This window comes from Streptomyces europaeiscabiei (assembly GCF_036346855.1).
In the GTDB taxonomy this organism is placed as follows: domain Bacteria; phylum Actinomycetota; class Actinomycetes; order Streptomycetales; family Streptomycetaceae; genus Streptomyces; species Streptomyces europaeiscabiei.
Map to the genome: position 1 here is coordinate 1,600,219 of NZ_CP107841.1, position 228,001 is coordinate 1,828,219.

At 70.6% G+C, this 228,001-nt stretch carries 205 protein-coding genes, 3 rRNA genes, 8 pseudogenes and 2 riboswitches (1 of these 218 cut by a window edge); of the genes and pseudogenes, 111 read left to right on the forward strand and 105 right to left on the reverse strand.

Features of this window, described 5'->3' with window-relative positions; genetic code table 11:
• The 3 genes from ddaH to OG858_RS06670 form a co-directional block, all read left to right on the forward strand.
• Positions 1-694: the 3' portion of a dimethylargininase gene (ddaH, locus tag OG858_RS06660; protein WP_086751957.1), read on the forward strand. 137 nt of this gene lie to the left of the window's left edge; the window shows 694 of its 831 coding nt (coding positions 138-831); its start codon lies off the left edge, out of view; its stop codon occupies positions 692-694.
• A 67-nt stretch (positions 695-761) separates the two neighbouring features.
• Positions 762-1,988 carry an ornithine--oxo-acid transaminase gene (rocD, locus tag OG858_RS06665; protein ID WP_086751959.1) on the forward strand — a complete coding sequence of 409 codons (1,227 nt, stop codon included), beginning with the start codon at positions 762-764 and terminating at the stop codon, positions 1,986-1,988.
• 119 nt (positions 1,989-2,107) lie between these two features.
• Positions 2,108-2,386, forward strand: coding sequence for a hypothetical protein (locus tag OG858_RS06670; protein ID WP_319068530.1), 279 nt, complete (start codon positions 2,108-2,110; stop codon positions 2,384-2,386).
• Between the two features lie 27 nt (positions 2,387-2,413).
• Here the strand turns inward: OG858_RS06670 and OG858_RS06675 are convergent, their stop codons facing one another.
• Positions 2,414-3,790 (reverse strand): PP2C family protein-serine/threonine phosphatase, encoded by a 1,377-nt coding sequence (locus OG858_RS06675; RefSeq protein ID WP_319320465.1) that lies wholly within the window; start codon positions 3,788-3,790, stop codon positions 2,414-2,416.
• 162 nt (positions 3,791-3,952) lie between these two features.
• Here OG858_RS06675 and OG858_RS06680 point away from each other — a divergent pair, with 162 nt between their 5' ends.
• The gene (locus tag OG858_RS06680; protein ID WP_086753847.1) at positions 3,953-4,672 is read left to right on the forward strand and encodes a lysophospholipid acyltransferase family protein; all 720 of its coding nucleotides are present in this window, start codon (positions 3,953-3,955) and stop codon (positions 4,670-4,672) included.
• 272 nt (positions 4,673-4,944) lie between these two features.
• Here the strand turns inward: OG858_RS06680 and OG858_RS06685 are convergent, their stop codons facing one another.
• The 8 genes from OG858_RS06685 to OG858_RS06720 form a co-directional block, all read right to left on the reverse strand.
• Positions 4,945-6,534: an alpha/beta hydrolase gene (locus tag OG858_RS06685; protein ID WP_328545051.1), complete on the reverse strand. Its 1,590-nt coding sequence runs from the start codon at positions 6,532-6,534 to the stop codon at positions 4,945-4,947.
• A gap of 164 nt (positions 6,535-6,698) precedes the next feature.
• Positions 6,699-7,460, reverse strand: a complete 762-nt coding sequence (locus OG858_RS06690) for an urease accessory protein UreD (RefSeq protein ID WP_086753849.1) — start codon at positions 7,458-7,460, stop codon at positions 6,699-6,701.
• A 104-nt stretch (positions 7,461-7,564) separates the two neighbouring features.
• Positions 7,565-8,254, reverse strand: a complete 690-nt coding sequence (ureG, locus tag OG858_RS06695) for an urease accessory protein UreG (RefSeq protein ID WP_328545050.1) — start codon at positions 8,252-8,254, stop codon at positions 7,565-7,567.
• A gap of 267 nt (positions 8,255-8,521) precedes the next feature.
• Positions 8,522-9,196, reverse strand: coding sequence for an urease accessory protein UreF (locus OG858_RS06700; RefSeq protein WP_319268708.1), 675 nt, complete (start codon positions 9,194-9,196; stop codon positions 8,522-8,524).
• A gap of 78 nt (positions 9,197-9,274) precedes the next feature.
• Positions 9,275-10,996 carry an urease subunit alpha gene (locus tag OG858_RS06705; protein ID WP_086752800.1) on the reverse strand — a complete coding sequence of 574 codons (1,722 nt, stop codon included), beginning with the start codon at positions 10,994-10,996 and terminating at the stop codon, positions 9,275-9,277.
• The gene (locus tag OG858_RS06710) at positions 10,989-11,300 is read right to left on the reverse strand and encodes an urease subunit beta (protein ID WP_037704926.1); all 312 of its coding nucleotides are present in this window, start codon (positions 11,298-11,300) and stop codon (positions 10,989-10,991) included. The genes OG858_RS06705 and OG858_RS06710 overlap by 8 nt, the downstream gene beginning before the upstream one ends.
• 11 nt (positions 11,301-11,311) lie before the next feature.
• Positions 11,312-11,614 carry an urease subunit gamma gene (locus OG858_RS06715; RefSeq protein WP_086752804.1) on the reverse strand — a complete coding sequence of 101 codons (303 nt, stop codon included), beginning with the start codon at positions 11,612-11,614 and terminating at the stop codon, positions 11,312-11,314.
• Between the two features lie 198 nt (positions 11,615-11,812).
• Positions 11,813-12,442, reverse strand: a complete 630-nt coding sequence (locus OG858_RS06720) for a TetR/AcrR family transcriptional regulator (protein WP_086752798.1) — start codon at positions 12,440-12,442, stop codon at positions 11,813-11,815.
• Positions 12,443-12,607: 165 nt separating this feature from the next.
• Between OG858_RS06720 and OG858_RS06725 the strand changes: the two genes are divergently transcribed.
• The gene (locus tag OG858_RS06725) at positions 12,608-13,693 is read left to right on the forward strand and encodes an ABC transporter permease (protein WP_328545049.1); all 1,086 of its coding nucleotides are present in this window, start codon (positions 12,608-12,610) and stop codon (positions 13,691-13,693) included.
• 233 nt (positions 13,694-13,926) lie between these two features.
• Here the strand turns inward: OG858_RS06725 and OG858_RS06730 are convergent, their stop codons facing one another.
• Positions 13,927-14,205, reverse strand: coding sequence for a type II toxin-antitoxin system Phd/YefM family antitoxin (locus OG858_RS06730; protein ID WP_037705200.1), 279 nt, complete (start codon positions 14,203-14,205; stop codon positions 13,927-13,929).
• A gap of 136 nt (positions 14,206-14,341) precedes the next feature.
• On the opposite strand from OG858_RS06730, the gene OG858_RS06735 reads away from it, so the two are divergent.
• Entirely contained in the window at positions 14,342-14,518 is a 177-nt protein-coding gene (locus tag OG858_RS06735; protein WP_327749209.1) for a hypothetical protein, read from the forward strand.
• Between the two features lie 301 nt (positions 14,519-14,819).
• On the opposite strand, the gene OG858_RS06740 is transcribed toward OG858_RS06735, so the two are convergent.
• The gene (locus OG858_RS06740; RefSeq protein ID WP_327725990.1) at positions 14,820-15,950 is read right to left on the reverse strand and encodes an RNA-guided endonuclease InsQ/TnpB family protein; all 1,131 of its coding nucleotides are present in this window, start codon (positions 15,948-15,950) and stop codon (positions 14,820-14,822) included.
• 50 nt (positions 15,951-16,000) lie between these two features.
• On the opposite strand from OG858_RS06740, the gene tnpA reads away from it, so the two are divergent.
• The 6 genes and pseudogenes from tnpA to OG858_RS06770 all read left to right on the forward strand — a co-directional run.
• Positions 16,001-16,429: an IS200/IS605 family transposase gene (gene tnpA, locus OG858_RS06745; protein WP_086747703.1), complete on the forward strand. Its 429-nt coding sequence runs from the start codon at positions 16,001-16,003 to the stop codon at positions 16,427-16,429.
• A 233-nt stretch (positions 16,430-16,662) separates the two neighbouring features.
• Complete coding sequence (locus OG858_RS06750; RefSeq protein WP_328545048.1) at positions 16,663-17,349, forward strand: ATP-dependent Clp protease proteolytic subunit; 687 nt, start codon at positions 16,663-16,665, stop codon at positions 17,347-17,349.
• A gap of 7 nt (positions 17,350-17,356) precedes the next feature.
• On the forward strand, positions 17,357-17,674 hold the full coding sequence (locus OG858_RS06755) for a hypothetical protein (protein ID WP_086753838.1): 318 nt from the start codon (positions 17,357-17,359) through the stop codon (positions 17,672-17,674).
• A gap of 372 nt (positions 17,675-18,046) precedes the next feature.
• Positions 18,047-18,217, forward strand: a riboswitch (cyclic di-AMP (ydaO/yuaA leader).
• 3 nt (positions 18,218-18,220) lie between these two features.
• Complete coding sequence (locus tag OG858_RS06760; RefSeq protein WP_086753836.1) at positions 18,221-18,694, forward strand: C40 family peptidase; 474 nt, start codon at positions 18,221-18,223, stop codon at positions 18,692-18,694.
• A 205-nt stretch (positions 18,695-18,899) separates the two neighbouring features.
• Positions 18,900-19,121, forward strand: a complete 222-nt coding sequence (locus tag OG858_RS06765) for a DUF6328 family protein (protein ID WP_328545047.1) — start codon at positions 18,900-18,902, stop codon at positions 19,119-19,121.
• A gap of 8 nt (positions 19,122-19,129) precedes the next feature.
• Positions 19,130-19,189, forward strand: a pseudogene (locus tag OG858_RS06770) (DUF6328 family protein); the annotation flags it as partial.
• Positions 19,190-19,336: 147 nt separating this feature from the next.
• Here OG858_RS06770 and OG858_RS06775 read toward each other — a convergent pair.
• Entirely contained in the window at positions 19,337-19,795 is a 459-nt protein-coding gene (locus OG858_RS06775) for an ATP-binding protein (protein WP_319067513.1), read from the reverse strand.
• Between the two features lie 247 nt (positions 19,796-20,042).
• Here OG858_RS06775 and OG858_RS06780 point away from each other — a divergent pair, with 247 nt between their 5' ends.
• Positions 20,043-20,903, forward strand: a complete 861-nt coding sequence (locus OG858_RS06780) for a helix-turn-helix domain-containing protein (protein ID WP_319067512.1) — start codon at positions 20,043-20,045, stop codon at positions 20,901-20,903.
• Between the two features lie 9 nt (positions 20,904-20,912).
• A complete protein-coding gene (locus tag OG858_RS06785; protein ID WP_319067511.1) occupies positions 20,913-21,137 on the forward strand; it encodes a DUF397 domain-containing protein in 225 nt (74 codons plus the stop codon).
• A gap of 57 nt (positions 21,138-21,194) precedes the next feature.
• Here OG858_RS06785 and OG858_RS06790 read toward each other — a convergent pair whose 3' ends face one another.
• Complete coding sequence (locus OG858_RS06790) at positions 21,195-22,325, reverse strand: 8-amino-7-oxononanoate synthase (RefSeq protein WP_319067510.1); 1,131 nt, start codon at positions 22,323-22,325, stop codon at positions 21,195-21,197.
• A 194-nt stretch (positions 22,326-22,519) separates the two neighbouring features.
• Here OG858_RS06790 and bioB point away from each other — a divergent pair, with 194 nt between their 5' ends.
• Genes bioB through bioD form a run of 3 tightly spaced genes read left to right on the forward strand, consistent with a single transcriptional unit; the run spans position 22,520 to position 25,804 of the window.
• On the forward strand, positions 22,520-23,770 hold the full coding sequence (bioB, locus tag OG858_RS06795; RefSeq protein ID WP_328545046.1) for a biotin synthase BioB: 1,251 nt from the start codon (positions 22,520-22,522) through the stop codon (positions 23,768-23,770).
• A complete protein-coding gene (locus tag OG858_RS06800; RefSeq protein WP_319320188.1) occupies positions 23,763-25,070 on the forward strand; it encodes an adenosylmethionine--8-amino-7-oxononanoate transaminase in 1,308 nt (435 codons plus the stop codon). Before bioB ends, OG858_RS06800 begins: the two co-directional genes overlap by 8 nt.
• A 14-nt stretch (positions 25,071-25,084) precedes the next feature.
• Entirely contained in the window at positions 25,085-25,804 is a 720-nt protein-coding gene (gene bioD / locus OG858_RS06805) for a dethiobiotin synthase (protein WP_328545045.1), read from the forward strand.
• Between the two features lie 82 nt (positions 25,805-25,886).
• Here bioD and OG858_RS06810 read toward each other — a convergent pair whose 3' ends face one another.
• Positions 25,887-28,040 carry a helix-turn-helix transcriptional regulator gene (locus tag OG858_RS06810; protein WP_328545044.1) on the reverse strand — a complete coding sequence of 718 codons (2,154 nt, stop codon included), beginning with the start codon at positions 28,038-28,040 and terminating at the stop codon, positions 25,887-25,889.
• Between the two features lie 169 nt (positions 28,041-28,209).
• Here OG858_RS06810 and OG858_RS06815 point away from each other — a divergent pair, with 169 nt between their 5' ends.
• Together OG858_RS06815 and OG858_RS06820 are read left to right on the forward strand one after the other, a co-directional pair.
• Positions 28,210-28,896 carry an esterase/lipase family protein gene (locus OG858_RS06815; protein WP_037704911.1) on the forward strand — a complete coding sequence of 229 codons (687 nt, stop codon included), beginning with the start codon at positions 28,210-28,212 and terminating at the stop codon, positions 28,894-28,896.
• A gap of 203 nt (positions 28,897-29,099) precedes the next feature.
• Complete coding sequence (locus OG858_RS06820; protein WP_328545043.1) at positions 29,100-29,786, forward strand: class I SAM-dependent methyltransferase; 687 nt, start codon at positions 29,100-29,102, stop codon at positions 29,784-29,786.
• Here OG858_RS06820 and OG858_RS06825 read toward each other — a convergent pair.
• Both OG858_RS06825 and OG858_RS06830 read right to left on the reverse strand, forming a co-directional pair.
• Positions 29,755-30,129, reverse strand: a complete 375-nt coding sequence (locus OG858_RS06825) for a fic family toxin-antitoxin system, toxin component (RefSeq protein ID WP_327749206.1) — start codon at positions 30,127-30,129, stop codon at positions 29,755-29,757. The two genes, OG858_RS06820 and OG858_RS06825, sit on opposite strands and share 32 nt — an antisense overlap.
• Before the next feature lie 4 nt (positions 30,130-30,133).
• Positions 30,134-30,373 carry a toxin-antitoxin system HicB family antitoxin gene (locus tag OG858_RS06830; protein ID WP_319067508.1) on the reverse strand — a complete coding sequence of 80 codons (240 nt, stop codon included), beginning with the start codon at positions 30,371-30,373 and terminating at the stop codon, positions 30,134-30,136.
• Between the two features lie 250 nt (positions 30,374-30,623).
• On the opposite strand from OG858_RS06830, the gene OG858_RS06835 reads away from it, so the two are divergent.
• The 14 genes from OG858_RS06835 (at position 30,624) to mug (ending at position 45,989) form a co-directional block, all read left to right on the forward strand.
• The gene (locus OG858_RS06835; RefSeq protein ID WP_086750586.1) at positions 30,624-31,511 is read left to right on the forward strand and encodes an ABC transporter ATP-binding protein; all 888 of its coding nucleotides are present in this window, start codon (positions 30,624-30,626) and stop codon (positions 31,509-31,511) included.
• Between the two features lie 3 nt (positions 31,512-31,514).
• On the forward strand, positions 31,515-34,085 hold the full coding sequence (locus OG858_RS06840) for an FtsX-like permease family protein (protein ID WP_328545042.1): 2,571 nt from the start codon (positions 31,515-31,517) through the stop codon (positions 34,083-34,085).
• Positions 34,086-34,497: 412 nt separating this feature from the next.
• Positions 34,498-35,379: an LLM class F420-dependent oxidoreductase gene (locus tag OG858_RS06845; RefSeq protein WP_086750584.1), complete on the forward strand. Its 882-nt coding sequence runs from the start codon at positions 34,498-34,500 to the stop codon at positions 35,377-35,379.
• A gap of 109 nt (positions 35,380-35,488) precedes the next feature.
• Positions 35,489-35,914 carry a GNAT family N-acetyltransferase gene (locus tag OG858_RS06850; protein WP_086750583.1) on the forward strand — a complete coding sequence of 142 codons (426 nt, stop codon included), beginning with the start codon at positions 35,489-35,491 and terminating at the stop codon, positions 35,912-35,914.
• 204 nt (positions 35,915-36,118) lie between these two features.
• Positions 36,119-37,501, forward strand: a complete 1,383-nt coding sequence (locus OG858_RS06855; RefSeq protein ID WP_086750582.1) for a hemolysin family protein — start codon at positions 36,119-36,121, stop codon at positions 37,499-37,501.
• Positions 37,498-38,514 carry a hemolysin family protein gene (locus tag OG858_RS06860; RefSeq protein ID WP_046707588.1) on the forward strand — a complete coding sequence of 339 codons (1,017 nt, stop codon included), beginning with the start codon at positions 37,498-37,500 and terminating at the stop codon, positions 38,512-38,514. Before OG858_RS06855 ends, OG858_RS06860 begins: the two co-directional genes overlap by 4 nt.
• Before the next feature lie 110 nt (positions 38,515-38,624).
• Complete coding sequence (locus OG858_RS06865; protein WP_086750580.1) at positions 38,625-39,464, forward strand: SGNH/GDSL hydrolase family protein; 840 nt, start codon at positions 38,625-38,627, stop codon at positions 39,462-39,464.
• Between the two features lie 205 nt (positions 39,465-39,669).
• Positions 39,670-40,065 carry a DUF5958 family protein gene (locus OG858_RS06870; protein ID WP_319261621.1) on the forward strand — a complete coding sequence of 132 codons (396 nt, stop codon included), beginning with the start codon at positions 39,670-39,672 and terminating at the stop codon, positions 40,063-40,065.
• A 132-nt stretch (positions 40,066-40,197) separates the two neighbouring features.
• On the forward strand, positions 40,198-41,538 hold the full coding sequence (locus OG858_RS06875) for a radical SAM protein (protein ID WP_328545041.1): 1,341 nt from the start codon (positions 40,198-40,200) through the stop codon (positions 41,536-41,538).
• Positions 41,535-42,551 (forward strand): aminotransferase class I/II-fold pyridoxal phosphate-dependent enzyme, encoded by a 1,017-nt coding sequence (locus OG858_RS06880; RefSeq protein WP_328545040.1) that lies wholly within the window; start codon positions 41,535-41,537, stop codon positions 42,549-42,551. Before OG858_RS06875 ends, OG858_RS06880 begins: the two co-directional genes overlap by 4 nt.
• On the forward strand, positions 42,548-43,357 hold the full coding sequence (locus OG858_RS06885) for a class I SAM-dependent methyltransferase (RefSeq protein ID WP_086748332.1): 810 nt from the start codon (positions 42,548-42,550) through the stop codon (positions 43,355-43,357). Before OG858_RS06880 ends, OG858_RS06885 begins: the two co-directional genes overlap by 4 nt.
• A gap of 183 nt (positions 43,358-43,540) precedes the next feature.
• Positions 43,541-43,891 carry a DUF4326 domain-containing protein gene (locus OG858_RS06890; protein ID WP_086748331.1) on the forward strand — a complete coding sequence of 117 codons (351 nt, stop codon included), beginning with the start codon at positions 43,541-43,543 and terminating at the stop codon, positions 43,889-43,891.
• Positions 43,892-44,004: 113 nt separating this feature from the next.
• Complete coding sequence (gene purB, locus OG858_RS06895; protein WP_037704896.1) at positions 44,005-45,447, forward strand: adenylosuccinate lyase; 1,443 nt, start codon at positions 44,005-44,007, stop codon at positions 45,445-45,447.
• Positions 45,448-45,491: 44 nt separating this feature from the next.
• Positions 45,492-45,989 carry a G/U mismatch-specific DNA glycosylase gene (gene mug / locus OG858_RS06900; protein WP_328545039.1) on the forward strand — a complete coding sequence of 166 codons (498 nt, stop codon included), beginning with the start codon at positions 45,492-45,494 and terminating at the stop codon, positions 45,987-45,989.
• Between the two features lie 34 nt (positions 45,990-46,023).
• Here the strand turns inward: mug and OG858_RS06905 are convergent.
• The 3 genes and pseudogenes from OG858_RS06905 to OG858_RS06915 all read right to left on the reverse strand — a co-directional run.
• Positions 46,024-46,469, reverse strand: a pseudogene (locus OG858_RS06905) (hypothetical protein); the annotation flags it as partial.
• A gap of 41 nt (positions 46,470-46,510) precedes the next feature.
• Positions 46,511-47,233 carry an ABC transporter permease gene (locus tag OG858_RS06910; RefSeq protein WP_319067469.1) on the reverse strand — a complete coding sequence of 241 codons (723 nt, stop codon included), beginning with the start codon at positions 47,231-47,233 and terminating at the stop codon, positions 46,511-46,513.
• A gap of 2 nt (positions 47,234-47,235) precedes the next feature.
• Positions 47,236-48,183, reverse strand: coding sequence for an ABC transporter ATP-binding protein (locus OG858_RS06915; protein WP_086748328.1), 948 nt, complete (start codon positions 48,181-48,183; stop codon positions 47,236-47,238).
• A gap of 107 nt (positions 48,184-48,290) precedes the next feature.
• Between OG858_RS06915 and OG858_RS06920 the strand changes: the two genes are divergently transcribed.
• The 3 genes from OG858_RS06920 (at position 48,291) to OG858_RS06930 (ending at position 51,451) form a co-directional block, all read left to right on the forward strand.
• Positions 48,291-49,448 (forward strand): sensor histidine kinase, encoded by a 1,158-nt coding sequence (locus OG858_RS06920; RefSeq protein ID WP_086748327.1) that lies wholly within the window; start codon positions 48,291-48,293, stop codon positions 49,446-49,448.
• Between the two features lie 40 nt (positions 49,449-49,488).
• Entirely contained in the window at positions 49,489-50,154 is a 666-nt protein-coding gene (locus OG858_RS06925; RefSeq protein WP_086748333.1) for a response regulator transcription factor, read from the forward strand.
• A 121-nt stretch (positions 50,155-50,275) separates the two neighbouring features.
• Positions 50,276-51,451: an ROK family transcriptional regulator gene (locus tag OG858_RS06930; protein ID WP_319067468.1), complete on the forward strand. Its 1,176-nt coding sequence runs from the start codon at positions 50,276-50,278 to the stop codon at positions 51,449-51,451.
• 88 nt (positions 51,452-51,539) lie between these two features.
• Here OG858_RS06930 and OG858_RS06935 read toward each other — a convergent pair whose 3' ends face one another.
• The gene (locus OG858_RS06935) at positions 51,540-52,301 is read right to left on the reverse strand and encodes a GntR family transcriptional regulator (RefSeq protein WP_086746958.1); all 762 of its coding nucleotides are present in this window, start codon (positions 52,299-52,301) and stop codon (positions 51,540-51,542) included.
• Between the two features lie 238 nt (positions 52,302-52,539).
• Positions 52,540-53,427, reverse strand: coding sequence for an RNA polymerase sigma-70 factor (locus OG858_RS06940; RefSeq protein WP_319261698.1), 888 nt, complete (start codon positions 53,425-53,427; stop codon positions 52,540-52,542).
• Positions 53,428-53,585: 158 nt separating this feature from the next.
• Here OG858_RS06940 and OG858_RS06945 point away from each other — a divergent pair, with 158 nt between their 5' ends.
• From OG858_RS06945 to OG858_RS06970, 6 genes and pseudogenes are all read left to right on the forward strand, one after another.
• Entirely contained in the window at positions 53,586-54,419 is an 834-nt protein-coding gene (locus OG858_RS06945) for an alpha/beta fold hydrolase (RefSeq protein ID WP_086746960.1), read from the forward strand.
• A gap of 244 nt (positions 54,420-54,663) precedes the next feature.
• Positions 54,664-55,026 (forward strand): annotated as a pseudogene (locus OG858_RS06950) (PLP-dependent aminotransferase family protein); the annotation flags it as partial.
• Positions 55,027-55,348: 322 nt separating this feature from the next.
• Positions 55,349-56,944 (forward strand): alkaline phosphatase D family protein, encoded by a 1,596-nt coding sequence (locus OG858_RS06955; RefSeq protein WP_319318754.1) that lies wholly within the window; start codon positions 55,349-55,351, stop codon positions 56,942-56,944.
• Between the two features lie 145 nt (positions 56,945-57,089).
• On the forward strand, positions 57,090-58,625 hold the full coding sequence (locus OG858_RS06960) for an SWIM zinc finger family protein (protein WP_319318751.1): 1,536 nt from the start codon (positions 57,090-57,092) through the stop codon (positions 58,623-58,625).
• Positions 58,622-61,348 carry a DUF7824 domain-containing protein gene (locus OG858_RS06965; RefSeq protein ID WP_328545038.1) on the forward strand — a complete coding sequence of 909 codons (2,727 nt, stop codon included), beginning with the start codon at positions 58,622-58,624 and terminating at the stop codon, positions 61,346-61,348. The genes OG858_RS06960 and OG858_RS06965 overlap by 4 nt, the downstream gene beginning before the upstream one ends.
• A 148-nt stretch (positions 61,349-61,496) precedes the next feature.
• A complete protein-coding gene (locus tag OG858_RS06970; protein ID WP_328545037.1) occupies positions 61,497-62,813 on the forward strand; it encodes a GNAT family N-acetyltransferase in 1,317 nt (438 codons plus the stop codon).
• A gap of 170 nt (positions 62,814-62,983) precedes the next feature.
• Here OG858_RS06970 and OG858_RS06975 read toward each other — a convergent pair whose 3' ends face one another.
• Positions 62,984-64,210 carry a trans-sulfuration enzyme family protein gene (locus OG858_RS06975; RefSeq protein WP_319067463.1) on the reverse strand — a complete coding sequence of 409 codons (1,227 nt, stop codon included), beginning with the start codon at positions 64,208-64,210 and terminating at the stop codon, positions 62,984-62,986.
• 60 nt (positions 64,211-64,270) lie between these two features.
• Between OG858_RS06975 and OG858_RS06980 the strand changes: the two genes are divergently transcribed.
• Together OG858_RS06980 and OG858_RS06985 are read left to right on the forward strand one after the other, a co-directional pair.
• Entirely contained in the window at positions 64,271-64,762 is a 492-nt protein-coding gene (locus OG858_RS06980) for an Lrp/AsnC family transcriptional regulator (RefSeq protein ID WP_086749794.1), read from the forward strand.
• Positions 64,763-64,887: 125 nt separating this feature from the next.
• A complete protein-coding gene (locus OG858_RS06985; protein WP_086749795.1) occupies positions 64,888-66,579 on the forward strand; it encodes a DUF885 domain-containing protein in 1,692 nt (563 codons plus the stop codon).
• A 289-nt stretch (positions 66,580-66,868) separates the two neighbouring features.
• Here OG858_RS06985 and OG858_RS06990 read toward each other — a convergent pair whose 3' ends face one another.
• Positions 66,869-67,396: an immunity 21 family protein gene (locus OG858_RS06990; RefSeq protein WP_086749796.1), complete on the reverse strand. Its 528-nt coding sequence runs from the start codon at positions 67,394-67,396 to the stop codon at positions 66,869-66,871.
• Between the two features lie 87 nt (positions 67,397-67,483).
• The gene (locus OG858_RS06995) at positions 67,484-67,966 is read right to left on the reverse strand and encodes a rhodanese-like domain-containing protein (RefSeq protein ID WP_319067460.1); all 483 of its coding nucleotides are present in this window, start codon (positions 67,964-67,966) and stop codon (positions 67,484-67,486) included.
• 131 nt (positions 67,967-68,097) lie between these two features.
• Between OG858_RS06995 and OG858_RS07000 the strand changes: the two genes are divergently transcribed.
• Positions 68,098-68,553: an Lrp/AsnC family transcriptional regulator gene (locus tag OG858_RS07000; RefSeq protein WP_327723485.1), complete on the forward strand. Its 456-nt coding sequence runs from the start codon at positions 68,098-68,100 to the stop codon at positions 68,551-68,553.
• 51 nt (positions 68,554-68,604) lie between these two features.
• Here the strand turns inward: OG858_RS07000 and OG858_RS07005 are convergent, their stop codons facing one another.
• Positions 68,605-71,595 (reverse strand): SMC family ATPase, encoded by a 2,991-nt coding sequence (locus tag OG858_RS07005; protein WP_328545036.1) that lies wholly within the window; start codon positions 71,593-71,595, stop codon positions 68,605-68,607.
• 43 nt (positions 71,596-71,638) lie between these two features.
• Entirely contained in the window at positions 71,639-72,802 is a 1,164-nt protein-coding gene (locus OG858_RS07010) for an exonuclease SbcCD subunit D (RefSeq protein ID WP_327723487.1), read from the reverse strand.
• A 346-nt stretch (positions 72,803-73,148) separates the two neighbouring features.
• On the opposite strand from OG858_RS07010, the gene OG858_RS07015 reads away from it, so the two are divergent.
• Together OG858_RS07015 and OG858_RS07020 are read left to right on the forward strand one after the other, a co-directional pair.
• Complete coding sequence (locus tag OG858_RS07015; protein WP_330346586.1) at positions 73,149-74,183, forward strand: ISL3 family transposase; 1,035 nt, start codon at positions 73,149-73,151, stop codon at positions 74,181-74,183.
• Between the two features lie 21 nt (positions 74,184-74,204).
• Entirely contained in the window at positions 74,205-74,723 is a 519-nt protein-coding gene (locus tag OG858_RS07020) for a transposase (protein WP_327723489.1), read from the forward strand.
• A gap of 7 nt (positions 74,724-74,730) precedes the next feature.
• On the opposite strand, the gene OG858_RS07025 is transcribed toward OG858_RS07020, so the two are convergent.
• Positions 74,731-75,483, reverse strand: coding sequence for a TniQ family protein (locus tag OG858_RS07025; protein ID WP_327723490.1), 753 nt, complete (start codon positions 75,481-75,483; stop codon positions 74,731-74,733).
• Between the two features lie 49 nt (positions 75,484-75,532).
• Between OG858_RS07025 and OG858_RS07030 the strand changes: the two genes are divergently transcribed.
• The 3 genes from OG858_RS07030 (at position 75,533) to OG858_RS07040 (ending at position 79,689) form a co-directional block, all read left to right on the forward strand.
• Positions 75,533-75,787, forward strand: a complete 255-nt coding sequence (locus OG858_RS07030) for a helix-turn-helix domain-containing protein (RefSeq protein ID WP_327723491.1) — start codon at positions 75,533-75,535, stop codon at positions 75,785-75,787.
• A 116-nt stretch (positions 75,788-75,903) separates the two neighbouring features.
• Positions 75,904-76,041 carry a hypothetical protein gene (locus OG858_RS07035; RefSeq protein WP_327723492.1) on the forward strand — a complete coding sequence of 46 codons (138 nt, stop codon included), beginning with the start codon at positions 75,904-75,906 and terminating at the stop codon, positions 76,039-76,041.
• A 591-nt stretch (positions 76,042-76,632) separates the two neighbouring features.
• Positions 76,633-79,689: a tetratricopeptide repeat protein gene (locus OG858_RS07040; protein WP_327723494.1), complete on the forward strand. Its 3,057-nt coding sequence runs from the start codon at positions 76,633-76,635 to the stop codon at positions 79,687-79,689.
• Positions 79,690-80,487: 798 nt separating this feature from the next.
• On the opposite strand, the gene OG858_RS07045 is transcribed toward OG858_RS07040, so the two are convergent.
• Positions 80,488-81,726, reverse strand: a complete 1,239-nt coding sequence (locus tag OG858_RS07045) for an IS701 family transposase (RefSeq protein ID WP_456243134.1) — start codon at positions 81,724-81,726, stop codon at positions 80,488-80,490.
• 300 nt (positions 81,727-82,026) lie between these two features.
• Between OG858_RS07045 and OG858_RS07050 the strand changes: the two genes are divergently transcribed.
• From OG858_RS07050 to OG858_RS07070, 5 genes and pseudogenes are all read left to right on the forward strand, one after another.
• Positions 82,027-82,551 carry a hypothetical protein gene (locus OG858_RS07050; RefSeq protein ID WP_327723495.1) on the forward strand — a complete coding sequence of 175 codons (525 nt, stop codon included), beginning with the start codon at positions 82,027-82,029 and terminating at the stop codon, positions 82,549-82,551.
• Between the two features lie 209 nt (positions 82,552-82,760).
• Positions 82,761-82,992, forward strand: a pseudogene (locus tag OG858_RS48500) (IS1634 family transposase); the annotation flags it as partial.
• Between the two features lie 386 nt (positions 82,993-83,378).
• Positions 83,379-84,056, forward strand: coding sequence for an SDR family NAD(P)-dependent oxidoreductase (locus tag OG858_RS07060; protein WP_327723497.1), 678 nt, complete (start codon positions 83,379-83,381; stop codon positions 84,054-84,056).
• 240 nt (positions 84,057-84,296) lie between these two features.
• Positions 84,297-85,184: a dioxygenase family protein gene (locus OG858_RS07065; RefSeq protein WP_327723498.1), complete on the forward strand. Its 888-nt coding sequence runs from the start codon at positions 84,297-84,299 to the stop codon at positions 85,182-85,184.
• Entirely contained in the window at positions 85,181-85,618 is a 438-nt protein-coding gene (locus OG858_RS07070) for a nuclear transport factor 2 family protein (RefSeq protein WP_327723499.1), read from the forward strand. Before OG858_RS07065 ends, OG858_RS07070 begins: the two co-directional genes overlap by 4 nt.
• 592 nt (positions 85,619-86,210) lie before the next feature.
• Here the strand turns inward: OG858_RS07070 and OG858_RS07075 are convergent.
• From OG858_RS07075 to OG858_RS07090, 4 genes are all read right to left on the reverse strand, one after another.
• On the reverse strand, positions 86,211-86,906 hold the full coding sequence (locus tag OG858_RS07075; RefSeq protein WP_327723500.1) for a TetR/AcrR family transcriptional regulator: 696 nt from the start codon (positions 86,904-86,906) through the stop codon (positions 86,211-86,213).
• 376 nt (positions 86,907-87,282) lie between these two features.
• Complete coding sequence (locus OG858_RS07080) at positions 87,283-88,305, reverse strand: zinc-dependent alcohol dehydrogenase family protein (protein ID WP_328545035.1); 1,023 nt, start codon at positions 88,303-88,305, stop codon at positions 87,283-87,285.
• Between the two features lie 139 nt (positions 88,306-88,444).
• Positions 88,445-88,828 (reverse strand): hypothetical protein, encoded by a 384-nt coding sequence (locus tag OG858_RS07085; RefSeq protein WP_327723502.1) that lies wholly within the window; start codon positions 88,826-88,828, stop codon positions 88,445-88,447.
• Entirely contained in the window at positions 88,825-88,977 is a 153-nt protein-coding gene (locus tag OG858_RS07090) for a hypothetical protein (RefSeq protein WP_327723503.1), read from the reverse strand. The genes OG858_RS07085 and OG858_RS07090 overlap by 4 nt, the downstream gene beginning before the upstream one ends.
• Positions 88,978-89,231: 254 nt before the next feature.
• Here OG858_RS07090 and OG858_RS07095 point away from each other — a divergent pair, with 254 nt between their 5' ends.
• Positions 89,232-90,179, forward strand: a complete 948-nt coding sequence (locus OG858_RS07095) for a helix-turn-helix domain-containing protein (RefSeq protein ID WP_327723504.1) — start codon at positions 89,232-89,234, stop codon at positions 90,177-90,179.
• Positions 90,180-90,474: 295 nt separating this feature from the next.
• Here OG858_RS07095 and OG858_RS07100 read toward each other — a convergent pair whose 3' ends face one another.
• Together OG858_RS07100 and OG858_RS07105 are read right to left on the reverse strand one after the other, a co-directional pair.
• Positions 90,475-90,918 carry an SRPBCC domain-containing protein gene (locus OG858_RS07100; protein ID WP_327723505.1) on the reverse strand — a complete coding sequence of 148 codons (444 nt, stop codon included), beginning with the start codon at positions 90,916-90,918 and terminating at the stop codon, positions 90,475-90,477.
• 5 nt (positions 90,919-90,923) lie between these two features.
• Positions 90,924-91,859, reverse strand: a complete 936-nt coding sequence (locus OG858_RS07105; RefSeq protein ID WP_327723506.1) for an NADP-dependent oxidoreductase — start codon at positions 91,857-91,859, stop codon at positions 90,924-90,926.
• A 150-nt stretch (positions 91,860-92,009) separates the two neighbouring features.
• Here OG858_RS07105 and OG858_RS07110 point away from each other — a divergent pair, with 150 nt between their 5' ends.
• From OG858_RS07110 to OG858_RS07125, 4 genes are all read left to right on the forward strand, one after another.
• Positions 92,010-93,017 carry a LysR family transcriptional regulator gene (locus OG858_RS07110; RefSeq protein ID WP_327723507.1) on the forward strand — a complete coding sequence of 336 codons (1,008 nt, stop codon included), beginning with the start codon at positions 92,010-92,012 and terminating at the stop codon, positions 93,015-93,017.
• A gap of 195 nt (positions 93,018-93,212) precedes the next feature.
• Positions 93,213-93,923: an SDR family oxidoreductase gene (locus tag OG858_RS07115; RefSeq protein WP_327723508.1), complete on the forward strand. Its 711-nt coding sequence runs from the start codon at positions 93,213-93,215 to the stop codon at positions 93,921-93,923.
• A 93-nt stretch (positions 93,924-94,016) separates the two neighbouring features.
• The gene (locus OG858_RS07120) at positions 94,017-95,030 is read left to right on the forward strand and encodes a DJ-1/PfpI family protein (protein ID WP_327723509.1); all 1,014 of its coding nucleotides are present in this window, start codon (positions 94,017-94,019) and stop codon (positions 95,028-95,030) included.
• A 178-nt stretch (positions 95,031-95,208) separates the two neighbouring features.
• Entirely contained in the window at positions 95,209-95,607 is a 399-nt protein-coding gene (locus OG858_RS07125) for a MerR family transcriptional regulator (RefSeq protein ID WP_327723510.1), read from the forward strand.
• A gap of 292 nt (positions 95,608-95,899) precedes the next feature.
• Here OG858_RS07125 and OG858_RS07135 read toward each other — a convergent pair.
• Both OG858_RS07135 and OG858_RS07140 read right to left on the reverse strand, forming a co-directional pair.
• Positions 95,900-96,500: pseudogene (locus tag OG858_RS07135) on the reverse strand (HutD family protein).
• Positions 96,501-96,703: 203 nt separating this feature from the next.
• On the reverse strand, positions 96,704-97,333 hold the full coding sequence (locus OG858_RS07140; RefSeq protein WP_327723513.1) for a TetR/AcrR family transcriptional regulator: 630 nt from the start codon (positions 97,331-97,333) through the stop codon (positions 96,704-96,706).
• 186 nt (positions 97,334-97,519) lie between these two features.
• Here OG858_RS07140 and OG858_RS07145 point away from each other — a divergent pair, with 186 nt between their 5' ends.
• The 5 genes from OG858_RS07145 (at position 97,520) to OG858_RS48095 (ending at position 103,770) form a co-directional block, all read left to right on the forward strand.
• Positions 97,520-98,293 (forward strand): SDR family NAD(P)-dependent oxidoreductase, encoded by a 774-nt coding sequence (locus tag OG858_RS07145; protein ID WP_327723514.1) that lies wholly within the window; start codon positions 97,520-97,522, stop codon positions 98,291-98,293.
• Positions 98,294-99,050: 757 nt separating this feature from the next.
• The gene (locus OG858_RS07150; RefSeq protein WP_327723515.1) at positions 99,051-99,506 is read left to right on the forward strand and encodes a VOC family protein; all 456 of its coding nucleotides are present in this window, start codon (positions 99,051-99,053) and stop codon (positions 99,504-99,506) included.
• A 699-nt stretch (positions 99,507-100,205) separates the two neighbouring features.
• On the forward strand, positions 100,206-102,932 hold the full coding sequence (locus OG858_RS07155) for a S8 family serine peptidase (protein ID WP_327723516.1): 2,727 nt from the start codon (positions 100,206-100,208) through the stop codon (positions 102,930-102,932).
• A gap of 74 nt (positions 102,933-103,006) precedes the next feature.
• A complete protein-coding gene (locus tag OG858_RS07160) occupies positions 103,007-103,342 on the forward strand; it encodes a hypothetical protein (protein ID WP_327723517.1) in 336 nt (111 codons plus the stop codon).
• Between the two features lie 272 nt (positions 103,343-103,614).
• A complete protein-coding gene (locus OG858_RS48095; protein ID WP_408059380.1) occupies positions 103,615-103,770 on the forward strand; it encodes a hypothetical protein in 156 nt (51 codons plus the stop codon).
• A 316-nt stretch (positions 103,771-104,086) separates the two neighbouring features.
• Here OG858_RS48095 and OG858_RS07170 read toward each other — a convergent pair whose 3' ends face one another.
• The 5 genes from OG858_RS07170 to OG858_RS07190 form a co-directional block, all read right to left on the reverse strand.
• Entirely contained in the window at positions 104,087-104,284 is a 198-nt protein-coding gene (locus tag OG858_RS07170; RefSeq protein WP_327723518.1) for a hypothetical protein, read from the reverse strand.
• Entirely contained in the window at positions 104,285-105,220 is a 936-nt protein-coding gene (locus tag OG858_RS07175) for an NADP-dependent oxidoreductase (protein ID WP_327723519.1), read from the reverse strand. It lies immediately after the preceding gene.
• Between the two features lie 1,270 nt (positions 105,221-106,490).
• Positions 106,491-107,117, reverse strand: coding sequence for a YigZ family protein (locus OG858_RS07180; RefSeq protein ID WP_086747939.1), 627 nt, complete (start codon positions 107,115-107,117; stop codon positions 106,491-106,493).
• A gap of 104 nt (positions 107,118-107,221) precedes the next feature.
• A complete protein-coding gene (locus OG858_RS07185) occupies positions 107,222-107,758 on the reverse strand; it encodes a SixA phosphatase family protein (RefSeq protein ID WP_086747938.1) in 537 nt (178 codons plus the stop codon).
• On the reverse strand, positions 107,755-108,489 hold the full coding sequence (locus tag OG858_RS07190; protein ID WP_319067457.1) for a hypothetical protein: 735 nt from the start codon (positions 108,487-108,489) through the stop codon (positions 107,755-107,757). Before OG858_RS07190 ends, OG858_RS07185 begins: the two co-directional genes overlap by 4 nt.
• A gap of 191 nt (positions 108,490-108,680) precedes the next feature.
• Between OG858_RS07190 and OG858_RS07195 the strand changes: the two genes are divergently transcribed.
• Complete coding sequence (locus OG858_RS07195; protein WP_037704867.1) at positions 108,681-109,097, forward strand: CoA-binding protein; 417 nt, start codon at positions 108,681-108,683, stop codon at positions 109,095-109,097.
• Between the two features lie 247 nt (positions 109,098-109,344).
• Here the strand turns inward: OG858_RS07195 and OG858_RS07200 are convergent, their stop codons facing one another.
• The gene (locus OG858_RS07200; RefSeq protein ID WP_319067456.1) at positions 109,345-110,298 is read right to left on the reverse strand and encodes a universal stress protein; all 954 of its coding nucleotides are present in this window, start codon (positions 110,296-110,298) and stop codon (positions 109,345-109,347) included.
• A gap of 99 nt (positions 110,299-110,397) precedes the next feature.
• Here OG858_RS07200 and OG858_RS07205 point away from each other — a divergent pair.
• Positions 110,398-110,736 (forward strand): annotated as a pseudogene (locus OG858_RS07205) (VOC family protein); the annotation flags it as partial.
• Positions 110,737-111,201: 465 nt separating this feature from the next.
• Here the strand turns inward: OG858_RS07205 and OG858_RS07210 are convergent.
• The 3 genes from OG858_RS07210 to OG858_RS07220 form a co-directional block, all read right to left on the reverse strand.
• Positions 111,202-112,737: a VWA domain-containing protein gene (locus OG858_RS07210; protein ID WP_328545033.1), complete on the reverse strand. Its 1,536-nt coding sequence runs from the start codon at positions 112,735-112,737 to the stop codon at positions 111,202-111,204.
• The gene (locus tag OG858_RS07215) at positions 112,734-113,675 is read right to left on the reverse strand and encodes an AAA family ATPase (RefSeq protein ID WP_319320540.1); all 942 of its coding nucleotides are present in this window, start codon (positions 113,673-113,675) and stop codon (positions 112,734-112,736) included. The genes OG858_RS07210 and OG858_RS07215 overlap by 4 nt, the downstream gene beginning before the upstream one ends.
• A 180-nt stretch (positions 113,676-113,855) precedes the next feature.
• Entirely contained in the window at positions 113,856-114,512 is a 657-nt protein-coding gene (locus tag OG858_RS07220) for a TetR/AcrR family transcriptional regulator (protein WP_327723522.1), read from the reverse strand.
• Between the two features lie 122 nt (positions 114,513-114,634).
• Here OG858_RS07220 and OG858_RS07225 point away from each other — a divergent pair, with 122 nt between their 5' ends.
• Positions 114,635-115,195 carry an NAD(P)H-dependent oxidoreductase gene (locus OG858_RS07225; protein WP_086752532.1) on the forward strand — a complete coding sequence of 187 codons (561 nt, stop codon included), beginning with the start codon at positions 114,635-114,637 and terminating at the stop codon, positions 115,193-115,195.
• Positions 115,196-115,289: 94 nt separating this feature from the next.
• Here the strand turns inward: OG858_RS07225 and OG858_RS07230 are convergent, their stop codons facing one another.
• The 3 genes from OG858_RS07230 to OG858_RS07240 all read right to left on the reverse strand — a co-directional run bounded on the left by OG858_RS07230 (position 115,290) and on the right by OG858_RS07240 (position 117,343).
• Positions 115,290-115,847 carry a YbaK/EbsC family protein gene (locus OG858_RS07230; protein WP_327723524.1) on the reverse strand — a complete coding sequence of 186 codons (558 nt, stop codon included), beginning with the start codon at positions 115,845-115,847 and terminating at the stop codon, positions 115,290-115,292.
• A 43-nt stretch (positions 115,848-115,890) separates the two neighbouring features.
• A complete protein-coding gene (locus OG858_RS07235) occupies positions 115,891-116,463 on the reverse strand; it encodes a helix-turn-helix domain-containing protein (protein ID WP_086752528.1) in 573 nt (190 codons plus the stop codon).
• 100 nt (positions 116,464-116,563) lie between these two features.
• Positions 116,564-117,343, reverse strand: a complete 780-nt coding sequence (locus tag OG858_RS07240; protein ID WP_086752526.1) for an acyltransferase — start codon at positions 117,341-117,343, stop codon at positions 116,564-116,566.
• Positions 117,344-117,440: 97 nt separating this feature from the next.
• Here OG858_RS07240 and OG858_RS07245 point away from each other — a divergent pair, with 97 nt between their 5' ends.
• A complete protein-coding gene (locus tag OG858_RS07245) occupies positions 117,441-117,983 on the forward strand; it encodes a gamma carbonic anhydrase family protein (protein ID WP_086752524.1) in 543 nt (180 codons plus the stop codon).
• A 223-nt stretch (positions 117,984-118,206) separates the two neighbouring features.
• Here the strand turns inward: OG858_RS07245 and OG858_RS07250 are convergent, their stop codons facing one another.
• The 3 genes from OG858_RS07250 to OG858_RS07260 all read right to left on the reverse strand — a co-directional run bounded on the left by OG858_RS07250 (position 118,207) and on the right by OG858_RS07260 (position 119,747).
• Positions 118,207-118,857 (reverse strand): DedA family protein, encoded by a 651-nt coding sequence (locus tag OG858_RS07250; protein ID WP_086748780.1) that lies wholly within the window; start codon positions 118,855-118,857, stop codon positions 118,207-118,209.
• 179 nt (positions 118,858-119,036) lie between these two features.
• The gene (locus tag OG858_RS07255) at positions 119,037-119,237 is read right to left on the reverse strand and encodes a hypothetical protein (protein WP_319067452.1); all 201 of its coding nucleotides are present in this window, start codon (positions 119,235-119,237) and stop codon (positions 119,037-119,039) included.
• 72 nt (positions 119,238-119,309) lie between these two features.
• Positions 119,310-119,747, reverse strand: a complete 438-nt coding sequence (locus OG858_RS07260) for a DUF4442 domain-containing protein (protein WP_319261873.1) — start codon at positions 119,745-119,747, stop codon at positions 119,310-119,312.
• A 527-nt stretch (positions 119,748-120,274) separates the two neighbouring features.
• On the opposite strand from OG858_RS07260, the gene OG858_RS07265 reads away from it, so the two are divergent.
• Positions 120,275-121,321: a hypothetical protein gene (locus OG858_RS07265; RefSeq protein WP_086749756.1), complete on the forward strand. Its 1,047-nt coding sequence runs from the start codon at positions 120,275-120,277 to the stop codon at positions 121,319-121,321.
• A gap of 151 nt (positions 121,322-121,472) precedes the next feature.
• Complete coding sequence (locus OG858_RS07270; RefSeq protein WP_086749757.1) at positions 121,473-122,777, forward strand: MFS transporter; 1,305 nt, start codon at positions 121,473-121,475, stop codon at positions 122,775-122,777.
• Here OG858_RS07270 and OG858_RS07275 read toward each other — a convergent pair.
• Positions 122,739-123,584: a spermidine synthase gene (locus OG858_RS07275; RefSeq protein WP_086749764.1), complete on the reverse strand. Its 846-nt coding sequence runs from the start codon at positions 123,582-123,584 to the stop codon at positions 122,739-122,741. The genes OG858_RS07270 and OG858_RS07275 overlap by 39 nt on opposite strands.
• 122 nt (positions 123,585-123,706) lie before the next feature.
• Entirely contained in the window at positions 123,707-124,876 is a 1,170-nt protein-coding gene (tuf, locus tag OG858_RS07280; RefSeq protein WP_086749758.1) for an elongation factor Tu, read from the reverse strand.
• Positions 124,877-125,388: 512 nt separating this feature from the next.
• On the opposite strand from tuf, the gene OG858_RS07285 reads away from it, so the two are divergent.
• The gene (locus OG858_RS07285; RefSeq protein ID WP_086749759.1) at positions 125,389-126,171 is read left to right on the forward strand and encodes a TVP38/TMEM64 family protein; all 783 of its coding nucleotides are present in this window, start codon (positions 125,389-125,391) and stop codon (positions 126,169-126,171) included.
• A gap of 170 nt (positions 126,172-126,341) precedes the next feature.
• On the forward strand, positions 126,342-126,812 hold the full coding sequence (locus OG858_RS07290; protein WP_086749760.1) for a winged helix-turn-helix transcriptional regulator: 471 nt from the start codon (positions 126,342-126,344) through the stop codon (positions 126,810-126,812).
• 112 nt (positions 126,813-126,924) lie between these two features.
• On the opposite strand, the gene OG858_RS07295 is transcribed toward OG858_RS07290, so the two are convergent.
• From OG858_RS07295 to OG858_RS07305, 3 genes are read right to left on the reverse strand one after another with little or no spacing between them, the layout of a single operon-like run.
• On the reverse strand, positions 126,925-127,638 hold the full coding sequence (locus OG858_RS07295; RefSeq protein ID WP_319320332.1) for a cupin domain-containing protein: 714 nt from the start codon (positions 127,636-127,638) through the stop codon (positions 126,925-126,927).
• On the reverse strand, positions 127,632-128,567 hold the full coding sequence (locus OG858_RS07300) for a DUF6807 domain-containing protein (RefSeq protein ID WP_086749762.1): 936 nt from the start codon (positions 128,565-128,567) through the stop codon (positions 127,632-127,634). The genes OG858_RS07295 and OG858_RS07300 overlap by 7 nt, the downstream gene beginning before the upstream one ends.
• Complete coding sequence (locus tag OG858_RS07305; protein ID WP_256960608.1) at positions 128,564-129,796, reverse strand: Gfo/Idh/MocA family protein; 1,233 nt, start codon at positions 129,794-129,796, stop codon at positions 128,564-128,566. Before OG858_RS07305 ends, OG858_RS07300 begins: the two co-directional genes overlap by 4 nt.
• A 357-nt stretch (positions 129,797-130,153) precedes the next feature.
• Here OG858_RS07305 and OG858_RS07310 point away from each other — a divergent pair, with 357 nt between their 5' ends.
• Entirely contained in the window at positions 130,154-131,029 is an 876-nt protein-coding gene (locus OG858_RS07310; protein ID WP_319121424.1) for an undecaprenyl-diphosphate phosphatase, read from the forward strand.
• A 678-nt stretch (positions 131,030-131,707) separates the two neighbouring features.
• Here OG858_RS07310 and OG858_RS07315 read toward each other — a convergent pair.
• Entirely contained in the window at positions 131,708-132,178 is a 471-nt protein-coding gene (locus tag OG858_RS07315) for a hypothetical protein (protein ID WP_086748312.1), read from the reverse strand.
• Positions 132,175-132,446: pseudogene (locus tag OG858_RS07320) on the reverse strand (IS256 family transposase); the annotation flags it as partial. The pseudogene OG858_RS07320 and the gene OG858_RS07315, both read right to left, overlap by 4 nt.
• Before the next feature lie 99 nt (positions 132,447-132,545).
• Between OG858_RS07320 and OG858_RS07325 the strand changes: the two are divergent.
• Complete coding sequence (locus OG858_RS07325; RefSeq protein WP_086748313.1) at positions 132,546-132,725, forward strand: hypothetical protein; 180 nt, start codon at positions 132,546-132,548, stop codon at positions 132,723-132,725.
• 47 nt (positions 132,726-132,772) lie between these two features.
• A pseudogene (locus tag OG858_RS07330) lies at positions 132,773-133,329 on the forward strand (chloramphenicol phosphotransferase CPT family protein).
• Positions 133,330-133,414: 85 nt separating this feature from the next.
• Here the strand turns inward: OG858_RS07330 and OG858_RS07335 are convergent.
• A complete protein-coding gene (locus OG858_RS07335; RefSeq protein ID WP_086748311.1) occupies positions 133,415-134,155 on the reverse strand; it encodes an SDR family NAD(P)-dependent oxidoreductase in 741 nt (246 codons plus the stop codon).
• Between the two features lie 316 nt (positions 134,156-134,471).
• Here OG858_RS07335 and OG858_RS07340 point away from each other — a divergent pair, with 316 nt between their 5' ends.
• The 3 genes from OG858_RS07340 to OG858_RS07355 all read left to right on the forward strand — a co-directional run bounded on the left by OG858_RS07340 (position 134,472) and on the right by OG858_RS07355 (position 138,058).
• Positions 134,472-135,440 (forward strand): expansin EXLX1 family cellulose-binding protein, encoded by a 969-nt coding sequence (locus OG858_RS07340; protein WP_086748310.1) that lies wholly within the window; start codon positions 134,472-134,474, stop codon positions 135,438-135,440.
• Between the two features lie 146 nt (positions 135,441-135,586).
• Positions 135,587-136,864 (forward strand): serine hydrolase domain-containing protein, encoded by a 1,278-nt coding sequence (locus OG858_RS07345; RefSeq protein ID WP_327743542.1) that lies wholly within the window; start codon positions 135,587-135,589, stop codon positions 136,862-136,864.
• Positions 136,865-137,008: 144 nt separating this feature from the next.
• Positions 137,009-138,058: a DUF6585 family protein gene (locus tag OG858_RS07355; RefSeq protein ID WP_373420805.1), complete on the forward strand. Its 1,050-nt coding sequence runs from the start codon at positions 137,009-137,011 to the stop codon at positions 138,056-138,058.
• Between the two features lie 79 nt (positions 138,059-138,137).
• On the opposite strand, the gene OG858_RS07360 is transcribed toward OG858_RS07355, so the two are convergent.
• Positions 138,138-138,752, reverse strand: coding sequence for a DUF4291 domain-containing protein (locus OG858_RS07360; protein ID WP_086748307.1), 615 nt, complete (start codon positions 138,750-138,752; stop codon positions 138,138-138,140).
• 170 nt (positions 138,753-138,922) lie between these two features.
• Between OG858_RS07360 and OG858_RS07365 the strand changes: the two genes are divergently transcribed.
• Both OG858_RS07365 and lnt read left to right on the forward strand, forming a co-directional pair.
• On the forward strand, positions 138,923-139,417 hold the full coding sequence (locus OG858_RS07365; RefSeq protein ID WP_319067448.1) for a nuclear transport factor 2 family protein: 495 nt from the start codon (positions 138,923-138,925) through the stop codon (positions 139,415-139,417).
• A 392-nt stretch (positions 139,418-139,809) separates the two neighbouring features.
• Entirely contained in the window at positions 139,810-141,381 is a 1,572-nt protein-coding gene (gene lnt / locus OG858_RS07370; RefSeq protein WP_319067447.1) for an apolipoprotein N-acyltransferase, read from the forward strand.
• Here lnt and OG858_RS07375 read toward each other — a convergent pair.
• Entirely contained in the window at positions 141,327-142,235 is a 909-nt protein-coding gene (locus OG858_RS07375; RefSeq protein ID WP_086754076.1) for a Gfo/Idh/MocA family protein, read from the reverse strand. The two genes, lnt and OG858_RS07375, sit on opposite strands and share 55 nt — an antisense overlap.
• A 73-nt stretch (positions 142,236-142,308) precedes the next feature.
• Here OG858_RS07375 and OG858_RS07380 point away from each other — a divergent pair, with 73 nt between their 5' ends.
• Both OG858_RS07380 and OG858_RS07385 read left to right on the forward strand, forming a co-directional pair.
• Positions 142,309-142,821 carry a DinB family protein gene (locus tag OG858_RS07380; RefSeq protein ID WP_319315345.1) on the forward strand — a complete coding sequence of 171 codons (513 nt, stop codon included), beginning with the start codon at positions 142,309-142,311 and terminating at the stop codon, positions 142,819-142,821.
• Positions 142,822-143,095: 274 nt separating this feature from the next.
• Positions 143,096-143,596, forward strand: a complete 501-nt coding sequence (locus OG858_RS07385) for a hypothetical protein (RefSeq protein ID WP_327749190.1) — start codon at positions 143,096-143,098, stop codon at positions 143,594-143,596.
• Between the two features lie 57 nt (positions 143,597-143,653).
• On the opposite strand, the gene OG858_RS07390 is transcribed toward OG858_RS07385, so the two are convergent.
• From OG858_RS07390 to OG858_RS07420, 7 genes are all read right to left on the reverse strand, one after another.
• Complete coding sequence (locus OG858_RS07390; protein WP_319067445.1) at positions 143,654-144,187, reverse strand: hypothetical protein; 534 nt, start codon at positions 144,185-144,187, stop codon at positions 143,654-143,656.
• Between the two features lie 172 nt (positions 144,188-144,359).
• Positions 144,360-145,043 carry a uracil-DNA glycosylase gene (locus tag OG858_RS07395; protein ID WP_086749135.1) on the reverse strand — a complete coding sequence of 228 codons (684 nt, stop codon included), beginning with the start codon at positions 145,041-145,043 and terminating at the stop codon, positions 144,360-144,362.
• A 132-nt stretch (positions 145,044-145,175) separates the two neighbouring features.
• The gene (locus OG858_RS07400; RefSeq protein WP_086749136.1) at positions 145,176-146,756 is read right to left on the reverse strand and encodes an ABC transporter substrate-binding protein; all 1,581 of its coding nucleotides are present in this window, start codon (positions 146,754-146,756) and stop codon (positions 145,176-145,178) included.
• Positions 146,757-146,944: 188 nt separating this feature from the next.
• Complete coding sequence (locus OG858_RS07405) at positions 146,945-147,712, reverse strand: SDR family oxidoreductase (protein ID WP_037704819.1); 768 nt, start codon at positions 147,710-147,712, stop codon at positions 146,945-146,947.
• Positions 147,713-147,724: 12 nt separating this feature from the next.
• Positions 147,725-148,486: a 3-oxoacyl-ACP reductase FabG gene (gene fabG, locus OG858_RS07410; protein ID WP_037704818.1), complete on the reverse strand. Its 762-nt coding sequence runs from the start codon at positions 148,484-148,486 to the stop codon at positions 147,725-147,727.
• A gap of 175 nt (positions 148,487-148,661) precedes the next feature.
• Positions 148,662-149,072: a DUF3037 domain-containing protein gene (locus tag OG858_RS07415; RefSeq protein ID WP_086749137.1), complete on the reverse strand. Its 411-nt coding sequence runs from the start codon at positions 149,070-149,072 to the stop codon at positions 148,662-148,664.
• Positions 149,069-149,824, reverse strand: coding sequence for a HipA family kinase (locus OG858_RS07420; RefSeq protein WP_319261834.1), 756 nt, complete (start codon positions 149,822-149,824; stop codon positions 149,069-149,071). The genes OG858_RS07415 and OG858_RS07420 overlap by 4 nt, the downstream gene beginning before the upstream one ends.
• A gap of 201 nt (positions 149,825-150,025) precedes the next feature.
• Between OG858_RS07420 and OG858_RS07425 the strand changes: the two genes are divergently transcribed.
• On the forward strand, positions 150,026-150,538 hold the full coding sequence (locus OG858_RS07425; RefSeq protein ID WP_319067444.1) for a Rieske (2Fe-2S) protein: 513 nt from the start codon (positions 150,026-150,028) through the stop codon (positions 150,536-150,538).
• On the opposite strand, the gene OG858_RS07430 is transcribed toward OG858_RS07425, so the two are convergent.
• Entirely contained in the window at positions 150,525-151,187 is a 663-nt protein-coding gene (locus OG858_RS07430; RefSeq protein WP_319261841.1) for a cysteine hydrolase, read from the reverse strand. The genes OG858_RS07425 and OG858_RS07430 overlap by 14 nt on opposite strands.
• Before the next feature lie 108 nt (positions 151,188-151,295).
• Between OG858_RS07430 and OG858_RS07435 the strand changes: the two genes are divergently transcribed.
• Positions 151,296-151,763 (forward strand): pyridoxamine 5'-phosphate oxidase family protein, encoded by a 468-nt coding sequence (locus OG858_RS07435; RefSeq protein ID WP_046704479.1) that lies wholly within the window; start codon positions 151,296-151,298, stop codon positions 151,761-151,763.
• 72 nt (positions 151,764-151,835) lie between these two features.
• Here the strand turns inward: OG858_RS07435 and OG858_RS07440 are convergent, their stop codons facing one another.
• Positions 151,836-152,744 carry a LysR family transcriptional regulator gene (locus tag OG858_RS07440; RefSeq protein WP_319261845.1) on the reverse strand — a complete coding sequence of 303 codons (909 nt, stop codon included), beginning with the start codon at positions 152,742-152,744 and terminating at the stop codon, positions 151,836-151,838.
• Between the two features lie 75 nt (positions 152,745-152,819).
• Between OG858_RS07440 and OG858_RS07445 the strand changes: the two genes are divergently transcribed.
• Complete coding sequence (locus OG858_RS07445) at positions 152,820-153,749, forward strand: DMT family transporter (protein WP_328545032.1); 930 nt, start codon at positions 152,820-152,822, stop codon at positions 153,747-153,749.
• Between the two features lie 16 nt (positions 153,750-153,765).
• Here the strand turns inward: OG858_RS07445 and OG858_RS07450 are convergent, their stop codons facing one another.
• Complete coding sequence (locus OG858_RS07450; protein WP_319319864.1) at positions 153,766-155,097, reverse strand: aminotransferase class I/II-fold pyridoxal phosphate-dependent enzyme; 1,332 nt, start codon at positions 155,095-155,097, stop codon at positions 153,766-153,768.
• Positions 155,098-155,132: 35 nt separating this feature from the next.
• On the opposite strand from OG858_RS07450, the gene OG858_RS07455 reads away from it, so the two are divergent.
• Entirely contained in the window at positions 155,133-155,834 is a 702-nt protein-coding gene (locus OG858_RS07455) for a pyridoxamine 5'-phosphate oxidase family protein (RefSeq protein ID WP_086753503.1), read from the forward strand.
• A 93-nt stretch (positions 155,835-155,927) separates the two neighbouring features.
• Here the strand turns inward: OG858_RS07455 and OG858_RS07460 are convergent, their stop codons facing one another.
• A complete protein-coding gene (locus OG858_RS07460; protein ID WP_328545031.1) occupies positions 155,928-156,935 on the reverse strand; it encodes an EamA family transporter in 1,008 nt (335 codons plus the stop codon).
• 75 nt (positions 156,936-157,010) lie between these two features.
• On the reverse strand, positions 157,011-157,571 hold the full coding sequence (locus OG858_RS07465) for a Clp protease N-terminal domain-containing protein (RefSeq protein ID WP_319067440.1): 561 nt from the start codon (positions 157,569-157,571) through the stop codon (positions 157,011-157,013).
• Between the two features lie 420 nt (positions 157,572-157,991).
• Between OG858_RS07465 and OG858_RS07470 the strand changes: the two genes are divergently transcribed.
• The gene (locus tag OG858_RS07470; protein WP_086754070.1) at positions 157,992-158,420 is read left to right on the forward strand and encodes a type II toxin-antitoxin system Rv0910 family toxin; all 429 of its coding nucleotides are present in this window, start codon (positions 157,992-157,994) and stop codon (positions 158,418-158,420) included.
• 102 nt (positions 158,421-158,522) lie between these two features.
• Here the strand turns inward: OG858_RS07470 and OG858_RS07475 are convergent, their stop codons facing one another.
• Complete coding sequence (locus tag OG858_RS07475) at positions 158,523-159,161, reverse strand: PadR family transcriptional regulator (protein ID WP_078935697.1); 639 nt, start codon at positions 159,159-159,161, stop codon at positions 158,523-158,525.
• A 110-nt stretch (positions 159,162-159,271) separates the two neighbouring features.
• Here OG858_RS07475 and OG858_RS07480 point away from each other — a divergent pair, with 110 nt between their 5' ends.
• The 3 genes from OG858_RS07480 (at position 159,272) to OG858_RS07490 (ending at position 161,713) form a co-directional block, all read left to right on the forward strand.
• Positions 159,272-159,940 (forward strand): HAD family hydrolase, encoded by a 669-nt coding sequence (locus tag OG858_RS07480; RefSeq protein ID WP_319321026.1) that lies wholly within the window; start codon positions 159,272-159,274, stop codon positions 159,938-159,940.
• Between the two features lie 70 nt (positions 159,941-160,010).
• Positions 160,011-160,790, forward strand: coding sequence for an SDR family NAD(P)-dependent oxidoreductase (locus OG858_RS07485; protein ID WP_086748974.1), 780 nt, complete (start codon positions 160,011-160,013; stop codon positions 160,788-160,790).
• A 113-nt stretch (positions 160,791-160,903) separates the two neighbouring features.
• Positions 160,904-161,713, forward strand: coding sequence for a PhzF family phenazine biosynthesis protein (locus OG858_RS07490; protein WP_319261855.1), 810 nt, complete (start codon positions 160,904-160,906; stop codon positions 161,711-161,713).
• A gap of 121 nt (positions 161,714-161,834) precedes the next feature.
• On the opposite strand, the gene OG858_RS07495 is transcribed toward OG858_RS07490, so the two are convergent.
• Together OG858_RS07495 and OG858_RS07500 are read right to left on the reverse strand one after the other, a co-directional pair.
• Positions 161,835-162,635 (reverse strand): CPBP family intramembrane glutamic endopeptidase, encoded by an 801-nt coding sequence (locus OG858_RS07495; protein WP_086750166.1) that lies wholly within the window; start codon positions 162,633-162,635, stop codon positions 161,835-161,837.
• An 88-nt stretch (positions 162,636-162,723) separates the two neighbouring features.
• On the reverse strand, positions 162,724-164,238 hold the full coding sequence (locus OG858_RS07500; RefSeq protein WP_319261858.1) for a glutamate--cysteine ligase: 1,515 nt from the start codon (positions 164,236-164,238) through the stop codon (positions 162,724-162,726).
• A gap of 582 nt (positions 164,239-164,820) precedes the next feature.
• On the opposite strand from OG858_RS07500, the gene OG858_RS07505 reads away from it, so the two are divergent.
• Together OG858_RS07505 and OG858_RS07510 are read left to right on the forward strand one after the other, a co-directional pair.
• Complete coding sequence (locus OG858_RS07505) at positions 164,821-165,405, forward strand: hypothetical protein (RefSeq protein WP_086752710.1); 585 nt, start codon at positions 164,821-164,823, stop codon at positions 165,403-165,405.
• Positions 165,406-165,808: 403 nt separating this feature from the next.
• Entirely contained in the window at positions 165,809-166,009 is a 201-nt protein-coding gene (locus tag OG858_RS07510) for a DUF5999 family protein (RefSeq protein WP_028796697.1), read from the forward strand.
• A gap of 116 nt (positions 166,010-166,125) precedes the next feature.
• Here the strand turns inward: OG858_RS07510 and gcvP are convergent, their stop codons facing one another.
• On the reverse strand, positions 166,126-169,011 hold the full coding sequence (gene gcvP / locus OG858_RS07515; protein ID WP_086752711.1) for an aminomethyl-transferring glycine dehydrogenase: 2,886 nt from the start codon (positions 169,009-169,011) through the stop codon (positions 166,126-166,128).
• A 172-nt stretch (positions 169,012-169,183) separates the two neighbouring features.
• A riboswitch (glycine riboswitch) is annotated at positions 169,184-169,280 on the reverse strand.
• Between the two features lie 125 nt (positions 169,281-169,405).
• On the opposite strand from gcvP, the gene OG858_RS07520 reads away from it, so the two are divergent.
• The gene (locus OG858_RS07520) at positions 169,406-169,774 is read left to right on the forward strand and encodes a PRC-barrel domain-containing protein (RefSeq protein WP_319261862.1); all 369 of its coding nucleotides are present in this window, start codon (positions 169,406-169,408) and stop codon (positions 169,772-169,774) included.
• Positions 169,775-169,943: 169 nt separating this feature from the next.
• On the opposite strand, the gene OG858_RS07525 is transcribed toward OG858_RS07520, so the two are convergent.
• The 13 genes from OG858_RS07525 to OG858_RS07585 all read right to left on the reverse strand — a co-directional run bounded on the left by OG858_RS07525 (position 169,944) and on the right by OG858_RS07585 (position 185,486).
• Positions 169,944-171,296, reverse strand: coding sequence for a DNA polymerase IV (locus OG858_RS07525; protein WP_319261865.1), 1,353 nt, complete (start codon positions 171,294-171,296; stop codon positions 169,944-169,946).
• Positions 171,297-171,404: 108 nt separating this feature from the next.
• Complete coding sequence (locus tag OG858_RS07530; protein WP_086747862.1) at positions 171,405-171,932, reverse strand: MerR family transcriptional regulator; 528 nt, start codon at positions 171,930-171,932, stop codon at positions 171,405-171,407.
• Between the two features lie 483 nt (positions 171,933-172,415).
• A complete protein-coding gene (locus OG858_RS07535) occupies positions 172,416-172,889 on the reverse strand; it encodes a bifunctional nuclease family protein (protein ID WP_005475662.1) in 474 nt (157 codons plus the stop codon).
• An 85-nt stretch (positions 172,890-172,974) separates the two neighbouring features.
• Positions 172,975-173,730 (reverse strand): transcriptional regulator FtsR, encoded by a 756-nt coding sequence (ftsR, locus tag OG858_RS07540; RefSeq protein ID WP_319261868.1) that lies wholly within the window; start codon positions 173,728-173,730, stop codon positions 172,975-172,977.
• 41 nt (positions 173,731-173,771) lie between these two features.
• The gene (locus tag OG858_RS07545; RefSeq protein WP_078935624.1) at positions 173,772-174,710 is read right to left on the reverse strand and encodes an FHA domain-containing protein; all 939 of its coding nucleotides are present in this window, start codon (positions 174,708-174,710) and stop codon (positions 173,772-173,774) included.
• 61 nt (positions 174,711-174,771) lie between these two features.
• On the reverse strand, positions 174,772-175,647 hold the full coding sequence (locus OG858_RS07550; protein ID WP_086747859.1) for a DUF881 domain-containing protein: 876 nt from the start codon (positions 175,645-175,647) through the stop codon (positions 174,772-174,774).
• Between the two features lie 5 nt (positions 175,648-175,652).
• Complete coding sequence (locus OG858_RS07555; protein ID WP_037704786.1) at positions 175,653-175,985, reverse strand: small basic family protein; 333 nt, start codon at positions 175,983-175,985, stop codon at positions 175,653-175,655.
• The gene (locus OG858_RS07560) at positions 175,982-176,887 is read right to left on the reverse strand and encodes a DUF881 domain-containing protein (protein ID WP_086747858.1); all 906 of its coding nucleotides are present in this window, start codon (positions 176,885-176,887) and stop codon (positions 175,982-175,984) included. The genes OG858_RS07555 and OG858_RS07560 overlap by 4 nt, the downstream gene beginning before the upstream one ends.
• A gap of 98 nt (positions 176,888-176,985) precedes the next feature.
• Positions 176,986-179,481: a mannose-1-phosphate guanyltransferase gene (locus OG858_RS07565; RefSeq protein WP_086747857.1), complete on the reverse strand. Its 2,496-nt coding sequence runs from the start codon at positions 179,479-179,481 to the stop codon at positions 176,986-176,988.
• A 112-nt stretch (positions 179,482-179,593) separates the two neighbouring features.
• Positions 179,594-180,202 carry a CDP-alcohol phosphatidyltransferase family protein gene (locus OG858_RS07570; protein WP_037704781.1) on the reverse strand — a complete coding sequence of 203 codons (609 nt, stop codon included), beginning with the start codon at positions 180,200-180,202 and terminating at the stop codon, positions 179,594-179,596.
• Between the two features lie 109 nt (positions 180,203-180,311).
• A 5S ribosomal RNA gene (gene rrf, locus OG858_RS07575) occupies positions 180,312-180,428 on the reverse strand.
• Between the two features lie 96 nt (positions 180,429-180,524).
• Positions 180,525-183,646, reverse strand: a 23S ribosomal RNA gene (locus tag OG858_RS07580).
• A gap of 314 nt (positions 183,647-183,960) precedes the next feature.
• A 16S ribosomal RNA gene (locus tag OG858_RS07585) occupies positions 183,961-185,486 on the reverse strand.
• The 16S, 23S and 5S rRNA genes sit together here, the layout of an rRNA operon.
• A gap of 564 nt (positions 185,487-186,050) precedes the next feature.
• Between OG858_RS07585 and OG858_RS07590 the strand changes: the two genes are divergently transcribed.
• On the forward strand, positions 186,051-186,500 hold the full coding sequence (locus tag OG858_RS07590) for a PTS sugar transporter subunit IIA (protein ID WP_086746082.1): 450 nt from the start codon (positions 186,051-186,053) through the stop codon (positions 186,498-186,500).
• Positions 186,501-186,581: 81 nt separating this feature from the next.
• Positions 186,582-188,252: a phosphoenolpyruvate--protein phosphotransferase gene (gene ptsP, locus OG858_RS07595; protein ID WP_319067428.1), complete on the forward strand. Its 1,671-nt coding sequence runs from the start codon at positions 186,582-186,584 to the stop codon at positions 188,250-188,252.
• A gap of 63 nt (positions 188,253-188,315) precedes the next feature.
• Here ptsP and OG858_RS07600 read toward each other — a convergent pair whose 3' ends face one another.
• Complete coding sequence (locus OG858_RS07600; protein ID WP_319067427.1) at positions 188,316-189,224, reverse strand: hypothetical protein; 909 nt, start codon at positions 189,222-189,224, stop codon at positions 188,316-188,318.
• An 80-nt stretch (positions 189,225-189,304) separates the two neighbouring features.
• The gene (locus tag OG858_RS07605; RefSeq protein ID WP_086746079.1) at positions 189,305-191,272 is read right to left on the reverse strand and encodes an acetoacetate--CoA ligase; all 1,968 of its coding nucleotides are present in this window, start codon (positions 191,270-191,272) and stop codon (positions 189,305-189,307) included.
• A gap of 214 nt (positions 191,273-191,486) precedes the next feature.
• Between OG858_RS07605 and OG858_RS07610 the strand changes: the two genes are divergently transcribed.
• Entirely contained in the window at positions 191,487-193,853 is a 2,367-nt protein-coding gene (locus OG858_RS07610) for a glycoside hydrolase family 31 protein (protein WP_319319431.1), read from the forward strand.
• A 56-nt stretch (positions 193,854-193,909) separates the two neighbouring features.
• Here the strand turns inward: OG858_RS07610 and OG858_RS07615 are convergent, their stop codons facing one another.
• Positions 193,910-194,446 (reverse strand): NUDIX domain-containing protein, encoded by a 537-nt coding sequence (locus tag OG858_RS07615; RefSeq protein WP_086746077.1) that lies wholly within the window; start codon positions 194,444-194,446, stop codon positions 193,910-193,912.
• Between the two features lie 260 nt (positions 194,447-194,706).
• Between OG858_RS07615 and OG858_RS07620 the strand changes: the two genes are divergently transcribed.
• From OG858_RS07620 to glpK, 5 genes are all read left to right on the forward strand, one after another.
• Positions 194,707-195,132: a Zn-ribbon domain-containing OB-fold protein gene (locus tag OG858_RS07620; RefSeq protein ID WP_086746076.1), complete on the forward strand. Its 426-nt coding sequence runs from the start codon at positions 194,707-194,709 to the stop codon at positions 195,130-195,132.
• Complete coding sequence (locus tag OG858_RS07625) at positions 195,129-196,319, forward strand: lipid-transfer protein (RefSeq protein WP_086746078.1); 1,191 nt, start codon at positions 195,129-195,131, stop codon at positions 196,317-196,319. Before OG858_RS07620 ends, OG858_RS07625 begins: the two co-directional genes overlap by 4 nt.
• 235 nt (positions 196,320-196,554) lie before the next feature.
• A complete protein-coding gene (locus tag OG858_RS07630) occupies positions 196,555-196,884 on the forward strand; it encodes a hypothetical protein (protein WP_086746075.1) in 330 nt (109 codons plus the stop codon).
• 288 nt (positions 196,885-197,172) lie between these two features.
• Positions 197,173-197,958 (forward strand): MIP/aquaporin family protein, encoded by a 786-nt coding sequence (locus OG858_RS07635; RefSeq protein WP_086746074.1) that lies wholly within the window; start codon positions 197,173-197,175, stop codon positions 197,956-197,958.
• Positions 197,959-198,005: 47 nt separating this feature from the next.
• On the forward strand, positions 198,006-199,526 hold the full coding sequence (glpK, locus tag OG858_RS07640) for a glycerol kinase GlpK (RefSeq protein ID WP_319067424.1): 1,521 nt from the start codon (positions 198,006-198,008) through the stop codon (positions 199,524-199,526).
• 128 nt (positions 199,527-199,654) lie between these two features.
• Here the strand turns inward: glpK and OG858_RS07645 are convergent, their stop codons facing one another.
• From OG858_RS07645 to OG858_RS07660, 4 genes are read right to left on the reverse strand one after another with little or no spacing between them, the layout of a single operon-like run.
• On the reverse strand, positions 199,655-200,260 hold the full coding sequence (locus OG858_RS07645; RefSeq protein WP_086752554.1) for a GTP-binding protein: 606 nt from the start codon (positions 200,258-200,260) through the stop codon (positions 199,655-199,657).
• Between the two features lie 57 nt (positions 200,261-200,317).
• The gene (locus OG858_RS07650) at positions 200,318-200,713 is read right to left on the reverse strand and encodes a DUF742 domain-containing protein (protein ID WP_005485618.1); all 396 of its coding nucleotides are present in this window, start codon (positions 200,711-200,713) and stop codon (positions 200,318-200,320) included.
• 9 nt (positions 200,714-200,722) lie between these two features.
• Complete coding sequence (locus tag OG858_RS07655; protein WP_037701234.1) at positions 200,723-201,160, reverse strand: roadblock/LC7 domain-containing protein; 438 nt, start codon at positions 201,158-201,160, stop codon at positions 200,723-200,725.
• Entirely contained in the window at positions 201,157-204,033 is a 2,877-nt protein-coding gene (locus tag OG858_RS07660; RefSeq protein WP_327743550.1) for a nitrate- and nitrite sensing domain-containing protein, read from the reverse strand. The genes OG858_RS07655 and OG858_RS07660 overlap by 4 nt, the downstream gene beginning before the upstream one ends.
• A gap of 418 nt (positions 204,034-204,451) precedes the next feature.
• Between OG858_RS07660 and OG858_RS07665 the strand changes: the two genes are divergently transcribed.
• From OG858_RS07665 to OG858_RS07680, 4 genes are all read left to right on the forward strand, one after another.
• Complete coding sequence (locus tag OG858_RS07665; protein ID WP_086753377.1) at positions 204,452-205,003, forward strand: hypothetical protein; 552 nt, start codon at positions 204,452-204,454, stop codon at positions 205,001-205,003.
• Positions 205,004-205,470: 467 nt separating this feature from the next.
• Positions 205,471-206,937, forward strand: coding sequence for an aldehyde dehydrogenase family protein (locus OG858_RS07670; protein ID WP_319067422.1), 1,467 nt, complete (start codon positions 205,471-205,473; stop codon positions 206,935-206,937).
• Positions 206,938-207,059: 122 nt separating this feature from the next.
• Positions 207,060-208,652 carry an APC family permease gene (locus OG858_RS07675; protein ID WP_319067421.1) on the forward strand — a complete coding sequence of 531 codons (1,593 nt, stop codon included), beginning with the start codon at positions 207,060-207,062 and terminating at the stop codon, positions 208,650-208,652.
• Between the two features lie 74 nt (positions 208,653-208,726).
• The gene (locus tag OG858_RS07680; protein ID WP_319067419.1) at positions 208,727-210,277 is read left to right on the forward strand and encodes a GMC family oxidoreductase; all 1,551 of its coding nucleotides are present in this window, start codon (positions 208,727-208,729) and stop codon (positions 210,275-210,277) included.
• 69 nt (positions 210,278-210,346) lie between these two features.
• Here OG858_RS07680 and OG858_RS07685 read toward each other — a convergent pair whose 3' ends face one another.
• The 4 genes from OG858_RS07685 to OG858_RS07700 all read right to left on the reverse strand — a co-directional run bounded on the left by OG858_RS07685 (position 210,347) and on the right by OG858_RS07700 (position 218,461).
• On the reverse strand, positions 210,347-215,059 hold the full coding sequence (locus tag OG858_RS07685) for a hypothetical protein (protein ID WP_086749717.1): 4,713 nt from the start codon (positions 215,057-215,059) through the stop codon (positions 210,347-210,349).
• Between the two features lie 99 nt (positions 215,060-215,158).
• Positions 215,159-216,037: a hypothetical protein gene (locus OG858_RS07690; RefSeq protein ID WP_046702519.1), complete on the reverse strand. Its 879-nt coding sequence runs from the start codon at positions 216,035-216,037 to the stop codon at positions 215,159-215,161.
• Between the two features lie 133 nt (positions 216,038-216,170).
• Positions 216,171-217,694, reverse strand: coding sequence for a hypothetical protein (locus tag OG858_RS07695; protein ID WP_086753635.1), 1,524 nt, complete (start codon positions 217,692-217,694; stop codon positions 216,171-216,173).
• A gap of 71 nt (positions 217,695-217,765) precedes the next feature.
• Positions 217,766-218,461, reverse strand: coding sequence for a GntR family transcriptional regulator (locus tag OG858_RS07700; protein ID WP_319067416.1), 696 nt, complete (start codon positions 218,459-218,461; stop codon positions 217,766-217,768).
• Between the two features lie 178 nt (positions 218,462-218,639).
• On the opposite strand from OG858_RS07700, the gene OG858_RS07705 reads away from it, so the two are divergent.
• From OG858_RS07705 to OG858_RS07725, 5 genes are read left to right on the forward strand one after another with little or no spacing between them, the layout of a single operon-like run.
• Positions 218,640-219,959 (forward strand): MFS transporter, encoded by a 1,320-nt coding sequence (locus tag OG858_RS07705; RefSeq protein WP_327743551.1) that lies wholly within the window; start codon positions 218,640-218,642, stop codon positions 219,957-219,959.
• Between the two features lie 5 nt (positions 219,960-219,964).
• The gene (locus tag OG858_RS07710) at positions 219,965-220,822 is read left to right on the forward strand and encodes a putative hydro-lyase (protein ID WP_319318621.1); all 858 of its coding nucleotides are present in this window, start codon (positions 219,965-219,967) and stop codon (positions 220,820-220,822) included.
• A gap of 42 nt (positions 220,823-220,864) precedes the next feature.
• Positions 220,865-221,623 carry a LamB/YcsF family protein gene (locus OG858_RS07715; RefSeq protein ID WP_327743552.1) on the forward strand — a complete coding sequence of 253 codons (759 nt, stop codon included), beginning with the start codon at positions 220,865-220,867 and terminating at the stop codon, positions 221,621-221,623.
• Positions 221,620-222,231: a 5-oxoprolinase subunit B family protein gene (locus OG858_RS07720; protein WP_086750411.1), complete on the forward strand. Its 612-nt coding sequence runs from the start codon at positions 221,620-221,622 to the stop codon at positions 222,229-222,231. The genes OG858_RS07715 and OG858_RS07720 overlap by 4 nt, the downstream gene beginning before the upstream one ends.
• Positions 222,228-223,100, forward strand: coding sequence for a 5-oxoprolinase subunit C family protein (locus OG858_RS07725; protein WP_319067412.1), 873 nt, complete (start codon positions 222,228-222,230; stop codon positions 223,098-223,100). Before OG858_RS07720 ends, OG858_RS07725 begins: the two co-directional genes overlap by 4 nt.
• A 26-nt stretch (positions 223,101-223,126) precedes the next feature.
• On the opposite strand, the gene OG858_RS07730 is transcribed toward OG858_RS07725, so the two are convergent.
• From OG858_RS07730 to OG858_RS07745, 4 genes are all read right to left on the reverse strand, one after another.
• Entirely contained in the window at positions 223,127-223,975 is an 849-nt protein-coding gene (locus tag OG858_RS07730) for an SGNH/GDSL hydrolase family protein (protein ID WP_086750413.1), read from the reverse strand.
• Positions 223,972-225,138, reverse strand: coding sequence for a glycosyltransferase (locus OG858_RS07735; RefSeq protein WP_086750414.1), 1,167 nt, complete (start codon positions 225,136-225,138; stop codon positions 223,972-223,974). Before OG858_RS07735 ends, OG858_RS07730 begins: the two co-directional genes overlap by 4 nt.
• Positions 225,135-226,259: a glycosyltransferase family 4 protein gene (locus OG858_RS07740; RefSeq protein ID WP_319067411.1), complete on the reverse strand. Its 1,125-nt coding sequence runs from the start codon at positions 226,257-226,259 to the stop codon at positions 225,135-225,137. The genes OG858_RS07735 and OG858_RS07740 overlap by 4 nt, the downstream gene beginning before the upstream one ends.
• 139 nt (positions 226,260-226,398) lie before the next feature.
• Positions 226,399-227,817: a HEAT repeat domain-containing protein gene (locus tag OG858_RS07745; protein WP_086747159.1), complete on the reverse strand. Its 1,419-nt coding sequence runs from the start codon at positions 227,815-227,817 to the stop codon at positions 226,399-226,401.
• Between the last annotated feature and the right edge of the window lie 184 nt (positions 227,818-228,001).

Sequence of the window (228,001 nt, forward strand, 5' to 3'; positions counted from 1 at the left end):
GGAACTGATCCACGCCTACCGGACCCTCGGCCACACCGTGGACACCGTGGAGCCGGTGGCCGCGCTGCCCGACATGGTGTTCGCGGCCAACTGCGCGCTCGTCCTCGGCGGCCGTGTCCTCGGCTCGCTGTTCCACGCGCCCGAGCGGCGCCCCGAGTCCACCGCGTACGACGCCTGGTTCAAGAGCGCCGGGTACGACGTTCTGCGGTCCGAGTCGGTGTGCGAGGGAGAGGGCGACCTGGTGCCGACCGGCCGCTATCTCCTCGCCGGGACCGGCTTCCGCACCACCCGTGAGGCCCATCGCCAGGCGCAGGAGTTCTTCGGCGTCCCGGTGATCAGCCTCCAGCTGGTGGACCCGCGCTTCTACCATCTGGACACCGCCCTGTTCGTTCTCGACGACGGCAGCGACGGCTCCGCGGGCAACATCGCGTACTACCCGGAGGCGTTCTCGCCCGGCAGCCGCGCGGTCCTCGCCCGGCTCTACCCGGACGCGGTGATCGCGACGCGCGAGGACGCCATGGCCTTCGGCCTGAACTCGGTGTCCGACGGCCGCCATGTGTTCATCTCGCCGCGCGCCAAGGAACTCGCCGACCAGCTCACCCGGCAGGGCTACGTTCCCGTCCCCGTCGACCTGTCGGAGTTCCAGAAGGCCGGCGGCGGCATCAAGTGCGTCACTCAGGAGATCCGCCCGTGACCCACGTGACCCAGGAGACCCGCCGCCCGGTGCAGGCGATCCGCCCCGTGACCCTGGAGGTCCGCTCATGACCGCTCCCGCCCCCACGCGTTCGTCGGCCGACCTCATCCGCGCCGAGGAGCCCGTCCTCGCGCACAACTACCACCCGCTGCCCGTGGTCGTCGCCCGTGCCGAGGGCACCTGGGTCGAGGACGTCGAGGGCCGCCGCTATCTGGACATGCTGGCCGGCTACTCCGCCCTCAACTTCGGCCACCGCCACCCGGCGCTGATCGAGGCCGCGCACCGCCAGCTCGACACGCTCACCCTCACCTCGCGGGCCTTCCACAACGACCGGCTCGCCGAGTTCGCCGAGTCCCTGGCCGAGCTGACCGGCCTGGACATGGTGCTGCCGATGAACACGGGCGCCGAGGCCGTGGAGAGCGCGATCAAGGTGGCCCGCAAATGGGCGTACGACGTGAAGGGCGTCCCCGCCGACCGGGCCACCATCGTCGTCGCCGCCGACAACTTCCACGGCCGTACGACGACGATCGTCAGCTTCTCCACGGACCCGGTGGCCCGCGACGGCTTCGGCCCCTTCACGCCCGGCTTCCGTGTGGTCCCGTACAACGACCTCGCCGCGCTGGAGGCGGCGATCGACGAGACGACGGCCGCGGTGCTGATCGAGCCCATCCAGGGCGAGGCGGGCGTGCTCATCCCGGACGACGGCTATCTGCGCGGGATCCGTGAGCTGACCCGCCGCACGGGTTGCCTGTTCATCGCGGACGAGATCCAGTCGGGCCTCGGCCGCACCGGCCGCACGCTCGCCGTCGAGCACGAGGACGTCCTGCCCGACGCCGTACTGCTCGGCAAGGCGCTCGGCGGTGGCATCGTGCCGGTGTCGGCGGTGGTGGCCCGACGCGAGGTGCTGTCGGTCCTGCGTCCCGGCGAGCACGGCTCGACCTTCGGCGGCAACCCCCTCGCGGCGGCGGTCGGCTCGGCGGTGGTCGAGCTGCTGCGCACCGGGGAGTTCCAGCTCAGGGCCACCGAACTGGGCGGGCTCCTGCGGGACGGGCTCACGGAACTGGTCGGCCGGGGCGTGGTCGGCTTCCGGGCGCGCGGGCTGTGGGCGGGCGTCGACATCGACCCCGCGATCGGCACGGGCCGTGAGATCAGCCACCGCCTCATGGCGGCGGGAATCCTGGTCAAGGACACCCACGGCTCGACCATCCGCCTGGCACCGCCCCTGACGATCACGGGAACGGAACTCCGTTCGGCGCTGGAAACGTTGGGGGAGGTCCTGAAGGAGGGGTCCTGAAAGCCGGCGCCGCGTGGTCCTTGGGCCGCGCGGCCCAAGGAGTTCTCGGGCGACTTGCCGACGAGGCCCGGGCGTACAAGCTGAGAGGAGGCCATTCACTTCCCGGGAGGACACCCATCATGGCGACGGTCCGCAAGAGCGACGGTGAGCCGCAGACCCTCGAAGTCTTCGAGATCGAACTTGAGGAAGGGGACTGGGAGGCGATGAGCCCCGACCCCGAGCGGTTCTTCAGAGAGTTGCTGGAGCCCGAGTACAAGGTCAACGGCATCTGCGTCGACACCAGGAACGCCGGCCGTCTCTCCCGGGGTGAACTGTCGGCGTCGAGCTTCGTCAGGCTCGTTCACATCAGCGGTGGCCCGTTCGACTCGTACTACGTCTGGCCCGAGCTCCAGATGTGAGGTGCCGGGGCGCTGGACCCGGTCGGCTCATGGCTCAGCGGTGCGGTGGGGTCGCAGCAGGAGCAGGGCTATGTCGTCGGTGTGCCGGCCGGTGCTGCGGGTGTGGCGCACGAGGCTGTCCACGAGTTGGTGCAGAGGGAGGTCACCGGCCTCGCCGAGGTGGTGGGCGAGGCCGGTGATGGTCTGCGCGATGTCGGTGCCGGGGTTCTCCACGAGGCCGTCGGTGTAGAGGGCCAGGAGCGTTTCCGGGGCCAGGGACAGGGTGGTGAGCGGGTACGAGGGGGTTCCGACACCGATGCCGAGTGGGGGGCCGGGACGGATGTCGACGGGGTGGGTCCGGTTGTCGGGGTGTCGCACCAGCGGGGGTGGATGTCCGGCGCTGGCGAGCGTGACCTGGTGGCGGGCGAGGTCGAGGTGGGCGTAGAGGCAGGAGACGAAACGGCTGGCGTTCAGGTCGGCGAGGTCACGGTCGGTACGGGCGAGGACCTGGTCGGGAGCGGCTCCGGCCGTGGCGTGGGAGTGGACCGCCATGCGGACCTGGCCCATGAGGGCGGCCGCCGTCATGTCGTGGCCCTGTACGTCTCCGATGACCGCCGCGGCGGTCGTGTCGGTGAGGCGGATGAGGTCGTAGAAGTCGCCGCCGATGTCCATGCCGTGGCTGGCGGGAAGGTAGCGGGCGGCAACGTCGAGTCCGGTCACGGTGGGCAGGGCGTGGGGCAGCAGGGTCTGCTGGAGGGCGTGGGCGAGGTTGTGCTGGGCGTCGTAGAGGCGTGCGCGGTCCAGGGCCTGGGCGATGAGCCCGGCCAGGGGCGTGAGGATCGAGCGCTCGGCGGCGGTGAAGGGATGAGGGGCGTTGTAGGCGAGGAGGAGACAGCCGATGGGGTGTCCGGAGCTGAGCAGCGGCAGGAACGCCCACGCGTGCCGGGTGGTGCGGCCGTTCCCACGTGATCGAGCACGTGCTTCGCCCGTATCCGACCGGCTGCCGGACCTCGTACGGGCAGGAGGTCGTCGACGTCGGTCGATGACCGCGGACCTGCCGTGGGCGGCCCGGCCGCACACGGACGCCGGTCCGGGCGCGAGGCGGTGGCCCTGACCGTCCCGGCGTCCGGGAGGTGCGGCGGCGGCTGGGGGACCGAACTCGCCTACCCCAGCAGCACGGTGAAGGCTCGGTGAGGCACCCGCGCCGAGGACGTGCCGACCGGGGCCGCCGGGAGTACGGGCATCTCGTTCGCCGTCGGGCTTCTGCTGTTCGGCGCCACCCGGCGCAGCCGACGCCTGCTGCCCACGCGGTTCGGCCGGAAGACCGCGCAAGGTGATTGCGGCGGGTCGGGGTGCTCCCGGTGACGTGGCGCGGAGGGCTACGATCAATCGTCGACACGCAGGACGAGGCTCACCAGCGCTCATGCGCCTTACGCAGCGTCGGCAAAGTCAGCAAGGAGTCAGCGTGAGTCCGATCAGACCCGGCCGCACACGGCCACACCCGCAAGACGATCGCGTGTGCGCGTGTCTGCTGTGACCTGGCGGAACACGTCCATAGAGCCGAACCGGTAGCGCGAGGGAGACGCCGTGTTCTACTACCTGCTCAAATACGTGTTTCTGGGTCCGCTGCTGAGACTGGTCTTCCGGCCTCGCATCGAAGGCCTCGAACACGTACCGTCGTCGGGCGCTGCCATCGTCGCGGGCAATCACCTGTCCTTCTCGGACCACTTTCTGATGCCCGCGATCCTCAAGCGCCGCATCACGTTCCTGGCGAAGGCCGAATACTTCACCGGTCCTGGCCTCAAGGGCCGGCTGACGGCGTTCTTCTTCCACAGCGCCGGACAGATCCCCGTCGACCGCTCCGGCAAGGAGGCGGGCCAGGCCGCCATCCGCGAGGGGCTCGGCGTGCTGAGCAAGGACGAACTCCTCGGCATCTACCCGGAGGGCACCCGGTCGCACGACGGCCGCCTGTACAAGGGCAAGGTCGGTGTGGCGGTCATGGCGCTCAGGGCCCGCGTGCCCGTCGTCCCCTGCGCCATGATCGGCACGTTCGAGGCGCAGCCCCCGGGCAAGGTCATCCCCAACATCCACCCCGTCGTCATCCGCTTCGGCAAGCCCCTCGACTTCTCCCGCTACGAGGGCATGGAGAGCGAGAAGGCCGTCCTGCGCGCGATCACCGACGAGATCATGTACGCGATCCTCTCGCTCTCCGAGCAGGAGTACGTCGACCAGTACGCGGCCGTGGTGAAGGCGGAGGAGGCTGCGGCGACGAAGGAGCGCAAGTTCCCGCGCATGCCGTTGAGTTGAGCGAGTCCCGGCAGGTCCTCACATACGGCGGCGGGAGCCGCCTCCACCCGGCGGGCGTGCACGACGTCGCCGACCGAGGAGCCGACCCGGGCGGACGGTACCCGCGGGAGGCGTGTTGCAGGATGGCCGAGTTCCACGGGGACCTCTTCGACCACGTGGCGGAGGACGCGTGGTCGGCGGGGCGCCCGGCGTGACCGCGTGAGCACATACGGAAGGGGGCGACCGGGCCTTCCGGTCGCCCCCTTCCCTTTCTCATGGACCTACGGCCGGACCTACGGTGCCGGGGTGGCGTGCGGGTCGCACGTCACATCGGCCTCGCCCACCGCGCCGGTGAGCAGGTAGGTGTCCACACGCTCGTTGACACAGGAGTTGACCAGGCCGGTGACCCCGTGGGAGCCGGCGTTCTTCTCCGTGATCAGACGGGAGCCCTTGAACCGCTTGTGCAGTTCGACGGCACCCGTGTACGGCGTGGCCGCGTCACGCTCGGCCTGGACGATCAGGACGGGCGGCAGGCCCTCCTTCGTCTTCACGGTCACCGGGGTGTACTGCTTGGACTGCCAGGTGGCGCACGGCAGGTTCATCCAGGCATTGGCCCAGGTCATGAACGGGTGGTTCTTGTGCAGCTTCGTGTTGTCGCGGTCCCACTTCTTCCAGCTGCGGGGCCACTTGGCGTCGGTGCATTCGACCGCCGTGTAGACGGCGTTGCCGTTCTCCGAGGCGGCGTTGCCCGCGGTGTCGGTGAGGTCCGGGGCGGCCGCGTCGACCAGCGCCTGGGTGTCACCGGCGGCGTACTTGCTCCACACCCGGGCGGTGGGCGCCCACGCGGAGTCGTAGTACGGGGCGCTCTGGAAGAAGGAGATCAGCTCGGCCGGGCCGACGAGCCCGCCGAGGGGCTTCTTCTTCGCGGTGGCGCGCAGCTCCAGCCACTTCGCCTGCACCTCGGCCTGGGTGTCACCGAGGTGGTACGTCGCGTCGTTCTGCGCGACCCACTTCGTCCAGTCCTTCCAGCGGACCTCGAAAGCGACGTCCTGGTCCAGGTTGGCCTGGTACCAGATCTTCTCCCGGGAGGGGTCCACCACGCTGTCGACGACCATGCGGCGCACGTGGTTCGGGAAGAGGGTGCCGTAGACGGCGCCGATGTACGTGCCGTACGAGACGCCGAGGAAGTTGAGCTTCTTCTCCCCCAGGGCGGCCCGGATGACGTCCAGGTCACGCGCGGTGTTCGGCGTCGTCATGTGCGGCAGCATCTCGCCGCTGCGCTTCTTGCAGCCCGCCGCGTACTCGGCCGCCAGCTTGCGCTGCTTGAGCTTGTCGGCCTCGGAGTCCGGGACCGGGTCCATCTTGGGCGCCTTCACGAACTCCTGCGGGTCGACGCAGGAGATGGGCGCCGACTTGCCGACACCACGCGGGTCGAAACCCACGAAGTCGTATGCCTTGGACGTGTTGACCCACAGCGGGGCCTTGGTCGTGACCCGGCGCGGGAAGCGCAGGCCCGAGCCGCCCGGACCGCCCGGGTTGTAGACGAGCGCGCCCTGGCGCTCCTCCTTCGTACCGGTGCTGCCGATACGGTCCACGGCGAGCTCGATCTGCTTGCCGTCCGGCTTGGCGTAGTCCAGCGGCACGGTGACCCAGCCGCACTTGATCGGCTTCTCCAGGCCCCAGCTCTCGGGACAGTCCTGCCAGTTGACGCCCTTCTTCGCCGCCTTCGCTACGGCGACGGCGACGCCCTTGGCCTCACGGTTCTGCGCGATCGCGCTGTCCGCGGCGTTTGCCACGGGGGCGGCGACGGCACCCGCTATCAGGGTCGCCGTGACGAGCAGTCCGGCGGAGCCGAACGCTGCCGCCCTTCTGGTCGGCCTCATACCTCTCAAGAGGGAACTCCCCGTACATAGTTTCGAAGATTCGAATGATCACGGGGATCCTCGTGCCTGTGAGGTGCCTGAGAACAGAGGGGCGAGCAGTTCTTTACTAATCCGATAACCGGTGCGGAAAGTCCCGTTCAGCGGAACTCCGACTCAAGTGCTCATCAACCATCCAGCTCGGCAAGGGCTTCGTCGAGCACGCGCCGCAGCCGCAGCGCGTCGGGCGCGAGGGCGCTGACGAGTACGGCGGGGCCGGCGAGCGGAGTGAGCGCGGCGCTCTCCCCCAACACCCTCGGCTCGGGCACCCGCTCGGCGAACTCCGGCCGCACGACGACGAGTTGCCCCAGGGCCCGGAACCCGCCCAGCACGGCGGGCCCGTCCCAGCCGCCGGGAGCCCCCGGCCCGCACCCCACCTGCTGATCGAGCAACGGCCGCCCACCCGACCACACACTGAGCCGGCTGGTGAGCCGCCCGGACTCCTCCCCGGCCCGCCCGAGCACCTGCTCCTCCCGGAACACCAGCCGCGCCCCGACGGCGAGTTCCACTCGCGTCGACACCCGCAGATCGCTGCCCCTCGCGGAGATCAACTGCTCTGGCAGCCAGCGCAGTTCGCCTCCGGCTGCGACATCGATCCGCACGCCGTAATGTGCCTCCCCCTTGGCCTGCCCCGGCAACGCGATCGTCGCGGCGACCGACCCGACATGCAGCCGGGCCCCCTCGCCGACCTCCGCCTCGACAGCGAACCGATCCCCGCCGAGCGGCCCGCTCATGGCCCCGACCAGCATGACCCTGGCCTCGTCGCCGCTCCCCCGCGTGCGACGCAACGCCAGCGGTCCGCGGCTCTCCAGCACGGGCAGCGCCGTACCGCCGCGCCCATCGACGCGGGCCGCGATCCGTGCGGTGGCCTTGACACCGGCGGTCCCCATGTCCCCGTTCGCCGTCACGTCCCCGACCGTCATCACATCTCCGACCGCCGTCACCTCCCCGGCCCTCATCACCTCCCCGACCGCCGTCACCTCCCCGGCCGCCGTCATGCCGTCCACGCCGCGAACTTCTCCCGCACCCACGCGGCGACGTCGCCGACCCCGGCCTCGCTGCGCAACGACTGGAACACCACCGGCAGCTCCGCCCGCTGCGCCTTCGCGTCCACGGCCATCCGGCCCAGGTCGGACCCGACGTACGGCGCGAGGTCGGTCTTGTTGACGACGAGCAGGTCCGCGGTGGTGACGCCGGGCCCGCCCTTCCGCGGGATGTCGTCCCCACCGGCCACGTCGATCACGAAGATCTGCGCGTCGACGAGGCCCCTGGAGAAGGTGGCGGTGAGGTTGTCGCCCCCGGACTCGACGAGGATGAGATCGAGCGGGCCGACCTCGTCCTCCAGATCCTCCACCGCTTCGAGGTTCGCGGAGATGTCGTCCCTGATAGCGGTGTGCGGGCACGCCCCCGTCTCCACCGCCGTGATCCGCTCGGGCGGCAACACGGCTTCGCGGAGCAGGAACTCGGCGTCCTCGCGCGTGTAGATGTCGTTCGTCACGACCGCGAGCGACAACTCGTCCCGCAGGGCCTGACAGAGCGCGGCGACCGTGGCCGTCTTACCGGACCCGACGGGCCCGCCGAGTCCGATACGCAGGGCCCGACGAGTGCCGTCGGGGCGATGCGCGTCCGCACCGACGGCTGAGGGGCCGTCGTGGGAGTGGGAGTGGGAGTGGTCGAGATGCATGGCTGCGCTCCTTCTTCTGCTGTGGATCGCGCGAGGGCTCGGGGTGGGACGTTTGAGCGGCGGCTGCGGGTGGGTGGGGGCTTCTCGCGCGGTCCCCCGCACCCTTGGTGGCCTACGGCCCCTTCGGGCCGAAAAGCACGGGGCGCAGCCCCTGCTTTTCAGGGGCGCGGGGAACTGCGCGACCAGCCCCCACCGGACCGCACCTGGGGGTCGAAGGGGCAACGCCCCTGGGGATGGGACGGGTAGGGGCGGCGGGGGCGTGAGAACTCAGGACGCGAACAACCGCACAGGCCAAGCCGCATGCACCTCCGCACTGATCTCCAACAGGGGCGCGGAAGCGGCAGGCAGGCTCCCCACCCCGGCAACGCCCACCCCCCGAGCCGCGTCGACCGCCGCCCCCACCACCACATCCATCTCGGGAGCCAACCGCGCGAGCACCCCGGTCGCATCGAACGGATCAAGACTCAACAACCGCACCGTCGCGCTGGCCGCCCCACTCACGCTCTCGTACGCGGAGCAGTACGCCGCATCGTCCGGCCCCAGCCCGGCCGCCCTCGCCGCCAGCCCCAACACGACCGGCTGATGCGCCCCCTTGGGGAACTCCCGCGCCAGTGCCTCCAGTTCCTCCGACGGCCAGGTCGCACGCGCCGCCCGCATCAACTGCCGCCCCAGCTTCCGCGAGGCGATCCGCAGCGCGACGGACGGCGTCCGGGCATCGGCGGCTGTGTCCAGGGCCGGCGGATCCACCCCGAGCGCGGCCGCGGCGGCCAGCGCCGCCGACACCAGCCCCGCCGTGTGCAACCGCCCCCGGCAGAACGCCTCCAGCTCCCGCGCCCCGGTGATCAGCCCGGCCTTGACGGCCGCCTCTGCCCCGCCGGAGTGCGCGTGCCCTCCGGCGGGGAACCGGCCGTCGGCCAGGACGAGGAGCGCGGCCCTAGACAAGCCGGCCCCCGAACATCAGGCATCGCGCCCCGGGCACCGGGCACCGCTCCTCGGCCATCACGCATCCCATCTCGGCCATCAGAAGAGGAAGTACCGCTGAGCCATGGGAAGTTCGGCGGCCGGCGCAGCCTCCACCAACTCCCCGTCGATGTGCACGGCGAAGCTGTCGGGGTCGACGCGCACCTCGGGCCGCGCGTCGTTCTCACGCATGTCGGCCTTGGTGACCCCACGGGTCGACTCGATGGCGACGAACCGCTTCCCCAGCGAGAGCCGCTCCGGCAGCCCGTCCTCGATGGCGAGCGGCGCCACGAAGTTGAACGAGTTCGAGGCGGGCGCCCGCCCGATGGCCCCGAACATGGGACGCGGAAGGATCGGCTGCGGGGTGGGGATGGAGGCGTTCGCGTCGCCCATCTGCGCGTAGGCGATCTGCCCGCCCTTGATCACGAGCTGCGGCTTGACGCCGAAGAACGCGGGATCCCAGACGACGAGGTCGGCGAGCTTGCCCGTCTCGACGGAGCCGATCTCGCGGGCGAGCCCCTGCGCGAGGGCGGGGTTGATCGTGTACTTGGCGACATAGCGACGTACTCGACGGTTGTCCGCACGGCCGTCGCCCGGCAACGCACCCCGCCGCCGCTTCATCACATGAGCGGTCTGCCAGGTCCGCAGGATGACCTCGCCGACCCGGCCCATGGCCTGCGCGTCGGAGGAGATGATCGAGATGGCGCCCAGGTCGTGCAGGATGTCCTCGGCGCCGATGGTGGACGGCCGGATGCGGGACTCCGCGAACGCGAGGTCCTCCGGCACGGCCGCGTTCAGGTGGTGGCAGACCATCAGCATGTCGAGGTGTTCCTCGGCGGTGTTGACGGTGTAGGGCCGGGTCGGGTTGGTGGAGCTGGGCAGTACGTGCGGCTCGGACACCACGGTCATGATGTCGGGCGCGTGCCCGCCGCCGGCGCCCTCGGTGTGGTACGCGTGGATACCGCGTCCGGCGATCGCGGCGAGCGTGTCACCGACGAACCCGGCCTCGTTGAGCGTGTCCGTGTGGATGGCGACCTGGATGCCTGTCCGGTCGGCGACGGTCAGGGACGCGTCGATGACGGCCGGGGTCGACCCCCAGTCCTCGTGCAGCTTCAGGCCGAGCGCGCCGCCCCGGATCTGGGACAGCATCGCCTCGTGCGAGACCGTGTTGCCCTTGCCGAGGAAGCCGATGTTGAGCGGGTACTGCTCCATCGCCTCCAGCATCCGGGCGAGGTGCCAGGGTCCGGGGGTGACGGTCGTGGCCTTCGAGCCCTCCGCCGGTCCCGTACCACCGCCGACCAGTGTCGTGACACCGGACGACAGCGCCTCGTCGGCGATCTGCGGGCAGATGAAGTGGACGTGGGCGTCGACGGCACCGGCGGTGACGATCCGCCCGTTGCCCGCGATGATCTCCGTCTCGGGGCCGATGACCAGGTCGGGGTGGATCCCGTCCATGGTGTCGGGGTTGCCGGCCTTGCCGATGCCGGTGATCCGGCCGTCACGGATGCCGATGTCGGCCTTGACGATGCCCCAGTGATCGATGATCACCGCACCGGTGATGACCGTGTCCGGGGTGCCTTCTGCGCGCGTAGCACGCGCCTGGCCCATGGATTCTCGGATGACCTTGCCGCCGCCGAACACGGCCTCGTCACCGGCGAGTCCGGGCCCGCCGGAACGGTCCTCCTCGATCTCGACGAGCAGATCGGTGTCGGCGAGCCGGATGCGGTCACCGGTGGTGGGGCCGAACAGGTCGGCGTACGCGGCACGTGAGATCTCAGGCATCGAGGGCACCTCCGGTCTCCCCGCGCAGACCGGGCACGATTCGGGCGCCGACGAGCGGGACGAGTTCCACGTCGACGGGGATCCCGGGCTCGAAGCGCACGGCGGTGCCGGCGGCGACGTTCAGCCGCCTGCCGTGCGCGGCGGCACGGTCGAACTCCAGGCCGGGGTTGGCCTCGGCGAAGTGGTAGTGGGAGCCGACCTGGACGGGCCGGTCGGCGGCGTTGAGGACGGTGAGCCGGGTGACTTCACGGCCCTCGTTGTAGACGATCGGGTCCTCGGCGAAGAGGATCTCTCCGGGAATCATCGAGGCCCCCTTCAGACGATCGGGTCGTGGACGGTGACGAGCTTGGTGCCGTCCGGGAAAGTGGCCTCGACCTGGACGTCGTGGATCATCTCGGGGATGCCTTCCATGACGTCGTCACGGGTGAGCAACCGCCTCCCCGACGCCATGAGTTCGGCCACCGTACGGCCGTCCCGCGCGCCTTCGAGGATGTGCGCGGTGATGAGCGCGACGGCCTCGGGGTGGTTCAGCTTCAGCCCGCGGGCCCGGCGCTTCTCCGCCACGTCGGCCGCCACATGGATCAGCAGCCTCTCCTGCTCGTGCGGGGTCAGTTGCACGGCGTCCACCTCACATCCTCGCTCCGGACCGTGCGGGGTCCGGTTGCCTCACCACCGGACACATTCCCTGGTGGCGTGGCCGCAGGCTAATTGGGTGGCGTTTCGGCGACGTTAACCGGACCGTGATCCGCGTGCGTCGCCCCGCCCCGGACCGGGTCGGTCCGCCGACGCCCCGAGCACGTCCCGAGCACGTCCCGCTCAGCTCCGGGCGTCCTTGTCCTCCATGCTCATCAGCGCCTTCACGCCCAGCTCCACCACCTGGATCGGTACGGCGCCGAAAAGCGCGTACTGGGCCGCGAAGCCCTGGGCGAGCGCGACCATCGTGCGCGCCACGCTGAGGGCGGGGATGTCTGCGCGCATCATCCCCGCGTCCTGATACCCCTCGACGATCTTGATCCATGGCCTGCGGACCTGGGCGAACCCGTTGTCGAGGATCGCGTGCAGCTCGGGATTGCGCAGCGTCTCGGCCCACACCTGGACCATCAGCCTCGGATACAGGGACTCCTCCGCCCCCCCGAGCGACGGCTGCCGGTGCAGGATCCGGCGCAGGACCGCCCCGATCAGCAGGTCCGGCGGTGGCGGCGGGCTCTGCAGCGCGGCCTCCTCGAACGAGTCGCGCACCTCGTCGAGGACCTCCCCGACGATCGCCGCGATCAGCTCCTCCTTGCCGCTGAAGTACCGGTAGACAGCCCCGGCGGAGAGGTCGGCCTCCTTCAGCACGTCCTGCATGGACGTGGCGTGGAACCCGTTACGGGCGAAGCAGCGGGCGGCGGCTTCGAGGATCTGGCGGCGGCGGGCGTCGAGACGTTCCTGGGATACGCGGGGCATGGTCCCAAAAGTAAAACGAACGTTCCTTCTTGACAAGCCGCAGCGCCGGGAGCATGGTGATTTAAGAAAAACGAACGCTCCTTCTTTTTAGCGGCCCGCCGCCGCTCACCGTTGCCGAGCGACCGCTGCGGCGACTCCCACACCAACTCCCCATCAAGGAGAGCCATGTCCGCCCCGTCCGCTGCACCCACCGCGGCCCAGGCCACCGACACAGGCGCCGGCACCACCCCCGCCACCGCCGTCGGCACATCGGCCCCGGCCCGTCCGGTACCCCCGAATCGCCGTATGGTCGCGGTCGTCATCCTGATCCCGATCATCGCGGCGCTCGCGCTCTGGGCCTTCGCGTGGCCCAACGCCCGGACCGCCCCCCGCGACCTTCCCCTCGGTGTGGCCGGACCGGCCACCGCCGTCGCCCAGGTCGAGCAGCAGCTGAAGCAGCGGGAGGGCGCCTTCGAGATCCACCGCTATGCCGACGAGGCGGCCGCCCGGGACGCGATCGAGGACCGGACCGTATACGGCGCGGTGGTCGTCACGCAGGCCGGACCCAAGCTGCTCACCGCCTCGGCGGCGAGCCCGATGGTCGCCCAGCTGCTGCAGCAGGCCGTGACCCAGCAGGCCGCCGAGGAGGGTGTCCAGGTCGCGACCTCCGATGTGGTGACCACCTCGCCGAACGACCCGCGGGGCTCGGCCTTCGGTGCGAGCGTGCTGCCGCTGGCCCTCGCAGGCACCGCCTCCGGCGCCCTGGTCACCCTGCTCGGGCTGCGCCGGGGGCGGGCGGCCGGCGCGCTGGTCGGGGCCGCCGTGCTGGTCGGGGCGGCCGCCACCGCGATCGCGGACAGCTGGCTGGGCGTGCTCGGCGGGCACTGGTGGGTCGAGGCCGGCGTGCTGAGCCTGGCGACCCTGGCCGTCGGCGCCACCGTGGCCGGACTCGCCGCACTGCTCGGCAAGGCGGGCATCGGCCTGGGCGCCCTGCTCATCGTGTTCTTCGGCAACCCCTTCGCGGGCGCCTCCACCGCACCTCAGATGCTCCCCGAGCCGGCGGGCGCACTCGGCCAGCTCCTCCCGCCGGGTGCGGGTGCGTCGCTGCTGCGCTCGGTGTCCTTCTTCGACGGCGCCGCCGCCCTCGCCCCGTCCCTCGTCCTGACCGCGTGGGCGACCTTCGGCCTGGCGGCCGTCCTGCTGGGCGACCTGCTCAAGCGCCGCCCGAAGCCCACCGAGCCGACCTCCGCCGAACCGGCCCCGGCGCACTGATCCGCCGCGGGCCGAGCCCGACCACCACCACCCAGAACGGCCGTGCGGCCCGCTGTAGCGGACGGGGCGCACGGCCTTTGGACTGCTGCCGGGGCACAACCGCCGCCGCACAAGGGGCCCCGCGCACGGGCCGAATGCGGGCCGAACACGGGCCGAACGCGGATCCGCGAAGGAGCGTGGGACGCCGAACGCGTGTTCCGGACCCTGCTCCGCGGACCACGGACCGGCGGCCCCTACGAAGCCCCCGACCCCCGATGCTCCGCCGCGATGCCGAACCGCTGCTGTTCCCTCGGCGAGGGTGCGACCTCACGGACTCGGGAGACGGCACTGATCACCGGCTCGTCCGCGGGTTCCTGGAGGGCTTCGAGCTGCTCCAGGTCGGCGGCGGAGACCAGGGCGACGAGGGGCTTTCCGTGTCGCGTCACAACGACGCGCTCGCCGCCGTAGACCACGCGGTTGATCAGATCGGCGAGCTCAGCCCTGGCTTGCGTCACCGGAATCTCGTAGGCCATGGAGTCCAGCTTAGACCTGGCACCGCGTACCGCCCCGAGCGGAAGATTCCCTTCTGGCCCACGGCGATCACTCCGTTCGTACGATCACGGTCGACCTCTCGCAGGAGGTGCCCATGACAATCGAACAGGGGAAACGATGTCCGGCCTTTCCAGGCGTTCACTGCTCGGGTACCCGGGGTCCGCGGCGGCGGGGGCGGCACTCGCGTCGAGCGGCATGGCACACGCGGCCACGGTGGCCAGCGCGGGCGCCGAGAGCAACGCGGCGGCGGTGGACTTCCCACCCGGCACCGAGTTTCCGGGAGCTCCGGCCTGAGCGTGGAGGAAGAGGACGCCTACCACTCCTTGCAGATCGGCTTCACGGTGGAGATCTCCGGCGTGAACGGCGACACGCCGCCGGAGGAGAACGTCGTCACGCCCGCCGAGACCGCGAGGCCCTCTCCGAGACCGCGAGACCCTCTTCCGAGATCGCGGCCTCGAAGGGCCGGCCACCGATCGCCTTCTCGGGGAGACCGGGCCCCCGTGGCCATCAAGTCAACTTGACCCGGCCCTGAAGGACCGGGCTTGGAGGTAGTGCCCAGCTGGCTGCTGGGGTGGACTCCTCCGTCCAGACACCCCTATGGGGTGGCAGGGACGCGTGACTCACGCCCCGCATTCCACACGCTCTCGCCACGGGTGGCGATGTTGTGGGATGCGTTCCGGTCGGCGTGGGCAACGACCCCGCACCTCCGGCAGATGAAGAGCCCCTGGTCGACACGGTTTCGCTTGTCGACGTGGCCGCACTCGGCGCACGTCTGCGACGTGTACGCGGGATCGACGAAGACCAGGGGTACCCCGGCCCGCTTGGCCTTGTAGACGATGAAGTCTGCGAGCTGGGCGAAGGCCCAGGAGTGGAGTGCGACCCGTTGGGGCTTGCGGAGCCGTACCCGGTTGCGGATGCCCTTGAGTTCTTCGAGGGACAGGCCGCGTCCGGTGCGTTCAGCCTCGGTCACGATCGTCTTGGAGATGATGTGGTTCTGGTTGGCGGCGTGCCGCGCTTCTTTGCGGGCACGGGCCTTGAGCCGCCGCTTGGCGGACTTGGTGCGCTTCTTCTGGAGCTTGGCGCGCAGGGCAAGCTGTCGCTTGCGGTACCGGTTGAGTCCCCGCCCCGTGGCGAGGTAGCCGGTGGAGGCGGTGGCGATGTTCTCGATGCCGAGGTCCACGCCGATGAAGCCGTCCGGCTCGTAACTCTCGGCCTCGGGCACGTCACAGGTGGCGACGAGGTAGAACACGCCGTCGCGCTGGATCAGGTCGGATTCGCCCTGCCGGTGCGCCTGGAGCGTCTTGAGCGCGTCGGCGGAGCAGGCGAAGCGGATGTTCCTGACTCGGCCGTCCACGGTCCAGACGGACACGGTCCGCTGGTCGTGCTGCCAGCTCAGACACCGGTCGTCATACGGCTGTGCGGCTTCGGGGCGAAAGGTGACCGGCTTGGACTCAGCCCTGCGGCGGCGCTTCGAGCCCTCCTTGCCGAGGTTCCCGGCACGGATGTTGGCCTTGAGCGTGGTGTACGAGTCGCGCACCTTCTTGATGACGTGTTGCGCGGCCTGCGCTCCCAGCCCACGGGTCTTGAGTTCGGCGTAGGTGTGCTTGCGCAGCTCGTACTCACGCGGCACACCGCGCTCGAACGCCACCTGTGACACCCAGTTCGCGGCATCGTTGACCGTGCGCAGGGTGCGCTCAAGCGCGGATGCCTGCACGGCGTCCGGCATGAGTTTGACCTGCGTCACGATCTTCACGAGAGTGATCGTAGCATTGATCTATGTCACCACGCTGGGAGCCAAACCCCGATATCCGCAGGGGCCGTAGCGTCGTCTGCACCCTGCATGCGCACTTGGTCTTCACCCCCAAGTACCGGCGCGGACCGTTCACCGACGAGATCCTTCGGCGCTGCGAAGAGGTCATGCGCGACGTGTGCACCGACTTCGGCGCGGAGCTGCGGGAGTTCAACGGCGAACGCGATCACGTCCACCTGCTCGTGCATTACCCGCCCAAGGTCGCCATCTCCCGGCTCGTCGGCTCCCTCAAGGGCGTCTCCGCCCGGCGCCTGCGGCAGGAGTTCCCCGGCCACATCCGCAAGTACCTGTGGGGTGAGCACTTCTGGTCGCCGTCCTACTTCGCCGCCTCATGCGGGGGCGCCCCGCTCGCCGTCATCAAGGAGTACATCGAGAACCAGAAACGTCCCGACTGAGGCCAACAGTGCAGACCCTGCACCCGTGCACGTCAGAGCAGTGTTAAGAAGCGCTTCCTCCCGGGCGTGAACGCCCGGGGTTCCGCGCTAGATCATGCTGAACTCGCCCCACCCGCACTCCACGGCACCCCGGACCACCCCGGTCCGGGGTGCCGTCATCCCTCCCCTCCCCTCCCCATCGCCTCGTACGCCCTGTACATTCTGTACAGAAGTCACTCAGAGGAGGCGCGCCCGTGCCCGCGAACCGACCGTCGGCCCGTCAACCGTCGACCCTTCAACCATCAGCCCTTCAACCGTCGGCCCGTCATGTGCTGCCCGAGTTCACCGAGCGCACCAGCGCGGGTCACCGAACGATGGATCCGTACTCGAAGCTGCTGGAGGAACGGATCGTGTTCCTCGGGACGCAGATCGACGACACGTCGGCGAACGATGTGATGGCGCAGTTCATGTACCTCGAGTACCAGTCGCCGGACCGCGACATCGCGCTGTACATCAACTCGCCCGGCGGCTCGTTCAGCGCGATGACGGCGCTCTACGACACCATCCGGTACGTCACCTGTGACGTGGAGACCATCTGCCTGGGGCAGGCGGGGTCGGCCGCCGCGGTGCTGCTGGCGGCGGGCACACCGGGCAAGCGGTTCATGCTGCCGGGGGCACGCGTGCTGATCCACCAGCCGACGGTGGCCGACCGGATCGAGGGGCAGGCGAGCGATCTGGTGATCCACGCCGAGGAGTTGACGCGCAACCGCCGGAAGGTGGAAGAGATGCTGGTCCGGCACACGGGGCAGAGCCCGGAGCGGGTCGGCGCCGACATCGGGCGGGACAAGTTCCTCGACGCCTGGGCGGCGGTGGAGTACGGCCTGGCCGACCGGGTGATCCAGAGCCGCAAGACCTCGCGCACGCTCCCCGGCGCGAGGTGAGGCGCGGATGCTCCCACCCGAACTGCCGCCGCTGCCCGCGCTCACACGCGCCGAGGCGGAGCTGGTCGACTGTTATCTGGACGTGGTCGATCTGCTCGGGCGGATCAATCCGGCTCGGCCGGGCGACACATACCGCGGACTGCGGGCGGCGCAGGCGCTCGTCGCCAAGGCGACCGCTCTGCGCGAGGCGCTCGAACTGATGCACAGGCGCGGGGAGAGTGAGGTGCACGCCCCGACACTCGCGCGTGCCCTGCGGGTCCTCGACGGCGAGCGCCGGGCCGGCCGCGTGGCACTGCCGCCGGAACCGGAGGACTCGCCCGCCTGAACCGATCCCGGGTCGCTCGCCGTACTACTGACGGAGTGTCCGGTCCGGCCTTCGAGCCCTCCGGACGGGCTACCGCGATCGACCCATCGGCCCATACGTCGTGAGGACCTGTGAAGTTGCGCAACACGCCTGGTACATGGCCGGAACGTCACATTCCCTTGCTGGTGCGGACCTCCTCGACCACTGGGACACACTTACCGAAAACACCCTGTCCACCCGAACGGGTGAGTGGTGAGTAAGACCACAAATCCCCGGTTCCGTTGGGATTTTCGGACTTCAGTGCGCCAAGATCCCTTCCTGACGACAAGCCCCCGCCGCAGCGGCGGGGCGATCCGGGTGGACGCCGAGTCCTGCCGCCGCCCGGATGACCGGTCGACAGAAGTGCATCGGCAGGAGTGGAGGACCCAAGCACGACGGGTCGCCGGAACGGTCAAGCCATGACCGCGCCGAGCAGCCCTTGGGGTGAAGCCGCGTCAGCGGCCGGGCAACTTCGCCAGCCCGAATCCGACAGGTCATCCTTCACAGGCGGCTGACGAAGGGTTGCGCATGTCTGCGCTGAATCGTGTCCCGTCGCTGTTGACCCGGGCCGGTACGGCCTCGGCTCTCACCATCGCCGCAGTGAGCGGCAGCATCGTGGTACCGGGCGTCGCATCCGACGCCGAGGCCGCCACCGTGGCGTCGAAGGCACTCAAGGTCGCGGCTTCCAAGAAGGGCTCCCCTTACAAGTACGGCGCCACGGGCCCGGGCAGGTTCGACTGCTCAGGGCTGACGCTCTACTCGTTCAAGAAGGCGGGCAAGAAGCTGCCCCGTACTGCTCAGCAGCAGTACAACAAGACGAAGCACATCTCCGCGGGCAACCGCAAACTCGGAGACCTCGTCTTCTTCCACTCGGGATCGAGCGTGTACCACGTCGGGATCTACGCAGGGAAGGGAAAGATCTGGCACTCGCCTAAGACGGGTGACGTCGTCCGGCTGCAGAAGCTCTGGACGAAGAGCGTCTGGTACGGCCGGGTCCGCTGACTCACCGTCGGGGGCGGCGGGGCTCTCCGCCGCCCCCGACGGGCGTGTCACGGCCGGAGGTGGCTACGTTCGCCTGTGGCCGAAGAACGCTCCCACCCCGCACATAACGAGACACCCCCCGCGACGCACATGACGAGCCCCCCGTCGAACGCGCCGGCCGCAGTTTCTCCGAGCCGCTCCAGGAGTTGCGGTCACCCGGAGCGGGGTGCAGATCCTCTTCGCGTTCCTGCTCACGCCGGCCTTCACACCGCGCTTCCCGGCTCCGGACTCCGTACCTTGCGCCACCTACGTGGTGACCCTGCCGCCGACGGTCTTCACGGCGACGCCCTTCACCGCCCCGGCCGCCCCTGCGCCGCTCGCTCTTCCGGCAGAACGCCGAGCCCCGTCATCGCGCAGGCCTCCTGCCGGCCGACCACCGTCGGCCTGATCGTACTGATGCCTGCCGTCACCGGATCCGTCCTGCTCGTCGTGGACGTGACCCTCGGCCGGAAGGCCGGGATCACCGCCGGGGCCGGCAGGCTCCTCGCGCGCCTGATCCTGTGGGCCGTGCTCCCGAAGCCGGTGCGACGCCCCTCCGACCTCGACACCACGCCGACCGCGACACCACACCGACGTCGGCACCCGCCCCGGAGGAACGCGCCGTCAGGTCTCCTGTGGACCGCCTGCGGTGACCGGCTGTACGGGGGCCGTCCACGGAAGTTCGATCGCCACCGTCTTGCCGCCCTCCCGGGTGGGTCTGACGCTCAGTCTGCCGCCGAACTCGGCCGTCAGCCAGCGAATGATGACCATGCCCCGGCCGTTGTCCTGCTGGACGGCGGCCGGCAGACGTTTCGGAAAGCGTGGATGGCTGTCGGTGACACCGATGCGCAGGTGCTCGTCCCGGTCGAGCGCGAGGTCCACGGTGAAGGTGGGCGACTGCCCCAGCGTGTGCTGGACGGCGTTGGTGGCGAGTTCGGACACGATCAGGCGCACGGTGTCCGCGATGTCCGTGTCGCCCGGCAGGCCCCATTCGGCGAGCACACTGGCGACGTAGTTCCGGGCTGCGGACACCGAGGCGGGATCGCTCGGCAGAGTGACGGATGCTTCCAGGTGATCTGCCATGGCGAGGCGTCCCTTTCCCACGGGACCGGTGTCCGACAGGGAGCGGATGGTTCGACTACGGTCCCGGACTGGTGCTTCGCGCCAGACTGCCACTACCTGGGCCGTGTCGAGGGGCGATCCACCAAGATGTGCATATATCTGTCGCTCGAAGCGGTGAACCATCCGACGGCCGACCGTATTTGGGTGGGGTTTTCGTCCATCCTCTGTCGTCACCCCGACTTCGCGCGCCGGGCGGAAGGAGAAACCCATGCAGTACGGTCCGGCGGTGCGCCGCCGCAAGCTCGGTGCGGAGTTGCGCGTCCTGCGCACCCGTTCCGCGCTCACCAGTATCGAGGCGGCCCTTCGCGTGGGCTGGCACCAGTCCAAGGTGAGCCGGATCGAGACGGGCGCCAGCGGGGTGAAGCCCGCGGACGTACGCAAGCTGCTCGACGCGTACGGGGTGGACGACACCGAGTTACGGGAGCTGCTCCTGGCGTTGGCGGGCTCCGAGGACGGCGGCGGGCGGCACAACTGGTGGCACGCGTACCGGGGCGTACTGCCGCCGACGTACCGGGACTTCATCAGCCTGGAGTCGCAGGCCGGGGGGATGCGGACGCTGGAGACCTCGGTGGTGCCGGGTCTGCTGCAGATCCCCGAGTACGCGCGGGCGGTGACACGGGCCGCGGTGGAGGGGCTGGAAGACGACAAACTGGACGCGCTCGTGGAGGTGCGGCTCGCACGGCAGGAAGTTCTGCGCGGGAAGCCGCCGATGGAGCTGAGCGCCGTGCTCGACGAGAGCGTTCTCCGACGTGAGGTGGGCGGTCCCGAGATCATGGCCCGGCAGCTGGTCCGTCTGGTCGAGGCGGCGCGGCTGCCTCAGGTGCGACTGCAGGTACTCCCGTTCACTGCCGGGGCGCACATCGGCGTCACCGGACCTTTCGTAATTTTCTCATTTCCGAGCACATCCGATCTGGACGTGGTTGTTCTCGACCACTTGACGAGTAGCCTCTATCTCGAACGGAAAGAAGACCTCAAGGCGTATGTCGAGGCCTTCAACACCCTTCAGATCCACGCCCTTTCGCCCGAGGACTCGTTGGATTACATCGCCGGGCTAGCCGCCGGCGCGTAAGGAGGCACCATGTCCGCTCTGCCTCGGAACGTACCCACCAGTACCGAACTGCTCGGAGTGCGATGGCTGCGCAGCAGCCGCAGTACAGGGATGAACAACTGTGTGGAGACGGCCCGTCCCTGGTCCGGCCGCTGGGCCGGCCTGGTCGCCGTACGCGACTCGAAGAACACGGCGGGGCCCGCCCTGCTGTTCGACCCCGATGCCTGGGAGGGATTCATCACCACGCTGCGGTGACCACCACCGACAGCGTTCGTACTTCCGCTTACGGCGACGCTCGGCCGGGACGCCGACTCACGGTCGCGTATCGCCGACGATCCGCACGGCTCGGTCGATCTGCCCCTCCGTGAGATCCGCGCGGGCCGTCAACCGCAGCCGCGAGACGCCGTCGGGTACCGACGGTGGGCGGAAACAGCCGACGGCGAGACCCGCCGCCCGGCAGTCCGCCGCCCACCGGACCGCCTGATCCGGCGACGGCGCGCGTACGGACACCACGGCGGCGTCGGGCCGCACCGCTTCATGGCCCGACGCCGTCAGCCGTGTGTGCAGCTCCCTCGCCACCGCGCGAGCCCGCGCGGCCCGCTCCGGCTCGCGGCGCAGCAGCCGGAGCGCGGCGAGCGCCGCGCCGGTCGAGGACGGGGCGAGGCCCGTGTCGAAGATGAACGTGCGGGCCGCGTTGACCAGGTGGTCGATGACGTGCGCCGGGCCGAGGACGGCACCGCCCTGGCTGCCCAGCGACTTCGACAGCGTGACCGTCACGACGACGTCCGGGGCGCCCGCGAGCCCCGCCGCGTGCGGCGCGCCCCGGCCCCCGTCGCCCAGGACACCGAGCCCGTGGGCATCGTCCACGACGAGCCCGGCGCCGTACTCCCGGCAGGCGGCGGCGAGTCCGGCCAGCGGGGCGGCGTCGCCGTCCACGGAGAAGACCGTGTCGGAGACGGCGATGGCAGGTCCACGGCCGCCCGTGCCGAGCGTCTTGCGGACCGCCTCCGGGTCGGCGTGGGCCACCACCTGGGTGGTGCCCCGGGCCAGCCGGCAGCCGTCGATGAGGGAGGCGTGGTTGCCCGCGTCCGAGACGATCAGGGAGCCGTGCGGCGCGAGCGCGGTCACGGCGGCGAGATTGGCGGCATAGCCGGACGAGAAGACGAGGGCCGCCTCGAAGCCGCAGAAGTCGGCCAGTTCCCGCTCCAGCTCGCCGTGCAGCTCGGTGGTGCCGGTGACGAGCCGGGATCCGGTGGCCCCGCCGCCCCAGCGGCGCGCGGCCTCGGCGGCGCCCTCGGTGATCTCGGGGTGCCGGGCGAGACCGAGGTAGTCGTTGCTCGCCAGGTCGAGGAGCGGCGAGTCGGCGGGACGGGGGCGCAGGGTGCGTACGAGCCCGGCCCGGCGACGCGCCGACGCCTGCTCGTCGATCCAGCCGAACGCCATGGGTCCTCCGGGGTGATGTGGGCAGCCCGCGGCGCCGGGCCGTCGTGGACGGCGCGAGGGCTTTTGTAGGCAGTGCACAGACACTAACGGCACGACCGGCCGCCCACGATGTGGTGATACCCACACGTCGATCCCACTCTGTTGTCCGAACTCTCCTTGGCCGGGAGCGGCCTGGTAGGACAGGATCGGCTCTCATGGACCTGCTGAACACGCTGGTGGACAAGGGGCTCCGGCGCGAGCCGCTGAGCCGTGCCGAGGCGCTCGCCGTTCTCGGCACCTCCGACGACGAGCTGTTGGACGTGGTGGCCGCGGCCGGGAAGGTGCGCCGACACTGGTACGGGCGCCGGGTGAAACTGAACTATCTGGTCAACCTCAAGTCCGGCCTCTGCCCCGAGGACTGCTCCTACTGCTCCCAGCGGCTCGGCTCCACGGCCGGCATCCTCAAGTACAGCTGGCTCAAGCCCGACGAGGCCTCCAAGGCCGCCGCCGCCGGGCTCGCCGGTGGCGCCAAGCGGGTCTGTCTGGTGGCGTCCGGGCGCGGTCCGACCGACCGGGACGTGGACCGGGTCTCCGACACCATCAAGACCATCAAGGACCAGAACGAGGGCGTCGAGGTGTGTGCCTGCCTCGGCCTGCTCTCCGACGGCCAGGCCGAACGCCTGCGCGAGGCCGGCGCGGACGCCTACAACCACAACCTGAACACGTCCGAGGCGACGTACGGCGAGATCACGACGACGCACACGTACGCCGATCGGGTGGACACCGTCCAGAAGGCGCACGCGGCGGGCCTGTCGGCCTGTTCGGGCCTGATCGCGGGCATGGGCGAGAGCGACGAGGACCTGGTCGACGTGGTCTTCTCGCTGCGCGAACTGGACCCCGACTCGGTGCCGGTCAACTTCCTGATCCCGTTCGAGGGCACGCCGCTCGCCAAGGAGTGGAACCTCACCCCGCAGCGCTGTCTGCGGATCCTGGCGATGGTGCGGTTCGTCTGCCCGGACAGCGAGGTGCGGATCGCGGGCGGCCGCGAGGTCCATCTCCGCACGATGCAGCCGCTCGCCCTGCACCTGGCCAACTCGATCTTCCTCGGCGACTACCTCACCAGCGAGGGCCAGGCCGGCAAGGCCGACCTGGAGATGATCGCGGACGCCGGCTTCGAGGTGGAGGGCGCCGATCAGGTGACGCTGCCGGAGCACCGGGCGAACGTCACCGCAGGCGGGGGCTGCGGGTCCCGGGAGAGCGCCGGGTGCGGGTCGCACGAGGGGGGCGGCTGCGGGTCGCACGAGAGCGCGGGCGCGGGCGCGGGCTGCGGGTCGCACGCGGAGGGTGGTGCCTGCGGTTCCACGGCCGGGGCCCCGGCCGTGGAGACCTCGGCGGGCGAGGTTCGTTCGGATCTTGTGGCCGTACGCCGTCGGGGCGCCGGAACCGACCTCGCGCCCAATGCCTGAGCTGCCCGACCTGCCCGGCCCGCCCCACCTGGGCGTGCCCGAGCTGCTGGAGCTGGACCGGCGGCATGTGTGGCATCCGTACGGGCCCATGCCGGGCCGGCAGGAACCGCTCGTCGTGAAGTCGGCGAGCGGGGTCCGGCTGCAGCTCGCGGACGGCTCGGGTGAGCTGGTGGACGGCATGTCGTCCTGGTGGTCGGCCATCCACGGCTACAACCACCCGGTGCTCAACGAGGCGGCGCGCGAGCAGCTCGGCCGGATGAGTCATGTCATGTTCGGCGGGCTCACCCATGAGCCCGCTGTGCGGCTGGCGAAGCACCTTGTCGACATGTCTCCCGAGGGGCTGGAGCATGTGTTCCTGGCCGACTCGGGGTCGGTCTCCGTCGAGGTCGCGGTCAAGATGTGCCTGCAGTACTGGCGCTCGCTCGGCCGCCCCGGCAAGCGGCGTCTGCTGACCTGGCGCGGCGGCTATCACGGCGACACCTGGCAGCCGATGTCCGTGTGCGACCCCGAGGGCGGGATGCACGAGCTGTGGCAGGGCGTCCTGCCCCACCAGGTGTTCGTGGACACGCCGCCGACCGAGTACGAGGAGTCGTACGCGGAGCTGCTGCGCTCGGCGGTCGAGCGGCACGCCGGCGAACTGGCCGCCGTGATCGTGGAGCCCGTGGTGCAGGGCGCGGGCGGGATGCGGTTCCACTCCCCCGCGTATCTGCGGGTGCTGCGCGAGGCGTGCGACGCCCATGACGTGCTGCTGGTGTTCGACGAGATCGCGACCGGGTTCGGCCGCACGGGAGCGCTGTTCGCCGCCGACCACGCGGCGGTGACACCGGACGTGATGTGCGTCGGCAAGGCGCTGACCGGTGGTTATCTGACCATGGCGGCGGCCCTGTGCACCGCCCGGGTGGCCGACGGGATCTCACGGGGCGAGGTGCCGGTGCTGGCCCACGGCCCCACCTTCATGGGCAATCCGCTGGCGGCTGCCGTCGCCTGTGCCTCGATCGAACTGCTGCTCGGTCAGGACTGGCTCGCGGAGGTCAAGCGGATCGAGACGGGGTTGCGGGAAGGTCTGGCGCCGGTGCGCGAGCTGCCGGGGGTGCGGGACGTACGTGTCCTCGGCGCGATCGGGGTCGTGCAGCTCGACCACACGGTGGACATGCGGGCCGCCACGGCGGCCGCGGTGGGCGAGGGCGTATGGCTGCGGCCGTTCCGTGATCTCGTCTACACGATGCCGCCGTACGTCACGGGCGACGAGGACGTGGCGCGGATCGCGCGCGCGGTGTGCGCGGCGGCGACGGCGGGATGACGGAAAGGGATGACATGACGGTCCTGGTGATCACGGGGACGGGCACGGAGGTCGGCAAGACGGTCACCACGGCGGCCGTCGCGTCGGTGGCCCTGGCGTCCGGCCGGTCCGTGGCCGTCCTCAAACCCGCACAGACCGGTGTACGGCCGGACGAGCGCGGCGACGCGGACGAGGTGGCCCGGCTCTCGGGCGCCGTGACCGTCCGCGAACTCGCCCGCTATCCCGAGCCGTTGGCTCCCGCGACCGCCGCCCGGCGCTCCGGCCTCGCTCCGGTGCACCCCGAGGACGTCGCCGAGGCCGCTGCCAAACTGGCCGTCGACCACGCCCTGGTGCTGGTCGAGGGCGCGGGCGGTCTCCTCGTCCGCTTCGACGAGGCGGGCGGCACGCTGGCGGACACGGCCCGGCTGCTCGGCGCGCCGGTGCTCCTGGTCGCCTCCGCCGGGCTGGGCACCCTGAACACGACCGAACTGACGTCCCGCGAACTCGCCGTACGCGAGGTGGAGTTGGCGGGCGTGGTCATCGGCAGCTGGCCCACGTCCCCCGACCTGGCGTCCCGCTGCAACCTGGCGGACCTGCCGGTCGTGGCGAACGCTCCGCTGCTGGGGGCGGTGCCTGCGGGGGCGGGGGCGTTGGAGCCCCGCGAGTTCCGGGCGAGGGCCGGGGGTTGGCTGGCGCCGGCGCTGGGCGGGGTGTGGGATGCCGTTTCCTTCAGTGCCACGGGAGTTGCGCCGTAGGGGTCCTGTGAGGGGCCCGCCGGGGGTTTCGTCGTGGCCGATCGCCCGGTTCCCCGCGCCCCTGAGGGAGCGCGCCCCGGCCTCACGTTTCCGCCTCCCCCAACAGCCGCACCAACTCGATCCTCGACCTGATCCCCAACCGGGAGAACACGCCCCGCAGATGGTGGTCGATCGTGCGCGGGCTCAGGAGCAACCTCGCGGCGATCTCCCGGTTGGTCGCGCCGTCCGCGGCCATGCGGGCGATCATGAGCTGCTGGGCCGTCAACCGGGTCGCGAGGTGCTCCGCGGCGGGGGCGGCGGAGGCGCGCTCACCCAGGGCGCGGAGTTCGGCGCGGGCCTGGGCCGCGCAGTGCGGGGAGCCGAAGTGGTCGAAGGCCTCCAGGGCGCTGTGGAGCCGGTCGCGGGCCTCGGTGCGGTTGCGGAGCCGTCGCAGGGCACTGCCGAAGAGCAGTTCGGTACGGGCGCGTTCGAAGTCACGGGTGCCGGCGGCGTGCAGGTCGAGGGCCGTGCGGTAGTGCTCGACGGCCTCCTCCCCGGTGGCGAGCAGCGCACGGCAGCGGGCGCTGAGGGCGAGGTCGTCGGCGCTGCGGACGGTGCGGGCCCAGCGGTCGTAGTCGGCGTGCGCGGCGCGGGCCACCCGGGTGTCGCCGGTGCGGACGGCGGCCTCGACGTAGTGCGGGGTGGCGATGTGCCGGACGGCCCGGTGTCCGTGCCCGGGGCCGAAGCCGGCGAGCGCGCGGAGGCGTGCGGCCGAGGCGGCGTACCGTCCGGTGCTCAGGTCGAGGAACGCGAGGGCGAACATGGCGAGCGCGGCGGGCAGTCCGAGGCCGCGTTCCAGGGCGTACGCACGGGCGGACTCGGCGCGCTCGCGGCAGACCTGCTCGTCGCCGGTGACGGCCGCGAACATCGCGAGGGCTGCCTGGAGATGGCAGGCCCCGTTGTCCTGCCCGGTGGCGTACGCCTGGCGCAGGGCGTCCACGGTGGCGGCCTCGGCGGCCTTGGGGCGCCCGGTCCAGAACTCCGCGTAGGCCCGGAACTCCATCGCCTGCGGCACGGTGACCGTCTCTCCCCTGGCCCGCGCGGAGGCGGCGGCGCGGGCGGTGGCGGTGAAGGCGCGGGTGTGGTCGCCGAGGAGGAGGGCGGCGATCCCGGAGTGGATCAGCTGGGTGGGGTCGCCGCCGGGACCGCAGCGGCCGGCGGCGGCTTCGAGGACGTCCCGTGCGTCGTCGTAGCGTCCCTCGAACGCGGCGGCGAGTGCGCCGAGGGTGCTGGGCGGCAGGATGCCGAGGCTGTCGGCGACGGCGGCGGCCTCCCGGCAGCGGCGGAGGTCCCCCGTGTAGATGGCGGCCTCGGTGGCTCGTGCCAACAGATGGGCGGCCCTGTCCGGGGTGTGGTCGCCGACATGCCGGACGGCGGCGGTGAGCAGGGCGTCGAAGGCCTCGGCCGCGTTTCCCGCGCGCAGGGCGAGGAGGCCACCGAGGGCGTCGTCGTCGGTGGCGGCGACGAGGCGGCGGGCCCGGTCGCCGTCGCCCGACTGCCACGCCTCCGCAGCCGCCTGGGCCAGTAGGGGCATGCGTTCGGCCGGTTCGGGGGTGAGCGCGGCGGCGCGTTCGGCGAGGGCGGAGGCGAGGGTGGGGTCGCCGATGGCACGTGCCACCCGTGCCGCCAGGCGGAGTTCGGCGGTGAGGCGGCGGCTGGGTCCGAGGGCGGCGGCGGCCCGGTGCCAGGACCGGCCTGGTCTCTCGCCCTCACCGCTGAGGACCGCTGCGAGGAGGCGGTGGGCCTCGCGCCGGTCGGTCATGGACGCGGACTCGTACACGGCGATCCGGGTCCAGGCGTCCCGGAAGACGATGCCCCGGGTGGTGGCGTGCGCGAGGCCCGCCGCCTCCGCCGTGTCGAGGGGGCGGGTGTCGAGCCGGGCCGCGGTGACGGCACGCGCGTAGGCGTGGGTCGCGACCGGGTACTGGTCGGCGGCGGCGAGGAGCAGCAGGAAGCGGGTGTCGTCGGGCAGGGCCCGTACGTCCCGCCGGTGGCGTTGCAGCAGGGCGGGGGCCAGCGTCAGGGGCTCGGCGGGGAGCGGGTCGAGGCCCGTGAGCTGGCGTCGGGTCAGGGCGGCAGCGAGCTCCGCGGCGGCCCGCGGATCGCCGTGGGCGGCGTGCAGCAGGCGTACGCGCACGCCTTCGGACAGCGTGGGCGCGACGGCCGACGCTGCGTTCGGGCTCGACCACACGTTCATGGGGGGCGGTGGCGAGCGATGCGGAAGTTGTGGGGGGTTCACCGGAGTCACCACGCTCATCACGTTACTTGCGAGTTAACCAACCAGTAAAGACCGGCGATTTCGCCGATGCGGCGCGCGTAGACCCCCCTGACACTCCAGACGAACCCCACCCGTTTCAGGAGGCACCATGCAGCGCCGCATGCGCCGTATCGCCACGGCCCTCGCGACCGTGACCACCACGCTCCTTCTGTCGCTCTCCTTCTCCACGACCTCGGCCCAGGCCGCGACCCACAATCCCGTGGTCTTCGTACACGGTCTGAGCAGTTCGTCCAGCAGCTGGGACGACTGGATCGCGTACTTCAAGGCCGACGGCTACACGTCCTCCGAGCTGTACTCCTGGTCCTACGACTGGGGTCAGTCCAACACCACGACCGCCGCACAGCTCAAGACCAAGATCCAGAGCGTGCTCGCCACGACGGGCGCCTCCAAGGTCGACGTGGTCGTCCACTCGATGGGCGCGCTCAGCTCCCGTTACTACCTCAAGAACCTCGGCGGGACGGCGTACGTGGACGACTTCGTCTCCACGGCCGGTGTGAACCACGGGACGACCGTCGCCGGCTGGTGTCGGTGGCTCTACACGTCCTGTGGCGAGATGTACACCGGCAGTTCGTTCCTGACCTCGCTCAACTCGGGTGACGAGACGCCGGGCAGTGTGTCGTACGCCAGCTACTGGTCGAACTGCGACGACGCGCTCACCCCGGACACCTCGGCGATCCTCAGCGGCGCGACGAACGTCGAGGTCGGCTGTGTCTCGCACAACGACATGAACAACGACGAGGGCATCTACGACCAGGTCCGGGCCTTCATCGCCTGACCCTCCCGGCGGACGACACCTCGTACACCTCGTACACCCCGTGCCCGTCGCGTGGCCTCCTCCCCAGGGACACGCGGCGGGTGAGCCGTTTTCCCCGCCCTGGTCCACGAAGGGTGAGCCGGTGCTTCTCCGGGCCGTGACGGGTGAGCCGGTGCTTCCCGGGGGACAATCGCAGTATCTGCCGTCCTCTTCGGGAGGCCCTCATGGCCCGCGCCCGCGCCACGAAGGACGCCGTGCACCACCCCCTCTTCGCCCGGTTCTACGCGAGACTGAGCGTGTCGGCGGAGCCGAGGATCGGCCCCCTGCGCGACGAGCTGCTCGCCGGGCTGTCGGGGCGGGTCATCGAGATCGGCGCCGGAAACGGTCTGAACTTCGCGCGCTACCCGGCCACGGTCGCGGAGGTGGTGGCGATCGAACCGGAGCACTCCCTGCGGCAGTTGGCCCTGGAGTCCGCCCTGCGCGCCGAGATGCCGGTGGACGTGGTGCCGGGCGCGGCGGAGGCGCTGCCGGTCAAGAGCGAGGCGTTCGACGCGGCCGTCGTGTCACTGGTGCTGTGCAGTGTGCGGGACCTGCGGCGCTCGCTGAGCGAGGTGCGGCGGGTGCTGCGTCCCGGCGATGAGCTGCGGTTCTTCGAGCACGGCCGGGGCGGCGGACGGGTGATGCGCACCGCCCAGCGGGGGCTGGACGCCACGGTGTGGCCGTTGCTGTTCGGCGGCTGCCATGTGTCCCGCGACCCGGTCGGCGCGATCCGGGCCGCCGGGTTCGAGATCGGCACGGTCCGGGAGATCCTGGTGCCCGAGCAGGGGCCGCGGCTGCCCAGCTCCTACTGCGTGGTGGGCCGGGCCCGGCGGCCCGGCGTCACAGACTCCACTGGCGCAGCTCCTGGGTGATGTCGTGCACGGTGGCCTCGCCGCTCTTGACCAGTCTGGCCAGGTCGCGCACCTGCTCGGCGGAGGTGACGACCTTGACGCCGCTGGCCACGAGATAGCCGTAGGCGACGGCGGAGGCGAAGAGGGCGTTGGAGCGCTCCAACGCCGGGACGTGCATGAGGAGTTGCAGGAGGGCGGCGGCTCGGGAGTGCGGGGTGTCGTAGACGGGGACGTCGAAGATCTCGGCCTCGTGCCTGGCGACGGCCGCGACGAGGGCACCCCAGTCGATGACCTGCGGATCTCCGGGCGTCTTCCGTTCGGCGACCATCAGCAGCCAGGCGAGGTCGATTCTGAGCTGACTCAAGGGATCAGTGACGTCCCTCGCGCCGGCCTTCTGGCTCGCTGCCGAACTCCTCGGCGAAGACCGCCTCGTACTGCTTCATGAAGTCGGCGGCGGACTCGACGAAGGTGTGGCCCGCTTCGCCGGTGTCCTGTCGGACCAACTCCTCGATGTACCGGTTCACACTCATCCCGCGCTCCAGGGCTCGTTCACGGGCGGCCCGGGCCGTGTCCTCGTCCACCCGTACGTTCAACTGGGTCTTGGCCATGCTTCGACGCTAGCGCCGGAGTGCTAGCGGAGGCAAGGGCGCCTTTGCCGCACACCACCCCGGAGGACTCGCCCGACCTCCCCTCGAAAGCCCTGAGGGCCCATCTCCATGCCCCTTACATCGATACCGGAAGCCCGACCTGCGAGGGAGACGGCCTCGGACTTCGGGGGGATTCCTGCTGTGCCCTGCATCACACTAGGCTCGGCCGGGAGCGCCCGGAATTCGAACTGGTTCGAGCCTGGAGGCCGTTTTGTCCACTGCTGCCGCTGAACACACCCTCGGCCGCGCGGAAGCCGACGGCATCGCCGCCCGCGCCCGGGGCCTGACGAAGGCGTACGGCTCGGGCGAGACGACGGTGCTCGCCCTCGACTCGGTCGACGTGGACATCGCGCGCGGCCGCTTCACCGCGGTCATGGGACCCTCGGGCTCGGGCAAGTCCACACTGATGCACTGCCTGGCGGGGCTCGACACCGTCTCCGCCGGACAGGTGTGGCTCGGGGACACCGAGATCACCGGCCTCAAGGACCGGGACCTGACCCGGCTGCGGCGGGACCGGATCGGCTTCATGTTCCAGTCCTTCAACCTGATTCCCACGCTGAACGCGGCCGAGAACATCACCCTGCCGATGGACATCGCGGGCAAGAAGGCCGACGAGAAGTGGCTGAACCAGGTCATCGACACCCTCGGGCTGCGCGACCGGCTGGGGCACCGGCCCTCCCAGCTCTCCGGCGGCCAGCAGCAGCGCGTCGCCTGCGCCCGCGCGCTCGCCTCCCGGCCCGAGCTGATCTTCGCGGACGAGCCGACCGGCAACCTCGACTCCCGCGCCGGGCTCGAAGTGCTCGGCTTCCTGCGCGAGGCGGTCGACCGGCTGGGCCAGACGGTCGTCATGGTCACCCACGACCCGGGCGCGGCCGCCCACTCCGACCTGGTGCTCTACCTCGCCGACGGGCGCATCGTGGACCGCATGGAGCGCCCGACCGCCGAAGCGGTCCTGGAACGCATGCGCCTCTTCTCCGGGGCCAACCCCCACACCCCCGGGTCCGACACCGGCCGGGCGGCCTTCGACGGCGAGGGCGCCCCCGTCGGTGGGTCCGCAGGCCGGCCCGCCGACGAGTCCATCGACCTCGACAAGGACTGAGCCGTGCTGAAGGCGACCCTGCGGAGTTTCCTCGCGCACAAGGGCCGGCTGCTGCTCTCGGCGCTGGCGGTCGTTCTGTCCGTGGCGTTCGTCGCGGGCAGCCTGATCTTCTCGGACACGGTCACCCGTACCTTCGACCGGCTCTTCGCCTCCACCTCGGCGGATGTGACCGTGGGCCCGAAGGACGACGATCTGACGGGGCAGCTGCCGACCGGGGCCGTCGAGACCGTGCCCGCCTCGCTCGCGCAGCGGATCGCGGGCATCGACGGCGTCGCGGACGCCCATGTCGACGCGGCCGTCGAGAACGTCACGGTCGTCGACAGCGAGAACGAGTCGGTGGGGCCGACGACCGGCGCTCCCACCGTCGCCACCAACTGGTACCTCACCGACCGCAGCCCGGTGAAGCTGACCGGCGGACACGCGCCGGAGGGCCCCGGCCAGGCGCTGCTCGACGCGGACACCGCCAAGAACAAGGACGTGCGGATCGGCGACACCCTGACCGTGCTCGCCCGGCCGGGCTCCTTCAAGGTGAAGGTCGTCGGCATCGCCACCTTCACCACCACCAACCCCGGCGCCGCGCTGGTCTATCTGGACACCCGGGCCGCGCAGAGCGAGCTGCTGGGCGATGCCGACGCCGCCACCACCATCTCCGTGACCGCCGAGCCCGGAGTGAGCGACGACCGGCTCAAGCGCCGGATCGCCGACGAGCTGGGGCCGACGGCGTACGAGTACCAGACCGCCGACGAGCAGGCCGAGTCGGCCGCGGCCTCGCTCGGCGGATTCCTCGACGTCATCAAGTACGTGATGCTCGGCTTCGCGGGGATCGCGACGCTCGTCGGCATCTTCCTCATCGTCAACACCTTCTCCATGCTCATTGCCCAGCGCACCCGTGAACTGGGCCTGTTGCGCGCGCTGGGCGCCGACCGGCGCCAGGTACGGCGGTCGGTGCTGACCGAGGCGGCGCTCCTCGGCCTGGTCGGGTCGACGCTCGGCCTCGCCGCGGGCATCGGGCTGGCCTTCGGGCTGATCGAGCTCATGGGCGCCTTCGGAATGAACCTGAGGTCGACCGAGATGGTGATCGGCGTGGGGACGCCGGTCGCGGCGTACGTCGTCGGGCTCGGCGTCACCTTCGTGGCGGCCTATCTGCCGGCGCGACGGGCGTCGACCGTGTCACCGATGGCGGCCCTCTCGGACGCCGAGACAGCCGGGGTGGGGCAGCCGCTGAAGGTGCGTGCGGTGGCCGGCGGGATCGTCGGGGCGGCCGGTGCCGCCGCGCTCCTGGGGTGCGCGGTGTCGTCGGACACCGGTTCCGCCGCCTCCCTGCTCGGTCTCGGCGTGGTCCTCACGCTCGTCGCGACCGTCATCGCGGGACCCCTGCTCGTACGGCCGGTGATCCGGGTCCTCGGCGGCGCGTTCCCCGCGCTGTTCGGCTCCGTCGGCCGGATGAGCCAGCGCAACGCCCTGCGCAACCCGCGCCGGACCGGGGCCACCGCCTCCGCGCTGATGGTGGGGATCGCGCTGGTCGGCGGAATGTCCGTGGCCAGCGCGTCGATGGCCAAGTCCTTCGACGACGAGATCGACAAAACGCTGGGCGCCGACTTCGTCATCCAGAACCAGAACTTCATGCCGTTCCCGCAGGAGGTCACCGACAGGGTCCGCGCCACGGACGGCGCCGGTCTCGTCGTACGGCAGCGGTTCACCCCGGTCGCGGTACGGCTTCCGGACGGCGAGCGGATCGAGACGACCGCCGCGGCCTACGACGCACGGCTCGACGAGGTCGCGAACGTCACCTACGCCCGGGGCGACAGCGCCGCCGCGCTCGGGGACGGCGCCATCGCCATGGACGCCGGGTTCGCGCGGGAACACGACGTGACGGTGGGCAGCACGATCCCGGTGCGGTTCCCGGCCGGGAAGAACACCGAGCTGAAGGTGACCGCGCTGACCGACCAGGACACCGCCGACGGCTTCGGGGTGCAGGGCGGGCTGTACTTCGGGATGGGCACCATCGAGAAGTACGTGCCCGAGGGGCAGGACTCGGCGCTGTACGTGAACGCCGGGTCCGGCATCGACGCCGACGAACTCCGCGCGAACCTGGAGCGGACGCTGGACGCGTACCCGCAGGTCCAGGTCCGCGACCAGGCCGACTACAAGGAGCTGATCCGCAACCAGATCGCCGTACTCCTCTATCTCGTCTACGCGTTGCTCGGCCTGGCGATCGTCATCGCGGTGCTCGGGGTGGTCAACACCCTCGCCCTGTCGGTGGTCGAGCGCACCCGGGAGATCGGGCTGCTGCGCGCGATCGGGCTGGCACGGCGGCAGTTGCGGCGGATGATCCGGCTGGAGTCGGTGGTGATCGCTGTCTTCGGAGCGGCCCTCGGGCTCGGGCTCGGCCTGGTCTGGGGGGTGTGCGTGCAACAGGTGCTGGCCCTGCAGGGCATGAAGGCGCTGGCGATCCCGTGGGGCACGGTCGTGGCCGTGGTGATCGGCTCCGCGGTCGTGGGTGTCGTGGCGGCCCTGCTGCCGGCGCTGCGCGCGTCCCGGATGAACGTGCTGGCGGCCATCGCGCACGAGTGAGAGTGCGCGCGGGTGGTGGTGGCGGACGTGTGAGACTGCGCGGGCGGTGGCGGCGGGAGGTGAGAGTGCACGCGGGAAGACCCCGGCGGGCACGGGAATGTGCACGCGGGGCGACGGCGGCAGGCGTGCGAGAGCGCACGCAGGACGACCCCGGCGGGCACGAGAATGTGCACGCGGGGCGACGGCGGCGGGCGTGCGAGAGGGCACGCAGGGCGACCCCGGCGGGCACGAGAAGCGCACGCAGGACGACCCCGGCAGGCGTGTAAGAGGGCACGCAGGGCGACGGCGGCGGGCACGGGAATGTGCACGCGGGGCGACGGCGGCGGGCGTGTGCCTGTGCTGGCGGCATACGCACACCGGTGATGTACTCACCGGCATGTCCGCTCACGTCCCCTTGAGATGAGGAGAGTTCATGCCGCGCCCGTTCCGCTTCGGAGTCAACTTACTCAGCCCCACGTCGGCCGGGGAGTGGCGCGCGAAGTGCCGCCGCGCCGAACAGCTCGGCTACGACGTGATCCTGGTCCCGGACCATCTCGGCATGCCGGCCCCGTTCCCGTCCCTGGTCGCCGCGGCGGAGGCGACGCAGCGGCCGCGGCTCGGCACGTTCGTGCTGAACGCGGGCTTCTGGAACCCGACACTGCTGGCACGCGAGGTCGCCACCACGGACGCGCTGACCGGCGGGCGTCTGGAACTGGGGCTCGGCACCGGGTACGTACCGGCCGAGCACGAGAAGGCCGGTCTGCCCTGGGGTTCGCCGGGCGAGCGCGTCGACCATCTGCTGCGCACCGTCGAGGAGTTGGACCGGCTTCTCGGCTCCGAGGAGCACGAACCACGTCCGGCGCAGCGGCCCCGGGTGCCGCTGCTCATCGGCGCAAACGGCGACCGGATGCTGCGGATCACCGCCGAGCACGCGGACATCGCGGCGTTCACGGGAGCGCGGACGGTGGCGGGCGGCAAGCTGGAACCGCTGACCGCCGACGAACTCGACGAAAGGGTGGGCCGGTACCGGGAGTTCGCCGCCGGGCGCAAGGAACCCGCCGAACTGAACCTGCTGATCCAGATCGTCGAGCTCGCCGAGGACCGCGCCGCCGCCGTGCGGCCGTGGCTCGGCCACCTCCCGAACCTGAGCGAGGAGCAGGCACTCCAGCTGCCGCTGGTCCTGGTGGGAACCCTGGGGGAGATCGTCGACCAGGTGCTGGCACAGCGGGAGCGGTACGGATTCTCGTATCTGACCGTCCTGGAGCCGAACATGGAGATCTTCGCGAAGGTCGTCGAGGCGCTGCACGGCAGATGATGCGGGTGAGCGGGGTCGGTGCGGGTCCGGTCCGGTCCGCCATCGCGCGGTCACTGTCCGGATCCTGGAATTCCAGGTCGCCGTCCGGCCCCCGTGATGGGATCGCGCCATGACCGACCTGCGCATACGGGCCGCGACGCCCGACGATCTCGACGCCGTCCTCGCCTTCTGGAAGGTGGCCGCCGAGGGCACCAGCATCAGCGACGACCGCGAGGGCGTCGAACGGCTGGTGGCCCGTGACCCCGAGACGCTGATCCTCGCCGAGCTGGACGGCGACCTGGTGGGCACGGTCATCGCCGGCTTCGACGGCTGGCGGTGCCATCTGTACCGGCTCGCGGTGCACCCCGAGCGGCGGCGGAAGGGCATCGGCTCGGCGCTGCTCACCGCAGCCGAGGAGCGGTTCGTCCGGCTCGGCGGGCGGCGCGGCGACGCGATGGTGCTCGTACGCAACGAGACGGCCCAGCATGCCTGGCGTGCGGCCGGGTACGCGCCCGAGGAGAAGTGGCGGCGCTGGGTGAAGCCGCTCGGGGGCTGAGGCCGGGAGAGCACCGAGGCGGCGAGGAGGCACTTTGCCGGTCCTTTACCATGGGTGGACCAGTCAACCTCTACGGAAAGGTTGTGAGCGTCCGCCCATGGGCGAGCCTCCCAGTACCCGCCCCGGTGCACCACGTGGCCGAGCCGGTGCACGACATCGCGCGATCCTCCCGCCCCTGCCCGATCATGGGACGGAGGTGACCCGATGACCGAAGTGCTCCTCCTTCTGGTGGCGGTGCTGCTCTCGCTGATCTGTGGTGCCTTCGTCGCCGCCGAGTTCTCGCTGACCACGGTCGACCGCGGCCGGCTGGAGCGGGCCGTGGAGCGCGGCGAGCGGGGTGCCGCCGGCGCCCTCAAGGCCGTACGGAATCTGACGTTCCAGCTCTCCGGTGCCCAGCTCGGCATCACCGTCACCAACCTGGTGGTCGGCATGCTCGCCGAGCCGTCCATCGCCAAGCTGATCGCGGGCCCGCTGGAGGCGGTCGGCGTACCGGGTTCCGCGTCGAGTTCGGTGGCGCTGGTGATCGGTACGGCCCTGTCGACCGTCGTTCTGATGGTCGTCGGCGAGCTGGTGCCCAAGAACTGGGCGATCTCCGCGCCACTGCCGGTGGCGAAGAAGGTGGCGAACCCGCAGCGCTGGTTCAGCGCCGCGTTCCGGCCCTTCATCACCCACCTCAACAACACCGCCAACCGTCTCGTACGCCTCTTCGGTATCGAGCCCGCCGAGGAACTGGCCTCCGCGCGCGGCCCCCAGGAGCTGGCGGCCCTCGCCCGGCACTCGGCCAAGGAGGGCGCCCTGGAGGCGGACACCGCCGAGCTGTTCGTGCGGACGCTGAACCTCGCCGATCTGACCGCGGAGAACGTGATGACCCCGCGCGTCCAGGTCATCGCCCTCGACGCGCAGGCGACCTGCGAGGACGTGGCGAACGCGACCCGGGCCACGGGCCTGTCCCGCTTCCCCGTCTACCGCGGCGGCCTCGACTCGGTCGTCGGCACCGTGCACATCAAGGACGTCCTCGCCGTGCCCGCCGAGCGTCGGCTGCGCACCTCCGTCGCGGAGCTGCTGCGCGAGCCGCTGCTCGTCCCCGAGTCGCTGACCGTGGACCGGGTGCTGGACCGGCTCTCGGGCAAGCGCACGATGGCCGTCGTCATCGACGAGTACGGCGGAACCGCCGGTGTGGTCACCCTGGAGGACATCGTCGAGGAGGTCGTCGGCGAGGTGCGGGACGAGCACGACCCGCACGAGACGCCCGACCTGGCCCCCGTCGGCACCGACGAGCACGGCCGCGAGCTCTACTCGGCCGACGGCTCGGCCCGCACCGACCAGCTGGCCCGGGTGGGCCTGCGCGCGCCGGACGGACCGTACGAGACGCTGGCGGGCCTGGTCGCCACCGAGCTGGGCCGTATTCCGGCCGTCGGGGACACCGTCGAGGTCGTCGGCTGGCGGCTCGACGTGGTGGACGCCGCCGGGCGCCGGGCCGCACGCGTGCTGCTGCACGCGCCGGTCGCCTCCGACGAGGGGCACGAGGAGTACGAGAAACGCGTGAAGCGCGAGAGGCACGAGAAGCACGAGGAGGAGACGCGATGACCGCCGTCCAGCTGCTGATCGGTTTCGCGACGCTGGTCGTCAACGCCTTCTTCGTGGGCGCCGAGTTCGCCTTGATCTCCGTACGCCGCAGCCAGATCGAACCGTACGCCGAGCAGGGCGACCGGCGGGCGCGCAGCGTGCTGTGGGGTCTGCAGCACGTGTCCGCGCTGATGGCGGCCGCGCAGCTCGGCATCACCCTGTGCACCCTGGTTCTCGGTGTGGTCGCGGAGCCCGCGATCGAACACCTGCTGGAACCGCTGTTCCACGCGATGGGCGTGCCGGAGGGCGCGGGCCACGTGGTGTCCTTCGTGATCGCCCTGGCACTCGCCACCTACCTCCACATGCTGCTCGGCGAGATGGTGCCGAAGAACATCGCCCTCGCGGAGCCGGTGCGCAGCGCCCTGCTGCTCGGCCCGCCGCTGGTGACGCTGTCGCGCGCGCTGCGCCCGGTGATCTTCACGATCAACGCCTTCGCCAACGCCCTGCTGAAGCTGATGCGGATCGAGACGAAGGACGAGGTCACGGCGGCCTTCTCGGACACCGAACTCGCCCGTCTGGTCCGGGACTCCAGCAAGGCCGGACTCATCGACGACCGCGCGCAGGAACGGCTGCGCGACGCGCTGGAGCTGGGCCGCCGGCCCGTGCGCGACGTCGTGCTCCCGCTGGAGCGGGTCGTCTACGCGGGCATGGGTGTCACCCCGGAGGAGCTGGAGAGGCTGTCGGCCGAGTCCGGGTTCTCCCGCTTCCCCGTGGTCGACGAGGGGCGCCGGATCGTGGGCTACCTCCATGTGAAGGACGCGCTCGACGCGACGCCGCGCGACGTGCCGTTCTCCGTCCGGGACATGCGGTCCATCGCCCGGGTCAGGGAGACCACACCGCTGGACGACGTGCTCTCCGCGATGCGGCGCAGCCGGACGCACCTGGCGGCCGTACTGGGCGAGGACGGGCGGCTCGCGGGCATCGTGACCATGGAGGACGTGCTGCGGGAGCTGTTCGGACAGCCGACCGTGTGACCTTCCGGGGCCCCGCCCGAGGTGGAGCGGGCCAGGCGAGGGGGCCGGGGTGACGGACCGGGGAGGCCGACCGACCACCAGGTATGTGAACGCGTTAGCATCGTTCCGCCATGCAGACGAATCCCACATACTCCAGCCTTGTCACCCTCGGCGACTCCTTCACCGAGGGCATGTCCGACCTCCTCCCCGACGGTTCGTACCGGGGCTGGGCGGATCTCCTCGCGGGCCGCATGGCCGCGCGGACGCCCGGCTTCCGGTACGCCAACCTCGCGGTGCGCGGAAAGCTGATCGGACAGATCGTCGCCGAGCAGGTGGAGGCCGCGGCCGCGATGGAGGCGGACGTGATCACGCTGGTCGGCGGCCTGAACGACACCCTCCGGCCCAAGTGCGACATGGGCAGGGTGCGCGCTCTCCTGGAAGAGGCCGTGGAGCGCCTCGCCCCCTCCTGCAAACAGCTCGTCCTGATGCGCAGCCCCGGTCGTCAGGGGCCCGTTCTGGAGCGGTTCCGGCCACGCATGGAGGAACTGTTCCACTGCATCGACGAGCTGGCCGCCCGGCACGGCGCCCTCGTCGTCGACCTGTACGGCGTTCCCTCGCTGGCCGATCCCCGTACGTGGGACGTGGACCGGCTGCACCTGACACCCGACGGGCACCGCCGGGTCGCCGAAGCGGTCTGGCAGAGCCTCGGCTACGACGTGGAGGACGCGGAGTGGCGGACGCCGATGCCCGTGACGTCGCCGCCCGGGTGGACCGCCCGGCAGGTGGCCCACGCGCGGTTCGCCCGACAGTTCCTGCTGCCGTGGATCGTCCGTCGCCTCACGGGCCGCTCCTCGGGGGACGGCCGGACAGGCGCCCAGTTCAGCGCTGAGCTGGGCAAAGCCTTCTGGATCACCCCTGTCGACCCCACAGATCCCGGCCCTGTGACGGGCTGGCGACGGGTGGAGCCCTGACCCGGAGCCCCGCCCGGCTGCCATGCGCCGACTTGAACGCGGGGCGTTGGCTTCGACCTGGCACACGAGGGCATCCTCCTCGACCAGGTGCACCCGCTTCGGACCACCCGCTGGGCCGACGATGCCGAAGGCGCGGCCTCTCCGGCAGTGCTGCTCGCATCCTGATCACCGCGACGGAGCGGCGGCCGTCCCACGGGAAGCAGTCATGAACGAACGCGACGTCCTGCTCAACGAGCTCGTGCAGGGGCTGCGCCCGATGCCAGAGGGCATCGAATGGTTCGACAGCCTCGGCCACGAAGAGCAGTCCGAGGTGCTGTTGTTCCTGCGCCGTCACTGCGTCCAGGCGCGCGCCGTCACAGAGGATGCACCGGAGAGCATCCGCCGTGCCGAGCTGCGCCCGACGCATACGCCCGCAGTGCTGATCTCACGAGGCCGGATGGACGAGCAACTGGGAAAGATCGCCGGTCTCACGCCTCTCGACGAACGCCGCAAGGCGTTCAGGCTGCTGATCGCCGTGCTCACGATTGCCGACGCGCGGCGCCGCGAGCGTTTCTGTTCCGGCGGCTGCAATCACTGGTGGCACGGGCTGTCCGTCGCCTGACAACCCAGCACCGCACTCCTGAAAGTCAGCGACAGGGCGGGGCGTACGTTGACGACGGATCGGATCAGGACACCGCGTTCCGCCTGCAGTTCGGCCCGTGTCGTCCGGGTCCCGTTCCTGCATGATGACGACATGAACCATGGCGACCAGCGCTTCCACGTCATCGTGCTGTCGAACTTCGCGAAGGGCTTCGACAAGTACGCGTTCGCTTACGGTAAGGCCGGGATTCCGGAGAGTACCTATCCCGACCGGTTCCACCTGCTGACCCGCGCGGAGTTGGGAATCGGCATCGCCAAGGCGCGGGGCCTGCTGGACCGCCTGGCCATTCCCGGCGACCGGCTGCTGGTGCTGGAAACCACGGTGGACCCCGACAAGTTGGTGCCCAACCTGTCGACCGGTCTCGGTATGGAACTGCACGAGGCTCGCATCCGGTTGTCAGCGGTCCACGAGCTCGACCAGGCAGGCGACGAGTTCACTGTGCGCCCGACGACCGTCGAGGATGCGATGGCGGCCTCCCTGCACCTGCACGGATCGGCACAGCGTCGCTATGCCGACACGCGACCGCGCTCGGTGTCGCTTCTGCCGGTCGCCTCCGCCTGCCAGGCCCGGTGTTCGTTCTGCTTCTCCTCGGCTTCGATCTCCAGCGACCAGGCGCCGGCCCGGGTCCCGTGGGACGCGGTCGCCCAGTGGCTGGAGCTCGCCCGTGCGGCGGGCGCCGAGCGTGCGGTGATCACCGGCGGCGGGGAGCCCACGCTCATACCGTTCGAACAGCAGCTGCGACTGGTGTCCGCCTGCTCGGCGGCCTTCCCGAAGGTCGTCCTGATCACCAACGCGCACACCCTGGCGAAAGGCCTGCACGCTGACCGGGCCGACCGCCTCGCAGCCCTGAGCGCCGCGGGCCTGAGCGTGCTGGCGGTCTCCCGGCACCATCACGACGACGCCGTCAGCGAGCGGCTGATGATGCTGCGCACACCGGTGAGATCCGTGATCGACACCTGGCGCGTGGAACGTGACCGCTGGCCGGGGCTGCGGACGAGGCTGATCTGCGTGCTCCAGCACGGCGGCGTCGCCGACGCGGCCGGGGTCGCCGACTACCTTTCGTGGGCCGCGGCTCTCGGTGTCGAGGAAGTCTGCTTCAAGGAGCTCTACGTATCCACCAGCACCGAGTCGCTCTACTTCGACCGCGCCGCCAACGTGTGGAGCCGAGAGCACCAGGTGTCGCTGTCCGTCGTCACCCGGTTCGCCGAGCAGCACGGCTTCGAACTGGCGAGCCGCCTGCCCTGGGGGGCACCGGTCTACCACGGCAGTTGGGACGGGCGGCCGATACGGATCGCCGCTTACACCGAGCCCAGCCTGCTCTGGGAACGCACCAGCGGGATCGCCCGCAGCTGGAACGTCATGGCCGACGGACGCTGCTACGCCTCCCTGGAAGACCGGGCCAGCGAGATCGTGCCGGAAGGCGCGGCGGCGTGAGGTTCGAGGAGTTCCAGGAATTCCGGCAGCGCCGGCTCAGTGCTTCCTCGTCGCTTCTGGACTCCGCCGAGACCAACGTGTACCGGGCGCTCGCTCCGATGCGACCGGCACCGCCGGCCGACATGAGTACGGTGCACCGGTGCGATCTCGCCCGTGCCTGGCTGGGGCGCTTCGAGCTGCCGGAAGAGTGGTCCGGCCACGCCATGGTCTGTCGCGGGGTCCGGCACGGGCTCGGTGTGGTGTTCCACTGGCTGCGCGCCGTGCAGGCGCGGTTGTGGCTGCCCAGTGACGTGTACCCGGTCTACTTCGAGCTGGCCCGCGCTGCGGGCCTGGCGCCCGCGTCCTACCCGACACTGCCGGCGCCTGCTCTGCCGAGGTCGCCGGCGGACGACCGGCCCGAATACCTGCTGCTCGCCAACCCCAGCAAGCCGCTCGGCCGATACCTGTCCGATGCCGAGTGCGCCACGGTGATCTCGTGGTTGCGGGAATCACCCCGCCGTCGCCTGCTGATCGACAGCGTCTACGACCTGGGAGCCCCGTTCGCTGCAGGCACACGGGTACTGCTGGACACCGGTCGTGCGGTCCTACTGCATTCGGTCACCAAGGGATGGCTGTGGCCCCGCACATTCGGCGTGGTCCTGCTGGGTCCGGCGCACGCCGAATTGGCCGAAGCGTTCCGGGCTGATCCGCCGACGCCGGCACAGCTGAGGCTCGCCGACCGTCTGCTGACCGAGCACAGCGACGTACCCCGGCAGGTCGTCGACGAACTGGCCGCACGGGCTGAGCGGCTGTTCGAACGGTTGCCGGACGAGGTGCTCGGGGCGATTCCCACGGCGAGCCGGACGTGTCCCGGCAACTACTTCTTCCCGGTTGAAATCCCCGCGGAGACGCTCCGGCGTGAGTGCGGCGTGCTCGCCGTGCCGGTCAGCGTGTTCGGGGAGAGCAGTTGGTCCGGCTCCATCCTGACCAGCCTTGCCGACGCTTTCGGCCCGCCGCCGACGGCGGCGCGATGAAGCCCCTGGAGGACCTGGCCGTATACGACGATGCGGACTTCTACGATCAGGAGTTCGCCGCGCGCACCCACGACATCCCGTTCTTCCTCGGCCAAGCGGTCCGGGCGGGCGGTCCGGTCCTGGAGGTGGCCTGCGGAACCGGGCGCATCACCCTGCCGATCGCGCGGGCGGGTGTCGAGATCACCGGGCTCGACATCATGCCCTCGATGCTCGCGCGTGCCCGTCAGCGGGCCGAGGACGAGCGACTGGCAGTGGAGTGGCTGGAACAGGACTGCCGAGACATCCGCTCCGACAGGCGCTTCGCCCTGGTGTTCTCGGCGACCAACGCGATGCAGCACCTGCACGACCTGGATTCCGTGGTCGCCTTCCTCGCCTCGGCGCGAAACGTACTGCGACCGGGCGGGACCCTGATCCTGGACGTGTTCAACCCCGACATGGCCAAGCTGTGCCGGCTCCCCGAGTCGCCCTACCACCACAAGTCGGTCGCGGACCGGGACGGGGCCAGGCTCGACGTGCGAGCGACGACCGGCTACGACGCCGCCGCCCAGGTGCTGCGCTTCACGTTGGACTACCTACGCGACGGCGTGTGCGTACGCACCAAGAAAGTCAGCATGCGCTGCTTCTTTCCCGAGGAACTCCTGGCGCTCTGCCGGCTGGCCGGTCTCGACGTCGCGCAGCGCTACGGGGACTACGACCAATCCCTGTTCACGAGCACCTCGCCGAAGCAGCTCCTGTTCTGCCACTCCCGAACCGCCGACGGCCAGATCGGCGATCCGCCGCCGGTACCGGTCAGGCATCCGAGCTGAGCCGGCCCCGCATTCCGGGCAACATGCCTGTTCGGAGGCCGCACGAGCGGTGCTTCTCGCTGTCGCCCCCGCGCTCCGGACTGGTTGACCACCAGTCCGGGTACGGCATGTCCGCGAAGAGACCCGAGTTGCTGCCGTACGAAGGCCCACTAGCGTAGGGAGCCGCCGAACCGGGAGGCACGTGTGACCACGACCGTGATCAACCTCAAGGGCCGCATCCGCGACTTCGGCCCCCGGCTGGAGTTCGCCCCCGGCGACCTGGTGTACATCGGCCGCCGCTGGACCATGGGCCACTGGGACCTGCCGCAGCATCCGCTGTTCAACCCGTTCCAGTACGACACCGAGAAGAAGAAACGCGACGGGACGCGGGCCGAGATCATGGCGAAGTACCGGGAGTATCTGATGGCCGACCCCGAGCTGCTGGCCCTGGTGCCGGAGCTGCGCGGGAAGACCCTGGCCTGCTGGTGCGCGCCGGAGCCCTGCCACGGGGACATCCTGGCGGAGATCGCCGACGCGTCGGGCTCCTCTTCGTAGCTCTCTCGCAGGTCGTCGCAGGCGTTCGCACGTCCTTCGACGGTCCCTTCGTAGGTTCCTCCGAAGGGACCCTCGGCGCTCGCCTGCACGAATCGCCAGTAGAATCCGTACACGTGACTTCCGCGCCAGCCAAGCCCCGCATCCCGAACGTCCTCGCCGGACGCTACGCCTCCACCGAGCTCGCCACGCTCTGGTCGCCCGAGCAGAAGGTGAGGCTCGAGCGGCAGCTCTGGCTGGCCGTGCTGCGGGCCCAGAAGGACCTCGGCATCGAGGTGCCGGACGAGGCGCTCGCCGACTACGAGCGGGTCCTCGACACCGTTGACCTGGCCTCCATCGCCGAGCGCGAGAAGGTCACGCGGCACGACGTGAAGGCGCGGATCGAGGAGTTCAACGACCTCGCCGGGCACGAGCACGTGCACAAGGGCATGACGTCCCGCGACCTCACCGAGAACGTCGAGCAGCTGCAGATCCGGCTCTCGCTGGAGCTGGTCCGCGATCGTACGGTGGCGGTGCTGGCACGCCTCGGCAGGCTGGCCGGTGAGTACGGCGAGCTGGTCATGGCCGGCCGCTCGCACAACGTGGCCGCGCAGGCCACCACCCTCGGCAAGCGGTTCGCGACCGCCGCCGACGAGCTGCTCGTGGCGTACGGCCGGGTCGAGGAGCTGCTCGGCCGCTACCCGCTGCGCGGTATCAAGGGCCCGGTGGGCACGGCTCAGGACATGCTGGACCTGCTGGGCGGGGACGCCGCCAAGCTGGCGGAGCTGGAGGACCGGATCGCCGGGCACCTCGGCTTCGCGCAGGCGTTCACCTCGGTCGGCCAGGTCTACCCGCGCTCGCTGGACTACGACGTGGTGACAGCCCTGGTGCAGCTGGCGGCGGCGCCGTCCTCGCTGGCGAAGACGATCCGGCTGATGGCCGGGCACGAGCTGGTGACCGAGGGCTTCAAGCCGGGTCAGGTCGGTTCGTCCGCCATGCCGCACAAGATGAACACCCGCTCCTGCGAGCGCGTCAACGGCCTCATGGTCATCCTGCGCGGCTACGCCTCGATGACCGGCGAGCTGGCCGGCGACCAGTGGAACGAGGGCGACGTGTCCTGCTCGGTCGTGCGCCGGGTCGCGCTGCCGGACGCCTTCTTCGCGCTGGACGGCCTGCTGGAGACCTTCCTGACCGTCCTCGACGAGTTCGGCGCCTTCCCTGCCGTCGTCGCCCGTGAGCTGGACCGCTACCTGCCGTTCCTCGCCACGACCAAGGTACTGATGGGCGCGGTGCGCGCGGGCGTGGGCCGTGAGGTCGCGCACGAGGCCATCAAGGAGAACGCCGTCGCCTCCGCGCTCGCCATGCGCGAGCAGGGTGCCGAGCGCAACGAACTCCTCGACAAGCTCGCCGCCGACGACCGCATCCCGCTGGACCGCGCCCAGCTGGACGCGCTGATGGCCGACAAGCTCTCCTTCACGGGCGCGGCGGCCGACCAGGTCGCCGTCGTCGTCGGCCGTATCGAGGAGATCGCGAAGCAGCGCCCGGAGGCCGCCGGCTACACACCGGGGGCGATCCTCTGACGCGCTGGACCCAGGCCGAACTGGAGGCCGCCCGCGACCGGCTGGTGCCGGACGTCACCGCGGACGGCCTCCGGGTCCTCTTCTGCGGCATTAACCCGGGGCTGATGACGGCCGCCTCCGGCCATCACTTCGCCCGCCCCGGCAACCGCTTCTGGCCCGTCCTGCACCTGGCCGGCTTCACACCCCGCCTCCTCAAGCCGTCCGAGCAGGACGAGCTGCCGTCGTACGGGCTCGGCATCACGAACGTCGTCGCGCGGGCCACCGCGCGGGCCGACGAGCTGACGGCGCAGGAGTACGTCGAGGGCGGGCGTCTGCTGACCACCAAGGTGGAGGAGCTCCGGCCGCGCTGGCTCGCGGTGGTCGGCGTGACCGCCTACCGGGCGGCCTTCGGTGACCGCAAGGCCGCCGTCGGACCGCAGGAGCGGACGATCGGGGTCTCGCGCGTGTGGGTGCTGCCCAATCCCAGCGGGCTGAACGCGCACTGGACGGCGGCGACGATGGCGGAGGAGTTCGGGCGGCTGCGGGTGACGGCGGAGAACTGACCGGCGGGGCTCGACCCGGCGGGCAGGCCGGGCACGGTGGGTCGATCTCCGTGATCAGCGCGATAAGTTGGAACGGCAGTTCCGTGTCCCACTGGGAGATGCCGAGGGCCACCCAGCGGCGTGGCCGTTCGCCTGCCACAGGTGTACATCGGCCACATGCGAGCCGAGCGGTCCCCGTGCCTCGGGTAGGTCCTCGCCCTCCTCACAACGGCCGGACACGCTCCACAGGCTGAAGACCTCCGGCGGTCCCCAGCGCTCCGCGAGCCGCGCTCCGACAGCACGTCCCTGTCCGCCTCGAACTGACCCTCGGGCTCCTCCCGTCGCGTGCCGTCGGCCTCCCAGAAGTCCCCGCTCGTCCCTGACTCGGCGACGTGGTAGCCGGGACCGGCCGGCCGTGCCGGTGTCCGACCGGCCGTGCGCCGCGGGGAACTCCTGGGAGCGCAGCCGGTCGATCGTGACGAGATGTCGCGCGACGGTCATGCACCCAGTAGAGCGCGCACCACTGACAATGTGGCGCGGCGTCAGGCGTCCCGCCGCCGCACACTCCACGCACCCGCCGCCAGCGCGGTCGCCGACCACAGCGCCGTCACCGCCAGGCCGCTCCAAGGGCCGAGCGCGCCGTCGGACGTCTCGTGGAGGATCACCTGGCCCGCCTTGTCAGGCAGGAAGTCCGCGATGCCGCCGGAGACTCCCCCGACGACGAAGGACACGATGAGCAGGAACGGGATGAGGATGCTCAGGGTGGCCACGCCGCTGCGCAGGAGGGCGGTCAGGCCGGCCGCGAGGAGGGCCATCAGAGCGAGGTAGACGCCGCAGCCGACGACGCCGCGCAGGCCCTCGGCAGCCGAGAGTCCACTCGCCCTGTCGCCGAGGACGGTCTTGCCGACGGCGAGGCTCACGCATCCGGAGAGCAGACCGACGGCCAGGGCCGGTACGCCTGTCGCGACCGCCTTGGCCGTGAACCACCGGCCCCGGCGGGGTACGGCGGCCAGCGAGAGTCTGAGGGCGCCGCCCTGGAACTCGGACGAGACGGCCGTCGTACCGAAGGCGACGGCCGCGGCCTGACCGAAGTTGACGCCGAAGAACGCGGCGAAGAGCGGATCGAAGCCGGGGCTGTCGGAGTCGAGTCCGGCGAGCGCGGAGAAGGTGGCGGTCGCGAGGACGACCGCGAGGAGGGCCCACCGCATCGACCGCAGGGTACGGATCTTGATCCACTCGGAGTGGAGGACGGGTGCGAACGCCATGGTCAGGCCTCCTGGGACTGGGCGGGAGTGTCAGCCGCGGAGGAAGCGGCGGTGAACTCGGCCTCTGCGGCCGTCAGATCGAGGTAGGCCTGCTCCAAGGTGCCCTCCTCGGCGGCGAGTTCGAGGATCGGCAGGCCGACGCCGGAGGCGATACGGCCGATGTCGTCCACGCGCGCGTCGAACACGGTCCGGCCTCCCTGCTCGCCCTCCGCCGTCCGGTAGCCGTGCCGTGCCAGGAGGTCGGTGAGGGCGTCGATGTCCGTGGAGCGCACCCGTACGCGGGGCTGCACGCGCGCGTGGATGAACTCCCGCATAGGGGTGTCGGCGAGAAGGCGGCCGCGGCCGAGGACGATCAGGTGGTCGGCGAAGGAAGCGGTCTCGTTCATGAGGTGGCTGGAGACCAGGACGGTCCGGCCTTCGCGGGCGAGGCGGCGCAGCAACTCCCGGATCCAGATGATCCCTTCGGGATCGAGGCCGTTGGACGGTTCGTCGAGCAGGACGACGGGCGGATCGCCGAGCAGGGCCGTCGCGATGCCGAGGCGCTGGCGCATACCCAGGGAGTAGGTCTTCACCCGGCGCCGCGCGACCTTCGCCAGGCCCGTCTCCTCCAGTACCTCGTCCACGCGGGCGGGGGCCACGCGATTGCTCGCCGCGAGCCCGCGCAGATGATCGCGGGCGGTGCGTGATCCGTGCGCGGCCTGCGCGTCGAGCAGGGCGCCCACATGGCGCAGGGGCTCGTCGAGGCCGACGTAGGCACGGCCGCCGACGGTGGCGGTGCCGGAGGTCGGCCGGTCCATGCCGAGGACGAGCCGCATGGTGGTGGACTTCCCGGCGCCGTTGGGGCCGAGGAAGCCGGTGACTCGGCCGGGCTCCACACGGAAGGTGAGGTGGTCCACCGCGCGGACGGTGCCGTACTCCTTGGTGAGGTCCTGCACGTCGATGCTGGTCATGGGCCCAGCCTGACCGTCGGCGGGATGACGGGCCTCCCCCGTGGGTGGAGAGCTTCTCCCCCGCCCGGGGGAGGCCCGTTGTCGGTGGCGGCTGGCACGATGACCGAATGGCCCGCTTCCTGCGCTCGGTGATCCAGGGGACGACGTACACGCGCCTGCTGCACCTGTGGGTGCCGATGCTGATCGTCAGCCTGTGGATGTTCATCATGCCCACGCGCCCGTGGGTGCCGGCGCTGTTCCTGATCCCACTCGGGTTGGTCCCCGCCGTTCGGCTGGGCGAGGGGGTGCAGGCGCGGTTGCTGTTGACGCCGGGTGAGGAGGAGGGATCGGGGATCTCTGTGGGGCGGGCGGCCACTTGGCGGGACCGGTTCCGCACGGTGCTCTGGCTGGAGGTACGGATGGTCCTCGGGACGCTGGCCCTGGCGGCCACCGCCTGGCTGCCCATCCTCGCCCATGACCTGGTCCTCATCGCGTCGGGTCACGAAGCGCAGGACAACCCGGTGCTTCGCGGTCTTCAGCCGCACTGGGCGTACGCCTTCCTGGCACCCGTCACCCTCGTCGTGGCGTTCGCCGCCGTGGTAGGTCTGGGAGAACTGATCACCGTGGTCGCCCGCCGCCTGCTGGGGCCTTCGGCGGCTGAGCGGCTGGCCGCCCTTGAGGAGCGGACCGAGCAACTGCTGGAACGCAGCCGGATCGCCCGGGAGTTGCACGACTCCATAGGGCACGCTCTGACCGTGGCGGTGGTACAGGCCGGCGCGGCGCGGGCAGCCGGGGATCCGGCGTTCACCGACCGTGCGCTGGCTGCCATCGAGGACACCGGCCGGGCCGCGCTGGAGGATCTGGAGCGGGTGCTGGGAGTGCTGCGGGAAGCCGACCGGCCCGTTCGGGGCAGGCCCACGCTGACCGAGGCCGACCGGCTGCTGGAGTCGGCGCGGGACTCCGGCGCGAAGGTGGACGCCGTCTTGTCGGGACCGCTGGAGACGGTACCCGGCCCGGTCTCCCGCGAGGGCTACCGCATCCTCCAGGAGTCGCTGACCAATGTGCTCCGGCACGCGGGCGACGTCCCGGTCCGGGTGCGGATCGCGGTCGCGGACGGCGGCCTCGACCTGGAGGTCCGCAATCCGCTGACGGCGCAGATACCGGGTCCCGGCCGGGGCAGCGGGCTGCGTGGCATACGCGAGCGGGCTGCGCTGCTCGGCGGCCGGGCGTCGACCGGTCCCGACCGGGGTGACTGGCGGGTCCGCGTCGAACTGCCGCTTGGCTGAACAACCGTTCGACCTCAAGGAGCTGATCTACGCTGGCGGGATGCCCCCGATCACCGTTCTGCTCGTCGACGACGAACCCCTCGTACGCGCCGGTCTACGGGCCGTTCTGGAGGCGCAGCCGGACATCGAGGTCGTCGGGGAGGCGGCGGACGGTGCCGCGGTCATACCGCTGGTGCGGCAGCTGCGGCCGAGCGTCGTCGCCATGGATGTGCGGATGCCGCTGCTGGACGGCATCGAGGCCACACGGGCGGTGCTGCGGACCGTGCCGGAGCCGCCGAAGATCCTCGTGGTGACGACCTTCGAGAACGACGAGTACGTGTACGAGGCGCTGCGCGCGGGCGCGGACGGCTTCCTGCTGAAGCGGGCCCGGCCGGCCGAGATCGTGCACGCGGTACGGCTGGTCGCCGAGGGCGAGTCACTGCTGTTCCCGGCCTCGGTACGGCAGTTGGCCGCCGAGTACGGCGACGGGGTGGGCAACCGGGCGGCGCGGGCAGCCATGGAGCGGGCCGCGCTGACCGAGCGCGAGGCGGAGGTGCTGCGGCTGATGGCCCGGGGCCTGTCGAACGCGGAGATCGCGGCCCGGCTGATCGTCGGCACCGAGACGGTGAAGTCGCACGTCAGCGCCGTACTGGCGAAGCTCGGGGCGCGGGATCGTACGCAGGCGGTGATCGCGGCGTACGAGTCGGGGTTCGTGGCACCCGGCTGAGCCGGGGCCGGACGCGGGCCAGGGCCGCCCCGTCGGCAGGTCGGGCGCGGCAGGCACTCGCCCGGGCCCATCCCGGCGAGTACGATCCGGCAAACACGGGCGCGAGCTGGGAGGACGGGCGTTGGGGCGACTGACCGGCGGAGATCCTTCTCTGCTCCGAAGAATCAACTCGGCCGTGGTGCTGCACGCGCTGCGGGCCACGGACCACGCGACGCTCACCGAGATCACCACGGTCACCGGGCTGTCGCGGCCCACGGTCGAGGGCGTCGTCGAAGGGCTGGTCGAAGCCGGGCTGGTGGTCGAGCGGGCCGCCGAGGAGGGCGCCGCCCGGCGGCAGGGGCGCCCGGCACGGCACTACCGCTTCCGGGCCGAGGCGGGCCATCTGCTGGGTCTGGACGTGGGTTCGCACCAGGTGACCGCGCTGCTCGCGGACCTCGACGGGAGAGTGCTGGGCTCGCTGTCCAGGGACGTCTCCGAGTCGGCGTCGGCGGACGACCGGCTGGAGCGGCTGCGCTCGATCGTCGCCGAGCTGCTCCGCAGGTCCGGTGTCTCGCGCGCTTCGCTGCGCGCGGTCGGCGTGGGCAGTCCGGGCATCATCGAGGCCGACGGCACCGTACGCCTGTGCTCGGCCCTGCCGGAGTGGACGGGCCTGAACCTGGGCGAGCGGCTGAGCCGCTCCTTCAAGTGCTCCGTCCTGGTGGAGAACGACGCCAACGCGGCCGCGGTCGCCGAGCACTGGAAGGGCGCCGCCGCCGAGTCCGACGACGTGGTGTTCGTACTGGCCGGGCTGAGCCCGGGCGCCGGTTCGCTGATCGGCGGACGGCTGCACCGGGGGTACGGCGGCGCGGCCGGGGAGATCGGCGCGCTGCACCTGCTGGGCCGTGAGGCCACCCCGGAGGCACTGCTGTCGACCACGGGCGAGCCCCTGCATCCGCTCGACGAGCAGGCGGTCGCCGAGGTCTTCAAGCACGCGCGCGAGGGCGACGAGCGGGCCCGTGAGGCCGTCGACCGCTTCATACAACGGCTCGTCCACGACGTGACGGCGCTGGTCCTCGCCCTCGACCCCGAGCTCGTCGTCGTCGGTGGCTGGGCGACCGGCATCGACGACGTACTCGACCCCCTCCGTCACGAGCTGGCCCGCTACTGCCTGCGCCCGCCCCGGGTCGCCCTGTCCCGGCTGGGCGAGGCGGCCGTCGCCATGGGCGCGCTCCGGCTGGCCCTGGACCATGTCGAGGAACAGCTGTTCGCGGTGGAGGGCACGGTGACGGCGCGACGCCGAGCCGGTTCTCCGGCATGAGGGCCGAGCCGACCTGCGGAGACAAGAACGCCGCGCCCCGGATGCCCGGGGCGCGGCGTTCTGCGGCTCGCAGGGGCTGCCGGCGTCGTCAGGACGCGCGGCGCTCCGGGCCGTGGTGGATCTCGACGCCGCCCGAGTCGCCGAAGGTCAGACGGCAGGTGTCGGCGCGGTAGGTGGCCATGGAGACGGCCGCCGTGCGCCCCTCGGCATAGAAGCGGGTGGTGACGACGAGGACGGGCGCGCCGGGCAGCCGGTCGAGTTCCTTGGCGTCGTCGGCGCGGGCGGAGCCCAGCTCCACCGACCGGTCCTGCCCCTCCAGCTCCAGGCGCTGCAGCTCACGCAGCACGGCACGCGCGCGTGCGGCACCGGAGGGCGTGTCTATGGCGGAGAGGGCGGGCACCGAGTCCGCCGGGATGTAGAGCAGCTCGGCGGCGACGGGCTGACCGTGCGACACACGGGAGCGGCGCACGATGTGCACCTGCTCGCCGTGGACGCTCTCCAGGATGTCGGCGACCGCGGCGGGCGGTGCCGAGGACGTGCAGTCCACGGCCTGCCAGGTGTCGCCGACGGTGCCCGGCCACGCGTGTCGTTCGGTGCCGACGGCGACGCCCACGCGCGGGGGCGCCACGGTGGTGCCGACGCCGCGACGGCGCTGCAGCCGGCCCTCCAGTTCGAGCTGCTCCAGCGCTTGGCGCAGGGTCGCTCGGGCCACGCCGAAGCGGGCCGCGAGATCACGTTCGTTGGGCAGGATCTCTCCCACCGAGAACTCGGAGTCCAATGCCTCACTGAGCACGGTCTTCAGATGCCAGTACTTCGGTTCCGGCACCGATTCCAGCTGCTGGGTCCCCACCCTGTCCTCCGCTGCTTCGCCGGTGGTCCGGCGACGTTTTTAGCGCCCTTGTTTATTAAAGGTTGTTGCACTTTCTTGCGACCATAGGCCTGCCCCCACCCTTGGTCAAGACCAATCATCGAACGCTCGGGCGCCCGACGAGCCGGACGCCCGACAGCGTTCATCGAGCACTTCACGGCCGTGAAGTGACCAGGGACAGGAACGGGACACGAACGGGGCCGCAGCGGGCACGAACGGACTACTGGTCCACCGTCAGACCGAGCAGCTTCTCCGGGTTGCGCACGATGTAGACGCACTGGATACGCCCGTCGGCGACATCGAGTTGGAACACGCTGTCGACCTTGCCGCCGGACAGGAGGACCGCCGCGAAGCCGCCGTTGATCTCCATGAAGCGGAACGAGACGTCCTGGACGCCCTTGCCGGCCGCGCCGTGCAGGAACCGTCCCACCCTGTCGGCGGTTTCGAGGACGCGCACCGGGGCCTTGCCCAGGCCTCCGCCGTCGCCCACGAGACGGACGTCGGGGGCCAGCAGCGACATCAGGCCGTCCAGGTCACCGCCTGCCGCGGCGACGAGGAACCGCTCGGTCAGCTCACGGCGTTCAACCGGGTCGACCTCGTAGCGCGGGCGCCGCTCGTCGACATGTCTGCGGGCGCGCCCGGCGAGCTGGCGGACGGCGGGCTCGGCGCGGTCGATCATGGACGCGATCTCGGCGTACGGATAGCCGAAGGCCTCCCGGAGCACGAACACCGCGCGTTCCAGGGGTGAGAGGGATTCCATGACGACGAGGACGGCGAGCGAGACGGTGTCGGTGAGGACGGCCCGCTCCGCGGTGTCCGGGACGGTGGCCCCGTAGTCGGTGACGTACGGCTCGGGCAGCCACGGACCGGGATACGCCTCGTTGCGCGACTGCACCTGGCGCAGCCGGTCGATCGCGAGCCGGGTGGTGACACGGACCAGGTAGCCGCGAGGTTCGCGCACGTCGGACCGGTCGGCGCCGGACCAGCGCAGCCAGGCCTCCTGGACCACGTCCTCCGCGTCGGCGACCCGGCCGAGCATGCGGTACGCGACTCCCATGAGGACGGGGCGGTGCTCTTCGAAGACGTCGGTCCCGATGTCGGTGGTCACCGTTCCATCCCACCCCGAGGGACGCGACCCTGTCCAGGCGATTCCCGGCACGCGCGGGCTTGTTACCCACAGGGACTACCCGCCGGTAGCAGTTGCTGACAAGCTGTCTATGAACGTCGTGCCTCGGCGCGCCCACCTCCCAGACGAGGAGCTGCACCATGTCCGCCGCCACGGTCTCCTTCCAGGTCCCCTCCCCGCTCGGCCCGCGGCCCGTGACGGTCTCCTACACGCGCGAGGGCACCGGCGAGCCGCTGCTCCTGCTGCACGGCATCGGCCACCACCGTCAGGCCTGGGACCCGGTGACGCACATCCTGGCGGCCGAACGCGAGGTCATCACCGTGGACCTCCCCGGCTTCGGCGAGTCCCCCGCGCTGCCGGACGGCCTCAGCTACGACCTGCCCACGACGACCGCCGTCTTCGGGGCCTTCTGCGAGGCCCTGGAACTCGACCGCCCGCACGTGGCGGGCAACTCCCTCGGCGGCCTGCTCGCCCTGGAACTGGGCCGCGAGAAGCTCGTACGCTCCGTCACGGCCCTGTCCCCGGCCGGGTTCTGGAACGAGGCCGAGCGACGCTACGCGTTCGGCATCCTGCTCACCATGCGGCACATCTCGCGGCGGATGCCGCTGCCGCTGGTCGAGCGGCTTTCCCGTTCGGCGGCCGGCCGCACCGCCCTCACGAGCACCATCTACGCCCGTCCGAGCCGCCGTTCACCCGAGGCGGTGGTCGCCGAGACGCTCGCACTGGCAGGGGCCACCGGGTTCGACGAGACCCTCCGGGCGGGCGGCAGCGTCCTGTTCACCGACGACATCCCCGGCCTTCCGATCACCGTGGCCTGGGGCACACGGGACTGGCTGCTCGTACGCCGGCAGGGCCTCCGCGCCAAGCGGGTCATCCCCGGCGCCCGCCTGGTGCGGCTGCCCGGCTGCGGCCACTGCCCCATGAACGACGACCCCGCCCTCGTCGCGCGCGTCATCCTCGACGGGAGCCGCTGACCTGCGGCGGGTCAACGCCCCCGACCCCAGGGCCACTCCGACCCGGGTTGCGGCTCGGCTGGCTCCTCGTACCGGCGTCTCTGGCGGAGGAGGCCGTCGAGCGCAAACGGACCGTGGATCTGGGGCATCCCGTCGCCTGCGACCGTCCCGGTACGGAAGGAACCCCGCATGACCAGTACGTCAGGCTTAGCGGATGAAGTGCCTGACGTACTGGTCATAGCGCCTGACGTACTGGTCATAGGGCATCGACCAGGCGCTCTTCGCCCGGTTCGTGGAGCGGGGCGACTACGACCGGCAGTTGCGCCGGTGTCAGCGGGCGTATCGGGAGCGGCGTGACGCGCTGGTGTCCGCGCTCGCCGAGCACTTTCCCGGGGCGGAGGTGTCCGGGATCGCGGCGGGGCTGCATGTCATCGTCTCGCTGCCCGATCGGTACGGGCCGCTCGACCGGTTCCTGCAGCGGGCGGCGACTGCGGGGGTCGCCGTGCGGGGGCTGGCTCAGTACGGGCGGGTGCCGGACGAGGGGGTGCGGCTGGTTCTGGGGTACGCGCATCTGTCTCCGGTTCGGATACGGGAGGGGGTGGGGGTGCTGGCGTCGGCGGTCGGCTGACCCACGGGTTTCTCGCCCCCGCCGCCCCTACCCGTCCCATCCCCAGGGGCTGCGCGCCCCCTCGGCCCCCGTCACAGACTCGGGGCTCCGTCCCGGACCCCGTCGCGCGGTTCCCCGCGCCCCTGAGAAGGGGCGCGGGGAACTGCGCGGGACGCCCCCACCCACCCGCGCCCGACAACGCACACCCTCCCGAGATCTCACGCGGCGTCGGTGCTTCCTCCGGCACCCGGTCAGTTGTTCACTTGCCGTTTCCGTGTGCGCTGCGGCGCACCAGTAGTTGTGGCTGTGCACATTGGCCGGATCCGTCACTGGAGGCGCATTCATGTCACACCGTCCGCCGAGTTCCCTGCCCGGTCGCCGCAGCGTGCTGCGCGGCTCGCTCGCCGCGTCGGCGGCGCTGGCGCTGCCCGGTTCCGTCGCGCTCGGTTCGGTGCCGGCGCTCGCCCTGTCGGGGCGGCCGAAGGCCGGCTGGGGTGTGCAGGCCGGGGACGTGACCGCGCACTCGGGGCTGGTGTGGGTGCGGTCGGACCGTCCGGCGCGGATGATCGTCGAGACGTCCGCAACCGAGTCGTTCCGCAACCCGCGCAGATGGCACGGTCCGCTGCTCGGCGCCGGCACGGACTTCACCGGTACGACGCGGCTGCGCGGTCTGCCGTCGGGCGAGCAGATCCACTACCGGGTGCTGCTCGCCGACCCGGACGACCCGCGCCGCACCGGCGAGCCGGTCACCGGCACGTTCCGTACGACGTCGCTGAAGCGACGCTCCGGGGCGCGGTTCGTCTGGTCGGGCGACCTGGCCGGGCAGGGCTGGGGGATCAACCCCGATCGCGGCGGCTACCGCATCTTCGACGCGATGGGCGCGTTGGACCCGGACTTCTTCCTGTTCAGCGGTGACACGATCTACGCCGACGGCCCGATCGCAGCGACGGCGGCGCTCCCCGACGGCAGTACCTGGCGGAACGTCACCACCGAGGAGAAGTCCAAGGTCGCGGAGACGCTCGCCGAGTTCCGGGGCAACTTCCGCTACAACCTGCTGGACGAGAACCTGAAGCGGTTCAACGCCCAGGTCCCGGCGATCGTGCAGTGGGACGACCACGAGGTCACCAACAACTGGTACCCGGGCGAGATCCTCACCGACGCCCGGTACACCGAGAAGAGCGTGGACGTGCTGGCGGCACGGGCGCGGCGGGCGTTCAGCGAGTACTTCCCGATCTCCACACTGCGGCCGGGCGCCCGGGAGGGGCGGGTGCACCGCGTGCTGCGCCACGGCCCCCTGCTGGACGTGTTCGTGCTGGACATGCGGACCTACCGCAACGCCAACTCGCCCGGCACCCGGACCACCGACCCGGTGGGTATTCTCGGCGCCGAACAGCTGCAGTGGCTCAAACGGGAGCTGTCGCGGTCGCGCGCGGTGTGGAAGGTGATCGCCTCCGACATGCCGCTCGGTCTGGTCGTGCCGGACACGGGGGACGGCAAGCCGAACATCGAGGCCGTGGCGCAGGGCGATCCGGGCGCGCCGCTCGGGCGGGAGCTGCAGCTCGCCGAGCTGCTGCGGTTCGTCAAGCACCGGAAGATCACCGGCACGGTGTGGCTGACGGCCGATGTGCACTACACCTCCGCGCAGCACTACCAGCCGTCGCGGGCCGCCTTCACCGACTTCGAGCCGTTCTGGGAGTTCGTCTCCGGCCCGCTCAACGCCGGTGCCTTCCCGGCGAACGCGCTGGACGACACCTTCGGCCCCGAGCGGGTGTTCGTGAAGGCACCGGCCACGGCGAACGTGTCACCGGCTGGCGGCTACCAGTTCTTCGGCGAGGTCGACATCGACGGCCACAGCGGGGAGCTGACGGTACGGCTGCGGGAGCAGGACGGGACCGTGCTGTACACGAAGGTGCTCCAGCCGGGTCTCGTCGGTCAGTGACCCGCGGGGCGTGAGCCGATCACGCCCGCCGCAGTCGTCCCACCGCCCGCCGATCGGCCGTCTCAACAGCTCGTCGGCCCTCGCCTCACGGTCACTTTTTCGCAGGTCAGGGCCGGTTGTCAGTGGTCGCTCCTACGGTTTTCCCATGACGCGATCCTTCCAGGCCGTGGCCTACACCCGACCCTCCGTGCTGGAGTCCGTGGCGGGCGGACACCGGCTGGGTCTCGAGACCTCGCGGGGTACGACCCCGACGGGGGTCGAGGACCATCCGCGGTTCTTCACGGGCTTCCTGACCTCTCCTCAGGTGGCCGCCGCGGGGCTGCTGGCGGTGGCCGACGTGGCCGCGGCACGGTACTTCCAGCAGCAGTCGCGGGCCTCACTGGATCCGGTGGTGACGGGCAACGGGGACCGGCTGCGGTTCGAGTCGTTCTCGGGCTGCGGCGGGGTCTACGCCCGCCTGGACGTGCTGGACCCGGGCCTCGACGGCGGCGAGGTCGGGCACGGCACGACCAATGTCGACGTCAACAACCCGTTGCGGGAGGCGCTCTCCCGGGTCGGCGGGGACGATCCGCTCCATCTGCGGGTCGGTCCGCAGGAGTTGGCGGTGACCACACTGGACGGTCCGGTGGTGGAGAAGAAGGTGCCGCTGCCGGACCGCTGGCTGCGCGGTTTCGCCGAGGCCCAGGTGATCGCGGCCGGGTTCGACCTGCGGGCCGAGCTGCCCGCCGCCGAGGCCGTGCGGTTCCTGCGGTCACTGCCGCGTGGGGGCGCGCGCGGGGCCTCGCGGGGCGCCCAGTGGGTCGTGCCCGCCGGACGCGCCCTGCGGCCGACCACCCGCCCCGTCCCGGGCGCGGTGTGTCTGCCGGGCCCGGAACGGCTGGTCGCCCTGCAGCGGGTCCTGCGCCATGCCACGGCTCTGCGCCTCTACGGCCCACCGACCGCCGGTGACGCCGCCCTGGCCAGTGCCTGGGAGGTCGTGCTCCCCGGTATGCGGCTCACCCTCACACTGTCCCCGGAGGCCGGGCGGGGCTTCTCCGGCGAGGGCGGTGTGCTGGAGGCCCTGGCCACCGACGAGGCCGCCGAGGACGCGGAGCTGATCGCGGTCCTGCTCGCCTGGGAGCCGCGCGTCGACGTCGGGGACCTCGCCGCCGCCTCCGGTCTTCCGGTCGACAGGGTGCGGGTGGCGCTGACCCGGCTGGGCACCTCGGGCCGCGTCGGCTACGACACGGCGGAGGCCGCGTACTTCCACCGCGAACTCCCCTACGACGCCGACCGCGTCGAGCGCCACAACCCCCGCCTGCGCTCGGCCCGCGCCCTGGTGGCCGCCGGGGCGGTCCGTCTGGACGGCGGCCTCGGCACGGTCACCGCCGAGGACGGCCACGTCCACCGGGTACGGGACAGCGCGGGCACCCTGAGCTGCTCCTGCCTCTGGTGGGCGAAGTACCGGGGCGGCCGCGGCCCCTGCAAACACGCTCTGGCGGTGCGCATGGTCCGCCGGGGCGCCACGGCGGAGCCGGGCGGGGGCGAGATCCACGCCGAACGGGTCGGGACACCGACCGGGCGGCCTGCGGCGCCCGCGCCTGGGCCCTCGGACGGAGCCCGGGCCGGGACGAAGCCGGATGGAACACGGGCCGACGCCGGACCGGTCGGCGGGGCACGGATCGACGGGGGTGCACGATGAGTGCCGAGTCACTGATCAGGGCGGTGCGGTCGGGGAACCTGAGTGGCCTGGTCGCGCTGGTGGACGGTATGACGGATGCCGAACGGCGCGCGTGCATGCCGGAGCTGAGGCAGTTGCGCAAGGAGCTGCGGGCGGAGGACTGGCAGTTCCCGGCTCAGCGGGCGTATCCCGCGCTGCACGCGGCCGGCGCCGCGTGCCAGACGGGTGCCGCCGCCGTGGCGACCTGGCTCACCGGATCCGATCTGCGCTGGCGGCAGGCACCGCCTCCGGTCCTGATCGACGTGCTCGGCGACCGCAATCCCGCCTGGCTCGCCGACCTCGTGCACCGGTTGGCCGAGCGCCCGCTCTCCGCCGACGTCCCGTACGAGCTGATGGCCGGCCTCGTCCGGCTCTCGGGCTGCCCGGTGCCCACGTCCGAGGCCTATGTGCGCGGCTGGATGAACCACATCGACGGGGCGCGCCCGAGTGGGGGCACGGTCATCGGGAATCTGCGGAAGGACCCGCATCTCGGGGAGCTCGTCACTGCGCTGTTCGAGATCGAGGAGATCGGCGCCCGCAGCGACTGGCGGTACGGCGACGGCCCGAACAACTGGACGTACGCCCTGACCCGGCTGACCCGGGCAGGTCTCCTGGACCGCAAGGTCATGGTCGACGGGTGCCTGGCCAGGCTGCTGCGGGGCGGTGGCTCCACAGCGGACAACAAGGTCTTCCTGGGCCTGTTGACCGCGCTCGACCTCACCCGGGACGAGCAGCGCGAGCGGATCGCGGACTGGACGGCCCTGTGCTCCGACGCTCCCTCCACGGTGGCCGCACACGCCCAGTCCGTCCTCGCGGGCTTCGCCCTGGACGGCGAGCTGGGGCCGCGACGACTCGCCGAGCTGTCCGGCGCGGTGCTCTTCCGGACCGAGAAGAAGCTCGTCCGGGCCCAGCTCGTCCTGCTGGGCAAGGTGCTCAAGCAGGATCCGTCCACGTCGCCCGAGCTGCTGCCCGCGGTCGCCCAGGCCTTCGGCCACGAGGACACGGATGTACAGGAAAGGGCGCTGAGGCTGGTGGAGCGGCACCTCGGCGACCTCGACGCCGGTGGCCTCGACGCCGACGCCGACGCCGACTCCAACTCCAACTCCGGGAACGGCGACGCCGACGCGATCGGCGTGCGGCGCGAGATCGCCGACGCCGCGTCCCAGTTGAGCCCCGGCCTGCGTTCCCGGGCCGAGCAGCTCCTCGGTGTCGCGGACGCGGGGTCCACCCCCGAGGTGTACGAAGAGCTGCTGCCGCCCGTGCCCCTGCCGACGCGGCTCGCTCCCGCGCCGGACACACTGGCCGAACTCACCGAGGAGGTCGGCGCCCTGCTGGCCGCACGCGACGAGGGCGCCGTGTTCGAGCGGATACTGGACGGGCTCGTACGACATGCGCATCGCGACCGGCAGGCGCTGGTGGAGGCGCTCGGGACGACGACGGCGCGCGGCTGGTGGGACGGGATGGGAACGGCGTCCCTCAACCAGCACTTCCGCACCGCACCGCACGGCCTGGCACTCGTCATCGCCACACTCTTCGAGCGGGTGGACACCGAGACGCTGCGTCCGGTGCGTCACGCGGCGGGCGCGTCGTCCGGCTGTGTGCACGACGGCCTGCTCTGGGCGTTCGACGCCCGGCTGCGGGAGATCTCGTACCGGATCCGCACCGACCCGCTGCCGTTCCTGCTGTCGACGCCCACCTGGAGCACCGGTTCGCTGGAACCGGCGGAACTGGTGGCGCGGCTGGACAGCTACCGGCAGTCGGGTGCCCGTCCGGGCGAGGCGGACTTCGCCCAGGCCCGGCTCCGCGTGCGCCGCGACGACACGGCCGCGCTCGTGTCCGCCGCGGCGGCGGCCCGGGAGCTGGGCACGAGAGAAGGCGAGCGGCTGGCCGAGTGGCTGCTCACCGACGTGCCGTCCCAGCCCGTCGAGCGGAGCCGGACGGCCGGGCCCCGGATGCTGGTGGAGTTCGGTGAACTGCCGGAGATGCGGAGCGAGTCGTTCCCGCCGGAGTTCCGTCGGCTGGGCCGCCCGTTGACCGTGTACGCGGAGCGCTCGTACTGCCCACACTGGAACGACACGAACTGGCGGCACTGGCTGGCGATGGTGCCGAACCGGCCGGAGCTCGTGGCGGGGCGAGTCCTGCGCGATCTCTCGATGAGCGTCGTCGACGACGGTGCGCAGGCCGGGTTCTCGTTCCTGCCGGCGCTTGCCGAGGCGGAGGGCGAAGCGGGCCCGGCCGTGGGTCTCTGCGTCGCGTACGGGCTGGGCGCGCGGCGGCCGGAGGACCGGCTCGCCGCCGTGGACGCCCTGCTGGTGCTGGCGGCGCGGGGGCAGTTGGACGCGGAGCGGCTGGGCGCCGACCTGGGGAAACTGGCGGTGCTCGGGAGCGTGAAGCCATCACGGCTCGCCGAGGCGATACGGACGGCCGCGGCGACCGGGGCGTACGGCACCGCCTGGTCGGTGCTGCGGGAGGCACTGCCGCCGCTGCTCGCCGAACTCGCGGGCGAGGGGGCGGCGAAGACGCCGGCCCGTGGCCTCGGGGAGCTGGTCGCCGTCGCCGCCGAATGCGCGGAGCGATCCGGGGCACGCGGGGAACTGCCGTATCTCGCCGAGGCGGCGGAGCGCCGGGGCTCGTCCCGGCTGGTGAGCCAGGCCCGTCGGCTGCGTACGGCACTGGAGGAACGGGAGGGGGGTGCGGCGGTCTGACCTCTACGGTCACCGTAGGCATCGGTTCCGACAGCATCAGTCATACAAAAAGCAACAAAAGGTGCGGAACGATGCTTTTACCGGTCAGTCACAAAGCGTTCGTGATCACGCAACACCATTCGTTCACAGTGGCCACATGACTCCAGACATGTCTGATGCGAAGCGGGCGCGGAACAGCCGCCCGATGCACCACCGCCTCCTGTCGGCCACGGCCGAGTTCCGCAGCTGGTGGGAACGGCGCCACGGTCACGCGCCGCCGACGAACGATACCGGCGCCCGGCCGCCGCTCTCCGATGGGCAGCAGGCCGGGCCGTCCGAGGCGGTGGCCCCGGTGGTCACCGGTGCGGCCCTGATGTGGCGGATGCGGACGACGGTCAAGGACGAACCGGGCTCGCTGGCCGTGCTGTGCACGGCGCTGGCGGAGCACAGGGTGGACATCCTGAGCCTGCAGACGCATCCGCTGGCCGAGGGCACGGTGGACGATTTCCTGCTCCGGGCGCCCGAGGCGCTGTCGGCGACCGAGATCGGCAGGGCCGTGTCGGAGGCGGGCGGCACCGGGACCTGGATCGAGCGCGGTGACGCCCATGACCTGGTGGACGCGCCGACCCGGATCCTCGGCCTGGCCACGCGTACGGCACTGGACGCGGCCGAACTCCCGCTCGCGCTGCGGCAGTTGCTGGGCCGTTGCACCATCCGCTCGCTGCCCGCCACCGCTCCCGGCTCGGGCCGGGCCCAGGAGAGCGCCCCGGTCGAAGGGGCCCTGGAGGACACGGTGATGCGGCTGCGGGCGCCGGAGGGCGGGGTGATCACGGTGGAGCGGCCGTATCTGCCGTTCACGCCGACGGAGTTCGCACGGGCGCGTGCGCTGGTGGAACTGGACGCGCGGCTGGGGCCGCGGATCCCGCGCGGCCAGGACGTACTGACGCTGCCCGAGGGCAACGACATCATGGTGCGGCGCGCCGACGTCGGGGACCTGAGGGCGGCGAAAGCCATGCACGAGCGGTGCTCCGCGCGCACGCTGAGCATGCGGTACCACGGACCGGTGGGCGACGCCGACCGGTATCTCAGGCATCTGCTCAGTCCCCGTTTCGGACGGACGCTCGCCGCGCAGACCGCCTCGGGGCGCCTCGTCGGCCTCGGTCATCTGCTGTGGGACGGCGACGAGACGGAGATCGCGCTGCTCGTCGAGGACGACTGGCAGCGGCGCGGGATCGGCGGTGAGCTGCTCCGCAGGCTGGTGGACATGGCGGCCGAGACGGGCTGCGAGAACGTGTACGTCGTGACGCAGTCGTCCAACACGGGGATGGTCGCGGCGATGCGGGGGCTGGAGCTGCCGCTCGACTATCAGATCGAGGAGGGGACGCTGGTGATCACCGCGCGGCTGGACGAGGGGGCGGCCGCTGCGCGTGCGGCGCGGCGTCGTGAACGACCGGTTGGAATGACGGAGCAACACGGGGGCTTGTGAGCCGTTGTCGGGTGCGGGTGCGTGGGGGCTTGGTCGCGCAGTTCCCCGCGCCTCCTGAAAGGCGCGGCTGCGGGGCGGTGGTCACACAGCCCCGCACGCCCGAGCAACTCGGATCAGCCCCGGTGACCGGACCGGCATGAAACCCTGGTGACCTGGATCAGCCCGAGTGCTCAGGCCCGCCTCGTGGACAGCACGGCCCTCTCGTCAGCGGTCCGCTTCCCCATCGCCACCTCGGCCCCCATCCCCAACGCCCCGTCCAGATCCGCCCACAGGTCCTCCAAGTCCTCCAGCCCCACCGACATCCGCAGCAGCCGGTCGCTCACACCGGCGCCCCGGCGGTCCTCCTCCTCCACGATGCGGTGGCTGATCGAGGCCGGGTGCTGAATGAGGGTGTCGACGCTGCCGAGGCTGACGGCCGGGGTGATCAGTCGGACGGCGGCGATGACCTCGTGCGGGTCGCCGTGGACCTCGAAGGCGATCATGGCACCGCCGATGCGCGGGTAGTGGACGCGGGCGACGCGCGGGTCGGCGGCGAGGCGGCGGACGATTTCCGCGGCGGTCGTGGAGGCCGCGCGGACGCGTACCGGGAGGGTCGACAGGCCGCGCAGCAGAAGGTAGCCGGCGAGGGGGTGGAGGACGCCGCCGGTGGCGAAGCGGACCTGGCGCAGCCGCCCGGCGAACTCCTCGTCGCAGGCCACGACGCCGGCCATCACGTCACCATGGCCGCCGAGGTACTTGGTGGCGCTGTGCAGGACGAGCCGGGCGCCCTGCTCGACCGGGCGTTGCAGGACGGGCGTGGCGAAGGTGTTGTCCGCGAGCAGCGGGACCGAGCCGCAGGCGTGGGCGAGGGCCCGCAGGTCGAGTTCGGCGAGGGTCGGGTTGGCCGGGGACTCGACCAGGACCAGGCCCGTGTCGGGGCGCAGCGCGTCCGCGACGCCGGCCGGGTCGACCCAGGTGACCTCGGTGCCGAGCAGCCCGGCGGTGAGGAGATGGTCGCTGCAGCCGTACAGGGGTCGTACCGCGACGACGTGGCGCAGGCCCATCGAGGCGCGGACCAGGAGCACGGCGGTCAGTGCGGCCATCCCGCTGGCGAAGGCGACCGCGCTCTCGGTGCCTTCGAGGCGGGCGAGGGCGGTCTCGAAGCGGGCGACGGTCGGGTTGCCGAGCCGTCCGTAGATCGGCGGGCCCTCCGGCTCGGCGCCGTCCGTGGCGAAGGCGTCGATGCGGGCGGCCTCGCCGCGGCTGTCGTACGAGGGGTAGGTGGTCGACAGGTCGATCGGCGGGGCGTGCAGGCCCAGGCGCGCGAGGTCGTCGCGGCCGGCGTGCACGGCCTCGGTGGCCAGTGCTCTCGGCGTGGTGCGTGCGTGGTCGTACGCGTGCGTGCTCGCTGAGTTCATGGAGATCAGAGTGAACATCGGCCGGGCCCTGGAGATCGGGCGCCGTGTTACGTTCGAACAATGGCCGAATCCGTCGTACTAGATCCGGTGGATCTCCACCTCCTGCGGCTGTTGCAGAACGACGCCCGGACGACGTACCGGGATCTCGCCGCGCAGGTAGGGGTCGCGCCGTCGACCTGCCTGGACCGGGTGACGCGGCTGCGCCGCGCGGGCGTGATCCTCGGTCATCAACTGCGGCTGGATCCGGCCAAGCTGGGGCGCGGCCTGGAGGCGCTGTTGTCGGTGCAGGTCAGGCCGCATCGGCGGGAGTTGGTGGGGCCGTTCGTGGAGCGGATCCGGGCGCTGCCGGAGTCGCGGACCGTCTACCACCTCACCGGGCCGGACGACTATCTGGTGCATGTCGCGGTCGCGGACATGGCGGATCTGCAGCGGCTGGTCATCGACGAGTTCACGTCGCGGCGCGAGGTGGCGCGGGTGGAGACCCGGTTGATCTTCCAGCAGTGGGAGTGCGGCCCACTGCTCCCGCCGGACGTCGAACGGTCCACGCCCTGAGTCTCCGTGCTGCGCCGGCGACCTCCCGAAGGTGGATCACGCCGTGAGCGGAATCCGGCCGACGTAAGGCTCAAATGCCCGTTAAGCAGCTGACGCCGCCTCCGCGCCGTACCAAGATTGTCGGCATGTCTGACACGAAGAGTCCCCTGCCCCGTGCGGTCGCCGACGCCTATGTCGACGATCTCGTCGCCCTCGACCCCGTGACCGGCACGTACCTGGGTGTGAAGGAGAGTTCCAGCAGGTTGCCGGACACCTCGCCGGCGGGCCAGGAGGCCCGTGCGGAGCTGATTCGCGCGACGCTCGCGCGGCTCGACGAGGCGGAACAGCAGCCGGGCGCGGACAGTGACGCCGAGCGCCGGTGCGCACGCCTGCTGCGCGAGCGGCTGACGGCGGAGCTGGCCGTGCACGAGGCCGACGAGGGTCTGCGCGCGGTCGGCAACATGGTCACGCCGCCGCACGAGGTGCGCGAGATCTTCACGATCACGCCGGCCGAGACCGAGGAGGACTGGGCGGCGATCGCGGAGCGGCTGCGCGCGGTGCCGACGGCGTACGCCGGTTACCGCGAGTCCCTCGCGCTCGGCCTGGAGCGCAAGCTGTACGCGGGCCCGCGCCCGACCGCGACCTTCGTCGACCAGCTCACCGAGTGGGCGGACACGGACGGTTCGGGGCGTGGCTGGTTCGAGGACTTCGCCGCCGCGGGCCCCGACTCGCTGCGCGCCGAACTCGACGAGGCCGCCCGGGCCGCGACCCTGGCCGTGGTTGAGCTGCGCGACTGGATGCGGGACGTGTACGCCCCGGCCGTCGAGGACGCGTCGAACACGGTCGGCCGGGAGCGCTACGGCAGGCTGGTCCGCTACTTCACGGGTTCGGACCTGGACCTCGACGAGGCGTACGCGTACGGCTGGGCCGAGTTCCACCGGCTGCTCGGCGAGATGAGGAAGGAGGCCGCGAAGATCCTGCCCGGCGCCGAAACACCGTGGGTGGCGCTCGCGCACCTGGACGAGCACGGCCGGCACATCGAGGGCGTCGACGAGGTCCGCGACTGGCTGCAGTCCCTGATGGACGAGGCGATCGAGGCGCTGGACGGCACACACTTCGACCTCGCCGAGCCGGTCCGCAAGGTCGAGTCGTGCATCGCCCCGCCCGGCGGTGCGGCGGCCCCGTACTACTCGGCCCCGACCGAGGACTTCTCCCGTCCGGGCCGCACCTGGCTGCCGACGATGGGCGCGACCCGTTTCCCGGTGTACGACCTGGTCTCGACCTGGTACCACGAGGGCGTCCCCGGCCACCACCTCCAGCTGGCGCAGTGGGTGTACGTCAAGGACGACCTGTCTCGCTACCAGGCCACCATCGGCGGGGTGAGCGCCAACGCCGAGGGCTGGGCGCTGTACGCGGAGCGGCTGATGGACGAGCTGGGCTTCCTCAAGGACGCGGAGGAGCGCCTCGGCTACCTGGACGCGCAGATGATGCGTGCGGCCCGGGTCATCGTCGACATCGGCATGCATCTGGAGCTGGAGATCCCGGCGGACTCCCCCTTCCACCCGGGCGAGCGCTGGACCGTCGAGCTGGCCCAGGAGTTCTTCGGCGCCCACAGCAGCCGCCCCGCGGACTTCGTGGAGAGCGAGCTGACGCGTTATCTGACGATGCCGGGTCAGGCCATCGGCTACAAGCTCGGCGAACGCGCCTGGCTCCTCGGCCGTGAGAACGCGAAGCGGCGCCACGGCGACGCCTTCGACGCCAAGGCCTGGCACATGGCCGCGCTCTCCCAGGGGTCCCTGGGCCTGGACGACCTGGTGGACGAGCTGTCCCAGCTGTGATCCGGGCCGGCCGGGCCCACCGCGCCCCGCGGTCGGGCCCGGCCGCCGCACCGGTTCGGTCCGTCCCTGTTCGGTCCGTCCCCGTCCAGCCCGCGCCTGTCCAGCCCGCGCCTGTTCGGCCGGTCCCGAAATCGGCCGGTCCCGAAATCGGCCGGTCCCGAAATCGGCCGGTCCCGAAATCGGCCGGTCCCGAAATCGGCCGGTCCCGAAATCGGCCGGTCCTGAAATCGGCCGGTCCCGAAATCGGCCGGTCCTGAAATCGGCCGGTCCCGAATCGGTCACCTCAAGTTCAGTCCGTCAGAGATCGCACCTGGACGAGGCCGAGCCATGTCTCCGGCCCCGTCACGACACGGGCCGCGCGCACCCCGTAGTGGCCGGGGGCCAACTCCACCCGCACATGATCCGTGTCCCGGAAGGCGTCCCCCGGCCAGGCGGCGTCGAACAGGACGACCGGACCCGGCACCCGCCACCGCATCTCCGGCTCCCAGGCGGCCGCGTCGAGCGCCGCCGGAACGTCCGCGAGGAGTTCGGCCTCGGAGTCGGCCGCGTACCAGCGTACGAAGGTGCCGTGCTCGGGCAGATACGCGGTGGAGGCGGGTTCGTGGCCGAGGACCAGGGCGCGGGTGTCGCCGACCGGCAGCAGGCCGACGTATCCGTCGATGTCACAGGCCCGGTCGTAGTCGGACGACGTCTCGTCGCCGTCGGCGCCCGCCCAGAACGGCAGCACCGCTTCCGGCAGCGCTATGAGCGGTCCGCCGCTCGACTCCACCCACCGCACCACATCGGGAACCACCGCAGTCTCCGCGTATCCAGCCATGCCCAGAAGCTACACGGCGCCCGCGCGAGCGAACTCGTCACCCCTGCACACTTCTTGACAACATGTCAGCAAGCGCGGTCGGCGCCGTCAGCAACCGCAGTCGTCGGCGTCCACCGGCGCGGTCAGCGGGTCCGCCCCGCGTCGTGCCGCGCCCTCCCAGGTCTCGTACGCGAAGCCCTCGCGCGCCCAGTACTCGAAGCCGCCGAGCATCTCCTTGACCCGGAAGCCGAGTTCGGCGAGGGCGAGGGCAGCGCGGGTGGCGCCGTTGCAGCCGGGGCCCCAGCAGTAGGTGACGACCGGCACGGACCTGTCGAGGAGCTGCTCGGCCTGCTCGGGGATGAGGGCGGTGGGCAGGTGGACCGCGCCCGGGATGTGGCCCTGGTCCCAGGACTCGGTGGAGCGGGAGTCGATGACCACGAAGCCGGGGTCGCCGTCGGCGGCGAGGGCGGCGGCCACGTCGGACACGTCGGCGTGGAAGACGAGGCCGGCGCGGAAGTACGCGGCGGCCTCGGCGGGGGCCGCCGGGGCGACCCGCAGGACGGGGTTGACGGCGGACGTGGTGACACTCATGAGCTGGCCTTTCCCTCGCGGAACTCCTTGTTTCCCTGACCAGAAATCTACGGCGGCGCCCCTTCTTCCAGAAGGGGCGTTCCACGGTCCACACCTTGATCGGCCGGGGATTCCCCTGCTATTCATCGGACATGACCGCGAATTCCCCGTACATGCCCGACGACACCGACTGGCGCATCCTGGAGGTCCTCCAGCGCGAGGGCCGGGCCAGTTTCGCCGAGCTGGCCCGCGCCGTGTCGATGTCGGCGAGCGCCGTGACCGAACGGGTGGGGCGGCTGGAGGAGGCCGGCGTGATCCAGGGGTACGCAGCCGTCGTGGACCCGGAACGGCTGGGCCTGCCGATCCTCGCGTTCGTCCGCCTGCGCTACCCCAACGGGAACTACAAGCCGTTCCACGACCTGGTGGCCGTCACGCCCGAGATCCTGGAGGCGCATCACGTCACGGGCGACGACTGCTTCGTGATCAAGGTCGCCGCCCGTTCGATGCGTCATCTGGAGGAGGTGTCGGGCAAGATCGGCACGCTGGGGTCGGTCACGACGAGCGTCGTCTACTCCTCACCGCTCCCCCGACGGCCCCTCGGTCACTGACCCTCACCGACCCTCGCTGACCTCACAGCCCCTCGCAGACATCAGTGACCGTCACCGGCCTCGCTGCCGTACGACAGACCCGGTCCGCTCCTTCACGACCTCCAGCTGCGCGTGGACGCGCCGCCGCAGATCGGCGACGTGACTGACGATGCCGACGCTGCGGTCGCGTTCCCGGAGCGCGTCGAGGACGTCGAGGACCTCGTCGAGGGTCTGGTCGTCGAGGCTGCCGAACCCCTCGTCGATGAAGAGGGTGTCGAGACGTACCCCGCCCGCCTCGTCGGTGACGACGTCGGCGAGGCCCAGGGCGAGCGCGAGGGAGGCGAAGAACGTCTCGCCGCCGGAGAGCGTGGCCGTGTCCCGCTCCCGACCGGTCCAGGCGTCGACGACGTGCAGCCCGAGCCCGCTGCGGCCACGCCCGGCCCGGTCGTCGGAGTGGACGAGGGTGTAGCGGCCGGAGGACATGCGCTGGAGCCGTACGGTCGCGGCGGCGGCCACCTGTTCCAGGCGGGCGGCGAGGACGTACGCCTCCAGACGCATCTTGCGCTCGTTGTCGGCGGACGTGCCGGCCGCGAGCCCCGCCATCCGGGCGACCCGGTCGTACTCCTCCCGCAGCGGTGCCAGCCGGCGTACGGAGGCGCCGGCCCGCGCGGACAGCCGGTCCAGTTCGGCGCTGCGCCGCTCGGCGGCGTCCCACGCGGAGACGGCGTCCTGGAGTCGCCGGGCGGCGGCCGTGGCGTCCCGCTCGGCGGTCACGAGGTCGGCGGGCGGCTGCTGGGCGGCGGCCGCCGTCCCGGCCTCGGCGAGCACGGCCCGTACGGCGGCCTCCTCCGACTGCCGGGCGTCGAGGCGGCGTTGCAGGTCCCGGTGGGCCGCGTCGTCGAGGACGGCGGCGGCAGCGGCCTGCGGGGTGTCGAACCCGGCGCGGAACGCCGCGTCGGCGAGGCGCGCGTCGGCGTCCTTGAGGCGCTGCGCGGTGTCGTCGGCCGCCCGCACGGCCTCGGCGGTCTCGGTGAGGAGCCCGGCCAGCCGCTCCAACTGCGCGGCCCGCGCGGCCACGCTCCCGGCGTCACCCCGGGCCTGGGCCAACTCCCCTTCCAGGGATGCTCGTTCCCGCTCCAGCGCATCCCGCCGGGCGTTGCGGGACCCGGCCCGCACCGCCGCCTCCTGCTGCGCGGCGATCCGCCGGTCGCGCTCCCGTTCGGCGTGCAGCAGGGCTTCCTGCGCGGGATGCAGTCCGGAGGCGCCGGCCCGCGCCTGTGCGTACCGCTCCTGCATCTCCGCGACCAGCGCGGCGAGTTGCTCCGTCGGCGCGTCACCGGCCTCGGCGCTCGCGGCGGCGTACGCCTGCCGTACGACTCCCAGTCGCCGTTCCGCCTCGGCACGCTCCTCGTCGGCCCGCTGGTACACGGCGAGCGCCCGCTCCTCCGTCTCACGGTCCACGTGCCCGGCGATCTTCCGGGCCGGCTCGGGGTGTTCCGTACCACCGCAGACGGCGCACGGTCGCCCTTCGACGAGTTCGGCGGCCAGCTCCGCCGCGATGCCCGACAGTCGCTGTTCCTTGAGGTCCAGCCAGTGGGCGCGCGCCTCGACCGCCCGCTCGGCGAGCCGGAGCACCCGTGCCTGGGCGTCCTCCGTGTCGCGCCCGAGCTGGTCCCGCTGCCGGGCGGCCCCGAGCCGCTTCTCGGCGGGATCCCGCTGCACGGCGAGCTGTTCGGCGCGGGTGGCGTCCTCCTGTGCGGACTCGATGCGGGACCGCAGCTCCGCCCGGGTCGCCTCCCATTCGACCAGCCAGCCCTCGGCGTCCTGGAGGACGTCCTCGTCGGCCCGCTCCTCGCCGTCCAGCTCCGTACGCTCGACGACCAGTTCGGCCAGCCGCTGTTCCGCCCGCCGGGCCGACTCCAGCCCACCCAGCTCCTCGGCGGCCTTGCGGGCGGCGGTCGCGAGCCCGGCGGCACCGGCGTCGGCGTACGTCCGCGGCAGGGCGACGCGCGCGCGTGACTGGGCCGCGCTCGCGCCCCGGTGCTCGCGCTCGGCCTCGTCCCGCAGTTCCAGCGCGGGAGCCACGGCCTCCGCCTTGCGGGCCCGCTCCATGCGCGCCCGGTCCTCCCGGTGGCTCTCTGCCCGCTCCTCCAGCAGCGCGGCACGCTCCCGCGCCTCCGCGAACCGCCGTTGCAGCCGCGCCACTTCGCGCACGTCGTCCAGGGTTCGGTCGGCGGCGGCCCGCGCCGACTCGGCCGCCGCCCGCGCGCTGTGGGCGATGGCGAGCCGTTCGCGGGCGGTGCTGCGGGCGACCGCGGCCCAGCCCAGGACGGCGCCGGCGAGCCCCGGGTCACCGGGCGTCGGCTCGGGCAGTTCCGGGACGTCCCCCGCCGCCTGCTGCATCCGGTGGGCGTCGGCGAGCAGTACCGCGTCGCCCTCGCGCACCTGCGCCTCGGTCGCCCGGCGCCGGTCGGCGAGCCGCTTCTCGACGGCGGCGAAGTGGTGGGTGTCGAAGAGGCGGCCGAGCAGCCTGCCCCGTGCCTCGGCGTCGGCGCGCAGGAAGCGCGCGAAGTCGCCCTGCGGCAACAGCACGACCTGGCAGAACTGCTCCCGGCTCATCCCCAGGGCCTGGGTGATCTCCTCGCCTATCTCCTGGTGGGAGCGGCTGAGGTCCTTCCAGGAGCCGGCGACCGCGTCGTACTCGCGCAGCGAGCTCTGCGCCTTCTCGACCGTGGTGCCCGCCCCACGTTTCTTGGGCCGCTCCCAGGGTGGCTGCCGGGTGATCTCCAGCCGGCGTCCGGCGACGGTGAGTTCGAGGCGGACCTCGGTGCGCGTCGAGGGTGCCGCGTGGTCGCTGCGCAGGGTCATGCCCTGGCCGCTCTGCCGGGCGCCCGGCACCGAGCCGTACAGCGCGTAGCAGACGGCGTCCAGGACCGAGGTCTTGCCGGCGCCGGTCGGGCCGTGCAGCAGGAAGAGCCCGGCGGCCGAGAGGTCGTCGAAGTCGACGGACTGCGCGCCGCCGAAGGGCCCGAAGGCCGTGATGTCGAGCCGGTGCAGTCTCATCGGGCCCCTCCCGCTGCGGGCAGGCGCGGCCGGTGGGCAGGGGTCATCGGGCGACCTCCCGGACCGTCTCGTCGGCCCGTACGGCGTCGAACGCGTCCCTGAGCACGGTCCGTTCGTGCTCGTCGGGTCCCGTACCGCGGACATGGGCCACGAAGTCCTCGGCGATCTGCTGGTCGTCGCGTCCGGCGAGGCGCCGGGCGTAGGAGACGTCCGGGTCGCCCGGGGCGCGCTCGGGGTCGAAGACGAGGCTGAGCGTGTGCGGGAAGCGCTCGCACAGCCGGGCCATGGGTTCGGCGGGCCGGACCGGGTCGGTGAGGGTGGCCTCGACCCACGCCTCCTCGTGCCGGGCGAGCCCCGGGTCGGCGAGCAGATCGTCCATCCGCCCCCGGATCCGGGCGAGCGGGCGCGGCACGGGACAGTCGATCCGTTCGGCGTCGACCGAGCCGTCGGCGCCGAGGTCCACCAGCCACATGCTCTTGCGGTGGTCGGTCTCGGAGAAGGAGTACGGCAGCGGGGAGCCGGAGTAGCGGACGCGGTCGGTGAGGGTCTGGCTGCCGTGCAGATGGCCCAGGGCCACGTAGTCGACGCCGTCGAAGACACCGGCGGGCACGGAGGAGACCCCGCCGACGGAGATGTCCCGCTCGCTGTCGCTGGGCGCGCCGCCGGTGACGAAGGCATGGGCCAGGACGACGGAACGGGTGCCCGCCGGGCGGGTGGACAGGTCGGCCCGGACCCGGTCCATGGCCGCGGCGAGCACCGCCTCGTGGCTAGCCTTCTCCACCCCGAACTCGTCCTTCACCAGGGCGGGTTCGAGATACGGCAGCCCGTAGAAGGCGATGTCGCCGTGCGTGTCGGCCAGGACCACCGGGGTGCCGGCAGCCGAGGCCGCCGTCCGCAGATGGATGCCCGCCCGGCCGATGAGGCCCGCGCCGACGCCGAGCCGCCGCGCCGAGTCGTGGTTCCCGGAGATCATCACCGTCGGCACGTCCAGCTCCGCCAGTCGGTGCAGGGCGTCGTCGAAGAGCTCGACCGCGGCCAGCGCGGGCACCGCACGGTCGTACACGTCCCCCGCCACCACCACCGCGTCCACGTCGCGCTCCCGCACGGTCGCGACCAGATGACCGATGAACTCGGCCTGCGCGCCGAGCATGTTCACCCGGTGGAACGCCCGACCGAGATGCCAGTCGGAAGTGTGCAGTATTCTCATGAAATCGCCCTGACCTGCACGTTTGCCCCTACTGCGCCTCTAAAACCAGCACGAACCAGCACGGGGCTCGCCGTCAACGCTCGCCACGCTAACGCATGTGGCCCCCTGATCCACCACTCGCCTCAGATCACCATGGGAATTGAGAGTCCATTCCCGATGCCGCCGGTTGTCGGCGTACTCGTCGAAGTGGCTCTGGCAAGATTTTCGTAGGTGGAGATCATCTCGGGGTGAGGGTCAGCCGGTCCGCATCACGGGCAGGATCTGGCTGTGCACTGTTGAACTGTCTTGCCTGTTACCGCACTTGGCGGACGTGCTGGTGGTCTCGGTTGATGTCTCTGAACCGGTGGTGGTCCGGGCCCGGACACAGGCCCGCGCTCCAGCGCGGTGTACGGGGTGCGGGGCACCGAGTGAGTGGGTCCACAGCCGCTACGAACGCCACCTCGCTGATACGGCTCTGGGCGGCCGACCGGTCCAAATCGACTTGAGCATGCGCCGTCTGTATTGCGAGAACGCCGCCTGCCCGAAGGTAACTTTCGCCGAGCAAGTGCCAGGGCTGACCGTCCGCTACCAGCGGCGCACGCCGCTGCTGCAACAAGTGGTCCAGGCGGTCGGTGTCCTGCTGGCGGGCCGCGGAGGGGCCCGTATGCTGCGCGTCATCCACGTTGCGCTCTCCCGGTGCACGGTGCTTTCCCAGTTGATGCGTCTGCCGTTGCCACCGCCGGTCACACCCTGCGTGCTGGGCGTGGACGATTTCGCGCTCTACGGCGACACCTACGGCACCCTCCTGGTCGACGCCACCACCCGCCTTCCCCTCACCCTCTGGGAAGGCCGGGACGCCGAACAACTCGGCCGATGGCTGCGCGAGCATCCCGGCGTCCAGGTCGTCTGCCGCGACGGCTCTCTCACTTACCGGCAGGGCATCACCTCTGGTGCTCCCGACGCCCTCCAGGTCAGCGACCGCTTTCACCTCTGGCAGGGCCTGTCCCGGCAGATCCAGAAGGTCGCTTCAGCCCACCACGGCTGTCTGCCCGCCGCGCTCCCGGAACCCGCACCCGCACCCGCACCCGCACCCGCACCCGCACCCGCACCCGCACCCGCCAGCGAATCGTCAACAGCACCTCCAGCAGAAACTCCTGCGGGCCGACACGCACAGCGGCTGTTCGAGGCCGTGCACGCCCTCACTGACACAGGCCGCTCCTACAGCAGTACGTCCCGGGAACTCGGTCTGGACCGCCGCACGGTGCGCAAATACGCCCGTGCCCGCACCTGGCAGGAGGTCATGCGCCGCCCTCCCCGCCGCACCACCACCCTGGACCCCTACCGCGACTACCTGCAACAACGCTGGGACGAGGGCGAGCACAGCGCGAAGATCCTTCATTAGGAGCTTCAGACCAAGGGATACTTGGGCCACTACCAGCGGGTCAAGATGGCCGTCGCACCCCTGCGCCTCGGCCTGCCCCTGGACGCGCCGCGCGAACGGCCACCCTCCCCGCGTGAGGCCACACGCTGGATCATCACCGCTCCCGAACGGCACACTCCGCACACCACACAGCGCCTGCATCGGCTCCTTGAGCACTGCCCCGAACTCCAGCGCGCCCACCACCTGGTCCGTCAGTTCGCCGCCATGCTCGATACCCGCGACGCCACCCCGTTGGCGGACTGGCTCGACCAGCTCACCGGCAGCGGGCTGGCGCCACTCGCCGGCATGGCGAAAGCCCTGCACGAAGACCAGCCCGCGGTCATCAACGGAATCACAACCCGCTACAACTCCGGCGTCAACGAAGGCCGTATCACCGACGTGAAACTCCAGAAACGCCTCATGGCTGGACGCGCCGGCGTCCCACTCCTCCGCCACCGCGTCGTACTGATCGCCCACCTTCGCCGCCATGATGCGGACCGGCTGACCCTCACCTCGAGATGATCTCCACCTACGAAAATCTTGCCAGAGCCGCGTTCACACGTACGGCGACAACGGCCAGGACCCGCTGCTGCAGGTCCGCGAGTGCGGCGGGCACCGGCAGCGCAGGCAGCGTCTGAAGCCTTTGGTCGCACAGCCCGGCCTTGCGCCGCCGTCCCGCCGGGCGCCGGTTGTGGCACCGGGTCAGTTCGGCCACCGGGAGACGGGTGATCAGGCCCCGGGGGTGACCGACGTATCCACGGCCCACCCGCCGCCCGCACCGGCGGCACACGTCCACCAGCAGCACCCGGTGGACCGGGCAGACCGCCGCTATCCCCAGGCGCCACCACAGCTGCCACACCGGCCGCTCGGCCAGGCACTTCGGGCAGGCGCGGCTGCCGGTGAACAGAGCCCACTCCCGGTTCGCAAGGGGCGTGAGCGAGGTCTCTGCCGCCAGGTCCAGCCCATCGAAGTCGAGCGCCGTCCCGCAGTAGCGGGCCAACTGCATCGCGTGCAGGCTCGCCGGGTCCAGCCCGGTGGCCGACACGGCCCCCAGCAGACTGCGCCGCGTCAGCGTGACACCGAAGAACCGGGGCCACACCACCGAGCCCGGCCGGCACTCCAGCCCGATGGCCTGCGCGGCCTGACCCGGCGAGAGCTCCCAGTCCGCCGCCGCTCTCGTCAGCCAGGAGGCGAATGACTCACCCGGCTCGGGAACCGGCACCGTGGGCAGTCGCCGCGGCAGCCCGCTGTCCTGCACCCACCCCTCCTGGCCCCCACCCATGTTTGTAGGAGATCTCCTACAAACATGGGACTGTACTACCGTTCCGTCTGTGGTGAACAACGATTCCGATGCGGGCGTCCCGGCCCAGCGGCTGGCCTTCGGGCGACGTCTTCGGGCTCTGCGTACGCGTGCGGGAATGACCCAGACCGCGACTGCGGCCGCAGCGGGGATGGACCGGTCCTTCTACGCGGAGGTCGAGGCCTCCGTCCACAGCATCTCCGTCGACCGCATTCCCGCACTGGCCAAAGCCCTGGGTGTGACGCCCGCCGAGCTGTTCCAGGACATGGGCCCGGATCGCCAGTAAAGGCCCACGTTGATGCCGGACCCAGACACCTCGTGCATGCACCGGGTCAGCCCCGCCCTGCGCGAACTCCTCGAACGGGCCCTCGAACCGCAGGCCCTCGCCCAACTCCCTGCACCATGACCGAACCCGACCAGCGCAGAGTCCGGGCCGCGAAGGGTGAGCCGCTGTCCGCCTCAGCCGTCTCCGACTGCCACCGGGAAGAAGCCGTGCTGCGGCAGGCCACCAGGTCGGTCGCATGGGCCGTGTCACGGTAGGCCAGGACGGTCGCCGCCGGGTGGTGTGCTTCTTGCTCCAGTGGTCGGCGGCCTGTCACCGAGCTTTGGGTTGGCGGGGATCCCGCTGAACCGGCTCGTGATCGCAGAGTGGGGCTACACATGCTCTACGGAGGCGCTTGTTTATCTGTTGTCCGGAAAATCTCGCTGTGAAGATAAATAATGGCGGTATGTCGGGTCGACACGTCCGAAGGCGTGGTGATCGCGGTGGCCGCCGTCATGGCGCTCACTGTGTATCTCGTAGCAGTCGGACTAGACATGGGCGACGAACTTGTCGGCGTGGGAGGCCTGTTCCCGGCGGCCGGCGGGCTGGCGCTGTCCATCTACGGTCCGTGGACGTTTCCGCCTCGCGAACCCGAGCCGTAGGGACGCCCCGACCACCCGGAGGGGGACGGACTCCATGAGCCGGACCCGATGTCGGGGACCGGTCCATGTACATACAGGAGAACGTAGGGGAGGGGGAGTTCTGTACGCGTCCCAGGGCGGAAATAGCAGAATCGACCGAATGCATCCCTCGCGGCAGTCGTCCGCGGCACCGGAAGAGGCACACACACCGGACGACCCGGTCCGCACGTGACCTTCCCAGAGGAGTCACATGGGCGAAGTCAAGCACGCCAGGTCATCACGGTCGAGAACGGCTATGCCTACGGGACGGTCGACGCTGACCTTCACGTGTTCCACGGCCGAGGCCCGGTCTATTTGTTACTTGCGGGAGAATCATCTGTCTCCCAAAGCGGCGAGTGGCTGCTGGAGCAGCCCAGCCGCCTGCTGGACGCTCGCTTCCAGATCGTCGATTTCACCGGGCGCGACCAGGAACACCGGGAACTGACAGCCTGGCGTGAGCAACCCGATCACGGGCTGTCGGTCCGCTGGCTGTACGGTCCTGGCGGTCAGGGCAAGACACGCCTGGCTGCGGAGTTCGCCGCAGCGAGCGCGGCGGCCGGGTGGAAGGTCATCCGTGCCGTTCACGGCCCGGGAGCGGTGGAGCCCTCTCCGGGCAGCCAGGACATGCGCCTGGGAGGAGCGGTCGGGCAGCTCGTCCTGATCGACTATGCCGACCGGTGGCCTCCCTCCCACCTGGCCTGGTTGCTGAGCAACAAGCTCTTCGACCATGTGGTATCGACACGCGTCCTCATGATCGCCCGCTCGCTCCAGGCGTGGAGTGCCGTGCGTGCGAACGTTCATCACAGCGGGGCTCACACGTCCGAGCAGCGGCTGCGCCCCCTCGGGTCGAACGGTCCCCTGGACGAGCGTGAGCGCATGTTCGTCGTCGCCCGCGACTCCTTCGTCGAGCGCTACGCGGCGAAGTACACCATCCTCGATCCGTCGGCCATCCCGCCCCCATCCGTGCTGCGGGAACCCGAGTTCGGCCTCATACTGGCCATTCACATGGCGGCGCTGGTCGCGGTGGACGCGCGGGCGCGCCGGGAGACGCCGCCGTCGGTACGGAACCTGGCAGGGCTGTCGGCCTACTTGTTGGACCGCGAAGAGCGGCACTGGAACCATCTGTTCGAAAACAAAGGCCTCGACTTCACCACGGCGCCCAGCGACATGGCCCGGACAGTACTGATCGCGATCCTCACCGGAGCGGTCCCGTACGACGACGGCCATAAGCTCTTCACCCGGCTGTTCCCCCTCCGAGACCCCGACCGCATGCTCCAGGACCACCTGCGGTGCTACCCGCCGGGCAGCCCGGGCGCCGCGCTCGAACCGCTGTATCCGGACCGTCTGGCCGAGGACTTCGTGGCTTTATCACTGCCCGGACACGATGTCGCCTACCCGGAGCGGCCATGGGCCCCCAACCTCGCCAGCCGTCTCCTCACCCGTCGGGGCGACGGGACCAGCCCTCCGTACACCGCCCGGGCGATGACGGTTCTCGCAGCGGCAGCCCAACGCTGGGGTCACGTGGGTCCGGCCCTTCTCTACTCCCTGCTGCGACAGGATCCCCGGCTGGCGATCGACGCGGGCGGCCCTGTGCTGAGCGCGCTCGCCGCGATCGAGGAGGTCGACGAGGCCGTACTCGAGGCCATTGAGGCTCTGTTGCCGGCGGGACGCAGGGATGTCGATCTCGATGTCGGCATCTCCGACATCACGGACCGGCTCACCGAATACCGCCCGGCCGAGATGACCGACCTCGAAGCCCGCGGCGAGTGGTACTACACGCTCGGCTTCCGCCACTTCAACGCAGGTCGCCTTGAGCAGGCGCGGGCGGCGGTGGACAGGGCCACGGACACGTTCCTGTCGCTGTCGGATGTGGACCCCGACAGAGCCGTGGCCTGGCTGGCCCGGTGCCGGGACGTCACGGGCATCCTCCTAAGGGTCGAAGGCAGATACGCGGAGGCTATGGAAGAGGGCAAGCAGTCCGTGGCGACATGGCGCGGCCTGATGCGCGGTCACGTCACGCCCGGCCACACCTATGGGTTGGCGACCGCACTGGAGAATCTCTGCAGCGCCCTGGGGGGCCTGGGGCGGCATGACCAGTCCTTGGCCGCCATCCGCGAGGCAGTCGCGCTGCGCCGGGCCATGGCCCTCCACTTCCACGACTGCGCACCCGAGCTGGCACGTGCGGTGGACACCCTGGCCTCGCGGTTGCAGGACGCGGGGGACCTCGAGGCCGCCCTCGACGCGGGCCTTGAGGCCGTACGCCGCCACGAGAGCCTGGTGTCCCGTGACCCAGGTGCCTTCAAGGGCGGTTATGCGATCTCGCTGAACCGCTTCGGCGCACTACTCCACAAAGCGAACCGCCACGAAGAGGCACTGGCCACGCTCGGTAAGGCTGTCGAGCTATACCGAGAGCTGTACGAGGCCAACCCGGCGGCTTTTCAGGACGAGCTGGCTTCTTCTCTCAGTATGTACGTGACCTCGCTGGATAGGAGTGGGCTCAGTGAAGAAGCGCTGTCAGCGTGCAGGGAATCCGTCGATATCGCCCGTAGAGCGGCCGACTCCACCCCCACCGTCCTGAACAGCACTCTCGCCGACTGTCTACACAACCTCGGGGTCACTCTCACCACCGCCGGACACCTGGCCGAGGCCCGTGAGGCGCTCGAAGAAGCGACGGCCCTCAGCCGCCGTCTCGCGGCGCTGTATCCCATCCGCCACGAGCCGAACCTGGCGCAGACCCTGCACGCCCTCCGCAGAGTTGTCCATCTGACGGATAGCCCCGCGGAGGCGGACGCGATCGGTGCTGAAGTCACGCGGAGCAAGGAACGATGGGCCGCCCGCACTGTTTTGGCCGACGTGCTGGGGGAAACCCCGGTGGGTGCCGCGGTCTTCGGATCCCTGTCCGCCCAGAACGCTGTTCTCGCGGCTATGAGTTCCATGGTGGAGAGCGCGCGAGGGGAGGCGCAGGACGGCAGCCCGTCGGCGCGGATCGATCTGGCCCGAGCTCTCTGGATGTTCGCGCGACAGCATGCCGAAGCCAACGTAGACCTTGATCGGGCGTACGCGGCGGTCACAGAAGCCATAGACATGCTTCAGTCCCGGTGCCGGGAGCAGTCCGCCCAGGACAACACCGGGCTGCTGTTCGTCGCTGCCCACACGCTCGCCGACATTCTGAACGCCCAGGGGCGGGTGGTCGAGGCAGCCGGGCTGAGGGCAGAGCTCAAACGCCGAGCAGGCACCCCGGGTTGACCTTGCAGGTGCCCGTCCCGGCCGACATCAACGAGGTTTTCTGAAGGACCGCAGGGACGATCAAGGCGGACGTTGTTGTTGGCGCGGACAGCCGTGGGTTCAACGGCGGCAATTATCCGGGGCGGGTGGTTATGCCGATCTGTGGGCATAACCTCTGGTCGACGAGAACTCGGTGACAGCCGGCCAGGCATAATCCGAGGTCTTGGCGGTCCTCCGAAGCTTTCCCCGGTAACCTTGGCAGGCGTGGCGGGAAGCCCGTTTCACCGTCTGTGACCATGGATTTCTCGTTGAGGCGAAGCCCGCAGACCTACCGTTACCTCGGTCCTCCAGCCTGTGACCGCGGTCTGTCGCGACGCGATTATCCCGACCGGGGCAGCCTGGATATCGCCCTGAGCTGCGAGCTCGTAGCCGGGTCGGCATAGCCACTCGCCCCGGATAATTCGCGTTATCCCGGCACCGGGATAACGCGAAGCAGATCAACGGGCGCAGGCGGCGCGTCGTGGTCGACGCCCTCAGCCTGCTCCTGGGTGTGATGGTCACTACTGCGGATACTTAATCGACTCGACGGCGAGCTCGTGCTCTTCCAGCAGCTCGACGGCCGACGGCATCCGCAACCTTCCTAGTACTCCAGCAGTACTTCGTGGCTTGACCTGGGGAAACGTCGAGCGGTGGGAGTGTAGCGGGCGGGAAGTCGTCACGGACGGCTTCTGCCCGCACGCCCCTCGAAGGAGTGCCCCCGACGTCGGTAGTGGCAGCGGCGGGCCACCGCTTGGCGTCGTCGGCGCCAGTGCGACCAGCTCAGCACGTGAGTGAGGGTGTGAAGGTCTCGGGGTGTGTGAGCTGCCAGGAGTCGCCGCACTTCTGCCACGGTGAGCTCGATGACCACGGCATCCTCACCGGTGGATCCCCTTTTTCGGCTGCTCGCGCGCTCATCGCAACGAGGAAGGTGTGGGCGAGCATGGCCAGGGTGATGTGCCGGTACCAGCCGACGTAGCGGCGGACTTCGTACTCGTCCAGGCCGCACTCGTTCTTCGCTGCCTGGAAACACTCTTCGATCGCCCACCGGGCGCCGGCAACGCGCACCAGTTCGTCCACGCCGACATCCAGCGGTGCGTAGCCGAGGTAGTAGGCGATCTCGTCCGGCCGGCTCAAGCTGCGCCGTGCCAGCGCCCACCGTCGACGGATCAACACGCCGTCCTGGTGGTCGTACTCGGACACTGGGCGCAACTGGACGGCTGCCCAGTCGTATTCGCGCTGTCCCTTCGCGCCCGCGCCGCAGGAACGGCGTTCCCATGCCTGGTCGGGGGCCTGCTCGAAGGCCTTGTCGATGCGTGGGCCGGCCAGGGAGAACTGGGACTTGGGGACGGCGAGGACGTAGCCGACGCCGGATGTTTCCAGCATCCGGCGGAAGCGGTTGTCCTGTCCGTAGGCGGCGTCCGCCGTGACCCAGGCGACCGGCAGCGGCGAGGCCAGCGCCCTGCGGACGATCGTCGCCGCGAGGGTGTTCTTGGTGGCGAACTCCCGCTCGTCGGGGACCTTGGCGGCGCGGCAGCGGTCACGGTCGTCCGTCCAGGACTTGGGCAGGTAGAGCTCGCGGTCCACCAGGGCGCGGCCGGCTGTGCTGGTGTAGGCGGCGAAGACGCCGATCTGGCAGTTCTCGGTGCGGCCGGCGGTGCCGGAGTACTGCCTTTGGACTCCGGCGGATGTAGTGCCCTTCTTCAGGAACCCGGTGTCGTCGATGATCAGTACACCGTCGGGGCGGCCGAGGTGTTCGGCGACGTAGGTCTGCAGGTCGTCGCGGATGTCGTCGGGGTTCCAGCGGGCTCGGGAGAGCAGGTGCTGCAGTCCGTCCGGGGTGGCGTGGCCGGCGTGTTCGGCAAGTTGCCAGCTGTTTTTTCGGGCCACCGGGGCGAGCAGTGCGCGCACGTAGTCCCGCATGCGGCGGCGTGGTTCGACACGGCCGAAGTGGCGCCCGATGGTGGTGAAGAGGTGGTCCAGGTCGCGGTCCCAGGTCTCGGCTGCCTGTTCGGTGATCACGACCCGAGGCTTCCCAGGCCCGGGGCGACCTTGCCATCGGGGGCACTCCTTCGAGGGGCGTGCGGGCAGAAGCCGTCCGTGACGACTTCCCGCCCGCTACACTCCCACCGCTCGACGTTTCCCCAGGTCAAGCCACGAAGTACTGCTGGAGTACTAGGAGTAACGACACGACACGCCGCCACTCTCACAGGCCCCCACTTCTATGCCCGACCAGCGAAACCCGGAAAGACAAAAGCTTCTCAGGCTCAGTGTGTTCATTTGACTGCGCTGTGTAGCGGGCTGGCGACATGATGGGTGGCCATGGCCCAGTCGCTCTGGGGCCGCAGCCTTTCGTTCCGGGGGAGAAGTCAGATGGTGGAAGCGGCATTGGTTGGGCTGGCAATGGCGGGCGCGACAACCCTGGTGGCGGCGATGGCTACTGATGCGTGGCAGGCCACCCGTGACGGAGTGCTCGGCCTCTTCCACCGCGATGGGCAGGCGCAGCAAGTAGCACTTCTAGCCCAGGCGGACGGCAATGCTGCCAGGGTGGAACAGTGCGAGGACCGGGACAGTGCCCGGCAGCGCCTGATCCCGCTGTGGCAAGGCGAGTTGGAAGAGTTTCTGAGTCGGCACCCCGACGCGGCCGCCGACCTTCGGTCTTTGACGCAACGAGTTCGGGCACAGCTGCCCGAGACTCAGCTGTCCTGGGTGCAGAACGTGACCGCCAGCGGGGGAGGCCATGCGTACGGCGCGCAGGGTCCCAATAGCTCTGTGCAGGTACACCATGCCAGTCCGGGACATGTTCCCCCGTCCGCGCCGCCTTCAGGAACAGAGTCCGATGTCTGACCTCAGTGGTCTCTCCGACCTCGGCTCCGCGGCAAACCGCCTACCCCCGAGGCCTGGGTTCGACGTAATTCGAGGGTTCTAGAGGCTCGTTGAGGCCGAAGGTGCAGGCCACGGGGCTGAAGGCTGCTCCACGATCGGAAAGTGCCTAGAGACGCGATGTTCTGGATTCGCCTGCGCTGGCCTGGGACGAGCTCGTAGGGTCTGGAGCCCTGTACGTGAAGACGACGAAGCGGGAGAACAAGTCCGGCAGGCACGGTCCGGTACCTGCATCTGGCCCACAACGAGTGGGATCCGGCGAAGGGCAGGGCGGTCCCGAAGGTGCTGTTCACCTTCGGCCGCGAGGACCACCTCGACCGCGACGCGGTCAAGCGCCTGGTCGCGTCTCTATCGAAGCTGCTGGAGCCAGGCGATGCACTCGCCTCGACGGCCGCGTCCGACCTGGACGCGTGACCGGTCGGGGCTTGTGACGTCACAGCACTGCGGGCCCGCACCGACCGCCACCCTGGACGCTACGGCCGCGAACCGTGCACCCGGGCTCGATTGAGCACGTCAGGCCCGCTGGATGTTTGGTGCGAGCCCGCGCAGGAGTCCGGTGAGGGAGCCGCCCGAGTGACCGCACGCCGCGTCGCCTTGAGCACGCCGATCAGCTTCTCCCGTCCCCCGGGCGCCAGGGCTCACATCACGCGACGGGCAATCGGATCGCCCTATCCAGTTCCGTGATACCGTGGCGACAGTGAACCGGAAAGAGCTATCCGAATCAGGAATCGGATAAACCTATCCAGATCTCTGTCTTCCGGTGCCAATCTCTTCCTGAAAGGGACTTTGCCGTGACCAGCATCGCCATCATCGGAGCCGGCCCCCAGCTGGGTCTGGCCATCGCCCGCACCTTCGGCTCCCAGGGCTTCGACGTCGCTCTGATCTCCCGCAACCGCGAGAAGCTCGACAGTCTCGTCGGCACCCTGACCGGCGAGGACATCACCGCCGCCGCGTTTCCCGCGGACGTGCTCGACCGTGACGCGCTCACCCAGGCACTCAAGGACGCCGCCGCACAGTTCGGCCGCATCGACGTCCTGGAGTACTCCCCGGTGGGCACCTTCGGATCCACTGCTCTGACCACCCCGGCCGAGACCGAACCGACTCATGTGCAGCACGAGATCGAGTTCCAGCTGTACGGGGCGATCGCCGCCACCAAGGCGGTGCTGCCCGCGATGCGCGAGGCCGGCGCGGGCAGCCTGCTCTACACGACCGGCGCCGGCTCCATCGACCCCGTGCCGCAGGTCGGCAACGTCAACGCCGCCGCCGCCGCGCTGCGCAACTGGGTGATCAACCTCCACAAGGAGCTGGACGGCACCGGAGTCCAGGCCGCCCACGTCGGCATCGACGTGTCGATCGGCACGCCGGCCGTCCCCGGTTTCCCGACGGCCCAGCCCGAGGAGATCTCCCCCGTCTACTGGGACCTGCACACCACCAAGCGCGACCAGGCCGAGCTCGTCTTCAGCCTCTGACACCGGACCGGCTTTCGTAATCCGTCCTTCGTCCATCCTTGATCGCGCCGCGGTGTTCCGGGCCGCGGCGCGATCAAGGACAAGGGCTCGGCTGCGATGGACACTGCCGACCGCGATGTTCGCGGCCTCGGGCGTCATGGGGACCGCTGAGTCCAGCGAGCAGTTCATCCCTCACACCCGCGGCCTGCTGATGCCTGCCATCAGCCAATCCCCCCACTGCATTTAGAGGAGTAGCCCGGCATGACCACGACCACCGATCCGTCCTACGTCGACCCGACACTGATCAACCCCCGCGCAGTCCGTCTCGTCAAGGCGTTCAAGGACGCTCTGGCCCGCATGCGGGACGAGGAGGGACTGACCTTCGACGACCTCAATGCGGTCACCGACCTGCTGCAGAAGGCCCAGGCAGCCACGGGCGCCCCGCTGGCACTGGTCGCCATGCCGCTGTTCAGCGAAGTCTTCCAGGGCGGCCGGGACGGATACACCCCCTCCGAAGAGGTCAACAGCCCCACGTACATCGCAGGCTCCCCGCGCATCGACAACCCCGGCATCCTGCCGATGCGACCGGACGAACCCGGCACTCCGCTGGTCGTGTCCGGCCGCGTTCTGGACGGCAACCGTCGGCCGATCGAGGGCGCCAAAGTGGACATCTACCACGCGGCCAACAACGGCGACTACTCCGCGCTGTACGACGACGGAGTGCCCACGTACAACCTGCGCGGCCACCTGTTCACGGACGCCGACGGCCGCTACACCTTCACCACCGTCACCCCGGTCGCCTACGCCGACTCCCACATCAGGAAGGTCGACGGGGTCGTCCAAGCCGTCGCAGCCCTCGGGCGCAGCCTCTACCGTCCGGCCCACATCCACTACGAGGTCCACCACCCCGACCTGATCACTCCCTGGCGGGGTGAGGTCTATTTCAAGGGAGACCCGGTCATCCCCGTCGACTTCGTCGGCGGAACCCTGGCCCCTCCCGCACTGCAGGCCGACACCGTCCTGCACGAGGACCCCAAGGACACAGCAGCCGCAGGCTTCCAGGGCCCCTACCGTTCGATGGAGTTCGACTTCGTCCTCAAGACCCGCACCAGCCCGGACAGCATCACCCCGAACGGAACGACGGCATGACCGACGAGGACGCGACCGCCTGGGCGCTGGCCCGGCTCAACACTGCTTTTTACCACCACTACGACCGCCGCGAGTACGACGCGGTGCTTGAATTCTTCGCCCCCGACGCCCTCTACGAGCGGCTCGGACAGAAGATACGTGGCCATGGCGAGATCCTGGACCTGCTCAACGCCCGTCCAGGGCCCGAGGAGCTGACCGCCCGCCACATAATGGGGGCCACGCACTTCCACACCATCGGCGACACCACCGCTCAGGGAACCGTCACCCTGCTCGGGTACGGCGGCCGCCCACCCACCGAATCCGGACCCGCCCCCTACACTGTGGCAACCGGCGGACACATCTTCGAACAGGCCGACCACTACCGCCTCGACGACGGGCGCTGGAAGATCACCCACCGCACACTCCACCAGATCCTCACCCCGATCTCCGACTGACGATCCCCACAGGGGAGCGCCGGGGTTCGGGTCTGATCCGCCGGTTCACCGACCGGAGCAGTCTTCTCCTGGCTCTCTTCGCCGAGGCCGAGTTTCAGGACGCGTGCAGGTCGGGTCCGCCTCCCCTCGGCATAGGGGCACCGGCGAGAGAACGACTCACGGCGTTCGCATGTGCATTCATCGAGTGCGTCGCGACCGTCACCGACCTGGGTGTCGCGTCGGCACGCCAACTGCCTCGCGAGCGCGGGTACATCTCCACAACTGCGGGCTCCCGCCACCGCCATGTGCCAGCGCTCTTGCACGAAGGCGGAGCAGACGGCGATCACGACATGCTCGGCCACGCTCTGCTCACCTTCGTGAACATCGACGCGGTGGACCATCCACGCCACGACTGCGACGTCCCCGTCGCCCGTCGGCAAGTCACCCGGGCAGACCTGGTACGGCGAATGGTCCCACCCGACACCGATCCGGAACCTTCCAGCACCAAGCCCTTGACCTGCGCCACGAGCACCCCAGCCCTGCCTTCTTGCGCCCCCTCCCCCGACATGCCGCCCTCGTGCCGCGCCCCGGCACGGGTGCTCCGGTCCTGAAGTCAGCCGCCCTTGCCCGGCACCGGTCTGGTGGTGCCCTGGCCGACGCGGAGCATGGCCCTGTAGAGCGCGTCGTGCCCGGGCGAGCCGGGCAGCGGGCCGCGGGCCGGGGCCTCAAGAGACTGGATGAACAGGGCGACGACGCGCCGCCAGGCGTCCGGGGCGGCGTCGCCGGTGGCGTTGACGACGCCGGCGTTGGCCATGTGGATCAGTACCAGGTCCGAGGGGTCGAAGTCCTCGCGCAGGCGGCCGGTGGCCTTGGCGCGGTCGATGAGGCGCAGCATGGCTTCGTACGCCTCGTTACGGCGTTGCTCCAACACCTTGGCGGTAGGGAAGGTCATGGTCAGGACATCGGCGAAGCCGTTGTCGGCGGCCTGCATCGCGCAGGCGGATTCGATGTAGCCGACGAAACCGTTCCACGGGTCGGGGTCCTCCAGGGCACCGGTGACCACGTCGGCGTAGGCGCCCATGCGGTCGGAGAAGACGGCGTCGACCAGTTCCTCCTTCGTGGGGAAGCGGCGGAACATGGTGGCGATCCCCACGCCCGCCTCGCGGGCCACGGAAGCCATGGAGGCACTCAGGCCGTCCCGCGCGAACACCGTGCGCGCGGCGGCGATGATCCGCTCCCGGTTTCGCTCGGCGTCACTGCGCAGAGGCTGAACGGCGGGACCGTCGGGGTGCTGAGCGCCAGGGGTCATACCAGCCAGTCTAGCAATCGGATTGACCTATCCATTTTCCGTGCTGCGCTTGCCACAGCGAACCGGAGGGCGCTATCCCAATTCAGGAACATACAGGTGACTCCGTGACCAGTATTTCCATCGTCGGTGTCGGCCCCTGGTGGGCCTGGCCATCGCCCGCACCTTGGGCTCGAACGACTTCGGCGTCGCCCTGATACTCGCGAAAGCGCCAGAAGCTCGAAGGTCCTGCCGTCCTCTCGTTGCGCCACGGCGCGACGAGAGGACGGCATCGGTGTTCACGCGAGTGGACCACCGGTGACCGATCGGCGTGATCGACGCCGCCGAGGACCGGCCCACGGCCCGCGCTTCGGCCGCGAGGCGGGCGTGAGCTGGTGTGTCAGAGGGTGAGCAGGACCTTGGTGGCGCGCCGCTCGTCCATGGCCTTGTAGCCCTCCGGGGCCTGGTCGAGGGGCAGGGTGAGGTCGAAGACCTTGCCGGGGTCGATCTTGCGGTCCCAGATGAGCTGGATCAGGTCGGGCAGGAACCGGCGCACCGGGGCCGGGCCACCGAGGGTGTGGATCCCGGCAAAGAACAGCTCGATCCCGGGGATGGACACGTCGTAGTTCACACCCACATACCCCAGGTGCCCGCCGCCGCGGGTGGCACCGACGGCCTGCATGAACGACTCCTGGGTACCGACCGCCTCGACGACCGAGTGCGCGCCGAGCCCGCCTGTGAGCTCCTTGATCCTCGCGATGCCCTCCTCGCCGCGTTCTTCGACGATGTCGGTGGCCCCGTAGTAGCGGGCCAGCTTCTGCCGCTCGGGGTGCCGGGACATGGCGATGATGCGTTCCGCGCCCAGTTGTTCAGCGGCGAGGACAGCCATGAGGCCGACCGCGCCGTCGCCGACGACCGCGACGGTCTTGCCTGGTCCGGCCTCGGCGGCGACGGCGGCGTACCAGCCGGTGCCGAGCACGTCGGAGGCGGCCAACAGCGCGGGGATCAGCTCGGGATCGGGCTGTCCCGGGGTGGCGATCAGCGTGCCGTCGGCGTGCGGGATGCGGGCCTTCTCGGCCTGGGTGCCGATCCCCCCGTGGACGAACTCGGCGTGCACGCACTTGGACTGGAACCCGGCCCGGCAGATCTCGCAGGTGTTGTCCGAGATGACGAACGATCCGACCACGAAGTCCCCGGGGTGGACGGTCGTCACATCCGAGCCGACTTCCTCCACCACGCCCACGTACTCATGGCCCATGAGCGTGTGGTCGGCGGGCTCGATGCCGCGATACGGCCACAGGTCGGAGCCGCAGATACAGGTCGCGGTCAGCTTCACTATCGCGTCAGTGGGTTCGATGATCTTCGGATCCTCACGCTCCTCGACCCGGACGTCACCGGCTGTGTGCATGACTACTCCACGCATGGGTGGGTCTCCTTTTTCTGTGCGTCGGCGCCTGTGGCGCCGGTGGATTTCAGGGAGGTACGGGATTTCCGCACTCGCTTCGGTATGCGCATTTCGCGCCTGCCCCTGCTGAAAGGGCGTAACCGGCCCCGGGCGGGCGTCACGCCGTAGCGGCCTGGATGCGCGCCGTAGGACGGCGACGCTGGATGAGGGCGATGGTGATCGCGGGGATCAGGGTCAGCGCGGCGATGCCGGTGCCGACAGCCGCGGGGCCCGTGGCCCTCAAAGGGGACTCAAGGGCGAGACCGGCGATCCAGGAGCCGAGGGCGGTGCCGAGGTGGAACGCCGACACGGTCAGCGCGGACCCCAGCGGGGGCGCCTGACCCGCGAAACTCACCCCCAGGAAGATGAGCACCGGGTTCGCGCCCAGCCCGAACAGCCCCAGCAGGGCGATGAGCGCAACCGTGGGCGCGGCGTGGCCGGACAGCAGGCAGAGCGCCAGCAGCAGGACCGTGGTCACCGCGGGGGCCACGGTCCTCGTCATGTGCGGACGCCTGCCGCCATCAGCGGCGCGCCGACGATCATCCCGACCGCGAAGACGGTGATCAGCAGCCCGGCCCGGGCGACGCCGACCTGCACATCGCCCGCGATCTGCGGCAGCAGACCCGCCACCACGAACTCGGTCGTGCCCATCAAGAAAGTGCCGCGAGCCAGCACGTAGACGACGAGCAGAAGCCGGGTGGGTGGACGCTCGCCGTCGTCGACGCGTACACCGGCAGGGGCGTGGCTGGGTACCTCCTCGCATGGTCATACATCATCTCCGCAGGGATCGAGAACGTGGTTCGCGTCCCACGAAACAGCCTCCACCGCGAGCGCGGGAGGCTGCGTTTGTCGGGGGTACAAGCTCGACCCCCCTCCCCACGGTTGTGGACCGTAGCGTTGAGAGCATGGAACGCCGCCTGGACAACCGCGCCGACATCCGTGACTTTCTCGCCCGCCGCCGCGCCCAGCTCACCCCCGAGCAGGTCGGCCTGCCCACCAGCGGCCGGCGCCGGGTACCCGGGCTGCGCCGCGAGGAGGTCGCCGTCCTCGCCGGGGTGAGCACCGAGTGGTACACGCGGCTGGAGAAAGGCCACATCAGCGGCGTGTCCGACGATGTCCTCGAAGCGGTGGCCCGCACCCTGCAACTCGACGAGGACGAACGCACCTACCTCTTCGACCTGGCCAAAGCCGCCCAGCCCAGCCCCGCCACCCGGCGCCGCCGCAAGCCCGTCGACGTCCCGCCCCGCGTCCAGTGGCTTCTGGACTCGATGACCCTGTCCGCGGCGTTCGTCACCAACGGCCGCCTGGACATCGTGGCCACCAACGCACTCGCCCGCGCCCTGTTCGCGCCGATGTTCGACAGCAGTACCACCGACGAACGCAGTCGCCCCAACTTCGCCCGGTACTACTTCCTCGACGACGCCTCCCACGACTTCGTCCACGACTGGGACGGCGCCGCCGACATCACCGTCGCGCTGCTGCGCGCGGAAGCCGGCCGCTACCCAGGCGACAAGTCCCTGCGCGCGCTCGTCGGTGAACTGTCCACGGTCAGCACCGAATTCCGCGCCCAATGGGCCGCTCACAACGTGCGCATCCACCACGGCGGCGTCAAACGCTTCCACCACCCCGGCGCCGGCCTCCTCGAACTCACCTACCAGCCGCTGGACCTGCCCGTGTCCGCCCGCGAAGCGCACTCCCTGACCATCTACACCGCCGAGCCGGGCACCCCCCACGAAGACCGGCTCAAGCTCCTCGCCAGCTGGGCGGCCACCCCTGCTCTGCACCAGGGTGCACCCGCCACCCACGCCGGCCGCCAGGAGAAGGGCGCCGACACCCACGGCCGAGCTGACTGATGCGCAGACGTTCACCGAGGTGCCCGCGCGCCCTGAGCCGGAGCGAGCGTGCGCCCGAGGCGAGGCGGTCGGTGAGGGTTCGAGGGTCTGGAGACCGTGCGGGTTGCTGAGCGGCACGTCGATCCCCGCCTTGACGGCCATGCGTGCACCGCGACGCCGATGATGCCGAACCTGCCGTTCGTTGCTTTACCTTGTGGTGCTGGGTCTGCGTCTTCGGGTGTACCCGCGCCCGAAGACCGTGGGGAGTTGCGGTCTTCGGGCGCGGACGTCTCCGGTGTGTGGGTTGCGCGGGTGGTCAGTGCCCGGAAAGGAGTCGTTCTTTCAGGGCCCTGCCGTACCTCGCGTAGCTCTCTTCCATCTGGGACCGGGCGGGCTCCACGGTTTCCACGGCGGCCGTGCCGGTGAACTCCTCGGATTCCGTGAAGCGTGTTCCGCCGTCACGGGGCTTGAGGACGAAGGAGTGCCGCCCCATGAGGACGTCGGGAATGCCGCCCTCCCAGACGAGCCGCCGAGGTGCCTCGTAGTGGGCGACCGTGAATCTGTACTCCTCGTCGCTCTCGGTCCCCAGCGTCACCTGGGCCCGTAGCTGGGTTCCGGGGAGTATTTCGGTGGGAGCATCGATGAAACGCAGCGCGGGGTGCCACTTGGCGTATCCGGCGAAGTCGGTCAGCACCTTCCACACCTCCGCCGGGGGTGAGGCGATGTCGGTGACCGCGGTGATGACGGGACTGTCCTGCATGGTCCTCATGCCTCCCTGCGGTTTTCCAGGACGATCTTGCCTCGGACGTGGCCGCCGGCCAGCAACTGCTGGGCCTGCGCCGCTTCTCCGAGCGGGAATGCCCGCTCGACGTGCACCGTGAGCTTGCCCTCCTCGGCGAGCTCCACCAGCCGGGTCAGGTCGTCGCCGTCGAGGTGGAGGTAGACGTCGATGGTCCCCGCGTACTCGGTGGTGGACCGCGTGATGGAGGCGACCCGCGCACCGAGTGCGGCGATCGCGTGCGTCGTGGTCAGGGAGCCTCGCCCCGCGGTGTCGAGCACCGCGTCGACCCCGTCCGGGGCGATCTTCCGTACCTGCTCGACGAGTTCGTCGCCGTAGCGCACGGGCGTCGCTCCCAGGGACTCGATGAACGCCTGGCTGGCCTCGGAGCCTGTCCCGATCACCCGTGCGCCCCGCGCGACGGCGATCTGGACGGCGAGGTGTCCGACACCGCCCGCCGCCCCGTGCACCAGCACGGTGTCGCCCGCGGTCACCTCAAGGCTGTGCACGATCGCCTGGTAGGCGGTCAGCCCGGCGACCGGCAGTCCGGCGGCCTGGGCCCAGCTCAGGTTCCTCGGCTTGCGCACCAGTTGGCGCGGTTCGGCCGAGATCTTCTCCGCGTAGGTGCCGTAGTGCATGGCCTTGTCCCGGACGAAGCCGATCACCTCGTCGCCCGGCCTGAATCCCGTCGTCGCGGGTCCGGCCTGCTCGATGACCCCGGCCAGGTCCCATCCGGGTGTCACCGGGAAGAGGGAGTCCACGAGAGGATCCGCGTATCCGGCCTGGAAGGCCAGGTCCGCCGGGTTGAGCGCGGCTGCCTCGATTCTCACCAGCACGAGATCGGCGAACATCTTCGGATCCGGAACGTCGACGACTTCAAGGACCTCGGGACCGCCGAAACTCTGGTACTGAACGGCTTTCACAGCTCTGCCTCTCGTGATGTGTGATGCGTGCGGGGTCGGCACGGCACCAGCACCTCGACCGGCCGGGGCCTGGGAGGCGCACGACCAAGCTGACCAGGGCGTCAGCGGCGGAGCAATGACTGTCTGGGCAACAGGTAATACCTTGGAAGCATGAATCAGTTGGAGACCCGGGAGCTCGCCTACTTCGTGACCGTGGCCGAGACCCTGCACTTCGGCCAGGCCGCGGAACGCCTCGGCATCACCCAGCCGCCCCTGTCCCGCGCCATCGCCCAACTGGAGAGGCGCGTGGGAGTCCCCCTGCTGAAACGCACCACACGGCAGGTGACGCTGACAGCCGCGGGCGAGGTCTTCCTGGCCGAGTGCCGCACGATCCTGGCGGCGCTGGACACCGCCGTACGCAAGGCGCGCAAGGCCGCCGTACCGCAACGGGTCACCGTCGCGGTACGCCCCGCCGCGGGCCCGGGTATCCTGCCCGACCTCCTCGCTGCCGGCGCACAGGGCCCGGACGGCGTGCTCACCGAGGTGGTTTTCACCTACGACGAGATCGGCGCTCTTCGGGACGGCACCGCGGACGTCGCCCTGATGTGCCAGTCGGTCGCCACCCCCGGCTCTGGTCTCGAGGTGATGGAGCTCGGCCTTGAGGAGCCGGTCGTCCTGCTCCCGGCGGGCCACCCTCTGGCCGACCGCCCGTTTTTGACCCTCGCCGAGGTGGAAGCACTGCCGGGCTACGAGGCGGAACTGCCCCACGAGGCGCTGGACACCATGGTCGACCGCGTCGCACTCGGCCGGCTCGTGGTCGTCGTCGGCGAAAGCGTCCGGGACCGCCTCGGCGGATCCGTACGAGCAGTGCCCGTCTACGGATACCCGCCCACCCAGCTGGTGCTGGCCTGGCTCCCCGACGGGCGCTCGGCCGCGTCCCGTCTCACCGCGACCGCCCACGCCGTGCTGGACCGACGCACGCGGCTACCGCAGGTCCTGGAAGGCACCGATCTCACCGGAACCGGAACCCGGCCTTTCGCGGACGGCAGTCAGCAGGATGCACAGCGGGCGGCAGCTGCCCGAGCTCTGGGGGCCCAGGTCATGGCGGCAGAGCGGAGCACCGAGATTCAGCGCGTCGATCCGGCGGCACTCGTCGACTCCGACCGAACCGCCATCTGATCCCCTCTTGCATGGTCTGTGCCATAACCCGTACGTCACCGCCAGGTAGCTCGCCGGCGAGCCACGACGCCTCCTCGCGGAGGTCCCACCCCGAAAGGACTTGCACCTGACGTTAGCGAGAGGTTTTAGCGTAGCTGGTGTCGGACCCGCCCACAGTGCTCCCGACGCCGCACTCCTACGTGAAGGACCTCCCCCATGGACATCGCCAACTCTGTCGCCCTCGTCACCGGTGCGGGCCGCGGCCTCGGCCGCCACTTCGCCACCCAGCTGCTGGAGCGGGGAGCGTCCAAGGTGTACGCCACCGCGCGCAACCCCGAGAGCGTCGATCTGCCCGGAGCGGAGGTGCTCCGGCTCGACATCACCGACCCGGCCTCCGTCGCCGCCGTGGCGGAAGTCGCCTCGGACGTGACGCTGCTGGTCAACAACGCCGGCATCAACACCATCAACGGCCTGGTCAACGGCGACCTGGAGCAGATCGAACTGGAGATGGACACCGCCTACTACGGCCCGTTGCGCATGATCCGGGCCTTCGCCCCGATCCTGAAGGCGGGTGGCGGCGGGGCCATCGTCAACGTCCTGTCGGTCGCGTCCTGGGTCCCGTCCGAGCACTGGGGCGCCTACCACGCGGCCAAGGCCGCCGCATGGAGCCTGACCAACAGCGTCCGCCTCGAACTCTCCGCACAGAACACCCTGGTCACCGGCCTGTATCTGGGACCCACCGACACCGACCTGGCCAAGGGACTGCCGTTCGAGAAGAACGATCCGGCCGACGTCGTCAGGGCCGCGCTCGACGGGGTCGAGGCGAAGCAGGCCGAGGTCATCGCCGACCCGATGTCCGCGCAGGCCAAGGCGAACCTGGCCCTCGACCCAGCCACCGTCTACGCACCGGCCGCAGCCACCGCCTGACCACCACCATCACGCGCCACGGGGCGCGACACGTCGTAACCGGGAAGCGCCCCGTCCGTTTCTTCCTTGCTCGTACACCGAAAGAGGCATGCCATGGACACCCCCGCCCCCACCCACTCGTCCAAGCCCAAGGCGCTGATCGTCGTCCCTTCAGCCGCTCGCCTGCCGCTCACCGAACCGGCGGACCACCCCGGCGTCTCGACCGGGTTCTACCTGGTCGAGCTGGCGCAGATCCTCAAGGAGTTCGACAACGAGTACGACTTCACCTTCGCCACCCCCGGCGGGCTCGTCCCGCAGCTCGAGATCAACGGCCTGGCCCTGTCGATGCACGCTGCGGCCAAGTTCAGTTCCGCGACGGTCTCGGCCACCGCGGCACAGGCGTTCCGCTTCGATGTCGACACCTTCCGTGCCAAGCGGCCGGAACTCGTCGCCCGCCGGGACAGCGAACTCGCCCTCGCCCGCCGCTACCTGGGCCGCCTGCCCGTCTCCGAGGCGCTGCCGGGCAGTGACAAGGAAGTCGTGGTGCTGCGTGACGACCTGATCAAGTCGATGCAGGACCTGCCAGAGCACACCTTCCCGTCCGTCGAGCAGCTCGTGCACAGACACCGAGACCCCGAGGACGCCTTCGACCTGGGCACGTTCGACTTCGTCCACATGCCCGGCGGCCACGCCCCCATGGTCGACTTCGTCGACAACCCCTGGCTCGGCGAACTCCTGCACACCCTGCGCGAGAACCAGGTGCTGATCTCGCTGATCTGCCACGCCCCCGTCGCCATGGCCTCGGCCAAGTACCGGGTGAGCCCCGACGGCACCGTCGTCACCGACACCCAGCACGCCTTCAACGGCGTCAGCGTGACCACGGTCGCCAAATCCGCCGAACTCTTCGTCCTCAGCAACGGCTACCTCAAGATCCACGGCAAGAAGGTACGCATGGGCTACTTCATCGACGAAGCCCTCAGGAACGCCGGCTACCAGGTACGGACGACCACCAACCCGACCGCCATCAAGGTCATCTGGGAGGAAGGCGTCCGCCTGCTCACCAGCAACGGCCCCCAGGCCATCGACGAGCACACCGCCCGCCTGCGCACCCTCCTGCCCCGCCACTGACCCCCCGCCTCCCGGCACCGCCAGGTCGCCATGTGTGCACCTGATTCACCGTGATCCGGCACGCTGTGGCCGGCCGGGGCCAGACGAAAGGCCCGTGATGACGACATCGGCTACGCTGAAACCTCACACTGACGTCAGAGGCACCTCTGATATGACATTGGACCGGCAAGGAGGAGCGATGCGGATCGGAGAGGTCGCCGAACAGGCGGGGGTCAGCGTCCGGGCACTGCGGTACTACGAGGAGCAGGGGCTGCTCGGCGCCACCCGTACCGGCGGCGGGCAGCGGCAGTACCCGGAGGGCGCGGTCGCCCGGGTCAGGATGATCCAGCAGCTGTACGCCGCCGGCCTGGCGAGCAGGCTCGTCCGCGAGGTCCTGCCACGGTGCATGAACGAGGGCCCCTCGCCCATCGGTTTCACCGACAGCCTCATCACCGAACGGGCCCGCATCGACCGCCAGATCGGCGACCTGACGGCAGTGCGCGCCCGCCTCGACGAGATCATCGCGGTGGCGACGGACCCGAGCCACCCGCACCACAGCCACCCCGTACGTGGCGGCATCGCCGCCAGTACCGCCTGAACCGGCCTGCCCACCCACAAGGTGGTGTGCGGCAGGCCGGTTCAGCGACGGACCTCACCGTGACCTCAGGCCGCTCTGGGCATCATCGAGCGGCGGCTCGGCGTTCACATGGACAAGAACGAGGCACTGCCCCTTGCTCTGCACTTCGTCAACGCCCAGATCGGATCCGGCTCCGCGGCACCGGTGACATCGCGGCGACCATGCAGATGACACAGTCACCGCGGGTCGCACAGGGTCAGCGCATCGCCGCTACCGCCACCAAGGCGACCGGGTGGCCGCTGGTTTCCCGCTTTCAGCGCACCGTGGTGATCGTGATCCCGGCCACCACGCCGTCGCCCCGTAGCGTCAGCGCCGCCGGGCCTTCGTGGCGCACGCAGTCGAGACGGCCGAGCGTGATTTCTCGGCCGTCAGGTCCGTCGATGGTGATCCCCTCGGTGACGGCCATGACGAGCAGGGTCTCGCCCGCAGCGCAGGCCAACTCGGCCCCTCGTTCAGCACCGACTGTGATGATCTGCACCTGTGCCGTCGCACGGCTCCTGCGGGTCATCACATTCATATTGCGGACCGCACCCGTCCAGCCGACAGTCCGTCGCCGCGTCGCCGGAGAAGGCGAAGGGGCTCAGCGGCCCGACCGGATGCGCTGTCCCGTCCACCGTCAGCACCAAGCCGTCGCCCTCGACGGGGGTGATCACGCGGTCGATCCCGGGAAAGGCGGAGAAGGAGCCTCCCGCGTCCACGTCCGCGACACTCACCCGCCAGTCGAAGCCGTCCGTGATCTCCACCGAGGCCAGGGGCGTCTGTACGGAGCCCGACGCGACCTCGCGGGTCACACCGCCGCCGTTCTTCCACGGCATGCTGCGGTACTGGCTCCAGCGCAGAGCATCTCCGCCCATCCGACACCGTCTCCTTCCCCTGCCATCCGGTCGGCTGCCCTCACCCGCGAACCCGGGCCACCGGCCACTCGGTTGTCGGACCGCGGGAGCGCCCAGGCCATGATCATCGACTGAGCGGCCAGCGTACGCGCCGACCACGCGCGCACGGTGGGGCGCTTGACCGGGCAGGCCGAGCCCCGAGACTCGTGAGCCGGAGGATCACCTCATGTTCTGGCGTGCTGTGTGTCGGCGGGGTAGTGGGCGACAAGAAGTGGCCAGGTCAGTTCGGCCATCTCGGTCGGTGTAGTGGGGCTGTCGCGTTGGAGCCAGTCGGTGGCCACGCCGAGGAGTGCGCCGGCGATGAACGCGGCGGGTACGTCGTGAGGGATGTCGGCCGACGAGACACTGTCCGGCGCGGCGCCGGCGTTCAGGCGCACGGTGACATGGACGCTGGCGGAGATGCGGCTGCGGATGTGGTCGATGACGCGGGCGCTGCCCTGCGGCCCCAGGAGGCTGCGGTAGAGGCCGGAGTGCCCGGCGAGGTTCTCGAAGAACGCGACGAGTGACCGGGCGGGTTCCGCGTCCGGGTCCGCCGGTGAGGGGTCGGGGGCGGGGAGTGACTCAATCAGGGTGTCGATCGTCGAGGTACAGGCGGCCTCGGCCAGTTCGTGCACGTCCCGGTAGTGGTCGTAGAAGGTCGTGCGGTTCACACCGGCCTGTTCGGCCACGTCCGCGACGCTGATCTGCCCCAGCTCCTGCTCCTCGACGAGCTTGATCAGCGCGCCCTGCAGGGCCGCGTGAGTGCGACGTACGCGCCGGTCGGCGGCAGGTGGGTGCTGTCGGGTCGTGGTCATGGCTGACACGATACCTAACCGACGCATGTTGGTTTTCCTACGAGTGTCGGTTAGCGTGCTTCATGGAGGTGGTGGCGCTGTCCGGCCGACGCGAACCGTGCAAGGAGCCGCCGGTCGTGCGTGCCAGCACGCCGCCCCACCCAAGAACCCGGTCACTCCGCATCAGTCAGGAACAGGAGCCATGCCATGAGGGGACTCACCGGACAGCGCATCGTCATCGCCGGAGGCGGTAACGGGATAGGCGCGGGCACTGCCGAGCGCCTCGTCGCCGAGGGCGCCACGGTCGTGATCGGCGACATCGACGTGGACGCGGCGCAGGCCACCGCCAAGCGCATCAGCGACGTCGGCGGAGCCGCCCTCGCCGTCGAGTTCGACCTCGCCGACGAGCGGTCGGTACGCGCCCTGTTCGACACCACCGTCGACCAGCTCGGCGGAGTCGACGGGCTCTACAACGTCGCCGCCGACGCCTCGGCGGACGTGCTGGGCCGGGACGGCGACCTGCTGGACATGGACCCGGCCGTATGGCGGCGCACCCTCGAGGTGAACCTGATCGGCTTCGCGCTCACCTGCCGCGCGGCCCTTCCCCTGCTGCTCGCACAGGGCGGTGGAGCGATCGTCAACACCTCCTCGCTGTCCGCGCACGTGGGCGACCACCAGCGCGCGGCCTACCAGACCAGCAAGGCCGGGATCAACGCGCTCACCCGCCACGTCGCCTCCCGCTGGGGCAAGCAGGGCATCCGGTGCAACTGCGTGTCGCCCGGGGTGGTGATGACCGAGTCCGCGGAGAAGATGGCCCTGACCCCTCAGGCACTGGAATTCGCGCGGATGACCATCCCCAGCCCCCGGTTCGGCCGGCCCGGCGACCTGGCCGGAGTGGTGGCGTTCCTGCTCTCCGACGACGCGGAGTGGATCAACGGCCAGGTCTGGTCGATCAACGGCGGCGCACTTCTGCGCGAATGACGATCGTCCCCGACCTGCTGCCCGAGCGCATGGCACGACCAGCTGTCGGCGCGGGGCACGACGCGGACCGGACGCTGGTGGTGGCGGACGGCCCCGCCGCTGCTGCCGAAGCGGCTGCGGCAGGGGGCGTCGATGTGCCGCGGTTACTGCAGGTGCCTGCCGGGCTGCCGCAGCCCGTGGCCACCGGCCGGCTCCTGGCTCTGCCGACAGCGGGTGTCCTCCTCCACCAGGTCCAGAGAATCGGCCACCAGCCCGTGGTAACGACTCCGCGTGACCTTCCCGATCATCTCCACCGTGGGGGCCACGGCGCACCACCCGGCGCGGGCCGAAGAGTCGGCGTCCTTGCGCCAGCTTCGGAACCCCGGCCCGGCGACGCAACCCCGGCTCCGCCCCACACCGCCAACATCACCAACCAACGAGTCAACACCACCAACTCGAGTCGCAATTTCGGCTCGCGGCGCTCCGTTCCTTCCGGCCGTCCGCACAACTCCACTGACCGGTCCGTCAGTTGCAGACCGTCACAGATCGGCGGTTCTGACGGACCTTCTCACCTGAGTGGCGGGCGATCCTTTGCCGAGCCGACCGCCGCCTCTGTCCATCGCCTCGCGGGGGTCTCACCCGAAAGAATTGCACCTGACACTAGCGTCAGGTTCTAGCGTTGCGGCTGAAGTTACAGAACAGCGCCGACCGGTCTGGGTCACTGCCACCTGGCCAATGTGCCCGCGGCTACCCCTTCCTCACCCCACAGAGGAGAATCGTGCCCTTCTATCACATCTGCATCATGGTGAGCGACCTGGAGCGATCGCTGCCCTTCTACCAGGACCTCCTGGGATTCAAGAACACGCTGTACGACGTCACACAGCCCGGCGAGTGGTTCGACACCTCGACGCTCGACGACATCCTCGGCGTGAAGAGCGCGGCGACCCGGATCGTGCTCGTCTCCGACGACTCCGGCGCGACGCTGGAACTGCAACAGGCGGCCAACCCGTTCACCACCAAGGCTCCGGACGAGTACCTGCGCTACGGCGCGACCGGCATCACGGAGCTGGGGCTCAAAGTGTCCGACATCGATGACCTTTTTAAGCGCGTCGAGGCCGCTGGTATCGAGGTTCAGACCGACTACATCTGGTCCCCCTTGCCCGGAATCCGATCCTTCCTGTTCTACGACCCCGACGGCGCGCTCATCCAGGCCGTTGAGGACCACACCACATAGGTGAAGCCCTGCCCGACGCTCTCGCCCGTTGAACCGCTCCGGGGCTGGTGAACGCTGTGATGCGCTCTGGCTCTGACGGAGTCAGCTTGCTGGTTGCAGCCACTCGATGAGCTTCTTCGGGGTCAAGGCTTTGGCGTTGTCGCGTGACGCCCCCAGTTCGTGGCGATCTGTCAGTTCAGCGGAGCCGGAGTGTGACAGAGACCGTGCCTGCCGATGCGTCATCGCTGATCCCGATTGCCCTTGGCCAACTCCGTGAGTGTTCCGACGTCGTTTCCGAGGAGATCCCGGGCCTGCCGGCACGGCTGACCGAGGTGTTGGACCCGCAGGATCCACGCAAGGGTGCGCCACCGCCCGGCCGTAGGGCTCGCGTTCACCACGTGTGCCGTGCCGGCCGGGGAGACCTCGCAGTACACGCTCCGGAGCCGGAAGCTCGGCCAGGGCGAACCCGACACCCCCACCACTGTCACCCCCGGCGGTGGCCGCGGACGAGGGCCCTGACTCAAAGTGACCTGGCCTGCTTTGCAGGCCACGCGGTACCTCGGCCTCGTCGAACACGGCGACGGTTCGAGCCCCCTCGGGCGCACGGTTTCGACAGTCCCACCGTAGCCCCCGCACACCCCCACACAGCCGCAGAGGCGGATGGCGCCCGGACACCTGGCGCCCGGCTCGTCCGCGGCACCCGATCGATATGGATCACAAGTGACACGCACACCCATACGCCCGAGAGCGGCCATCACCACTCTCGCGCCCCTCCTCGCCGGAGCCCTGACCCTCATGGCGGTCATCGCTCCCACCTCCTCCTCCGCTGCCGCCAACTCCACTGGGGGCAAGGGCAGTTACGGCGACGACACCTACATCGTCAAGCTCGCCGACCCACCCGTCGCCGCGTACGAGGGCGGGCTGCCCCGGCTGCAGCGGACGGCGCCCACGGCGGGGAAGCGGCTCGACGCCGACTCCGCCACGGTCGGGAGGTACGTGGCACACCTGGACGACCGTCGGGAGCGGGTCCTCGACGCCGTGCCCGGTGTCGAGACGCTCTACGACTACTCCTACACGTTCAGCGGATTCGCCGCCGAACTGACCGGTCGGCAGGCCGCGAAGCTGGCCTCGACGCCTGGTGTCGTCTCGGTGACCCGCAACACGGTCGCTCAGCTGACGTCGACGGGTCCCGACGATGGGCCGAGGGCGGACGGCCGGGCGGAAACCTACATCCGGACCGTGGCCGATGGCCGGGACGGGACCGACGGCAAGGTCACGGCTCCTGCGGCCCAGCAGCCGACCCCTTCCGGCGGGGTGAGCGGCCCCCAGGGCCAAGGTCTTTCAGGGGCGCGGGGCACCGCGCGATCAGCCCTCACCGGACCCGCAGAAGTCCGAACACCGCACACCCCGGGCTCCCAGGCACCCCGTACGGCCCGCCACGCCCAGTTCCCCGACACCCCCCGACTCCTCGGCCTCTCCGGCGCCAAGGGCCTGTGGGCGAAGGCGGGCGGCCCCGAGCACGCCGGAGAAGGCGTGATCGTCGGGATCGTGGACACCGGATTCGACCCCTCGAACCCGATGTTCGCCGCACTGCCGAATCCGCGCCCCGACGCCGGGGCCATCGCCAGGAAGTGGCACGGCGACTGTGACCCGGGCGATGACCCCACGCACAAGGTGACCTGCAACAACAAGGTGATCGGCGCACAGTGGTTCGGCGCGGGAGTCCCCGCGGACCGCGAAGACGCCCCCTCGCCGTTGGACACCAGCAGCCACGGCACCCACACCAGCAGCACGGCCGCCGGGAACCACGGCGTCGCCGCGTCGGTACCCGGCAGCAACGCCGAGGGCAGGCTCAGTGGTGTCGCCCCGGCTGCCCGCCTCGCCTTCTACAAGGCGTGCTGGCCGGGCTTCGGCTGCCCGACCGTGGACCTCACGGCCGCGATCGACAGGGCCGTGGCGGACGGCGTCGACGTCATCAACTTCTCCATCACCGGCACACTCACCGAGCAGCCCGACATGGAGGCCATGTTCAACGCGGCCAAGGCGGGCGTGTTCATCGCCGCTGCCGCCAACAACGGCGGCCCCGACTCGGTGCACCACACCGGCCCGTGGGTCACGACGGTCGCCGCGTCGTCGCACGACACCCAGTACATCACCTCCCTGGTCCTCGGCGACGGCCGCCGCTACACCCGCGTCGGCCTGAACCCGGGTGCCGGCTCTGCCCCGCTGGTCGAGGCAGCCGCCGTACGCAAGGACGGCTCGGACGCCGGCCGGGCCGCGCTGTGCGCGCCGGGCACGCTCGATCCGGCCCAGGCGAAGGGCAAGATCATCGTCTGCGACCGAGGCGGTGCCGGCATCTGGGAGGACGACAAGTCGGACGAGGTCCTGGCGGTCGGCGGCAAGGGCCTCGTACTCACCGACACCCCGGCCTACGACGAGTTCCTGCCCCCGTACGTCTTCTCGGTGCCCCTGATCCAACTCGACCTCGAGGACGCGAAGGCAGTCCACGCATACGCCTCCCATGCCGGCGCGACCGCCCGGTTCACGCCCACCCAGAGCAGCCACCGGGCCACCCGGGAGATCGCCTCCTTCTCCTCCAGCGGCCCGGACCACTTCAGCGACGGCGACCTGCTCAAGCCCGACATCGCCTCCTTCGGCCAGACCATCCCGGCGGGCGTGGTGCCCGGCAGCACCAGCTATTACCCCGGCCGGTTCAGCTTCTCCGACGGCACCTCGATGGCGTCCCCGCACATCGCCGGCCTCGCCGCCCTGCTGCGGCAACTGCACCCCGACTGGTCACCGATGGAGATCAAGTCGGCGCTGATGACGACGGCCACACCCACCGACGAGAACGGCGACCCCATCGGCCGCGAACTGGCCGACTCCGCCTCGCCCCTCGACTACGGCGCGGGCCTGCCCCGAGTCACCCGGGCCACCGACCCCGGCCTGGTCTACGACTCCACCTCCGCCGACTGGACCGCCTACCTCTGCGCGATCGGCCAGAAGCCGACCACCCAGGACGGCACCGACGCCTGCGCCACGGCCACCAAGACCGACCCCAGCGACCTCAACTACCCCTCGATCGCAGTCGGTGACCTGCTGGCCGGTCAGACGGTGACACGCACGGTCACCAACGTCTCGGCGCACACCGCCACATACAAGGCGACGCTCCAGACCCCGCCGGGCTTCCGCGCCGAGGTCACCCCGAAGCGGCTGACACTCGCGCCAGGCACGTCGGCCTCGTACAAGGTGGCATTCGAGCGGACGAGCGCGGCCCACGACACCTGGTCCTTCGGGTCCCTGACGTGGAGCGACGCGCACAGCCACCACGAGGTCACCAGCCCGATCGCCCTGCGCTCCGTAGCGTTCTCCGCCCCGAAAGAGATCACGGTCACCGGAGGCGACTCCGCGACGCTGAAGACCGGGGCCGACTGGAACGGCGACTGACCGCGAAGGCGTCTCTCTACACCGGCGAGAAGACCACCGGCACCCTCACCGGCACCGACCAGGCGGACTTCACCATGAGTCAGGGCACCAACGACGCCGTCGTCAAACACCACGTCCACGTCCCCGCAGGCACCCCCTTCACCCGGTTCGCCATCACCTCCGCGGACCACGTCCCCGGCAGCAACCTCGACCTCTACGCCTTCGACACCGACGGCAACCACGTCGGCGACCGGGCCGGCCCCGGCTCCGACGAGCACGTCGACCTGCCACCCGGCGACTACGCCGTCTACGTCCTCCAATACGAACTGCCGGCCGGCACCACCAGCCAGCAGTACACCCTCTGGAGCTGGAAGGTCGGCCAGGGAACCCCGGCCGTGACACCCACGGTCACCCCGAGCGAGCAACAGTAAGTCGGCGCCGTCGAGTACGGCGACGGATCGACCACCCTTGGACACACCTCGTTGACACCCACGCCGTAGCCGCGCCTCGGTAGCCGTTGGTGTGAACCATCGGTGAGCGATCCGCCCGCGCACTCCCCGAGTGCGCGGGCGGATCGCGTCGGCCCGAACCCTGACCCGCTCCGGTGCCCCCGATGGCCCGGCAGGTGCTCCTCGTTCCCGGCCGGCCTCCGCTCTGCCCTACAAGTGGCAGCGCCGGTAAGGAAGTTGCAGCAGGAGAAGGCATGAGTGGTGCGACGGGACAGGGCTCGGACGACTGCCGCGGTGACCGCGGATGCGGCGTTGTCCTCCACATAGCCGAACTCGTCACTCCAGAGAAGGTCGACGCGGCCGTAGTGCGCGATGGTCTTGGCCAGCACCTTCTCGTCGGCGCGGCCTGAAGCACCTTCCGCGCCGGAGGCTGTTGCTGGACACTCGTGAGTTCCGTTGGGGATCGAGCGGGGCGGCTCAGGCGTTGCTGAGATGAGGCAACGACGTATGCGTGCACACCGTCTTCCACGACTGGCTGCCGATACAGGGGTGGTCGCGCGGAGCACCCGGTTCACGATTCTGCTGCATCCTGCCCATGCCCGGATACGGCGGGCCCCCGTATCCCCCGGCACTGGCCGGGCAAAGAGTCGAGGCCGTGCGTAACGCCGTGAGCATGAGGAGCAGCGCCTGCTCGGCCCCACGCGTACCGGCGGCGGGCAGCGAGAGTTACCAGGACGGCTCGGTCCAGCGGGCCAGGATGATCCAGTAACTGTACGCCGCCGGCCCGTCGAGCAGGCTCGTCCGGGAGGTCCTGCCGCGGTGCATGAACGAGGGCGACGCGCCCTCCGGGTTCACCGAGAGCCTCATCACCGAACGGGCCCGCCCCGGCCGGCCGTGTCCCAGCCGTACGAAAGGGCCTCGCACTCACTCCATGGTGAGGACCACACGCCCCTGGAACCCACCCCTGATCATGTGGGCGTAAGCCTTCGCGACCTCCTCCAGCGGGTACGTCTCCGCCACGCGCAACGCCAGGTCTCCCGCCGCGGCCAGGTCGGACAGTGTCGAAAGCATCGCTCCGTCCGGGCCGACCTGCGTCAGCAGCACCCGGATGCCCCGCTCGGCCTGGGGCAGGGCGTCGAGCCGTGTGGTCACGAACCTGCCGCCGTCCGCCACCGCCCCGATGACGGCCTGCCCCAGCCTGGCCGTGTCCAGAACGGCATCGACTCCCTCGGGACGAACCGTGCGGACGGCCTCGACGAGAGGCTGCGACGCCGACACGTACACGTCGGCACCCGCCACCTTGCTCGCGAACTCGCCGTCGGGCGAGAGGTCGGTCGCGATGACCACCGCTCCCCGTCGCTTCGCGAGCTGCACCGCGTAACCGCCGACCGCCCCCTCCGCGCCGGTGATGAGCACGCTCTGGCCGGCCTGGATACCGAGCAGTTCGACGGACTGGGCAGCGGTCAGCCCGTTGAGGGGGATGGTGGCGGCGTGGACGGGGTCGACACCCCCGGGCGCCGCCGCGATCGCATGGGCAGGAACCACGATGTACTCGGCCTGCCCCCGGTTCAGACCCAGGGGCAAGCCGTAACTGAACGCGATGGCAGGCTGCCCGGGCGTCCAGGGGGTACCCGGGCCGACGGCGTCGACAACGCCGGCGACATCCCAGCCGAGGCCATAGGCGACCCCCTCCGGCGGAGCCGGGTAATAGCCCCCGACCCAGGCCGCCGCATCGGCCGGGTTGAGCGCGGCCGCCTGAACCTTGATACGAACCTCACTCAAGCCGGGAACAGGCTTGGCGACCTCGGCGACCTCGACCACGTCCGGGCCGCCGAGCGAACGGTAAACGGCTGCGCGCATGAGTACTCCTGCTGTCGGTCGCACCCGCTCACAGCAGGCACGGAAGATCTTTGGTGGCAAGGGGGATGTCCGCAGGGAGCTGCGGAACGCCAACAGCAGCCACGCTAAAACCTGACGCCAACGTCAGATGCAAGTCGGGGTGGGGGTACCGGTCCGAAGCCCAGACGCAGCCGGTCGCCGCGAACCGTGCCCCTCTTGCCTTCGCGTCTCACAAATGTGTCACGGACTGGATCGACGCCACCGATCCTCTACGCTCTGACCTGGCCTTTCGTGGACCCGCATGCTCTCACTGGACCGGTATGGACGGCGTTTCCAACCTGTGCCATGTGGTACCCACACACCCCCCTTGAGGCGTCGCCCTTCCGGCTTCCCGCAGCCACCGCGCATACGACGCACGGATCGCCACGGGACAGTCAAGATCCGGACCATACGCGGGCCAACCGAGCCGCAATGGCCACCTACTACACCTCACCGCAGTTCAGGGGCTCGTCAGCGCTGTACCACCAGCAGACGAAGAATCTGCTGACAGCCCCGACACCTACCCTGCGGTCACAGCGTGCGCACCTCGGAAGAGCTCGCAGAGTGTGCCCCACATTTCCCGGATCCGGGCCGTGCGGAATTGAAGCGGATGATCTGCCACAGGGCTGCCATACGCGGAACGTGGATTCTTCGACTGCCGTCCCAACACGGATGCTCCGTCTGACGTGTCCAGTCCTGCTGAGACCTGTTCAGCACTGGCGCTCGGCATGCGGGCGCAGGCAAATGAAAACCGGTCCGCCAGAAGCAGCCTCGCCAAAACCATCAGTTCGGCGACTGCGAATAGGGCGGCTGCCAGACCTCGCTCCACCGCCTGCAACTCGAAGCCCTCCGCACCCAGCACAGAACCAGCACGGGACAGGTCACCAGGGATGACGAGGGGTGCCCACAGGTCAGCACCCAACCAGCACCGGCACCGCCAATGGACCTCTCATGGAGCGAACAACAACTCTCTGACCTGCAACTTTGCCGCATCCTGCACGCTTATGGTAAGCAGCGCCTCGAAAATTTGTGCAGCAGCCTCATGATCCCCGAACCTAACAGGCGGGTCGGACATCACGGGCGGCTACCGGCGAACCGACCCGTGTACGCCGCCCGCATCCGCCCTCCACGCGCGCGTGCCCCTGACACCGGCACTCAGCGCGTGTGCCCTCTCGTGCTCGGCGACTTCGCGCGCGTGCCCTCGCGACATCGGTATTCCGTGCGTGTGCCCGCGAACCGGGTGAGATCCCGCTCACGCGTCCCCGTATGCCTCGCCCCCGAGTTCGAATCCGGCCGTGCCCGCGGTGGTGTCGGCGAGCCAGGCGCGGAAGGCGTCCACGTCGGCGTCGGGCAGACCGATCTCGATGGTGACGACCTCCGCGTAGCGCACGTCACGGACCTCGCGCCCGGTGGACCGCAGGTCGTTCTGCACCTTTCCGGCGCGCTGGTGGTCCACGGTCACCGTGGCCAGCCGGAAGCGCCGGCGCGTGATGCCGCCGAGCGCGTCCAGCGCTTCGCCCACGGCGCCGCCGTACGCCCTGATGAGGCCGCCCGCGCCCAGTTTGACCCCGCCGTAGTACCGGGTGACGACGGCGACTACGTACCGCATGTCCCGTCGCAGCAGCATCTGCAGCATGGGGACGCCGGCGGTGCCGCCGGGTTCCCCGTCGTCGCTCGCCCGCTGGACCGCCGCGTCGGCGCCGATGACGTACGCGTAGCAGTTGTGCGTGGCGTCGGCGTGCTCCTTGCGTACGGCCGCGACGAAGTCCTGGGCCTCCTGCTCGGTGGCCGCCGGGGCGAGCGCGCACAGGAACCGGGAGCGGTTGACCTCGGTCTCGTGCACGCCGGCGCGGGCGACGGTGCGGTACTCGTCCTGCATCCGGCCACCCTATGCGCAGGCCGGCGCCCGTCCGTGCGGGCATCGACCGGGGCTGGGCCGCCGGGGTCCGGGCCCGGACCACCCCCGGTTCCCGGTCGGGTCTTCTACTTCCCCCTGGCCACGATCATGTCCGTCAGCAGTGCCGTGCCCGGGGCGAGAGCGGCCCATGTCGCGCCGTGCCAGGAAAGGAAGGCGATCGCCGAGGTGGGGAACTTGGTCCGTAGGTCGTCCAGTGTGTCGTCGAGGGCGTCGCCGGCCAGGTCCAGCACCAGTTCCTCCAGTCCCGGGTTGTGGCCGACGAGCAGCAACGTCCGCACGTGGTCGGGGGTCGCGCGCACCACGTCGAGCAGTTCCGGCACATCGGCGGCGTACACCCGCGCGTCGTACCGTACGGGCGGCGGTGTGCCCCACTGCGCGGAGGCCAGTTCCCAGGTGCGGCGCGCCCGTACGGCCGTGGAGCACACGGCGAGGTCGGGCAGGCTGTCCGTCTCGGCGAGGGCCCACCCGGCGGCGGGGGCGTCGCGGTGGCCGCGTGGTGCCAGGGGCCGTTCGTGGTCGGGTACGCCCACGGGCCAGGCCGACTTGGCGTGCCGCAGGACGACGAGTCTGCGCAGCGGGCCCGCTCCGGCGCGCGCGGTCATGCCGTTGCCCCGATCTCACGGGTGAGTTCCAGACCGAGGAGCCGGTCCGCGTAGGCGTACGTCTCGAACCGCGCGCCGTCCGGCACGTCCTCCGCGCCCTCCACGTCCCGCAGGACGTCGAGCACCGCGCGCACGTCGAGGTCGTCCTCCCAGGCGTCCCGCAGGGTCTGTCGGACGGGCTCGGGAACCGGCCTCGACGGCCGCGTCGCCCAGGCCGCCACCGCCTTGCGCCAGTGGTCGAGCGTGTGGGCGGCCTCGGCCAGGGCGGTGGCGTCGAGGGTCACGGGGGTCCGGCGGTGGTGGCTGAGGAGAGCGAGCCGAAGGGCGGTGCCCGTCGCGGCCGACTCCTCACTTCCCATCACGGGGGCGACCTCGACCGTGACCTCGGCGGGGGAACGGACAACGCCGTTGCCGTCCCCCTTCCCACCGTGATCACCGCCCGCCGGCTCGTACGAACCGACCACGTGCAGCACCCGCTGCCCTCCTCTCGTCCCGGAGGCCTCGCTCGGGCGGATACCGAGGTCGTCGGCACGTACCCGGAGCGTGGCGGGCGGGTCGGCGACGAGGAGGACGGGGCTCCCGCCCATCTCCAGGGCACGCGCGAGGACGTCGGCGACCAGCAGAACGCGCAGGGCCGAGGTGTCGCCCCCCGGCACATGGGCATGGACCCGAGTAAGCGCCCTGCGGATCTCGGCGGGCTCGCCGGTCCGGGCGTCGGTGATACGCAGCACGGGGTGAGCGTAGGCGCGGGAACGGCCGAACGCAGTACGGAGGACGGCATTCCGGACATCGAGCCGGGCAACGAGCCACGTGGACCGCACGCGAGGCAAGGTATTCGAGGCCCGGGAATCGCCGGGCACCGCCCGCTGTTGCCGCAGGCAGCCCCCGCGACCGGGCGCTCCGACACGACAGAGGAGACGGCATGTACGGCGACCCCGCCACCATCCGCAGGGTTCTGACGGAACTCGGCGACACCTGGGCCGTCGTCGGCCTGTCCAACAACCGCAACCGCGCGGCGTACGGCGTCGCGGAGGTCCTGCAGCGTTACGGCAAGCGCGTCGTCCCGGTGCATCCCAAGGCCGAGACGGTCCACGGCGAACAGGGCTACGCCTCTCTCTCCGACATCCCCTTCCCCGTGGACGTCGTCGATGTCTTCGTCAACAGCGATCTCGCGGGCCCCGTGGCCGACGAGGCGACCCGCATCGGCGCCAAGGCGGTCTGGTTCCAACTGGGCGTGCTCGACGAGCAGGCCTACCACCGAACCCGAGAAGCGGGCCTGGACATGATCATGGACCGCTGCCCGGCGATCGAGATCCCCCGCCTGACCCCCGCCCCCTGAAAAAACAGAGGCTGCGCCCGCGCGTTTGATTCCTGCTGTCCTTCACCCGGTGCCTTTGGCTTGGCGTCATGGCTTGTGTCATGGCTTGTGTCTTTATGTCTTCAGGGGCGCGAGGAACTGCGCGACAAGCCCCCACCCATCCGCAGCCGACGAACAACACCTGAAGCGGGGTAGAAGGGGCGCAGCCCCTGGGGATGGGACGGGTAGGGGCGGCGGGGGCGAGGAGAGCAATCCGGTCCCCCGCACCTCAGTCGTGCGAGACCACCACCACAGGCACCCCCGCATGATGAAGCACGGCATGCACCACCGGACCGATATGCGCCCCCACCGGCGAATGCCGAACCCGCCGCCCGACCACAAGAAGGGACGCTTCCCGAGACGCCTCCAGCAGATGCTCCGCCGCCTTCCCCCGCCGAGACTCCTCCACCACCTCCACTCCCGGAAACTCCCGCCGCCACGGCACCAGCACCTCACTCAACGTGCCGGCCTCCACCCGCCCCACATCGGCATCGAGATCGGCCTCCAGTCCAGGCCTCTCCCGAAGGCCGGAGTGCGGCGGCGGACTCCAGTCATGAACGATCCGCAACGTGGCCCCCCGCACCACCGCCGCCTCGAACGCAAATTGGATCAAGGTGTGGTCCGGCTGCACGGTGTCCAGACCGAGCACGACGGGCCGGAACGGCGTCACGGCGGACGGCACGCCGGTCGAGCCCGGCGCATGCTCGTCCACGGCCCGCTCCCCCGCCCGCACGAGCACGACCGGCCGCTCGGTGTGCGCGACGACATGCAGCCCGACGGACCCGAGCAGGAACCCGGCGATCCCGCTCAGCCCACGGGACCCCAGGACCAGCAGTTCCCCACCGTGCGCCGCCCGCACCAGTTCCTCGCTCGCCCGGCCGGTCAACTGTTCGACGCCCATGTCGACGTCGGGATGCCGCAGCCGAATCCCCTCGGCCGCCTCACTCAGCACCCGCCCGACACCCGTCTCCCCCGACGCAGCCGGCCCCGCTCGCCCGCCCTGGCCGTCCGGGCTCGTCCCCGTACCCAACATCGGCTCCCGCCCCATCGGCTCGGGAACCGGCTCCCAGACATTGACCAACCGCAGCGGCAGCGTGCGGAGCCTTGCCTCTCGGGCCGCCCACTCGGCGGCGGCCAGGCTCTCACGCGAACCGTCGATGCCCACGGTGACGGTGCGGAACATGGGGCGCACCTCCTGAGGTCGAGGTCTGATTCCAGCATCGCCGCAGAGCAACCGATCCGCAGAGGCGAGAATCGGGCCATGCTGAGAATCTGATCCGTGGTGCTGAGCGCGTCCGACGTACGGCGGGCTGCCTCGTTCTGGACGGAGGCCCTCGGGTACGACCCGCGCGAGGAACCGGAGGACGACTGGGTCGTTCTGGTGCATCCGCGGGGCACCGGCACCCTGCTCTCCCTCGGCCTCGGTGAGACCCCGGCGCAGGAGCGCCCTCGGGTGCATCTGGACCTCTGAACGGGCAACGCGGAGGACCAGGCGGCCTAGGTCGAGCGGCTGCTGGGACTGGGAGCACGCCGGGTCGACCGGGACCAGCACCCGCAGGACGCCGACTTCGTCGTACTCGCCGACATGGAGGGCAACCGCTTCTGTGTGATCGACACCGGCCGGGAGGGACCTCAGAGGCCGCGGGAGCGACCGCCGCACCCGGCAAGGCGGACCACTCCTCGCATCACCGTTCCTGTGGACTGAGCGGGGGTGGGTCAGTTCAGCCGCGCGCCCCGAACGGTCCTGGGCGAGCTGGTCCCCGGCGTACTCGACCCCGGGGCGGCGACACGCATCCTGTGCGTGGTCCGGGCCCGGGAGGCCAGTTCCCTACGCGACCTGGCCAAGTGGATACGGCCAGAGGCGACGGGGAGGCCCTGAACCATCCTCTGGTGGAGCAGGGGCCCGCACGCTGACGCCGCACCCGGTGTCCCAGGTCGCACGATCACGTTAGCCCGATCAGCCCAGGGCACCGCAAGCCCGCAAGCCCGCAAGCCCGCAAGCCCGCAAGCGGACGATCACACGACCGAGCCAACTCGACCTTGTGCGCACTCCTTGGCGAACAGTTCCAACCCCTCCCCTCACGCTTCACACCGGCAGCAACCGCGTCACCAGCTCCCCCAGCCGCCGAGCGTTCCGGCAGGAGTGCATGTCGACGATCTCGGCATAGACATGGGCGGCGGAGTCACCCGTCCCCCACTGGCCCGGCGACTCGGGGTTCAGCCAGTGGACCCGGCGGGCGCGGGCCACGACGCGCCGCAGGGCCGCCGCGTTGGGATCGAACCCGTTGGTGCGGGCGTCACCGAGCACGATCACCGACGTACGCGGGCCCACCGCGTCGAGGTGGCGCTCGGCGAACTCGCCGAGCGCGGCACCGTAGTCACTGCTGCCGTGCCAACCGGAGACCGCGGCCTCGGTGGTGATCCGACGGCCGAGTTCCGCGGGATCGGCCTCGCCGTTGGTGACGAGGCGGGTGACCTCGTCGACGCGGTTGACGAAGGCGTAGACCCGCACCTTGCTGAACTGATCCCGCATCGCCTGCACCAGCAGCATCGTGAAGTTCGCGAAGCCGGCGACCGACCCGGACACATCGCACAGCAGCACGATCTCCGGACGGGCGGGCCGATGCCGCCGATAGGCCGGGCGCAGCGGCACACCTCCCGTGGACAGCGAACGCCGCAGCGTACGCCGGATATCGATCCGACCGCGCGCGGCCCTGCGCCGCCGGGCGGCGAGCCGGGTCGCGAGTTTGCGGGCCAACGGCTGGACGGTACGGCGTAGTTCGACGAGTTGCTCACGGCTCGCGATGAGGAAGTCGACCTGGTCGGCGCTGGGCGCGATGCCCCGCTCGGCGATCATCTCCGCTCCCCGGCGCTCGGCGACCCGCCGCCGCGCCTCGGTACGCACCCGATTGCGGAAGTCCTCGATGCGGCGCCGGATCTCGTCGGCGTCCAGCCGATCGGTGAACCCGCCCGAACCGAGACCCGAGCCCACACCCGAGCCCGCACCCGCACCCGCACCCGCAGTCGACCCGAATGCGAATCCGCCGCCGAATCCCATACGGAGCCCACCACCAGGCCCACCACCGGCCCCAGCTCCGGAAAAACCGGCGTCGGCCTCCCCGCCCGCCGCTTGCGAGGCCGCGAGAATCCGTGCCAACAGCGTCTGCGGCCGGAGGCGGTCCAGCGTCTGGTGGGCCGACCAGCCGTCCGAGCCGGGGGAGCCGTAGCGGCCGAGCAGGTCCACGGCTTCGGCCGCGAGCCGGGTGAGCGCGGCCGTGTCGTTCGCGGCCAGCGCCGCGGCGAGTCGGTCGCGCAGCTCGTCCCGGTCCCCGGCCGACGCACCCCGCGCCCCCGTCAACTCCCCCACACCGAGCGGGAAGTACAGCTCGAAGGCCGCGTCGAACACGGCACGCTGCCGGTCGGCGCGCAGCAGCGCAGCCGCCAGCCCCTCCCGGATCCGCTCCCGGTCGGTGAGGCCCAGCACCTCCAGCACGGCCGCCGCGTCCACGGTCTCGCCGGGCCCGATCCGTATCCCATGGCCCCGCAACGCCCTGACGAACGCGGTCAGTCGCTCGGCCAGAGAGCCCGGAGCCGTGCCCGCATCACGGGCCCCGGCGCTCATACCAGCGTCAGCTTCCGCGCGGCCTTCTCGATGTCGTCCTGGTGCTTGAGGATCACACCCAGGCTGTCCCGTACGACGGTCTCGTCGAGGGTGTCGGCGCCGAGGGCGAGCAGGGTGCGTGCCCAGTCGATGGTCTCCGCCACGGAGGGGGCCTTGCGCAGCTCCATCTCGCGCAGCGCGCCGACCACCCGGACCAGCGAGTCGGCGAGCGCGTCGTCCAGGCCGGGGACCCTGAGCCGGACGATCCGCCGCTCCAGCTCGGCGTCGGGGAAGCCGAGATGGAGGAAGAGGCAACGGCGGCGCAGGGCCTCGGAGAGCTCGCGGGTGGCGTTCGAGGTGAGGACCGTGAAGGGGCGCCGGGTGGCGGTGATCGTGCCCAGCTCCGGGACGGTGACCTGGAAGTCGCTGAGCACCTCCAGCAGCAGCCCTTCGACCTCGACGTCCGCCTTGTCGGTCTCGTCGATGAGGAGCACGGTCGGCTCGTCGCCACGGATCGCGGTCAGCAGGGGGCGGGTGAGCAGGAACTCGTCGCTGAAGATGTCGGTGCGGGTGTCGTCCCAGGCCTCGTCGCGCCCGGCGGTGATGCGCAGCAACTGCTTGGCGTGGTTCCACTCGTACAGGGCGCGGGACTCGTCGATGCCCTCGTAGCACTGGAGCCGGACCAGACGGGCGGCGCCGACCCGCGCGACGGCCTTGGCCAGCTCGGTCTTGCCGACGCCCGCCGGGCCTTCCACCAGCAGGGGCTTGCCCAGCCGGTCGGCCAGGAAGACGGTGGTGGCGACGGCCGTCGAGGCCAGGTATCCCGCTTCGGCGAGCCGCGCGGCGACGTCGTCCACGGAGGTGAAGAAGCCGGTACCGACGATTCCCGGGCGCCCGTTCTCGTCGTTCCCGCCCTCGCCCGACTCGCTGTTCCCGCTCTCGGCGTTCTCGTCGGTCATGTGGCCCCTCCCGCTCGCGCGGCGTACGAGGCCGCTCTCCGACATCCGCCTCCAAGTTACCAAGCGGTCGCTTTGCCTGTCTCCGATTGGCGTGCCCGTTCACCGCCTTCGATTGGCGTGCCCGGTTCACCGCCTCCGGTCGACGCGCCCGGTTCACCGCCTTGACGTCCAAAGCCCTGGCTAGGCCGCCACTACCAGTCGCTCCACCATGTCCCCCCACCCCAGCTCCAGCCGATCGAGGGGCATCCCCCGCCGCCCCACCAGGTGGTCGACGAGGCTGATGTCCAGATAGCTCAGCATGGTCTGCGCCAGCAGCTCGATGTCGCCCGTCGTCCCGGTGCGGCGCAGCAGCATGCACAGATGACCGAGGCGGAGCTGCGTCGCCGGGCTGGTGTGGCGGCGGGAGACGTCCGCGCAGGCGGCGAGATACAGGTCGCGGTGGGAGTACTCGTGCCGGATGACGGCGGCACCGAAGGCCCGGAGCCGCTCGACGGGCGGCGCGTCGGGGCCGAGGGGCGGCGGGCCGGTCAGGAACGCGGCCTGGAGCTCCCGCTCGTGGTGGTCGAGAAGCGCGGTCATGAGCCCGAACCGGTCGCCGAACCGCCGGAAGACGGTGCCCTTGCCCACCTCGGCGGCGGTCGCCACGGCCTCCATGGTCAGGTTGGCGGCCCCGCAGTCCGCCGCGAGCCGGGCGGCGACCTCCAGCAGCCGGGTCCGGTTGCGGGCCGCGTCCGCGCGCAGTCGGGGCTGTTCGGAGGCGGGCGGGGCAAGGTCCAGCAGTCCGTCGAGGGGGTCGGGTTCCTGAGGCGCCGGGAAGGGCGGCAGCGACTCTTTCATGAAGGGAGCGTAACGCTCACCACAGACAAGTGGACCCCGGTCCGGATAGGTGCTACAAATTTCAACGGACCCCGGTCCGCTTAGCTTTTCCCCAGGTGCACATCCTTGCTAGGAGTCAGCTCATGTCCGTACGCATCCTCGCGCTCGTCGGCAGCCTTCGCGCCGGTTCGCACAACCGCCAGCTCGCCGAGGCCGCCGTGAAGTACGCCCCGGAGGGCGTCGAGATCGAGCTGTACGAGGGTCTGGCCGACGTCCCGTTCTACAACGAGGACCTCGACACCGAGGCCGCCCTCCCGGCCGCCGCCGCACGGCTGCGCGAGGCCGCCGGCCAGGTCGACGGCCTCCTGCTCTTCTCCCCCGAGTACAACGGCACCATCCCGGCCGTCCTGAAGAACGCCATCGACTGGCTGTCCCGCCCGTACGGCGCCGGCGCCCTCTCCGGCAAGCCGGTCGCCGTGGTCGGCACCGCGTTCGGCCAGTTCGGCGGCGTGTGGGCGCAGGACGAGACACGCAAGGCCGTCGGCATCGCCGGTGCCACGGTCCTGGAGGACGCCAAGCTCTCCATCCCCAGCTCGGTCGTCCGCTTCGCCGAGACCCACCCGGCCGACGACGCCGAGGTCGTCACCGGTCTCACCGAGGTCCTGAACCAGCTCAGCGCCAAGGCGGGCACCGCCGCCGCCTGAGGCCGGCCCTGTTCCGTACGCCGCCGGGTCCTGGGCATGCACCCAGGGCCCGGCGTCGGCGTTCCGGCACGCGGAGCCCTTCCGGGTGTGCCGGTCAGGCCACCCCCAGCCCCTCCAGCACCACCGCGTTCGGCAGTTCCGCGAACGCCTTCCCCGGCACCAGCAGCTTGCCGCGCCGCCGTCCGCTGCCGACCAGGACGTACGGCAGGTCGACCACGGCCGAGTCCACCAGGACCGGCCACGGCGCGGGCAGCCCGACGGGCGTGATGCCGCCGTACTCCATCCCGCTCTCCCCGGTGGCGGTGTCCATCGACGCGAACGAGGCCTTACGGGCGCCGAGCCGACGGCGGACCACACCGTTGACGTCGACGCGGGTGGTGGAGAGCACGACACACGCGGCCAGACTCGACTCGCTTCCGCGTTTGCCCGTGACGACCACGCAGTTCGCGGACCGTTCGAGCAGTTCCTGCCCGTAGTGCTGGACGAACACCGCGGTGTCCGCCCACTCCGGGTCCGTCTCGACGTACAGGATCTGGTCGGCGGGCACACTGCCGGCCCAGTCGCGTACGGCGTCGGCGACCGGGCCGACGAGGTCGTCGAGGCAGTCGGGGGCGGGGGTGGCCTGGTCGAAGTCTCCGATGGGTGCGCGCATGGGCCGCACGGTAACAAAGGCCCGCCGACGCCAGGCCGACGTCTCAGTGCACGGCCGGCACCGACACCGTCAGCACCATCTCCGTGGGCACATCGCCCTGATTCGCGTACTCGTGCGCCGCGTTGGCCTCGAACGTGACGCTCGCACCGGCCGGGACGCGATACTCCGCGCCCTCGACGGTGAGGGTCAGCTCGCCCGCCGTGACATGCGCGATCTCGACCGTGCCCACGGGGTGCGGGTCCGAGCGGCTGCCCTCGCCCGGCATCAGCAGCCAGCTCCACATCTCCAGCGGGCCGGGCGCCTCCGCACCGGCCAGCAGCTTGCTGTAGCTGCCCGCTTCGGTGTGCCACAGCCGGACCACCTGCTCGGCCGGGACGATCCGGACCTTGGGGCCCTGCTCGTAGTCGAGCAGCGTGGTGATGCTGACGCCGAGGGCGTCACCGATCTTGACGACGGTGCCGAGGCTGGGGTTGGTGCGGGCCTGCTCGATCTGGATGAGCATCCCGCGGCTGACTCCGGCGCGTGCGGCCAGGGCGTCCAGGGTGAAGCCCCGCTCAGTGCGCCAGCGCTTGACGTTCCGCGCCAGGGACTGGGTCAGCAGGTCGAGATCCGACACATTCCGTCCAATATTCTCATTGAAGGAGTTCAACGCGGTGAACCAAGAGGTGACCAAGACCGTGGTGCACCCGACGTTCACCGAACTCTACTGCGAGCCACTAGGCGGACTCCCCGGCCTCCTCGGCATCCCACTCGGCCAACGCCAGCAGCTGCTCCGGAGTGACACCGTCGGGAATCGGCACGGGGGCAGGCGTCCGGATCGGCGGCTGCCATCCCTCGACCGGATCCCAGCGCCGCACGACCCGCGCGGGCGCCCCGGCCACCACCGAGTGGTCCGGCACCGCCCCCCGCACCACCGCTCCCGCGGCGACCACCACGTTCCGCCCGACCCGCGCCCCCGGCAGGATCACCGCACCCGTACCGATCCAGCACCCCGGCCCGATCGACACCGGGTCCATACGCGGCCACTGCTTGCCGATCGGCTCGTGCGGGTCGTCGTACGAGTGGTTCGTGGACGTCACATACACGTACGGCCCGAAGTAGCAGTCGCTGCCGATGGTGACGGTGGTGTCGGCGATGACATGGCTGCCCCGGCCGAGGACGACACCGTCACCGATGCGCAGGATCGGCTCCGCGCCGAGGTCCAGATCGGGCATCAGTCCGGCGGTCAGGGTGACCTGCTCGCCGATGATGCAGTGGGAGCCCAGATGGATCCACGGCTCACCGAAGACCGTGCCGAGCGGGAAGGCCAGTCTGGTACCTGTTCCCATCGCGCCGAAGCGGAAGCGGCCGGGCCGGTCGGCCGTCACCGATCCCGTGCGCTGCAGCCACGCCCAGCCCGCATGGACGGCGCGCTGCACGAGGCGGCCCCGCCAGGACGAGAACGTGTTCTTGCTCTTCGGCACCCGCTCACGGTACTCACCGGTCGGCACACCCATGACGCCGTTCGGCTGTGATCTTCACCCCACGGGATGCGCACGCCATGCCTTACGGTGCGGGTGAGGACTGATCCTCATCCATCACCAGGAGGCGGCGATGAACCGGCAGCGGGCCCTGATCACGACATTCGGCGGCAGGAAGCCGGATGTGGAGGAGGCCGCGTTCGTCTCCCCCACATCGGTGGTGATCGGCGACGTGACGCTGCGGCCCGGGTCGAGCGTCTGGTACGGGGCCGTACTGCGGGCCGAGTTCGAACCGATCGTCATCGGCGCCGACGCCAACGTCCAGGACAACTGCACGCTGCACGTCGACCCCGGCTTCCCGGTCTCGATCGGTGAGCGGGTCTCGATCGGCCACAACGCGGTGGTGCACGGGGCGACCGTCGAGGACGACTGCCTGATCGGGATGGGCGCGACGGTGTTGAACGGCGCGGTGATCGGCGCGGGTTCCCTGGTGGCCGCGCAGGCGTTGGTGCCGCAGGGGATGCGCGTGCCGCCGGGGTCGCTGGTGGCGGGGGTGCCGGCGAAGGTGAAGCGGCCGCTCACCAACGAGGAGCGGGAGCTGGTGACCTTGAACGGGACGCATTACACGGAGTTGGCCGCGGCGCACCGGGAAGCGCAGGAGGAGTACGGCGCGTAGGCCGTCCGCGGGCCGGACGTCACCGGTCGCGCCCGCGCGCTCGGAGCCGCACTTCGATACGGCCCCGCGCCCCTGTGGGCGCGGCTAGGCCGTTTCTGACGGCTCCTGAAGCCGTTCGTGAGCGGCTACGGACGAGTCCGGTGACGCAGCCGGCGCCTCACGAGTCACCTCGCGCGGCGCCGATCGGCCGGATGATCTCCGACCAAGAGCCATCAGAAGCGCCCTAGTCGGCGGCGGTCACCAGATCCCCCTCGACCCCTTCCGCCTTCTCCGCCGCCTTCTTCGCCTTGCGCTTGATCACCAGCATCGAGGTGACGCCGATCAGGACGGCCAGGACCAGACCCAACCAGGAGAAGCGCTTGAGCCAGGCCTCGGCGACCACGCCGACGTAGTAGATGACGGCGGTGGTGCCACCGGCCCAGAGGATGCCGCCGAGGATGTTGGCGACCAGGAAGCGCCAGTAGGGCATCTGCAGGACGCCGGCGAGAGGGCCGGCGAAGATACGGAGGAGGGCGATGAAGCGGCCGAAGAAGACGGCCCACATACCCCACCGGTCGAAGGAGCGCTCGGCGACGGCGATGTTGCTCTCACTGAAGTGTTTGGGGAACCTTCGGTTGAGCTTGTCCAGCAGCGGACGGCCGCCCTTGCGGCCGATGGCGTAGCCGATGGAGTCGCCGATGATCGCGCCGGCGGTGGCACAGGCGCCGAGGACGAACGGGTCGATCTCACCGTGCTGGCTGGCGAGGAGCGCCGAGGAGACCAGGATGATCTCGCCCGGCAGCGGAATACCCAGGCTCTCCAGGCCGATGACCAGCCCCACCAGCAGGTAGATGCTGAGCGGGGGCACTGTTTCGAGCCACTCCTGGACGTGCAAAGCCGGTTCCTCCCGTGTAGTGGATCAAAGGCCCCCGGCGTGCGCTCACGACGGAGCGCACGCCGGGGCAGCCTACCCGCTTACTCGGACGGCGACGGAGTCCTCCAGGTTGTCCCCCGGACCGCTCTGTTGCTCACCGCGCATGGTCCCGCTCAGCGCGTTGCCGCCCCGTCAGGCGGTCACGAGGGGGTGAGCGCCTGCCTCGCCCGGCCGGGATCGCGGCCGGCCGACGCTGCCCAGCGTTCGGCGGTGTCTCCAGCCGAAGCGACGAAGAGGTCGTGCACCTCGTCGACCCGGGTCGCGCCGAAGCCGAAGTCCGTGTCCGGGTCGCGCAGCGAGGCGAAGGGCGGGGAGGTGCGGCCGGCGAGGGCCGGGGGCACGCGGGGCGAGTGTGGGGCGTCCGGGAACGGGCCGACGGCGGCGCCCACGACGCGGCTGGAGCGCGACCGGGGTCAGGCGTTGGGGCGGAGTGTCCAGACGACGGTCATCTCGCCCGTCACGGCGCCGTCGGCGCGCTGGATGGCGATGGTGACGGGGAACTCGGGGCGCTGTCCGGCGTCCAGTTCGGCGACGACCTCGGCAGCGGGGCGGCCCAGGGTGGCAGTGGCCGTGACGGGCCCCATCGCGAGCTTCCTGTACGCGATCTCCGCACTGACCGCGAGCGGCACGGCACGGGAGAACTGGTCGCCGAACGCGGCGAGCACGATCGCCCCGCTCGCCGACTCACCCAGCGTGAACATCGCACCGGCATGCGGCCCACCGACGTGGTTGTGGAACTCGCCCTGATCCGGCAGGGCCACCACGGCCTTCTCCGGCGTGGTCTCCAGGAACTCCAGGTTCAGGGTCCTGGCCATCGGCACCGTGGCGGCGAGCATCTCGCCGATCGACATCTGGTCTGCGCTCATATCCTGATGTTACCCACGAGTAGCCACACCTGGCCAGGGGCGCCCCTGTGATCGTCACTCCGTTGCCGGCCCCGACTCGTCGCCGGCCCGACGTCGGCATGCGGGCCCCTTCCAGGAGGACGAGAGTGGCGGGCGGACGGCAGGTCGAGAACGTTCGCGTTCAAGAACGCCGAAGGGGGCTCCGCCGCCTGGCCGTTCGTCGAGCCCACGGGGGTTGGCCGAGAAGATCCCGGACCCGACGGTGCGGAAGATCCTCGGGAACCTACGCCTCCACTCCGTACGCCCCCACTCCGTACACCTCTGCTCCACACACTTCCACTCCGTACGCCTCCGCTCCACACACTTCCACTCCGTACGCCTCCGCCAGGATCCGGCCACCCCCGGGCAACCCACGGGGCGACGGGTCAAAAGTCCTCGACCCCGGGCGTTTTGGAGCCGTTCGTCCCGAGTGCAAAGGCGCTTCGTGGGCTCCCGTGGCACCCCGCCCCCCGGCACATCTATGGTTACGAGCCATGTGGCCAGGACAGCAGCAGCCGCCCGGGGGCGAGCACCAACCGCAACAGCCGAACCCGTACCAGCAGCCGGGGTACGACCAGTCGGGACAGCCGGGATACCAACAGCCGGGGTACCAGCAACCGAACCCCTACCAGCAGCCCGGGTACCAGTCGACGGGCCAGCAGGCCCAGTACGGGCAGCAACCGCAGTGGGGCGCGCAGGGGCCCGTCGGCCCGCCGGTGCCGCCGGGCGGAGGCGGCGGCAACCGGACGAAGCTGATCGCGATCATCGCGGCCACGGCCGTCGTCGTGGCGGCCGGTGTGACCGGTTTCCTGGTCCTCGGCGGCGACGGCGACAAGGACAAGAAGACGCAGTCCGCTCCTACTGCCTCGCCGTCCCCGACCGCGTCCGAGAGCACCGAGGACAACCCGCGCGGTGAGGACGCCGGGGCGAAGCCGACCGTCGCGGGCTGGAAGGTCGTCGTCAACCCGAAGTGGGGTACGGCCTTCGACGTGCCCCCCGAGTGGGCCGTCCAGTCGTCCGACACCTTCATCGGCTTCGAGGACGACGAGAAGGGCGACGGGTCGGTCCTCATCGGCATGTCGGCACCCGCCATCCTCAAGGAGAAGTGGTGCACGTCCGACGACGACAAGGACGGCAACGAGGAGACGAGCTCGCTGGCCGCCGTGGGCACCAAGGGCCAGCAGGGCGCCAAGGGCACCGAGGACATCGCCCGCAACGACTCGGCGTGGTGGGTCTTCGGCGGTTACACCGACCAGAAGGACACCTCCAAGAAAAAGATGACCATCGGCAAGGCCAAGGCGTACACCACCACGTCGGGCGTCGAGGGCAGTGTCGCGACGACCTACTCCAAGGGTGTCGCCGAGAAGGGCAAGTGCGACACCGACGGCAAGGCGACCACGTTCGCCTTCAAGAACTCGGCCGGTGACTACGTCTCCTGGACGTTCCACGGTGCCAAGGACGTCGACGACGAGGTCCCGGACGCGACAGTGCAGAAGATCCTCAGCACGGTACGGCTGTACGGCGAACCGACCGGCGGCTGAGCCGACACCGGACCGGGGCGGGCAGGTCAGGGCGAGTCGGGGCAGGGCGAGTCGGGTCGGGTCGGTGGGGCCGTCTTCCCCTGGCCCGATCCGGCCACGTCCCGTGCGGAAACGGTTTGGCAGAAGTGATCGGGGCGGCGATAGTCGGCGGGTGACCACTCCCGCCGCCTTCCGCCGCCGCCCCGCCTGGGCCGGTCGCAACTACACCCTGCTGACGACGGCCGCGGTCGTCACCAACCTGGGCAGCAACGGCGCCCTGATCGCGGCCGCGTTCGCGGTCCTGGAGGCGGGCGGCGACGGAGGCGACGTCGGTCTGGTCGCGGCGGCGCGGACCCTGCCACTGGTGCTGTTCCTGCTGATCGGCGGAGCGGTCGCGGACCGGCTGCCCCGGCACCGGGTGATGGTCGCGGCGAACAGCCTCAACTGTCTCTCCCAGGCCGTCTTCGCCGTGCTCGTGCTCACCGGCGAGGCACACCTCTGGCAGATGATGCTTCTCTCCGCGCTGGGCGGCACCGGCCAGGCGTTCTTCAACCCGGCGGCCGAGGGCATGCTGCTCTCCTCGGTCACCGCCGAGCAGGCGGGCCGGGCCTTCGCACTGTTCCGCTTCGCCTCGCAGGGCGCGACCATGACCGGCGCGGCCCTCGGCGGCGCCATGGTCGCCGTGATCGGCCCGGGCTGGGTGCTCGCGGTGGACGCCGCCGCGTTCGCGTTCGCCGGCGCCCTGCGTGCCTTCCTCGACGTGAGCCACATACCGGAGCGCGAACCGGGCCACGGCATGCTCGCCGATCTCCGGGACGGCTGGCGGGAGTTCACCCGCCGCACCTGGCTGTGGGCGATCGTCGTCCAGTTCTCCCTGGTGAACGCGGTCATCGTCGCCGCCGACGCGGTCTACGGCCCCCAGGTCGCCAACGACAGCCTCGGCGGCCCCGGCCCCTGGGGCCTGGCACTGGGCCTGTTCGGGGCGGGCAACGCCGTCGGGGCGCTGCTCATGACCCGCTGGAAACCGCGCCGCCTCCTCCTCGTGGGCGTCCTGTGCGTCTTCCCGTTCGCCCTGCCGTCCGCCGCGCTCGCCGTCCCGACGCCGATAACCGTGCTGTGCCTCGCCATGTTCGTCAGCGGTCTGTCGATCGAGGTGTTCGGCGTCTCCTGGATGACCGCGCTGCACCAGGAGATCCCCGAGGACAAGCTGTCCCGCGTCGCGGCCTACGACTGGTTCGGCTCGGTGGCGATGGTGCCACTGGCCGCCGCGCTGGCGGGTCCGGCGGAGAGCGCCTTCGGGCGTACGGCGGCTCTGTGGGGCTGCGCAGCGCTGTGCGTGGGGGCGACGGCGGCGGTGCTGTGCGTACGGGACGTACGGAACCTGACCCGCCGCAGTGGGCCGGCGAAACCCGACGCGGCTTCCGATGCCGAGCCAGGCTCAGCCGATGCCGAACGCTCCGTCGGGCGGCTCGGGTGACGGTACGGCGTCCTTCTCGCGCACGGGTGCGGCAGCGCCGATGAATTCGCGCAGCGCCGGGCCGTGCTCGACGCGCGCCGGGAAGGCGTCGGCGGCGGTCCGCCGGGCCAGGACGGCGATGTCGGGCGGCTGATGGGCGGCGACCAGCACGGCGTTCCCGAACCGCCGGCCGCGCAGCACCCCCGGCTCGGCGATCAGCACCAGCTCCTCGAACACCGTCGCGAGCGTGGCCAGTTGGGACCGCAGAAACGCGAAGGGTGCGGCATCGGCCAGGTTCGCGAGGTACACCCCGTCCGCGCGCAGCACCCGCTCGGCGGCCCGCGCGTACGCCACGGTCGTCAGATGCGCCGGGACGCGTGAGCCGCCGAACACATCCCCCACGAGTACGTCGGCGGAGTCCGCGGGGGCCGCTTCGAGCCATTCCCGGGCGTCCGCGCCGTGCAGAGCGATCCCCGCGTCGGCGGGCAGCGGCAGCTGCTCGACGACCAGGTCCAGCAGCCCCCGGTCGTACTCGACGACCTCCTGCCGGGACCCGGGCCGGGTGGCGGCCACATACCTGGGCAGCGTGAGCGCGCCCCCACCGAGGTGCAGCACATCGAGCGCCCTCCCCGGGTCCGCCACCGTGTCGAGTGCATGCCCGAGGCGCCGCACGTACTCGAACTCCAGATGCGTCGGCTCGTCCAGGTCGACGTACGACTGCGGCGCTCCGTCCACGGTCAACAGCCAGGCCCGCTCCCGGTCGACGTCGGGCATGAGCTTGGCGGTGCCCTGATCGATGGCACGGGACACGGGTATGGCTTCGTTCACGGCCTCCATTGTGCCGGGCCCGCCCTCGTCCGGAGGACCACCGAAGCGCTCCCGAAGGGTGTGGGGGACCGCGCGACCGGCCGAGAACCGGCCCGCGCTCCCCCACACACACAGCGACCCCCCTACTGAACGGCCGTCACGGTCCCCGCCCCCACGGTCCGACCGCCCTCACGGATCGCGAACCCGAGACCCGCCTCCAGCGGCACGTCACGCCCCAGCTCGACCGCCATGGTGACCGTCTCCCCAGGCCTGGCCACCGCGGCCTCGCCCAGGTCGATGTCCCCCACCACATCTGCCGTACGGATGTAGAACTGCGGCCGGTAGCCACTCGACACAGCGGTCGCCCGGCCGCCCTCACGCGCCGACAGCACATACACCTGCGCGGTGAAGCGCCGCCTGGGCACGACGCTGCCGGGCGCGGCCACCACGTGCCCGCGGCGGACGGCGTCCCGTCCCACCCCACGCAGCAGCAGCGCCACGTTGTCCCCCGCCTGCGCCTCCGCCATCGGCTTGCCGAACGTCTCCAGCCCGGTGACCACGGTCTCCACCTCGGCACCGAGAACCTCGACCCGGTCCCCCACATGGATCGTGCCGCGCTCGACGGCACCGGTGACGACGGTTCCCCGGCCCGTGATCGTGAGGACGTTCTCCACGGACAGCAGGAACGGCGCGTCCAGGTACCGCTCCGGCATCGGGACGTACGTGTCGACCGCGTCCAGCAGCGCGTCGATGGACGCCGTCCACCGCGGGTCCCCTTCGAGGGCCTTGAGCCCGGAGACCCGTACGACCGGTACGGAGTCGCCGCCGTACCCGTGCGAGGTGAGCAGCTCGCGGACCTCCAGCTCGACGAGGTCGATCAGCTCCTCGTCGCCCGCGTCGGCCTTGTTCAGCGCGACGACCACGTGGTTCACCCCCACCTGGCGGGCGAGCAGCACGTGCTCGGCGGTCTGCGGCATGATCCCGTCGAGCGCGGAGACGACGAGGATCGCCCCGTCGAGCTGGGCGGCCCCTGTGACCATGTTCTTGACGTAGTCGGCGTGGCCGGGCATGTCGACGTGCGCGTAGTGCCGGGTGTCGGTCTCGTACTCGACGTGCGCGATGTTGATCGTGATGCCGCGCGCCGCCTCCTCCGGGGCGCGGTCGATGCGGTCGAACGGCACGAACGTGCCGACCCCGCGCTCGGCGAGGACCTTGGTGATGGCGGCGGTCAGGGTGGTCTTGCCGTGGTCGACATGGCCCATGGTGCCGATGTTGAGATGCGGTTTCGTGCGGACGTAGGCCGTCTTGGACATGGCGGTACCTCGAAGTCTCTTCAGCGGTACTGGGTGAGGCCCCGGCGCGACTACGGGCGCTGCCGGGACGGGGACCCCGAGGTCTCGCCGACCCTCCCCCTGCGGGGTCCGCCGGAATGTCCGGGAAGGGTCAGCTTCGGGCGCCGTCTGCGGCGGCCACGACGATCAGGAGGGCAGCCTTCGGGGCATCCGCGCCTGTGGCGGATGCTGCGAGAGCGAAGGCGTGCCGGAACATGACGTCGATCATCGTCGACAAGTCGGCCCGCGTCGAATGGTTTTCGGTACGCGAGGGTTCCCGGAGGAAGCCGAAGAGAGATGCTTCACAAGGGGGTGTCCGGGATGAACGGTGCCCAGGCCGGGACCGTGTTCCGGAAGGCGCAGGCAGCACGGTGCGCGGTACCCGTCGGGGTACCTGGCACACCGTGGCCGGCGAGCCCGTCGTTCCGCTTGCTGTGACCCCCGTGAGACGTTCCGTACGGCATACACGTACATGGGTCGGTTACCGTCGACGAATGCTCGATGCCACCACCCGCTCTGGGGGCACCGCCACGGTCATTCCCCGGACCGCCGCCACGGAGCTCGCCGTCGCCACACCTGTCGCCGTCCCAGCCGTGGCTCTGGGGCGCGTCGCCCGCTGGAGCAGAGTGCTGCTCTCGCCGTGGGCGCGGTTCTCGCTGCTCGTGGCACTGCTCCTGGGCGCCGTGTCGACCGTGCTGCTGTTCGAGCCGCAGCGGCTGCTGGCCGACGGCTGGCCGCCCCAGCTGAGCGGCGCGGCGGCGGTCGTGATGTTCGCGGTGGCGTACGGGCTGTGCACGGTCGCCTTCGTGCCCCGGCCGATCCTCAACATCGCGGCGGGCGCCCTCTTCGGCTCCCAGCTGGGTCTGGCCTCGGCGCTCGCGGGCACGGTTCTCGGGGCCGGCATCGCCTTCGGCCTGGGCCGGATGCTCGGACAGGACGCCCTGCGCCCTCTTCTCCGCCACCGCTGGCTGAAGTCGGCGGACGGCCAGCTCAGCCGCCACGGCTTCCGCTCGATGCTGGCGGCCCGGCTGTTCCCGGGAGTGCCCTTCTGGGCGGCCAACTACTGCGCGTCCGTCTCCCGCATGGGCTACCTCCCCTTCCTCCTCGCCACCGCCCTCGGCTCGATCCCGAACACCGCCGCGTACGCGGTGGCCGGCGCCCGAGCCTCGTCCCCGACCTCCCCGGCCTTCCTGATCGCCATGGCCTGCATCGCGATCCCGGCCCTGGTCGGCGCGGCCCTGGCCTGGCGCAAGCGCCACCACTTGCGGGCCCGCTGACGCGGAAACGAGGGGACGGCATGGCTGGTGGCGGGGCATGGCCTGCTCGCCGACCTCGTCGCTGGACGTGGCGGGCCTCCACGACCGCCTGGCGGCCACCAGCGAGCAGGAACTCCAACTCACCACAGCTCGACAGGTTGGAAAAACCAACCCTCCCCTAGACTGCGCACATGCCCGCCTCCGGCGCTCCGCGCCCCTGTTCCATCGCCGACGCCCTGGCTCTCGTCGGCGAGAAGTACTCCCTGCTGGTCCTGCGCGAGGTCTGCCTCGGCAACGGCCGCTTCGAGCAACTGGTCCGCAACATCGGGGCCCCGCGTGACGTGCTGGCGACCCGCCTCAGGCGCCTGGTCGACGCGGGCATCCTGCACAAACACGTCTACAGCGAACGCCCGCAGCGCTTCGAGTACCGGCCGACGCAGGCGGGTCTCGAACTGGAGCCGGTCCTGATGACGCTCATGGCGTGGGGCGACCGCCATCTCCGGAAGGGCAACGACCGCCCCATGGTGGTCGAGCACTCCTGCGGCCACGAACTGGTTCCCGTGGTCACCTGCACGGCCTGCGCCGGCGAGGTGCGCCACGAGGACCTCATGGCGCACCCGCAGTCCCCCGGCTGGTCGGTGACCGGGCCGACGGCGACGTGAGACGCCCGGTCGTACGAGCGCCCCGAAGGGGCGCGGGGAACTGCGCGACAAGCCACACACAACCCGCACCCGCCCCACCGCAGCGCTCCCCGAGCTCGAAGGCGCCCGGCGCTCAGTCCCCCTTGTAGACGTCCAACCGCCCGCACATCCCGAACTTCCCGTACGCGGAGGGCTCCTCGGCCCGCACAACCGCGTCGGCCAGGTGCGACAGGTCCCCCCGCTCCAGCCGCTCCAACTGCTCCCCGGTCACCGTGGCAGCGGCCCGCGCACCCCGCTCCCAGCGCGCCCGCCACTCCGCGAGCCGGGGCCGTACGAGCGCGGCGGCGGCCCGGTGGAACGCGGCGAGCGGCTCGGGGCCGGAGGCGTCGCGCAGCGCCCGGTAGCCCTCCATGGCCAGGTCGCGCCGGGTCCGGGCGACGCGCTCCTGCTCCTCCTCCGGCGCGTCCACCGGGATGCGGGTGGCGGCGGCGTACGTCTGCGGGTCGGTGAGGTACTCCGGGGGCAGGGTGAGAACGGCGTCGCCCGCCTCCGGCAGCCCGTTGTTCTGCATGAGGACGGTGATGCGCAGATCGTCCTCGTTGACCAGCCGGTGGATGGTGCCGGGTGTGAACCAGGCGACCGTGCCGGGCGCCAGTGGGGTGACCTCGTACCCGGAGGTCGTCAGCGTCTGCACCGCGCCGCGTCCGCCGGTGACGACGTACGCCTCCGAACAGGTCAGGTGCATATGGGGAGTTCCGCCGCAGACCCCGTCCGCGGCGGGCCAGCCGTACACGGACAGGTGCGAGACGGCGACCCCGCCCGGCAGTCCCTCGTATCCGCTCACCACGGGTGCGCCTCCAGGTACTTGGCGATCTCCTCCCGCTCCCAGGCTCCGTCCGCCACGACGACCCGGTAGCGACGGGTGAGCGTGTCGCCGGGAGCCAGTTCCAGTTCCTCGAAGAAGGCCCAGGAGGGAGCGACGGCGGCGAAGGGCTCGTTGCGGACGAACCAGTGGGCGGGGTGTGCGCCCCGGTCTCCGGCGTGGTCGTTCTCGGGCGCGTGCGAGAAGACGAGCGTGGCGTGTCCGTCGGTGCCGTCGTGCTCGCCCGAGTAGGCCAGCCAGGGCGCCTGCCCGCCCATCAGCTCGGGCCCCTCGGAGTCGGGCCCGATGATCCGCCCGTCCCGGAAGGCACGCGGACCGCGCCAGAACAGGCCCGTGTAACCGGCCATCTCGCGTCCGGCGGTGGTGGGGCTGCCGAACAGCAGCGGCTCGTCACGGCGGTTGGTGATCGCGCTCGTCCAGGTCAGTGCCCACGAGCCCGACTCCGTGTCGACGTCGTGGATCTCGATCCGGCGCTCCTCGTCCGCCCACAGCTCCCCGGTGTACGGGTGCCAGGTCAGCCGCTCGGCGATCACGACCGTCTCGCCGTCCGAGTCGACGACGTCGAAACCGACGTGTGCCATCGAACCGACCCGCTCCTGGATCGGCAGATAACCCTCGCCGTGCACATACGAGTTGCCGCCCCACAGGTTCTGGCCCGACAGGTGTGAGGCCGTCAGCTGCAGGCCCTTGTGCCAGCGGTGGTCGTTGGGCCGGAAGTCGGTGACGACGTCCCCCGCCAGCGTCCGGATCGGGTGCAGATACGGCTTCGGCGCCTCCCAGGCCGCCTCCGGCCGGTAGACGTAGCTCAACAGCTCTACGCCGGTGGTGGGTTCGGTGACCGTGATCCGGTCGCCGTGGGCGTGGACCACGCGCAGCCCGTCGTGGAAGGTCATGCGGTGATCTCCTCACTCGTGCCGACGGAGCTCGCGTCGGCGGACACCTGGGCGGTTCCGGGCGCCCACCCGGGGGCACCTCCGTGCATGGCCGTGTAGTAGGGGTCTCCGGGCCCGATCTCACCGCGCCGTACGGTCACGTCCATGAACGCCGACTTGTACAGGGCGGCGATCAGCTCCAGGCTCGTCCGCCCGTCGGCGCCGCTGCTGCGCGGACGCTCACCCGCGCGCATGCTGGCGACCAGCTCGCGCAACTGGGCCAGGTGCGAGCTGGGCACGTCCTCGCCGAAGTCCTTCCAGGCCGCCGCGTCCGCGTCCGGGGTGCCCGGGGCGGGGATGACGGACCAGTTGGCGTTGGAGTGGCCGTACAGATGGGTCAGTTCGACGGTGGCGCGCTCGCAGTCGATGCGGATGCGGCTGACCTCGTCGGGGCTGAGGACGCTGTTGACGACGGTGGCCAGGGCGCCGCTCTCGAAGCGGACGAGGGCCGTCGAGACGTCCTCGGTCTCCACGTCGTGGACCAGCCGCCCGGCCATCGCCCGGACCTCGCTCCACGGGCCGAGCAGATCCAGCAGCAGATCCATCTGGTGGATGCCGTGCCCCATGGCGGGCCCTCCGCCCTCGGTGGCCCAGCGTCCGCGCCAGGGGACGGCGTAGTAGGCGGTGTCCCGGTACCAGGTGGTCTGGCAGTGCGCGACGAGCGGGCGACCGAGGCTCTGCTCGGCGAGCAGCTTCCGTACGTGCTGCGAACCCGACCCGAAGCGGTGCTGGAAGACGATCGAGGCGTACGGCCCCGAGGTCTCCGTGCCCTCCTCCGCCTCGACGGCGTCGAAGTCGGCCAGCGTCGGCACCGGCGGCTTCTCGCACCACACCCAGGCGCCGGCCCGTAGTGCGGCGATCGTCTGGTCGCGGTGCAGGGTCGGCGGGGTGCAGATGCTGACCAGGTCGGGCCGCTGCTCCGCGAGCATGCGGTCCAGATCGGTGTAGCCGTGCGGGATGCCGTGCTCCGCGCAGAACTTCGCCACCGCGTCGGCATCGATGTCGACGGCCGCGACGACCTCGGTCTCGCCCTCCTCGGCGAGCCGCGCGAGCGCGGGCAGGTGCGAGCCGCCGCCGATGGCGCCGATACCGATGATCGCGGCACGGACACGACGGCCGGCGAGCGGGGCCGGGGGGCGGTTCGGCAGTTGGTCCGGAGTCGGGCTCGGGTCGTTGCTGGGTGTGGGCATGGACGTGATCAGCACTCCATCGAACGTGACATCGGACGTTGGCGAACGCCTGGTGGCGGGGGCTCCGGTGGTGCGGCGACCCCTGCCGCGGCAAGCGCTTTCCCTCGCCAGCAACGTATGTGCGGACATAGTGACTGGTCAACACCACGGATCCGGCCGTTCCACGCCTCGGAACGCCGACGCTCCACCCGTCCCGCGCACACCCTCCGCCCGCCCCCGGCCGGCCCTGCGAAACCCCTGTGACAGCCCTGTCCCCTTGGGGCGCTAGGCTGCCCCCAGCACCTGTGATCACCCGCCCCGCGGCGCGGCACGTCTTCCGTCGGCCCTCCACGATCAGCGCTTGGACCACGTAACTTCATGTCTTGGTTTGAATCCCTCATCCTCGGACTCGTCCAGGGGCTGACCGAATTCCTCCCCGTCTCCTCCAGCGCGCACCTGCGCCTGACGGCGGCCTTCTCCGGCTGGGAGGATCCGGGAGCGGCCTTCACGGCGATCACCCAGATCGGCACCGAGGCCGCCGTGCTGATCTACTTCCGCAAGGACATCGCCACCATCATCTCGGCGTGGTCGCGCTCGCTGTTCAACAAGGAGATGCGCGGCAACCACGACGCCCAGATGGGCTGGCTGGTGATCGTCGGCTCCATCCCGATCGGTGTCCTCGGCGTGACGCTCAAGGACCAGATCGAGGGCCCCTTCCGTGATCTGCGCCTCACGGCGACGATGCTGATCGTCATGGGCATCGTCCTGGGCGTGGCGGACCGCCTGGCCGCGCGCGACGAGACGGGCGGCAAGCACCGCGCCGCCAAGGAGCGCAAGAGCCTCGAACAGCTCAGCGTCAAGGACGGCCTGATCTTCGGCCTCTGCCAGGCCATGGCCCTCATCCCCGGCGTCTCCCGCTCCGGCGCCACCATCAGCGGTGGCCTCCTCATGGGCTACAAGCGCGAGGCCGCGGCCCGGTACTCCTTCCTCCTCGCCATCCCGGCCGTGATCGCTTCGGGCGGCTACGAGCTCAAGGACGCGATGGAGGGCGGCCACGTCACCTGGGGGCCGACGATCTTCGCCACCGTCATCGCCTTCTTCGTCGGCTACGCGGTCATCGCGTGGTTCATGAAGTTCATCTCCACCAAGAGCTTCATGCCGTTCGTCTGGTACCGCATCGCGCTCGGCATCGTCATCATTGTGCTGGTCAGCATGGGTGTGCTGAGCCCTCACGCGGCCGAATCTTCGGGGTGACGGAGGTCCGGTTCGGCTGGTTCCGGCCGGCGGTTGGTTTGCGGTAACCAAAGAGCCCCCGAGGTTGACTCCTCGGAGGCTCTCTCGTTGTCGTGCAGGGACCAGGCGGGACCACCTGGGGGTTGGCCCATTCCCCGCCATGGCGCGCTTCTCACACTGGCGGGCGCACGCCTTCCGGTCCCACTGCGCGCCTTCCGGTCCCACTGGCGGGCGCGCGCCTTCCGGTCGCTGATGTCGCCGCCGTCTCCGGACCCTGATCCCGACGCCCCGAAGTCCTGTCCGGAATGTTGTCCGTCCTGGCCAGAGCCCTGACCGGCGGAGCCGCCTCCGCCGGTGGCCGGACTGGCCCTGACCGTCAGATCCGGCTTGCCCGCTGTGCCCGCTGCCTGCTCCCTGCTGCCTGCTGCCTGCTGCCTGCTGCCTGCTGCCTGCTGGACCCTGATCGGGAGCCGGCTTCACCCTCGCCACTGCCACCCGCGATGGCGTAGATCGGCGAGCGTTGCGGCGTCGGCCCAGGATCGTTCCCGCTGCGTGGGTGGCCAGCGGGTGTCGGAAGGGCCACTGCATGTTGTTCTCCGGCCGTACCCGCCGAAGTACGACTCGCACCGGACGCTCCTGGTCCCGCCGTTTCTGGCGGAGCTGCTGCTCGTCTCCCATGAGTGCGAGTGGGCGCTTCCCTCAATCAACGGAGGAATTGTCAACAGTGTGGTCCGTCGCCGCGGGGGTGTTGTGATCGGGCAGCTCTGCCAGCGCCATGGCGGCGGCCTCGCGGACATAGTCCATGGGGTGTTGCCGGTAGGGCTCGATCATCGGGTGGGCGTCGGGGTCACGGGAGGAGCCGAGAATGCCGAGGGCGTGCTCGAGGAGGGGGGCGGCCATCGTGTGGAGCCACGGCGCCAGTCCGGCGACCAGGTGGAGCGGCAGGTCTCGGCGTTCGGAGGCGTTGCCGATGGCGTTGAGGGCACTCTCACGGACGGCGTCGTCCGGGTCCTCGATGGCGGCGATGAGCAGGCGTGCGACAGCGGTTTCCGTCTCGTCCTGGGTCAGGCTGGGCCCGCCCAGGAGGTCGCCGAGCTGCTCGGCAGCGGCGTCGCGATCCCGGGCGTTGGGGGCATGCAGGTCAGCAAGGAGGGCCGGGGGCAGATTCATGCGGCCACCGTGTCATGCCGTTCGACGAGTTGGCCGCGTTCGAAGTGGGCACCAGCCCGGGACCAGGGCGACGAGGTGGGGTGCGTTGACCGAGCGCCGGCGGGCCTGGGCGGACTACGGGTTTGAAGACCATCGCCAGGGCGGCCGTGCGGGACCCGGCACCCCCGGTGACCTTCGTTCGCAGACGGACGGTCGCAAAGGTCGGCTCGATGGGGTTCGTGGTACGGAGGTGGATCCAGTGCTCGGCCGGGAAGTCGTAGAACGCCAACTGCCAGCTCCTCACCAACTCCCCTCAGTGACCAACCACATACGGCACCCGTAGCCGACCGGTAGCGCACTGTCAGTGATGGCGCCTACTCTTGTCCGCATGTCCCCCGATCCCTTTGCCCGTGGTTCCGTGCGGTCCGCCGCCGACTTGAACGACCGGATCCGAGCGCTGTGGCGGCACGCCGGCGGGTCACTGTCGCCGCAGGAGCGGGCGGAGTACGAGCTGTTGGTCGCAGAGTGGGCCGCGGCGATACGCGGAGACATCATCGAGGCCGCGTAACCCCTACGGGGCGAGCCACCGACGAGCGGACCCGCCACCCCGGCGGCCTGGTCATCTTCCTCAACGGCACGTCCGGTTCGGGCAAGTCGAGCATCGCCGTGGAACTGCTGAACATCCTCGACGAGCCCTCCTTCCACATCCCGGTCGACGCGTTCCACGCCATGCGGACCCGCCGGGAGATGTCCCCGAACGGCTCACCACCGTGCTCCACAACACCCGGCGGGGCTACCACCGAGCGATCGCCGGGATGGCTGCCGCGGGCAACAACGTCGTCATGGACCACGTCCTGAGCCCGGAATGGCGGCTGCGGGACTGCCTCGACCTCTTCGTGGCGCAGGATGTCGTGTTCGTGGGCGTGCACTGCCCCCGCGCGGAGCTCGAACGACGCGAGCGGGAGCGGGGCGACCGGCCGATAGGGCCGGCCGTGCGGCAGTCGGGACAGGTGCACGCACACGGGCTCCACGACATCGAGTACGACACGACCCGGGCGGATCCGCTCCGATGCGCCACGTCCTTCAAGGAGTTCATCGCCGACCGGCCCACGCCGACCGTGTTCCAGCGGCTGCTCGACAAGCGGCGCGGCTTCAGGCCACCGGCCCACTGAACGCGACCCCGAAGGGGCGCGGGGAACTGCGCGAGCAACCACACAGGACCGGAAGCCCGCCGACAACCCGCCATCCCACGGTGCTTCACCGGCCCCCCGACACCCGCAGCACCGCTCCCGTCGTGTACGAGGCCTCCGGGGACATGAGCCAGGCGATGGCCGAGGCGATCTCGTCGGCGCGGCCGGGGCGGCGGAGAGGGATGGAGGCCGCGATACGGTCGGGGCGTTCCGGGTCACCCATCCGCGCGTGGATCTCGGTGTCGATCACGCCGGGCGCGACCGCGTTGACACGGATGCCGTCCGGGCCGAGTTCCTTCGCGAGTCCCGTCGTCAGCGCGTCGACCGCGGCCTTGGTCGCCGCGTAGTGGACGTACTCGCCGGGGCTGCCCAGCGTGGCCGCCGCCGAGGACACGTTCACGATGACGCCGCTTCCGCGGGCCGCCATCACCTCGGCCGCCCGACGCGAACACAGCAGCACGCCGAGGAGGTTGACCTCGACCACCCGGCGGAGCACATCAGTGTCGGCGTCCACCAGCCTCCCGAACGGGCCCGTCACCCCGGCGTTGTTGACCAGCCCCGTCACCGGCCCGAGCCGGTCCGCCGCCGTCTCGAACAGCCGGTCCACGTCGGCCTCCACCGAGGTGTCCGCCCTGACCGTGACACAGCGCGCCCCGTTCGCCCGTACTCCCGTCGCGATCCACTCGGCGGCCGCCCCGTCGTTCACGTACCCCACGACCACGTCGTGACCGTCCGACGCGAGCCGCAGGCAGGTCGCGGCACCGATCCCCCGGCTCCCACCCGTGACCACCGTGACCGGACGTGACATCCCGACCTCCCTGACAGCGAACATGACGCACCCGGTGTGCGGCCACGACGAACTCGGCGATCGATCATCCTACGATCGCAGCCCGGTCGGCGCATCACGTCGAGGGCAACCATTCCGGCCCCGGCGGCAACCCATGAGTGGGAAGCTCCTTCCACACGAGCCCCACACGAATCACGCTTTCTCCAGGATCACGTTTTCTCCAGGATCACTCCGTTTCCGAACCACGCACGCACCCGAACCACGCACGCACCCGAACCACGCACGCACCCGAACCACGCACGGACCCGAACCACGCACGGACCCGAAGGACTTGAACGTGGCAGCCCGTTCCCACCGCTCCTCCCGCCGGCCCAAGCGGCGCACCGCCCTCATATCCGTCGCCGCTGTGGCGGCCGTCGGGCTCGCCGCGTCGCTCGTCATCGCCTTCGGCCCCGACCGCGAGACAGGCGCCGAAGCCGCAGGGAAGGTCGGGGCCGCCCCCGCCGCGACCACTCCCCGGGCGACCGGAGCGTCCTCCGGGGCACCGGAGCGGAAGCCCTCCGCCACACCCTCGAAGTCCCCGTCCCCGTCGGCCTCGACGACCACTCCGTCGGCGACCCCGACCACCGGGTCCACCCGGCCGTCGCCCGCCGTCACCCGGCAGGCCGGGTCCGCCTCGGCACAGCTGGCGGGGCGGATCCGGCCCGGGGTCGAACGCGAAGGAGTCGCCACCTTCTACGACGCCGGTACGGGCGAGGGCGGCGCCTGCTCGTACGGCCCGAGCGACGACGTGATGACCGCGGCGATGAACACCACCGACTACGAGGTCTCCAAGGCCTGCGGGGCGTACGTGCGCGTCCGCGCGGCGGGCGGCGCCGCCGTGACGGTCCGGATCACCAACGAGTGCCCGGCGCCCTGCAAGCCCGGCCAGCTCGACCTCAGCGCACAGGCCTTCGCCAAGCTCGCCGCCCCCTCAAGCGGCCAGATCCCGATCACCTGGAGTCTGCTGAGCCCTGGCACGTCCGGCCCTCTGTCGATCCGGTACAAGACCGGGTCCAGCCAGTACTGGTGCGGCATCCAGGTGATCGGGCACCGGAACCCGGTGGCACGGCTGGAGGTCCGCGACGGCGGCGGCTGGGCCCGACTGCCCCGTACCGAGTACAACTACTTCCTCTCCGAGCAGGGCGGCGGGTGCGGCGGCGCGCTCAGGATCACCGACATCTACGGGGAACGGCTGACCGTCGACGGCATCGCGGTGCGGCCGGACGTCGTACAGGCGACCGGGGTGCAGTTCACCGCGCGCTGACCGCACCCCCCGTCCGGCCCCGCCCGTCCGAGCCGCCGAGAACAGCTCGCGAAGCCGATCGGCCGGATAGAGCAAGCTCGCGCGCGCGTGAGCGTGGTCCGGCCAATGCTGAGGGTGCCCTGCCCGCCGATCTTCCCGGGACCCTCATGCCACTCACGCCTGCGTCCGCTTCCCGCTCGCACACCCGTACCCGTACCAGCACCGGCCCTCGTTCCCGCCTCCGTCTCCGTCTCCGCCTGTCGCTCGTCGCCCTGCTCGGGGCGTCCTGCCTGGGTGGCCTGCTCCTCGCCCCGGCGGCGGGCGCCGCCTCCGACACCGACTCAGGACCCGGACCCGGACCCGGACCCGGCGGCGGCGGGAGCGAGCGTGCCCTGCAACAGCAACTCGAAGACCTGGTCGGCAATCCTGGAGGACCGCCGGGTGTGATCGTCGTACTGCAACGGGACCGCACGTCACATGTTCTGCGCGCCGGGGTCGCCGACCTGGAGACCGGACGTCCGATCGAGCCCACCGACCACATGCGGATCGCCAGTACGGCGAAGGCGTTCAGCGGTGCCGTGGCACTGCGCCTGGTGCAGCGGGGCACGCTCAGTCTCGACAGCACCATCGGCCGCACCCTGCCCCAGCTGCCGCGCGCCTGGCGGTCGGTCACGCTGCGGCAGTTGCTGAACCACACCAGCGGACTGCCCGACTACACCGAGGACCCGGAGTTCCTGGAACTGCTCCTGGCGGACCCGCGCCGCACCTTCGACCCCCGTCGGCTGCTGGACTTCGTCGCGGACGAACCGCTGCGCTTCCGCCCCGGGTCCCGGTACCACTACTCCAACTCCGACAACATCGCCGTCGCGCTGATGGCGGAGGCGGCGACCCACAGGCCGTACGAGGAGTTGCTGAGCCGGCTCGTCTACCGGCCCCTCGGCCTGAACGACACCAGCCTCCCGCTGGGCTACGAGCTGCCGGAGCCGTACATGCACGGCTACGCCGTCGAGCCGCCCGCGCCGCCGGAGGACGTCAGTGAAGTACTGAGCGCGTCCGGTGTGTGGGCCTCGGGCGGGATCGTCTCCACCCCGCGTGACATGACGCGGTTCATCCGCGGCTACGCCGCCGGGAAGCTGACGTCGAGAGCGGCTCTGCGTGAGCAGCGCCGCTGGATCGAGGGGGCCTCCGAACCGGCCGGTCCCGGCCGTAACACGGCGGGACTCGGCATCTTCCGCTACGACACCCGCTGCGGGGTGGTGTTGGGGCACACCGGGAACTTCCCCGGCTACACGCAGCTGATCGCCGCGACCCCCGACGGCCGCAAGTCCCTCACCTTCTCGCTCACCACCCAGGTGAACAGGACGCTCAACCCCGACCTGCTGGAGAAGCTCCGCACGATCGAGGAGAACGCGGTCTGTACGCTGCTCGGCCGGCCACGCGGCTGACCGCTTCCGAGAGCGCCGGCGCGGGCCTGACCGGGTGATCCCGCCTGTCAGGCCCGTGGTGCCTTCACCCGTCAGGCCTGTGGTGCTCTCGCTCCTCGGGCAGCGGCGCGCGGCCTCGTCCGGCTCCCCCGCCCGTACGAGGCCATGGACATCCCCCGCGAGCGGCGTCACGTCCTCGATCCCGACGATCCACTCGTCCGCGTATCCGATGCCGACCGACCGGGGGATGATGCGCCCCGACCGACAACCGACGTCTACCGCTCTCCAGCCAGACCTCGTAGCATCCTGATGATATTTCACATCGTCAACTCAGCTTGTGGCAAAGCCTGTTGGGGTAATCGGCGCGCGGTGGGAGTGGCGATGGGGGCCCGAAACCTATGGGACGAGATCCCGGCGACAGTGCCGGGAGCGGCGGCGGAGCGGCAGCTCGGCGCGGGGCGATACGCCTTCCGCACACAGACGAGTTCGGTGTCCTGGTGGGGCTCGTTCATGCTCCTTCTGGTCACCGCGTTCTGCGTGATGATGGTCTTCGTCATCAGTGGTGAGAGCGAGTGGACGAATGCGATCCTCTTCATCATCCTCGGCGGATGCACCTTCCTCGGGGCGATCGCCGTTCCGCTGGCCGCACGCTTCAGACCGGTCGCGTGGTGTGCCGTTTTCACGAACGGCGTGGTCTACCAGTACGGTTCGCAACCACCCATCGCCGGATCCTGGGACGAGATCACCGGATGCCAGCGACACGCGACGGATCACGTGCGTAACGGGGTCACCATGTCGACCACGCATTCCGTGTACGTCCAGATGCCGGCCGGCAACTTCATGGTGTCGGGTGACAGGCCCGAGGCTCGGGAAGTCGGAACCCTGATCGCGAACGGCTGGCTCGCGGTTCGGAGCCGGGGCGCGGAAGAGGACGCGAAGGCCCGACTGGCCGAGCTCGGCACGTTGTTGCAGACCGGGGGACGGGTGGCATTCGGGCCGTTCACGGTGAGCCTGGCCGGGCTGGAGCACGCGGGCAGGGTCCTGGCCTGGGAGAAGATCAGCGAAGTCGATCTGATGGGATCGACCATCCACGTACTGGTCACCGGTGAGCGCAAGCCCGCAGCGCGGGAGCCGGTCTCCAGCGTGCCGGACAGCGTCCTGTTCCTCACCGTCTCGGACGCACTGCGGCGATCGGCGCGGCAGCCCACGCAGTGAGCGGTCACCCTGCACGACCGCTATCCGTCAGGACCGGGCTCGCCTCGTCCGTCAGGACCGGGCTCGCCTCGCGGACCTGTCACCGCAGATGGCTCAGCACGTCCTCCACCACCGGATACGGCCGCTCCTGCGGCAGCAACGCGGCCGCCCGGTCCAGTTCCCCCGCCCGCACATGACCGTGCACCTGCCGGGCCAGCGGTGTCACGTCCTCGATCCCGACGATCCACTCGTCCGCGTATCTCACCGCCGCCTCGCCCGCCAGCCCCAACTGGAGGGAGCGGTGTTGCAGGGGGTTGAGATGCAGATCCCGTTCCGGGTCCCACTGCACCCGCGTCGGTGACCGCTTCAGTTGGCGCTTCCAGTCCGCCTGATCGGCGTGCAGCTCGGGCACGTAGTGCGACAGACACGCATGCCGCAGCGCCCACTCGAACCCCTCACGGGTCATCTCCACAGCCAGGACGGTCTCCTGCCCCTCCTTCGTACCCCAGCCACAGCGGTACATCATCCACAGGAAGGAGGGCTTGATCCAGGTCATCCGGTCCCGCTTCCACGCGGCCGGAAAACGACCGTGGCGCGCGGCCGGGCCGCCTATCTCCGGGCGGTACGCCTGGTAGACGGTGACCGTGTCGGCGGTGTGGCGGGCACGGACACGGAACTTGGGTTCGGTCTCTGAGGGGCGTTCACTTTCAGTCACGGGGACCAGGTTCGATCACGGCGGCACCCCGAAGCCACCGAATATTCAGGGCCGGGAGCCGCGCCCCATGACCCGATCCCTCCTGGCTTCCGGCCCCCGATCCCCGAAATATCCCCCATCTGCTCGCACGCCCCTTGGCGTGGCGCGTCTCCTGCCCCAACACTGAGCCGATGACGCAGCGCGTGGAACTCGCGACCGTGATGGACCGGCTCGCCGTCGACGGCCTGATCACCGAGTACGCGGTGGCGGTGGACGACGGCGACTGGACGGCGTACCGGGACCTGTTCGCACCGGAGGGCCGCGCGGACTACCGCTCGGCAGGCGGCGTCGAGGGCGACGCCGCGCAGGTCGCCGGGTGGCTGGCCCGGAGCATGGAGCTCTTCCCGATGCGGCAGCACCTGATCGTCAACCGACGGGTGCGCTTCGGATACCTGGAGCAGGACATCGGCGACACCGCCCAGGTCCAGGCGGACTACATCAACCCGATGCGCTTCGCCGGACACGACGGCGGATCCACCGCCCCCGACTTCGTCTGCGGCGGCCGCTACGCCTTCACCCTGACCCGCACCCCCGAGGGCTGGCGCCTCCGCGAGGTCGTCGTCCGGGAAAAATGGCGCCGCGCCCCGGAGGGCCTCGCCTCCACCCAGCACCCCTCCCCGGCCTGAGCACACTCCGCCCCGACCGTCACCGACGGGACCACAGCACCCAAGCCCCCTTCCAGCGCTCATCCGTCCGGTCCGACCGCCGTCCTGCTGCCCCGCCGCGGCATCCGCATCCGCATCCGCGCCCGGCCCGCGCCCGGCGTCCTACGGCGACCGGAAACTCGACCTGCTGACGACGGTCGTCGGTGTCGCCCGTCGCCGTTCCGCCGGCCGGGGGCCGGATCCGGAGCCTGAGTGGTCGGGTACTCCCGCCCTTCCCCGGCCGCCCCACAGTCCCGCCGGTACCGGAACCCGCCTCGCCCCCTTCACCACCCCCGCTCCGCCCACGCCCTCTGTCGGAGATCGTCCCCGGCGCGCACACTGGAGGGACGGACCGGTGGGGAGGGAGGCGCTGTATGAGGACGCCGGACTGGGGCGCCTCCCCGTGGCGGCGGCGGGTGGCTGTCGTCGTGGCCGGGGCCCTGCCCGTGCTCGCGTTCCCGGCGCCGGGCCTGTGGTGGGCGGCGTATGCGGCGCTGGTGCCGTGGATACTGCTGATCCGCACGGCCCCGACCGGCCGCCGGGCGGCGTACGACGGCTGGCTCGGCGGATTCGCGTTCATACTGGCCATGCACCACTGGCTGCTGCCGAACCTCCATGTGTTCACCTTCATCATCGCCGGCCTGCTGGGCGCGCTGTGGGCACCCTGGGCCTGGCTGGTGCGCCGGTTCCTGGCCGGTACACCCTCGCCGGCTCGGATCGCCGCCGCGCTGCTGGCAGTGCCGTCGGGCTGGCTGGCGATCGAACTCGTCCGCTCGTGGCAGGGCCTCGGCGGACCGTGGGGCCTGCTGGGGTCCAGCCAGTGGCAGGTGGAGCCGGCGCTGCGGCTGGCCTCGGTCGGCGGGGTCTGGCTGCTCAGCTTCCTGGTGGTGGCCGTCAACGTCGCGGTCACCGTGCTGGTTTCGGTACGCCGGTCCCGGGCGCCGGCGCTCGCCGGACTCGTCGCGGCGGCCCTCGCGACCTCGGCGGTGTGGCTGTGGTCGCCGCGACCCGACATCCGCGGTGAGGTGCGGATAGCCGTCGTCCAGCCCGGTGTGACCGACGGCCCCGACAACCGGTTCGCCCGCGAGGAGGCGCTGACCCGACGGCTCGCGGGGCGGGACCTGGACCTGATCGTGTGGGGCGAGAGCAGCGTCGGCCACGACCTGGCCGACCGGCCCGATCTCGCCGACCGGATCGCCGCGCTGGCCCGTGAGACGGACACGAACATCCTCGTGAACGTCGACGCGCGCCGCTCCGACCGCCCCGGCATCTACAAGAGTTCGGTGCTCGTCGGCCCGGACGGTCCGACCGGCGACCGGTACGACAAGATGCGTCTCGTTCCCTTCGGGGAGTACATCCCGATGCGCTCGCTGCTCGGCTGGGCCACCTCGGTCGGCGAGGCGGCGGGCGAGGACCGCCGACGCGGCACCGAGCAGGTCGTCTTCGACTCCGGGAAGGGGCTGCGGATCGGCCCCATGGTCTGCTTCGAGTCCGCGTTCCCGGACATGAGCCGTCATCTCGCCCGGGACGGCGCCGAGTTGCTGCTCGCGCAGTCGGCGACCTCCACGTTCCAACAGAGCTGGGCGCCCGAGCAGCACGCCTCGCTGGCCGCGCTGCGGGCCGCCGAGACCGGCCGTCCCATGGTCCACGCGACGCTCACCGGCGTCTCGGCGGTGTACGGCCCGGACGGCGAGCGCGTCGGCTCCTGGCTGGGCACGGACGAGAGCACGACGGCGGTGTACGAGGTACCGCTGGCGAGCGGTACGACGCCGTACGTCCGCTTCGGCGACTGGCCGGTGCACGTGGCACTGCTGGTGCTTCTCGCGTGGGGCGCCTTCGAGGGCGTACGGGCCGTGCGGCTGCGGCGGACGGGCCCTGAGCCGCCCGCGGCTCAGGCGGCGGACCGGTCCTCCACCGCCCGCACCACCCGCTCGCACAACTCGTGAGTCGCCAGCGCGTCCCGCGCGCTGAGCACCTTGCCCGCGCGCACGGCGTCGAGGAAGGCGAGGACGGCCTGCTCGATGCCCCGCTGCCGGGCCACCGGCACCCAGTCGCCGCGCCGCCTCACGGACGGCTGCCCCTTGTGGTCGACGACCTCGGCGAGGTTCACCACCTGCCGCTTGGTGTCCTGCCCCGAGACCTCGAGGATCTCCTCAGCCGAACCGCTGAGCCGGTTCATGACGCCGAGCGCGGTGAAACCGTCGCCGGAGAGCTGCAGCACGACGTGGTGCAGCAGCCCGCCCTCGGTGCGGGCGCGCACGGTGACGTCCTCGACCTCCCCCGGCACCAGGAACCGCAGGGTGTCGACGACATGGATGAAGTCGTCCAGGATCATCGTGCGCGGCAGCTCGGGCAGGCCGATGCGGTTCTTCTGCATGAGGATCAGTTCGCGCGGATGGTCGGCGCACTGTGTGTACCCGGGCGCGTATCGCCGGTTGAAGCCCACGGCTAGCCCGACGCCGCGCTCCTCCGCGAGCCGTACGAGCCGTTCCGAGTCGGCGAGTTCGTACGCGAGCGGCTTGTCGACGTACGTCGGCACGCCCGCGTCGATCAGCCGCTCCACGATCTCGGGGTGGACCCCGGTGGGCGCGTGCACGAAAGCCGCGTCGAGGCCCTGGGCGAGCAGCGCGTCAAGATCGGTGTGCCGCTGCCCCGGCGGGAGGTGGAGGCCGTCGGCGACCCGGGTGAGGGTGGCGGGCGTCCGTGTCTGCAGATGAAGTTCGAGCCCCGGCCTGGTGCCGAGGACCGGCAGATACGCCTTCTGCGCGATGTCGCCGAGCCCGATGCAGCCGACCTTCACAGGGGTCTCCCGTCCACGGTGTGCCGTCGAAATGCCTCGTCGGCAGCATACGGGGGCTGCCAGGATGGCCGGCATGACCATCCAGCGCACTGAACCGTCCCTCACCGCCGATGAACGGACCATGCTCGAAGGCTGGCTCGACTACCACCGCGAGACTCTCGCGATCAAGTGCGAGGGCCTGGACGACGCCCGGTTGAGGACCGCCTCGGTGCCGCCCTCCGAGCTGTCCCTGCTGGGGCTCGTACGGCACATGGCGGAGGTCGAGCGCATCTGGTTCCGCAAGGTGCTCGTGGACGACGACCAGGGGCCGATCTACTTCAGCGACGAGGACCCGGACGGAGAGTTCCATCTGACTCGGGCGGACACCTGGGAGGAGGCCCACGGCACCTGGCAGCAGGAGATCGCGATCGCCCGGCGCAACGCGGAGGGCTTCGCCCTGGACGACGTCGGAAAGGCGGTGCACCGGCGAACGGGCGAGGCACCGAGCCTGCGGTGGATCTACACCCACATGATCGAGGAGTACGCGCGGCACAACGGGCATGCCGACCTGATCCGGGAGCGGATCGACGGGGCCACCGGATACTGAGCGGAGCCGGACGTCCGGCGCACCGCGACGACGGTGCGGGAGCCCGGCTCCCGACGAAGACGGGGCCGGGGACAGCCGGACGGGTGCGGAGCCTGCCGCACGTGTGCCGGAGGGGGAGGCCGGGCGGAGCGCGCGGCATCGCAGGCGCGTGGCAAGGGCCGGCGGGCGGGTGGGCGGGGCCCCAGCGTCGTCGGCGGTCCCGGGCGTCACCCGTGTGGGGGCATCCTCCCCTGTCCCCTCCCCAAAGCGGCCCGGACACAGCAGAGTTGCGCGCGTGCATCGATCGACCACCACCGCAACGCTCCTGGTCACCGTGGCCGTCTCGGCCCTCACCGGCTGCGTGACCGCGCACCGCCCGCCCCCGCCCGAGGCGTCACCCGTCCCGTCCCGGCCTTCCATGCCCCGCCCGGACGGCACCACCGAGACACAGACCGTGCAGGCCCCGGCGCGGGAGGCCCTGGAGCTGGTCGGCCCGCCCCGGGAGTCCACACCGAGCGCGTCCACCACGCCGAAGCCCGTCGCGCCGGCTGCCACCACCGACGCCCCCACGCCCACCGCACCCCCGCCGCCGCCCCGGGACGAGCACCGGGGTGCCCCCGAGCGGCACGGACCGCCACCCGGGTCCCGGCCTCATGTCGAGGTCCCTCCCCTGCCCAGGACCATCCCGACCCGACCGCCGAAGAACTCCGACGTGTGCGCCCTCGGCCACAAGTACGGCGGCTGGGGCAAGGACACCCCGCAGGCGGCCATCTGCAAGGACGTGTACGGCCGTTGAGGCACGCGACGCCGAGGAGCGGACACAGGCCCCCGGCACGCGGGGCCCGCCCTGCCGCTAGGGCCGCTGTCGCGGCGGCCCCGGCATCTCTCCCGCACCGGGGCCCGCCTCGTCGAGCCGGGCCTCCAGCCGGGTCAGGGCGGCGCGGATGCCGTCACCGTGACCGTCGTCCCCCAGCGTGGCCAGCGCGCCCCGGGCCAGCCGCAGATGGCTGCGGGCCGCGTCGGGGCGGCCCAGCTTGGCGTAGTCGGCGGCGAGGTTGAGGTGGAGCGAGGGGTAGAAGGCGCGCACGGCGAGCTTGTCGTGGTGCTCCGCCGGGTCCCCCGGCACCCGGCCGTCGGACAGTTCGTCGGCCGCCGACAACGCCCTGAGGTCCCAGGCCAGCTCGGCGTCCGGGTCGTCCTGGGTGTCGGCCATGTAGTGCGCCAGCGTGCAGCGGTGGAGCGGGGCACCGTCCTCACCGATCTCTGCCCAGAGCTTCAGGAGACGGTGCCGGGCCTCCTCTCGGTCACCCCCGTGGTGCAGCATGACCGCTTGCCCGATCCGGGTCATCATGGCGTCCGGTGCCACCTGCTCCTGTCGCTCCACCACCGCGTCCTCCGCACTCGTCGCCCCCTGTCCCGCCTGTCCCTCCCGACGCTAACGGCAGGCACCGGCAATCCCGGTCAGGCGGCTCCGTACGGCCGCGGGGGCGCCCCGGCGGCCGTACGGCGGGGCAGCCGGACGGGCGGACACGAACAGGTGTGGGTGGACCAGCGGCCGGTCAGCCGAGGTTGGGGATCGTCCAGTCGATCGCCTCGTGGCCCTGCTGGGCGACAGCCGCGTTGATCTGTGTGAACGGCTGGGAGCCGAAGAACTTCTTGGCCGACAGCGGCGAGGGGTGCGCGCCCTTCACCACCACATGGCGCTCCTCGTCGATCAGCGGGAGCTTCTTCTGCGCGTAGTTGCCCCACAGCACGAAGACCGCCGGGTCGGGCCGGTCGGCGACCGCGCGGATCACGGCGTCGGTGAACCTCTCCCAGCCCTTGCCCTTGTGCGAGTTGGCCTCACCGGAGCGGACCGTGAGCACCGCGTTGAGCAGCAGCACACCCTGCTGGGCCCAGGGCAGCAGATAGCCGTTGTCCGGGATCGGGGTGCCCAGCTCGGCCTGCATCTCCTTGTAGATGTTCCGCAGGGAGGGCGGGGTCTTCACACCCGGCCGCACGGAGAAGCACAGACCGTGGCCCTGCCCCTCACCGTGGTACGGGTCCTGGCCGAGGACCAGCACCTTCACACTCTCGTACGGCGTGGCGTCGAGCGCGGCGAAGACCTGCTCACGGGGAGGGTAGACGGGACCCTTGGCGCGCTCCTCCTCGACGAACTCGGTGAGTTCCTTGAAGTAGGGCTGCTGCAGTTCGTCCCCCAGGACCCCGCGCCAGGACTCGGGCAGCATGGCGATGTCGGTCACGTCAACTTCCTCCGGTGTGCGCTCACTTCACGGCCACGGAACACGAGACCGTGGGCGGCCGCGGAAAGCGCGGTCGCCGTCAGAGCACAGAACCTACCGCCGCCCACTGACAACGCGGCCCGGCACCCGGAACTACCAGCTGGTCTTCCAGGACAGCTGCCAAAGGATCATCATCGTCGCGGGGTCGATGACGTTCTCCAGGCCGGCGATCTCCTCGTTCGCGGCCGTGTACGCCTTGCCCTGCCACAGCGGGATCAGGCGGGCATCGTCCACGAGGATCTGCTGAGCCTCCTCGAACTCCTCGATGACGGCCCCACGGTCGCTCTCGGCACGTGACTCCGGGAGCAGCTTGTCCGTGATCTCGGGGGACTTGTACGGGGTGCCGAGCGCGTTCTGCTCGCCCACGAACGGGGCGATGAAGTTGTCGGCGTCGTTGAAGTCGGGGTTCCAGCCACGCCCGAAGACGGGGTACTCGCCCTTCTGGTAGCCCTCCGAGTAGGTCTTCCAAGGGCGGCTCTTCAGCTTGACCGAGAACAGGCCGGACGCCTCCAGCTGCCGCTTCAGCTCCTCGAAAGCCGGCTTGGTCTGGGAGCCGTAGCGGTCCGAGGTGTACCAGAGGGTGAGGGGAACCGTGTCGGTGATGCCGGCGTCGGTGAGAAGGGCCTTCGCCTTGGTCGCGTCGGGGGCGCCGTAGTCGTCGAAGAAGCCCGTCGTGTGGCCCACCAGACCCCTGGGGATCATGGAGTACAGCGGCTCGACGGTGTCCTTGTAGATGTTGTGGGCGAGCGCCGGGCGGTCGAGGATCTGGGCGACGGCCTTGCGGACCGCGGGGTTCTTGGCCCACGGGTCCTTGGGATTGAACACCAGGTAGCTGATCTCGGTGGTGGGGCTCTCCACGATCTGGAGCCCCTCCTCGTCGTGGTTGGCCTGGATGTCCACGATGTCCGCGGCGCCGAGACCCCGGTAGATGACCGAGATGTCCTTGTTCTTGAGGGCGCTGACCATCTTGTCCGACTGCTGGAAGTACTTGATGGTGACGGCGGAGTTCTTGCGCTCCGCGAGGCCCTTGTAGTTCTCGTTGCTGACCAGCTCGGCCGTCTTGCCCTCGTCGTAGGAGGCGAGGTCGTAGGGCCCGGAGCCGGTGATCTCCTTGCCCTCGCGGAGCTTGTCCGCGGGATACTCCTCGGGGTCCACGATCGACATCGCGGGCGTGGTGAGCACGAGGGGGAAGGTCGCGTCGGGCTGGCTGAGGTGGAAGACGACCTCGCGGTCGCCCTTCGTCTGCACCCGGGAGAGGGTCGTCAGCAGGCCCGCGGGACCGCCGTTGACGTTGATCTTCTTGATCCGGTCGAACGAGTACTTGACGGCCTTCGCGTCCAGTGTGTGCCCGTTCGAGAACTTCAGGCCCTCGCGCAGCGTGCAGCTGTATATGGTGCTGGAGCTGTCCGCGAACTCACAGCTCTCGGCCGCGTCCGGCTCGGGCTCGGTCCCGCCGGGCGAGTAGCCGAGCAGGGGCTGGAAGACGTTGCGCATCAGCTCCCAGGAGCTGTCCCAGGCCGCGGCCGGGTCCAGGGTGCTCGGCGCACTGGTGGTCCCCACCACGATGGGGTCCGCGTCGTCCGAGGCATCCGAGGAGAACACACCACACCCGGTCACCATGGATATGGACGCGATCACCGCGAGTGGCGGCAAGTATCGGTTCCGGTTGAACACGCGCATGCTCCTCGAAATGCCGTACCAAGAGTGGGCGAACGATACCGCAGGCCCCGCGAGCGGCTCCCGCTCGGCTGGCAAAGCCCTTGATCAGTCCGCTTGTGACGGCGTTGTCGAGCCCCTGTGGGGGTTGCGGACGGGCGCCGGAGACGTTCGGTGAATCGCGCACCGGCACCCGCCGTACTCTGTCAGCCCACCCCGGCGTTGAGGAAGATGCCGCCGTCGACCACGAGGGTCTGGCCGGTGATCCAGTCGGACTGCTCGGAGGTGAGGAACGCGGCGGCGCCGCCGATGTCGGAGGGCACGCCGAGCCGGCCGAGCGGGTAGGACGCCGCGGCCTCGGCCTCCCGGCCCTCGTACAGGGCCTGGGCGAACTTCGTCTTCACCACGGCGGGCGCGATCGCGTTGGCCCGCACCTTGGGCGCGTACTCGTGCGCCAGCTGCAGGGTCAGGTTGATCATGGCGGCCTTGCTGATGCCGTAGGCACCGATGAACGGCGACGCGGAGACACCGGCGACGGAGGCGATGTTGACGATCGCGCCGCCGTTGTCCTTCTGCCAGGCGTGCCACGTCCGCTGCGCGAAACCGAGGGCCGAGACGACGTTCGTCTCGAACACCTTGCGGGCCACGTTCAGGTCGAGGTCGGCGATCGGGCCGAAGACCGGGTTCGTGCCGGCGTTGTTGACCAGGAAGTCGACGCGGCCGAAGGCCTCCATCGTGCGCTCGACGGCGAGCGCCTGGTGCGCCTCGTCGTGGGCCTTGCCCGCGACAGCGATGACGCGGTCGGCGCCGAGCCGCTCGACGGCCTCCTTGAGGGCGTCCTCGCCCCGGCCCGTGATGCACACCCGGTCGCCGCGCGCGACGAGGGCCTCGGCGATGCCGTAGCCGATGCCGCGGCTGGCGCCGGTGATGAGGGCGACCTTGCCCGAAAGCTCGGGGAGTTCCACCGAAGTCATTTTCCCGATCCCCTAGTTGAGCGGTCCGCCGGCGACGTACAGCACCTGGCCGGAGACGAATCCGGCGTCCTCGCCCGTGAAGTAGGCGATGGCGCCGGCGATGTCCTCGGGCCGGCCCACGCGCTGCACGGGGATCTGGGTGGCGGCCGCGGCCTGGAACTCCTCGAAGCCCATGCCCACGCGGGCGGCGGTGGCGGCGGTCATGTCGGTGACGATGAAGCCGGGCGCGACGGCGTTGGCCGTGACGCCGAACTTGCCGAGCTCGATGGCGAGGGTCTTGGTGAAGCCCTGCAGACCGGCCTTGGCGGCGGAGTAGTTGGCCTGGCCCCGGTTGCCGAGCGCGGACGACGAGGACAGGTTGACGATCCGGCCGAACTTGGCCTCCACCATGTACTTCTGGACGGCCTTGGCCATCAGGAAGGCGCCGCGCAGGTGCACGTTCATGACCGTGTCCCAGTCGGACACGCCCATCTTGAACAGCAGGTTGTCGCGGAGCACGCCCGCGTTGTTCACCAGGATCGTCGGGGCGCCCAGCTCCTCGGCGATCCGGGTGACGGCTGCCTCGACCTGGGCCTCGTCGGAGACGTCGCAGCCGACCGCGAGCGCCTTGCCGCCGGCGGCGGTGATCTTCTCCACGGTGTCCTTGCACGCGGCCTCGTCGAGGTCGATCACCGCGACGGCACGGCCCTCGGCGGCCAGTCGTACGGCGGTCGCGGCACCGATGCCGCGCGCGCCACCGGTGACCACGGCGACACGCTGCTCAGTGGTGGACATTGCTGGTTCTCCTCGCCTTTGGGATGCGGCTCCTACGGCGCCCCCCGCTGGGTGAGCGACCGCTTAGTACCTTCAGCACACGTGACGCTAGAAGTCCTGGCACCCGGTGTCAACGTTCCACCAGGTGTGATCCCTTACGTCGGCCCCCGACCGGGGACCGCCGCACACCGGTCCGTCACTTCACCAGCAGAGCGAGCAGCCGTTCTGCCTCCGCCCCCGGATCCGCCGTGAGCCCAGTGTGCACGGGTCCCGCCTGCACGACCGTGGAACGCGGCGCGACAAGCCACCGGAACCGCCGTCCGGCGTCGTCCCGGGCCGCCTGCCCGGCCGCCTCTCCCCCGGCGCACACGCCCTCGACGGCGCGCAGAGCGGCGCGTACGCCCGCCACGTCCGCCCCGGGGTCGAGGGTGAGCAGCTTGGCCTCGTCGAGATGCGTCCGGGCCGCCACGAGGGCGCGGGAGCGGCTGTACACGAGGACGCCCGCGTTGAAGCACTCGCCACGCTCGATCCGGGGCACGATCCGCAGCAGCGCGTATTCGTAGACGTCCTGCCCGGTCGCCCCGGTCCCCAGGAAGCGGTCGCTCACTTGATCCCCTCGATGCGTTCGTGAATGTCGGCGGAACGAGCGAGCAGCGGCTGCGCGTAGGCCCGTCGCAGCGCGTCCGGCGTCTCGAAGCCGGGCTCGTCTTCCAGCCAGACGTCGGGGATCTCGGCCGTCACCTCGGCGAGCAGTTCCTCGGTGACCAGGGGCGCGAGGTCGGCGGCGGCCGCGGCGACATCGGGGGCGAAGCGTGCCAGGGCGTGGTCGGCGGCGGTGTACGGCTTGGCGGCGGAGGTGTGGGCGCCCGGCCAGTGGTGGTGCCAGATCATGGTGGCGCCGTGGTCGATGAGCCACAGCTCGCCGTGCCACATCAGCAGGTTCGGGTTGCGCCAGGAGCGGTCGACGTTGTTGATCAGCGCGTCGAACCAGACGATCCGCCCGGCCTCCTCGGGGCTCACCTCGAAGGCGAGCGGGTCGAAGCCGAGGGCACGGGTCAGGAAGTCCATGCCCAGGTTGGTGCCGCCACTGGACTTGATCAGCTCCTGCACCTGCTCGTCGGGCTCGCCGAGCCCCAGGACGGGGTCGAGGTCGACGGTGACGAGGTCGGGCACACGCAGCCCGAGCCGTCGGGCCAGCTCACCGCAGACGACCTCGGCGACAAGCGTCTTACGGCCCTGACCTGCTCCGGTGAACTTCAGGACGTACGTTCCGCGGTCGTCGGCCTCGACGAGACCGGGCAACGAACCGCCTTCTCGCAACGGCGCGATGTACCGGGTCGCGCTGACTTCCTTGAGCATCGCCCCAGGTTACCGGCGTGCCGGAAGCCCCCGGACGCGACCCGTCCGCCGTCTCCGTCGACCGACAGCATTCGGACAGCTGCTTTTGACGCCGCCGTGATCCCGGACAGGCCAAGATGTGCACCCTGTCTGAACGTTCAAGCACGGGCCCGCCGTATCCATGGGCGAAAGTGCAAAGCCATCTCGGGAGGAACCGTCAGCATGACCAGCGAAACGATCAAACCCGCTTCGATTCCGGGCCGCCGCACCGTCATGGCGGCGGCCGGCGTGGCGGGACTCGCCGTCGCGCTGACCGCGTGCGGGTCGGGGGACGACTCCTCGACCTCGACGTCGAACTCGTCCGGTTCCGGGGCCGGCGGCGACGCGAGCAGCGACTCGACCGCCGAGGCCGGCAGCGGCAGCGCGAGTGGTGGCGACGGCGCGGGCGGCACGGCGATAGCCAAGACCTCGGACATCCCCGAGGGCGGCGGCAAGATCTTCGAGAGCGAGGGTGTCGTCATCACCCAGCCGGAGGCGGGCCAGTACAAGGCGTTCTCCTCCGTGTGCACCCACTCGGGATGTGCCGTGAAGACGATCGCCGACGGCGTGATCAACTGCCCCTGTCACAACAGCAACTTCTCGATCGTCGACGGCAGCGTGAAGAGCGGCCCGGCCCCGAAGCCGCTGCCGGCCAAGGAAGTCAGCGTCTCGGGTGATTCGATCACGCTGGCCTGACCTTCGTCAGGCACGCCAGCACCTCGTCCGTGGTCGCGACCGTGGCGACCAGCGCGAGGGTGTGGCGGATCATCGCGGGGGTGTAATCGGCAGGCACCCCCGCGATGGCGTCCCCGGGCACGACGACGCCGTAGCCGAGGTTCACCGCGTCGAACACGGCGTTGGGCACGGCCACGTTGGCCGAGACACCGGTGACGATCAGCGTGCGGCACCCCAGATTGCGCAGCAGCGCATCCACGTCGGTGCCCGCCAGCGGGGACAGCCCGTGCAGCCGCCGTACGACCAGATCCTCGTCGGCGACCTCGATGGGCGGCGCCACGCGTACGGCCGCGGTGCCCGTCAACTGCCGTACGGGCAGCCGTTCCGCCGCGCGGAACAGGCGGGCGTTGTGATTGGCGCCCCGCCCGTCGGGCCGCCGCTCGGCGACGGCGTGCATGACCTGCACCCCGCTCCCGTGGGCCGCGGCGACCAGCCGGGCCACGTTGTCGAGGGCCCCCGACGACCGCGCCTCGCGGGCCAGTTCGGGCAGTGCGCCGTCCGGTCCGACGACACCCTGCTGACACTCGACGGTGAGCAGGACGGTGGTGGCCGGATCGAGAAGCCCGCCCAGCTCCCACTGTCTCTTCGACTCACTCGCGTACGACGGCATGACGTTCCCCTTGTCGTCGGCGATCGGGCGGGCGAGCGTAACGCCCCTTGCACATGGACGGAAGACGGCCGATGCTCATCTGACGCCACGTCAGCGGAGGGGATCGGGATGACCGTCACGCAGCGCCGAGGCCGGAAGATCATGATGGAGCCGGCCGAACTGGACGAGTTCCTGAGCGCCCAGCGGACCTGCCGGGTCGCGACGGTCTCGTCCGACGGGGCCCCGCACATCAGCCCGCTCTGGTTCGTCTGGGACGGCACCTCGCTCTGGCTCTACTCGATCACCCGCAGCAAACGCTGGTCCGCGCTGCGCCGCGATCCGCGCGTCGCCGTCGCGGTCGACGCGGGCGAGGAGTACGGCGAACTGCGCGGCGCCGAACTGTCCGGCACCGTCGAGTTCGTCGGTGAGGCACCGCGCACGGGCGAGCCGGTGCCCGAACTCGTCGAGGTGGAGCGGCTGTTCGCCCGCAAGAACTTCGGCATCGACGAGATGCCCCACGACGGCAGGCACGCCTGGCTGCGGCTGACACCGGACGCGATCGCGTCCTGGGACTTCCGCAAGATGGGTTCGCTGTAGCTCAGCCCGGTCCGCGAGCACGGGAACAACCGTGGGATCAGCCCGGTCCGCGAGCACGGGAACAGGCGCGGCTCAGCCGGCCCCGCACGCGGACCCCGCCGCCGTCAGTGCCTCGACCGCCGCTCTGATCGACGGCCGCCGGTCGGCGTCCGCGCGCCACACCGCGTAGACGCTGCGGTGGACCCGGTGGCGCACCGGCACGGTCCGCATCCCGGCCGGCATCGGGTCGCGGCCGAGCCGGGGCGCGATGCAGACACCCAACCCGGCCGCGACCAGAGCGAGTTGAGTGTGGTGCTCACCGGCCCGGTGGGCGATCCGGGGCTCGATACCATGGGCGCGCAGCGTGTAGAGCAGCCACTCATGGCAGAACTCGCCCTCGGGCCAGGCGACCCACGACTCCTCCGCCAGCTCCCGCAGGTCGATCTCGTCGCGCCCGGCGAGCGGGTGGTCCTCGGGCAGCGCCACCTCCACGGGGTCGTCGAGGATCGCGGCCCTAGCCAGCCCCTCGGGCACGGGCAGCGGCTTGTTGTACCAGTCGAGGACGACGGCCAGGTCGACGTCTCCGCGGATCACCGCGTTGATCGCGAGTTCGGGCTCCAGCTCCCGTGAGCGCACTCGCAGCGCCGGGTGGTCGTCCCGCAGCGCGCGGAAGACCGCGGGAAACAGTCCCCGGACGGCCGTGGGGAACGCGGCCAGCCGCAGCTCGCCGACGACCTGCCCCCGCTGCGCCTCCAGGTCCGCCTGCGCCAGCTCGACCTGCGACAGAATGCGCGCGGCATGGTCGGCGAGCAGCCGCCCAGCGTCGGTGAGGCGCACGCCCCGCCCGTTCTTGACGAGGATCCGCTGCCCGACCTCCCGCTCCAGCTTGGCCATCTGCTGCGAGACGGCCGAGGTCGTCACATGCAGCCCCTCGGCCGCCCTGCTGACCGAGCCGTGCCGGGCGAGGGCGTCGAGGGTGCGCAGGCGCTCCAGATTCAACATGTAAGCGATACTACGAGATTCAGCTCATGAATTCTCGCTTGTGCTACAAGATTGATCGGCGCCATCGTTGTGGGCATGACCACCGCCGCGCCCACCAGAGCTTCCGCCCCCACCCCCGAACGCACACACGGCACCGTCGACTGGCGCCTGCGTTTCGCCTTCCTCTCCCTCGTCTGGGGCTTCAGCTTTCTCCTGATCAAGGTGGGCACGGGGGCGTACGCACCCTTCCAGGTCACCTTCGGACGGCTGCTGTTCGGCACGCTGGTCCTCGCGGCGGCGATGGCGGTGAAGCGGGAGCGGCTGCCGCGCGGTGCCCGCGTCTGGGGCCACCTCACGGTGGCGGCCCTTCTCCTCAACGCACTGCCGTTCTCCCTCTTCGCCTACGCGGAGCTGACCGTCCCGTCCACACTGGCGGGCATCTGCAACGCGACCTCACCCCTGTGGGGCATGGCCCTCTCCCTGGTCGCACTCTCGGAGGACCGCCCCACGCGGGTGCGGGTCGCCGGTCTCGGCCTCGGTTTCCTCGGTGTGCTCACCGTGCTCGGCGCCTGGCAGGGCTTCAGCGGCCTGGACGCGAGGGGCACCACGATGGCCCTGCTGGCCTCCCTCAGCTATCCGATCGGCTGGATCTACGTCCGCCGCACCCTGGCCGGCACCACCGTGTCGCACCTCTCCCTCACCGGCGCCCAGCTCCTGCTGGCCACCGCCCAACTGGCCATCGTCACGCCGCTGTTCACGACCCTGCCGAGCAGTTTCCCGATCCTGCCCCTGCTGGCGGTCGTCGCGCTGGGCGCCCTCGGCACGGGTGTGGCCATGCTCGTCCAGTACGGCCTCGTCTCCGAGGTCGGCCCGACGACCGCCCAGATGGTCACCTACTTCATCCCCGTGATCGCCACGGCGGCCGGCGTCACGCTCCTCGGCGAGCCCCTGGCCTGGTCGACCCCGGTCGGCGCGGCGATCGTCCTGGCGGGAGCGGCCCTGACGCAGGCCCGGCCGCGCACCTGAGCCGACGCGGGTGACGTCACACATACCCGCCGCCCGCCCCCGGCCCGACCGCCGAGGCCACCGCGTCCGCCACCCTCCCGATCTCCTCCTCGGTGAGGGTGGAGACCGTGATCCGGATCCCCTGCGGAGCGCTCATCCGGAAGCGGGCGCCGGGTGCGACGGCCCAGCCGGCGTGCAGCAGCCGGGCGACCGCGCCGGTCTCGTCCGGGACCCGGATCCACACGTTCATCCCGCTGACCCCGTGCGCCTCGACCCCGCGCCGCGCGAGGGCGCCGATCAGCGCGTCCCGCCGCCGCCCGTACGCCGCCGCCACGGCCGCGGCGTCCACCGCGCCGCCGGACCACAGCCGGACTACGGCCCGTTGCACCAGCCGGCTCACCCAGCCCGGCCCCAGCCGCTGCCGTCCCCGCACCCGGTCGACGGTGACGGCGTCCCCGGTGAGCACCGCGAGCCGCAGGTCGGGGCCGTACGCCTTGGCGACCGACCGCACGAAGGCCCAGCTGCGGGTGGTCCCGGCCAACGGGTACAGGGGCTGGTCGACGATCCGGTAGCCGTGGTCGTCCTCGATGAGCAGGGTCTCGGGATGCTTCTTCAGCACGGACCGCAGGGCACGCGCGCGTGCGGCGCTCACGGCCGCGCCGGTCGGGTTCTGTGCCCGGTCGGTGACGATCAGGGCCCGCGCGCCGGCCTCCAGCGCCTTGCGTACGTCGTCGGCGAGCGGCCCTTCGTCGTCGACCCCGACCGGCACGACCCGCAGTCCGAGCGCCGGGGCGAGGTCGAGCACGCTGCCCCACCCGGGGTCCTCGACGGCGACGGCGTCCCCGGGTTTGAGGTGGGCGGCCAGGACCCGTTCGATGGCGTCGAGCGACCCGGAGGTGATGGTGACCGGCCCGTCCGGGACCCCGTCGGCGTCCAGGTCGGCCCGCGCGATCCGCGCCAACTCGGGCTCCACGGCCCCCGACCCGTACAGCACCGGCTCACGATCCCCCTGCTCGGCAGCCGCCGCGAACACCTCCGCGAGGCGCGGCAGCAACGTCGTGTCGGGATTGCCGTCGGCGAGGTCGCGCACGCCCTGCGGTACCTCGACCCGGATGTACTCGCGCCCCGTCGTCGCCGGCCGGGGCCGCACACGGCTCCCCCGCCGCCCGGCGGTCTCGATGACCCCGCGCTCGCGCAGGGTGCGATAGGCGGCCGCGACGGTATTCGGATTCACCCCCAGCCGATCGGCCAACTCCCGCATGGGAGGGAGTAGTTGACCGGGCTCCAGCTCGCCCGCGCCGACCGCCCGCTCGACGCTCGCCGCAATTTCCGCCGCGCGTCGACCTGTCACCGTGTATTCTCCTAGCACAAAGAAGATTATGCACTAGTGCAATGGAGAGCGCAATGACGGGGCCCGAGCAGTCGACGACACCGCAGCCGACGACACCACCTCCCGCCGCCTACACCCCCACCGACCGCACCGTCCCCACCCGGGGCGCACAGAAGGCCTCGTACGACAGGGATCTGGTGCACTCGATACTCGACGAGGGGTACGTCTGCCATCTCGGCTTCGTCCGCGACGGCGCCCCGGTGGTGCTGCCCACGTTGTACGGCCGGGTCGGCGAGACGCTCTACGTGCACGGTTCGACGGGCTCGCGCCCGCTGCGGATGACGGGCCAGGCCGACCCGGGCCTGCCGGTGTGCGTGACGGTGACGCATGTGGACGCGCTGATCCTGGCCCGCTCCGCCTTCCACCACTCGATCAACTACCGGTCGGTCGTGGTGCACGGCACCGCCCACCAGGTCACCGACCCTCAGGAGCGGCGGATCGCCCTGGACGCCCTCGTCGACCATGTCGTTCCGGGCCGCTCGGGGGACTCCCGGCCGGCCAACGCCAAGGAGTTCGCGGCCACCGCCGTGATCCGCCTCGACCTGAACGAGGTCTCCGCCAAGATCCGCACCGGCGGCGTCAACGACGAACCCGAGGACCTCGCCCTCCCCCACTGGGCCGGCGTCGTCCCTCTCCGCAAGGGCTACGAGACCCCGGTCCCGGACCCCGGCCTGACCCCCGGCACCGAACTCCCGGACTACCTCAGGACCCTGTAGCTTTCGGCGAACCCGCGCCCTGAAGGGGTGCGGGGAACGACGCGGGCAACCACACACGACCCGTGGTCCGCGGACCACGAAGCCCGCACGACGTCACCGCCCCCGCCCCACCGACAGCTCCGGTTCGACCCCCTCCCCACCGGACGCCGCCGGCCGCGCCGAACTCCTCCCCGGCGCGGACCGCTGCGCGACGAACGCCCCGGCCAGCACCACCACCCCACCCACGATCTGCGGCGCCGACAGATGCTCCCCCAGCAGCACCCACGCGAGCACGGTCGCGACCACCGCCTCCAGACACCCCACGACCCCCGCCACCTGCGGAGACAACCGCCGCACGGCCACCACCCCGGTGACGTACGCGACCACCGTGGCGATCAGCACCACCCACCCGAGCAACAGCCACGCCGGAACAGCCGTCCCGTCCATCCACGCGGCGCCCCCCAGCACCGCCCAGTCCATCCCCCACGGCCGGGCCACCACCGTCAGCGCCACCGCGCCCACCAGCGACCCGTAGGCGATGACCCCGAGCGGATCCGGCGCCTCCACCCCCGCGTCGCTCCCCTGGTCGGACAGCACGAAGTACCCGGCCTGACAACAGGCGGCCCCGAGCGCGAGCAGCAACCCCAGCGGGTCGAAGCCGAGCCCCGACCAGATCTCGACGACACAGGCGAGGCCGCCGACCGCGAGCACGACCCCGACCGCAGCGGCCCGCGTCACCGGTCGCCGCTGCACGAACCGCACCCAGCCGAGGACGATGGCCGGCCCGAGGTACTCCACGAGGAGGGCGACGCCGACGGGGATACGGGAGATCGAGGCGAAGTAGAAGGCCTGCACACCGGCCACGGCGAACAGCCCGAACCCCACGAGCAGCACGGGCCGCCGACGCACCAGATCCCGGTGGCGCACGGCCAGCGGCAGCATCACGAGCGCGGCGCCGACGACCCGCAGCCACACCACGTGCAGCGGGTCGAGCCCCGCCTCGATGAGCGGCTTGGCCGCGGTGCCCGATCCACCGAAGGCGACCGCGGACCCGAGCGCGAGCACCAGCCCGACACCGCGCCCGCGCTGCCCCTGACTCCCCTGAGACGTATCCACCGGCACATGATGGCAGTCGACGACAGGAGCGTCACCCCCGATGACACCTGTCTCGCCCGTTGGACCTCCGAGGGGTGCGCCTCAACGACCCCCGTCCCCGGTCACCACCCACCCCTCGACCCGGTCCTCGCCCGCCCCCGCGATCCGCCGCGCCACCGCTCCCCCGTCGACACCCACGTTGCCCAGCACCTCCACGGCCCGTGACCCGGTGGCCGCGACGAGGACCGCGAGCAGATCGACACCCTGGGCCGACCCGTCGCCCCGCCGCACGGCACGGTCGTACGCCTGCGTCATCGCCCGAGCCGCCACGGGCGACCAGCCGGGCGTGCCCTGCATCCCCGGGACGACGCCGGCGTCCTCGACACCGATCTGCCAGCGCAGCCCGTATCCGATGCTGCGCTGCACCAGATAGCCGAGCAGGCGGGCGACCTGCGGGCCGTCGAAGACGGCACGGACCTCGGGGTCCGACTCCACGAGCGAGTGCAGCAGATGGGCGGTGTCGATCTGCCGGTCGCCGTCGCGGAGGGCCCGTCTGCGCGCACCGGCGAGCACCGAGGCCAGCTCGTCCGTGAGCCTGCCTTCGATCTCCACGTGGTCCGGACCATGGTCTACGGCCGACTGCCGGGGGATACGGGGTAGCACGCCCTCCACCTCATCAGTCCCACCGCCCCCGGGTCATCCACGAAAGGAACCATCTTCGCGTCCGACACAGGTTGCGTAGGGAGGAGCCGCTCCTCCTCCCTACGGATGAGATCCGGCCGCCGCGCTTGAGGGGCGCACGTTTCCTTGCCCAGCGCCTGGCACGCAACCACATCGCGCCGGCGCTCGTCCCCGACCGCATGGAATGCGGGTGCCGACCGGTGGTCCTGCCTGCGATCGACGGCAGGCAGTACGCCTACCGGGTGTACGCCCCCTCCCCGCAACGCACTGCCCGCCGACCGGACCGGCCGGGGCCCACCCGTACCGGCCGGGGCCGATACCTGACGGTTCATCAGTATTGAATGTTCCGGGCCCCGGGGCTACGTTCCGCGGCACCACCGTCCGAGACGAAGGGGTTGTCGCATGGCCGATGTCAGCGCGGAGGCACGCATCGAGGCGCCCGCCGAGCAGGTCTGGGCCCGGCTCGTCGACTGGTCCGCGTACGGCGAGTGGAACACGACCCACACCGGCTTCCCGAAGGGCGGCCCGAAGGCCCTCGAGGTGGGCGGCACCTTCCAGGAGAACCTGAAGCTCATGGGCTTCCCGGCGGAGGTCGAGTGGACCATCGCCGAACTGGAACCCGCCCGCACCCTGACCATCCGCGGCAAGGGCCCGATGGCCGTGGACCTCGCCACCCGCTACACCCTCACCCCCGACGGCGACGCCACCACGGTCCGTATCGACGGCCGGTTCACCGGCGCCGCCGTCTCCCTGATGGCGGGCAAGCTCAGGGACTCCGCCACGGCAGCGCTCGACGAATCCCTGCGCAAGCTGGGCGGCCTCGTGACCTGACCGCACGCCCGGCCGTACCGCTCACGCGCCCCGCGCACGTGAGAGCGCCCCGCGGAAATCTCCGCGGGGCGCTCTCACGCACGTATCACCCACGCACCGCCGTCAGTCCTCGTCGGCGAGGATCAGGTACAGCTTCTTGCGGGCTTCGTTGATCACCGTCAGCGCCTTGTCGCGCTGATCCTTGTCGCCGGTCTTCCAGACCTGGCCGAACGCCTCCATCAGACCGAACCCGGCCTGTCGGATCTCGCTCAGCGCCTCCCAGTCGACCCCGCGCGAGGCCTCTTCCCAGGGGGCCTCGGGCCCCTCCTCGGCCGCGGTACGACCGGCCTCGGTCAGCGAGAACAGCTTCTTGCCGCCCTCGGACGCACTGGCGATCAGCCCCTCGTCCTCCAACAACTGGAGGGTGGGGTACACCGAGCCGGGGCTGGGCTTCCACGCCCCGCCGCTGCGCTCGGCGATCTCCTGGATCATCTCGTAGCCGTGCATGGGCCTGTCCTTGAGGAGGGCCAGGATCGACGCGCGTACGTCGCCCCGCCGCGCCCTTCCCCTGGGTCCGCCTCGGCCGCGCCCACCCCAGGGGCCGCCACCGAAGGGTCCGAACGGCCCGGGACCACCATGGCCCGGCCCGAAGGGCCCGAAGGCGGCGCGCAGCGCCTCGGCGTCACCTCGGCCGCGGGGGTTCTCCCCACCACGGCGTCCATGTCCACGCTCGAATCCGAAGTCCTGTCCACGGGAACGCATCGCAATCACTCCATTCCATCGTTGATCTGTCGCGATGCCTCAACGATATATCGGGACCTGTCGTCTGGCAACCCTCGTTCTCGGAATGCCGTCGTGATCTACTGCCGCGCATGCCCTTGTTGCTGCTCGACCTGGACAACACCCTGATCGACCGCGACGCGGCCTTCCGAGACGCCGCGGCCGCCTTCCTCTCCGCGCAGGGCCTGCCCGACACCGACCTGCCTTGGGTGACGACTGTCGACGCCGGCGGCTACACCCCTCGTCACGAGGTCGCCGCCGCCCTGGCCGACCGCTACGGAAGCGCTGTACCACCCTCCGCCGTCCGCGCCCTGCTCGACACCGGCGCCGCCGACCGCGTGGTCCTGGCGCCGGCAGCCCGCGAGGCACTGCACAGAGCGCGGGCCGACGGCTGGACCTGCGTGATCGTCACCAACGGCCGGACCGTCCAGCAGGAGACGAAGATCCACAACACCGGACTCGACCGGCTCGTGCAGGGCTGGGTGGTCTCCGAAGCCATCGGCCGCAAGAAGCCGGACCCGGAGATCTTCCACGCCGCGGCCGCCACCGTCGGCCTTCCCCTGACCGGCGCATGGGTCATCGGCGACTCGCCGCACGCCGACATCGCGGGCGCCGACGCACTCGGCCTGCGCAGCGCGTGGGTGGCGAACGGCCGCGCCTGGAACGAGGACTCCTACCGGCCCACCCATGTCGCAGCCGACATCACCTCCGCGATGGACCACGTCATCAGCACCACGAACCGATCGGACCGGCCGGGGTGACCCGGCCGGGACCGTGATGCGGCGTTCCCCCGCGCACCATCGCCGTCGACGCGCCCCCTAGGGTGCTGAAATGATCTCCAACAGCTACCTCTCCGAACTGTTCTCGCTGGACGGCCGGGTCGCCGTGGTGACAGGCGGCAGCTCCGGCATCGGCAGGGCCATCAGCACGGCTCTGGCACGGGCTGGGGCGAGCGTGGTGATCGTCGCGCGCAGGGAGGCGGAGCTGACGGCCACGGTCGACGAGCTGACGGCGGTCGGCTGCCGGGCGGCCTGGGTGAGCGGCGATCTGAGCACCCGGGCCGGCGTCCGCGCGGCGGCCGAGCAGGCGGCCGAAGCGTTCGGCGAACCCGACATCCTCGTCAACAGCGCCGGCATCAACCTGCGTCCGCCGATGAGCGAACTGGGTGAGGACGTGTGGGACACCACCATGGCCGTGAACCTGGACGCGCCCTTCCTGCTGGGCCGGCGCTTCGGCCCCGGCATGGCCGAGCGGGGCTACGGACGCATCATCCACATCACCTCCCAGCAGGCACACCGGGCGTTCGTCCGCAGCGGCGCGTACGGCGTGTCCAAGGGCGCCCTTGAGTCACTGGCCCGCTCGCAGGCCGAGGAGTGGTCGCCCCACGGCGTCACCTGCAACACCCTGGTCCCCGGCTTCGTCCCGACCCCGCTCAACACGCGGCTGTCGTCCGACCCGGAGAAGGTGGCCGCCCTCGCCGCGCGCACCCTGGCCGGACGCAACGGCCTGGCCGACGACTTCGCCGGAGCCGCGGTGTTCCTGGCCGGCCGCTCCGCCGGCTACATCACCGGACAGTCGGTCTTCGTCGACGGCGGTTTCTCCGTCCACTAGCGCGCCGCCCCGGGGCCAACCGGCGCCCGCCCTTCGAGTGGCACCCGAAAACCGGTCCACCCTTCTGGAATTGGCCTTGGCCCGCCGCTTCACCGACCGCCTAGCGTCGTCCCATGCGCATTCGTATCGTCGACGCCTTCACCGACCGTCCCTTCTCCGGCAACCCCGCCGGAGTCCTGCTCCTCGACGCCTTCCCGGACGACGCCTGGCTGCAGAACGTGGCCAAGGAGGTCAACCACGCCGAGACCGCGTTCGCCCATCCACTCCCCGAGGGCGGCGAGGCCGACTGGGCGCTGCGCTGGTTCACGCCGGTCGCCGAGGTGGCGATGTGCGGCCACGCCACACTGGCCACCGCACATGTCCTGAACAGCACGAACACCCATGAGGGCCCGGTGCGGTTCGCGACGCGCAGCGGTGTCCTCATCGCCACGCCCCGGCCGGACGGCTCCCTCACCCTCGACTTCCCCACCGCGCCCCTCACCTCGGTCGCCGTCCCGGAGGGCGTCGCCGAGGCTCTCGGCGCCGAGCCGCTGAGTGCCGTCGACACCGGCCCGAACGTGGGCGACCTGCTGGTCGAGCTCGCCGACGAGAAGACGGTCCTGGGTCTCGCCCCCGACCTGCGCACCCTCGGCCGCTACTCCGAGCGCGGCATCATCGCCACCGCCCGCGCCGCGGACCCCGCCGCCGGCCACGACTACGTCTCGCGCTGCTTCTTCCCCAACCTCGGCATCGACGAGGACCCGGTCACGGGCAGCGCCCACACCGCCCTCGCCCCCTTCTGGTCGGAACGCCTGGGCAGCCCGGACCTCACCGGCCTGCAGGCCTCCCCCCGCTCCGGCCTCGTCCGCACGGAACTCCGCGGCGACCGCACCCTGCTCTCCGGCCGCGCGGTCACGGTCATCGACGGCGAACTCCACGCATGACCGACCGGCCCGGACCGCCCGACCCAAGCCCGAGCAGCCGTCCCTGATCGCGGGGCCCGACCCCGACCAACCCACCCTGACGCCACGGACCCGACCATCCACCCCTGACCTCGACCGCCCCTCAAGGAGTCGGCAGCCAGCCCACTTTCCCCGCCAGCAGCGCGTATCCCACGAACGCCCCGATGTCGAGCAGTGAATGGGCCACCACGAGCGGGCCCACTCGCCCCCAGCGCCGGTACAGATAGACGAAGACCACACCCATCACCATGTTGCCGACGAAGCCGCCGATGCCCTGATAGAGGTGGTACGACCCGCGCAGCACCGAGCTGGCGGCGAGCGCGCTCCCCGGCGACCAGCCGAGCTGCTGGAGCCGGCGCAGCAGATACCCCACCACGATGACCTCTTCGAGAACCGCGTTCTGAATCGCGGAGAGGATCAGCACGGGGTACTTCCACCACACCTCGGGCAGCGCCTCCGGCACCACCGTGAGGTTGAAGCCGAGGCCGCGGGCCGCCAGGTAGAAGGCGATGCCCGTGCTGCCGATCACCGCCGCGATCGCCGCACCCCGGCCGAGGTCGGGCCACGGCTTCGTACGGTCGAACCCGAGGGTGCGCAGCCCCGCACCCTCGCGCAGCAGGAAGTGCGCCACCAGGGCGACGGGCACCAGGGCGGCGGTGATCCCGAAGAGCTGCCACGCGAGGTCGAGCCAGGGCCGCCCAGGAGCGGCCGAGGCGTTCATGGTGGCCGCCTGGTCCTTCAGCCCGCCCGGCTTGGTGACCGATCCGATGAAGCTGATCAGCGCGGACACCCCGCTCGCACCGAGCGAGAGCCCGAGCACGAGCAGCGTCTCGTCCCTCAGAATCCGTCGGCCCGGCCGCTCCCGCGGCACCGCACCCTCCGCCGACTCCGCCTGCCCCTGCACCCACGCCTCCAGTTGTCCGGCCCCGCCGAGGGTCCATCATCACCCGCGGCGGTCCGGAGCATTCCGGCGGCTACCTCACAGAAGACCCTCAGCCCAGCGGCACCGGCTCCGGCAGCCCGACCGGCCAGCTGTGGACCGGCTCCCCGGAGTGCATCAGCTCGCCGTACCGCCGCGTGGTGGCGGCCAGCGCCGCATCCCGACCGAGGCCCTTCGCCAGAGCCCGGTGGAACGTTTCCACCTGCCAGGACGCCCCGTTGACCCGCCGCCGACAGCGCTCTTCGATCACGCCGAGGTAGAAGTCCCGGTCGACCGGCTCGACGCCCCACGCGTCCAGACCCACCTCGGCGAGCGGCAACAGCTCGTCCCGTACGAGATTGACCGCGTCCACCGGCCCCACCCCGCCGTAGCGCCCGCGCGGCCACTGCAACCGTGCGTCGATGCCGTGCCGGCACGCCTCGTCGAAGTTGGCGGCGGCCGCCTCGAACGGCAGCCGTGACCACACGGGCCGCGACTCCTCGGCGAGAGCGCGTACGACCCCGTAGTAGAAGGCCGCGTTGGCGATGACGTCCGTGATGGTCGGCCCGGCGGGCAGCACCCGGTTCTCGACGCGCAGATGCGGGACCCCGTCGGCGATGCCGTAGACGGGACGGTTCCAGCGGTAGATCGTGCCGTTGTGCAGCGTGAGCTCGGCGAGTGAGGGAATGCCGCCCGCGTCGAGGACGCCGATCGGATCCTCGTCGTCGCAGATGGGCAGCAGGGCCGGGAAGAAGCGCAGGTTCTCCTCGAAGAGGTCGTACGCCGAGGAGATCCACCGCTCCCCGAACCAGGTGCGCGGCCGCACTCCCTGGGCCTGGAGTTCGGGCGGCCGGGTGTCGGTGGACTGCTGGAACAGCGGCGGCCGCGATTCCCGCCACAGCTCGTGCCCGAACAGGAACGGCGAGTTGGCGCCGATGGCGACCTGCGCGGCGGCGACCGCCTGGGCGGCGTTCCACACGTCGGCGAACCGGCCCGGGGTGACCTGGAGGTGCAGCTGCACGGAGGTGCAGGCGGCTTCGGGCGCGATGGACTTCGAGGTGCAGACGAGCCGCTCCACCCCGTCGATGTCCAGGGTGAAGTCCTCGCCGCGGGCGGCGACGATCTGGTCGTTCAGCAGGGTGTAGCGGTCGCCCTCGGAGAGATTCGAGGAGACCAGGTCGTCACGGCCCAGTGTCGGCAGGATGCCGATCATCACGATTCCCGCGCCCACCTCGATCGCCTTGCGGTCCGCATACGCGAGGGAGGTGCGCAGCTCCTCGGAAAGCTGGTCGAATACCCGACCGTCCAGCCGATGTGGAGCTATGTTGACTTCCAGATTGAACATGGCGAGTTCTGTTTGGAAATCTCGGCTCGCAATCCGCTCAAGTACTTGCGCATTCATCATTCTCGGCAGACCGTCACCGTCGACGAGGTTCAGCTCGATCTCCACACCCATGAGGTTCTTGGGGCGGTCGAACCGCTTCTCCTCCAGCAGCCGCTCCAGCCCCGTCAGGCACTGCCGGAGCTTGTCGCGGTACTGCTGGCGATCGGAGAGGCCGAACGGCCCCGCAACGACCTTTTCCCCCATCGAAGTTTCCCTCCTCGGATGGGCAGGCCGACGACTCGGCCACTGCTGTCCCGGGTCCACGGTTGATGATGCCCAGGCAGAGCCGCCGATAACGTCCTACGCGCGACCTGCACACGCTAGGCTGAGCGCGGCCACCTCCGACCTTATTCACTCGGCATGCTTCTGGCACATTCAGCGGGCAAGAATGAGCACGCGCTTTCCCCCTCGTGCGCTTTCGTGAAAAGCGCCGACGGGAACCGGCCGTCCGCTACGCAACGGTAATCCGAGGTCACCGGCACACCCCCACAGAAAATCGGGGTGATAGCCATGTTCCGGCGACCGGATACCGCCTTGCTCTTCATATTCGGAGCGGCTAGCCGAAACCTCGTGTGAACACGTGTCGTATAAACTCCGCAAACGAGGCTGAGAGCCGGCACTCGCGGTCCTCGGTCCTGCCGTCAGGCCACGGGCGGCGGACCCTGCCCACGCACCGGACCCCGGGCACCCGCCTCTCCGACCCCCGAGAGCTGACAGCGCCGTCCGCCCCCGCCCTCGCCCTCGCCCTCGCGCCACCGTGCCTGTCGAATGGAGAGGCGACCCACCATGCCGCTGCATGTCCCCCCGGCTCCCGCGCCCGCCCTGCGCACCGTCCTCACGGCACTCGGTTCTCCCACCGCCGTCCACGAAGCCCGAACACCCTCCCTGAAGAACGCCCAGGGACCCGCCACACCCGAACTCCCGCTGCCCGTCCACGTACTCGACCGGATCACCCCGGAGGGCACGGGCACCACCCGGCTCACCGGCTGGCGGTTCCTGATCCGCTGCGGCGACCGCGCCGTGGCCGCCGCCGAAACCCGCCTGACCCCGGACGGCTGGGCATTCTCACACTTCTTCGAGGGCCCGTACATCGCCTCCACCGAGCGCGCCCTGCGCCAGGCCGAGGTCATGCAGCAGCCCTATCAGCCACGCCTGCTGTCGGTGCCCGAGCTGTACATGCTCACACTCTGGCTGCACGCCGATCCCACCGCCGACGGCGCCACCGGCCACCCGGCACCGACCGACCTGCTGGTCCCGCTGGCGCCTGCACCGCCCGGTATAGCGGCCCACCGGCCACACCAGGTCGCCGATCTCCTCCCGGTGCTGACCACCCGGCTGACGCCCGCTCCGCTCCTGGGATCACCCGCCTGACACCAGGGCCGCCTCGTCATGCGTACCGCTTGCGCCCCGCTGCCGATTTCCCGGTGGCGGGGCACTTGCTTTCCCACCCACCTGGAATTGCCGCTCTTTCGGGCGCCAATACGCTCGTACGAGCTATTCACACACCTTCCCCGCCGCCGGACTAGCCCCATCCGGCCATGGTGAACCACCCGAAGGGGCAGTGCGGTTGAGATGAACCATCCGGGCAGGCGATGCGTCATCAACCTGTGAAGAAGTCGTGCTGCGAAATGCCTGCGGATTGACGCCCGTGGGGCAACACTGGGACCGGACCGATTTATCACAACGGGGGGCGGCCATGAACGGGGCTTCAAGCCGCGGGACAGACAAAACAGCCATCTCAGACCACACGCCAAACCGAGAGATCCCAACAACCATGTGCCAGCACCAGCCACTGTGCCCGACTGCCGAATCCGCCGACCGGGAAGGCGCCCGACTCGTGGCGCACCACCCGGAGCAGGGATGGAGCCTGCTCTGCAACGGCGTTCTGCTCTTCGAGGACACCGGTGAGCTCCTGCCTGACGGCCAGATCATCGCGCCGCACCGCCCGATGGGCACGGTGATGACAGCCGCCTGAGCCGCACTCACGTGCGCGCAGGGTGAGCGTCCCCGCACAGGACGTCCGCCCGGACACAAGAGGGGCCGGCCGGAGAAGCACTCTCCGAACCGGCCCCGACGCGTAACCGCGCCCGACTACGCTTCGTAAGCGTCCAGCGGCGGGCAGGAACAGACCAGGTTCCGGTCACCGAAGGCCTGGTCGATCCGGCGCACCGGCGGCCAGTACTTGTCGGCGCGCGAGACCCCGGCCGGGAAGACCGCCTCCTCGCGCGTGTAGGCGTGCTTCCACTCCCCGCCGAGCGCGCCCGCGGTGTGCGGCGCGTTCCGCAGCGGGTTGTCGTCCGCGGGCCACTCGCCCGAGCCGACCTTCTCGATCTCCGCGCGAATCGCGATCATCGCCTCGCAGAACCGGTCCAGCTCACCGAGGTCCTCCGACTCGGTCGGCTCGATCATCAGCGTCCCCGCCACCGGGAACGACATCGTCGGCGCGTGGAAGCCGTAGTCGATCAGCCGCTTGGCGATGTCGTCGACGCTCACCCCGGTCGACTTGGCCAGCGGCCGCAGGTCGATGATGCACTCGTGCGCCACGAGCCCGCCCGGGCCGGTGTACAGCACCGGGTAGTGCGGCTCCAGCCGCTTGGCGACGTAGTTGGCGCTGAGCACGGCCACCTGCGTGGCCCGCTTGAGCCCCTCACCACCCATGAGCCGGACGTACGCCCACGAGATCGGCAGGATGCCCGCCGAACCCCACGGCGCCGCCGAGATCGGGCCCACGCCCGTCTCCGGGCCCGCCGCGGGCTGCAGCGGGTGGTTCGGCAGATACGGTGCGAGGTGCTCGCGCACCGCCACCGGCCCGACACCCGGACCACCGCCGCCGTGCGGGATGCAGAACGTCTTGTGCAGGTTCAGGTGCGAGACGTCACCACCGAAGTGCCCCGGCTTGGCGAGACCCACCAGTGCGTTGAGGTTGGCGCCGTCGACGTACACCTGACCGCCCGCATCGTGCACCTGCGCGCAGATGTCGGCCACGTGCTCCTCGAACACCCCGTGCGTCGACGGATACGTGATCATCAGCACGGACAGCTCGTCGCTGTACTGCTCGATCTTCGCCCGCAGATCCTCGACGTCGATCTCGCCGTCCTCGGCGGTCTTCACGACGACGACCTTCATGCCGGCCATGACGGCGCTCGCCGCGTTCGTGCCGTGCGCGGAGGACGGGATGAGGCACACGGTCCGCTGCTCGTCGCCATTGGCCCGGTGGTACCCGCGTACGGCCAGCAGACCGGCCAGCTCACCCTGCGAACCCGCGTTCGGCTGCAGCGACACCTTGTCGTACCCGGTGGCCTCCGCCAACCCCTCCTCCAGCTCACGGATGAGCGTGAGATACCCCTGCGCCTGCCCGGCGGGCGCGAACGGGTGCAGCTGCCCGAACTCCGGCCACGTCACCGGCTCCATCTCGGTGGTCGCGTTGAGCTTCATCGTGCAGGAGCCCAGCGGGATCATGCCCCGGTCCAGCGCGTAGTCCCGGTCGGCGAGCCGGCGCAGGTAGCGCAGCATCGCGGTCTCGGAGCGGTACTCGTGGAACACCGGGTGCGTGAGGTAGTCGTCCGACCGCAGCAGCCCCTCGGGCAGCGTGTCCGCGGCGGCGGCGTCGAGGGCCTCGACGTCCCCCTCCACCTCGAAGGCGGTCCACACGGCGCCCAGCTGCGCCCGCGTCGTGGTCTCGTCGCAGGAGATCGACACCAGGTCGGCGTCCACGAGGTGCAGATTCACGCCATGTTCCCGCGCGGCGGCCACCACCTCACCGGCCCGCCCCGGCACCCGCACGGTGAGCGTGTCGAAGTACGCCCCGTGCACGACCTCGATCCCACCGGCCGCGAGCCCCGCGGCGAGCACGGTGGCGTACCGGTGGGTACGCCCGGCGATGGTCCGCAGCCCCTCCGGCCCGTGGTAAACGGCGTACATACCGGCCATCACGGCGAGCAGCACCTGCGCCGTGCAGATGTTGCTGGTCGCCTTCTCCCGGCGGATGTGCTGCTCCCGCGTCTGCAGGGCGAGCCGGTACGCCTTGTGCCCGTCCACGTCCACGGAGACCCCGACGAGCCGTCCGGGCAGGCTGCGTGCGAACTTCTCCTGCACGGCCATGTAGCCCGCGTGCGGCCCACCGAAGCCCATCGGCACACCGAACCGCTGCGTCGTCCCGACCGCGATGTCGGCGCCCAGCTCACCGGGGGACGCGAGCAGCGTCAGCGCCAGCAGATCGGCGGCGACGGTCACGAGCGCGCCGAGTGCGTGCGCCTGCTCGATGACAGGCTTCAGATCCCGTACGACACCGGAGGCGCCCGGGTACTGGAGCAGCACCCCGTTGATCTCCCGCCCGGCGATGTCGGCCGGAATCCCCGCGCCGAGGTCGGCGACGACGACCTCGACGCCGGTCGGCTCTGCACGGGTCTCGATCACGGCGATCGTCTGCGGCAGCACGTCCGCGTCGACGAGGAAGAGCCCCTTCTTGTTCTTCCCCATACGGCGGGACAACGCCATGGCCTCGGCGGCAGCAGTGCCCTCGTCCAGCAGGGAGGCCCCGGAGGTGGGCAGACCGGTCAGCTCGGCCACCATGGTCTGGAAATTGAGAAGAGCCTCGAGTCGCCCTTGGGAGATCTCGGGCTGGTACGGCGTGTAAGCGGTGTACCAGGCCGGGTTCTCCATGACATTCCGCAGGATGACGGGCGGCGTGAACGTCCCGTAGTACCCGAGCCCGATCATCGAGCCGAGCACCTGGTTGCGGTCCGCGAGCGAACGCAGCTCGGCGAGCACCTCGGCCTCGGTCCGCGCGCCGGGAAGGTCCAGCGCCTCGGCGTTCTTGATCACTTCCGGGACCGCGGCCGCCGTCAGCTCGTCGAGCGAGCCGTACCCGACGTGCGCGAGCATCTTGGCCCGCGCCTCGACATCTGGGCCGATATGGCGCCGCTCGAAGGGGATTCCCTGTTCGAGCTCGGAGAGCGGAATGCGATGGGCGGTCATTGCGGAGGCCTCCTGGTCTGACACGACCTTCGAGGGGCACCACGGCACGGGCGCCCCGACGGCCTCCCCCTCTGTCATCTCAACCTGAGAGCTTCACCGGTCCAGGAACGAACCGGCTTTCACCGTCGGTGAGAGCGGAAGCCGTGACACCCGCTCTGCTTTCCAGAGTGACCTCGTCCGTGCGGTACGTGAGCCTGAGAGATTCCGGGGAGGAGTTGCTCCTTCGGCGCCTCCGGATGGTGTCCGGAGGACTCTCCCGCACGGGGTCAGCAGCCGCTGCCAGGGTATCAGCGCGACCCACGCACGAGTCTTCGAGTGGCCACCTTCCCCGTTGTGCCTTTTCGTAGGGGTGAGGGATGATTTGCGACTCCTCTGCGAACCACTTGGAGGGCCCGTGCAGACCGACATCGATCCGCGCAACCTGATCGGCCGCAAGGCGTTCGACCGCAAGGGCAGCAAGATCGGCACCGTGGACGAGGTCTACCTGGACGACGCCACCGGCATCCCCGAGTGGGCCGCGATACGCATGGGGTTCTTCGGCCGTGACGCCTTCGTCCCCCTGGAGCCCAGCGAACTGATCGAAGGCACCCTCCATGTCCCCTTCGACCGCACCCTCATCAAGGACGCCCCCGACTTCGGCGTAGGCCGCCACCTCTCCCCGGAGCAAGAACTCCAGCTCTACCACCACTACGGCCTGGACATAGCCCCGCCCCCACCCATGGACCGCAACTTCGGAAACGTCGCGGGGCAGGAAGACGTCTGACCGATGGCACCGGGGGAGTCCGTGGCCTCTCCTCCCCCTTCCCCACGCTCCTTGACTTCGCCTGCCTGGCCGGGCCCTCCCTCACGTCGCTTCCTCACGCCCTCCTCCGGCCCGCCCCACCGGCGCTCCACGACGGCGGCGCAGACAGGACAGGCGGTCCCCGCCCGCCTCAGCCCCGCACCCCGTCCGGCACCAGCGGCAACGGCTCCGCCGGCTCCAGCGCCGGATCGCCCGTCCTGAAGGTCCGCACCCGCCCCGGCCCCACGTCGAGCGGCGTCTCGAACCGCACGGTCACCCGCCCCAGCCCGCTCCCCTGCACCCACCCATGCCCGTACTCGGTATGCCGTACGTCATGTCCGGCCCTCCACTGCCGCTCCGCACCCGCGCTCTCCTCCACCGCGGGCACCTCCGCAGCGGCCCCGGCCTCTTCCTCCACGGGCTCCGGTTCCCCCGCCGCCTGCGCGAACAAGTCCTCCTGCGTGTAGTCGGCGAGCCCGCTCACCCCCACCCCCAGCAACCGCACCCCACCCGTCGTGTCCACGGCCTCCAGCAGCCGCGCCGCCGCCTCCCGCACCACCGCAGGGTCGTCCGTGGGCCCACGCAACGTCTCCGACCGGGTCAGCGTCGAAAAGTCGTACCGCCGCACCTTCAACACGATCGTCCGGCCCGACAGCCCGGCCCCCCGCAACCTCCGCACGCACCGGTCCGCAAGCCGCTGCACCTCCATCCGGACCCGCACCCGGTCATGGATGTCCACGTCGTACGTGTCCTCCACCGACACCGACTTCGTGTCCCGCTCGGCCACCACCGCCCGGTCGTCCCGCGCCAGCGCCATCGCGTACAGCCCGTGCCCATGGGCCTTTCCCAGCAGCCGAACGACCTCGTCCTCCCCCGCCTCCACGATCTCCTCGACCGTGGTGATCCCGGCCCGCCGCAGATGGTCCCCGGTCGCCGGCCCCACCCCCGGCAGGATCCGCACGGACATCGGCCCCAGCAACGCCCGCTCGGTCCCGGGCTCGATCAGCACCAGCCCGTCCGGCTTGGCCTGCTCGGAGCCGATCTTCGCGAGCATCTTGCAGGCCGCGAGCCCGACGGATCCCGTCAACGCGGTCACCACCCGTATGTCCGCGCGCAACCGCGCCCCCACCAGCCGTGCCGATGCCTCGTCCCAGGCGGCGCCCCCGGCCTCCAGATCCACGAACGCCTCATCCAGGCTCAGCGGCTCCACCAGCGGCGAGAGATCACGCAACAGCCCCATGACCTGATCGCTGATCGTCCGGTAGAACGTGAAACGCGGCGTGAGATACGCGGCGTTCGGCGCGAGCCGACGTGCCTGCGCCGTCGGCATCGCCGAGTGCACCCCGAGGACGCGGGCCTCGTACGACGCCGTCGCGACCACTCCACGCGGCCCGAGCCCACCCACGACAACGGCTTTCCCCCGCAGACTCGGCTTCGACGCCTGCTCCGCCGAGGCGTAGAAGGCGTCCATGTCGAGATGCAGGATCGTGGGCGCGGTTCTCACATCTCCGATGCTGCCCTACGCCACTGACAATGCCCGTACGACCGGCTCCGCAGGCCACGCCGACGCCCCGAGCGGCCTCGCCCCGGGGCGGACAAGCCGCGACGCCCCTCAGACCGCCCGGTTCCGGCGCCGCGCGAGCTCGTCCGCGGGATTGTTGCCCACGAGCGTCTCCCCCGTGTCGACCCGCTCCCCGTGCAACTGCGAGAGAGCGCTTTCCACATCACGCCAGACCACCCCTACGGCGATCCCGAAGACCCCCTGGCCGCCCTGGAGCAGGGCGTGCACCTCGTCGGGCGAGGTGCACTCGTAGACGGTCGCACCGTCGCTCATCAACGTCATCCGCTCCAGATCGCTGAAGCCCCGCTCCCGCAGGTGCTGGACGGCGGTGCGGATGTTCTGGAGCGACACTCCCGTGTCGAGGAACCGTTTCACGATCTTCAGGACGACGACGTCCCGGAAGCTGTAGAGGCGCTGTGTCCCCGAGCCCTGGGCGGTCCGCACGCTCGGCTCCACGAGACCGGTGCGGGCCCAGTAGTCGAGCTGCCGGTAGGTGATGCCGGCGGCCGCACACGCCGTGGGGCCGCGATAGCCGACGTTCTCGTGCGGCTCCGGAGCCGCCTCCGCGCTGTCCTGCACAGCCGTGGGCCGCTGCGGGACGTGACCGGCCGCGCTGCCGTGAAGCGGGTACGGGCCGCCGTCCCCCAATTTGCGTCCGGGGGCACCCCCAGCCGTACCGTCGCCGCTGATTCTCACGCCGACCTCCGTCCTTGACCTGCCCTATCGACGGTAGGCAGCCACCAGGGGCGCGTCAACGACCACCGCACTCGCCACGCCGAGTGATAATCACCCTGAGAGTGGTTTCCCGTGCCCTCCCGCGGGGAAAGGCTAGCCGAATGCGCTCCGGCCAAGCTGCCTGACAGCGCACCCGCCCCGGGCATGTGCCGCCTCAGGGCGAACACTCCCACCGACCGCGCCCACGGCGCCCGCGCACCGGCATCTTCGACCAGCCACACCGGACGCGCCTCTGCCCGCCCGTCGCGCAACTCCCCCGCGCACCTGCCACCGGTGACCACCGGCGGCGTCAGGGCCCGTCAGCCCTGTTGGACCGCGGGCCCGACCTCACTGACTGTTCGTTCCGAAGTCCTCGGGAGAGATCTGGTCGAGGAACTCACGGAACTTCTCCACCTCGTCCTCCTGCTCGTCCGGGATCGCGATGCCCGCGTCGTCGAGCACCCCGTCACTGCCGAAGATCGGCGTTCCGGTACGCAGCGCCAGCGCTATGGCGTCGGAGGGACGGGCACTCACCTCGACCCCGCTGGCGAACACCAGCTCCGCGTAGAAGACGCCCTCACGCAGGTCGGTGATGCGCACTTCCGTGAGCTCCTGGCCCACGGCCTCCAGCACGTCCTTGAACAGGTCGTGGGTCAGCGGTCGTGCGGGGGCCATGCCCTGCTGGGCGAAAGCGATCGCCGTCGCCTCCCCCGGCCCGATCCAGATGGGGAGGTAACGGTCGCCTCCCACTTCGCGCAGGAGCACGATCGGTTGGTTGGAGGGCATTTCGACCCGGACACCTACGACATCGAGCTCGTTCACACAGCAACCCTAGGCCGTGCTCGGGATGTTTGGGTAGTCGGGCTCGGATCGGCCGACCGATCCGCCACAGGCGAACACCGTCGTCTCAGCGGAGCCGTACACCCAGCGCACTCTGCACGAGAGCGGCGTGCAGCTTGACCGTGAGCCCTGCCAGCTCCCTCGTACGGTCCTCCGCATGGGCCCTGGTCTGCGGATTGCGGTGGCGGCGCAGGGGCGCCACGACCTGATCGACGAGCCCCGCCTCGCGGTCCGCGGCCGCCCGCATCAATCTCAGATGCCGGGGCTCGATACCGAACCGCCCCAGTTCCACCACAAGCGTGGCAACAGTGAGAACCTCGGCGTCGTACGACCCGTCCGGCAGGGGGGCCACCAGTCCGTACGACTCCCACTCGGCCAGCTGCTCCTCGTCGATCCCGGCGCCGACGACGAGCTCGCCGCGCCCGATCCGGGCGGCCGTGGGCTCCTCGGGCTCCCCGAACAGCTCGCTCAGGCGCTCTCCGTCACCGACGTCGCGCTGACGCCCCACGGACGGCAGCCGGACGTCCTCACCACGCCCCAGAGCCTCCAGATACTCACGGATCACCTTGAGCGGCAGATAGTGGTCCCGCTGCATCCTGAGGACGTGTCCGAGCCGCTCGACGTCCTCGGCACTGAACTTGCGATACCCCGAGGGGGTCCGCTGCGGCTCGATGAGCCCCTCCGACTCCAGGAAACGGATCTTGGAGATGGTTACCTCGGGGAACTCCTCGCGCAGTGTGTTCAGCACCGTGCCGATGCTCATCAGGCCACTGTCCGCGGCGGCGGTGCCGTGGTCGGCACCACCGCTCGTTGTTCGAAGCATGGACCTTCCCTGGGGTTCCCCGGACGCGGTCCGGGGGAGGGTCAGTAGCCCCGCTGGCTCGCGTAGAAGACCAGGCGGTACTTGCCGATCTGCACCTCGTCGCCGTTGTGCAGGGCGACCTGGTCGATCCGCTCACGATTGACGTACGTGCCGTTCAGGCTGCCGACGTCGGCGACCGTGAACGAGCCGTCCTGACCTCGGCGGAACTCCACATGGCGGCGCGACACGGTCACGTCGTCCAGGAAGATGTCGCTCTGGGGATGACGGCCCGCCGTGGTCAGATCGCCGTCCAGGAGGAAGCGACTGCCCGCGTTCGGGCCACGGCGCACGACCAGCAGCGCCGAGCCGAGCGGCAGCGCGTCGACGGCGGCCTGGGCCTCGGGAGAGAGCGCCGGCAGCTGAGTCTGACCGGTGACCTCGGAGTCGTAGGCCTCGAGGCCGGAGATGGAGATGGTGGAGGTCGTCTCGGACGGACGCTCGGCGGTCGCACCCGCCCGCAGCGGAGCACCGCAGTTCGAGCAGAAGCGGCTGTTCTCCGCATTGCGGTTACCGCACCTCGTACACACCAGGGCCGACATCGACGGATCCTCCTGCCGCGGCTGCCCCGCCGGGGCATTGGACGCATACGGGTCTGAGGCCCCGAAACCTATGCGGCCCGACTGGGCAGGGTCAACAGACGGCGCGCCCTGACCTCCCGAAATGTCACCTCCCGGACCAGTGACCTGGTCCCGGAACAGCGGGCGCTCACCGCCCTGCCCCTCCGCTTCCGAAGGCTGCGCGCGATGACGGGAGGTCGCGTTGTCGCTTCCCTCTCGCGCGCTCTTGCCGAACAACTTCGCAAACAACTTCACGGGCGATTCCCCTTGACCGAAACAGACCCGCCCGTGGGGCAGGACGAACCCTGACTGAACACACCGGCCGACCCGGACAACCTCACAACGTCCGTATCCACCAGACAGTTTCCACCACGCACCAACCATTCGGTGCGCCGACCCCCCGCAACCTCATGCCCTCGCCGGACGGGCCCCATGCACCTACGGTTCACCGGGAGGACGACCGAGCGTAGTCAGGCCGCTTCGCCGCTCGCAAGGCATCCACGACGATCTTGTCCGCCCGCCGCACGGTCACGGTGGCCTGCTCCTTCTCCAGCGTCTGCACCACGCCTCCGGGGATGTTCAGTGCGGGCTCCAGGTCCTGCGGGTTGCCGATGACCTTGAAACGAAAGGGCTGGGTGATCTTGTTCCCGTCGACACTGACTCCCTCACCGGAATCGGTCAGATAAGTACTGGCCACGACCCGGACGCCGTTCACCTGGATCGCCTCCGCGCCGGCCGCACGCAGCTCCTGGATCGCGTCGAGCAACATGTTCGCCTCGACCGTCCCCTTCGTATCGTCGATCGTCAGTGTGATGCCGGGTCCCTGCGCCGCCACGGTGCCCGCCAGAATGCCGAGCTGCCGCTCCTTCTCGACCGTCTGCTTGCGCGCCTCCTCGGCCTGGTCCGAGCTGTTCTCCAACTCGGTGCGCTGATCCTCGAGACCCTTCTTCTCCTCCTCCAGACGCTGAGTGCGGTCATCCAGTTCATCCAGGATGCGTACGAGGTCTTCTTGACGTGCTCCGCGCAGCGCGCTGTCGTCGTTGTTGGAGGCCACCTGGATGGCCAGTCCGAAGCCGAGGCCGAACAGCAGGAGGGCCACGATGAGTTGGGCACGGGTGAAGCGCGGCGGCCACAGCCCCTGAGCCAGCCTCTGCCGTCCGGTCAGCTTCTCCTTCTCCTCCCGCGGAGCCTCACCGGGCTCCTCAGCGGCCGTGGAGGGCACTTCCTGGGGGAGTTCCCGGCGTAGCTGGGTCGTCGGTGTGTCGTCCTCTCCCCCGCCCGGTGTCGGCTTCGGCCTCGGCGTCTCGTCCCGCTCGTTCATCGGCCTCACGCCCGGAACACGTGCCGGCGGATCGCCGCGGCGTTGGAGAAGATGCGGATACCGAGGACGACCACGACGCCCGTGGACAGCTGGGCGCCGACGCCCAGCTTGTCGCCGAGGAAGACGATCAGGGCGGCCACGACCACGTTCGACAGGAACGACACCACGAAGACCTTGTCGTCGAAGATGCCGTCCAGCATCGAGCGCAGACCGCCGAAGACGGCGTCGAGCGCCGCGACCACGGCGATGGGGAGATACGGCTCGACGACCGCCGGTACCTCGGGCCGGACCAACAGTCCGGCCACGACTCCGAGGACGAGGCCCAGTACGGCGATCACGATGTGCCCTTCTCTGTGCTGGGTTCTGCTGTTCGTACGATCACGCTCGGCGCGGCCGGCACCTTGATGTCGTCCTCGACGGAGATGCTCGTCCGGATGCCGAAGTTCTCCTGAAGGGCGTGCAGATACAGCCCGTCGGGGCTGTTCTGGAACTTGGTGCTCAACCGCTGCCCGTCCCCCACCGCGAGGACCGTGTAGGGCGGTGCCAGCGGCTTGTTGTCGACCAGTATCGCGTCGCCGGCGGCCCTGATCGCCGACAGCGCGGTGAGCCGCTGTCCGTTGATCGAGACGGCCTCGGCACCCGACTCCCACAGCCCGTTGACGACGCGCTGCATGTCCCGGTCGCGCACCCGGCCGGTGTCCGAGAACCCGGACGTCTCGCGCGGGTCGCCGTCACCGCCCTGGCTGGCGCCCTTGGAATCGTTGACGACGAGTCGCACCCCGGGGCCGTGCACCTCGACGGCGCCCGACAGGATGCCCACCAGATCGTGCCCGGCGCTGCCGCCGTCGTCCTTGAGCGCCTTGCGCTGCCGTGCGCTCACGTCGTCACGGAGCTCGTCCACGGAGTCCTCGAGCTTGTCCGCGGCCGCGGTCTCCTCCTGGATGCGGTCGATGAGCTCCTCGCGCTCCTTGGCGACCACGGGAGCGCTTATCCGCGCCTGCGCCGCACCCACCGTCACCACCAGGGCGGCGAGCACCAGGCCGACCGCGAGCCCCACCTTGGCCCGCACGGTCTTGGGCATGCCCTCGGTGCCCGCGGCCTTCCTGCGGGCGGCGGCCTCGGCGTATCCGTCATCGAGGCTGTGATCCATGACGTTGTTGAGCAGCGACATGGAGGCGTCCGGACGCGACGGGCGCGTGGGTGTGCTCCGAACGGGGGGCTGCTGCGGCATGCCGCACATCGTCGCACGTCGCGACCACTACCTCCGAATGGCCCCACCGGCGTGCCGGACAGGCCCCGTTGAGGGCACTTGTCCGGCACGCGGTCGTGCGAGGCGGTTCAGCGACCTGCGCTGTCCACGATTGCCGACCACTCGTCGAGCAGGGCCTGCGCGGAGGCGTCGTCGGGCCCCTCGGCCCACAGATGGGTGACGGCCTCGGCAGGGTCCGGCAGAACCATCACCCACCGACCGTCCGTCTCCACAACCCGCACACCGTCGGTCGTGTCGACGAAGCGATCCCCGGCCGCCTCCACGACCCTGCGCATCACCAGGCCCTTGACGGCCCACGGGGTGGCGAGATCCCGCTTCAGGACATGCGCCCGCGGAATGCGCGCGTCGATCTGGCTGAGTGTGAGCTGTGTCCGCGCCACCAGCCCGATCAGTCGTACGAAGGCCGCCGCCCCGTCGAAGACGCTGCTGAACTCCGGCACGATGAACCCGCCGCGCCCGTCACCGCCGAAGATCGTGGTCTCGTCCCCGCCGACCCGCGTGAGGTCGTCCGGCGAAGTGGTCGTCCACTCGACCTGGGTGCCGTGGTACGCCGCGACCTGCTCGCCGATCCTCGTGGTGGTCACCGGCAGCGCCACCCGGCCGCTACGCCGCTCCGCGGCCACCAGGTCGAGCATGACCAGCAGGGCCCGGTCGTCCTCGACGATCCGCCCCTTCTCGTCGACCAGCGACAGCCGTTCACCGACCGGATCGAACCGCACACCGAACGCGGCTCGCGAGGACGCCACGATCTCGCCCAGCCGCACCAGCCCCGCCCGCCGCATGTCTCCCGTCTCCGTCGGTCTCGACTCGTCGAGACCGGGGTTGATCGTCAACGAGTCGACACCCAGCTTGCCCAGCAGACTCGGCAGCACGAGACCGGCACTGCCGTTGGACGCGTCCACGACGACCTTGAGTCCCGACTCGGCGATCCCGGTCGTGTCCACGTTCCGCAGCAACGACCCGGTGTACGAGTCGAACACACTCGCCGGGAAGTGCAGGTCCCCGATCTCTCCCGGGAACGCGCGCCGGTACTCCTGCCGCGCGAACACCCGGTCCAGCTTCCGCTGACTGGCCTGCGACAGGTCGGCACCCTGCCCGTCGAAGAACATGATGTCGACCGAGTCGGGAACCCCCGGCGTCGTCCGGATCATGATCCCGCCGGCACTGCCCCGCGCGGTCTGCTGGCGCGCCACCGGCAGCGGTACGTTCTCCAGATCTCGTACGTCGATGGCGCTGGCCTGCAGGGCCGAGATGACCGCCCGTTTCAGCGCACGGGCGCCTCGGGAGTGGTCTCGGGCGGTGGTGACCGTGGAGCCCTTCTTGAGCGTCGTGGCGTACGCCCCGGCAAGTCTCACGGCCAGCTCGGGAGTGATCTCCACATTCAGGATGCCGGAGACACCACGGGCGCCGAACAGATGCGCCTGCCCCCGGGACTCCCAGATCACCGAGGTGTTGACGAAAGCACCGGCCTCGATCGTCTTGAACGGATAGACGCGAACGTTCCCCTGGATGATCGATTCCTCGCCGACGAGGCACTCGTCGCCGATCACCGCGCCGTCCTCGATCCGTGCGGCCCGCATGATGTCGGTGTTCTTACCGACCACGCATCCACGCAGATTGCTGTGCTGGCCGATGTAGACGTTGTCGTGGACCACGGCCTTGTGCAGAAAGGCCCCGCTCTTCACGACGACATTCGAGCCCACCACGGTGTGTTCACGGATTTCGACGCCTGCCTCGACCTTGGCGTAGTCCCCGATGTAGAGCGGTCCGCGCAGCACGGCATCGGGGTGCACCTCGGCGCCTTCGGCGATCCACACTCCCGGCGAGAGTTCGAACCCGTCGATCTCGACGTCGACCTTGCCCTCCAGTACGTCCGCCTGAGCCTTCACATAGCTCTCGTGCGTACCGACGTCCTCCCAGTAACCCTCGGCGACATAGCCGTAGACCGGCTTGCCCTCCTTCATCAGCTGCGGGAAGACATCACCGGACCAGTCGACGGGAACATCGGCCTCGACGTAGTCGAACACTTCGGGCTCCATGACATAGATGCCCGTGTTCACGGTGTCCGAGAAGACCTGGCCCCAGGTCGGCTTCTCCAGGAACCGCTCGACCTTGCCTTCCTCGTCCACGATCGTGATACCGAATTCCAGCGGATTCGGCACCCGTGTCAGACAGACGGTGACCAGCGCACCCTTTTCCTTGTGGAAATTGATGAGTTCGGTGAGGTCGAAGTCGGTGAGGGCGTCGCCGGAGATGACGAGGAACGCATCGTCCTTCAGCGCCTCCTCGGCGTTCTTGACGCTCCCGGCGGTACCGAGTGGCTTCTCCTCATTGGCATAGGTGAGCTCCATCCCGAGCTCCTCGCCGTCACCGAAGTAGTTCTTGACGAGTGACGCCAGGAACTGGACTGTAACGACGGTCTCGTTGAGCCCATGCCTTTTGAGCAGCCTCAGCACGTGCTCCATGATCGGGCGGTTCACCACGGGCAGGAGCGGCTTGGGCATGCTCGAGGTCATGGGGCGAAGGCGTGTGCCTTCACCTCCGGCCATCACGACGGCCTTCATGTCGGAAGCGTCCTCCTTGAAGAGACGGTCAAGCCGACTTCACCCGTCCAGATTGTCCCGCACTTTTCCGAAGCGGGCCATCGAGCCACTACGGCCGCCCAATCGGGCGGGCTCAATCGGCCATGGCGTCCGCACTGACGAGTCGGCGGACCTGAACCACGTAGAGGATCCCTGCCCACCAGTACAGGGTTGTACCCCATCCAGCGAACGCCCATCCGAAAATAGCAGCGAGTGACGAGATCCATCCACTTCCGTCACTGAGCAGCAGCAACGGGAAGGCGTACATCAAGTTGAAGGTAGCCGCCTTCCCGAGAAAGTTCACCTGCGGCGGCGGATAGCCGTGCCGCCTGAGGATGCCCACCATCACCAGCAGAACCAGCTCCCGCAAGAGCAGTAGAGCGGTCAACCAAAATGGCAGAATCTCGCGCCAGGTGAGTCCCACCAGGGTTGACAGAATGTACAACCTGTCAGCCGCGGGATCGAGGAGCCGGCCAAGACTGCTGATCTGGTTCCAGCGCCGCGCCAGCATGCCGTCCAGATAGTCACTGACTCCGCTGAGAGCGATCACCAGGAACGCCCAGCCGTCGACCTTGGGGCCGCCGAACTCGGGCCAGAGAATCAACCACAGGAAGACGGGCACGCCAACGAGCCGCGCCATGCTGAGAATGTTCGGGATGGTGAGGACCCGGTCCGTCTGGACCCGGGTCTCCTGTACCTCCACCCGGGGGCCTCCTGTGGGAAATGAGCCAACGATGCCCTCTGACCCTACCTCAACGCAAAAAAGCTCTGGCTCTTGGGCGGTGTGCCCAAGAGCCAGAGCTCTAAAAGGAGTTCGGCGGCGTCCTACTCTCCCACAGGGTCCCCCCTGCAGTACCATCGGCGCTGTAAGGCTTAGCTTCCGGGTTCGGAATGTAACCGGGCGTTTCCCTCACGCTATGACCACCGAAACACTATGAAACACTCAACCGCACCATCCCCCGTGACCAAACAAGGGAATGGGGTTGTTCGTGGTTTCAGAACCAACACAGTGGACGCGAGCAACTGAGGACAAGCCCTCGGCCTATTAGTACCAGTCAACTCCACCCGTTACCAGGCTTCCATATCTGGCCTATCAACCCAGTCGTCTACTGGGAGCCTTACCCCATCAAGTGGGTGGGAATACTCATCTCGAAGCAGGCTTCCCGCTTAGATGCTTTCAGCGGTTATCCCTCCCGAACGTAGCCAACCAGCCATGCCCTTGGCAGAACAACTGGCACACCAGAGGTTCGTCCGTCCCGGTCCTCTCGTACTAGGGACAGCCCTTCTCAATATTCCTGCGCGCGCAGCGGATAGGGACCGAACTGTCTCACGACGTTCTAAACCCAGCTCGCGTACCGCTTTAATGGGCGAACAGCCCAACCCTTGGGACCGACTCCAGCCCCAGGATGCGACGAGCCGACATCGAGGTGCCAAACCATCCCGTCGATATGGACTCTTGGGGAAGATCAGCCTGTTATCCCCGGGGTACCTTTTATCCGTTGAGCGACGGCGCTTCCACAAGCCACCGCCGGATCACTAGTCCCGACTTTCGTCCCTGCTCGACCCGTCGGTCTCACAGTCAAGCTCCCTTGTGCACTTACACTCAACACCTGATTGCCAACCAGGCTGAGGGAACCTTTGGGCGCCTCCGTTACTCTTTAGGAGGCAACCGCCCCAGTTAAACTACCCATCAGACACTGTCCCTGATCCGGATCACGGACCCAGGTTAGACATCCAGCACGACCAGACTGGTATTTCAACGACGACTCCACAACCACTGGCGTGGCCGCTTCAAAGTCTCCCAGCTATCCTACACAAGCCGAACCGAACACCAATATCAAACTGTAGTAAAGGTCCCGGGGTCTTTCCGTCCTGCTGCGCGAAACGAGCATCTTTACTCGTAGTGCAATTTCACCGGGCCTATGGTTGAGACAGTCGAGAAGTCGTTACGCCATTCGTGCAGGTCGGAACTTACCCGACAAGGAATTTCGCTACCTTAGGATGGTTATAGTTACCACCGCCGTTTACTGGCGCTTAAGTTCTCAGCTTCGCCACACCGAAATGTGACTAACCGGTCCCCTTAACGTTCCAGCACCGGGCAGGCGTCAGTCCGTATACATCGCCTTACGGCTTCGCACGGACCTGTGTTTTTAGTAAACAGTCGCTTCTCGCTGGTCTCTGCGGCCACCCCCAGCTCAAGGAGTAAATCCTCTCACCAGTGATGGCCCCCCTTCTCCCGAAGTTACGGGGGCATTTTGCCGAGTTCCTTAACCATAGTTCACCCGAACGCCTCGGTATTCTCTACCTGACCACCTGAGTCGGTTTAGGGTACGGGCCGCCATGAAACTCGCTAGAGGCTTTTCTCGACAGCATAGGATCATCCACTTCACCACAATCGGCTCGGCATCAGGTCTCAGCCACATGCACGACGGATTTACCTATCGCACGGCCTACACCCTTACCCCGGGACAACCACCGCCCGGGATGGACTACCTTCCTGCGTCACCCCATCACTCACCTACTGCAAGTCTGGTCCGTCGGCTCCACCACTTTCCTTTCCCCGAAGGGTCCGGAACGGCTTCACGGACTTAGCATCGCCTGGTTCAATGTTTGACGCTTCACAGCGGGTACCGGAATATCAACCGGTTATCCATCGACTACGCCTGTCGGCCTCGCCTTAGGTCCCGACTTACCCTGGGCAGATCAGCTTGACCCAGGAACCCTTAGTCAATCGGCGCAAACGTTTCTCACGTTTGTATCGCTACTCATGCCTGCATTCTCACTCGTGAACCGTCCACAACTCGCTTCCGCGGCTGCTTCACCCGGCACACGACGCTCCCCTACCCATCCCAGCGGGCGTTGGCCCTCATGCTGAAATGACACGACTTCGGCGGTACGCTTGAGCCCCGCTACATTGTCGGCGCGGAATCACTAGACCAGTGAGCTATTACGCACTCTTTCAAGGGTGGCTGCTTCTAAGCCAACCTCCTGGTTGTCTGTGCGACTCCACATCCTTTCCCACTTAGCGTACGCTTAGGGGCCTTAGTCGATGCTCTGGGCTGTTTCCCTCTCGACCATGGAGCTTATCCCCCACAGTCTCACTGCCGCGCTCTCACTTACCGGCATTCGGAGTTTGGCTAAGGTCAGTAACCCGGTAGGGCCCATCGCCTATCCAGTGCTCTACCTCCGGCAAGAAACACACGACGCTGCACCTAAATGCATTTCGGGGAGAACCAGCTATCACGGAGTTTGATTGGCCTTTCACCCCTAACCACAGGTCATCCCCCAGGTTTTCAACCCTGGTGGGTTCGGTCCTCCACGAAGTCTTACCTCCGCTTCAACCTGCCCATGGCTAGATCACTCCGCTTCGGGTCTTGAGCGTGCTACTCAGTCGCCCTGTTCGGACTCGCTTTCGCTACGGCTACCCCACTCGGGTTAACCTCGCAACACACCGCAAACTCGCAGGCTCATTCTTCAAAAGGCACGCAGTCACGACGCACCGAGTAAACTCGATGCGCGACGCTCCCACGGCTTGTAGGCACACGGTTTCAGGTACTATTTCACTCCGCTCCCGCGGTACTTTTCACCATTCCCTCACGGTACTATCCGCTATCGGTCACCAGGGAATATTTAGGCTTAACGGGTGGTCCCGCCAGATTCACACGGGATTTCTCGGGCCCCGTGCTACTTGGGTGTCTCTCAAACGAGCCGTCAATGTTTCAGCTACGGGGGTCTTACCCTCTACGCCGGACCTTTCGCATGTCCTTCGCCTACATCAACGGTTTCTGACTCGTCGACCAGCCGGCAGACTGATCAAGAGAGATCCCACAACCCCGTACACGCAACCCCTGCCGGGTCTCACACGTATACGGTTTGGCCTCATCCGGTTTCGCTCGCCACTACTCCCGGAATCACGGTTGTTTTCTCTTCCTGCGGGTACTGAGATGTTTCACTTCCCCGCGTTCCCTCCACTTGCCCTATGTGTTCAGGCAAGGGTGACAGCCCATGACGACTGCCGGGTTTCCCCATTCGGACACCCCCGGATCAAAGCCTGGTTGACGACTCCCCGGGGCCTATCGTGGCCTCCCACGTCCTTCATCGGTTCCTGGTGCCAAGGCATCCACCGTGCGCCCTTAAAAACTTGGCCACAGATGCTCGCGTCCACTGTGCAGTTCTCAAACAACGACCAACCACCCATCACCCCGAACCAGCAGTCCGAGTGCACTGGGGCCGGCACTGAAGGCAGCCATACGGCCATACCCTCAGACACCCAACAGCGTGCCCGACCGGTCCTCGTCCAGAGATCATGCTTTCCACACTCTTACGAGCAGTACTCACAGCCTCCGGCCCGTGAACCGGCCGAATAATCAACGTTCCACCCTGAGCTAACCAGCATCAGACGTTCGCTGATGATCTGGCCTCTGACCTCACCCCGAAGAGTTCGGTAGAAGTGCTCCTTAGAAAGGAGGTGATCCAGCCGCACCTTCCGGTACGGCTACCTTGTTACGACTTCGTCCCAATCGCCAGTCCCACCTTCGACAGCTCCCTCCCTTACGGGTTGGGCCACCGGCTTCGGGTGTTACCGACTTTCGTGACGTGACGGGCGGTGTGTACAAGGCCCGGGAACGTATTCACCGCAGCAATGCTGATCTGCGATTACTAGCAACTCCGACTTCATGGGGTCGAGTTGCAGACCCCAATCCGAACTGAGACAGGCTTTTTGAGATTCGCTCCGCCTCACGGCTTCGCAGCTCATTGTACCTGCCATTGTAGCACGTGTGCAGCCCAAGACATAAGGGGCATGATGACTTGACGTCGTCCCCACCTTCCTCCGAGTTGACCCCGGCAGTCTCCTGTGAGTCCCCATCACCCCGAAGGGCATGCTGGCAACACAGAACAAGGGTTGCGCTCGTTGCGGGACTTAACCCAACATCTCACGACACGAGCTGACGACAGCCATGCACCACCTGTACACCGACCACAAGGGGGCGACCATCTCTGGCCGTTTCCGGTGTATGTCAAGCCTTGGTAAGGTTCTTCGCGTTGCGTCGAATTAAGCCACATGCTCCGCTGCTTGTGCGGGCCCCCGTCAATTCCTTTGAGTTTTAGCCTTGCGGCCGTACTCCCCAGGCGGGGAACTTAATGCGTTAGCTGCGGCACCGACGACGTGGAATGTCGCCAACACCTAGTTCCCACCGTTTACGGCGTGGACTACCAGGGTATCTAATCCTGTTCGCTCCCCACGCTTTCGCTCCTCAGCGTCAGTAATGGCCCAGAGATCCGCCTTCGCCACCGGTGTTCCTCCTGATATCTGCGCATTTCACCGCTACACCAGGAATTCCGATCTCCCCTACCACACTCTAGTCTGCCCGTATCGAATGCAGACCCGGGGTTAAGCCCCGGGCTTTCACATCCGACGCGACAGACCGCCTACGAGCTCTTTACGCCCAATAATTCCGGACAACGCTCGCGCCCTACGTATTACCGCGGCTGCTGGCACGTAGTTAGCCGGCGCTTCTTCTGCAGGTACCGTCACTTTCGCTTCTTCCCTGCTGAAAGAGGTTTACAACCCGAAGGCCGTCATCCCTCACGCGGCGTCGCTGCATCAGGCTTTCGCCCATTGTGCAATATTCCCCACTGCTGCCTCCCGTAGGAGTCTGGGCCGTGTCTCAGTCCCAGTGTGGCCGGTCGCCCTCTCAGGCCGGCTACCCGTCGTCGCCTTGGTGAGCCGTTACCTCACCAACAAGCTGATAGGCCGCGGGCTCATCCTTCACCGCCGGAGCTTTCCACACTCATCGGATGCCCGAAAGTGTTGTATCCGGTATTAGACCCCGTTTCCAGGGCTTGTCCCAGAGTGAAGGGCAGATTGCCCACGTGTTACTCACCCGTTCGCCACTAATCCCCACCGAAGTGGTTCATCGTTCGACTTGCATGTGTTAAGCACGCCGCCAGCGTTCGTCCTGAGCCAGGATCAAACTCTCCGTGAATGTTTACCCGTAATCGGGTCGACACCACGAGAGCGGAACAGTCAGGCGGAATAAGCCCGACCGTTCACAGCGTCCTCGCTGTGTTTTACTTCAAAGGAACCTCGACCACCGAAAAGTTTCGGCGGACGGGGTATCAACATATCTGGCGTTGATTTTTGGCACGCTGTTGAGTTCTCAAGGAACGGACGCTTCCTTTGTACTCACCCAAGATTTCCTGGGCTTTTCTCCGGGCGCTTCCCTTCGGTGTTCCAAACTCTATCAGTGTTTTTCCGGCCCCCTGACCACCATCCTGCAGACATGCAGAAGGTGACCCCGAGATGGGATCTGAACGAGTTTGGTACTGCCGGGCACACAGACACAAAGTGTCAGTCACCCCCAGGCAGGAGTACGACTGTACATGGGGCCACAGAGCAGGTGCAAATCGCCTGGAGGGGTGGTCTAGACCTCTAGTGCGAAGCTATCGTGCGGAGCGGGTACTTCATCTGACCTACCCTGCTGATCAGCGCGCCGTCCGGGACAATCAGTGACGGTGTCCATAGAGATCTCCACCCTGGGAGGCTTCCCATGACCACCGTGACGTCCCCTCTTGCAGGACGCGCCATCGGACTGGCCGCCGTACCGGACCCCGTCTTCTCGGGAGCGATGGTCGGCCCGGGCACGGCCATCGACCCCGTGCGCGAGGCAGGGGAGGCTGTCTCCCCCCTGGACGGAGTCATCGTCTCGCTGCACCCACATGCGTTCGTCGTGGTCGACAGTGAGGGGCACGGAGTGCTGACTCACCTCGGTATCGACACCGTGCAGCTGAACGGTGAGGGCTTCGAGCTGCTCGTCAACAAGGGCGACACCGTGCAGCGGGGTCAGGCCGTGGTCCGCTGGGACCCCGCCGCCGTCGAGGCCGCGGGCAAGTCACCGGTCTGCCCCGTCGTGGCCCTGGAGGCCACGGCCGACTCCCTCTCCGAGCTCCGCGAGGACGGCGACGTGAAGGCAGGCGGCACGCTCTTCGGCTGGCAGTGACGTCAGGGCCGTATCGGACCGCAAGTTCCACAACCACGGCGGCGGCGACGCTCGCCGCCGCATTAGTCGGAGACAGGTGAAATGGAGACAACGCTGCGAGGCGTCGGTGTGAGCCACGGTGTGGCTATCGGCGAGGTTCGCCATATGGGAACGGCGGTGCTGGAGCCGCCCGCCAAGCAGATCCCGGCGGAGGACGCGGAGCGAGCACAGGGGCGCGCCCGCAAGGCGGTGGATGCGGTGGCCGCCGATCTGATCGCGCGCGGCAACCTCGCCGGAGGCGAGGCCCAGGCCGTGCTGGAGGCCCAGGCCCTGATGGCCCAGGACCCTGAGCTGATGGCAGACGTGGACCGACGTATCGCCGTGGGGAGCACGGCGGAGCGTGCCGTCTACGACGCCTTCGCCGCGTACCGCGCGCTGCTGGCGGGGGCGGGCGAGTACCTCGCGGGTCGCGTGGCCGACCTCGATGATGTGCGGAATCGCATCGTCGCCCGGCTGCTCGGGGTTCCCATGCCGGGGGTGCCGGACAGCGACGAGCCGTATGTCCTCATCGCCCGTGACCTGGCGCCCGCGGACACCGCGCTGCTCGACCCGACACTCGTCCTCGGCTTCGTCACCGAGGAGGGCGGACCGACCAGCCACAGCGCGATTCTGGCGCGGGCGCTCGGCGTGCCGGCCGTGGTCGCGCTGCCGGGGGCCGGGGAGCTTGCCGAGGGCACGATCATCGCCGTGGACGGCAGCACCGGTGAGATCTTCGTGAACCCGAGTACGGAGAAGAAGGCCGAGCTGGAAGCCGCCGCGGCTGCGCGGAAGGCAGCGCTGGCGGCGTCGAGCGGGCCGGGCGCGACCTCCGACGGGCACAAGGTTCCGCTGCTGGCCAATGTCGGCGGTCCCGCTGACGTGCCGGCGGCCGTGGAGGCCGGGGCCGAGGGTGTCGGGCTGTTCCGTACCGAATTCCTCTTCCTGGACGACAGCAAGACGGCGCCGTCCGAGGAGAAGCAGGTCGAGGCGTACCGGAAGGTGTTGGAGGCCTTCCCCGAGGGGCGTGTGGTCGTGCGGGTGCTCGACGCCGGCGCCGACAAACCGCTGGAGTTCCTGACCCCGGCCGATGAGCCGAACCCGGCGCTCGGTGTGCGCGGGCTGCGGACGCTGCTCGACCACCCTGATGTGCTGCGGACACAGCTGACGGCGCTCGCCAAGGCCACCGAGGGCCTGCCGGTCTACCTCGAGGTCATGGCGCCGATGGTCGCGGACCGCACGGACGCCAGGGCGTTCGCCGACGCGTGCCGTGAGGCGGGGCTGCGGGCCAAGTTCGGTGCCATGGTGGAGATCCCGTCGGCGGCGCTGCGGGCGAGGTCGATCCTGCAGGAGGTCGAGTTCCTCTCGCTGGGGACCAACGACCTCGCGCAGTACACGTTCGCGGCCGACCGGCAGGTGGGCGCGGTGTCCCGGCTGCAGGACCCGTGGCAGCCCGCGCTGCTCGACCTGGTCGCGCTGTCCGCCGAGGCGGCCAAGGCCGAGGGCAAGAGTTGTGGTGTCTGCGGTGAGGCGGCTTCGGATCCACTGCTCGCGTGTGTGCTGACCGGTCTGGGTGTCACCTCCCTTTCCATGGGCGCGGCGTCGATTCCGTATGTGCGGGGGACGCTGGCGAAGTACACGCTGGCTCAGTGCGAGCGTGCCGCGGCCGCCGCGCGGGCGGCGGACACGGCCGAGGAGGCTCGCAGCGCGGCGCAGGCGGTGCTGTCGGGCGAGTAGCTCGCGACGGTCAGTCGCTGTCGAGGGGCGCTCCGCCTTTGGGTGGGGCGCCCCTCGCCCGTTTCAGTGGACGTGTCCTTCCGTGGACGGGCCTCCCCTGCCGATGTCGTCCCCGAGGTCGGGTGGGGTGCAGTAGTCGACGCCGGACTCCGGGGAGACGAGGTCTCCGGATTCCATGTCGGTGCAGTAGGCGTCGAAGACCTCCCCCGCGGTGAGAGGTTCGAGGCGTTCGCCGCGCAGGCGCCAGCCGTAGACGCGGTCCGTCGTGTCCGGGGCGGTGGTGCGCATGACGAGTCCGCCGGGGCTTCGGGTGGCGATGCCGAGGGCGAGGACCGTGGCGAACTCCAGGGCTTCGGACTCGTCGAGCTGGGTGGCTCCTTCGTCGATCCGGTCGGCGTGGAGGACGGCGGCCAGTGCTTGGGGCTTGGCAGACACGCTGCACACGAGATGGCGTTCGCCGGGGTCGGCCGTGTCGAGGATGCGCTTGAGCAGCTGCATGGCGCGGGCGAAGGCGGCCCGTCCGATGTCCTCGCCGCAGGAGGCGCAGTCGCCGATCTGGGCGAGGAGTGTGGTGGCGTACTCCCAGGTGGCGAGGCGGACGGCTTCGTCGATCAGGTCGGGGACGAGCTCGGAGAAGGGCTGGCCTTCATAGGGGACGGCGGCGCCGGTGGCCGCCAGTTCGGCGGTGAAGCGGGTGCGGCTGGACGGGGTGTCCGGTTCGAGGCCGGTGTCGGCGCAGAACTCGGCGTACTCCTCCGGGTCGAAGAGGGCGACCGTGGTGTGGTTGCCCTGCGCGGCGAGTGTCCTGAGCAGGGCTTCGACCTGGCGGAGGTAGGTCGTGTGGTCGTCGAAGGCGAAGCTGCTGTAGCGCCGCATCGCGGTGAAGTCGTGCTCGTCGGCCAGCAGTCCGATGGTGCCCGCGATCTCACGGCGCAGGACCCGTCGCGGGCTCTGTTGGCTGGTGTGCGTCATGTCTTCCCCCTGTGCGAGCAGTCGATCAATGCTCACTCACAGTAATCGGGGGTACTGACAACGCGGTCGCGTGCGGGTGTTCAGGCTCGTTTGCGGGCCAGGTCCTCGTAGAAACGCAGGAGGTCGAGGTTGTCGATGGAGCCGGGGTTGACCGCCTTTTCCAAGGGGGTGCCCTGGAGGAGCCGTTTGACGGGGACCTCGATGCGTTTGCCGGTGAGGGTGTGCGGGACTCCGGGGACTTCGATGACCTCGTCGGGGATGTGGCGCGGTGAGAGGTGTTCCCGGATGGTCTGCTTGATGCGGCCGAGGAGTGCCTCGTCGAGGGTCGCGCCCGGGGCGAGTTGGACGAAGAGGGGCATCCAGTAGCCGCCGTCGGCCTGTTCGATGCCGATGACGAGGGATTCCTTGATCTCGGGGAGTCGTTCCACGGCTTCGTAGATGTCGGCCGAGCCCATGCGGACGCCCTGCCGGTTGAGGGTGGAGTCGGAGCGGCCGTGGATCACGACGGAGCCTCGGGAGGTGAGGGTGATCCAGTCGCCGTGGCGCCAGACGCCGGGGTAGGTGTCGAAGTAGCTGTCGTGGTAGCGGGTGCCGTCGGGGTCGTTCCAGAAGTGGATCGGCATGGACGGCATGGGGTTGGTGACGACGAGTTCGCCGACCTCGTCGACGAGGGGTTTGCCGCTGGGGTCCCAGGACTGGAGGTCGGTGCCGAGGCCGGGGGCCTGGAGTTCGCCGATGTGGACCGGGAGTGTGGGGACGGCTCCGGCGAAGCAGGAGCACACGTCGGTGCCGCCGCTGACGGAGGCGATCCACAGGTCCTCGCGGACCTCGTCGTGGAGCCAGCGGAAGCCGTCGGGCGGGAGCGGGGAACCGGTGGTGCCGACGCACTGGACGCGGGAGAGGTCGTAGTCGCGGCCCGGGTGGATGCCGGCCTTGCGGCAGGCCATGACGTAGGCGGCGGAGGTGCCGAAGAGGGTGGCGCCGGTGCTTTCGGCGACGGCCCACTGGGCGCCGGTGTCGGGGTAGCCCGGGCTGCCGTCGTACAGGACGACGGTGGTGCCGGTGAGGAGGCCGGAGACGAGGAAGTTCCACATCATCCAGCCGGTGGAGGTGTACCAGAAGAAGCGGTCGTCGGGGCCGAGGTCGCAGTGCAGGCCGAGCTGCTTGAGGTGTTCGACCAGGATGCCGCCCTGGGACTGGACGATGGCCTTGGGGAGGCCGGTGGTGCCGGAGGAGTAGAGCACCCACAGGGGGTGGTCGAACGGGACCTGATCGAAGGTCGGCGGCACGTCCGCGGAGGTCAGGGCGGACCACTCCAGGGCGCCCTCGGGGGCCTCGGTGCCGAGGACGGGGATGTGGACGACGGCCCGCAGGGTGGGCAGTTCGCGGCGGAGTTCGGCGACGGTGTCGCGGCGGTCGTGTTCCTTGCCGCCGTAGCGGTAGCCGTCGACGGTGAACAGGACCACGGGTTCGACCTGCTGGAAGCGGTCGAGGACGCTGCGGGCGCCGAAGTCCGGGGCGCAGGAGGTCCAGACACCGCCGACGGCGGCCGTGGCGAGGAGGGCGACGACGGCCTGCGGGATGTTCGGGAGGTAGCCGCTGACGCGGTCTCCGGGGCGTACGCCGAGGGCCCTGAGTTCGGCGGTGAGGGAGCCGACCTGGCGGCGCAGCTCGGTCCAGGTCACGGGGCGCGGTTCGTGGGTCTCGTCGACGTGGAGCAGGGCCGGTTCGTCGGCGCGGGTGTCGGCGGCGCGCAGGGCGTGTTCGGCGTAGTTGAGGGTGGCTCCGGGGAACCACTCGGCGCCGGGCATGGCGCGATCGCCGAGTACGCGCGCGTAGGGGGTGGAGAACCGTACGTCGAACCACTCGGTGACGGCCGTCCAGAACGTCTCGAGTTCGTCGACGGACCAGCGGTGCAGCGCCGGGTATCCGCCCTCGGCGGGGGCTCCGTGGTGTTCGGCCGCCCAGCTCTGGAACTCGGTGATCTTGGCCCGGGCGATGCGTGCCGCGTCGGGCTGCCAGAGCGGCGAGGGGTTCGCTGAGGTCATGTGGCGGCTCCCGGGACTGTGCGCGTGGTGTGCGGCGGGCGCGCACGGGCAGGGGTGTGCGCGTGACGCGGCTGACACGGACGATGCCATGTGATCGACTTCCGCACCAGGGTGAGCCGCTGATGGACGGCTGCGTGAACATGTGCTGTCACCACGGGTGAACGGTAGTTGAACGGCTCACACGAATGGGCCGGGCAGTGGCAGGGTGAGCAGCATGGACGGTCGTGACCTGGTGCGTTCGGTGAAGGCGATCGGTTCGGCGGGGGTGGCTCAGGGGCTGCGGACCGTGCGGGCCGCGTGGCGCAGGAGGCGTGCCGACGCCGCCGGTCTGCCGGCGCGGGGCGCCGAGCGGGCTCGGGTGCCCGGGCCGGTCGTGGATGTGGAACCGGGCCCCGGTGGCGGGATCGTCCGGTTCGGCCGGTCCGCGCTGAGAGTCACCGTCGACGTGAACGGGGCGGTCTTCTGGGGCTGGGACGGGGCCGGTCCGGAGCCCTCGTACGCGCTCGCGGGCCGGTGCCCCGAGCCGGATCCGCGGGCCGTTCTGGAGCCGGACAAGGACGGTGGCTGGCGGGTCGTGGCGGAGCGGGTGACGGTCGTGGTGTCGCGGCACGGCGCCGTCGAGGTGTGTACGCCCGGTGGAGTGACCCTGCGGCGTGATCTGCCGCCCCGGTGGTGGGAGCCGGTCGGCGGGGGCGAGGCACGGTGGGTGCAGCGCTCCGAGGTGGCGGCCGACGCGCGGTTCTTCGGATTGGGCGGCCGGGCGGCCGGCCCCCGGCTGCGTGGCGGAACATATCGGTTGTGGAACACGGACCCCGGTCATGCGTTCGCGCCGGGGGACGATCCGCTGTACCTGACGATGCCGGTGCAGATGGTGGTGGCCGACGCGGCCACACATCTGGTGTTCCACGACACGACGTGGGACGGCACGGTGACGCTGCGCGAGGGCGAGGAGGGCGCCGGGTCGGGGCACGACCGGGCCGGGACGTCGGAGCTGCGGATGGACGGGGGACCGCTGCGCTGTTGGGTGATCGTGGGCACCCCCGCGCGCGTGCTGCATGCCTGGGTCGCCCTCACGGGGGCTCCGGCGCTGCCGCCCGCGTGGGCGTTGGGGCATCATCACGCGCGGTGGGGCTTCGGGAGTGAGCAGGAGGTGCGGCGGATCGTCGCGGGCTACCGGGAGCACGCTCTGCCGCTGGACGCGATCCACCTGGACATAGACCATTACGACGCCCGTCAGGTGTTCACGGTGGACGAGGAGAGCTTCCCGAAATTGCCGGTTCTCGCCGACGAGTTGCGGCGCGACGGGATCCGGCTGGTGTCGATCGTCGACGCGGCGGTCAAGGCGCAGCCGGGCAACGCGGTGTACGACGGCGGGACGGCCGAGGACGCGTTCGTGCGGGATGCCTCCGGGCAGGTCGCCGAGGGGCTCGTGTGGCCCGGGGAGTCGGTCTTCCCGGACTTCACGCGTGCGCGTACGCGCACGTGGTGGGGCGGTCTCTACGAGGAGCGTCTGGCGCAGGGCTTCGCAGGGTTCTGGCACGACATGAACGAGCCGACGTCGTTCACGGCGTTCGGCGAGAACACGCTGCCCCGTTCGGTCCGGCACGATCTGGAGGGCCGGGGCGGCGATCATCGCGAGGCGCACAACGTGTACGCGCTGTGCATGGCCCGCGCCGCGTACGAGGGGCTGCGCCAGTTGGTACCCCAGGAGCGGCCGTTCGTCTTCTCGCGTTCCGGTTGGGCCGGCATTCAGCGTTACGGAGGGACGTGGTCCGGGGACGTGGCGACGGGCTGGCCCGGGTTGCGGGCGTCGCTCTCGCTGGTGCTGGGGCTGGGTCTGTGCGGGGTGCCGTACTCGGGTCCGGACGTGGGCGGGTTCGACGGGAGCCCGTCACCGGAGCTGTATCTGCGGTGGTTCCAGCTCGGCGCGTATCTGCCGCTGTTCCGTACACACGCGAGTCTGCGGGCGGGGCGCCGGGAGCCGTGGGAGTTCGGAAAGGAGACCGTCGGGCACGCGCGCGTGGCGCTCGTCGAGCGACGGCGGTTGCTGCCGTACTTCATGACGCTGGCCCATCTGGCGCGTCGTACGGGGGCGCCCTATGTGCGCCCGCTGTGGTGGGGTGCGCCCGAGGACCGGTCGCTGCGCGACTGCGAGGACGCGTTCCTGCTGGGTGACTGTCTGCTGGTGGCGCCGGTGCTGGATCCGGGTGCGGACCGGCGTACGGTGCAGCTGCCGCGGGGGCGCTGGTACGACACCGTGACCGGGCAGGCGTACGAAGGGCCGGGGCAGGCGCTCCTGGAAGCGCCTCTGTCGAGGATCCCGGTACTCGCACGCGCGGGTGCCGTGCTGCCGGTCCGGGGCGCCGACGGCGGCCTGGAGCTGGAGGCGTGGGCACCCGCGCGCGGGCGGACGGGTGGCGGGCTCGTGGTGCCGGACGCGGGCGACGGCTGGGACGAGCCCGAGGTCGAGCGGTACACGGCCCGCTGGGTGGGGCCGCGTGTGGTCGTGGAACGGGACGGGGACAAGGGTCCGGCCGAGCCTTCGTATCCCGTGCGGGTACGCGGGCTCGACCGGGAGTGAGCCGGGTTTCGGCTCGGAGATGGCTTCCGCTCAGATATGGCGGACGTGGGTTCGACTCAGATGTAGCGGCCGTCGAAGAACGCCTGGACGGCCAGGGTGTGCAGGGGGAAGGCGAGTTCGGTGGGTCGGCGCAGCAGGTGCCAGCCCTCCGTCTCGTCCGTTTCGACGGGCGGTGGCAGGGTGGCGGCCGAGCGCTCCGGGAGGAGCCCGAACAGCAGCAGATGACCGTCGGGTGAGCTCATGGCGTCGGCGAGGCGCACGTCGCGGTCGGCCACGCAGATGCCCGTCTCCTCCTTGAGTTCACGGGCGACGGCGTGCTTCCAGTCCTCCCGGTGGTCGATGAAGCCGCCGGGCAGGGCGGTGCCGCCGCGCGCGGGGGCGATGGTCCGTGTGATCACGACGAGGGCTGTGCCCTTGGTGTCGTACACGGGCTGGAGGGCCACCGCGACGGGGAGCGGATTGCGGTAGGCCACTGTGTGGCAGGCCTCGCAGGTGCGGGGCCAGCCGGACACGCCCTCTCCGTAGGGCGCTCCGCATCTCGAACAATGCGAGTCCGGTGCGGAGTTGGCGGGTGGGTGTTGATTCGCTGACACGCGGCGGACTGTATCCGATCATCAGCTCGTCGTCTTACCGGGGCGGGTCAATGCGCCACGCCGCAGAGCCCGTGGGTACACGGGGAGGGTCGGCCGGAACCACCCCCGTGGGCCCCGGCCGACCCTCCCGATACTGCGACGCGGGCGGGGCCTCGTTGGTTCTCCCGCGGCCTGCCCAATTCGAGACGGCCGTGGAAGAATTCTGACGGTCCATCAGATCTGTTCGCCGGGGAGGGACTTTGTCGCGAAGTCGCACACCTGTGGTCGCCGGATGGTTCACCGGGGAGGGCGAGCGGTTCCGGCTGCTCGGCACGCGCTGTTCGGCGTGCGCCTCGGTGTTCTTCCCCCGTGAGGACGCCTGTTGCCGCAACCCGGGCTGTCCGGGCGGTGACCTGCGCGAGGTCCCGCTGTCGCGCCGGGGCCGTGTGTGGTCGTACACCGACGGCCGGTACCGGCCTCCGTCACCCTACGTGTCCGATCCGGAACTTCCGTGGGAACCGTACGCGTTGATCGCTGTGGAACTGGCCGAGGAACGCCTCGTGGTGCTGGGACAGGCGGTTCCCGGGGTCACCGTCGCCGATCTGGCGGTGGGCATGGAGGTGGAGGTCGTCCCCGGTGTGCTGAACGAGGACGCGGAGACGACCTGGACGACGTGGCACTGGAGGCCGACGGGGGTGAGGGCATGACGGCCGAGGTGGCGGTGCTGGGCGCGGGTATGCACCCGTGGGGCAAGTGGGGGCGGAGTTTCGTCGAGTACGGGACGGCGGCGGCGCGTGCGGCGCTGACCGACGCGGGGGTCGACTGGCGGGACGTCGGCTCGATCGTCGGAGCGGACACGGTGCGTGGCGGCTATCCGGGCTATGTGGCGGGGGCGACCTTCGCGAAGGCGCTGGGCTGGCAGGGCGCCCGGGTCACGAGCGTGTACGCGGCCTGCGCCTCCGGGGCTCAGGCGGTCGGCACCGCGCGGGCCCAGATCCTCGCGGGCCTCGCGGACGTGGTGCTCGTCGTCGGTGCGGACTCGGCTCCGAAGGGATTCTTCCGGCCGGCCGGAGGGGACCGGGCGGACGATCCGGACTGGCTGCGGTTCCGGGTCCTCGGTGCCACCAACCCGACGTACTTCGGGCTGTACGCGCGGCGGCGGATGGCGGTGCACGGGGACACACCGGAGGACTTCGCGCGGGTCAAGGTCAAGAACTCCGCGTCTGGGGCGCTCAATCCGTTCGCGCGCTACCGCAAGCGGGTCACCGCCGACGAGGTCGCGGCCTCCGCCGTCGTCGCCGATCCGCTGCGGCTGCTGGACATCTGCGCGACCTCGGACGGGGGTGCGGCACTGGTGCTGTCGAGCATGGAGTTCGCGCGGCGGCACGGCGTGGCCGAACCCGTGCGGATACGGGCGGTGTCCACGGTGTCGCCCCGCTATCCCAACCCGGTGCTGGACCTGCCGGACATCGCCACGGACTCGGCGGTCGCGGTGGCACCGCCGGAGGAGGCGTTCCGGGCGTCGATCGCGCGGGCTGCGTACGAGGAGGCGGGCGTCGGGCCCGACGATCTCTCCTTCGCCGAGGTCTACGACCTGTCCACGGCGCTGGAGTTGCAGTGGTACGAGGACCTGGGGCTGTGCGGCGAGGGCGAGGCCGCGAAGCTGCTGAGGGACGGCGTGACGGCGCTGGGCGGACGTATACCGGTGAACGCCAGTGGGGGGCTGGCCTCCTTCGGAGAGGCGGTTCCGGCGCAGGCGATCGCCCAGGTGTGCGAGCTGGTGTGGCAGCTGCGGGGTGAGGCGACCGACCGGCAGGTCGAGGGGGCGCGGGTGGGCATCAGCGCCAACCAGGGGCTGTTCGGGCACGGGTCGGCGGTGGTCGCTGTTCGGTGATCGGCGCTCACTCATGCCCCCGGCCGCGTCGGCGGCGCGGTCGTGCGCCCGCGCATTCCTCGGACACGGAGGCCGGTACGAAGGCCGGTGACGTCCTCGCCCAGGCCCGCCGGGACCCCGGACTCGGCGGCCGGCCGGCCACATCGACGAGCCGGGCGGCGGCTCGCCGACCTGAGCGGCCCCCCGGTACGGCCGTGCTGCGGCATCCGCACGGGGGCAGGAGACCGCCCCGGGAGTGACCCTGGACGTCGTGTCGCCGTCGTACACACACGTGCCGCGGCCGGAGCTGCCGGAGGCGGTCGCCGTGCTCCTGGGCGAGGGCTGCGGGATCCTCGCGGACGGGGTCGGCGACGGTGACGTGCCCCTGCGGTTGCCCGTGGATCTCGGCCCCGACTCGGTCGGGCTGGACGCGTCGCCGCCGGGCGACCTGTGGCCGTGCGAGCGATTCGGTTCCTCCGTGCCCGCTCGTCCGGGCGAGGCCGCTGTCGCGTCGTGCCTCGCTCCGCCCGGTTCGGTGTCCGGTCGGCCCGGGTTCGGTCCAGCGCGGGGTGGGTGCGCCCCGTAGCCGCTCCCAACCGTTGCCGTCCGTGTTCTTGACGCCCCCTGGGTGCCGGTGAACACTTCCGGTGTCGGTCGGCATCGCCGTATTCGGGCCTCTTTGTGCACCACGCCGCTCGGGCTCCCGCCCGCGCAACGGGCCATCCCCGTGGGCGATTCGGCTGCGACGGCACGCTCGTCACGGACGCCGGGCGGGGCGCGGGATCTCCCTGCCTTCGGCTGAAGTAGCCATGGGAACGCACCCTGCACGGAAGGTCCGGGGTCGATCGCTCCGGGCCGGGGCCAAGGAGCCGCCATGAGCAACGGAGACATATTCGTCGGTGAGGTCATCGGTACGGCGATCCTGATTCTCTTCGGCGCCGGTGTGTGCGCCGCCGTCACCCTCAGGTTCTCGAAGGCGAGGGCGTCGGGCTGGATCGTCATCGCGTTCGGCTGGGGCTTCGCCGTGTTGGCGGGCGCCTACACCGCCGCTCCCCTGTCGGGCGGGCACCTCAATCCGGCGGTGACGCTGGGGATCGCGGTCGACACGGGAACCTGGGACAAGGTCTGGGTGTATCTGCTCGGCCAGTTGGTCGGCGCGATGCTCGGCGCGGTCCTCGCCTACCTCGTCTATCTCGCGCAGTTCCAGGCGAACGTCCGCGAGGAGGGCACCGCGGAGGCCACGGCGTCCGAACCGACGCCGACGCTCGGGATCTTCTCCACGATCCCGGAGATCCGGAACCCGGTCGCCAACCTGATCACGGAGATCATCGCGACGATCGCCCTGGTCCTGCCGATCCTCGCCCTCGGCCGGAACACGGGCATCGGCATCGGCCAGGTCCCGGGCGAAGAAGCCGGAATCTACGGCTCCGGCATCTCGGTCCTGCTGGTGTCCTTCCTGGTCGTCGGCATCGGTCTCTCCCTGGGCGGGCCCACCGGCTACGCGATCAACCCGGCCCGTGACCTCGGCCCGCGCATCGTGCACACCTTCCTGCCGATCCCGAACAAGGGCACCTCGGACTGGGGTTACGCCTGGATCCCGGTCGCCGGCCCCCTGATCGGTGGCGCCTTCGCGGGTCTCATCTACGACGCAGCCTTCTGACGCGACCGACATAAGACGTGAATCGACGTAAGACGTGAGGGGATGTCATGCCGGACAACGCCCAGAAGTACGTCGCCGCCATCGACCAGGGCACCACTTCGAGCCGCTGCATCATCTTCGACCACGGCGGCGCCATCGTCGCCGTGGACCAGCGTGAGCACCGCCAGATCTTCCCCAAACCGGGGTGGGTGGAGCACGACGCCACCGAGATCTGGTCGAAGGTGCAGGCGGTGGTGGCCGGGGCGATCGCCAAGGCGGGCCTGCGCGCGGAGCAGATCAGCGCGCTCGGCATCACCAACCAGCGCGAGACGACGGTCCTGTGGGACCGCACGACGGGCAAGCCCGTGCACAACGCGATCGTCTGGCAGGACACGCGTACCTCGGCGCTCTGCAACGAACTCGGCGGCACGGACGGGCAGGATCGTTTCCGTGAGCAGACCGGTCTACCGCTGGCCAGCTACTTCTCGGGTCCGAAGGCCACCTGGCTGCTCGACAACGTCCCCGGTCTCAGGGCCCGCGCCGAGCGCGGCGAGATCGCGTTCGGCACGATCGACTCCTGGCTGATCTGGAACCTGACCGGCGGTACGGACGGCGGCCGGCACGTCACCGACGTCACCAACGCCGGGCGCACCATGCTGATGAACCTGGAGACCCTGCAGTGGGACACCTCGATCCTCTCCGCGATGAACGTCCCGGAGGCGGTCCTGCCGGAGATCAGGTCCTCCGCCGAGGTGTACGGCACCGCCGTGGGCCCGCTCGCCGGCGTGCCCGTCGCGTCGGCGCTCGGAGACCAGCAGGCGGCGGTGTTCGGGCAGGCCTGCTACGACGTGGGCACGGCGAAGAACACGTACGGGACCGGCAGCTTCCTGCTCCTCAACACCGGGAACCGGCCTGTGCCGTCGAAGAACGGGCTGCTCACGACCATGGGGTACAAGATCGGCGGCGAGGCGCCGGTGTACTGCCTGGAGGGGTCGATCGCGATCACGGGGGCTCTGGTGCAGTGGTTCCGCGACCAGCTCGGCATCATCCGTACCGCCGACGAGATCGAGCCCTTGGCGGCGAGCGTCGACGACAACGGCGGAGCGTACATCGTGCCCGCGTTCTCGGGTCTGTTCGCCCCCTACTGGCGCTCGGACGCGCGTGGGGTCATCACCGGGTTGACGCGGTACGTCACGAAGGCGCATCTCGCGCGCGCGGTACTGGAGGCGACGAGCTGGCAGACGCGTGAGGTCGTCGACGCCATGTTCCAGGACTCCGGGGTGCGCATCACGACCCTCAAGGTCGACGGCGGCATGACCAGGAACAACCTGCTGATGCAGCACCAGGCGGACGTCCTGGACGTGCCGGTGATCCGGCCGCGGGTCTCGGAGACGACCTGCCTGGGTGCCGCGTACGCGGCCGGGCTCGCGACCGGGGTGTGGAACGATCTCGACGAGCTGAAGTCGCACTGGCGCAAGGACGTCGAGTGGACGCCGTCCATGGAGGCGTCCGCCCGTGACCGTGAATACCACAACTGGCGCAAGGCGGTGGAGAAGAGCCTCGGCTGGCACGAGGACGAAGTGCGCTGAGGACGACCACGTGAGCTGAGATCGAGGCACGCGTGGGTGTGTTCGTCCGCTCGGAACGCGGAACATGTCCACGCGCGCGTGTCATGAAGCAACGGCCCGTACCCCTGTCGGCGGGGGTACGGGCCGTGTCAGGTGATGGCGGGCTGGCGGTGCTCCGTCGCGTGCACCATCGCGTGGCGGACCACGGAGACCAGGACGTCCTTGACCGAGTCCCGTCGACGGGCGTCGCACAGCACGATCGGCACCTCGGGGTCGAGGTCGAGGGCCTGACGGACCGTCTCGGCGGGGTAACGTGCGGCGTCGTCGAAGCAGTTGACACCGATCACGAAGGGTATGGAGCGCCGCTCGAAGTAGTCGACGGCGGCGAAGCAGTCCTCCAGACGACGCGTGTCCACCAGCACCACCGCGCCCAGGGCACCGGAGGCCAGTTCGTCCCAGAGGAACCAGAAGCGGTCCTGGCCGGGGGTCCCGAACAGGTAAAGGACCAGGTCCTCGCGGAGGGTGATGCGCCCGAAGTCCATGGCGACGGTGGTGGTCGTCTTGCTCTCCACACCGCTGGTGTCGTCGACCGGGCGGCCCGCCTCGGTGAGCACCTCCTCGGTGCGCAGCGGCTTGATCTCGCTGACCGCGCCGACGCAGGTCGTCTTGCCCACGCCGAAACCGCCGGCCACGAGGATCTTGAGCGTGACGGGCTCGACCGGAGGTGTGCCGCGCTCAGTGCGCCCGAGGATCATCGGTCTTTCTCCTGCTGGATGGTTGGCTGTCACGTATCCACTCCGTTTCCACGCTGCTCAGAGCGCCCGGAGGCCGTTGATCACGTCGCGCAGAATGCTCTCGTCCACCAGCTCTGCCGGTGGGACGGGGCGGGTCACGTGGACGAGTTCCTCGTCCACGAGGTCTCCGACGAGTACGCGGACGACTCCGACGGGGAGGTCCAGGTCGGCGGCCAGTTCGGCCACCGACTGGGGGGTGTCACGGCAGAGCTCGACGATACGGACGTGTTCAGGGGAGAGGGAGTGGTCCTCCTCCGGGTCGTCGACGTGCGGTTCCGTGACGACCACGGCGATCAGGTCGAGGCGGTGCTGGATCGCGTGGTTGGTCCGGCCGCGTGTCATCGCGTACGGACGCACCACTGGCCCGGCCTCGTCGTCGAACCAGTGGCTTCTTCCCTGACCGTCTCGGCTCATGCCATCCCACTACCCGCCCTGGGGCACATCGGTGCGCGGGGCCGAGCCCAGGTGCACGCCGACCCGCTTGACGAGAAGGGTCATCTCGTAGGCGACCTGGCCGATGTCCGCGTCGGCGTCGGCGAGGACCGCGAGACAACTGCCGTCGCCGGCGGCCGTGACGAAGAGGAAGGCCTCGTCGAGTTCGACGACGGTCTGCCGGACGCTGCCCGCGTCGAAGTGACGGCCGACGCCCTTGGCGAGGCTGTGGAAGCCGGAGGAGACGGCGGCCAGGTGCTCGCTGTCCTCTCGGGTGAGGTCCTCGGAGACGCCCGTGGGCAGTCCGTCGCTGGAGAGCACCAGCGCCTTGCGGATGTTGGCGACACGCTGGACCAGGTCGTCCAGGAGCCAGTTCAGCTCCCCGGACGTGCCGGACGCGGTGTGCACTTCGGCCTTCGGTGCGGTCATCGACCGTCCCCCTTAGTCGTTCCTCTTGGTGCTGAGACGTCCTGGGCGTCGTCGCCCTCGGAGTTCTCCTCGCGGCCTTGCCGCCAGCCCCGTTGGAGCGAGGCCATACGGTTGCGTACCTCGTCGGCGTCGCGTTCGGAGGGATCCGAGCGCCGCTCCGGACGGGCACCCTCGCGTTCGGCACGCCGGTCGGGGCCTGCCTTCAACTGCGGTGCCAGGTTGGCCTGTCGGACGCGACGGGGCAGCGGGCCCGGAGCTGATTCTGCCTGGTCGTCCGTCGTGTCCGCACGCGGGGTCGGCGCGCCCACACCGTACTGCGAGGTCGTCGGGACCGCGCCACCCGCAGAGGTCGTACGGCGGCGCTGGGGCAGGGCGGGGCCCTCGTACCCGGCCGGGGGGAGGGTGCCGGCGCGGTGTGTCCCGGGGAGCGCGGCGGGGCCCGGGCGGTCGGTTCCGAGGTGGGCCGGCGGTTCGGTACGGTCGCCGCGCAGGGCGGTGAACGGCCGTGTGTCGGCGCTCCCCTCGGGGCCCGCCGTACGGCCCTGCTCGGGCTCGTCCTCCGCGTGCCTCGCCCTGGATCCGCTCACGGCGCGGCCGTGCGAGCTGACGAGGTGCGGGGTCCGGCGCTGCGGCAGCGGTACGGGGCCGAGCGTCGGGTCGGGGTCGGTGAGGGGCGACTGCTGCCCATCGCGGTCGCGTGCCGGCTGCTGCTGTTCTTCGGCGACGCCCGTGAGGGAACGGCGGGGCCCGAACAGTCCGCCCCGCCCGGCGTTCTCGTCGCCGAGGGCGCCCGGGAACCCGCCCGGGGACTCCAGGTCGACCGGTGCCTCCAGCTCGACCGGGCCGTCCAGGATGGCGGCGGAGAGCCCCGGAAGCCGGACCGGTACCTGGGAGAGTGCCGCGTTGCGCTCCTCCTCCAGCTCGGCCTCCCGGGTGGGGAGGGCGCGGTCGAGGCGGAAGCCGATGCCGTTGGTGTCGGGGACGTCGTCGGTGAGCAGGGCGTCGGGGATGAACAGGACGGCCGTGGTGCCGCCGTACGGGGAGGGCTGGAGGGAGACGCGGACCTTCTGCCGCTGGGCGAGCCGGCTGACCACGAAGAGACCGAGCCGGTCGGTGTCGGAGAGTTCGAAGTCGGGGGTCTCGGCGAGCTTGAGGTTGGCGTCGAGCAGAGCCTCGGCCGACATGCCGAGGCCCCGGTCGTGGATCTCCAGGGTGAAGCCGTTGGCGACGCGCTCGCCGAGCACCTGCACCGCGGTGTGCGGGGGCGAGAACACCGTGGCGTTCTCCAGGAGTTCGGCCACGAGATGGGTGAGGTCGGCGACGGCGGGGCCGGTCACGGCGACCCGGGGCAGCCGGCGGACCTCGATCCGCTCGTAGTCCTCGACCTCGGCGACGGCCGCACGGACGACGTCCATGAGCTGGATGGGCTTGCGCCACTGCCTGGACGGGGCGGCACCGGAGAGGATGACCAGGCCCTCGGCGTGCCGCCGCATACGGGTTGTCAGGTGGTCCAGGCGGAACAGGTCGGCGAGTTCGTCGGTGTCCTCGGTCCTGCGTTCCATGGTGTCGAGGAGGGTGAGCTGCTTGTGCAGCAGGACCTGGCTGCGGCGGGCGAGGTTGACGAAGACCTCGGAGATGCCGCTGCGGAGTTCGGACTGCTTGACGGCGGCCTCGACTGCTGCCCGCTGCAGGGTGTTGAGGGCCTGGCTGACCTCGCCGATCTCGTTCTTGTCGTACTCCAGGAGCGGCACCTCGGTCTCCACGTCGACCTGTTCGCCCGCGGCGAGCCGGCGCATCACGCTGGGCAGCCGCACCCCGGCGGTGTCGTGGGCCTCCTGGCGGAGCCTGCGCAGGTCGCGGATGAGGACCCGGCCGATGCGGACGGACATGAAGAGCGAGACGAGCAGGGCGAAGAGGCCGAGGACACCGGCGACGGCGGCCCTGAGGATGACGTTGGTGGCCAGCGGGCGGACGCGGTCCTGGTAACGGTCGCCCGCCTCGACGCTGAGGTCGCGGAGGTCCGCGAGCACGGGCTCGACCGCGGTGTCCCAGCTCTTCGCGGTGACACCGCGGGGCTTGCCCGGGTCGGAGGCGATGACGGCCTGTTCGACCGAGCGCAGAGGCGCGGTGCCGGCGTTCTTCCAGTAGCCGCCGATGCGGGCGCGCTCGGAGGAGGGCAGCTGCGCCAGGCTGATGTCGTACAGCAGGGTGCGCTGGGCGACAAGGTCGGAGAAGTCCCGGATCTCGTCCTTCGTGATCCGGCCCGTGACGAGCACGGAGCTGATGAGGGCGTCCTCACGGGAGAGGAGTTCACGGGCGCGGCCGACGTTGACCAGGGCGCGTCCCTGCTTGTCCATCTCCACGCTGTCTAGGGCGGGGAGGTTGGACAACAGCGCGAAGCACGGATCCACGAGGTTGTTGTAGTGGCCGAGGGCATCGGGGACGGTGACGGTGCCGCTCTCGACCGTGGTGCGCAGGGACGGCAGGCCGTCGAGGGCGTCCAGGATCGTCGTGAGCCGCAGTGAGGTGGCCTCGCCCATCTCGTCCCGCAGCTCGGAGTTCTGGGCGTGCTTACGGAACTCCTCCACGGCGGCGTCCGTGGCGGACCGGCTGCGGTCGAGTGCGTCGAGCGCCCCGGAGGCCCGGGGGGCGGCGAGGTAGACGAGGGTCTGGCGGCGTTCCTGTTGGAGAACACGGATGGTGTCCTCGATGGGGAAGCCGACTTCCTCGACGATGTCCGCCACCCTGAAGAGATCGCTCGCCTCACGGCCCGTCAGCACCGTGGCGAACGTCCAGACACCGGTCAGTGCCACCAGGGGCACGAGCAACAGCGCCACGATCTTCCGGCGGATCGATTTCCCGCGAAAGCGCATGGCCTCCCCCAGCTCGACCCCCGCCAGGCCCGGGGGCACACATGTGCGTCAACAAACGGCGTGAGCCTACTACCGACTCACACGTATCTCGAAGGGCCGGTCGGGTGCGCTGCGCACCCGAGGCGAACCAGACATGGGGAGTTGTCCGTCCATTGGGGGAGATTGCCTCCCCCTGTCGGGTACTTGAACCCATGGCATCCCGTCGGGGAAGTTGGCCGGTTGGCCGGATTTTTTCGTTCCGTGGGAATCTTCGGCGTACGTCGATCGTCTTTCTGTACGGGAATTGGGGGCGGAATGGGCCACAGGCCCCGCATGCCGCTCCCAGGCGGCGTAAACCAGAGGAAGTCGGGCACCAGTGGGGGGCCGGGTCTCGGGATCCGGATCTGTTGGTCCACCGGCGGTGGGGAGTGACGAGTTGATGGGCACGGCGGAGCGGCGCGCGGCGCCCGGGGACGGAGCGGCGGCGCCCGAGGTGGCGGCGCGAAGCGCTCGGGAACCGGAGCGCGGCCTCCTGACGGGGAAGAGCGCCGCGGTGGAAGTACGGGGGATATCCGCCCGTGGTGACGAAGAGCGGGTGCATTACCGGCCGTTGTGGATCGAGGAACCGGCGCGCAAGCGGCGGCTGCCCGACCCGGTGCGGACGGCGGCGGTGCGAGCCGTCCTCATCATCGCGGTGACACTGATGCAGGCGATGGTGGCGTTCCTGTGCACCCTGGCGGGTTCCTGGTTGGCGTTCCCCATGGTGCTGAGCAGCGTGGCGAGCACGATCGCGGCGACGTGGGGCGTCCTGGACGTCTGGGTGACCCGCCAGGTGTGGTGCCAGCGCAACGGCGTGATCTCGGCCCCCAGCAGCACGGCGCGCTCGCTGCGCCGTGAGCGGCGGCGGATCCGCCGCGAGGCACGGGCCATGGAGCGCGCGCAGGAGCGGATACGCCGACGGGGTGGTGCCGGGCAGCTGTCGCACCCGTAGGGCATCGGGGGTGGGCCCATGCGACCCATGGGCCCACCCTCCGGACAGGCCGTCGGCGCGCCACGGGTTCCGGCTCGTCGGCCGCGCGAGGCGGTTCCCGTCCGGACCGGGACGGTGACGGGTCGGCCAAGAGCCCTTCGGAGCGCGATCCGGCAACCTCGCACCGGCCCACGTGGTGCCGCGCGTGTGACCTCTCACCTCGAAACCTGTGAACGTACGCATTCGGCCATGTCGTCGCGGGGGTGCCCGAAGGGTGGTGTGCTTGGTGTCACCGGCGCCACCTCAGGACCTTTCGGACGTGTTGCCGGAGAAGGTGAGGGCGGTTCCCTCGGATGTCCAGGCTTTCTGACCAAGCGTGTCGACCGTCACATTCGGCCTCCTTTTTGGCATAGAACGCGGCCTTCCGGTTAGGCGCCCAGCCGTGAGGGCGCCTGCCCGTACGGCGCTGACCAGGAGGAACGAGAGACATGCCCGAACTTTTCATCGGCGGAGCATGGCGGTCCGCGCTCGACGGGCGGACACGTGAGATCCGCTGTCCCGCCGACGGCAGCCTGGTCGCGGTCGTGGACGAGGCCGGCGGCAAGGACACCGTGGAGGCGATCACGGCCGCACGCCGCGCCTTCGACGAGGGCCCCTGGCCCACCACTTCGCCCGCCGACCGCGGTGATCTGCTGCTTCGTGTGGCCGACCTTCTCGTACGCGACAAGGACGCGCTCGCCCGCGCCGAGTCCCTCGACACCGGCAAGAGGCTGGTGGAGAGCGAGTACGACATCGACGACATCGCGAACTGCTTCCGCTACTTCGGACGGGCGGCCACCGCCGAGACGGGCCGGGTCGTCGACACCGGCCAGGCGGGCGTCGACAGCCGGGTCGTGTACGAGCCGGTCGGGGTGTGCGCGCTGATCACCCCATGGAACTACCCCCTCCTCCAGACGGCCTGGAAGGTGGCCCCGGCGCTCGCGGCCGGCAACACCTTCGTGCTCAAGCCGAGCGAGCTGACCCCGCACACCGCGATCCATCTGATGCGCCTCCTGGAGGAGGCAGGGGTGCCTGCGGGCGTGGCCAACCTGGTCCTCGGCGCGGGGCCCGAGGCGGGCGCCCCGCTCTCCGACCACCCGGACGTGGACCTGGTCTCCTTCACCGGCGGTCTGCAGACCGGGCGCCGGCTCATGGCCAACGCCGCCGCGAGCGTGAAGAAGGTCGCCCTGGAGCTCGGCGGCAAGAACCCGAACATCGTCTTCGCCGACGCCGATTTCGACACGGCCGTCGACATGGCGCTGACCGCGGTCTTCCTTCACTCGGGGCAGGTGTGCTCGGCGGGCGCCCGCCTGCTGGTGGAGGATTCGCTGCACGACCGGTTCGTCGACGAGGTCGTCCGCCGGGCGCGGGAGATCCGGCTCGGTGGCCCCTTCGACGAGCGGGCGCAGACCGGCCCGCTGATCTCGGCGGCACATCGCTCGAAGGTCGAGGAGTACGTCGCCCAGGGCATGGCCGAGGGCGCCGTGCTGCGCTGCGGTGGCGAGCGGCCGAGCGGCGCCGCGTACGACGAGGGCTTCTACTACCTGCCGACGGTCCTGGACGAGTGCACGAGCACGATGTCCGTGGTCCGGGACGAGTCGTTCGGGCCGGTGCTGACGGTGGAACGGTTCAGCACCGAGGACGAGGCGGTACGGCTGGCCAACGACACGATCTACGGTCTGGCCGGTGCCGTATGGACGACGGACGAGGCCAGGGCCCAGCGGGTCGCGGCCCGGCTGCGGATCGGCACGGTGTGGATCAACGACTACCACCCGTATGTGCCGCAGGCCGAATGGGGCGGTGTCAAGCAGTCCGGCTTCGGCCGCGAACTCGGGCCCGCGGGGCTCGCCGAGTATCGCGAGGCGAAGCACATCTGGCGCAACACGGACCCTTCACCGCAAGGTTGGTTCGCCTAGCTTTTCCCTCCCCACGCGCCACCCTCCCGCACCGTCCTCCGTGCCCCACCCCCTCCCGCACCGTCCTCGGCACGCGCAAGAGCCACTCCCCCTCCTCCCCAAGGCCCACCAGGAGTCCGCTCATGACGACCATCGAGCAACCCACCGGACCGAAGAACCCATCCGACGACACCGAACTGACCGAGTTCGGCTACAGACCCGAGCTCAAGCGCACCCTCGGGAACTTCCACACCTTCGCCGCCGGGATCAGCTACATCTCGATCCTGACCGGCACCTTCCAGTTGTTCTACTTCGGCTTCGCCAGCGGCGGCCCCGCCTACTGGTGGTCGTGGCCGATGGTGTTCGTCGGCCAGTTCATGGTCGCCCTCTGTTTCGCCGAGTTGGCGGCCCGCTACCCGGTCGCGGGCTCGGTCTACAACTGGTCGAAGAAGATAGGCAACCCGCACCTGGGCTGGCTCGCCGGTTGGATGATGCTGACCGCTTCCATCGTGTCGATCGCGGCGGTCGCGCTGGCCTACCAGCTGACGCTGCCCCAGATCTCCGACGTGTTCCAGTTCGTCGGGGACGGCACCGGTAAGTACGACGTGGCGACCAACGCGGTCATCCTGGCCGCAGTGTTGATCCTGTTCACCACTGTGGTGAACGCCTTCGGCGTCAAGCTGATGGCCCGGATCAACACGGCGGGCGTGTTCATCGAGCTGATCGCCACCGTCGTGCTGATCGTGCTGTTCGCCGTGCACATCACCCGTGGCCCGCAGGTGGTCCTGGAGACCAACGGCACCGGGGACGCCTACGGCAACGGCTACCTGGGGGCGTTCCTCGTGGCCTCACTGGCGTCGGCGTACGTCATGTACGGCTTCGACACGGCCGCCTCCCTCGGCGAGGAGTCGCTGGACCCGACCCGCAACGCGCCGCGCGCCATCATCCGGGCGATCGTCGCCTCGTTCCTCCTCGGCGGTCTGATCCTGCTGCTGGCGCTGATGAGCGTCTCCAGCCTGAAGGGCGAGCAGCTGTCCACGGACGGTCTGCAGTACGTCGTGCTCAACGTGCTCGGCCCGACAGCCGGCAAGGCGATGCTGTGGTGCGTCCTGATCGCGGTCACCGTCTGCGCCCTGGCCGTCCACACCGCCGCTGTCCGGCTGGCGTTCGCGATGGCCCGCGACAACAACCTGCCCGCCTCCTCGAAGCTGGCCAAGTGCCACCCGAAGTTCCAGACACCGGTGCTGCCGACCGTGATCATCGGGGTCCTCGCGCTGGCGATCCTCGTGGTCAACATCCGTCAGCCGCAGATCTTCACCGTGGTGACCAGCATCGGCATCATCATGATCTACCTGGCCTATCTGGGCGTCACCGTCCCGATGCTGGTGGCGCGGCTGCGCGGCAAGTGGCAGCCCGCCGGGGACGGCCGGTTCTCGCTGGGCCGCTGGGGCGTCCTCGTGAACATCCTCGCCGTGGTGTGGGGCACGGGCATGACGCTCAACCTGATCTGGCCGCGGGCCGCGGTCTACAACGCGGCCGCCCCGTTCCACTGGTACCTGCAGTGGGGCGCGGTCCTCTTCGTCGGGATCATCGCCGGCGGCGGCTTCGCCTACTACTGGTTCGTCCAGCGGCACAAGACCGGCGTGCTCGCCGAGCACCGCGTGGTCGTGGAGGCCGGCCCCACATCGCCGCCCGCGTCGCCCGCCGCCCCCGTCGGCTCCCCGGCCGCCGACTGAAGGCCGGGTCAACCTCACAGTCCGACTCAGCACAACGGCACGGCAGCACAGCAACGCAGGAGGTCGAAACCCCCATGAAGGCAGACGAATTCGACTACGTCGTGGTCGGCGGCGGCACCGCGGGAAACGTCGTCGCGGCCCGGCTCTCCGAGGATCCGTCGGTCACGGTGTGCGTCCTGGAGGCGGGACCCAGTGACGTCGGCGACGACAACGTCCTGAAACTGGAACGCTGGATGGGCCTGCTGGACTCCGGCTACGACTGGGACTACCCGGTCGAGCCGCAGGCCAGCGGCAACAGCTTCATGCGGCACGCGAGAGCGAAGGTCCTCGGCGGCTGTTCGTCCCACAACTCCTGCATCGCCTTCTGGGCGCCGGCGGAAGACCTCGACGACTGGGCGGCCGCGGGCTGCACGGGCTGGTCCGCGGCCGACCTCTTCCCGCTCTACCGGCGCCTGGAGACCAACGACGGGCCCGGCGACCACCACGGCCGCAGCGGCCCGGTGAAGCTCCGCACCATCAAGAGCGAGGACCCGTGCGGCAACGCCCTGCTGGAGGCCTGCGTCCAGGCGGGTATCCCGACGACGCCCTTCAACACGGGCACGACGGTCATCCGGGGCGCCAACTGGTTCCAGATCAACTCCGACGAGGACAACATCCGGCAGTCCTCCTCCGTGGCGTACCTCCACCCGATCATGGGCAGGCGCCCGAACCTGGAGGTACGCACCGGGGTCCACGCCAAGAAGCTGGTGCTGGAGGGGCGGCGCTGTGTCGGCGCCGAGTATCTGGACCCGGACCTCATCCACACCCGCACGGTGCGCGCCCGGCGTGAGGTCATCGTCTCCTGCGGCGCCATCGACACCCCGAAGATCCTGATGCTCTCGGGCATCGGCCCCGCCGAACAGCTGCGCGAGGTCGGCGTGGACGTGGTCGTGGACTCGGCGGGCGTCGGCGAGAACCTCCAGGACCACCCCGAGGGCGTCATCATGTGGGAGGCCGCGCAGCCGATGCCCACCGAGTCCAACCAGTGGTGGGAGGCGGGCATCTTCTACGACACCGAACCGGGTCTGGACCGGCCGGACCTGATGTTCCACTACGGGTCCGTGCCGTTCGACATGAACACGGCCCGGCACGGCTACCCCACCTCCGAGAACGCGTTCTGCCTGACGCCGAACGTGACGCGGGCGAAGTCCCGGGGCACCGTGCGGCTGCGCACGCGGGACTACCGGGACAAGCCGAAGGTCGACCCGCGCTACTTCACGCACGAGCACGATGCGCGCGTGATGACGTACGGCCTTCGTCTCGCCCGGCAGATCGCGGCGCAGCCGGCGCTGAGCGGCTGGGCCGGGGCCGAGCTGGCGCCGGGTCCGGACGTCCGGACCGACGACGAGCTGCTCGACTACATCCACAAGACCCACAACACCGTCTACCACCCGGCCTGCACCGTGAAGATGGGCGCGGACGACGACGCCTCGGCCCCGCTCGACGCGCGGCTGCGGGTGAAGGGGGTCGAGGGGCTGCGGGTGGCGGACGGGTCGGTGATGCCGGATCTGGTGACCGTGAATCCGTGCATCACGACGATGATGATCGGTGAGAAGTGTGCGGACCTGTTGAAGGCCGACGCCTGAGGCGCGGCGCCTTGGGGCGTGGGGTGGCTGCGGGTCCGTTCGGGCTGGTCGCGCGGTCCCCCGCGCCCCTCAGGGGGCGGCTGTGGTGGGCCTCTTGTACATGCGTGTCGCGGTGATCTCCGTGTGTGCCGTCTCCCCCGCCCGGGGCTGCTGGGGCAGTCCCGGGCGGAGGTGTTCCTCCACACTGATGTACTTCAGACCCGCTCGTAGGTCGGCGTCGTTGCGTAGGCGGATGACCAGCGGGAACTCCGCCAGGGCTGTCGTGTCGAACAAGCCCGTGGTGTAGAGGAGCTGGACGCCCAGTGCGTCCGAGACCGCCCGCTGGAGCTCCAGCAGGTACGTCGCGTTGGCACGGCCGATGGGGTTGTCCAGGAACAGTGTGCCGGCGTGGCGGTGTTTGTCCCGGCCCCGGTCGTTGCTGCGGAGCGCGGCCATCGTGCAGTAGAGGGCGATGGCGGCGGTGAGCAGCTGGCCGCCCGAGAAGACGTCGCCCATCTGTCCGACGGGGACGCGCTCGGCCCTCAGCACGGCGTCCGGCTTGAGGATCTCCACGGCGATGCCCTTGGGCTGGAGCGCGGCGCCGACGCCCCGGAGCAGCAGGGACATGCCGTCGCGGCGCATGTCGGAGTTCTTCTTCACGGCTGCGCGGGTCGCCTCGTCGACGACTTCGCCCAACCGCTCGGTGAGGGTGGCCTGGTCGGGCTCCTCGAAGCGGATACGCAGGAACTCCTGGCCGGACCACTCGCCCAGGCCCTCGGGGAGCCTGGACAGCCGCTGGGCGGAGCGGAGCGTCGCGAGGGCCGATTCCACCAGGCCCCGCAGCCGGTCGACGATCGAGTCCCGGTTGCGTTCGAGCTGGGCCAGCTCGTCCGTGAGGACCCGAAGCCGGGGTGCGAACGCGTCGGCCCACTTCTGGGCGTGCTCGGGGAGCGAGGAGGCGGGCAGCTCGCGGATCTGCTGGCGGGCGGGCGTACGGACCTGCTCGTAGCGCGTGGAGTTGGCGTGACGTACGAGAACGTCGGCGGCCTCGCGTACGGAGCCCTCGGCGGCGGAGAGGTCGGCGGCGCAGCCGCGCAGTGAGCGGCGGGCCTCGGCGGCGGCCGTACGGGCCTCCTCGGGGCCGCCGGGGTAGGGCTCGGGCTCCTCCTGGTCGTCGTCCGTGGAGTGGTCACGGAGGAGGTCGCGGAGCATGGCGGCGGTCTCGTCGAAGCCGCCGGCCGCGTCCTCGGCGGCGCGGTGGGACGCCAGCAGCTCGGCGTGGGCCTCGCGGGCCCGGGTCAGCGCCTCGGCGCGGGAGGCGAGTTCGGCGGTGGCGGTGCGCAGCAGGGCCTGGGCGTGGTCGGCGTCGCGCGGGAGCAGCTCCTCGGGCAGCCCGGTGTGCGCGTCGCCGTCCTCGGGCGCGTGTCGCTCGGCCTCGCCGCGCAGCCGCCCGAGCTGCTCGCTCGACGTGGACACACGGGTTTCCAGGAGCTGGACGAGTTCCTCGGCGCGGGCGGCGGCGGCCTGCCGGGAGGGCCCGTCGGAGCCGTCGGGTGACTGCAGGAGCTGCTCGGCACGGTTGCGGACCTTGTTGGTCAACCGGCCGAGGTCGGCGATGGCGGAGCTCTCGTCGCTCTCGGCCCGCGCCTGCTCGGCGCGCAGATCGGCGCCGACGCCGACCTTCTCGTACACCTGGGAGGCGGCACGGTAGGCCTCGCGGAGGGCCGCGAGGGGGTGCTTGGGCGCGTCGGAGTCCGTCTCCGGTACGTCGTCGGGGGCGCCCGCGATCTCCGCGCGCTCGGCGCGCAGCGCACGTGCGGTGCGCCGGGCATCGTCGGCGCCGCGCTGGGTGGCGCGGCGGTCCTCGTCGGCGGCGCGGGCCCGCTCCAGACAGAACTGGGCGCGGGCCTCGGACTCGGTGGCCTCGTCGGCGAGTTCGCGGAGCTTGACCTGCCAGCCGGCGCGCTCCCGCAGCCGGTAGGCGAGTCCGGCGAGGGCGTCGGCGGCGCGGCGGGCCTTCTGCGCGGCCTCCTGCCGCTCGTCGCGCACCTGGGCCGCCTCGGCGGCCGCCTCCTCGGCCTCGGCCCGTACGGTCCGCGCCTGGGAAAGCTCCGCCTCGGACTCCTCGGCGAACGCACGCGTCTCCTGGGCGGCAGCGGCCAGCTCGGTGAGCCTGCCCGCCGGGCACCCCGTGCGCCACGAGGAGAGCCGGGCCGCCAGCTCACGGTCCTTGCCGAGGCGGGCCGCGAGTTCCCGGATCTCCTCGTCCCGCTCGGTCGCCCGTACGCGCAGCGCCTGCCGCTCCTCGTCGGCCGCGTGCTCGTCGTGCATGGCCGGGTTCGGCGGCACGAGGAAGACCTCGGAGGAGGGGCCGTCGCCCGCGTCCACAGGCGGCGTCGGGGCCAGCAGGGCGGCCGCCGTACCGACGGCCACGGCGGACCTCGGGAGCAGTGCCGCGTCGCTGAGCGCCTCGCGGGCCCGGGCGTGCGAGGCCGGGTCGGTGATGATCACGCCGTCGACCAGCTCCGGGCGTGCGGCCAGCACGCGCGCGTGGTCGACGGGGTCCACGGCCTGGGCGAGGTAGCGCCAGCCGGGCAGGGCCGGGATGCCGTGCTCGCCGAGGAACTCGACCGTCGCCAGGACGTCCGGGCCCGGCGGCAGCAGCCCGCCGTCGCCGAGGGCGCCCAGGATGCGGGAGTCGTCGGCCGCGGCGGTGCGCAGCTCGAAGAGGTGACGCTCGGCGGACGACACGTTCTCGTCGAGCAGCTCACGCAGCTCGTCGGCGAAACGGTCCAGCTCCTCGGGGGTGAGGGAGCCGTCGGCACAGGCACGCTCGTCCGCCGTACGGAAGCCGTCGGCCGCTCCGCCACCGGCTCCGGTGGTCCTCCCGGCCGCGGCGCCACCCGTGCCCTCGGCGCTGCGGGGCTCCGGCACCGCGGCCCGCGCCCTGCCGGAGACCCCCGGCAGGCTCAGCAGCTCCGCCAGCCGCTCCTCGCCCGCCAGGGCCTGCGCCGTGCGCCGCTCCCCGTCGTAGGCGCGCTCGGCGGCGGTCGCCGCGTCCGCCGCGCGGGCGGCCGTCAGCTCCGCGCGGGACTCGGTGGAGGCCGCCTCCCGGGCATGCTCGGAGGCGCGGCGCGAGGCTTCGCGTGCGGTGTCCCAGGCGGCGACGGCCGTCTTCTCCGCGTCGCTGGCGGCGAGGGCGGCACGCGCCGGATCGGCGTCGGGCGCGGTGTCGTCGAGCCAGCCCGCGCGGACGGCCTCGGCGGTCTCCTGCTCGACCTCGCCGAGCCGCTGCCTGAGGTGCCCGACCTCGCTGCGGGCGCGCTGCGCCTCGGTGGCGGCGACGGTGGCATCCCGGTGGGCTGCCTCGCCGACCTCCTGCAGGGCGGCCGACTTCTCCTCGCCCTCGTTCGCCAGGTCCTCGGCGCTCCCCGCGGCGGCGTGCAGGGCGCGTACGAGGTCGACGGCGGCCCTGGCGCGGGCGGCGAGCGCCGGGGCGGCGTCCCGTTCGGCCTCCTGGATGGCGGCGGCCACCCGGGCCACGCGGTCGGCGGCTGTCCGGTGCCTGAGCACGGCCTCGGCCGCCTGCCAGGCGGAGTGCAGGGTGCGCGCGTCGGCCAGCTCGCGTTTCTGCGCTGCGGCCGACTTCTCCGCGGCGGCCAGCGCCAACGAGGCGTGTCGGTAGGCGAGTTCGGCCGCGATCAGCGCGCTGCGGTCGCGGGCGGCCTCGGAGTGCGTGACGGCGTACGCGGCGGCGGTGACCCGCTGGGCGAGATCGGTGCCCCGCAGCCGCTCCCGGGCGGCCCGCGCCGAAAGACGTCGGGCCAGGGTGCGGGTGCGCCGCTCGGCGCCCGCGTGGATGTCCCGTGCCCGTGACCGTCCCTCGGCGGCCTCGACGATCCGACCCAGCAGATCCACGGATCCGGCCGTGAAGTCCCGTTCGGCGATCAACTCGGCCCGCCGCCCGAGCTTGTCGCCGAACCCGCCGACCAGGTCGGCGAGCCCGTCCGTGTCACGTGTGTCGGTGACGGCCCTCAGCAGCAGATCGGTGAAGTCGGAGTCCTTCTTCACCGCGAAGAGTCCGGCGGCCTCGCCCTCGTCCGAGTTCATCTCCCGCTGGTAGCGGAAGAGTTCCGGGTCGAGACCGAGGTCCGTCAGATGCTCGTTCCAACGGTCGTGGATCTCCTCCCAGTGCACTTCGAGGTGCGGATACGCCTTGCCCGCCTCGGTGATGGCGTCCCGGAAGCCCTTCATGGTCCGCCGCCGGCCCTGCGCGCCGGACGCGCCCTCGACGGGCGGCCGTACGGCGGTGGACTCGGCCACGGGCAGGTTGTCGAGGCTCAGCCCCGGGCCGGGCCGGAAGGAGTACCAGGCCTCGGCGAACTTCCTCGGGTCGTTGGAGACCTGCCGCCCCCGCCACTCGCTCGCCTTGCCCACGACGACGCATTCACCGGTCAGCGTGTGCTGCCACTCCAGCGCGACGTGCCCGCAGTCGTCGGCCAGCAGGAACTTCCGCAGCACACCCGAGCTGGCACCGCCCAGGGTGTTCCGGTGGCCCGGCAGCATCACCGAGAAGATCAGCTTGAGCAGGACGGACTTGCCGCCGCCGTTCTCCAGGAAGAGGACACCGGCCGGTGCCGGCCGGCGCGGCGGCCCGGTGGGCTCCTCCTCGAAGAACTCCGCCTGCTGCGGCGCGGGGTCGGGCACGTACTCGCCCACACCCCGCAGGTCCAGCACGGTGTCGGCGTAACGCGCACCGGCCGGCCCGATGGAGTAGAGGCGGACCCGGGACAGCTCGTACATGGCGGCGGACTTTCGCGGTCGTAAGGGTGGTTCGTGCGGTGCGGTCGTGACGGCGGGCCGTCGGATGCGGTCGTAGGGGTGTGCGGGTGGTCGTGGTGATCAGGAGTGGAACGGCAGGCCGGCGTCGGCCACCAGCTCCAGGTCGTCGCTCTCCTCGGCGGGCAGCAGCGTGGCCGAGCCGTCGGTGACCGGCACGATGCCCAGCTCCAGCAGTTCGGCCATCGCGGCGCTGCCCGCCATGTCCCGTACCTGGAGCTGATAACGCGCGGTCGTCCGATACGTACCGCCGTTGTCGTCCCCGGTGCGCTGCAGGAACCCCGAGTCGGTCAGGAAGCCCACCGCCTTGCCGATGATGCCGGTGGTGGACCCGGCCAGCCGGCGCGCGTCCTTGGTGGCCCCGGTGGAGCTGCGTCTGGCCCAGATGCGCCAGGCCGACTCCAGGCTCGGCGCGTCGGTCGCCGGGTCGGTGTTCTCCCCCTGCTCCTCGGCCCGCTCCTCCAGCCGCCGGCAGGCCTGCCGTACGAAGGCGTCGACCCCGTTGACCGACACGCGCCCGATGTATCCGTCGTCCGCGAGGTCCTCCGGCCGCGGAAACGCCATCGCGGCCACGGCGAGATGTGCCAGGCCGTGCAGGAACCGGTCCACCGAGTCCGCGGACGTCCGCCGCGCGTAGTCGCCCATCCGCACGGCGAACACCGAGTCCTCTGCCGCCGTCACCGCCATCCCGGCCCGCGGCGACACCTCAAGCACGACCAGCCCCAGCCCGGTGGCCACGGCATCGGCGAGTCTGGCGAACGCCGGATCCTCCCGATACCGCCGCAGCAGCTCCCCGTACTCCTGGTCCCGGGCGGGCTGCAGCTTCGGCTGGAGTCCGAAGGCGACGAGCCGGGCGGCGTCGGCGGCGTCGGCGGGAGTGAGGGCGGCGGCCACCGGAGCGGCAGCCGTCTCCGGCTCGCTCCACTCGACATGCTCACTCACGGCAGGAACTCCTTGATCTCATGGCAAGAGGGCGGGACGGCAGGGTCAGGGGCGCGGGGAACTGCGCGATCAGCCACGGACGGCCCGCAGCCGACACACGACCGACGGTTCTCCGGCTCTGCCGGCGGAGCGTTCACGCCGCCTCCCGATCCGCTGCCATCCCCGCCGCATCCAGCAAGGCCATCCCCACGATCAGATCGGCCCCGCCGAACTCGGGATCGTCCAGCTCCGTCCCGTCGTCAACGGCGAACAACAGCTTCTCCTCGCCCTGCCGATAAGCCGTACCGACCGGCGGACTCGCGGCGTGCACAGCCAACAGGGCGACCAGATACGGCAGTTCGGGATCCTGGAGCCGCGCCTGCGCCAGCAGCCCCGACAACCGCCGAGGCGCGTCCGCGGGCAGATCCAGCAGCACCTTCGCCGCAGCCAACTGCTCCTCGCTGAACCGGCTGTCGTCGGGCGTCGCGATCAGATCCGGCTCCGGCATCTCCGCCCCGAGGTGCTCCCGCTCCACCGGCGGCGTGAACAGCAGATCGACGAGGTCCCCCACCCGTACGGACCCCGGCGTACGCAGCCCCGTCCCGCGGGCGAAGAACGCGTCGGTCACCCGCCGGGCCTGCTCCACGGGCAGCGGGAGCAGCGGCGCGAGGAGGTGCCCGTAGAGATCCGTCCCCGAGGTCGTCATCGGTGTGGCGAAGGCCTGCCGGTCCTGCTCCGCGCGGAACAGCGGACCGGCCTCCAGCAGCCGGGACTGCAGCTGCGTATGCCGTCGGATGCAGTCCTTGACGATGTCGACGAGCTCGGCGGCGCGCCGCTTGTGCTCGGGCTCCTCGGACTCGTCGCGGGCCTTGCGGATGTTGGTGAGGATCGCGTTCTCGTGGCGGTAGCGGTCGGCGACGTGGTCGAGCGCCTCGGCGATCATGTCGGGCACGGTCTGGAGCCAGTCGACCGCACGGACGTTGCGCCGGGTGGCGTCCAGCGCCCTGCGCAGCGTCTCCGAGTACTGCACGGTCCGGTAGCGCGCCTGCTCGGCGGCGAGCTGCGCGTCGGCGAGCCGGCCCCGGCTGATCAGGACCTCCAGCTTGACCTCGGCGGCGATCTGGGCGCTGGTGACATCGGTGTCGAGGGCACCCACGAGGACGTTGACGGCCTCGTCGGTCGTACGGAGGTAGACGCCGCCCCCGTAGCCGGGGACCTCCTCGATCAGCTTGAAGTCGTAGTCGCGGCGGACATAGGTGCCGTCGGGTGCGAACGTCCCGTACACGGCCCGGAAGCCGCGGTCGACACTGCCGACGTTGATCAGGTTCTCCAGGACCCAGCGGGCGACCCGCTCGTGTTCCTCGACGGGCCGCCGCGGGGCCTGGGCAGCGATGCGCGGGATGAGGCGGGCGACGACCTGGTCGTGGTCCGCGCCCGTGTCGAAGTCCATGTTCAGTGTGACCAGGTCGATGGCAGAAAGGGCGACCTCCGCCATGCCGTACACCGAGTACTCACCGGCGAGGTTGGCCTTGCGCGCGTCCAGGTCGTGCAGCGGCGCGGTGCAGGCGAGCGCGCGCAGCCGCCGCGCCAGTCCCTCGTCGGCGGCCGGGCCCGGCGCGGGGCGCGGCCCCGCGCCGAGCTGCGGCGGAACACGGTCCGTCGATGCGGGTGAAGTCACGGTGCACAGACTAGGTCCTGGGTCTGACAACGACCCAAATCGTTCGGCCGGGCGGGGCCGGGCACGGCGTCTCAGGGGATGTCGGCGACCCGTCGCCCGTACACGTCCACCAGGTTCTTCAGCGAATCGTCGAGGTAGGCCGCCAGCATCCGCTCGGCCTCGTCCCGGTCCCCCTGCTGCAGCGTCTGCAGGATGAGGAGATTCCGCGCCAGATACGGCTCGTACAGCTTGCGTGGATTGTCCACCACGTGGAACGCGAGCCGGAGTTCGGCGAAGACACTGCGCATCAGCTCGTCGGTGCGGGCGCTGCCGGCGAGGGCGACCAGTTCGCGGTGGAAGTGGATGTTGGCGGTGGAGACACCTTTCCAGTCACCTTCACGAGCCTCCCGCTGCCCTTCCGCGACGGCTTCGGCGAGCCCGCCGAGGCCGTACGGCGGGGCCCCGAGGCCGCGTACGACGGCACATTCGACGAGGCGGCGGGTGCGGTAGATGTCCTCGACGTCCTCGACGGTCAGCACCCGCACGAAGACACCGCGGTTGAGCTCGTGGACGAGGAGCCGTTCATGGGTGAGCAGGCGGAACGCCTCGCGGAGGGTGTTGCGGGAGACGCCGAGGGCGCCGCCGATGCTGTCCTCGGACAGCCGTGTCCCGGGCGGGAAGAAACCCTCGGCGATCCGGCTCCGGAGGATGTCCGAAACCCGCTCGGCGGTGCTGGTGCGCCCCAGGAGGGCGCGGTCGTCGGCAAGTCCGGTCAGTTCGGCGGCCATGCCCGGAATTCAACCGCAGAGACAAGAACGAGACAACATGGGTATTGAGGGATCGTTCAACGATCCTCTACCTTGCTGGGCAGGCGCCGCACCCGCTCGGCCCCCGGCGCCACCCGCTCCCGCTCCCGCACGACACGGCTCAGATCTCACGCACCCTCCCCCTCACCGCGAGGTGCCCATGAGTACGATCCCTCCCTCCCAGGCCCCTACCTCCACGGACCTGCCCGACACGGGCGGACCGGCCGGCGACGACGGCGCGTTCGGCTGGCTGCGCGCCCTCGGTCCGCGTGGCCGCCGCGCCTTCGGCGGCGCGTTCGGCGGCTACGCGCTCGACTCGTACGACTACTTCACGCTGCCGCTGAGCATGGTCGCGCTCACGGCCTACTTCGGCCTGGACAACGGCCAGACCGGACTGTTCACCACGGTCACCCTGGTCGTCTCGGCGATCGGCGGTGCCGCCGCGGGCGTGCTCGCGGACCGGATCGGCCGGGTCAAGGCGCTGATGATCACCGTGGTGACCTACGCGGTGTTCACCGTGGCCTGCGGCTTCGCGCCCAACTACGAGACCCTGCTGGTCTTCCGCGCCCTGCAGGGGCTGGGCTTCGGCGGTGAGTGGGCGGTCGGCGCGATCCTGGTCGCCGAGTACGCGAGCGCCAAGCACCGGGGGCGTACGCTCGGCGCGATCCAGAGCTCCTGGGCCGTGGGCTGGGGACTGGCCGTGATCGTCTACACGACGGTCTTCACCTTCCTCGACGACGACCTGGCCTGGCGCGTGATGTTCTGGACCGGCGCGCTGCCCGCGCTGCTCGTGATCTGGGTGCGCCGCTCGGTCGAGGACGCCCCGCAGGCCGCGGCCGCACGCGAGAAGAGCCCGGAGAAGGGCTCGTTCGCCGCGATCTTCCGGCCGGGCACGGCCACCACGCCGGGCCTGCTGCGCACCACGGTCTTCGCGGTGCTGCTCTCCACCGGTGTCCAGGGCGGCTACTACACGCTGGCGACCTGGGTTCCCACGTATCTGAAGACGGAGCGGGGTCTGTCGGTCGTCGGTACCGGCGGCTACCTGACCTTCCTGATCTCCGGCGCCTTCATCGGCTACCTGACCGGCGGCTATCTCACCGACCGGCTGGGCCGTCGGCGGAACATCTGGCTCTTCGCCGTGCTCTCGGCACTGTGCATCCTGGCCTACGCGAACATCCCGAGCGGCGCCGACACCCTGCTGCTCGTGCTCGGTTTCCCGCTGGGGTTCTGCATGTCGGCGATCTTCAGCGGCTTCGGCTCGTTCCTCAGCGAGCTGTACCCGTCGGCCGTCCGGGGCACCGGGCAGGGCTTCACCTACAACACCGGGCGCGCGGTGGGCGCCGTCTTCCCCACCACGGTCGGTTTCCTGGCCGACAGCTGGGGCGTGGGCGGCGCGCTGGTCTTCGGTGCGATCGGCTACGGCCTGGCGGCGGTGGCCCTGCTCGGTCTCCCGGAAACACGCGGAAAGGAACTCGTGTGAACCACATGACCACACAGGACCGCCTCTCGGCCCGCGGCGAGCACGACCGTCCGGCGGACCGCCCCTTGACCCTCGTCGACCCCCGCGCGCACGCGTGGACCCCCGAAGAGGCGCGTGCCCGGTTCCGTTCGGGCGTGTCCGGCCCCACCGCCGGGGTCGCCGCCGGGCACACCCAGGCGAACCTGATCTCGGTGCCCGCCGACTGGGCGTACGACATGCTGCTGTTCTGCCAGCGCAACCCCAAGCCGTGTCCCGTGCTCGACGTCACGGACGCCGGGGCGTGGACGACCCCGCTCGCTGAGGGCGCGGACCTGCGCATGGATCTGCCGCGCTACCGGGTGTGGGAGCACGGCGAGTTGACGGCCGAGCCGACGGACGTGGTGGACGTCTGGCGGGAGGACCTGGTGTCGTTCCTGATCGGGTGCAGCTTCACCTTCGAGTGGGCGCTGACCGAGGCGGGCGTTCCGATGCGCCACATCGAGCAGGGCCGCAACGTCTCGATGTACGTCACCGGCCGCGCGTGCCGGCCCGCCGGGCGGGTGCGCGGCCCGATGGTGGTGTCGATGCGTCCGGTGCCGCCCGAGCACCTGGCGGCCGCGATCCGGGAGAGCAGTCTGCTCCCGGCCGTGCACGGTGGCCCGGTGCACTGCGGCGAGCCGGCGGGCCTCGGCATCGCGGACCTGTCCCGCCCGGACTTCGGCGACCCGGTGGTCGCCGAACCGGACGACATCCCGGTGTTCTGGGCCTGCGGGGTGACTCCCCAGGCCGCGGTGATGGCCTCGCGCCCACCGTTCGCGATCACCCACGCACCGGGCCAGATGTTCCTGACCGACGCCCGCGATGAGCAGTACCGCGTCCTTTGACGAACACGCGTCCTATGACGAACAAGCGGGAGAATGGCATTCATGAGCTCCATCGATCTCAACGCCGACCTCGGCGAGGGCTTCGGCCGCTGGACGCTGACCGACGACGACCAGTTGCTGTCCGTCGTGACCAGCGCCAACGTGGCCTGCGGCTTCCACGCGGGGGACGCGGTCACCATGCGGCGGGTCTGCGAGCTGGCGGCCGGGCGCGGCGTACGGGTCGGTGCCCAGGTCTCGTACCGCGACCTGGCGGGCTTCGGGCGGCGCGCGATGGACGTGCCGCCCGCCGAACTGACGGCCGAGGTGGCGTACCAGATCGGCGCCCTGGAGGTCTTCGCCCGCGCGGCGGGCACGCGTGTGTCGTACGTGAAGCCGCACGGCGCGCTCTACAACCGGGTCGTGCACGACGAGGAGCAGGCGGCGGCGGTGGTCGCCGGGGTGCTCCTCGCCGACGCCACGCTGCCGGTCCTCGGCCTGCCCGGCTCACGCCTCCTCGAACTGGCCGAGGGAGCCGGGCTGCCCGCCGTCACCGAGGCGTTCGCGGACCGCGCCTACACCGGCCAGGGCACTCTGGTGCCGCGCGGCCAGGAGGGTGCCGTGATCACGGACGCCGACGCCGTGGTGGAGCGGTCCCTCGGCCTGGCCCTCTCCGGCACGGTCGTCTCCCGCTCCGGGGAGCGCGTCCCCGTCCGGGCCCGTTCCCTCTGCCTGCACGGTGACACGCCGGGCGCGGTGGAGCTGGCCCGGCGGGTGCGGGCCGAGCTGGCGGCGACGGGCGTGCGGGTGGAGGCGTTCTCATGAGGGCGCTCCCGGTCGGGGACCGCGCGTTGCTGATCGAGGTGGGCACGGGCGAGGAGGCCGAGGCGCTCCACGCCGAGCTGCTGCGCCGCCGCGCGACGGGCGACCTGTCGGCGGCCGAGATCGTCCCCGCCGCCCGTACGGTCCTCCTGGACGGCCTCGACGACCCGTCACGCCTCGCCGGGCGCCTCGCCTCCTGGGACATTCCGCCCGTCCCCCCGCGCGCGGAGGAAGCCGTCGAGATCCCCGTACGGTACGACGGCCCCGATCTGCCGGACGTCGCCGCCCACTGGGGTGTCGACGTGGCCGAGGTGGCGCGCATCCACGCGGCGGCCGAGTACCGCGTGGCCTTCTGCGGCTTCGCCCCTGGCTTCGGCTACCTCACGGGGCTGCCCCGCGAGGTCCCGCGCCGGGCGACTCCGCGTACGGCCGTCCCCGCGGGGTCGGTCGCCCTGGCAGGCCCGTACACCGGCGTGTACCCGCGCTCCTCCCCCGGCGGCTGGCAGCTGATCGGTACGACGGACGCCGTTCTGTGGGACCACGCGCGCGTGCCGGCCGCTCTGCTCGCGCCTGGCACCCGGGTCCGCTTCACACCGGTGGCGGTGCCGTGACCGACCGCGCTCTCGTCGTCGTCCGGGCCGGTGCCCTGACCACCGTCCAGGACCGGGGCCGCCCCGGCCACGCCCACCTCGGCGTGCCCCGCTCGGGCGCCCTGGACGCACCGGCGGCCGCCCTGGTCAACCGTCTGGTGGGCAACTCCCCGGACGCGGCCGTCCTGGAGACCACCCTCAACGGCTGTTCCGTGCGGCCCCGCTCGGCGGTCACCGTGGCCGTCGGCGGCGCCCCCTGCCCGGTGACCGTGGACGGCCGCCCGGTGGCCTGGGGTGCGCCCGTACGGGTCCCCGGCGGGGCGGTGCTGGACGTCGGGGCCGCCCGCTCCGGCGTACGCGGCTATCTCGCCGTCTGCGGCGGTGTGACCGTGGAGCCGGTCCTCGGCAGCCGCTCGACGGACCTGCTGTCCGGCCTCGGCCCGCCGCCGCTGACGGACGGCACTGTGCTCCCGCTCGGCCGCCCGAGCCACCTCCACGCGCGCGTGGACGTCGTCCCGCACCCGGCGCCCCCCTCGGAGCTCGTCCTGCGCGTCACCCTGGGCCCGCGCGACGGCTGGTTCACGGACGCGGCGCTGCGCACCCTCACCAGGCGCCCCTACGCCGTCTCCTCGGCGAGCAACCGCATCGGGCTGCGCACGGAGGGGCCCGCCCTGGAGCGCTCCCGGGCGGGTGAGCTGCCCAGCGAGGGAATGGTGCTGGGCGCCGTCCAGGTGCCGCCGGACGGCCGCCCGGTCGTCTTCCTCGCCGACCACCCGACCACCGGGGGCTACCCGGTGATCGCGGTGGTCCACCCGGCGGACCTGCCCGGCGCGGCCCAGGCCGTGCCGGGCACACCGGTGCGGTTCGTCGCCGTACGACACCGCAGTTGACCGGCGCCGTTCCCCCGGGTGCCGCCTCACGCCACCTCCGGCCGCCGATCCGGTGAGGACAGCGCCGCCAGGGCCGACGCGACCGCGTGGGAGGCGGACAGGTCGAGCCGGGCGCTGGTGCCGCGGGCCTTGTGGCGGACCTCGGCGGCGGCGAGGGTGAGGAGCTGCGGGAGCAGGTCGGTGCAGCGCCTGGCCACCCAGCCCGTCCCCGCGGTGGCCAGCCACCGGAGACTGGCGCCGCACGTGGGCACGGCGAGCTCCGGCGCGGCGGAAGGAGCGGGACCCGTGGCGATCCCCGCCTCCGTGAGCAGGGTGTGGCAGCGGACGGCGAGCTGCCGGTGCCCCCGCTCACCGGGGTGCAGCCGGTCCGCGCTCCACATCGCGCGATCCGTCAGCCAGGCGCCCTGGGAGGCGTGCAGATGGACCGCCCCGTGGCGCTCGGACAGGGCGTGCACGACGGTGTTGACGGCCCGCTGCCGCCGGGCCAGCGGCCTGGCGAGCGCCCCGGGCAGGCCGAGCATCGCCCCGGGATCGGGCAGACACGCGGTGAGCAGCACCGCGCCCCGCTCCCGGAAGGCCCCGTAGATCTCGTCGAGGCGGGCGGCGACGGCGTGGATGTCGAAGGTGCGGCGCAGGGTGTCGTTGACGCCGACGACGACGGAGGCGATGTCGGGGCGGAGCGCGAGCGCGGCGGACAGCTGCCGGTCGAGCACGTCGCGCGTCTGGGAGCCGCTGACGGCCAGGTTGGTGAACTCCACGCCCGGTCCGAGCCCGTCGGCGAGCAGCGCGGCCCAGCCCCGCCAACCGCCTTCGACGGGGTCGCCCACGCCCTCGGTGAGGGAATCGCCGAGGGCCACGAACCGCAGGGCTCTCATCCGACGCCCTCCCGCACCGGGACCGGGCGCCCGACGGCCGCGTCGTGCGCGGCGAGGAACGCGTCCACCGCGGTCTGCCAGCCGAAGCACTCGGCACGCGCGCGTGCCGCTTCCCTGCGGTCGCCCTCGGGCCGGTCCAGCAGCAGTTCGACGGCGTCCGCGAAGGACGCCCCGTTGTCGGGGGCCGTGGCCCCGGCCGACCCGACCACCTCCGACAGCGCGGAGGACGAGCTGGCCACCACGGGCGTCCCGCAGGCCATCGCCTCCAGCGCGGCGAGGCCGAACGTCTCGGCGGGCCCGGGTGCCAGGGCCACGTCGGCGCAGGCCTGGAGGGCGCCCAGCGTGCCGCGGTCTCCGACATGCCCCAGAAAGGTCACCGGCAGCTCCTTCGCCCGCTGTTCGAGCCTGCCGCGCAGCGGCCCGTCCCCGGCGACGACCAGTACGGCCGGGCGCCCGCGCCGCCGCAGCGCCTCCAGCGCGTCGAGCGCCGTCGCGGGCCGCTTCTCCACCGACAGCCGGGAGCACATCACCAGCAGGACCTCGTCCCCGCGCGCGTGCCGCTCGCGCAGCGCCGGGTCCCGCAGCGCGGGGTGCCGTCCCACGAGGTCGACGCCCAGCGGCGCCCGGACGACGTTCCGGGCGCCGATCCGCACGAACTCCCGTTCCGCGAACTCGGTCGTGCAGACCACCTTCGAGTAGGTGTGGGCCGTACGGACGTTGAGGGCGTCGGACGCCCGCCGGGCCATCCCCTCGGAGAGCCCCCAGGTCCGCAGCACCCCGTCGGCGGTCTCGTGCGAGACCATCACCGCGCGCACCCTGGCCCGCCGGGCCCACGCCCCGGTCCAGCGCAGCGTGGTCCGGTCGGAGACCTCCAGCCGGTCGGGCTCCAGCGACTCCAGCAGGCCGGCCACCCGCCGCCTGTCCGTGAGGACGCGGTAGCCACCGGTCCCCGGCAGCAGCGGCCCGGGCAGGGTGATCACCCGCCCCTGCTCGGTCGCGCTGTCGGTGTGGCGCTCACCGGGCACGACGAGAACGGCCTCGTGCCCGGCCGCCTCGAACCCCTTGCCCAGCTCCCGCAACGCGGTCCGCAGACCGCCCGAGGAGGGCGCGACGAAGTTGGCGATCCGGACGATCCGCAGCTTCTGGTCGGCGGCCCCGCTCATGCCGCCACCGCCGTCCGCGCCGCCAGCACATCGGCGTAGTGCCCGATGAGCTGATCGCCGACGGCCGCCCAGGTGCGTCCCTCGACCATGGCCCGCCCGGCGGAACCGTACGCGGCCCGGAGCGCCGGATCGGCGGCCAGGGACCACACGGCGTCGCGTACTGCGGCCGCGTCGCGCGGCGGGACCAGGAGCCCCGTGCGCCCGTGGGCGACTAGGTCCAGCGGGCCTCCTGCGGCGGGCGCCACGACGGGAACCCCGCTGGCCATGGCTTCCTGCACGGTCTGACAGAAGGTCTCGAAGGGGCCGGTGTGGGCGAAGACGTCGAACGAGGCGAAGATCCGGGCGAGTTCGTCGCCGGTGCGGCGGCCGAGGAAGACGGCTCCGGGCAGGGCCTCGCGCAGGCCTGGCTCGCTGGGCCCGTCGCCCACGACGACGACCCGTACGCCGTCCAGGCCGCACACCTCGGCCAGCAACTCGATGTGCTTCTCGGGGGCGAGGCGGCCGACGTAGCCGACGATCAGCTCACCGTCGGGCGCCAGTTCGCGGCGCAGCGCCTCGTCTCTCAGCTCGGGGCGGAACCGGGCGGTGTCCACCCCGCGCGGCCACAGGCTGACCCGGGGGACCCCGTGTGCCTCCAGGTCGCGCAGGGCCGCGCTGGACGGGGCGAGGGTGCGGTCGGCGGCGGCGTGCACGGAGCGGATGCGCCGCCAGGCCGCCGTCTCGCCGGCGTGGACGTAGGTGCGGGCGTATCCGGCGAGGTCGGTCTGGTAGATGGCGACGGCGGGGACACCCAGGCGGCCGGCGGCCGCCATGCCTCGCACGCCGAGGACGAAGGGGCTGGCCAGGTGGACGATGTCGGCCCGGTGTTCGACGATCGCCGCGGCGACCCGGCGGCTGGGCAGGGCGACCCGGACCTGGGGATAGCCAGGGAGCGGAAGGGAAGGAACGCGGACGACGGGGCACGGCGCCTGGAGGTCGGCTCCGGCCCCCTGGGAGGTGGCCGGGGCCACGACGAGCGGGGCGTGCCCCCGCGCGACGAGGTGGCGCGCGGTCTGCAGGGCGCAGTGGGCCACGCCGTTCACATCGGGGGGAAAGGACTCGGTCACTATGACGACACGCATACCCGTGTTGTCGTCGTGCTGGACGTGGCCGCGTCAACGTGGATCTTTCCGGGCGGGAAACGTCCCATGAGCGTTGCGCTGCACACATGTCCAGGTCAGGCCGCGTCCATGCCCTCCTGACGTCCGAGCCACCCGGTGTTCACATTGCGGGCATGTCCGGGCCGATTCGGCTGCGTACGGCTGTCTGGACCTCGGCCTCCTCGGCCGGGTCGGCGGCGAGCCGGCGGAGTTGGTCGACGACTCGCGTGTCACCCGTCTCGGCGTGCCGGGCGGCGATCTCGCGGGTGGTCTCCTCGCAGTCCCAGAGGCACTCGACGGCGAAGCCGGCCGGGAAGGAGGGGTCGGTGGCGGCGAGCGCGCGGGCGGCGCGGCCACGGAGGTGGGAGGAAGCGGTCTCGCGGTAGATGTGGCGCAGAACAGGCGCGGCGCAGACGATGCCCAGACGGCCGGTGCCGTCGACGAGCGTCCACAGGGTCGGCGCGTCGGGCCCCTCGCCGCGTACGGCCTCCCGCAGCGCGCCCAGCACCAGGTCGCTGTCCTTGGCTCCGCCGAGGCAGGCCAGCATGCGTCCGGCGGCGGCGCCCAGCGGGTCGGGCCGGTGCACCCAGCCGCGCGCCCGGTCGACGGCTGCCATGCTGCGCATCCGTTCGAAGGCGTCGACGGCGGCCTCCACGACCATCGTCGTTCCGTCGCTCACGGCACCCTCGATCAGTTCGAGGGCGTCGGGATCGTTGCCGTCGGCGAGGTAGCGCAAGGCGGTGCAGCGGGCGCCGTCGTCCCCGGAGCGGGCGGCGACGAGGATCTCGGGCCGGTCCTCCGGGCCGGCGACGGCCGTGAGACAGCGGGCGGCCGGCACATGGAGGACGGCTCCGCGTTCGATGCCCTGCTGGGCCCACTCGAACACGGCCTTGACGCTCCAGCCCGGCCGGGGTCCGCTCGGGCGCATCTGGCGCTGCCAGCGGTCGAAGGAACCGGTCTCCTGTGCGGCACGCACGCGGGTGGAGATCGCGTCGCGGGGATCGTCGGCCCACAGCCGCCAGGGCCGGGGTTCGAAGGCGTCGCGGACGGCGGCGGCCAGTTCGGCCTCGCCCTCCGGATCGGTGGTGAAGCGGGCCAGGACGGGTTCGGCGAGGGCGCGCAGCCCTTCGTCGTCGTCCCTGAGGGCCAGCTCGTCGAGGGCCCAGGCCCAGCTCGTGCCCACGGCGGCGTACCCGCGCAGCAGTTCGAGCGCGTCCCGCCTGCCGTACGAGGCGAGATGCCCGAGGACCGCGAGGGCGAGTCCGGTGCGTGACTCGCAGGTGTCGAGCACGTCCTCGGCGTCGAAGAGGTGCCGCTCGATCTCGTCGAGCTCACCGCTCAGGTCGAGGTAGAGACGGGCGTAGTAGAGGGAGCGGTTCTCCACCTGCCAGTCGTGGCGGGGGTCGCTCAGCACACAGTGGTTCAGTGCCGCGAGCGCCTCGGCCCTCGGGGCGGTGAGCGCGTGCAGGGTGCCGTCGCCGCGGCCCCGCTGCAGCAGGCCGAGCAGCGTACCGCTGGGCGCTATGACCGGTTCGAACATGGGAAACAGCCTCACATCAAGCGTCGACGCAACCGGGGATCTTGCTTTACCTGGCCGCGTGACAACACGTCGGGGCGCCCGCCGTCTCTTGCTTGCTGTAGACCATCTTCCTCTGCCTCTCGTCGGTGGCCCATGCGGACCGCATCACGGCCCACGCGGTGCGGCAACAGCTGCCCAGCCATCA

Excerpts from the sequence above, each read along its gene's own strand:
- rocD (WP_086751959.1), top strand. The coding sequence starts at position 762 with ATGACCGCTCCCGCCCCCACGCGTTCGTCGGCCGACCTCATCCGCGCC.
- OG858_RS06670 (WP_319068530.1), top strand. The coding sequence starts at position 2,108 with ATGGCGACGGTCCGCAAGAGCGACGGTGAGCCGCAGACCCTCGAAGTC.
- OG858_RS06675 (WP_319320465.1), bottom strand. The coding sequence starts at position 3,790 with ATGAGCGCTGGTGAGCCTCGTCCTGCGTGTCGACGATTGATCGTAGCC.
- OG858_RS06685 (WP_328545051.1), bottom strand. The coding sequence starts at position 6,534 with ATGAGGCCGACCAGAAGGGCGGCAGCGTTCGGCTCCGCCGGACTGCTC.
- OG858_RS06690 (WP_086753849.1), bottom strand. The coding sequence starts at position 7,460 with ATGGGGACCGCCGGTGTCAAGGCCACCGCACGGATCGCGGCCCGCGTC.
- ureG (WP_328545050.1), bottom strand. The coding sequence starts at position 8,254 with ATGCATCTCGACCACTCCCACTCCCACTCCCACGACGGCCCCTCAGCC.
- OG858_RS06705 (WP_086752800.1), bottom strand. The coding sequence starts at position 10,996 with ATGCCTGAGATCTCACGTGCCGCGTACGCCGACCTGTTCGGCCCCACC.
- OG858_RS06710 (WP_037704926.1), bottom strand. The coding sequence starts at position 11,300 with ATGATTCCCGGAGAGATCCTCTTCGCCGAGGACCCGATCGTCTACAAC.
- OG858_RS06720 (WP_086752798.1), bottom strand. The coding sequence starts at position 12,442 with ATGCCCCGCGTATCCCAGGAACGTCTCGACGCCCGCCGCCGCCAGATC.
- OG858_RS06725 (WP_328545049.1), top strand. The coding sequence starts at position 12,608 with ATGTCCGCCCCGTCCGCTGCACCCACCGCGGCCCAGGCCACCGACACA.
- OG858_RS06730 (WP_037705200.1), bottom strand. The coding sequence starts at position 14,205 with ATGGCCTACGAGATTCCGGTGACGCAAGCCAGGGCTGAGCTCGCCGAT.
- OG858_RS06735 (WP_327749209.1), top strand. The coding sequence starts at position 14,342 with ATGTCCGGCCTTTCCAGGCGTTCACTGCTCGGGTACCCGGGGTCCGCG.
- OG858_RS06740 (WP_327725990.1), bottom strand. The coding sequence starts at position 15,950 with ATGCCGGACGCCGTGCAGGCATCCGCGCTTGAGCGCACCCTGCGCACG.
- tnpA (WP_086747703.1), top strand. The coding sequence starts at position 16,001 with ATGTCACCACGCTGGGAGCCAAACCCCGATATCCGCAGGGGCCGTAGC.
- OG858_RS06755 (WP_086753838.1), top strand. The coding sequence starts at position 17,357 with ATGCTCCCACCCGAACTGCCGCCGCTGCCCGCGCTCACACGCGCCGAG.
- OG858_RS06760 (WP_086753836.1), top strand. The coding sequence starts at position 18,221 with ATGTCTGCGCTGAATCGTGTCCCGTCGCTGTTGACCCGGGCCGGTACG.
- OG858_RS06775 (WP_319067513.1), bottom strand. The coding sequence starts at position 19,795 with ATGGCAGATCACCTGGAAGCATCCGTCACTCTGCCGAGCGATCCCGCC.
- OG858_RS06780 (WP_319067512.1), top strand. The coding sequence starts at position 20,043 with ATGCAGTACGGTCCGGCGGTGCGCCGCCGCAAGCTCGGTGCGGAGTTG.
- OG858_RS06785 (WP_319067511.1), top strand. The coding sequence starts at position 20,913 with ATGTCCGCTCTGCCTCGGAACGTACCCACCAGTACCGAACTGCTCGGA.
- OG858_RS06790 (WP_319067510.1), bottom strand. The coding sequence starts at position 22,325 with ATGGCGTTCGGCTGGATCGACGAGCAGGCGTCGGCGCGTCGCCGGGCC.
- bioB (WP_328545046.1), top strand. The coding sequence starts at position 22,520 with ATGGACCTGCTGAACACGCTGGTGGACAAGGGGCTCCGGCGCGAGCCG.
- OG858_RS06800 (WP_319320188.1), top strand. The coding sequence starts at position 23,763 with ATGCCTGAGCTGCCCGACCTGCCCGGCCCGCCCCACCTGGGCGTGCCC.
- bioD (WP_328545045.1), top strand. The coding sequence starts at position 25,085 with ATGACGGTCCTGGTGATCACGGGGACGGGCACGGAGGTCGGCAAGACG.
- OG858_RS06810 (WP_328545044.1), bottom strand. The coding sequence starts at position 28,040 with ATGAACGTGTGGTCGAGCCCGAACGCAGCGTCGGCCGTCGCGCCCACG.
- OG858_RS06815 (WP_037704911.1), top strand. The coding sequence starts at position 28,210 with ATGCAGCGCCGCATGCGCCGTATCGCCACGGCCCTCGCGACCGTGACC.
- OG858_RS06820 (WP_328545043.1), top strand. The coding sequence starts at position 29,100 with ATGGCCCGCGCCCGCGCCACGAAGGACGCCGTGCACCACCCCCTCTTC.
- OG858_RS06830 (WP_319067508.1), bottom strand. The coding sequence starts at position 30,373 with ATGGCCAAGACCCAGTTGAACGTACGGGTGGACGAGGACACGGCCCGG.
- OG858_RS06845 (WP_086750584.1), top strand. The coding sequence starts at position 34,498 with ATGCCGCGCCCGTTCCGCTTCGGAGTCAACTTACTCAGCCCCACGTCG.
- OG858_RS06850 (WP_086750583.1), top strand. The coding sequence starts at position 35,489 with ATGACCGACCTGCGCATACGGGCCGCGACGCCCGACGATCTCGACGCC.
- OG858_RS06855 (WP_086750582.1), top strand. The coding sequence starts at position 36,119 with ATGACCGAAGTGCTCCTCCTTCTGGTGGCGGTGCTGCTCTCGCTGATC.
- OG858_RS06860 (WP_046707588.1), top strand. The coding sequence starts at position 37,498 with ATGACCGCCGTCCAGCTGCTGATCGGTTTCGCGACGCTGGTCGTCAAC.
- OG858_RS06865 (WP_086750580.1), top strand. The coding sequence starts at position 38,625 with ATGCAGACGAATCCCACATACTCCAGCCTTGTCACCCTCGGCGACTCC.
- OG858_RS06870 (WP_319261621.1), top strand. The coding sequence starts at position 39,670 with ATGAACGAACGCGACGTCCTGCTCAACGAGCTCGTGCAGGGGCTGCGC.
- OG858_RS06875 (WP_328545041.1), top strand. The coding sequence starts at position 40,198 with ATGAACCATGGCGACCAGCGCTTCCACGTCATCGTGCTGTCGAACTTC.
- OG858_RS06885 (WP_086748332.1), top strand. The coding sequence starts at position 42,548 with ATGAAGCCCCTGGAGGACCTGGCCGTATACGACGATGCGGACTTCTAC.
- OG858_RS06910 (WP_319067469.1), bottom strand. The coding sequence starts at position 47,233 with ATGGCGTTCGCACCCGTCCTCCACTCCGAGTGGATCAAGATCCGTACC.
- OG858_RS06915 (WP_086748328.1), bottom strand. The coding sequence starts at position 48,183 with ATGACCAGCATCGACGTGCAGGACCTCACCAAGGAGTACGGCACCGTC.
- OG858_RS06920 (WP_086748327.1), top strand. The coding sequence starts at position 48,291 with ATGGCCCGCTTCCTGCGCTCGGTGATCCAGGGGACGACGTACACGCGC.
- OG858_RS06925 (WP_086748333.1), top strand. The coding sequence starts at position 49,489 with ATGCCCCCGATCACCGTTCTGCTCGTCGACGACGAACCCCTCGTACGC.
- OG858_RS06945 (WP_086746960.1), top strand. The coding sequence starts at position 53,586 with ATGTCCGCCGCCACGGTCTCCTTCCAGGTCCCCTCCCCGCTCGGCCCG.
- OG858_RS06955 (WP_319318754.1), top strand. The coding sequence starts at position 55,349 with ATGTCACACCGTCCGCCGAGTTCCCTGCCCGGTCGCCGCAGCGTGCTG.
- OG858_RS06960 (WP_319318751.1), top strand. The coding sequence starts at position 57,090 with ATGACGCGATCCTTCCAGGCCGTGGCCTACACCCGACCCTCCGTGCTG.
- OG858_RS06965 (WP_328545038.1), top strand. The coding sequence starts at position 58,622 with ATGAGTGCCGAGTCACTGATCAGGGCGGTGCGGTCGGGGAACCTGAGT.
- OG858_RS06970 (WP_328545037.1), top strand. The coding sequence starts at position 61,497 with ATGTCTGATGCGAAGCGGGCGCGGAACAGCCGCCCGATGCACCACCGC.
- OG858_RS06975 (WP_319067463.1), bottom strand. The coding sequence starts at position 64,210 with ATGAACTCAGCGAGCACGCACGCGTACGACCACGCACGCACCACGCCG.
- OG858_RS06980 (WP_086749794.1), top strand. The coding sequence starts at position 64,271 with ATGGCCGAATCCGTCGTACTAGATCCGGTGGATCTCCACCTCCTGCGG.
- OG858_RS06985 (WP_086749795.1), top strand. The coding sequence starts at position 64,888 with ATGTCTGACACGAAGAGTCCCCTGCCCCGTGCGGTCGCCGACGCCTAT.
- OG858_RS06990 (WP_086749796.1), bottom strand. The coding sequence starts at position 67,396 with ATGGCTGGATACGCGGAGACTGCGGTGGTTCCCGATGTGGTGCGGTGG.
- OG858_RS06995 (WP_319067460.1), bottom strand. The coding sequence starts at position 67,966 with ATGAGTGTCACCACGTCCGCCGTCAACCCCGTCCTGCGGGTCGCCCCG.
- OG858_RS07000 (WP_327723485.1), top strand. The coding sequence starts at position 68,098 with ATGACCGCGAATTCCCCGTACATGCCCGACGACACCGACTGGCGCATC.
- OG858_RS07005 (WP_328545036.1), bottom strand. The coding sequence starts at position 71,595 with ATGAGACTGCACCGGCTCGACATCACGGCCTTCGGGCCCTTCGGCGGC.
- OG858_RS07010 (WP_327723487.1), bottom strand. The coding sequence starts at position 72,802 with ATGAGAATACTGCACACTTCCGACTGGCATCTCGGTCGGGCGTTCCAC.
- OG858_RS07025 (WP_327723490.1), bottom strand. The coding sequence starts at position 75,483 with ATGGGTGGGGGCCAGGAGGGGTGGGTGCAGGACAGCGGGCTGCCGCGG.
- OG858_RS07035 (WP_327723492.1), top strand. The coding sequence starts at position 75,904 with ATGACCGAACCCGACCAGCGCAGAGTCCGGGCCGCGAAGGGTGAGCCG.
- OG858_RS07050 (WP_327723495.1), top strand. The coding sequence starts at position 82,027 with ATGGCCCAGTCGCTCTGGGGCCGCAGCCTTTCGTTCCGGGGGAGAAGT.
- OG858_RS07065 (WP_327723498.1), top strand. The coding sequence starts at position 84,297 with ATGACCACGACCACCGATCCGTCCTACGTCGACCCGACACTGATCAAC.
- OG858_RS07070 (WP_327723499.1), top strand. The coding sequence starts at position 85,181 with ATGACCGACGAGGACGCGACCGCCTGGGCGCTGGCCCGGCTCAACACT.
- OG858_RS07075 (WP_327723500.1), bottom strand. The coding sequence starts at position 86,906 with ATGACCCCTGGCGCTCAGCACCCCGACGGTCCCGCCGTTCAGCCTCTG.
- OG858_RS07080 (WP_328545035.1), bottom strand. The coding sequence starts at position 88,305 with ATGCGTGGAGTAGTCATGCACACAGCCGGTGACGTCCGGGTCGAGGAG.
- OG858_RS07085 (WP_327723502.1), bottom strand. The coding sequence starts at position 88,828 with ATGACGAGGACCGTGGCCCCCGCGGTGACCACGGTCCTGCTGCTGGCG.
- OG858_RS07090 (WP_327723503.1), bottom strand. The coding sequence starts at position 88,977 with ATGGGCACGACCGAGTTCGTGGTGGCGGGTCTGCTGCCGCAGATCGCG.
- OG858_RS07095 (WP_327723504.1), top strand. The coding sequence starts at position 89,232 with ATGGAACGCCGCCTGGACAACCGCGCCGACATCCGTGACTTTCTCGCC.
- OG858_RS07100 (WP_327723505.1), bottom strand. The coding sequence starts at position 90,918 with ATGCAGGACAGTCCCGTCATCACCGCGGTCACCGACATCGCCTCACCC.
- OG858_RS07110 (WP_327723507.1), top strand. The coding sequence starts at position 92,010 with ATGAATCAGTTGGAGACCCGGGAGCTCGCCTACTTCGTGACCGTGGCC.
- OG858_RS07115 (WP_327723508.1), top strand. The coding sequence starts at position 93,213 with ATGGACATCGCCAACTCTGTCGCCCTCGTCACCGGTGCGGGCCGCGGC.
- OG858_RS07120 (WP_327723509.1), top strand. The coding sequence starts at position 94,017 with ATGGACACCCCCGCCCCCACCCACTCGTCCAAGCCCAAGGCGCTGATC.
- OG858_RS07125 (WP_327723510.1), top strand. The coding sequence starts at position 95,209 with ATGCGGATCGGAGAGGTCGCCGAACAGGCGGGGGTCAGCGTCCGGGCA.
- OG858_RS07140 (WP_327723513.1), bottom strand. The coding sequence starts at position 97,333 with ATGACCACGACCCGACAGCACCCACCTGCCGCCGACCGGCGCGTACGT.
- OG858_RS07145 (WP_327723514.1), top strand. The coding sequence starts at position 97,520 with ATGAGGGGACTCACCGGACAGCGCATCGTCATCGCCGGAGGCGGTAAC.
- OG858_RS07160 (WP_327723517.1), top strand. The coding sequence starts at position 103,007 with ATGAGTCAGGGCACCAACGACGCCGTCGTCAAACACCACGTCCACGTC.
- OG858_RS48095 (WP_408059380.1), top strand. The coding sequence starts at position 103,615 with ATGAGTGGTGCGACGGGACAGGGCTCGGACGACTGCCGCGGTGACCGC.
- OG858_RS07175 (WP_327723519.1), bottom strand. The coding sequence starts at position 105,220 with ATGCGCGCAGCCGTTTACCGTTCGCTCGGCGGCCCGGACGTGGTCGAG.
- OG858_RS07180 (WP_086747939.1), bottom strand. The coding sequence starts at position 107,117 with ATGCAGGACGAGTACCGCACCGTCGCCCGCGCCGGCGTGCACGAGACC.
- OG858_RS07185 (WP_086747938.1), bottom strand. The coding sequence starts at position 107,758 with ATGACCGCGCGCGCCGGAGCGGGCCCGCTGCGCAGACTCGTCGTCCTG.
- OG858_RS07195 (WP_037704867.1), top strand. The coding sequence starts at position 108,681 with ATGTACGGCGACCCCGCCACCATCCGCAGGGTTCTGACGGAACTCGGC.
- OG858_RS07200 (WP_319067456.1), bottom strand. The coding sequence starts at position 110,298 with ATGTTCCGCACCGTCACCGTGGGCATCGACGGTTCGCGTGAGAGCCTG.
- OG858_RS07210 (WP_328545033.1), bottom strand. The coding sequence starts at position 112,737 with ATGAGCGCCGGGGCCCGTGATGCGGGCACGGCTCCGGGCTCTCTGGCC.
- OG858_RS07215 (WP_319320540.1), bottom strand. The coding sequence starts at position 113,675 with ATGACCGACGAGAACGCCGAGAGCGGGAACAGCGAGTCGGGCGAGGGC.
- OG858_RS07220 (WP_327723522.1), bottom strand. The coding sequence starts at position 114,512 with ATGAAAGAGTCGCTGCCGCCCTTCCCGGCGCCTCAGGAACCCGACCCC.
- OG858_RS07225 (WP_086752532.1), top strand. The coding sequence starts at position 114,635 with ATGTCCGTACGCATCCTCGCGCTCGTCGGCAGCCTTCGCGCCGGTTCG.
- OG858_RS07230 (WP_327723524.1), bottom strand. The coding sequence starts at position 115,847 with ATGCGCGCACCCATCGGAGACTTCGACCAGGCCACCCCCGCCCCCGAC.
- OG858_RS07240 (WP_086752526.1), bottom strand. The coding sequence starts at position 117,343 with ATGGGTGTGCCGACCGGTGAGTACCGTGAGCGGGTGCCGAAGAGCAAG.
- OG858_RS07245 (WP_086752524.1), top strand. The coding sequence starts at position 117,441 with ATGAACCGGCAGCGGGCCCTGATCACGACATTCGGCGGCAGGAAGCCG.
- OG858_RS07260 (WP_319261873.1), bottom strand. The coding sequence starts at position 119,747 with ATGTCGATCGGCGAGATGCTCGCCGCCACGGTGCCGATGGCCAGGACC.
- OG858_RS07265 (WP_086749756.1), top strand. The coding sequence starts at position 120,275 with ATGTGGCCAGGACAGCAGCAGCCGCCCGGGGGCGAGCACCAACCGCAA.
- tuf (WP_086749758.1), bottom strand. The coding sequence starts at position 124,876 with ATGTCCAAGACGGCCTACGTCCGCACGAAACCGCATCTCAACATCGGC.
- OG858_RS07285 (WP_086749759.1), top strand. The coding sequence starts at position 125,389 with ATGCTCGATGCCACCACCCGCTCTGGGGGCACCGCCACGGTCATTCCC.
- OG858_RS07290 (WP_086749760.1), top strand. The coding sequence starts at position 126,342 with ATGCCCGCCTCCGGCGCTCCGCGCCCCTGTTCCATCGCCGACGCCCTG.
- OG858_RS07300 (WP_086749762.1), bottom strand. The coding sequence starts at position 128,567 with ATGACCTTCCACGACGGGCTGCGCGTGGTCCACGCCCACGGCGACCGG.
- OG858_RS07305 (WP_256960608.1), bottom strand. The coding sequence starts at position 129,796 with ATGCCCACACCCAGCAACGACCCGAGCCCGACTCCGGACCAACTGCCG.
- OG858_RS07310 (WP_319121424.1), top strand. The coding sequence starts at position 130,154 with ATGTCTTGGTTTGAATCCCTCATCCTCGGACTCGTCCAGGGGCTGACC.
- OG858_RS07315 (WP_086748312.1), bottom strand. The coding sequence starts at position 132,178 with ATGAATCTGCCCCCGGCCCTCCTTGCTGACCTGCATGCCCCCAACGCC.
- OG858_RS07325 (WP_086748313.1), top strand. The coding sequence starts at position 132,546 with ATGTCCCCCGATCCCTTTGCCCGTGGTTCCGTGCGGTCCGCCGCCGAC.
- OG858_RS07335 (WP_086748311.1), bottom strand. The coding sequence starts at position 134,155 with ATGTCACGTCCGGTCACGGTGGTCACGGGTGGGAGCCGGGGGATCGGT.
- OG858_RS07345 (WP_327743542.1), top strand. The coding sequence starts at position 135,587 with ATGCCACTCACGCCTGCGTCCGCTTCCCGCTCGCACACCCGTACCCGT.
- OG858_RS07355 (WP_373420805.1), top strand. The coding sequence starts at position 137,009 with ATGGACATCCCCCGCGAGCGGCGTCACGTCCTCGATCCCGACGATCCA.
- OG858_RS07365 (WP_319067448.1), top strand. The coding sequence starts at position 138,923 with ATGACGCAGCGCGTGGAACTCGCGACCGTGATGGACCGGCTCGCCGTC.
- lnt (WP_319067447.1), top strand. The coding sequence starts at position 139,810 with ATGAGGACGCCGGACTGGGGCGCCTCCCCGTGGCGGCGGCGGGTGGCT.
- OG858_RS07380 (WP_319315345.1), top strand. The coding sequence starts at position 142,309 with ATGACCATCCAGCGCACTGAACCGTCCCTCACCGCCGATGAACGGACC.
- OG858_RS07405 (WP_037704819.1), bottom strand. The coding sequence starts at position 147,712 with ATGACTTCGGTGGAACTCCCCGAGCTTTCGGGCAAGGTCGCCCTCATC.
- fabG (WP_037704818.1), bottom strand. The coding sequence starts at position 148,486 with ATGTCCACCACTGAGCAGCGTGTCGCCGTGGTCACCGGTGGCGCGCGC.
- OG858_RS07420 (WP_319261834.1), bottom strand. The coding sequence starts at position 149,824 with ATGCTCAAGGAAGTCAGCGCGACCCGGTACATCGCGCCGTTGCGAGAA.
- OG858_RS07425 (WP_319067444.1), top strand. The coding sequence starts at position 150,026 with ATGACCAGCGAAACGATCAAACCCGCTTCGATTCCGGGCCGCCGCACC.
- OG858_RS07430 (WP_319261841.1), bottom strand. The coding sequence starts at position 151,187 with ATGCCGTCGTACGCGAGTGAGTCGAAGAGACAGTGGGAGCTGGGCGGG.
- OG858_RS07435 (WP_046704479.1), top strand. The coding sequence starts at position 151,296 with ATGACCGTCACGCAGCGCCGAGGCCGGAAGATCATGATGGAGCCGGCC.
- OG858_RS07440 (WP_319261845.1), bottom strand. The coding sequence starts at position 152,744 with ATGTTGAATCTGGAGCGCCTGCGCACCCTCGACGCCCTCGCCCGGCAC.
- OG858_RS07445 (WP_328545032.1), top strand. The coding sequence starts at position 152,820 with ATGACCACCGCCGCGCCCACCAGAGCTTCCGCCCCCACCCCCGAACGC.
- OG858_RS07455 (WP_086753503.1), top strand. The coding sequence starts at position 155,133 with ATGACGGGGCCCGAGCAGTCGACGACACCGCAGCCGACGACACCACCT.
- OG858_RS07470 (WP_086754070.1), top strand. The coding sequence starts at position 157,992 with ATGGCCGATGTCAGCGCGGAGGCACGCATCGAGGCGCCCGCCGAGCAG.
- OG858_RS07475 (WP_078935697.1), bottom strand. The coding sequence starts at position 159,161 with ATGCGTTCCCGTGGACAGGACTTCGGATTCGAGCGTGGACATGGACGC.
- OG858_RS07480 (WP_319321026.1), top strand. The coding sequence starts at position 159,272 with ATGCCCTTGTTGCTGCTCGACCTGGACAACACCCTGATCGACCGCGAC.
- OG858_RS07485 (WP_086748974.1), top strand. The coding sequence starts at position 160,011 with ATGATCTCCAACAGCTACCTCTCCGAACTGTTCTCGCTGGACGGCCGG.
- OG858_RS07490 (WP_319261855.1), top strand. The coding sequence starts at position 160,904 with ATGCGCATTCGTATCGTCGACGCCTTCACCGACCGTCCCTTCTCCGGC.
- OG858_RS07500 (WP_319261858.1), bottom strand. The coding sequence starts at position 164,238 with ATGGGGGAAAAGGTCGTTGCGGGGCCGTTCGGCCTCTCCGATCGCCAG.
- OG858_RS07505 (WP_086752710.1), top strand. The coding sequence starts at position 164,821 with ATGCCGCTGCATGTCCCCCCGGCTCCCGCGCCCGCCCTGCGCACCGTC.
- OG858_RS07510 (WP_028796697.1), top strand. The coding sequence starts at position 165,809 with ATGTGCCAGCACCAGCCACTGTGCCCGACTGCCGAATCCGCCGACCGG.
- gcvP (WP_086752711.1), bottom strand. The coding sequence starts at position 169,011 with ATGACCGCCCATCGCATTCCGCTCTCCGAGCTCGAACAGGGAATCCCC.
- ftsR (WP_319261868.1), bottom strand. The coding sequence starts at position 173,730 with ATGCTTCGAACAACGAGCGGTGGTGCCGACCACGGCACCGCCGCCGCG.
- OG858_RS07545 (WP_078935624.1), bottom strand. The coding sequence starts at position 174,710 with ATGGTTGGTGCGTGGTGGAAACTGTCTGGTGGATACGGACGTTGTGAG.
- OG858_RS07550 (WP_086747859.1), bottom strand. The coding sequence starts at position 175,647 with ATGAACGAGCGGGACGAGACGCCGAGGCCGAAGCCGACACCGGGCGGG.
- OG858_RS07560 (WP_086747858.1), bottom strand. The coding sequence starts at position 176,887 with ATGTGCGGCATGCCGCAGCAGCCCCCCGTTCGGAGCACACCCACGCGC.
- OG858_RS07565 (WP_086747857.1), bottom strand. The coding sequence starts at position 179,481 with ATGAAGGCCGTCGTGATGGCCGGAGGTGAAGGCACACGCCTTCGCCCC.
- OG858_RS07590 (WP_086746082.1), top strand. The coding sequence starts at position 186,051 with ATGACCACCGTGACGTCCCCTCTTGCAGGACGCGCCATCGGACTGGCC.
- ptsP (WP_319067428.1), top strand. The coding sequence starts at position 186,582 with ATGGAGACAACGCTGCGAGGCGTCGGTGTGAGCCACGGTGTGGCTATC.
- OG858_RS07600 (WP_319067427.1), bottom strand. The coding sequence starts at position 189,224 with ATGACGCACACCAGCCAACAGAGCCCGCGACGGGTCCTGCGCCGTGAG.
- OG858_RS07605 (WP_086746079.1), bottom strand. The coding sequence starts at position 191,272 with ATGACCTCAGCGAACCCCTCGCCGCTCTGGCAGCCCGACGCGGCACGC.
- OG858_RS07610 (WP_319319431.1), top strand. The coding sequence starts at position 191,487 with ATGGACGGTCGTGACCTGGTGCGTTCGGTGAAGGCGATCGGTTCGGCG.
- OG858_RS07625 (WP_086746078.1), top strand. The coding sequence starts at position 195,129 with ATGACGGCCGAGGTGGCGGTGCTGGGCGCGGGTATGCACCCGTGGGGC.
- OG858_RS07635 (WP_086746074.1), top strand. The coding sequence starts at position 197,173 with ATGAGCAACGGAGACATATTCGTCGGTGAGGTCATCGGTACGGCGATC.
- glpK (WP_319067424.1), top strand. The coding sequence starts at position 198,006 with ATGCCGGACAACGCCCAGAAGTACGTCGCCGCCATCGACCAGGGCACC.
- OG858_RS07645 (WP_086752554.1), bottom strand. The coding sequence starts at position 200,260 with ATGATCCTCGGGCGCACTGAGCGCGGCACACCTCCGGTCGAGCCCGTC.
- OG858_RS07650 (WP_005485618.1), bottom strand. The coding sequence starts at position 200,713 with ATGAGCCGAGACGGTCAGGGAAGAAGCCACTGGTTCGACGACGAGGCC.
- OG858_RS07655 (WP_037701234.1), bottom strand. The coding sequence starts at position 201,160 with ATGACCGCACCGAAGGCCGAAGTGCACACCGCGTCCGGCACGTCCGGG.
- OG858_RS07660 (WP_327743550.1), bottom strand. The coding sequence starts at position 204,033 with ATGCGCTTTCGCGGGAAATCGATCCGCCGGAAGATCGTGGCGCTGTTG.
- OG858_RS07665 (WP_086753377.1), top strand. The coding sequence starts at position 204,452 with ATGGGCACGGCGGAGCGGCGCGCGGCGCCCGGGGACGGAGCGGCGGCG.
- OG858_RS07670 (WP_319067422.1), top strand. The coding sequence starts at position 205,471 with ATGCCCGAACTTTTCATCGGCGGAGCATGGCGGTCCGCGCTCGACGGG.
- OG858_RS07675 (WP_319067421.1), top strand. The coding sequence starts at position 207,060 with ATGACGACCATCGAGCAACCCACCGGACCGAAGAACCCATCCGACGAC.
- OG858_RS07680 (WP_319067419.1), top strand. The coding sequence starts at position 208,727 with ATGAAGGCAGACGAATTCGACTACGTCGTGGTCGGCGGCGGCACCGCG.
- OG858_RS07685 (WP_086749717.1), bottom strand. The coding sequence starts at position 215,059 with ATGTACGAGCTGTCCCGGGTCCGCCTCTACTCCATCGGGCCGGCCGGT.
- OG858_RS07700 (WP_319067416.1), bottom strand. The coding sequence starts at position 218,461 with ATGGCCGCCGAACTGACCGGACTTGCCGACGACCGCGCCCTCCTGGGG.
- OG858_RS07705 (WP_327743551.1), top strand. The coding sequence starts at position 218,640 with ATGAGTACGATCCCTCCCTCCCAGGCCCCTACCTCCACGGACCTGCCC.
- OG858_RS07710 (WP_319318621.1), top strand. The coding sequence starts at position 219,965 with ATGACCACACAGGACCGCCTCTCGGCCCGCGGCGAGCACGACCGTCCG.
- OG858_RS07715 (WP_327743552.1), top strand. The coding sequence starts at position 220,865 with ATGAGCTCCATCGATCTCAACGCCGACCTCGGCGAGGGCTTCGGCCGC.
- OG858_RS07720 (WP_086750411.1), top strand. The coding sequence starts at position 221,620 with ATGAGGGCGCTCCCGGTCGGGGACCGCGCGTTGCTGATCGAGGTGGGC.
- OG858_RS07730 (WP_086750413.1), bottom strand. The coding sequence starts at position 223,975 with ATGAGAGCCCTGCGGTTCGTGGCCCTCGGCGATTCCCTCACCGAGGGC.
- OG858_RS07735 (WP_086750414.1), bottom strand. The coding sequence starts at position 225,138 with ATGAGCGGGGCCGCCGACCAGAAGCTGCGGATCGTCCGGATCGCCAAC.
- OG858_RS07740 (WP_319067411.1), bottom strand. The coding sequence starts at position 226,259 with ATGCGTGTCGTCATAGTGACCGAGTCCTTTCCCCCCGATGTGAACGGC.
- OG858_RS07745 (WP_086747159.1), bottom strand. The coding sequence starts at position 227,817 with ATGTTCGAACCGGTCATAGCGCCCAGCGGTACGCTGCTCGGCCTGCTG.